The 229,117-nt window shown below is 61.5% G+C and carries 203 protein-coding genes, 1 tRNA gene and 13 pseudogenes (1 of these 217 only partly in view); 82 read left to right on the top strand and 135 right to left on the bottom strand.

Annotation, left to right across the window (positions count from 1 at the left end):
• Both ACG873_RS25015 and ACG873_RS25020 read right to left on the bottom strand, forming a co-directional pair.
• On the bottom strand, positions 1-1,961 hold the 5' portion of the coding sequence (locus ACG873_RS25015; protein ID WP_394888483.1) for a molybdopterin-dependent oxidoreductase. It extends 973 nt beyond the left edge of the window; the window shows 1,961 of its 2,934 coding nt (coding positions 1-1,961); its start codon is at positions 1,959-1,961; its stop codon lies beyond the left edge, outside the window.
• Positions 1,958-2,821, bottom strand: a complete 864-nt coding sequence (locus tag ACG873_RS25020; RefSeq protein ID WP_394888484.1) for an FAD binding domain-containing protein — start codon at positions 2,819-2,821, stop codon at positions 1,958-1,960. The genes ACG873_RS25015 and ACG873_RS25020 overlap by 4 nt, the downstream gene beginning before the upstream one ends.
• Positions 2,822-3,013: 192 nt before the next feature.
• Here ACG873_RS25020 and pncA point away from each other — a divergent pair, with 192 nt between their 5' ends.
• On the top strand, positions 3,014-3,613 hold the full coding sequence (pncA, locus tag ACG873_RS25025; protein ID WP_394888485.1) for a bifunctional nicotinamidase/pyrazinamidase: 600 nt from the start codon (positions 3,014-3,016) through the stop codon (positions 3,611-3,613).
• A gap of 20 nt (positions 3,614-3,633) precedes the next feature.
• Here pncA and ACG873_RS25030 read toward each other — a convergent pair whose 3' ends face one another.
• From ACG873_RS25030 to gcvA (ACG873_RS25065), 8 genes are all read right to left on the bottom strand, one after another.
• The gene (locus tag ACG873_RS25030) at positions 3,634-4,341 is read right to left on the bottom strand and encodes an ABC transporter ATP-binding protein (RefSeq protein ID WP_394888486.1); all 708 of its coding nucleotides are present in this window, start codon (positions 4,339-4,341) and stop codon (positions 3,634-3,636) included.
• On the bottom strand, positions 4,338-5,063 hold the full coding sequence (locus tag ACG873_RS25035) for an ABC transporter ATP-binding protein (RefSeq protein ID WP_394888487.1): 726 nt from the start codon (positions 5,061-5,063) through the stop codon (positions 4,338-4,340). Before ACG873_RS25035 ends, ACG873_RS25030 begins: the two co-directional genes overlap by 4 nt.
• The gene (locus tag ACG873_RS25040) at positions 5,060-6,025 is read right to left on the bottom strand and encodes a branched-chain amino acid ABC transporter permease (protein ID WP_394888488.1); all 966 of its coding nucleotides are present in this window, start codon (positions 6,023-6,025) and stop codon (positions 5,060-5,062) included. The genes ACG873_RS25035 and ACG873_RS25040 overlap by 4 nt, the downstream gene beginning before the upstream one ends.
• The gene (locus ACG873_RS25045) at positions 6,022-6,903 is read right to left on the bottom strand and encodes a branched-chain amino acid ABC transporter permease (protein WP_394888489.1); all 882 of its coding nucleotides are present in this window, start codon (positions 6,901-6,903) and stop codon (positions 6,022-6,024) included. The genes ACG873_RS25040 and ACG873_RS25045 overlap by 4 nt, the downstream gene beginning before the upstream one ends.
• Positions 6,904-6,989: 86 nt before the next feature.
• Entirely contained in the window at positions 6,990-8,288 is a 1,299-nt protein-coding gene (locus tag ACG873_RS25050) for an ABC transporter substrate-binding protein (protein WP_394888490.1), read from the bottom strand.
• Positions 8,289-8,433: 145 nt separating this feature from the next.
• Entirely contained in the window at positions 8,434-9,711 is a 1,278-nt protein-coding gene (locus tag ACG873_RS25055; RefSeq protein WP_394888491.1) for a hypothetical protein, read from the bottom strand.
• A 170-nt stretch (positions 9,712-9,881) separates the two neighbouring features.
• Complete coding sequence (gene pncB / locus ACG873_RS25060) at positions 9,882-11,189, bottom strand: nicotinate phosphoribosyltransferase (RefSeq protein ID WP_394893688.1); 1,308 nt, start codon at positions 11,187-11,189, stop codon at positions 9,882-9,884.
• A gap of 111 nt (positions 11,190-11,300) precedes the next feature.
• Positions 11,301-12,272, bottom strand: a complete 972-nt coding sequence (gene gcvA / locus ACG873_RS25065) for a transcriptional regulator GcvA (RefSeq protein WP_394888492.1) — start codon at positions 12,270-12,272, stop codon at positions 11,301-11,303.
• Positions 12,273-12,470: 198 nt separating this feature from the next.
• Here gcvA (ACG873_RS25065) and speB point away from each other — a divergent pair, with 198 nt between their 5' ends.
• The 6 genes from speB (at position 12,471) to ACG873_RS25095 (ending at position 18,603) form a co-directional block, all read left to right on the top strand.
• Positions 12,471-13,532, top strand: coding sequence for an agmatinase (speB, locus tag ACG873_RS25070; RefSeq protein WP_394888493.1), 1,062 nt, complete (start codon positions 12,471-12,473; stop codon positions 13,530-13,532).
• 145 nt (positions 13,533-13,677) lie between these two features.
• Positions 13,678-14,769 (top strand): ABC transporter substrate-binding protein, encoded by a 1,092-nt coding sequence (locus tag ACG873_RS25075; RefSeq protein ID WP_394888494.1) that lies wholly within the window; start codon positions 13,678-13,680, stop codon positions 14,767-14,769.
• Positions 14,770-14,950: 181 nt separating this feature from the next.
• Positions 14,951-15,988, top strand: a complete 1,038-nt coding sequence (locus tag ACG873_RS25080) for an ABC transporter ATP-binding protein (protein ID WP_394888495.1) — start codon at positions 14,951-14,953, stop codon at positions 15,986-15,988.
• A gap of 190 nt (positions 15,989-16,178) precedes the next feature.
• Positions 16,179-17,033, top strand: coding sequence for an ABC transporter permease (locus ACG873_RS25085; protein WP_394888496.1), 855 nt, complete (start codon positions 16,179-16,181; stop codon positions 17,031-17,033).
• Positions 17,030-17,833, top strand: coding sequence for an ABC transporter permease (locus ACG873_RS25090; RefSeq protein WP_394888497.1), 804 nt, complete (start codon positions 17,030-17,032; stop codon positions 17,831-17,833). The genes ACG873_RS25085 and ACG873_RS25090 overlap by 4 nt, the downstream gene beginning before the upstream one ends.
• The gene (locus tag ACG873_RS25095; RefSeq protein ID WP_394888498.1) at positions 17,833-18,603 is read left to right on the top strand and encodes a carbon-nitrogen hydrolase family protein; all 771 of its coding nucleotides are present in this window, start codon (positions 17,833-17,835) and stop codon (positions 18,601-18,603) included. Before ACG873_RS25090 ends, ACG873_RS25095 begins: the two co-directional genes overlap by 1 nt.
• Before the next feature lie 727 nt (positions 18,604-19,330).
• Here the strand turns inward: ACG873_RS25095 and ACG873_RS25100 are convergent.
• Positions 19,331-20,728 carry an MATE family efflux transporter gene (locus tag ACG873_RS25100; RefSeq protein ID WP_394888499.1) on the bottom strand — a complete coding sequence of 466 codons (1,398 nt, stop codon included), beginning with the start codon at positions 20,726-20,728 and terminating at the stop codon, positions 19,331-19,333.
• Between ACG873_RS25100 and ACG873_RS25105 the strand changes: the two genes are divergently transcribed.
• Positions 20,729-21,163, top strand: a complete 435-nt coding sequence (locus tag ACG873_RS25105) for a KTSC domain-containing protein (protein WP_394888500.1) — start codon at positions 20,729-20,731, stop codon at positions 21,161-21,163.
• Between the two features lie 116 nt (positions 21,164-21,279).
• On the opposite strand, the pseudogene ACG873_RS25110 reads toward ACG873_RS25105, so the two are convergent.
• Positions 21,280-22,100 (bottom strand): annotated as a pseudogene (locus ACG873_RS25110) (hypothetical protein).
• Between the two features lie 33 nt (positions 22,101-22,133).
• A pseudogene (locus ACG873_RS25115) lies at positions 22,134-23,718 on the bottom strand (FGGY-family carbohydrate kinase).
• Positions 23,719-23,956: 238 nt separating this feature from the next.
• Here ACG873_RS25115 and ACG873_RS25120 point away from each other — a divergent pair.
• A complete protein-coding gene (locus ACG873_RS25120) occupies positions 23,957-24,766 on the top strand; it encodes a class I SAM-dependent methyltransferase (RefSeq protein WP_394888501.1) in 810 nt (269 codons plus the stop codon).
• A gap of 352 nt (positions 24,767-25,118) precedes the next feature.
• Here the strand turns inward: ACG873_RS25120 and ACG873_RS25125 are convergent, their stop codons facing one another.
• The gene (locus ACG873_RS25125; RefSeq protein ID WP_394888502.1) at positions 25,119-25,607 is read right to left on the bottom strand and encodes a RidA family protein; all 489 of its coding nucleotides are present in this window, start codon (positions 25,605-25,607) and stop codon (positions 25,119-25,121) included.
• Positions 25,608-25,799: 192 nt separating this feature from the next.
• On the opposite strand from ACG873_RS25125, the gene ACG873_RS25130 reads away from it, so the two are divergent.
• Positions 25,800-26,495: a TetR/AcrR family transcriptional regulator gene (locus tag ACG873_RS25130; RefSeq protein ID WP_394888503.1), complete on the top strand. Its 696-nt coding sequence runs from the start codon at positions 25,800-25,802 to the stop codon at positions 26,493-26,495.
• Between the two features lie 59 nt (positions 26,496-26,554).
• On the opposite strand, the gene ACG873_RS25135 is transcribed toward ACG873_RS25130, so the two are convergent.
• The 7 genes and pseudogenes from ACG873_RS25135 to ACG873_RS25165 form a co-directional block, all read right to left on the bottom strand.
• Positions 26,555-27,346 carry an SDR family NAD(P)-dependent oxidoreductase gene (locus tag ACG873_RS25135; RefSeq protein ID WP_394888504.1) on the bottom strand — a complete coding sequence of 264 codons (792 nt, stop codon included), beginning with the start codon at positions 27,344-27,346 and terminating at the stop codon, positions 26,555-26,557.
• A 282-nt stretch (positions 27,347-27,628) separates the two neighbouring features.
• Positions 27,629-29,106 (bottom strand): annotated as a pseudogene (locus ACG873_RS25140) (mannitol dehydrogenase family protein).
• Between the two features lie 356 nt (positions 29,107-29,462).
• The gene (locus ACG873_RS25145; RefSeq protein ID WP_394888505.1) at positions 29,463-30,239 is read right to left on the bottom strand and encodes an L-iditol 2-dehydrogenase; all 777 of its coding nucleotides are present in this window, start codon (positions 30,237-30,239) and stop codon (positions 29,463-29,465) included.
• Positions 30,236-31,234, bottom strand: a complete 999-nt coding sequence (locus tag ACG873_RS25150) for an ABC transporter ATP-binding protein (RefSeq protein WP_394888506.1) — start codon at positions 31,232-31,234, stop codon at positions 30,236-30,238. The genes ACG873_RS25145 and ACG873_RS25150 overlap by 4 nt, the downstream gene beginning before the upstream one ends.
• Positions 31,235-31,253: 19 nt before the next feature.
• Positions 31,254-32,078 (bottom strand): carbohydrate ABC transporter permease, encoded by an 825-nt coding sequence (locus ACG873_RS25155; RefSeq protein WP_394888507.1) that lies wholly within the window; start codon positions 32,076-32,078, stop codon positions 31,254-31,256.
• A gap of 214 nt (positions 32,079-32,292) precedes the next feature.
• Complete coding sequence (locus tag ACG873_RS25160) at positions 32,293-33,165, bottom strand: carbohydrate ABC transporter permease (RefSeq protein ID WP_394888508.1); 873 nt, start codon at positions 33,163-33,165, stop codon at positions 32,293-32,295.
• Between the two features lie 220 nt (positions 33,166-33,385).
• On the bottom strand, positions 33,386-34,696 hold the full coding sequence (locus ACG873_RS25165) for an ABC transporter substrate-binding protein (RefSeq protein WP_394888509.1): 1,311 nt from the start codon (positions 34,694-34,696) through the stop codon (positions 33,386-33,388).
• Positions 34,697-35,093: 397 nt separating this feature from the next.
• Here ACG873_RS25165 and ACG873_RS25170 point away from each other — a divergent pair, with 397 nt between their 5' ends.
• Positions 35,094-36,062 (top strand): aldo/keto reductase, encoded by a 969-nt coding sequence (locus ACG873_RS25170; protein ID WP_394888510.1) that lies wholly within the window; start codon positions 35,094-35,096, stop codon positions 36,060-36,062.
• A gap of 88 nt (positions 36,063-36,150) precedes the next feature.
• Here ACG873_RS25170 and ACG873_RS25175 read toward each other — a convergent pair whose 3' ends face one another.
• The gene (locus tag ACG873_RS25175; protein WP_394888511.1) at positions 36,151-37,038 is read right to left on the bottom strand and encodes an NmrA/HSCARG family protein; all 888 of its coding nucleotides are present in this window, start codon (positions 37,036-37,038) and stop codon (positions 36,151-36,153) included.
• Between the two features lie 103 nt (positions 37,039-37,141).
• Here ACG873_RS25175 and ACG873_RS25180 point away from each other — a divergent pair.
• The 3 genes and pseudogenes from ACG873_RS25180 to ACG873_RS25190 all read left to right on the top strand — a co-directional run bounded on the left by ACG873_RS25180 (position 37,142) and on the right by ACG873_RS25190 (position 39,236).
• A pseudogene (locus tag ACG873_RS25180) lies at positions 37,142-38,067 on the top strand (LysR substrate-binding domain-containing protein).
• Positions 38,068-38,475: 408 nt separating this feature from the next.
• A complete protein-coding gene (locus ACG873_RS25185) occupies positions 38,476-39,006 on the top strand; it encodes a phosphotransferase (RefSeq protein WP_394893689.1) in 531 nt (176 codons plus the stop codon).
• Entirely contained in the window at positions 38,946-39,236 is a 291-nt protein-coding gene (locus ACG873_RS25190) for a hypothetical protein (RefSeq protein ID WP_394893824.1), read from the top strand. The genes ACG873_RS25185 and ACG873_RS25190 overlap by 61 nt, the downstream gene beginning before the upstream one ends.
• Positions 39,237-40,313: 1,077 nt before the next feature.
• Here ACG873_RS25190 and ACG873_RS25195 read toward each other — a convergent pair.
• Positions 40,314-41,342: an IS110 family transposase gene (locus tag ACG873_RS25195; RefSeq protein WP_394885887.1), complete on the bottom strand. Its 1,029-nt coding sequence runs from the start codon at positions 41,340-41,342 to the stop codon at positions 40,314-40,316.
• Between the two features lie 329 nt (positions 41,343-41,671).
• On the opposite strand from ACG873_RS25195, the gene ACG873_RS25200 reads away from it, so the two are divergent.
• Positions 41,672-42,364 carry a molybdate ABC transporter substrate-binding protein gene (locus ACG873_RS25200; protein WP_394888512.1) on the top strand — a complete coding sequence of 231 codons (693 nt, stop codon included), beginning with the start codon at positions 41,672-41,674 and terminating at the stop codon, positions 42,362-42,364.
• A 38-nt stretch (positions 42,365-42,402) separates the two neighbouring features.
• On the opposite strand, the gene gcvA (ACG873_RS25205) is transcribed toward ACG873_RS25200, so the two are convergent.
• On the bottom strand, positions 42,403-43,335 hold the full coding sequence (gcvA, locus tag ACG873_RS25205; RefSeq protein WP_394888513.1) for a transcriptional regulator GcvA: 933 nt from the start codon (positions 43,333-43,335) through the stop codon (positions 42,403-42,405).
• Positions 43,336-43,954: 619 nt separating this feature from the next.
• Here gcvA (ACG873_RS25205) and ACG873_RS25210 point away from each other — a divergent pair.
• On the top strand, positions 43,955-44,443 hold the full coding sequence (locus ACG873_RS25210) for a CAP domain-containing protein (RefSeq protein ID WP_394888514.1): 489 nt from the start codon (positions 43,955-43,957) through the stop codon (positions 44,441-44,443).
• A gap of 30 nt (positions 44,444-44,473) precedes the next feature.
• Here the strand turns inward: ACG873_RS25210 and ACG873_RS25215 are convergent, their stop codons facing one another.
• Positions 44,474-45,430 carry a sugar-binding transcriptional regulator gene (locus ACG873_RS25215; RefSeq protein ID WP_394888515.1) on the bottom strand — a complete coding sequence of 319 codons (957 nt, stop codon included), beginning with the start codon at positions 45,428-45,430 and terminating at the stop codon, positions 44,474-44,476.
• A 275-nt stretch (positions 45,431-45,705) separates the two neighbouring features.
• On the opposite strand from ACG873_RS25215, the gene ACG873_RS25220 reads away from it, so the two are divergent.
• On the top strand, positions 45,706-46,341 hold the full coding sequence (locus ACG873_RS25220; RefSeq protein WP_394888516.1) for an HAD family hydrolase: 636 nt from the start codon (positions 45,706-45,708) through the stop codon (positions 46,339-46,341).
• Between the two features lie 38 nt (positions 46,342-46,379).
• Here the strand turns inward: ACG873_RS25220 and ACG873_RS25225 are convergent, their stop codons facing one another.
• From ACG873_RS25225 to ureC, 8 genes are all read right to left on the bottom strand, one after another.
• Positions 46,380-47,144: a class II aldolase and adducin N-terminal domain-containing protein gene (locus ACG873_RS25225; protein WP_394888517.1), complete on the bottom strand. Its 765-nt coding sequence runs from the start codon at positions 47,142-47,144 to the stop codon at positions 46,380-46,382.
• A gap of 69 nt (positions 47,145-47,213) precedes the next feature.
• Positions 47,214-47,852 (bottom strand): urease accessory protein UreG, encoded by a 639-nt coding sequence (ureG, locus tag ACG873_RS25230; protein WP_394888518.1) that lies wholly within the window; start codon positions 47,850-47,852, stop codon positions 47,214-47,216.
• Between the two features lie 42 nt (positions 47,853-47,894).
• On the bottom strand, positions 47,895-48,287 hold the full coding sequence (locus tag ACG873_RS25235) for a DUF3995 domain-containing protein (protein ID WP_394888519.1): 393 nt from the start codon (positions 48,285-48,287) through the stop codon (positions 47,895-47,897).
• On the bottom strand, positions 48,284-48,967 hold the full coding sequence (locus tag ACG873_RS25240) for an urease accessory protein UreF (RefSeq protein ID WP_394893690.1): 684 nt from the start codon (positions 48,965-48,967) through the stop codon (positions 48,284-48,286). Before ACG873_RS25240 ends, ACG873_RS25235 begins: the two co-directional genes overlap by 4 nt.
• Complete coding sequence (locus ACG873_RS25245) at positions 48,948-49,475, bottom strand: urease accessory protein UreE (RefSeq protein ID WP_394888520.1); 528 nt, start codon at positions 49,473-49,475, stop codon at positions 48,948-48,950. The genes ACG873_RS25240 and ACG873_RS25245 overlap by 20 nt, the downstream gene beginning before the upstream one ends.
• Positions 49,475-50,092, bottom strand: a complete 618-nt coding sequence (locus ACG873_RS25250) for a glutathione S-transferase family protein (protein WP_394888521.1) — start codon at positions 50,090-50,092, stop codon at positions 49,475-49,477. Before ACG873_RS25250 ends, ACG873_RS25245 begins: the two co-directional genes overlap by 1 nt.
• Positions 50,085-50,585: a DUF29 domain-containing protein gene (locus ACG873_RS25255; RefSeq protein ID WP_394888522.1), complete on the bottom strand. Its 501-nt coding sequence runs from the start codon at positions 50,583-50,585 to the stop codon at positions 50,085-50,087. The genes ACG873_RS25250 and ACG873_RS25255 overlap by 8 nt, the downstream gene beginning before the upstream one ends.
• 118 nt (positions 50,586-50,703) lie before the next feature.
• The gene (gene ureC, locus ACG873_RS25260) at positions 50,704-52,416 is read right to left on the bottom strand and encodes an urease subunit alpha (protein WP_394893692.1); all 1,713 of its coding nucleotides are present in this window, start codon (positions 52,414-52,416) and stop codon (positions 50,704-50,706) included.
• A 176-nt stretch (positions 52,417-52,592) separates the two neighbouring features.
• Between ureC and ACG873_RS25265 the strand changes: the two genes are divergently transcribed.
• Together ACG873_RS25265 and ACG873_RS25270 are read left to right on the top strand one after the other, a co-directional pair.
• Positions 52,593-52,967, top strand: coding sequence for a hypothetical protein (locus ACG873_RS25265; protein WP_394888523.1), 375 nt, complete (start codon positions 52,593-52,595; stop codon positions 52,965-52,967).
• 183 nt (positions 52,968-53,150) lie between these two features.
• On the top strand, positions 53,151-53,657 hold the full coding sequence (locus ACG873_RS25270) for a hypothetical protein (RefSeq protein WP_394888524.1): 507 nt from the start codon (positions 53,151-53,153) through the stop codon (positions 53,655-53,657).
• 26 nt (positions 53,658-53,683) lie between these two features.
• Here the strand turns inward: ACG873_RS25270 and ACG873_RS25275 are convergent, their stop codons facing one another.
• Genes ACG873_RS25275 through ACG873_RS25295 form a run of 5 tightly spaced genes read right to left on the bottom strand, consistent with a single transcriptional unit; the run spans position 53,684 to position 56,046 of the window.
• On the bottom strand, positions 53,684-53,989 hold the full coding sequence (locus ACG873_RS25275) for an urease subunit beta (protein ID WP_394888525.1): 306 nt from the start codon (positions 53,987-53,989) through the stop codon (positions 53,684-53,686).
• A gap of 9 nt (positions 53,990-53,998) precedes the next feature.
• Complete coding sequence (locus ACG873_RS25280; RefSeq protein WP_394888526.1) at positions 53,999-54,577, bottom strand: HupE/UreJ family protein; 579 nt, start codon at positions 54,575-54,577, stop codon at positions 53,999-54,001.
• Between the two features lie 43 nt (positions 54,578-54,620).
• Positions 54,621-54,878, bottom strand: coding sequence for a DUF1272 domain-containing protein (locus ACG873_RS25285; protein ID WP_394888527.1), 258 nt, complete (start codon positions 54,876-54,878; stop codon positions 54,621-54,623).
• A 10-nt stretch (positions 54,879-54,888) separates the two neighbouring features.
• Positions 54,889-55,191 carry an urease subunit gamma gene (locus tag ACG873_RS25290; protein ID WP_008834299.1) on the bottom strand — a complete coding sequence of 101 codons (303 nt, stop codon included), beginning with the start codon at positions 55,189-55,191 and terminating at the stop codon, positions 54,889-54,891.
• Between the two features lie 15 nt (positions 55,192-55,206).
• Positions 55,207-56,046: an urease accessory protein UreD gene (locus tag ACG873_RS25295; RefSeq protein ID WP_394888528.1), complete on the bottom strand. Its 840-nt coding sequence runs from the start codon at positions 56,044-56,046 to the stop codon at positions 55,207-55,209.
• Between the two features lie 205 nt (positions 56,047-56,251).
• Here ACG873_RS25295 and ACG873_RS25300 point away from each other — a divergent pair, with 205 nt between their 5' ends.
• From ACG873_RS25300 to ACG873_RS25310, 3 genes are all read left to right on the top strand, one after another.
• A complete protein-coding gene (locus tag ACG873_RS25300; RefSeq protein ID WP_394888529.1) occupies positions 56,252-56,506 on the top strand; it encodes an acyl carrier protein in 255 nt (84 codons plus the stop codon).
• A gap of 1 nt (position 56,507) precedes the next feature.
• Complete coding sequence (locus ACG873_RS25305) at positions 56,508-57,719, top strand: beta-ketoacyl-[acyl-carrier-protein] synthase family protein (RefSeq protein WP_394888530.1); 1,212 nt, start codon at positions 56,508-56,510, stop codon at positions 57,717-57,719.
• Between the two features lie 131 nt (positions 57,720-57,850).
• Positions 57,851-58,555, top strand: a complete 705-nt coding sequence (locus ACG873_RS25310; RefSeq protein WP_394888531.1) for a glutathione S-transferase N-terminal domain-containing protein — start codon at positions 57,851-57,853, stop codon at positions 58,553-58,555.
• 10 nt (positions 58,556-58,565) lie between these two features.
• Here ACG873_RS25310 and ACG873_RS25315 read toward each other — a convergent pair whose 3' ends face one another.
• From ACG873_RS25315 to ACG873_RS25325, 3 genes are all read right to left on the bottom strand, one after another.
• Complete coding sequence (locus ACG873_RS25315) at positions 58,566-58,991, bottom strand: hypothetical protein (protein WP_394888532.1); 426 nt, start codon at positions 58,989-58,991, stop codon at positions 58,566-58,568.
• An 80-nt stretch (positions 58,992-59,071) separates the two neighbouring features.
• Positions 59,072-59,680 carry a nucleoside triphosphate hydrolase gene (locus ACG873_RS25320; RefSeq protein WP_394888533.1) on the bottom strand — a complete coding sequence of 203 codons (609 nt, stop codon included), beginning with the start codon at positions 59,678-59,680 and terminating at the stop codon, positions 59,072-59,074.
• Between the two features lie 40 nt (positions 59,681-59,720).
• On the bottom strand, positions 59,721-61,472 hold the full coding sequence (locus ACG873_RS25325) for a methyl-accepting chemotaxis protein (protein WP_394888534.1): 1,752 nt from the start codon (positions 61,470-61,472) through the stop codon (positions 59,721-59,723).
• Between the two features lie 225 nt (positions 61,473-61,697).
• Here ACG873_RS25325 and ACG873_RS25330 point away from each other — a divergent pair, with 225 nt between their 5' ends.
• The 4 genes from ACG873_RS25330 to ACG873_RS25345 all read left to right on the top strand — a co-directional run bounded on the left by ACG873_RS25330 (position 61,698) and on the right by ACG873_RS25345 (position 64,287).
• Positions 61,698-62,525, top strand: a complete 828-nt coding sequence (locus ACG873_RS25330; protein ID WP_394888535.1) for a D-alanyl-D-alanine carboxypeptidase family protein — start codon at positions 61,698-61,700, stop codon at positions 62,523-62,525.
• A 127-nt stretch (positions 62,526-62,652) separates the two neighbouring features.
• A tRNA-Arg gene (locus tag ACG873_RS25335) sits at positions 62,653-62,729 on the top strand.
• 284 nt (positions 62,730-63,013) lie between these two features.
• Positions 63,014-64,108 (top strand): hypothetical protein, encoded by a 1,095-nt coding sequence (locus ACG873_RS25340; RefSeq protein WP_394888536.1) that lies wholly within the window; start codon positions 63,014-63,016, stop codon positions 64,106-64,108.
• The gene (locus ACG873_RS25345) at positions 64,105-64,287 is read left to right on the top strand and encodes a hypothetical protein (protein ID WP_394888537.1); all 183 of its coding nucleotides are present in this window, start codon (positions 64,105-64,107) and stop codon (positions 64,285-64,287) included. Before ACG873_RS25340 ends, ACG873_RS25345 begins: the two co-directional genes overlap by 4 nt.
• A gap of 443 nt (positions 64,288-64,730) precedes the next feature.
• Here the strand turns inward: ACG873_RS25345 and ACG873_RS25350 are convergent, their stop codons facing one another.
• Complete coding sequence (locus ACG873_RS25350; RefSeq protein WP_394888538.1) at positions 64,731-65,648, bottom strand: NADP-dependent oxidoreductase; 918 nt, start codon at positions 65,646-65,648, stop codon at positions 64,731-64,733.
• A gap of 198 nt (positions 65,649-65,846) precedes the next feature.
• On the opposite strand from ACG873_RS25350, the gene ACG873_RS25355 reads away from it, so the two are divergent.
• The 3 genes and pseudogenes from ACG873_RS25355 to ACG873_RS25365 form a co-directional block, all read left to right on the top strand.
• The gene (locus ACG873_RS25355; RefSeq protein ID WP_394888539.1) at positions 65,847-66,677 is read left to right on the top strand and encodes a LysR family transcriptional regulator; all 831 of its coding nucleotides are present in this window, start codon (positions 65,847-65,849) and stop codon (positions 66,675-66,677) included.
• Positions 66,678-66,853: 176 nt separating this feature from the next.
• A complete protein-coding gene (gene msrB, locus ACG873_RS25360; protein WP_394888540.1) occupies positions 66,854-67,303 on the top strand; it encodes a peptide-methionine (R)-S-oxide reductase MsrB in 450 nt (149 codons plus the stop codon).
• Positions 67,300-67,491: pseudogene (locus ACG873_RS25365) on the top strand (peptide-methionine (S)-S-oxide reductase); the annotation flags it as partial. The gene msrB and the pseudogene ACG873_RS25365, both read left to right, overlap by 4 nt.
• 101 nt (positions 67,492-67,592) lie before the next feature.
• On the opposite strand, the gene ACG873_RS25370 reads toward ACG873_RS25365, so the two are convergent.
• The 3 genes from ACG873_RS25370 to ACG873_RS25380 all read right to left on the bottom strand — a co-directional run bounded on the left by ACG873_RS25370 (position 67,593) and on the right by ACG873_RS25380 (position 69,607).
• Positions 67,593-68,366 (bottom strand): SDR family NAD(P)-dependent oxidoreductase, encoded by a 774-nt coding sequence (locus ACG873_RS25370; RefSeq protein WP_394888541.1) that lies wholly within the window; start codon positions 68,364-68,366, stop codon positions 67,593-67,595.
• Between the two features lie 76 nt (positions 68,367-68,442).
• Complete coding sequence (locus tag ACG873_RS25375) at positions 68,443-68,739, bottom strand: YciI family protein (protein ID WP_394888542.1); 297 nt, start codon at positions 68,737-68,739, stop codon at positions 68,443-68,445.
• Between the two features lie 61 nt (positions 68,740-68,800).
• The gene (locus ACG873_RS25380; RefSeq protein ID WP_394888543.1) at positions 68,801-69,607 is read right to left on the bottom strand and encodes an oxidoreductase; all 807 of its coding nucleotides are present in this window, start codon (positions 69,605-69,607) and stop codon (positions 68,801-68,803) included.
• A 61-nt stretch (positions 69,608-69,668) separates the two neighbouring features.
• On the opposite strand from ACG873_RS25380, the gene ACG873_RS25385 reads away from it, so the two are divergent.
• From ACG873_RS25385 to ACG873_RS25395, 3 genes are all read left to right on the top strand, one after another.
• Complete coding sequence (locus tag ACG873_RS25385) at positions 69,669-69,800, top strand: hypothetical protein (RefSeq protein WP_394888544.1); 132 nt, start codon at positions 69,669-69,671, stop codon at positions 69,798-69,800.
• Positions 69,775-70,365: a TetR/AcrR family transcriptional regulator gene (locus ACG873_RS25390; RefSeq protein ID WP_306030615.1), complete on the top strand. Its 591-nt coding sequence runs from the start codon at positions 69,775-69,777 to the stop codon at positions 70,363-70,365. The genes ACG873_RS25385 and ACG873_RS25390 overlap by 26 nt, the downstream gene beginning before the upstream one ends.
• 191 nt (positions 70,366-70,556) lie before the next feature.
• On the top strand, positions 70,557-70,724 hold the full coding sequence (locus ACG873_RS25395; RefSeq protein WP_394888545.1) for a type IV toxin-antitoxin system AbiEi family antitoxin domain-containing protein: 168 nt from the start codon (positions 70,557-70,559) through the stop codon (positions 70,722-70,724).
• Positions 70,725-71,282: 558 nt separating this feature from the next.
• On the opposite strand, the gene ACG873_RS25400 is transcribed toward ACG873_RS25395, so the two are convergent.
• From ACG873_RS25400 to ACG873_RS25425, 6 genes are all read right to left on the bottom strand, one after another.
• Entirely contained in the window at positions 71,283-71,600 is a 318-nt protein-coding gene (locus tag ACG873_RS25400; protein WP_394888546.1) for a transcriptional regulator, read from the bottom strand.
• Between the two features lie 73 nt (positions 71,601-71,673).
• Positions 71,674-72,633 carry a sugar phosphate isomerase/epimerase family protein gene (locus ACG873_RS25405; RefSeq protein WP_394888547.1) on the bottom strand — a complete coding sequence of 320 codons (960 nt, stop codon included), beginning with the start codon at positions 72,631-72,633 and terminating at the stop codon, positions 71,674-71,676.
• Positions 72,634-72,645: 12 nt separating this feature from the next.
• Positions 72,646-73,656 carry a Gfo/Idh/MocA family oxidoreductase gene (locus ACG873_RS25410; protein ID WP_394888548.1) on the bottom strand — a complete coding sequence of 337 codons (1,011 nt, stop codon included), beginning with the start codon at positions 73,654-73,656 and terminating at the stop codon, positions 72,646-72,648.
• 10 nt (positions 73,657-73,666) lie between these two features.
• Entirely contained in the window at positions 73,667-75,418 is a 1,752-nt protein-coding gene (locus ACG873_RS25415; RefSeq protein ID WP_394893693.1) for an ABC transporter permease subunit, read from the bottom strand.
• A gap of 16 nt (positions 75,419-75,434) precedes the next feature.
• On the bottom strand, positions 75,435-76,391 hold the full coding sequence (locus ACG873_RS25420) for an ABC transporter permease (protein WP_394888549.1): 957 nt from the start codon (positions 76,389-76,391) through the stop codon (positions 75,435-75,437).
• A gap of 102 nt (positions 76,392-76,493) precedes the next feature.
• Positions 76,494-77,525, bottom strand: coding sequence for a sugar ABC transporter substrate-binding protein (locus ACG873_RS25425; RefSeq protein WP_023801756.1), 1,032 nt, complete (start codon positions 77,523-77,525; stop codon positions 76,494-76,496).
• Between the two features lie 168 nt (positions 77,526-77,693).
• Here ACG873_RS25425 and ACG873_RS25430 point away from each other — a divergent pair, with 168 nt between their 5' ends.
• Entirely contained in the window at positions 77,694-78,761 is a 1,068-nt protein-coding gene (locus ACG873_RS25430) for a LacI family DNA-binding transcriptional regulator (RefSeq protein WP_417568629.1), read from the top strand.
• 553 nt (positions 78,762-79,314) lie between these two features.
• Here the strand turns inward: ACG873_RS25430 and dddP are convergent.
• The 6 genes from dddP to ACG873_RS25460 form a co-directional block, all read right to left on the bottom strand.
• Complete coding sequence (dddP, locus tag ACG873_RS25435) at positions 79,315-80,646, bottom strand: dimethylsulfonioproprionate lyase DddP (RefSeq protein WP_394888551.1); 1,332 nt, start codon at positions 80,644-80,646, stop codon at positions 79,315-79,317.
• Positions 80,647-80,712: 66 nt separating this feature from the next.
• Positions 80,713-81,744 (bottom strand): GlxA family transcriptional regulator, encoded by a 1,032-nt coding sequence (locus ACG873_RS25440; RefSeq protein ID WP_394888552.1) that lies wholly within the window; start codon positions 81,742-81,744, stop codon positions 80,713-80,715.
• A gap of 83 nt (positions 81,745-81,827) precedes the next feature.
• Positions 81,828-82,520: a corrinoid protein gene (locus ACG873_RS25445; protein ID WP_394888553.1), complete on the bottom strand. Its 693-nt coding sequence runs from the start codon at positions 82,518-82,520 to the stop codon at positions 81,828-81,830.
• A gap of 84 nt (positions 82,521-82,604) precedes the next feature.
• Positions 82,605-84,254, bottom strand: a complete 1,650-nt coding sequence (locus ACG873_RS25450; RefSeq protein WP_394888554.1) for an ABC transporter substrate-binding protein — start codon at positions 84,252-84,254, stop codon at positions 82,605-82,607.
• Between the two features lie 58 nt (positions 84,255-84,312).
• Positions 84,313-85,854, bottom strand: a complete 1,542-nt coding sequence (locus tag ACG873_RS25455; protein ID WP_394888555.1) for a trimethylamine methyltransferase family protein — start codon at positions 85,852-85,854, stop codon at positions 84,313-84,315.
• A gap of 249 nt (positions 85,855-86,103) precedes the next feature.
• Positions 86,104-87,012 (bottom strand): LysR substrate-binding domain-containing protein, encoded by a 909-nt coding sequence (locus ACG873_RS25460; protein WP_394888556.1) that lies wholly within the window; start codon positions 87,010-87,012, stop codon positions 86,104-86,106.
• 157 nt (positions 87,013-87,169) lie between these two features.
• On the opposite strand from ACG873_RS25460, the gene ACG873_RS25465 reads away from it, so the two are divergent.
• From ACG873_RS25465 to ACG873_RS25480, 4 genes are all read left to right on the top strand, one after another.
• Positions 87,170-88,504, top strand: coding sequence for an NAD(P)/FAD-dependent oxidoreductase (locus ACG873_RS25465; RefSeq protein ID WP_394888557.1), 1,335 nt, complete (start codon positions 87,170-87,172; stop codon positions 88,502-88,504).
• A 17-nt stretch (positions 88,505-88,521) separates the two neighbouring features.
• Complete coding sequence (locus tag ACG873_RS25470) at positions 88,522-89,394, top strand: dihydrodipicolinate synthase family protein (protein ID WP_394888558.1); 873 nt, start codon at positions 88,522-88,524, stop codon at positions 89,392-89,394.
• A gap of 22 nt (positions 89,395-89,416) precedes the next feature.
• The gene (locus tag ACG873_RS25475; RefSeq protein ID WP_394888559.1) at positions 89,417-90,031 is read left to right on the top strand and encodes a short chain dehydrogenase; all 615 of its coding nucleotides are present in this window, start codon (positions 89,417-89,419) and stop codon (positions 90,029-90,031) included.
• Between the two features lie 121 nt (positions 90,032-90,152).
• Positions 90,153-92,594, top strand: a complete 2,442-nt coding sequence (locus tag ACG873_RS25480; RefSeq protein WP_394888560.1) for a GcvT family protein — start codon at positions 90,153-90,155, stop codon at positions 92,592-92,594.
• A gap of 464 nt (positions 92,595-93,058) precedes the next feature.
• Here ACG873_RS25480 and ACG873_RS25485 read toward each other — a convergent pair whose 3' ends face one another.
• From ACG873_RS25485 to ACG873_RS25500, 4 genes are read right to left on the bottom strand one after another with little or no spacing between them, the layout of a single operon-like run.
• Entirely contained in the window at positions 93,059-94,129 is a 1,071-nt protein-coding gene (locus ACG873_RS25485; protein WP_394888561.1) for a GlxA family transcriptional regulator, read from the bottom strand.
• A complete protein-coding gene (proX, locus tag ACG873_RS25490; RefSeq protein WP_394888562.1) occupies positions 94,071-95,027 on the bottom strand; it encodes a glycine betaine/L-proline ABC transporter substrate-binding protein ProX in 957 nt (318 codons plus the stop codon). Before proX ends, ACG873_RS25485 begins: the two co-directional genes overlap by 59 nt.
• A 26-nt stretch (positions 95,028-95,053) precedes the next feature.
• Positions 95,054-96,037 (bottom strand): ABC transporter permease, encoded by a 984-nt coding sequence (locus ACG873_RS25495; RefSeq protein WP_394888563.1) that lies wholly within the window; start codon positions 96,035-96,037, stop codon positions 95,054-95,056.
• A complete protein-coding gene (locus tag ACG873_RS25500) occupies positions 96,037-97,125 on the bottom strand; it encodes a quaternary amine ABC transporter ATP-binding protein (RefSeq protein WP_394888564.1) in 1,089 nt (362 codons plus the stop codon). The genes ACG873_RS25495 and ACG873_RS25500 overlap by 1 nt, the downstream gene beginning before the upstream one ends.
• Before the next feature lie 189 nt (positions 97,126-97,314).
• Between ACG873_RS25500 and ACG873_RS25505 the strand changes: the two genes are divergently transcribed.
• Genes ACG873_RS25505 through ACG873_RS25520 form a run of 4 tightly spaced genes read left to right on the top strand, consistent with a single transcriptional unit; the run spans position 97,315 to position 101,802 of the window.
• Positions 97,315-98,037 (top strand): GntR family transcriptional regulator, encoded by a 723-nt coding sequence (locus ACG873_RS25505; protein ID WP_394888565.1) that lies wholly within the window; start codon positions 97,315-97,317, stop codon positions 98,035-98,037.
• Positions 98,034-98,963: a dihydrodipicolinate synthase family protein gene (locus ACG873_RS25510; RefSeq protein ID WP_394888566.1), complete on the top strand. Its 930-nt coding sequence runs from the start codon at positions 98,034-98,036 to the stop codon at positions 98,961-98,963. Before ACG873_RS25505 ends, ACG873_RS25510 begins: the two co-directional genes overlap by 4 nt.
• On the top strand, positions 98,960-100,459 hold the full coding sequence (locus tag ACG873_RS25515; protein WP_394888567.1) for an aldehyde dehydrogenase: 1,500 nt from the start codon (positions 98,960-98,962) through the stop codon (positions 100,457-100,459). The genes ACG873_RS25510 and ACG873_RS25515 overlap by 4 nt, the downstream gene beginning before the upstream one ends.
• On the top strand, positions 100,456-101,802 hold the full coding sequence (locus tag ACG873_RS25520) for an NAD(P)/FAD-dependent oxidoreductase (RefSeq protein ID WP_394888568.1): 1,347 nt from the start codon (positions 100,456-100,458) through the stop codon (positions 101,800-101,802). Before ACG873_RS25515 ends, ACG873_RS25520 begins: the two co-directional genes overlap by 4 nt.
• A 7-nt stretch (positions 101,803-101,809) precedes the next feature.
• Here the strand turns inward: ACG873_RS25520 and ACG873_RS25525 are convergent, their stop codons facing one another.
• The 8 genes and pseudogenes from ACG873_RS25525 to ACG873_RS25560 form a co-directional block, all read right to left on the bottom strand.
• Complete coding sequence (locus ACG873_RS25525) at positions 101,810-102,544, bottom strand: SDR family NAD(P)-dependent oxidoreductase (protein ID WP_394888569.1); 735 nt, start codon at positions 102,542-102,544, stop codon at positions 101,810-101,812.
• Positions 102,541-103,272 (bottom strand): SDR family NAD(P)-dependent oxidoreductase, encoded by a 732-nt coding sequence (locus ACG873_RS25530; protein ID WP_394888570.1) that lies wholly within the window; start codon positions 103,270-103,272, stop codon positions 102,541-102,543. The genes ACG873_RS25525 and ACG873_RS25530 overlap by 4 nt, the downstream gene beginning before the upstream one ends.
• Positions 103,273-103,287: 15 nt before the next feature.
• Positions 103,288-104,391: a mandelate racemase/muconate lactonizing enzyme family protein gene (locus tag ACG873_RS25535; protein WP_394888571.1), complete on the bottom strand. Its 1,104-nt coding sequence runs from the start codon at positions 104,389-104,391 to the stop codon at positions 103,288-103,290.
• On the bottom strand, positions 104,392-105,516 hold the full coding sequence (locus ACG873_RS25540; RefSeq protein WP_394888572.1) for a mandelate racemase/muconate lactonizing enzyme family protein: 1,125 nt from the start codon (positions 105,514-105,516) through the stop codon (positions 104,392-104,394).
• Positions 105,513-106,595 carry an alcohol dehydrogenase family protein gene (locus ACG873_RS25545; protein ID WP_394888573.1) on the bottom strand — a complete coding sequence of 361 codons (1,083 nt, stop codon included), beginning with the start codon at positions 106,593-106,595 and terminating at the stop codon, positions 105,513-105,515. The genes ACG873_RS25540 and ACG873_RS25545 overlap by 4 nt, the downstream gene beginning before the upstream one ends.
• 68 nt (positions 106,596-106,663) lie before the next feature.
• Complete coding sequence (locus ACG873_RS25550) at positions 106,664-108,160, bottom strand: trimethylamine methyltransferase family protein (protein ID WP_417568621.1); 1,497 nt, start codon at positions 108,158-108,160, stop codon at positions 106,664-106,666.
• 198 nt (positions 108,161-108,358) lie between these two features.
• Complete coding sequence (locus ACG873_RS25555) at positions 108,359-109,426, bottom strand: 2Fe-2S iron-sulfur cluster-binding protein (RefSeq protein WP_394888575.1); 1,068 nt, start codon at positions 109,424-109,426, stop codon at positions 108,359-108,361.
• 3 nt (positions 109,427-109,429) lie between these two features.
• A pseudogene (locus tag ACG873_RS25560) lies at positions 109,430-110,655 on the bottom strand (aromatic ring-hydroxylating oxygenase subunit alpha).
• A 154-nt stretch (positions 110,656-110,809) separates the two neighbouring features.
• Between ACG873_RS25560 and ACG873_RS25565 the strand changes: the two are divergent.
• Positions 110,810-111,689, top strand: a pseudogene (locus ACG873_RS25565) (LysR substrate-binding domain-containing protein).
• A 295-nt stretch (positions 111,690-111,984) separates the two neighbouring features.
• Here the strand turns inward: ACG873_RS25565 and ACG873_RS25570 are convergent.
• From ACG873_RS25570 to ACG873_RS25610, 9 genes are all read right to left on the bottom strand, one after another.
• Positions 111,985-112,302, bottom strand: a complete 318-nt coding sequence (locus ACG873_RS25570; protein WP_394888576.1) for a 2Fe-2S iron-sulfur cluster-binding protein — start codon at positions 112,300-112,302, stop codon at positions 111,985-111,987.
• A gap of 13 nt (positions 112,303-112,315) precedes the next feature.
• On the bottom strand, positions 112,316-113,527 hold the full coding sequence (locus ACG873_RS25575) for an NAD(P)/FAD-dependent oxidoreductase (RefSeq protein ID WP_394888577.1): 1,212 nt from the start codon (positions 113,525-113,527) through the stop codon (positions 112,316-112,318).
• A gap of 97 nt (positions 113,528-113,624) precedes the next feature.
• Positions 113,625-114,191, bottom strand: a complete 567-nt coding sequence (locus ACG873_RS25580; RefSeq protein WP_394888578.1) for a cupin domain-containing protein — start codon at positions 114,189-114,191, stop codon at positions 113,625-113,627.
• On the bottom strand, positions 114,181-114,855 hold the full coding sequence (locus ACG873_RS25585; RefSeq protein ID WP_394888579.1) for a 4-carboxy-4-hydroxy-2-oxoadipate aldolase/oxaloacetate decarboxylase: 675 nt from the start codon (positions 114,853-114,855) through the stop codon (positions 114,181-114,183). Before ACG873_RS25585 ends, ACG873_RS25580 begins: the two co-directional genes overlap by 11 nt.
• Before the next feature lie 202 nt (positions 114,856-115,057).
• The gene (locus tag ACG873_RS25590; protein ID WP_394888580.1) at positions 115,058-116,296 is read right to left on the bottom strand and encodes an ABC transporter substrate-binding protein; all 1,239 of its coding nucleotides are present in this window, start codon (positions 116,294-116,296) and stop codon (positions 115,058-115,060) included.
• A 13-nt stretch (positions 116,297-116,309) separates the two neighbouring features.
• Complete coding sequence (locus tag ACG873_RS25595) at positions 116,310-117,311, bottom strand: branched-chain amino acid ABC transporter permease (protein ID WP_394888581.1); 1,002 nt, start codon at positions 117,309-117,311, stop codon at positions 116,310-116,312.
• A complete protein-coding gene (locus tag ACG873_RS25600; protein WP_394888582.1) occupies positions 117,308-118,189 on the bottom strand; it encodes a branched-chain amino acid ABC transporter permease in 882 nt (293 codons plus the stop codon). The genes ACG873_RS25595 and ACG873_RS25600 overlap by 4 nt, the downstream gene beginning before the upstream one ends.
• A 2-nt stretch (positions 118,190-118,191) precedes the next feature.
• A complete protein-coding gene (locus ACG873_RS25605; protein WP_394888583.1) occupies positions 118,192-118,902 on the bottom strand; it encodes an ABC transporter ATP-binding protein in 711 nt (236 codons plus the stop codon).
• On the bottom strand, positions 118,899-119,696 hold the full coding sequence (locus ACG873_RS25610; protein ID WP_394888584.1) for an ABC transporter ATP-binding protein: 798 nt from the start codon (positions 119,694-119,696) through the stop codon (positions 118,899-118,901). The genes ACG873_RS25605 and ACG873_RS25610 overlap by 4 nt, the downstream gene beginning before the upstream one ends.
• Before the next feature lie 273 nt (positions 119,697-119,969).
• Between ACG873_RS25610 and ACG873_RS25615 the strand changes: the two genes are divergently transcribed.
• The 3 genes and pseudogenes from ACG873_RS25615 (at position 119,970) to ACG873_RS25625 (ending at position 122,766) form a co-directional block, all read left to right on the top strand.
• On the top strand, positions 119,970-121,160 hold the full coding sequence (locus tag ACG873_RS25615) for a cytochrome P450 (RefSeq protein ID WP_394888585.1): 1,191 nt from the start codon (positions 119,970-119,972) through the stop codon (positions 121,158-121,160).
• Between the two features lie 59 nt (positions 121,161-121,219).
• Entirely contained in the window at positions 121,220-121,636 is a 417-nt protein-coding gene (locus ACG873_RS25620) for a DoxX family protein (RefSeq protein WP_394888586.1), read from the top strand.
• Positions 121,637-121,744: 108 nt separating this feature from the next.
• Positions 121,745-122,766: pseudogene (locus ACG873_RS25625) on the top strand (amidohydrolase family protein).
• Between the two features lie 88 nt (positions 122,767-122,854).
• On the opposite strand, the gene ACG873_RS25630 reads toward ACG873_RS25625, so the two are convergent.
• The 3 genes from ACG873_RS25630 to ACG873_RS25640 form a co-directional block, all read right to left on the bottom strand.
• Positions 122,855-123,472 (bottom strand): TetR/AcrR family transcriptional regulator, encoded by a 618-nt coding sequence (locus ACG873_RS25630; RefSeq protein WP_394888587.1) that lies wholly within the window; start codon positions 123,470-123,472, stop codon positions 122,855-122,857.
• 64 nt (positions 123,473-123,536) lie between these two features.
• Complete coding sequence (locus ACG873_RS25635) at positions 123,537-123,893, bottom strand: DoxX family protein (protein ID WP_394888588.1); 357 nt, start codon at positions 123,891-123,893, stop codon at positions 123,537-123,539.
• Between the two features lie 15 nt (positions 123,894-123,908).
• Complete coding sequence (locus tag ACG873_RS25640) at positions 123,909-124,838, bottom strand: ABC transporter substrate-binding protein (RefSeq protein ID WP_394888589.1); 930 nt, start codon at positions 124,836-124,838, stop codon at positions 123,909-123,911.
• Between the two features lie 220 nt (positions 124,839-125,058).
• Between ACG873_RS25640 and ACG873_RS25645 the strand changes: the two genes are divergently transcribed.
• Together ACG873_RS25645 and ACG873_RS25650 are read left to right on the top strand one after the other, a co-directional pair.
• Positions 125,059-126,168 (top strand): alcohol dehydrogenase catalytic domain-containing protein, encoded by a 1,110-nt coding sequence (locus ACG873_RS25645; protein ID WP_394888590.1) that lies wholly within the window; start codon positions 125,059-125,061, stop codon positions 126,166-126,168.
• A gap of 324 nt (positions 126,169-126,492) precedes the next feature.
• Positions 126,493-128,181: an adenylate/guanylate cyclase domain-containing protein gene (locus tag ACG873_RS25650; protein WP_394888591.1), complete on the top strand. Its 1,689-nt coding sequence runs from the start codon at positions 126,493-126,495 to the stop codon at positions 128,179-128,181.
• 6 nt (positions 128,182-128,187) lie between these two features.
• Here ACG873_RS25650 and ACG873_RS25655 read toward each other — a convergent pair whose 3' ends face one another.
• From ACG873_RS25655 to ACG873_RS25680, 6 genes are all read right to left on the bottom strand, one after another.
• Positions 128,188-128,496, bottom strand: a complete 309-nt coding sequence (locus tag ACG873_RS25655) for a DUF3861 domain-containing protein (RefSeq protein ID WP_394888592.1) — start codon at positions 128,494-128,496, stop codon at positions 128,188-128,190.
• Between the two features lie 3 nt (positions 128,497-128,499).
• Positions 128,500-129,183 (bottom strand): TetR/AcrR family transcriptional regulator, encoded by a 684-nt coding sequence (locus tag ACG873_RS25660; protein ID WP_394888593.1) that lies wholly within the window; start codon positions 129,181-129,183, stop codon positions 128,500-128,502.
• Between the two features lie 486 nt (positions 129,184-129,669).
• Positions 129,670-131,022 (bottom strand): tyrosine-type recombinase/integrase, encoded by a 1,353-nt coding sequence (locus ACG873_RS25665; RefSeq protein WP_394888594.1) that lies wholly within the window; start codon positions 131,020-131,022, stop codon positions 129,670-129,672.
• A 533-nt stretch (positions 131,023-131,555) separates the two neighbouring features.
• Positions 131,556-131,918 carry a response regulator transcription factor gene (locus tag ACG873_RS25670; protein ID WP_394888595.1) on the bottom strand — a complete coding sequence of 121 codons (363 nt, stop codon included), beginning with the start codon at positions 131,916-131,918 and terminating at the stop codon, positions 131,556-131,558.
• Complete coding sequence (locus tag ACG873_RS25675; protein ID WP_394888596.1) at positions 131,890-132,600, bottom strand: response regulator transcription factor; 711 nt, start codon at positions 132,598-132,600, stop codon at positions 131,890-131,892. Before ACG873_RS25675 ends, ACG873_RS25670 begins: the two co-directional genes overlap by 29 nt.
• A gap of 12 nt (positions 132,601-132,612) precedes the next feature.
• Positions 132,613-134,568: a sensor histidine kinase gene (locus ACG873_RS25680; protein ID WP_394888597.1), complete on the bottom strand. Its 1,956-nt coding sequence runs from the start codon at positions 134,566-134,568 to the stop codon at positions 132,613-132,615.
• Between the two features lie 267 nt (positions 134,569-134,835).
• Between ACG873_RS25680 and ACG873_RS25685 the strand changes: the two genes are divergently transcribed.
• From ACG873_RS25685 to ACG873_RS25700, 4 genes are all read left to right on the top strand, one after another.
• Positions 134,836-136,509 (top strand): arylsulfatase, encoded by a 1,674-nt coding sequence (locus ACG873_RS25685; RefSeq protein WP_394888598.1) that lies wholly within the window; start codon positions 134,836-134,838, stop codon positions 136,507-136,509.
• Positions 136,510-136,587: 78 nt separating this feature from the next.
• On the top strand, positions 136,588-137,190 hold the full coding sequence (locus ACG873_RS25690) for a hypothetical protein (RefSeq protein WP_394888599.1): 603 nt from the start codon (positions 136,588-136,590) through the stop codon (positions 137,188-137,190).
• Between the two features lie 39 nt (positions 137,191-137,229).
• The gene (locus ACG873_RS25695) at positions 137,230-138,237 is read left to right on the top strand and encodes an HAD family hydrolase (protein WP_394888600.1); all 1,008 of its coding nucleotides are present in this window, start codon (positions 137,230-137,232) and stop codon (positions 138,235-138,237) included.
• A 54-nt stretch (positions 138,238-138,291) separates the two neighbouring features.
• Positions 138,292-139,275 carry a formylglycine-generating enzyme family protein gene (locus tag ACG873_RS25700; protein ID WP_394888601.1) on the top strand — a complete coding sequence of 328 codons (984 nt, stop codon included), beginning with the start codon at positions 138,292-138,294 and terminating at the stop codon, positions 139,273-139,275.
• Positions 139,276-139,536: 261 nt separating this feature from the next.
• Here ACG873_RS25700 and ACG873_RS25705 read toward each other — a convergent pair.
• From ACG873_RS25705 to ACG873_RS25730, 6 genes and pseudogenes are all read right to left on the bottom strand, one after another.
• Positions 139,537-140,193: pseudogene (locus ACG873_RS25705) on the bottom strand (DUF3300 domain-containing protein); the annotation flags it as partial.
• A 46-nt stretch (positions 140,194-140,239) separates the two neighbouring features.
• Complete coding sequence (locus ACG873_RS25710) at positions 140,240-141,046, bottom strand: transporter (protein WP_394888602.1); 807 nt, start codon at positions 141,044-141,046, stop codon at positions 140,240-140,242.
• Between the two features lie 70 nt (positions 141,047-141,116).
• Positions 141,117-142,061 (bottom strand): DUF1214 domain-containing protein, encoded by a 945-nt coding sequence (locus ACG873_RS25715; RefSeq protein ID WP_394893694.1) that lies wholly within the window; start codon positions 142,059-142,061, stop codon positions 141,117-141,119.
• Between the two features lie 2 nt (positions 142,062-142,063).
• On the bottom strand, positions 142,064-142,312 hold the full coding sequence (locus ACG873_RS25720; protein ID WP_394888603.1) for a hypothetical protein: 249 nt from the start codon (positions 142,310-142,312) through the stop codon (positions 142,064-142,066).
• Between the two features lie 334 nt (positions 142,313-142,646).
• Positions 142,647-143,816, bottom strand: a complete 1,170-nt coding sequence (locus ACG873_RS25725) for an MFS transporter (RefSeq protein WP_394888604.1) — start codon at positions 143,814-143,816, stop codon at positions 142,647-142,649.
• 154 nt (positions 143,817-143,970) lie between these two features.
• Positions 143,971-145,263: an adenylate/guanylate cyclase domain-containing protein gene (locus ACG873_RS25730; RefSeq protein ID WP_394888605.1), complete on the bottom strand. Its 1,293-nt coding sequence runs from the start codon at positions 145,261-145,263 to the stop codon at positions 143,971-143,973.
• 1,004 nt (positions 145,264-146,267) lie between these two features.
• Here ACG873_RS25730 and ACG873_RS25735 point away from each other — a divergent pair.
• From ACG873_RS25735 to ACG873_RS25760, 6 genes are all read left to right on the top strand, one after another.
• Positions 146,268-147,314: a TIM barrel protein gene (locus tag ACG873_RS25735; RefSeq protein ID WP_394888606.1), complete on the top strand. Its 1,047-nt coding sequence runs from the start codon at positions 146,268-146,270 to the stop codon at positions 147,312-147,314.
• Positions 147,311-148,369, top strand: a complete 1,059-nt coding sequence (locus tag ACG873_RS25740) for a substrate-binding domain-containing protein (RefSeq protein ID WP_394888607.1) — start codon at positions 147,311-147,313, stop codon at positions 148,367-148,369. Before ACG873_RS25735 ends, ACG873_RS25740 begins: the two co-directional genes overlap by 4 nt.
• A 125-nt stretch (positions 148,370-148,494) precedes the next feature.
• Positions 148,495-149,985 (top strand): sugar ABC transporter ATP-binding protein, encoded by a 1,491-nt coding sequence (locus ACG873_RS25745; protein ID WP_394888608.1) that lies wholly within the window; start codon positions 148,495-148,497, stop codon positions 149,983-149,985.
• Positions 149,986-150,963, top strand: coding sequence for an ABC transporter permease (locus tag ACG873_RS25750; protein WP_394888609.1), 978 nt, complete (start codon positions 149,986-149,988; stop codon positions 150,961-150,963).
• Positions 150,960-151,835, top strand: coding sequence for a MurR/RpiR family transcriptional regulator (locus ACG873_RS25755; RefSeq protein WP_394888610.1), 876 nt, complete (start codon positions 150,960-150,962; stop codon positions 151,833-151,835). The genes ACG873_RS25750 and ACG873_RS25755 overlap by 4 nt, the downstream gene beginning before the upstream one ends.
• On the top strand, positions 151,832-152,731 hold the full coding sequence (locus ACG873_RS25760) for a PfkB family carbohydrate kinase (protein ID WP_394888611.1): 900 nt from the start codon (positions 151,832-151,834) through the stop codon (positions 152,729-152,731). The genes ACG873_RS25755 and ACG873_RS25760 overlap by 4 nt, the downstream gene beginning before the upstream one ends.
• Before the next feature lie 191 nt (positions 152,732-152,922).
• On the opposite strand, the gene ACG873_RS25765 is transcribed toward ACG873_RS25760, so the two are convergent.
• From ACG873_RS25765 to ACG873_RS25785, 5 genes and pseudogenes are all read right to left on the bottom strand, one after another.
• Positions 152,923-153,255 carry an alpha/beta fold hydrolase gene (locus ACG873_RS25765; RefSeq protein ID WP_394888612.1) on the bottom strand — a complete coding sequence of 111 codons (333 nt, stop codon included), beginning with the start codon at positions 153,253-153,255 and terminating at the stop codon, positions 152,923-152,925.
• Between the two features lie 144 nt (positions 153,256-153,399).
• Positions 153,400-153,513 (bottom strand): annotated as a pseudogene (locus ACG873_RS25770) (NADP-dependent oxidoreductase); the annotation flags it as partial.
• A gap of 59 nt (positions 153,514-153,572) precedes the next feature.
• Complete coding sequence (locus tag ACG873_RS25775; RefSeq protein WP_394888613.1) at positions 153,573-154,025, bottom strand: DUF2147 domain-containing protein; 453 nt, start codon at positions 154,023-154,025, stop codon at positions 153,573-153,575.
• Positions 154,026-154,092: 67 nt separating this feature from the next.
• A complete protein-coding gene (locus ACG873_RS25780; RefSeq protein WP_394888614.1) occupies positions 154,093-155,187 on the bottom strand; it encodes an alkene reductase in 1,095 nt (364 codons plus the stop codon).
• A gap of 59 nt (positions 155,188-155,246) precedes the next feature.
• Positions 155,247-156,035: an SDR family NAD(P)-dependent oxidoreductase gene (locus ACG873_RS25785; protein ID WP_394888615.1), complete on the bottom strand. Its 789-nt coding sequence runs from the start codon at positions 156,033-156,035 to the stop codon at positions 155,247-155,249.
• A 109-nt stretch (positions 156,036-156,144) separates the two neighbouring features.
• Here ACG873_RS25785 and ACG873_RS25790 point away from each other — a divergent pair, with 109 nt between their 5' ends.
• Complete coding sequence (locus ACG873_RS25790) at positions 156,145-156,708, top strand: TetR/AcrR family transcriptional regulator (protein ID WP_394893695.1); 564 nt, start codon at positions 156,145-156,147, stop codon at positions 156,706-156,708.
• 181 nt (positions 156,709-156,889) lie between these two features.
• Here ACG873_RS25790 and ACG873_RS25795 read toward each other — a convergent pair whose 3' ends face one another.
• The 4 genes from ACG873_RS25795 to ACG873_RS25810 are packed head-to-tail and all read right to left on the bottom strand — an operon-like array spanning position 156,890 to position 161,061.
• On the bottom strand, positions 156,890-158,026 hold the full coding sequence (locus tag ACG873_RS25795; RefSeq protein ID WP_394888616.1) for an iron-containing alcohol dehydrogenase: 1,137 nt from the start codon (positions 158,024-158,026) through the stop codon (positions 156,890-156,892).
• Positions 158,019-158,945: a dihydrodipicolinate synthase family protein gene (locus ACG873_RS25800; protein ID WP_394888617.1), complete on the bottom strand. Its 927-nt coding sequence runs from the start codon at positions 158,943-158,945 to the stop codon at positions 158,019-158,021. The genes ACG873_RS25795 and ACG873_RS25800 overlap by 8 nt, the downstream gene beginning before the upstream one ends.
• Positions 158,942-159,892, bottom strand: coding sequence for a 4-hydroxythreonine-4-phosphate dehydrogenase PdxA (pdxA, locus tag ACG873_RS25805; protein ID WP_394888618.1), 951 nt, complete (start codon positions 159,890-159,892; stop codon positions 158,942-158,944). Before pdxA ends, ACG873_RS25800 begins: the two co-directional genes overlap by 4 nt.
• Entirely contained in the window at positions 159,889-161,061 is a 1,173-nt protein-coding gene (locus ACG873_RS25810; protein ID WP_394888619.1) for a sialidase family protein, read from the bottom strand. Before ACG873_RS25810 ends, pdxA begins: the two co-directional genes overlap by 4 nt.
• A 350-nt stretch (positions 161,062-161,411) precedes the next feature.
• Between ACG873_RS25810 and ACG873_RS25815 the strand changes: the two genes are divergently transcribed.
• The 8 genes and pseudogenes from ACG873_RS25815 to ACG873_RS25850 all read left to right on the top strand — a co-directional run bounded on the left by ACG873_RS25815 (position 161,412) and on the right by ACG873_RS25850 (position 172,680).
• Entirely contained in the window at positions 161,412-162,920 is a 1,509-nt protein-coding gene (locus tag ACG873_RS25815; protein ID WP_394893696.1) for an ABC transporter substrate-binding protein, read from the top strand.
• A complete protein-coding gene (locus ACG873_RS25820; protein WP_394888620.1) occupies positions 162,917-163,831 on the top strand; it encodes an ABC transporter permease in 915 nt (304 codons plus the stop codon). The genes ACG873_RS25815 and ACG873_RS25820 overlap by 4 nt, the downstream gene beginning before the upstream one ends.
• 10 nt (positions 163,832-163,841) lie before the next feature.
• On the top strand, positions 163,842-164,777 hold the full coding sequence (locus tag ACG873_RS25825; RefSeq protein ID WP_394888621.1) for an ABC transporter permease: 936 nt from the start codon (positions 163,842-163,844) through the stop codon (positions 164,775-164,777).
• Complete coding sequence (locus tag ACG873_RS25830; protein ID WP_394888622.1) at positions 164,770-166,389, top strand: ABC transporter ATP-binding protein; 1,620 nt, start codon at positions 164,770-164,772, stop codon at positions 166,387-166,389. The genes ACG873_RS25825 and ACG873_RS25830 overlap by 8 nt, the downstream gene beginning before the upstream one ends.
• The gene (locus tag ACG873_RS25835; protein WP_394888623.1) at positions 166,386-167,423 is read left to right on the top strand and encodes a four-carbon acid sugar kinase family protein; all 1,038 of its coding nucleotides are present in this window, start codon (positions 166,386-166,388) and stop codon (positions 167,421-167,423) included. Before ACG873_RS25830 ends, ACG873_RS25835 begins: the two co-directional genes overlap by 4 nt.
• 2 nt (positions 167,424-167,425) lie before the next feature.
• Positions 167,426-168,121: a FadR/GntR family transcriptional regulator gene (locus ACG873_RS25840; RefSeq protein WP_394888624.1), complete on the top strand. Its 696-nt coding sequence runs from the start codon at positions 167,426-167,428 to the stop codon at positions 168,119-168,121.
• A 563-nt stretch (positions 168,122-168,684) separates the two neighbouring features.
• Positions 168,685-169,689 (top strand): annotated as a pseudogene (locus ACG873_RS25845) (IS110 family transposase); the annotation flags it as partial.
• Positions 169,690-170,637: 948 nt separating this feature from the next.
• Complete coding sequence (locus ACG873_RS25850) at positions 170,638-172,680, top strand: tetratricopeptide repeat protein (RefSeq protein ID WP_394888625.1); 2,043 nt, start codon at positions 170,638-170,640, stop codon at positions 172,678-172,680.
• Positions 172,681-172,749: 69 nt separating this feature from the next.
• On the opposite strand, the pseudogene ACG873_RS25855 reads toward ACG873_RS25850, so the two are convergent.
• Positions 172,750-172,921 (bottom strand): annotated as a pseudogene (locus tag ACG873_RS25855) (IS630 family transposase); the annotation flags it as partial.
• A gap of 135 nt (positions 172,922-173,056) precedes the next feature.
• Between ACG873_RS25855 and ACG873_RS25860 the strand changes: the two are divergent.
• Positions 173,057-175,225 carry a CHASE2 domain-containing protein gene (locus ACG873_RS25860; protein ID WP_394888626.1) on the top strand — a complete coding sequence of 723 codons (2,169 nt, stop codon included), beginning with the start codon at positions 173,057-173,059 and terminating at the stop codon, positions 175,223-175,225.
• A 97-nt stretch (positions 175,226-175,322) separates the two neighbouring features.
• On the opposite strand, the gene ACG873_RS25865 is transcribed toward ACG873_RS25860, so the two are convergent.
• Positions 175,323-176,300, bottom strand: a complete 978-nt coding sequence (locus ACG873_RS25865) for a FecR family protein (RefSeq protein WP_394888627.1) — start codon at positions 176,298-176,300, stop codon at positions 175,323-175,325.
• 540 nt (positions 176,301-176,840) lie between these two features.
• Positions 176,841-177,041 (bottom strand): annotated as a pseudogene (locus tag ACG873_RS25870) (class I SAM-dependent methyltransferase); the annotation flags it as partial.
• A 415-nt stretch (positions 177,042-177,456) separates the two neighbouring features.
• Here ACG873_RS25870 and ACG873_RS25875 point away from each other — a divergent pair.
• The 3 genes from ACG873_RS25875 to ACG873_RS25885 all read left to right on the top strand — a co-directional run bounded on the left by ACG873_RS25875 (position 177,457) and on the right by ACG873_RS25885 (position 182,043).
• Positions 177,457-178,344 (top strand): ATP-dependent DNA ligase, encoded by an 888-nt coding sequence (locus ACG873_RS25875; RefSeq protein ID WP_394888628.1) that lies wholly within the window; start codon positions 177,457-177,459, stop codon positions 178,342-178,344.
• Positions 178,345-179,468: 1,124 nt separating this feature from the next.
• Positions 179,469-181,763 (top strand): glycosyl hydrolase, encoded by a 2,295-nt coding sequence (locus ACG873_RS25880; protein WP_394888629.1) that lies wholly within the window; start codon positions 179,469-179,471, stop codon positions 181,761-181,763.
• A complete protein-coding gene (locus ACG873_RS25885) occupies positions 181,657-182,043 on the top strand; it encodes a hypothetical protein (protein WP_394893698.1) in 387 nt (128 codons plus the stop codon). Before ACG873_RS25880 ends, ACG873_RS25885 begins: the two co-directional genes overlap by 107 nt.
• A 24-nt stretch (positions 182,044-182,067) precedes the next feature.
• On the opposite strand, the gene ACG873_RS25890 is transcribed toward ACG873_RS25885, so the two are convergent.
• The 6 genes from ACG873_RS25890 to ACG873_RS25915 all read right to left on the bottom strand — a co-directional run bounded on the left by ACG873_RS25890 (position 182,068) and on the right by ACG873_RS25915 (position 188,036).
• Positions 182,068-182,574, bottom strand: a complete 507-nt coding sequence (locus ACG873_RS25890) for a DUF995 domain-containing protein (protein WP_394888630.1) — start codon at positions 182,572-182,574, stop codon at positions 182,068-182,070.
• Positions 182,575-182,632: 58 nt separating this feature from the next.
• Positions 182,633-183,550, bottom strand: coding sequence for a glycoside hydrolase family 26 protein (locus ACG873_RS25895; RefSeq protein WP_394888631.1), 918 nt, complete (start codon positions 183,548-183,550; stop codon positions 182,633-182,635).
• 48 nt (positions 183,551-183,598) lie between these two features.
• Positions 183,599-185,062 (bottom strand): UDP-glucose dehydrogenase family protein, encoded by a 1,464-nt coding sequence (locus ACG873_RS25900; protein WP_394888632.1) that lies wholly within the window; start codon positions 185,060-185,062, stop codon positions 183,599-183,601.
• Entirely contained in the window at positions 185,059-186,063 is a 1,005-nt protein-coding gene (gene galE, locus ACG873_RS25905; RefSeq protein ID WP_394888633.1) for a UDP-glucose 4-epimerase GalE, read from the bottom strand. The genes ACG873_RS25900 and galE overlap by 4 nt, the downstream gene beginning before the upstream one ends.
• A complete protein-coding gene (locus tag ACG873_RS25910; protein WP_394888634.1) occupies positions 186,060-187,019 on the bottom strand; it encodes a UDP-glucuronic acid decarboxylase family protein in 960 nt (319 codons plus the stop codon). The genes galE and ACG873_RS25910 overlap by 4 nt, the downstream gene beginning before the upstream one ends.
• A 666-nt stretch (positions 187,020-187,685) precedes the next feature.
• Positions 187,686-188,036: a hypothetical protein gene (locus ACG873_RS25915; protein ID WP_394888635.1), complete on the bottom strand. Its 351-nt coding sequence runs from the start codon at positions 188,034-188,036 to the stop codon at positions 187,686-187,688.
• Between the two features lie 464 nt (positions 188,037-188,500).
• On the opposite strand from ACG873_RS25915, the gene ACG873_RS25920 reads away from it, so the two are divergent.
• Positions 188,501-190,063 carry an ArnT family glycosyltransferase gene (locus tag ACG873_RS25920; protein WP_394888636.1) on the top strand — a complete coding sequence of 521 codons (1,563 nt, stop codon included), beginning with the start codon at positions 188,501-188,503 and terminating at the stop codon, positions 190,061-190,063.
• Positions 190,064-190,161: 98 nt separating this feature from the next.
• Here ACG873_RS25920 and ACG873_RS25925 read toward each other — a convergent pair whose 3' ends face one another.
• From ACG873_RS25925 to ACG873_RS25940, 4 genes are all read right to left on the bottom strand, one after another.
• Positions 190,162-191,121, bottom strand: coding sequence for a lysylphosphatidylglycerol synthase transmembrane domain-containing protein (locus ACG873_RS25925; RefSeq protein ID WP_394888637.1), 960 nt, complete (start codon positions 191,119-191,121; stop codon positions 190,162-190,164).
• Positions 191,118-192,128, bottom strand: coding sequence for a glycosyltransferase family 2 protein (locus tag ACG873_RS25930; protein ID WP_394888638.1), 1,011 nt, complete (start codon positions 192,126-192,128; stop codon positions 191,118-191,120). Before ACG873_RS25930 ends, ACG873_RS25925 begins: the two co-directional genes overlap by 4 nt.
• Positions 192,125-192,955: a response regulator gene (locus tag ACG873_RS25935; protein ID WP_394888639.1), complete on the bottom strand. Its 831-nt coding sequence runs from the start codon at positions 192,953-192,955 to the stop codon at positions 192,125-192,127. Before ACG873_RS25935 ends, ACG873_RS25930 begins: the two co-directional genes overlap by 4 nt.
• A 327-nt stretch (positions 192,956-193,282) precedes the next feature.
• Positions 193,283-195,073 carry a glycosyltransferase family 2 protein gene (locus ACG873_RS25940; protein ID WP_394893699.1) on the bottom strand — a complete coding sequence of 597 codons (1,791 nt, stop codon included), beginning with the start codon at positions 195,071-195,073 and terminating at the stop codon, positions 193,283-193,285.
• A gap of 665 nt (positions 195,074-195,738) precedes the next feature.
• Here ACG873_RS25940 and ACG873_RS25945 point away from each other — a divergent pair.
• Complete coding sequence (locus tag ACG873_RS25945; RefSeq protein ID WP_394888640.1) at positions 195,739-196,890, top strand: helix-turn-helix domain-containing protein; 1,152 nt, start codon at positions 195,739-195,741, stop codon at positions 196,888-196,890.
• Between the two features lie 45 nt (positions 196,891-196,935).
• Here ACG873_RS25945 and ACG873_RS25950 read toward each other — a convergent pair whose 3' ends face one another.
• The 7 genes from ACG873_RS25950 to ACG873_RS25980 all read right to left on the bottom strand — a co-directional run bounded on the left by ACG873_RS25950 (position 196,936) and on the right by ACG873_RS25980 (position 205,121).
• A complete protein-coding gene (locus tag ACG873_RS25950) occupies positions 196,936-197,274 on the bottom strand; it encodes a slr1659 superfamily regulator (protein ID WP_394885797.1) in 339 nt (112 codons plus the stop codon).
• A 17-nt stretch (positions 197,275-197,291) separates the two neighbouring features.
• Positions 197,292-197,852: a slr1658 superfamily regulator gene (locus ACG873_RS25955; RefSeq protein ID WP_394888641.1), complete on the bottom strand. Its 561-nt coding sequence runs from the start codon at positions 197,850-197,852 to the stop codon at positions 197,292-197,294.
• A 2-nt stretch (positions 197,853-197,854) separates the two neighbouring features.
• Entirely contained in the window at positions 197,855-200,167 is a 2,313-nt protein-coding gene (locus ACG873_RS25960; RefSeq protein ID WP_394888642.1) for a SpoIIE family protein phosphatase, read from the bottom strand.
• 68 nt (positions 200,168-200,235) lie between these two features.
• A complete protein-coding gene (locus ACG873_RS25965) occupies positions 200,236-201,414 on the bottom strand; it encodes a methyltransferase domain-containing protein (protein ID WP_394885801.1) in 1,179 nt (392 codons plus the stop codon).
• The gene (locus ACG873_RS25970; protein ID WP_394885802.1) at positions 201,411-201,938 is read right to left on the bottom strand and encodes a ubiquinone biosynthesis methyltransferase UbiE; all 528 of its coding nucleotides are present in this window, start codon (positions 201,936-201,938) and stop codon (positions 201,411-201,413) included. Before ACG873_RS25970 ends, ACG873_RS25965 begins: the two co-directional genes overlap by 4 nt.
• 64 nt (positions 201,939-202,002) lie before the next feature.
• On the bottom strand, positions 202,003-203,817 hold the full coding sequence (locus tag ACG873_RS25975; RefSeq protein WP_394888643.1) for a putative bifunctional diguanylate cyclase/phosphodiesterase: 1,815 nt from the start codon (positions 203,815-203,817) through the stop codon (positions 202,003-202,005).
• Positions 203,818-204,431: 614 nt separating this feature from the next.
• Positions 204,432-205,121: a class I SAM-dependent methyltransferase gene (locus tag ACG873_RS25980; protein ID WP_394888644.1), complete on the bottom strand. Its 690-nt coding sequence runs from the start codon at positions 205,119-205,121 to the stop codon at positions 204,432-204,434.
• 454 nt (positions 205,122-205,575) lie between these two features.
• Here ACG873_RS25980 and ACG873_RS25985 point away from each other — a divergent pair, with 454 nt between their 5' ends.
• Positions 205,576-206,508: a hypothetical protein gene (locus ACG873_RS25985; RefSeq protein ID WP_394888645.1), complete on the top strand. Its 933-nt coding sequence runs from the start codon at positions 205,576-205,578 to the stop codon at positions 206,506-206,508.
• A gap of 123 nt (positions 206,509-206,631) precedes the next feature.
• Here the strand turns inward: ACG873_RS25985 and ACG873_RS25990 are convergent, their stop codons facing one another.
• The 3 genes from ACG873_RS25990 to ACG873_RS26000 all read right to left on the bottom strand — a co-directional run bounded on the left by ACG873_RS25990 (position 206,632) and on the right by ACG873_RS26000 (position 212,040).
• On the bottom strand, positions 206,632-207,504 hold the full coding sequence (locus tag ACG873_RS25990; protein WP_394888646.1) for an inositol monophosphatase family protein: 873 nt from the start codon (positions 207,502-207,504) through the stop codon (positions 206,632-206,634).
• Complete coding sequence (locus ACG873_RS25995) at positions 207,501-208,418, bottom strand: diacylglycerol/lipid kinase family protein (RefSeq protein ID WP_394888647.1); 918 nt, start codon at positions 208,416-208,418, stop codon at positions 207,501-207,503. The genes ACG873_RS25990 and ACG873_RS25995 overlap by 4 nt, the downstream gene beginning before the upstream one ends.
• Before the next feature lie 214 nt (positions 208,419-208,632).
• Positions 208,633-212,040: an ExeM/NucH family extracellular endonuclease gene (locus tag ACG873_RS26000; protein WP_394888648.1), complete on the bottom strand. Its 3,408-nt coding sequence runs from the start codon at positions 212,038-212,040 to the stop codon at positions 208,633-208,635.
• Between the two features lie 310 nt (positions 212,041-212,350).
• Here ACG873_RS26000 and pstS point away from each other — a divergent pair, with 310 nt between their 5' ends.
• The 3 genes from pstS to ACG873_RS26015 all read left to right on the top strand — a co-directional run bounded on the left by pstS (position 212,351) and on the right by ACG873_RS26015 (position 215,280).
• Positions 212,351-213,448 carry a phosphate ABC transporter substrate-binding protein PstS gene (pstS, locus tag ACG873_RS26005; protein WP_394888649.1) on the top strand — a complete coding sequence of 366 codons (1,098 nt, stop codon included), beginning with the start codon at positions 212,351-212,353 and terminating at the stop codon, positions 213,446-213,448.
• 105 nt (positions 213,449-213,553) lie between these two features.
• Complete coding sequence (locus ACG873_RS26010; RefSeq protein WP_394888650.1) at positions 213,554-214,552, top strand: Na/Pi cotransporter family protein; 999 nt, start codon at positions 213,554-213,556, stop codon at positions 214,550-214,552.
• Complete coding sequence (locus tag ACG873_RS26015) at positions 214,450-215,280, top strand: hypothetical protein (protein ID WP_394888651.1); 831 nt, start codon at positions 214,450-214,452, stop codon at positions 215,278-215,280. Before ACG873_RS26010 ends, ACG873_RS26015 begins: the two co-directional genes overlap by 103 nt.
• A gap of 387 nt (positions 215,281-215,667) precedes the next feature.
• Here the strand turns inward: ACG873_RS26015 and ACG873_RS26020 are convergent, their stop codons facing one another.
• The 6 genes from ACG873_RS26020 to ACG873_RS26045 form a co-directional block, all read right to left on the bottom strand.
• On the bottom strand, positions 215,668-216,999 hold the full coding sequence (locus ACG873_RS26020; RefSeq protein ID WP_394888652.1) for a bifunctional folylpolyglutamate synthase/dihydrofolate synthase: 1,332 nt from the start codon (positions 216,997-216,999) through the stop codon (positions 215,668-215,670).
• Between the two features lie 162 nt (positions 217,000-217,161).
• Positions 217,162-218,082, bottom strand: coding sequence for an acetyl-CoA carboxylase, carboxyltransferase subunit beta (accD, locus tag ACG873_RS26025; RefSeq protein WP_394888653.1), 921 nt, complete (start codon positions 218,080-218,082; stop codon positions 217,162-217,164).
• A gap of 35 nt (positions 218,083-218,117) precedes the next feature.
• A complete protein-coding gene (gene trpA, locus ACG873_RS26030; RefSeq protein WP_394888654.1) occupies positions 218,118-218,957 on the bottom strand; it encodes a tryptophan synthase subunit alpha in 840 nt (279 codons plus the stop codon).
• Between the two features lie 2 nt (positions 218,958-218,959).
• Positions 218,960-220,210, bottom strand: a complete 1,251-nt coding sequence (trpB, locus tag ACG873_RS26035) for a tryptophan synthase subunit beta (RefSeq protein ID WP_394888655.1) — start codon at positions 220,208-220,210, stop codon at positions 218,960-218,962.
• Between the two features lie 103 nt (positions 220,211-220,313).
• A complete protein-coding gene (locus ACG873_RS26040; protein ID WP_394888656.1) occupies positions 220,314-220,973 on the bottom strand; it encodes a phosphoribosylanthranilate isomerase in 660 nt (219 codons plus the stop codon).
• A gap of 44 nt (positions 220,974-221,017) precedes the next feature.
• Positions 221,018-221,200 (bottom strand): hypothetical protein, encoded by a 183-nt coding sequence (locus ACG873_RS26045; RefSeq protein ID WP_394888657.1) that lies wholly within the window; start codon positions 221,198-221,200, stop codon positions 221,018-221,020.
• A 71-nt stretch (positions 221,201-221,271) separates the two neighbouring features.
• Between ACG873_RS26045 and ACG873_RS26050 the strand changes: the two genes are divergently transcribed.
• Entirely contained in the window at positions 221,272-222,207 is a 936-nt protein-coding gene (locus ACG873_RS26050; RefSeq protein WP_394888658.1) for a LysR family transcriptional regulator, read from the top strand.
• A gap of 199 nt (positions 222,208-222,406) precedes the next feature.
• The gene (locus tag ACG873_RS26055; RefSeq protein WP_394888659.1) at positions 222,407-223,246 is read left to right on the top strand and encodes a cycloisomerase; all 840 of its coding nucleotides are present in this window, start codon (positions 222,407-222,409) and stop codon (positions 223,244-223,246) included.
• Between the two features lie 29 nt (positions 223,247-223,275).
• Here ACG873_RS26055 and ACG873_RS26060 read toward each other — a convergent pair whose 3' ends face one another.
• The 4 genes from ACG873_RS26060 to ACG873_RS26075 all read right to left on the bottom strand — a co-directional run bounded on the left by ACG873_RS26060 (position 223,276) and on the right by ACG873_RS26075 (position 226,658).
• Entirely contained in the window at positions 223,276-224,034 is a 759-nt protein-coding gene (locus tag ACG873_RS26060; RefSeq protein ID WP_394888660.1) for a M48 family metallopeptidase, read from the bottom strand.
• Positions 224,035-224,151: 117 nt separating this feature from the next.
• On the bottom strand, positions 224,152-224,619 hold the full coding sequence (locus ACG873_RS26065; protein ID WP_394888661.1) for a DUF2852 domain-containing protein: 468 nt from the start codon (positions 224,617-224,619) through the stop codon (positions 224,152-224,154).
• A gap of 116 nt (positions 224,620-224,735) precedes the next feature.
• Positions 224,736-225,878 carry a benzoate/H(+) symporter BenE family transporter gene (locus ACG873_RS26070; RefSeq protein WP_394888662.1) on the bottom strand — a complete coding sequence of 381 codons (1,143 nt, stop codon included), beginning with the start codon at positions 225,876-225,878 and terminating at the stop codon, positions 224,736-224,738.
• Positions 225,879-225,881: 3 nt separating this feature from the next.
• Complete coding sequence (locus ACG873_RS26075) at positions 225,882-226,658, bottom strand: alpha/beta hydrolase (RefSeq protein WP_394888663.1); 777 nt, start codon at positions 226,656-226,658, stop codon at positions 225,882-225,884.
• Positions 226,659-226,863: 205 nt separating this feature from the next.
• Here ACG873_RS26075 and infC point away from each other — a divergent pair, with 205 nt between their 5' ends.
• The 4 genes from infC (at position 226,864) to rplT (ending at position 228,978) form a co-directional block, all read left to right on the top strand.
• Positions 226,864-227,400: a translation initiation factor IF-3 gene (gene infC, locus ACG873_RS26080; RefSeq protein ID WP_394893701.1), complete on the top strand. Its 537-nt coding sequence runs from the start codon at positions 226,864-226,866 to the stop codon at positions 227,398-227,400.
• Between the two features lie 133 nt (positions 227,401-227,533).
• Positions 227,534-228,175 carry a methyltransferase family protein gene (locus ACG873_RS26085; protein WP_394888664.1) on the top strand — a complete coding sequence of 214 codons (642 nt, stop codon included), beginning with the start codon at positions 227,534-227,536 and terminating at the stop codon, positions 228,173-228,175.
• Positions 228,176-228,340: 165 nt separating this feature from the next.
• Entirely contained in the window at positions 228,341-228,544 is a 204-nt protein-coding gene (gene rpmI / locus ACG873_RS26090; protein ID WP_091915627.1) for a 50S ribosomal protein L35, read from the top strand.
• Positions 228,545-228,576: 32 nt separating this feature from the next.
• Positions 228,577-228,978 (top strand): 50S ribosomal protein L20, encoded by a 402-nt coding sequence (gene rplT / locus ACG873_RS26095; RefSeq protein ID WP_394888665.1) that lies wholly within the window; start codon positions 228,577-228,579, stop codon positions 228,976-228,978.
• Positions 228,979-229,117: the final 139 nt, after the last annotated feature.

Genomic DNA, 229,117 nt, shown 5'->3' on the forward strand with positions numbered 1-229,117 from the left:
TTCGTATTGAAGCTCTCCGCGTCGGCAAGCGCCCGCGCCCAATGCGGCTTCAGCGCTTCGAGGCAATCGGCAATGCCGACACCTGCCGAAAGCACCTGCCCAGTAACCGTTTCGCACCCGTTTCGAAGCGCATTCTTCAAGCGGAACTCAAGGCGATCCATGCTTAGCTTGGCGGCCAGCTCGTCATATAGCGTTTCCTGCGTGATCGTCGCCTGCGGCACGCCGAAGCCGCGAAACGCGCCGGAGATCGGGCCATTGGTATGGATGGCGCGGCCCTCGGCGCGGTAGTGCGGCGTCACATAAGGACCCGACGCGTGGACCGGGACGCGGTTGGCCACCGTCGGCCCCCAGCTCGCATAGGCGCCGGTGTTGAAATCGCCGGAAAAGATCATCCCGCAGACAATCCCGTCGGCATTAGCGCCGATCGTCGCCTTCATCGATCCCGGATGGCGTTTTGTGGTCGACATCATGGATTCGTTGCGGGTGTAGGCGAGAGCCGCCGGACGGCCGGTCTTCAGCGCGACGAGGCCGACCAGCGGCTGCAGCGAGACATCGAGCTTGGAGCCGAAGCCGCCGCCGGTGGCTGTCGGCACGATACGGACTTTTTCGGGCGGCAGGCCAAGCACTTTTGCCGTGTCGTCGCGGTCCATATAGGGCGCCTGGGTGCAGGCGGTGACGACCAGCGTGTCGCCGTCCATACAGGCAAAACCGGCTTCCGGCTCGATGTAGGCGTGCTCGACATAGGAGGTTTCGATCGCGCCGGAGACTGTATGAGCGGCATTGGCGAGAGCGGTTTCGGGTTCGCCGCGCTCGACGAAGCCCGCCGTCAGCAGATTTCGGCCCCGCCCGGCATGAATCTCGAAAGCGTCCTCGGCCTGCGCCTCGCCCGGCTGCAGCACATGCGGCAATTCGGTCCACGTCACGGGGAATTGCGTCAGGTCGAGATCGGCGATCACAGCGCGCTCGCCAGCAATCAGCGCGACAGCCTCGCCGCGAAACCGCGCGCTGCCCTCGGCAAGTGCCGGCTGGTCGGCGAAGGGCGGGATGACGCCGAATCTGTTTACCCCGGGAATATCGGCGGCGGTGAAGACGCCGGCGATGCCGGGATTACTTGCGACATAGGCGTCGAGATCGCCGAAAGAAAAGCGCGCGTGATAATGCGGCGAGCGCACGACTAGGACGTAAAGTGCTTCGACCGGAAAGGAGTCGCCGCCGAATTTTTCCGCACCGCTGACTTTTGCAACGCCATCAAGCCTGACCGGAGACGCACCGACGGCATGGCCGGCCGGCGGGAGGCGGCGGTCGAACCCTGCCTCGCGCCTTTCTAAAGCGAGGGCAATCGGCATCTGCCCCTCACCCTTACCCTCTTCCCGTGATCCTTCGACAAGCTCAGGACAGGGAGAGGGGGGCATCAGCATCGCGGCAGCCTCTCTTCTCTCCGCCACTTGCGGGGAGAAGGTGCCGGCAGGCGGATGAGGGGCGGCGCCACCGTTCGCATGCTGTGCACGGTGCGAAGCATCCATCACCGCCGCGATAATTTTCCGATAGCCGGTGCAGCGGCAGAGCACGCCGCCGAGCGCGTCCTGGACTTCGCTCTCATCCGGATGCGGATTCCTGTCTAGAAGTGCGGTCGCCGCCATCAGCAGGCCCGGCGTGCAGATGCCGCACTGAGCAGCGCCGTGTTCGAGGAAGGACGCCTGAAGCGCCGAAAGCCTGCCATTGGCGAGGCCCTCGACGGTCCGCACCTTCCTGCCGCCGGTCGATGCAACGGGCGTCAGGCAGCCGCACACCGGCTCGCCGTCGAGAAGCACGGTGCAGGCGCCGCAATCACCCGCGTCGCAGCCGACCTTGGTGCCTGTCAGATGGAGTTCGTCGCGCAGCACCGAAGACAGCCGCGCCACCGGCGAAACATCGACCGACACAGCAGCGCCATTAAGCTCGAAATCAATGTGCATGTTCATGCAGCCACCGTTTCGGTGCCGGAATAACCGCTCGCAGCCATGACCGCGCGAAAGACGATCTCACGCGCAGCGTCGAGCCGGTATTCCGCGGTGCCGCGCACGTCGTCGATCGGCGACAGCTCCGCCAGTTGCGCCTCGGCGATAACGTCCCGGAGCGCCGGCCCGGCAGTCCGGCCGCGCAATGCGGCTTCCAGGCCGGTCAGGCGTTTGGCCACCGCCGAGCAGGAGCCGACCGCGATTGCGGCGTCGGCTATGCGGTCGTCCTCGCCCACGACAACCCGCGCGGCGGCCATGGCGATCGAAATGACCAGATAGCGCCGCGCACCGAGCTTCTGGAAATTAGACGCGCCGACGGCCGAGCTTTTCGGCACGCGGATCGTGGTCACCATTTCGCCGGGCTGCAAGGCCGTGCGCCGATTGCCCAGGATGAAATCGCCCAGCGGCAGATATCGCGTCCCGCCGAGCGAGTGCAGCTCTACATCCGCATCAAGAATGAGCAGCGGCGGCACGCCGTCAGCCGCTGGCGAGGCGTTGCACAGATTGCCCGCAACGGTGGCGGTATTCTGGATCTGCACCGAGCCGACCTCGCGCCCGGCCTGCCGCAACGCATCGAATGCAGGCGGCAGGTCCGCCTTGACGATATCCGTCCATGTCGTGCGCGCGCCGATGACGAAATGCGAGGCGGTTTCCGCGAGGCCGCGCAGTTCCGCGAGCCCATTTATATCGAGCACGTTTTCCCTGAGCGGCTTTGACCCTAATGCGGGATAAAAATCCGTGCCGCCGGCCAGAACCCGCCATTGCGTCTCGCCAAGCAGGGCAAGCGCATCGTCGAGATCGGTGGGTTTCGCGTAACGGATCACGCAATGCCTCCCGGCGCCGGCCGGTCAAAATTCATTCGTACGCAAATGATATCAAGGCCGCGTGGATTGTCAAAGCGGAGTTTTGGCCCGGTCGCCGTTGCGGCGGTATTGCGAGGCGAAAGCCGGTTGACGGCGATGCCGCTTTCGGCCGAACCTTGCCCGGATCGCCGAAGCAAATGCAGGATTGAAATCATGGACCGGCAGGCACTGATCGTCATCGATCTCCAGAACGATTTCTGTCCCGGCGGCGCGCTTCCGGTCGCCGGCGGGCACGAGATCGTGCCTCTGGTCAACGACCTCATCCAGCGCTTCGATCACGTCGTGCTGACGCAGGACTGGCACCCGGCGGGGCACTCGAGCTTCGCCTCGACACACCCCGGCAAGCAGCCGTTCGAGACAGTCCAGATGCCTTATGGCGGCCAGACTCTGTGGCCCGATCACTGCATCCAGGGCTCCAGCGGCGCGGCGTTCCACCCGGCGCTGCAATGTACGAAGGCCGAAATGGTCATCCGCAAGGGAGTCCGCACCGCGATCGACAGCTATTCGGCGTTCTATGAGAACGACCACGCCACGCCGACAGGCCTTGCAGGCTATCTGCGCGAGCGCGGGATCGAGGAACTGACGCTGGTCGGGCTGGCGACGGACTATTGCGTCGCCTATTCGGCGCTCGACGCGGTGCAACAAGGCTTCCATACGACCGTGCGTCTCGACGCCTGCCGCGCCATCGATCTCGGCGGCTCGCTGAAGCAGATGACTGACACGATGCGCGAGGCAGGCGTGAGGCTGGTCTGACTGAGCCGTTTCAGTGAGCGCTACCCCACCCCAACATAGCGCTGCACAAAGGCCGGGTCCTCGCGCAATTTTTCCACGCCGACGGTCTCGCGGTCGCGGCCGTTCTCGATGAAGGACACCCGGTCGGCGACCGACAGCACGGCGTCGACGCGCTGCTCGACCAGGATCGTCGATACGCCGCGCTCGCGCAGTTTTGCTACCGTCTCGCGGATTTTCGCGATCATCGACGGCATCAACCCTTCGGTAGGCTCGTCGAGCAGCAGCACTTCGGGCTCAAGGCAGAGCGCCCGGGCCATGGCCAGCATCTGCTGCTCGCCGCCGGACAGGGTGCCGGAACGCTGGCGCAGGCGTTCGCGCAAAACGGGGAAGAGGTCGAGGACGGCCTCGCGAACGGCGCTTCCCTTGCCGCGCGTCATCAGCCCGATCTCGATGTTCTCGGCGACGGTCATCTCGGCGAACAGCCGCCGCCCCTGCGGGACATAGGCGACGCCCGCTCTGGGCACCTCGTGCACGGCGAGCTTGGTCAGGTCATGGCCATCGAGCATGATCGAGCCGGAGCGTGCCGGCGCCAGCCCCATGATCGCCTTCAGCGTCGTGGTCTTGCCGGCGCCGTTGCGGCCGAGCAGGCAGAGCACCTCGCCCTTCCGGAGTTCGAGGTTCAAGCCATGCAGCACCTGCACCTCGCCGTAGAAGCAGTCGAGCCCGGAAATCGTCAGCGCGCTGGTCATGCTTCGGTTCCGAGATAGGCGCGCTGCACCTCGGCATTGGCGCGGATCTGTTCGGGCGTGCCCTCGGCCAGGATTTTTCCGGCGTTCATCACGGTTATGCGGTCGGCGAGCCCCATAACCACCTGCATGTTGTGCTCGATCAAAAGCACCGTTGCGTCGCGCGCGATCTCGCGCACGAGGTCCATGAAGCCGGCGATCTCGCCGTCCGAAAGCCCTTGTGTCGGCTCGTCGAGGATGAGCAGGCGCGGCTTCAGCGCCAGCCCCATCGCCACTTCCAGCAGGCGCTGGTGACCGTAGGACAGCGCCCCGGCAATCGTGTCGGCGCGATTGGCCAGCCCGGTGCGCTCGAGCGCCGACATCACGCCCGCATGCAGGCGCCCCTTGGAGCGCCCGTCGGTCAGCGTGCGCTGCACCGGCAACGCGACATTGTCGTAGGCGGTGAGGTTGGAAAACACGCTGGTGATCTGGAACGTGTAGGCGATGCCGCGCCGCACCCGGTCATGCGCCGGCAGGTCGGTGATGTCGTTGCCGTCGAACACGATCTCGCCGGAAGTAGGAGGCACGCGGCCGCAGATCAGGCTGACGAAGGTGGTCTTGCCGGCGCCGTTGGGGCCGATCACGGCGCGGATCTCGCCAGGCATGATGGCGAAGTCGACGCCGTCGACGGCGTGAAGTCCGCCATAATGCTTGCCGAGGTTCCTGGTCGTGAGAAGCGGCGTCATGGCAGCCACCTTACCCACCGCTCGCGCACCGTGCCCAGTATGCCTTTCGGGAAATAGAGCACGAGCAGGATCAGCGCGACGCCGACGATCAGCAGGTAAGCCGAGGTGTAGCCGCTGGTGATGTCCACCACGTAGAACATGAACAGCGTTCCGACCAAGGGACCGAGCGTGGTCGCCGCGCCGCCGAGCAGCACCCAGAGCAGCGGCAGGATGGAATACTGCACCGTGGCGAAAGTCGAGCCGACATAGCCGAAGAGCAGCGCATAGGAGGCTCCCGCGGCGGCGCAGATGACGCCCGAAACGACGACGGCAGTGAGTTTGTTGGCAAAAGTATCGTAGCCGAGCATGCGGGTCCGCTCCTCGTTCTCGCGGATCGCCACCAGAACGCGGCCATGCGCCGAGCGAACGATCGCCAGCGTGACCAGCAGCACGACCGAGAAAAGCACCAGCGCCGCCATGTAGCGGGTCGCCGGATCGGTCAGGTTGAAATGCAGGTCGCCAAGCGTGATGCGTCGCGCCTCCTGGCTGATGACAAACCCTTCATCGCCGCGCGTCCATTCGGCGAAATAAAGCGTCAGCAGATAAAACACCTGGGCAAACATCATGGTGACGATCATGAAGGCGACGCCGGTGGTGCGCAGCGCGAGCACGCCTATGACCAGCGCCAGCAATGCGCCGGAAGCGATGCCTGCCGCAAAGCCCGAAGCCATGCCCCAGCCGAGATGCGAGACGGTCAGTCCGGCGCCGTAGAGCCCAGCCGAGAAAAACATTGCGTGCCCGAGGCTGAGCAGGCCGGAATAGCCGAACAGGATGTTGTAGCCCATGGCGAAGACCGCCAGCACCATGACGCGCGCCAGCACGCCGTGATGGTATTCAGGCAGCACGAAGTTCAGCGCGAATAGCGCGGCGATGACTGCGGCGTGCAGCAGATATACTTTCCCGGTCGAATCTTTCGCGTTCATCTGGCCGCCGTGCCGAACAGGCCCTGCGGGCGGAACACCAGCACCATTGCAACGATCAGCGTGGCGATTATCTTGGCCAGCGTCGGCGAGAAGAACACCGAAATGATGCCGTCGCTTAAGCCGATCAGCACGGCTGCGACCACTGTGCCGCGCAGCGAGCCGAGGCCGCCGATGATGACCACGATGAAGGACAGAAGCAGCGGATCGAGCCCCATCAGATAGTGCGCCTGCTGGATAGGCACGACCAGCACGGCAGCGACCGCCGCCAGCATCGCGCCGAGCGCGAAGACGCCGGCATAGACCCAGCCGACCGGAATGCCGAAGGCTTGCGCCGTCTCGCGGTCGTATTGCGTGGCGCGCATGACGAGGCCGATTTTCGTACGGGTCAGCACGAACCAGGTGGCCAGAAGCAGGATGGCGGAGAAGGCGATGACCGAGAGCTTGTAGCCGGAATAGCCGAACCACGGCAGCAGGATGCGGTAGCTGAACGGCGCCTCGACCGGCCGCGCCTCGGGTCCGTAGAAGGTCAGCGCCAGCTGCTGGATGATGTAGAGCATGCCGATAGTGGCGACGATCGTGGCTTCCGGATTGTAGTTCAGCCTTCGCAGCACCAGCCGCTCCGCCACCAGCGCGATTGCGCCGACGATCAGCGGGCTGAAGACGAGCGCCAGCAGGAAGCCGATTGCTGGATGGCCGGTGGCGAGCGAGGCGATCCACCAGGCAAGTACGGCGCCCAGCATGAAGAACTCGCCATGCGCGACATTGACCACGCGCATGACGCCGAACACCAGCGACAAGCCCAGCGCTGTCAGCGCCAGCACGGCGGAAGTGACCAGGCCTTCAAGCGCGGCAAGGAGGAGGTGGGGGCCGAAGGACATTCAGGCAGGCCGCGTTAGGACATACCACCCTGCCCGATAGGGCAGAGTGGTATCGTAGAATTCGGCAGTCTCATCCCGCCGAAAACTCACAACGCCTGCGTCGTGTAATCGCCCTCGGGCTCGTACAGCCCGTCCTCGATCGAGGTCCGGTGCACCACCTTCAGCTTGCCGCCTTCGACGACGGAAATGTTCTGGTGGCCGAAGCACTGGTGGATCTTACCGTTGAAGGTCTTGTCGCCCTGCGGATGTTCCGGCCCTTCCTTGAATTCCGTCAGCGCCTCGGTCGCCTCGACGAGCTTGCCGCGGTCTTCCGGGCCCTTGTAGCCTGCTGCTTCCATCGCCTGCTTGACGACATAGAGCGTCTCCCAGCAGCCGAACATATGGGCTGAGGTCGAAACGTCCTTCGGGTCGCCGACGGCTGCGCCGTTCTCGTCGATGCCAACGGCGTTGCGATAGGCTTTCACCGCGTCCGACGCGTCCGGCTGCAGATAGCGCGGCATGCCTTCCCAGAAATGGCTGCCCTCGAGGAATTCGAGGCCCGGGCTCGCCATGTCGACCGCCTCGAGCGAGTCGATGAAGCCGAACAGCTGCGGCCGGTTGGTGCCGTAGAACTCGCCGAGCTCTTTCACGAAAGTCAGCACGGCCGGGCCGACCATGACGTGGTAGATCACCTCTGTCTCGGCCGGAATCTGCGGGAAGTAGCGGGTGAACGAGCTTTCGGTCGGCGGGATCGGAATCTGGGCGATGACCTCGCCGCCCTGCGCCGCGATCGCCGGTGTGAAATAGTCGCGATGGTCGTGACCGAAAGCGAAATCAGGGTAGATCATGGTGATCTTCTTGCCGACATTGGCGGCGATCCACGGCGCCATCGAAATCACCTGGCTCTTCACGTCGGTAATGCCGGGCTGGAAGCAGTAGCGATTCATCTTGGTCGAGGCGACGTGGTGGCCCTCGCTGACCACGTAATAGGGCATTTTCAGCTCGCCCGCGGTCGGCGCGGAACCGATCACGACATGCGAAAACAGCGTGCCGAAGACGATGTCGGTCTTGTGCTGGCTGGCGAACTTTCCGACCACCTCGGCGCCGCGCTTGGGATCGGTGCCGTCGTCCTCGGTGATGATCTCGACCGGCCGGCCATTGATGCCGCCGGCCTCGTTGATGAGCTTGAGCGCGGCGGCGGTCGTCTTCTCGTACCAGCGGCCATAGGCGGCGCCGATGCCGGTGCGGTGCGCCTGGAAACCGATCTTGATCGGAGCCGAGCTTTGCGCCTGCGAATAGCGTACGAAACCGGGCGCCGCCATCAGCCCGGCAGACGCCGCCAGACCCTTGAGCGCGCTGCGGCGGTTCAGGCCGATCAGGCCCGAATTCCTGTTCTTGTCGATCATGCCGGTTCCCCTTGTTTTGAGTTATGAACGCGTGCTCGCTTCGCCCATTTTCGAAGCGGAAAATTGCATGTGTACAAACTAAATCATCAAACCCAAGGCATGGCAAGAGCGCTTGCCGCAGGGTCATGACGGACCTGTCGTAGGCTCAGCCGGCGGTCGGAGTGGACAGCAGCCACAGCCCGAAAACCGTGTAGAAAATCATCAAGAGCGTCAGCGGCAATTGGCTGAGCGCAGCCTTGGCCGGCGACGGATGCAGGCGGAATGCCAGCGCATGGGCGACGAGCACCGCCAGCACATGCCCGCCGACGATCGCCGCCGCCTGGAAGTTCCAGATCGTCCACGCCGCGCCCGAACCCATTGTCAAACCGGCGCCGATATGGAGATGCGCCGTGCCGAACAGATTCCACCCCCAACCGAACGGATCGGAAATTGCCACCAGCGCATATTGGCCGTTGACCAGCAGCGCGGTCAGGTAATGCGAAAAATGATAGGCGAGCGCGATCGGCACGATCGACCAGACGAAAAGCCCTGCCGCCTCGCGAAACGGATGACCGCCTCCGGCCAGACGCTCGCCAACCCAGACCACAAAGAGATAGATCGCCGCAAGCGCTGCAAACATCAACGCCAGTCCGGCGCTGTTGATGCCGACCAGCGCCGAGCGGCCGGGAAACTCCAGCGGATTGACGCCGTTGAAGCCGAGCCACAGGAACGTCTTGGAAAACCCGTCGAACGACACCGAACTCAGCGTCAGCAGCAGAAAAAGCATGCCGCTCGGCGGCAGGGGTTTTGCGCGCCAGAGCTTTGCTCCGGGAAAGCACAGCGACAGCCCGCGCTTGCCTGCGGCGATCTCCGGCCATGCTTCCACCGCCCCAAAGCGCGAAACCATGCGGAAGAACACCGACAGGAACTCGCCGTGCCGGCTCCAGCCCTCGTAGCCAAAAACCAGCATGCAGGCGAAACTCGTGGCCCAGTAGAGCGCCACCGCAATCGCCAGCCGCGCCGGATCGTCGGGCGCCGGATAGACCAGCTCGAACCACGCGAAGCCGGCAAACAAAACCAGCGCCGGCCAGTAGTCGAGCCCGGCCGGCATGGCGCGGTTACCCAAGCGCGGAGATGCCGACGAGACAAGCCGCCATGGCCCGTACCACGGATTGATCCACGCCCAGACATCGCCAAACGCGCCGTGCACCAGTGTCAGCCCGACCCAGAGCAGGGTCCATATTGTCAGCGGCAGAGGGTTGGACAACGGATCGCGGCTGCCGATCAATCCGGCAACGACCAGCACCGCAAGGATGGCAAGCGAGAGCAGGCTGGTCCACATCCGCCCGCCATCGCTGATACGGCCGAGCGGCAGGCGCAGCGCCGCAGCGCGCCCGAGCAGGTTGGGCGGCAGCACCGCCAGCACAAGAAAACTCGCCGCCACGGCCATCGCCCCGCCAATGACGTAATAGCCGGTCGGCAGGAGAAGAACGTGCCCGCGCTCTGAGGCGTGGGCAAAAGCGGGGGTCGGCAGGAACGTTAATGCAAGAGCTGGTAATGCCGCCGGCAATGAACGGATGCGTGAAACCAGCCCCTCATCCCCTCCAGTAAGCGTCACACCTTGACCAACTGCTCCACCCGGTCCTTTTCGCCAAAAATCCGCAGGTAGCGCTTGATCTCGCGCGGATCGCCGGTTGCCTTGGCCGGATTGTCCGCCAGCTTGACGGCCGGCCGGCCGTTCGCCTCCGTCACCTTGCAGACCAGCGAGATCGCCTTCAGCCCGTCCGTTTCACCATACGGCGCGCTGCCCTCGAAATCGTTTGTCAGATTGGTGCCCCAGCCGAAGGACATGCGCACCTTGCCCTCGAAATGCTTGTAGGTCTCGATGATCGTGTCGACCTCCAGCCCATCGGAGAAGATCAGCAGTTTCTGGCGCGGATCCTTGCCCTTCTCGCGCCACCACTCGATGATGCGCTCGCCGCCCTCGATCGGTGGGGCGCTGTCCGGGCGGAAGCCGGTCCAGTCGGCCACCCAGTCGGGCGCGTCGCGCAGGAAGGCCGCCGTTCCGAACGCGTCGGGCAGCACGATCAACAGATTGCCGCCATAGTAGCGCTGCCAGTCCCGCAGAACCTTGTAGGGCGCTTTCTTCAGTTCCGCCTCATTGTCGGCGAGCGCCGCCAGCACCATCGGCAGCTCGTGCGCGTTGGTGCCGAGCGCTTCGAGATCGGTGTCCATGGCGAGCTTGACGTTGCTGGTGCCGGTGAAGGCCTCGCCTATGCCTTCCTTCAGCGCCTCGACGCACCAGCGCTGCCACAGAAAGCTGTGCCGCCGGCGCGTACCGAAATCCGAGATGCGGATGCCGGGCAGCTTCTTCAGCTGCTCGGTCTTGGCCCACATCTTTGCTTTCGCGCGGGCATAAAGCACGTCGAGCGCGAACGGCCCGAAAGCCTTCATCGCCGAGCGCGAGCGCAGCTCGTTGATAATGGCGAGCGCGGGTATCTCCCACATCGTGGTGTACATCCACGGCCCGTGGAATTCGAGCTCGAACTGCCCGTCGCGCTTGTGCAATTCGTATTCTGGAAGCTGGAAATCTTCGAGCCAAGCAAGGAATTCGGGCTCGAATATCTGCTTGCGACCATAAAAAGTGTTGCCGCCCAGCCAGATCATTTCCTTCTTGGTGAAGCGGAGCGTGCGGACATGGTCGAGTTGCGCGCGCAGTTCCTGCTCGTCGATCTCGTCGGCCAGCCTGACCGAGGTGGCGCGGTTGATCAGCGAGAAGGTGGCGTCGACCTTGGGATACATGCCCCAGATCATCTGCAGCATCAGCAGCTTGTAGAAATCCGTGTCGAGCAGGCTGCGCACGATCGGATCGAGCTTCCAGGTGTGGTTGTAGACGCGCCGCGCTATATCCGTCCGTGCCACCATTTTGGGAGCCTTCCTGCTATCTTTCGACAGCGCCTATAGCATCGAAAATGCCGCCGCGCTTCAGGATTTGAGCGCTGGCCCGATAGAAAGATAGCCCGCGAACCGCTGTCAGACCGCGACAGCAGCCGCTCGCGGCGGCGCGCGGCGTCTGCGGATGGCGATCTGGCCGGCGACCGCCACATCCGCGCCCGCGGCCGACTGGTCCCGTTCGGCAAACAGCCAGTCGATGAAGACCTGGGCGATAGGCGCCGATTTCACCTCGTTGCGGCACACCACATAGAACGCGTCGACGGCCGGCACCGAAAGGTTGAACGGCGTCACCAGCTGGCCCTTGGCGAGCAGGCCGCTGGCTGTGACAGAGTCGCCCAGCGCCACGCCGTGACCATGGATCGCCGCCCCGATCGCCAGATGCGCGTCGCTCATATGGTGGCGCTGCCCCCGGGCGAGATCGAGCGCATCGGCGGCCGCGAGCCAGGTGTGCCATTCGCGCCCATCGTCGGCATGCAGCATCACGTGGTCGGCTAGGTCGCGGACCGTGCGGATCGGCCGGTTGTTGATGAGCGTCGGGCTGACCACCGGGAACAGTTCGAGTTCCGACCATTTCTTCAGCCAGCAATCCGTCCAGCTGCCGTCGCCGTAATGCAGGCAGACGTCGATATCGGGCGAGCGGATATCGGCCGCGTCGTTGGAGCCGATGAGCTTCAGCCTGATGTCGGGATATTGCGCGGTGAAGCTGCCGAGCCTGGGGATCAGCCACAGCGACAGCAGCGCCGGCACGCAGCTGACCGACAGCGCGCCGGAACTGCACGGCCTTGTCATGCGCTGGGTGGCGGCGGCGATGCCGTCAAAGGCGCTCGACACGGCCGGCAAAAGCTCGGCCCCATGCGGCGACAGCTTCAGCTTTTGCCCGGCGCGATCGAACAGTTTCACCTTGAGCGATTGCTCCAGCGCGCGGATCTGATGGCTGATAGCGCCGTGGGTGACGTTCAGTTCGCCCGCCGCCTTGGTCAACGAGCCATGTCTGGCAGTCGCCTCGAAGGCGCGCAACGGGTTCAGCGGCGGCAGGCGCTTGGCGGCCATGGGAAGCCCGTTCCTGTGAGAAGATCTCACACTGGAGGCTACAACAATATCAATTGATTTTCCAACTGCGCTGCCGCAACAATTCGGGACAGCACAAAATAAGAAGAAACTTGGAGGGCATGCCCGGGGACAGCACGACGCGGCCAGAGATGGCCGGCGCGGGTTGTTGGGCGTCCGTGCCGAAAGAGGAGGCCGAAAATGGGCTACGATCGCGGAAAACTCGACGCTCTTCGCCAGAAATACGGCGAGAGCCACGGCGGCGAACTGTTCAACCCGCAGTTCCGGCGCGTCGCCGACAAGATTTTCAACGAAAGCGGCACGCGGCTTGCCCCCTATTCCGGCATTCCGACATTCCTCACCGCGCCCTATGTGCCGGTCGACCATGACAATCCGGATTTAGGCGACCTGCAGGTCGCCTTGGTCGGCGTACCGATGGATCTCGGCGTCACCAACCGGCCCGGCGCACGCTTCGGCCCGCGCGCGCTGCGCACCATCGAGCGCATCGGGCCCTACAACCACGTGCTCGACTGCGCGCCGGTGCAGGATCTGCGCGTCGCCGACATCGGCGACATCCGCTTCCAGAGCCGCTACCGGCTCGAGCTTTCCCATGACGACATCGAACGCCGCATCAACCAGATCGTCGACGCCGGCGTCATTCCGCTGTCGGTCGGCGGCGACCATTCGATCTCCCACCCGATCCTCAAGGCGGTCGGCAAGAAGCGTCCCGTCGGCATGATCCACATCGACGCGCATTGCGACACCGGCGGCGCTTTCGACCAGACGAAATTCCACCATGGCGGCCCGTTCCGCAATGCGGTGCTCGATGGCGTGCTCGACCCGACCCGCACGATCCAGATCGGCATTCGCGGCTCGGCCGAGTATCTTTGGGAATTCACCTACGAATCCGGCATGACGGTCATCCACGCCGAGGAAATCTCCGGCATGGGCATCCCCGCGGTCATCGAGCGCGCGAAACAGATCGTTGGCGACGGTCCGACCTACCTGTCCTTCGACATAGACAGCCTCGACCCTGCCTTCGCGCCCGGCACCGGCACGCCGGAAGTCGGCGGGCTGACGACGCGCGAAGTGCTGGAGATCATCCGCGGCTTCAAGGGCGTCAACCTGGTCGGCGGCGACGTGGTGGAAGTCGCACCTCAATATGATTCCACCACCAACACCGCCCATGCTGGCGCGCAGGTGCTGTTCGAGATCCTCAGCCTTATGGTGTTCAGCCCGGCAATCACGAGCAAGGGAGCTTGACATAAAGCAGAAACAAAACCGGCGGAAACACCACGCCTGAGACGCCAGCATCGCGTTACCGTCATTGAGGCGCAAGCGCCACGGTGATTTAATGAACCAGAAACAAGGGAACAGCCGCAAAGCCGGCAAATAGAGGAGAATACCGATGAAACGAATTCTGAACGGGCAAGTGAGCCGCCGCGCGGTGCTTGGCGCCGGCCTGGCCACCGCCGGCATGCTGGCAATGCCGTCGATCCTGCGCGCGCAGGACAAGTCGCTGAAGATCGGCGTCTATGGCGGCTACTTCAAGAAATCCTTCGACGAGAACATCTTTCCGGAGTTCACCAAGGCCACCGGCATTGCCGTGGAATCGATCGCCGAGCCGACCGGCGAGGCGTGGCTGGTGCAGCTTGAACAGGCCGCCAAGGCCGGCCAGGCGCCCGCCGACGTTTCGATGATGTCGCAGACGTCCACGCTGAAAGGCCTGCCAACCGAACTTTGGACACCGATCGACTCGGCCAGGATCAAGAACTTCGATAGCCTGCTGCCGCACTTCATCAGCAAATATCCGGACGGCCGCGTGGCTGGCGTCGGCGCCGTGGCCTGGTACATCACGCTGGTCACCAACACCGAAGTGTTCAAGGAGCCGCCGGTTTCCTGGGCCGACATGTGGGATCCGGCCAACGCCGACAAGCTCGGCCTACTTGCGCTCGCCTCCAACTCATTCCTGCTCGAAGTGACTTCCACGACCTTCATGGGCGGCACCAAGGCGCTCGACACCGAGGAAGGCATCCTCAAGACCATGGAAAAGCTCGCCGAGCTGAAGCCGAACGTCCGCCTCTGGTATCGCGACGAAGCGCAGTTCGAGCAGGCGCTGAAGTCGGGCGAGATCCCGATGGGGCAATATTACCACGACGTGACCGGCCTTGCCGCCGCCGACGGCCAGCCGGTCCGCTCGACCTTCCCGAAGGAGGGCGGCATCCAGGATTCGGGCAACTGGGTCCTGTCGCGCGCCTCCGAAAAGGTCGACGAGGCGCATGTCTTCATCGACTATATGAGCCAGCCGGCGATCCAGGGACTGATGTCACGCAAGGTCGGCACGGCGCCGACGCTGAAGAAGGAAGTGCTCGACCTGACGGCCGAGGAATTCGCGGCGGTGTCATCCGAAATCCCACCGATCCTGCCGCGCTACGACCTCTACACGACCAAGTCCGACTGGATAAACCAGAAGTGGACCGAGCTGATCGTCGCGGCGTAGCTCGCAACAAGCGTTGTGAAGCGCCGACCCCCTCACCGACCGCTTCGCGGCCACCTCTCCCCCTCAAAAGGGGAGAGGAAAGGCGCCAGGCCCGCCACGGTTCCTCTCGCCATTTCAGGGGGAGAGGTGCCGGGCGCAGCGAGGCGGTGAGGGGGTCTCGCGCGACCAAATGGGGTAAGCTATGTCCGGACTGGCACTGCAAGATATCACCAAGCAATTCGGCGACTTCAAAGCGGTCGACAACGTCACTCTGTCGGTTCCGCACGGCAAGTTCGTCTGTTTGCTCGGCCCGTCCGGCTGTGGCAAGACCACGCTCCTGCGCATGATCGCGGGCCTCGAGGAGCCGACCGAAGGCGCCATCATCCTCGACGGCGAGGACATCACGCCTGTCCCCACCCACAAGCGCAATCTCGGCATGGTGTTCCAGTCGCTGGCTCTGTTTCCGCATCTTTCCGTCGGCGACAACATCTCCTACGCGCTGCGCATCCGCGGCGCTTCGAAGGACGAGCAGAAGCGGCGCGCCGAAGAACTCCTGAAGCTCGTTCACCTCCCCGGCTTCGCCGACCGCCCCGTCGCAAAACTCTCCGGCGGCCAGCGCCAGCGCGTTGCCATCGCCCGCGCGCTCGCTCTGTCGCCGAAACTCTTCCTCCTCGACGAGCCGATGTCGGCGCTCGACGCCAAGCTCCGCGAATCCATGCAGGTGGAACTGCGCCAACTGCAGCAGCGGCTCGGCATTACCACCTTCGTCGTCACGCACGACCAGCGCGAGGCGATGACCATGGCCGATCTCGTCGTCGTCATGGGCGAGGGGCGCATCCGCCAGGCAGCCTCGCCGATGGAAATCTATCGCAAGCCCGCCGACGCCTTCGTCGCCGATTTCATCGGCTCGACCAATCTCCTGGACGTCACCGCCGACAGTTCGGGCCGCGCCTCGGCCCTCGGGAAGGTGATCCCCGGGCTCTCCCTGCCTACAGGCACGGCCAAGGCATCCATCTCGATCCGGCCGGAAGACGTACGGCTCGGCAAGCCCGGCCCGGACGCGATTGCCGGCACGGTCACCTTCGTGCGCGATCTCGGCGGCACGATCGAGACCTTCGTCGAGGCCGGCGGGACGACAATCATCGCCGTCGCCACGCCGCGCGAACGCATCGACCTCGCTGCCGGCGACAATGTCGGCGTCACCCTGCCGCCCGAAGCCTGCGTGGTGGTGAAGTCGTGAGATGCACAACCCTTTGCCAGTTTGAGCGCCAACGTCGACGCCCCCCTCTCCCCGTTCTTCACGGGGAGAGGGTAAGGGTGAGGGGCAGCGCCGACCTTGAGACGCTGGCGCCGCCCCTCACCTGGCTGCCGCCACCCTCTCCCCGCGAAGTACGGGGAGAGGAGCGCCTGTCGGGAGCGGATCGCCCTTCATGAGACGCGAAGCCCCAAAATCCATAGCCGACTACACGCCGCTGTTCTTCCCGGCGGTCATGCTCGTCGTCTTCTTCGTCGTGCCGTTTTCGACGATGATCGCCGTCTCCTTCTTCAAGCGCGATCCGGCCGGCTTCTACACGCCCGATTTCGTGCTCGATAATTATGCGCGCTTCCTGTCGGCCTTCTTCGGCAGCGTGCTTGGCTTCTCGCTGATGCTGTCGGTGATGGTCGCCATCTGCTGCGTGGCCATCGCCTTCCCGTTCACCTATCTGCTCACCCGCCGCCCGCGCGCCGTGCAGACAGTCTGGCTGGTCTGCCTGCTCTCGGTCCTGTCGCTATCGGAGGTGATCATCGGCTTTGCCTGGTCGACGCTGTTTTCGCGCACCGCGGGCATCACCAATCTGTTCGTCTGGCTGGGCCTGATGCAGGAGCCGGTCGCGCTGCTGCCGGGTTTTGGCGCGGTGCTCACCGGCATGGTCTACCAGGCGCTGCCCTATACGATCCTGGTGCTCTATCCCGCTCTGGTGCGGCTCGACCCGACATTGCTGGAAGCAGCGCGCACGCTCGGCGCATCGCCCATCCGCGCCTTCTGCAACGTCGTCACTCCGGCGCTCCGAAACACCATCGTCGCGACGCTGATCATGGTCTTCGTCTTCGCGCTGGGCTCGTACCTCCTGCCGCAGATCCTCGGCCGGCCACAGCACTGGACGCTGTCCGTGCTCATCACCGATCAGGCGATCTACCAGTCCAATATGCCGTTCGCTGCGGCGATGGCGGTGTTCCTCGTGCTGATCTCGCTGGCGCTGGTCGGCTTGACGTTGCTCGTCGGACGCAGGGAGAACGCGCTATGAGAGAGACGTTCCTTCGCCGGCTCTATTTCGTCGCCGTGGCGCTGTTCCTCGCCGCGCCGCTGATCGTCGTCGCAGGCGTTTCGGTCAACGAAAAGCAGGATCTCGCCTTTCCGCCGGTCGGCTTCTCGCTCTCCTGGTACGCACAGATCTTTCTCGATCCGGAATGGCGGCGCGCGCTGATCGCCTCGGTGGTTCTGGCGTTCACTTCGGCAGCGCTTGCGGTCGCCATCGCGCTGCCGCTGGCCTGGTTCCTGTGGCGGCGCATCGCGCCCTGGGCAAATGTCTTCCAACTGCTCGGCGTGGCGCCCTTCATCCTTCCGCCGGTCATCACCGCGCTCGGCTTCCTGACTTTCTGGGCGACGATCGGCCTCTACGGCCAGCCGTGGACGGCGGTCATCAGCCATGCGATCTTCTTCGTGACCCTGCCGCTGGTGACGCTGTCGCTCGGCTTTGCTTCGATCGACCGCTCGCTGGTCGAAGCCGCCTCGACCATGGGCGCCGACGACCGCACCGTGCTCAAGACCGTGGTGCTGCCGCTTATCCTGCCCTATCTGGTCTCCGGCTATGCCTTCGCCTTCGTTTTGTCGCTCAACGAATACATCGTCGCCTACATGACCGTCGGCTTCGTCATGGAAACGCTGCCGATCAAGATCTTCAACGCGCTGCGTTACGGCTATACGCCGACCATGGCCTCGGTATCGGTCTTCTTCGTCGCCATAGCGGCGCTGGTTTTCGGCCTGATCGCCTGGTTCGGCGATATCAGGCGGCTGCTCGGCGCAATGTCGTCGGAGGCGAACTGATGAGGCTCGCCGCGCTCCAGATGCACGCGGTGGCCGGCGACCGGACGGCCAATTTTTTCCGCATCGAGACGGCCGCTCGGGAAGCTGCCGAAAACGGCGCCGACCTTCTGGTCACGCCCGAGCTTGCGATCCCCGGCTACGGCGCCGGCGAGATGATTTCCGAGCTTGCCGAACCGGCCGGCGGCGATCTCGCCGAGCGGCTCGCCGCCCTGTCGCGCGAGACCGGCGTGGCTTTGGTCGTCGGCTTCGCCGAGCACGACGGCGAAACGGTCTTCAACAGCGCGATCTACGCAGACGGCCAGCGCAGCATCGTCTATCGCAAGTCGCATCTCTTCGGTCCCTACGAGCGCAAGCTCTTCGCACCCGGAAAGCCCGCCGCCTGCATCGTCGAGCATCGCGGCATGAAGCTCGGGATGCTGATCTGCTATGATGTCGAATTCCCGGAAAACGTCCGCCGCCTGGCCCAGACGGGGGCGCAGGCGGTCATCGTGCCGACCGCGCTGCCGGCCAGCGACCACGCCGAATTCATCGCGCGCAAGCTGGTCCCGGTGCGCGCCTTCGAAAACCAGCTCTTCGTCGCCTACGTCAACCATTGCGGCAATGACGCGCTGTTTTCCTATGCCGGCCTGTCGGGCATCGCCGCGCCCGACGGCACGATGCTGGCCGAAGCGCCCGAAACCGGCGAGGCGCTGCTTTTCGCCGACATCCAACCCACCGACTACGCCGCCTCGACCGCCGCGAATACTTATCTGCCGGACCTCAGGGTCTGAGCGCCGCAGTTCCTGACTTGCGGCAATCCCCCCGGCAGTCGTCATTCTCGAACTCGTGAGCGAGCGCAGCGAGCGGAGAGTGTCGGGAATCCTGCCTCGCTCTACCGGAAGTCAAAGGCGGTGGAGGGGGCGCTGCGAGCCTCAAACGTGGATAGAATCCACTCTCATTCCGGCTCGTTAGCAAAAAGAACTGTTTTGGATCAATGGCATAACAGCCGGCGAGAAGAATTTTCGCACCTGCATTTGTGCACACATGCCGCCCCACCCGCATAATCCGTGGCATCGCCCTTGCGGGAACCGGTTCCGGACCGGGGATCGGTAGGGCGGCGGTGACCTCTCCCCGTGGATTCGGTTCCCACGGGCCTGAGGGCGTCCGACGGGCCGGCATTCCGAGCGAAGCGCCAATGCTTCGTGAACGGAAGGCGGATCATCCGCGCGTCATTGTCCATGGAAAGAACATGGAGCGGGGCGCGTGACCGGTCGACCGTGGCGACAGACACCGGCGGGGCGCGGAAGCTGCGCCACGTATTCAATTTCGGTAGGCAAGGCCAAGCGCCCCGCTTCCCGACTTCTCCCTGCAAAAGGGAGTGTTCTTTGACAGAGGCCAGACGCGAAAGCGGGCGTGGCGATGAACAGGTGCGTCCTTCGAGGCTCGCTGCGCTCGCACCTCAGGATGAGGACCCTGTGTGTTCGGCTAACTAGCGAACCAACCCTGCACAAGAACCCTCTACCGCCAGACCGTCAGCCCCAGTTCTTCCCTTCGCAGCCAGCGCGCCAGCAACAGCACGGCGACCACCGCCAGACCCGCCGACAACCCGATCCAGATGCCATTGCCGGCAAGCCCGAACTGGAACGCGAGCAGCACGCCGAGCGGCAGGCCGACGCCCCAATAACCGATTGCAGCATAGACCATCGGCACTTTCGTGTCGTGCAATCCGCGCAGCATGCCCGACGCTACCGCCTGCGCGCCGTCGACGATCTGGAACAGCGCCGCGAACGCAAGGAACGACACTGCAAGCCCGATCACCGCAGCGTTTTCTGGCGCCTGGAGATCAATGAAGGCGCTGATCAGCAGACGCGGCCACAGGATCATCACCAGCGCCATCAGCGCCATGAATCCGACGCCGAGCACAAAGGCGGTCCAGCCGGCGCGGCTGATCCCGTCCGGGTTGCCCGCGCCATAGGCAAGGCCGACGCGCACCGTCACCGCCTGGTTCAGGCCGAGCGGCACCATGAAGCTGATCGAGGCGATCTGGATGGCGATGGCGTGCGCCGCCAGCGAGGCGGCGTCGATCAGCCCCATCAGCAGCGCGGCGGCGTTGAAGATCGTCACCTCGAACGCCAATATGCCGGCAATCGGCAGGCCGAGCCGGAGCAGCGCCATGAAGCGCGGCCAGTCGGCCCGCCAGAACCGGCCGAACAGCCTGTAGCGGCGAAATTTGGGCTCGAGCGTCACCACCAGCGCAAGCCCTGAAAACATCAGCAGGCTGGAAAACGTGGTCGCCATGCCCGCCCCTGCGATGCCGAACGCCGGAAATCCAAGATTGCCGAACATCAGGCACCAGTTGGCGAACGCGTTGAAGGTTACGGCCGCGAACACGATGACCAGCGCCCAGCCCGGCCGCTCCAGCGCCGAAATGAACGAGCGCAGCACGATATAGCCGTAGAAAGGCAGCACCGCCCATTGCAGCCAGACCATGTAGAGCGCGGCCTCGCGCGCCAGCGCCGGCTCTTGGCCCATCCAGACGAGGATCGTCTCGGTGTTCCACAGCACGATCCAGATCGGAATGCAGACCAGCACCGCCAGCCACAGGCCTTGGCGCACGGTGCGGCGTATGTCGCGCACCGAATGGCGCTTGCGGCCGAGTTCGGTCGCGATCATCGGCGAGGTCGCCAGCATCAGGCCGAGCCCGAAGATCAGCGGCGCGAAATAAAGGTTCGAGCCGAGCGCGCCGGCGGCAAGCGTCGCCGGCCCGAGCCGCCCCATCATCATGACGTCGGTGGCGTTCATCGCCACCTGGCCGAGATTGGTGAGCACCATCGGCCACGACAGCGCGAGCATCGCCCGCACCTCGTCACGCCAAGGGTTTGCAGGCGCTCTCGCGCCGGCCTCGAACACAGTCATTTGTCCATCTTTCCGCAAGCCGGCATCCGCGAACGCACGGAATGCCGCAAATCCGGCGGCAAAACGCCAGCCATCATCCTGTTTGCGACCCTATCTGGACGAAAGCGGCGTGAGTGGCAAGAGAGGAGGAAGAAGCAAAGGTTGAGCCAGGACTTCAATGCGTTCGGGAACCCGGATGCCGTTCCGGGATTGGGTATAATGATGTCCGGAGAGTTCGCTATGCCTTCGACCTCCATTCGCAAGACGGACTACGACGCCGCGACGCGGACCCTGTCGGTATGGTTTGTCGCCAGCGGCAAACGCTACGACTATGAAAACGTGCCTCCCGAAACCTACGCGGCTTTCCGGCAGGCATTTTCGAAAGGGCGCTTTTTCAACGCCTTCATCCGAAACCGATTCACCTATCGCGTGGCAAAGCAATCAGACGCCGCATAGCGCGACGACGCCCGACAGAACGGCAGGGAGCAGAGCCTGGGGGCCGCGTTCGCTGCACTAAGCTCAGTGGGCCGCGAACGATCTCACCTCAGTTTGCACGAGTAGATGTGCCTCATTCAGGAAAAATATCGCACGAATGCGAAGCTTCGGCTGTCCGGCGCCCAGCAGGCACGTTCATCGTCCCTTGGCCGCCGAACAGGCCGAGCAGAACCCGCGGTTCGCCACCGGCGGCCGGCAGCAGGCGGAGTTCCACGTCCTTGTCGCGGGGATGGCCGGTCACGCCGGGCTCATAGGCGAGATAGAGCACATGCCGGCCGTCCGGCGAAGGATGGGGAAACCAGTTGACCCGCGCGTCGTCCGTCATCTTCTGAACGCCGCTGCCGTCCGGGCGCACCCGCCACAGGTCCACAGCGCCGTTCTTCTCTCCGTTGAACCAGATCCATTCGCTGTCGGGCGTATAGTCGGGCCCGTCGCAATGGTCGAAGCCGCGGGTGACCTGGAACTCCGCACCGCCTCCGACCGGACAGGTATAGACCTGAAAAGTGTCGCCACGCTTGGCCACATAAGCGAGCGTGCGTCCGTCGGGCGACCAGCCGTGCCAGTAGGCGGGCGCTCGTTCCGTCACGCGGGTGGGCGTTCCGCCGCCGAACGGCAGCGTATAGATCTCGCTCGACCCGCGCTCGGTGGAATCGCTTATCACCAGCGTCGCTCCGTCGGGCGAAATGCCGTGGTCGTTGTTGATGTTTCGGGCGAAACCGGTGTCGATCTCGACGAAACGGGGATCGGCCAGATCGACGCGGCAGAGCCTGCCGTTCCGGTTGACCACCAGCGCGGCGCCGTCGGGCGTCCAGTTCGGCGCTTCGACGAGATCCGCCGTCTTCAGCACCGTCGTCACTGTTTCGCCGGCGAGTTCGAAGATCGCAATCTCGCTCTTCACATTGTCCTCCCTGAAACCTTCGTGAAGGCCGCATCACCCGATCGCGTCGAGCACCTGCCGCTGCCGGTGCATCTCCAGGAACACCCGATAGTCCCGGTCGAACCGCGCTCGCGCTCTCGCGTCGGGCTTGCGCTCGCGGCCGCCCTGCTGCATAGCCGCGCAGGCTTGCGCCAGCGTCGGAAACAGGCCGGCCGCGGTGGCCGCCACCATGCCCGTGCCGAGCAGCATCGAATCCTCCGCCCGCGGCTCGATCACTGTGCGGCCCGTCGCGTCGGCGTAAAGCTCCATCAGCAGCGGGTTCTTCGCGTGGCCGCCGGTGATATGCAGCGTGTCGACGGGGTGGCCCTTCTCGTTCAGCGCCTCGAGTATGTGGCGCACGCCGAGCGCTATGCCGACGCAGGTGCGCCAGTAGAGCCGGCAGAGGCTGTCGAAGGAAGCATCGAGCGTCAGCCCGCTGATCACGCCCACCGCGTGCGGATCGGCCAGCGGCGAGCGGTTGCCATGGAAATCCGGCAGCACATGCAGGCGTCCGGCGAGGTCCAGCCCCCTCCTCGGCGCGCAGTTCCATCACCCGCGCTGCGATCCGGCGGTGGGTCGCCGCGTCGGGTTCGCCGCCCGCGCCGTGCCAGCGAATGACGTGGTCGAGCAGCGCGCCGGTGGCCGACTGGCCGCCTTCGCTTAGCCAGCAGCCGGGCAGCGCGACGCCGAAATACGGCCCCCAGCCGCCGATGAAGGGGCGCGGCTCGGTCGACATCGCCATCACGCAGCTCGACGTGCCGGCGATCAGCGCGACATGCCGTTCGAGGCTGTCGAGATCGCCGGCATGGCCGCCGAGCACGCTGAGCGCGCCGGCATAAGCGTCGATGAGCCCCGCGCCGACGCGGCAGTTCACGGTCAGGCCGAGCGCCTCGGCCGCCTCCGCCGTCAGCGGCCCGAGATCCGCGCCGACCGGGCTCGCTTTGTCGGGCAAGCGGCCGCGCTCCAGCATGTCGGGAATGCCGACGAGCTTCAGGAAATCGCGGCGCCAGCCTTCCGGCTCATGCGCGACATAGGTCCATTTGCAGGTCAGCGTGCATTGCGAGCGGGCAAGCGAGCCCGACGCCTTGAAGGTCAGGAAATCCGCGAGGTCGAACATATAGCCGGCGCGCGCCCAGCTTTCGGGCAGGTTGCGCTTCAGCCACATCAGCTTCGGCGCCTGCATTTCGGGCGACATCACGCCGCCGCAGAAGTCGAGCACGCGGTGGTCGGTCGCCGTGCACTCGTCGGCTTCCTTCAGCGCGCGGTGGTCGAGCCAGACGATCGTGTCCCATCGGTCATCGCCGCCGGTCGAGACGCTCAGCTGGCCGCCGTCGAAATCGCGCAGCACCAGCGAGCAGGTCGCGTCGAAGCCGATGCCGGCAATATCTCCCGCCGCGACGCCCGACTTGCCGAGAGCTGCCCTGACGGCGATGCACACCGCCGCCCAGATGTTTTCAGAATCGTGCTCGGCGTGGTCGGGTTTCGGCCGGTGGAGCGCGATCGGATGCTCGGCGCGCCCGAGCAGCCTGCCGGTCCTGTCCAGAATTCCGGCGCGCGCGCTGCCGGTGCCGACATCGACGGCGCAGACGAGGCCCTCCATCAGCAGGCGCGCTTTCGCGCTGGTGTCCGGGATTGATATTTCGGGCGCGGCAGCATGGGCGCGAGCATAATGCCCGCCGGAAACCGCGCAAGAGCCCGTCGCCTGGCGCAGGAGGCAGGCTACCGCTTTGGGTTGATTGTCGCCATACCAGCTTCGGTGCCAGAATGACCGGTATGCTGACGAAACCGGCGTTCGCCCTCGAAATAATGACCGGGAGGCAACTTCGCGGAGGATAATCATGACCCTTCCCAGTTACACAATGAATCAAGCAACCTTCCCGGAGATGTACGAGCGGTGGCTCGTAGATCCTCTCTTTCGGCCGTGGGCGGAAATGACTCTCGAGGAGCTGGAATTGTCTCCAGGCGATCGTGTCCTCGACATCGCTTGTGGAACAGGAATAGTCGCACGCGTCGCAAAGGAGCGCCTCGGTGACGCCGGATACATCGTCGGCATCGACATCAGTTCGGATATGCTCGCCGTTGCACGCGCCGTGGCACCACGCATCGACTGGCGCGAGGGCAATTCCAGCGATTTGCCTCTTCATGACAGAGAGCAGTTCGACGTCGTCGTCTGCCAACAGGGATTGCAGTTCTTTCCCGACAAGCCCGCGGCCGCGGCGCAGATGCGGCGGGCCCTGGCGAAGGATGGCAGGTTGGCGGTGGCCACCTGGCGTTCTGACGATGAAATCCCGTTCTTTCGGGAGCTGCGCCGCGTCGCGGAACGCCATCTGGGCGCCATCGCCGACAAGCGGTACAGCTTTGGAGACGCAGCCGCGCTTGAGGCGCTGCTTTGGGACGCCGGCTTTCACGAAGTCCGGTCAAAGACGATATCGCGCGCCATGCGCTTCAAGGACGGCGCACCCTTCCTGCGATTGAATACGATGGCGCTGGTCGGCATGAGCGCTGCCGGCAAAGACATGGGCGAACAGGATCGCAAACGCGTCGTGGAGGAGATCGTGAGCGAGAGTGCGCCCGCGCTGCGGCCATACAGCGATGGATCGGGACTCGCTTTCGAGCTCAGCACCAATCTGGCGACAGCCAAAGGGTAAAGTGCTTCCCGCATGATCCATCCCGGATAGCGTTCTGAGGGGACAAATCTGGGCAATGGCAGGTGACGGCAGGTTTCTCAATGATGGAAAGTTGGCTGGTGGTGTTCGCCCCGGCTGGAGACCGGATTCGAAGATCGGACGAAATTTGCGGATGCCGGGAGGTCCAGCGCCGTGCTTCCTCGCCTAGGCCAGCCTTCCACGAGGCGGATGAGGTTGCCGCAGGTGTCGTCGAAATCCACGACAAGGGTCGGTCCCATCGGCTTCGGTTCGTCGCGGAAAGCGACGCGCCCTGTCCTGATCGTTGACGACAATGCTGGTGAGCTTGAGCGATCGGGCCAACAGCGTCGCGCCGCTAGTCAAGCACGACCACGGCCTCCACCTCGAAGAGCATGGGGTCGATTGCAAGCTTGGGAACGGGAACCAGGGTCTGCGCCGGCAACGCCTCGCCGAACATTTCCTTGACGTTCTGGGTCAACACCCCGAGCTTGGACATATCGTGATCGACCACGAAGACCGTGAGCTTGGCGACCTGATCCGGCTTTGCGCCGAGCGCATCGAGGGCGGTGCGCAAATTTGCGTAGGCCTGCTTAACCTGGACGGCGAAATCGGGCGACAAGGCTCCCGTGCTGTCCTGGCCGCCCTGTCCGGAGATGTAAGCCACTTTGGCTCCGCCGGGCACGATCACCGCCGTGCTGTAGCCATTCGGCGTCGGGTCGAAGAGGTTTTGTGGATTGACGATGGTCAGCTTGAGATCGTTCTCATTCGCTGTCGTCGCAGTGGGAACGCCCATGGTCATGATGATTAGCCCTCCGATAAGCAGATGCTTGATTGCGCGTGACATGATTTTTCTCTTGGCTCTGAGGGCTACGAGCACCCTTGCGGCCGTCAGGATTGAACTTTAATCCATCGCCTATCCGATCGACTCGTACGCCGCACGAGTCATCCTATGGTATGATGTACGAGTCAACCGCTCAGCATCGACATTCCTGACGTTGCCTGCCAAAATCGAGGTACCGACCAGCGAGGAAGACGGATGGCAGCCAAACGCAGCGGCGCCCGGAGCAAGCAGTCTCAACGGACCAGTGTCTCGCTCCAGCCCGTGCAGGAGCCGCGCAGTGAACCGCCGCTCTCTCGGGAACGTATCGTGGCGACCGCGGTGGAACTGCTGGACGCTCAAGGGCTCGACGGCTTGACGATGCGCCGGCTGGCCGATCGGCTCGGCTCGGGCGTGATGAGCCTATACTGGCACGTCGACAACAAAGAGGATGTCTTTGATCTGGCGCTCGACTCGGTGCTCGAATATCGCGGACCGCCGCAAATGGTTGAATCCCAAGACTGGCGCGGAGAACTCGTTCATATGCTCGAAGACTGGCGCGCCGGCATGCTGCGCCATCCCTGGTCGGCATCGCTGCTGCCGCGCCGGGCGCTCGGCCCGAACATCCTCGGTCGCCTGGAACTGTTGAGCAAGACCTTGTCAAAAGCCGGTGTAGCGGACGCGGATCTGAACGTCGCGATATGGTCGCTCTGGAACTATGTGATGGGCGCCACCATCACCCGGGCGAACTTCGACCTCCCGGACGACGGCAGGGCCGCCACGCAGCAGTGCCTTACACGTCCCGGCGAACGCTACCCGACAATCGAACGCTCCCGCCTGCTGTTGGACAGCGACTGGGATGGCGCCTTCCGGAAAGGCCTCGGCTTCCTGCTCGATGGCCTCGCTCCAGGATAATGAACTTTTCCTACATCTCCTGCGCAATGAGTAGAAGGCGGGACGCACGGCCTCCGTCCTCAAATCGTCTTCAGCATGCCTCCGTCGACGTGATAGGTCGCCCCGACGGCGTAGCTCGCCCGGTCCGAGCACAGGAACACGAAAAAGTTTGCCAGTTCCTCGACAGTCCCGAACCGCTTGATCGGCGCGTGCTCGTCCGCCACCGACTGCAGATAGCCTTCCCAGTCGCCGCCGCTCTCCGCCGTCAGCTGCTTCGCCGTCTTGACCCAGTCGGGCGTCAGGATCAGCCCGGGATTGATGGTGTTGACGCGGATATTATCCCTGATCACCTCGTTGGCGAGGTTCTTTGAAAACATCAGCAGCGCGGCCTTCGTGACGTTGTAGATCGGCTCGTACCACAGCGGCTGCACCGCGCAGATCGAGGCGTTGTGCAGTATGGCTCCTCCACCCCGCGCACGCATCATCGGCACGAAACCGCGCGCCAGCCGCACCGCCGCCATTACATGCAGTTCCCAGTAGACCTGCCACTTGTCGTCGGCGGCTTCCATGATGGTCTCGTTGGAGCCTGTGCCGGCATTGTTGACGAGGATATCCGCGCCGCCGAATTTTTCCTGGGCCGCTTCGACCAGAGCCGCCGCGCCGTCCACCGTCGCCACGTCGCAGGCCACCGGAAGCGCAGTGACGCCATGTTCGCGCGCGATCCGCTCGGCCTCGGCGGCAAGGCGCTCCTCGCCGCGCGCGGCCATCACCACGTGCGCGCCCTCTCTCGCAAAGGTCTCCGCGACGCCCAGCCCGATGCCGACGCTCGCGCCGGTGATGACGGCCACCTTGCCCTTGAGTCCCAGATCCATGAAAGCCTCCGCCATCTTCAATTGCGAGAAATTATGCGAGCTCGCCTGCTTCCGGAAGGGTGGGTGCCACGACAAATTTGCTAGGGTGGTGCCAAAGACCCCCTCTCCGTCCGCTTCGCGGCCACCTCTCCCCCGCAAGCGGGGGCGAGGAAACGCCAATCGCCGAAACCGCGCTATTCCTCGCACCCATTCTTCATGGGGGAGAGGTGGCCGCGAAGCGGACGGAGAGGGGGTCGGGCACCGCCCTATCAGCTTAGCGCGAAATTCTCGCGAACACAGACCTCACGGCGTCCTACCCAAATACCGCCCCAGCGTCTCCCGCGTACCCACCCGCCACAGCATCTCCAGCGCATCCGCAAACGCCGCCGCAAATATCTCCGACCGGCCAACGTCGCCGTAAATATCCTCCATCGCCAGCCACGTTCCGGCATCGTCCTTCGCCGCTCTGGCGGTCGTCAGCAGCCGGTCCCAATTCGGGTCGTTTGGCGCGATCTCGGCGCCGGACTCGGTGATTCCAAAACAGTAGCGGCACCACAGCGCGGATTCGAGCGCCAGACCCTCTATGCCCGCCCCTTCCTTCAGCCGGTCGGCGATGGTCGGGATGATGAATTTCGGCTGCCGGTTCGAGCCGTCGAGGCAGAGCCGCCGCACCGTGTCGCCGATCTTCGGATTGGAAAACCGCCGCTCGATCAGCTCGAAATACTCCTCCAGCACCACGCCGGGCACCGGCGGCACCGTCGGGATTATCTCCTCGCGCTCGAGCTTGGCCAGAAACGCCCGCACCAGCGGCTCCTGCATCGCCTCGTGCACGAAATGGATGTCCATCAGCCCGGCGGGATAGGCGATCGTCGCATGGCCGCCATTCAGGATGCGGATCTTCATCAGTTCGAAAGGCGAGACATCGTCGACAAACTGGACGCCCGCCTTTTCCAGCGCCGGTCGGCCAGCCGGAAAATTGTCCTCCAGCACCCATTGCCGGAACGGCTCGCAAAACACCGGCCAGGCGTCCTCGACGCCGAACTTTTCGGCCAGGATCGCGCGTTCGCGGTCGGTGGTGGCGGGGGTGATGCGGTCGACCATGCCGTTGGGAAAGGCCACATTCTCGCTCACCCAGTCCGCCAGGCCGTCATCGGCGATCCGCGCCAGGCCGATAATCGCGTCGGCGGTGACATGACCATTATGCGGAATGTTGTCGCACGACATGATCGTAAAGGCAGGCGTCCCGGCCTGCCGACGCCGCTTCAGTCCAGCCAGGATGATGCCGAATACGGTCGAAGGATGGTCGATGTCGGCGGCGTCGGCGATAATCGCGGGATGTCCGGGATTGAATTTCCCCGACGCTGGATCGATGAAATAACCGCCCTCGGTGATGGTCAGCGAGACGATGCGGATCGCCGGATCGGTCAGCCGGCGGATGATGGCGGCGCTGTCGCCGGGGACAAGAAAATCGATCATCGCGCCGGTCACCCGCGCCTGCATGTGGCCGTCGTCCTGCTCGACCACCGTGGTCAGAAAATCTTGGCTCGCGAGTTTTTCGCGCCCTGCTCTTTCGCCCTCGAAAACCCCAGCCCCGACCAGCGCCCAGTCATGATCGCTGCCGGCGTTGAACAAATCATCGAGATAGACCGCCTGATGCGCGCGGTGGAAATTGCCGACGCCGAAATGCAGGATCCCGGGGCTGAGGTCACTGCGGCGGTATTTTGGCGCGGCGACGCTGGGGGGAGGCGGGTCAGGGTCTCGGACGAGAGCTTAATGGTCATTTTCAGAGGCCTCTGCCGTGACATGAGAAAAATCGGCCGTTCTGGACCGACTCTGATTTCCGCTGAGTTGAGGCATGGATTCCCGACACTCTCTGCTCGCTGCGCTCGCTCACGAGGTCGAGAATGACGGATTTCCCTCTCCGTCTCCGCCAGTCGTCGACGTTGGCGGCTAGTGGGAACATACCCGGCAGTTCGTCATTCCCGACCTCGTGAGCGAGGAACGAGCGGAGAGTGTCGGGAATCCATGCCGTGTCAGAAAGGACGCCAGAATCGGCCCCGAAAAGCGACTGACCGAAACAGGAAATGTTATGCAGTTGCTTTGCCGTTCGTGGGGGAAGATTGCCTTCATGATCCCCTCAACTCATCCACTGACCGCCGTCGACATTGTAGGTCTGGGCGACGATGTATTCGGCCTCGGCGCTGGCGAGGAAAACCGCCATGCCGGTCAAATCTTCCGCCCGGCCCATCCGCCCGAACGGCACCGCCTCGCCGACCAGCCGCTTCTTCTCGCCCTTCGGCCGGTTTTCGTATTTGGCGAACAGCGCGTCGACGCCGTCCCAGTGCTCGCCGTCGACCACGCCCGGCGCGATCGCATTGACGTTGATGCCGTGCTTGATGAGATCGAGCCCCGCCGACTGGGTCAGCGAGATGAGGGCGGCCTTGGTCGCGCAATAGACCGCAACCAGCGCCTCCCCCCTGCGCCCCGCCTGGCTCGCCATGTTTATTATTTTCCCACCCTTGCCGCGAGAAATCATCGAGCGGGCGGCCGCCTGCATCATGAACAGCGTGCCGGCGACATTGACCGAAAACAGCCGATCGTAGCTTGCCCTGGATATCTCGACGATCGGCGCGGCGTCGAAAAGCGCGGCGTTGTTGATCAGTATGTCGAGCCCGCCGGCCTTGTTCTCGACCGCCTTCACCGCCGCATCTATGGAGGAAAGGTTGGTGACGTCGAGGCTGACCGCGTAAGCTGCGTCGCCGATCTCGTCGGCGGCCTTCATCGCCGCGCCCAGGTTGATGTCGCCGATGCAAACCGTCGCACCCTCCCGCACATAGGCTTCGGCGAAGGCGCGGCCGATGCCGCGCGCGGCGCCGGTTATCAGCGCCGATTTGCCGGCTAACCTCTTCGTCACATCGCGCTCCCGTCTTCGCTGAACCGGTGCAGTTTTGTTGGGTCGGGCGTCAGGAAAACCGTGTCGCCGTGCTTGACCGAAATTTCGCCGTCGGCGCGCACCGTCAGCGGCCCGACCCCGTCGGCCTGCACATGCAGGAAGGTGTCGGAGCCGAGATGTTCGGCGACGCCAACCGTCGCCTTCCACTCGCCCGCGGTGGTCGATATCTGCATGTGCTCCGGGCGGATGCCGATCGTCGCCGCACCATGCTTCGCAGCAACCGCGCCGTTGATCAGGTTCATCTTCGGCGAGCCGATGAAGCCGGCCACGAACAGGTTCTTCGGCGTCTTGTAGAGTTCCATCGGCGAGCCGACCTGCTCGATATTGCCGGCGTTCAGCACCACGATCTTGTCGGCCATGGTCATCGCCTCGACCTGGTCGTGGGTGACGTAGATCATCGTCGTCTTGAGTTGGTGGTGCAGTTCGCTGATCTCCAACCGCATCGTGCCGCGCAAGGCGGCGTCCAGGTTGGACAGCGGCTCGTCGAACAGGAAGGCCGAGGGCTGGCGCACGATGGCGCGGCCTATGGCGACGCGCTGGCGCTGGCCGCCGGAAAGCTGCCCCGGCCGCCGGTCGAGATAGTTGGTGAGGTTGAGGATGCGCGCCGCGTCGGCCACCTTCCTGTCGATTGCCGCCTTGTCCTCGCCGGCCATCTTCAGCGGGAAGGCGATGTTCTTGGCCACCGTCATATGCGGATAGAGCGCATAGGACTGGAACACCATCGCCAGCTTGCGTTTGGCCGGCGCCTCGCCGGTGACGTCGCGCCCGTCGATGACGATCGCGCCGGCGCTGGTGTCCTCCAGCCCTGCGATCAGCCGGAGCAAGGTCGACTTGCCGCAGCCCGACGGGCCGACGAAGACGACGAACTCGCCGTCCTCGATGGTCAGGTCGATCTCCGGGATGATGACCGTCGCCCCGAAGGATTTCGACACTTTTTTCAGCGTAATCTGGCCCATGGCTTCCTCCCCGGGGATTCTATTTGACTGCGCCAAAGGTCAGGCCGCGCACCAGTTGCCGTTGCGAGAACCAGCCCATGATCAGGATCGGCGCGATGGCCAGCGTCGAGGCGGCCGAAAGCTTGGCCCAGAACAGCCCCTGCGGGCTGGAGAACGAGGCGATGAACGCCGTCAGCGGAGCGGCATTGGTCGTCGTCAGGCGGATCGTCCAGAACGCCTCGTTCCAGGCGAGAATTATATTGAGCAGCATAGTCGAGGCGATGCCGGGAATAGCCATCGGCGTCAGCACATAAACGATCTCGTTGAGCAGCGAGGCGCCGTCCATGCGCGAGGCCTCGAGGATCTCGCCGGGTATTTCGCGAAAATAGGTGTAGAGCATCCACACCACGATCGGCAGGTTGATCAGCATCAGCATGACCGTGAGCCCGAGCCGCGTGTCGAGCAGGCCGGTATCGCGAAAAATCAGGTAGATAGGCACCAGCACCGCCACCGCCGGCATCATCTTGGTGGACAGCATCCACATCAAGACGTCCTTGGTCCGCTTTGTTGGCGAAAACGCCATCGCCCAGGCGGCGGGTATGGCGACCAGCAGCGCCAGCAGCGTCGAACCGACCGAGATGATCACCGAATTCATGAACGGCTTGAAATAATCGCGCTGCGTCTGCACCTCGATATAGTTCTCGACGGTCCAACTGGGGAACAGGCTGAACCCCGCAATCGCCTCCGGCTCGGTCTTGAACGAGGTCAGGATGGCGTAGAGGATCGGGAAGAAGATCACGAACGCGACCAGCCATGCGGCGGCGGTGAAGGCTGCCTTGCGTCGGGTCGAAACTGCGCGGGCCATGGTCAGGTCTCCAAACTTGAGATGTATGCGCCGCCCCTCATCGCCCTCCTGAGCGAAGTCGAATGGGCGGGCACTTCTCCCCGTGATCCTTCGACAAGCTCAGAACGGGGAGAAGGTCGCTGGCCGCAACGCTGGCGATCCCCCTCTCCCCGTCCTTCACGGGGAGAGGGTAAGGGTGAGGAGCGCTCTAAAGGCGACAACATTCGCATTTTTCTCACCTATCCAAATTCTTGCCCACCGCGCGCATCAGGAAGATGGCGACGATGTTGGCGAGGACGACCGCGATCACCCCGCCCGCCGAAGCCCCGCCGACATCGTAGCCGAGCAGCGCGGTGCGGTAGATCAGGAACGGCAGGTTGGTCGAGGCATAGCCCGGCCCGCCATTGGTGGTGACGAGGATCTCGGCATAGACCCCAAGCAGGAAGATGGTCTGGATCAGGATCACCACGGTGATGGCGCGGGCCATGTGCGGCAGCGTCAGGTAGATGAAGCGATTGACGAAGTTGGCGCCGTCCATCTCGGCCGCTTCCTTCTGCTCGCCGTCGAGCGACTGCAGCGCGGTGAGCAGGATCAGCGTGGCGAAGGGCAGCCACTGCCAGGCGACGATGATGATGATCGAAAACAGCGGATACTGCGCGAACCAGTCGACCGGCTGCAGCCCGAAGAACCGGGAAATGTCGGCGAAGACGCCGTAGCCCGGATGCATGATCATGTTCTTCCACACAAGTGCGGCCACCGGCGGCATGACGAAGAACGGTGAGATCACCAGTATGCGCACGATGCCCTGCCCGAAGATCGGCTGGTCGAGCAGCAGCGCCAGCGCGATGCCGCCGATGACGGTGATCAGCAGCACCCCGACTACGATCAGCAGCGTGTTCCAGATCGACTGGAAGAAGGCGGGGTCCGTGTAGAAATATGTATAATTGAACAGGCCGGCGAAGCTGACATTACCGGGATTGAGCAGATTGTAGTTCAGGAACGAGAACCACAGCGTCATTGCCAGCGGCACGATCATCCAGACGAGCAGCAGGATCACCGACGGCGCCATCATGAAGCGCGCTAGCGTGCCGGTCTGTCGCGTGGCCATGATCTTCCTCCGATTCGAATGAACCGCTTGATTCGCCGGCAGACCTCTCATGCTGGAGGCGCGGCGCTGACGACCCCCTCTCCCCGTCCTTAACGGGGAGAGGGTAAGGGTGAGGGCAGCGCCAGGCTATATTAGGTCGCGCCGCCGCTCATCTCCCGTAATTCTTCGACAAAAGGGCCGCCCAGGCTGGGACCCGGACGGCCAGGCACCGGGAGAATGCCTATTTGATGTAGCCGCCGCGGGTCATCTCGCGCGTCGTCACCGACTGCGCCTGCGCCAGCGCATCGTCCACCGTCATCTGCCCGGCGAGGGCTGCCGAGAACAACTGTCCCACGGTCGTGCCGAGACCCTGGAACTCGGGAATGGCGACGAACTGCACGCCGGTATAGGGAACCGGCTTCACGGTCGGCTTGGTCGGATCGGCTGCGTTGATCGAGTCCAGCGTCATCTTGGCGAAGGGCGCGGCCTTCTGGTACTCGGGATTCTCGTAGAGCGAGGTGCGGGTGCCGGGCGGCACGTTGGCCCAGCCTTCCTTCTCGGCCACCAGCGCGAGATAATCCTTGCTGGTTGCCCAGGAGATGAATTTCTGGGCGGCGTCCGCCTTCTGCGTGCCGGCCGGAACGGCGAGCGACCATGCCCACAGCCAATTGCCGCGCTTGCCAAGCCCGGTATCGGGAGCCAGCGCGTAGCCGACCTTCTCGGCGACGATCGAGTCCTTCGGGTTGGACACAAAGGAAGCCGCGACCGTGGCGTCGATCCACATGCCGCACTTGCCCTGCTGGAACAGCGCCAGGTTCTCGTTGAAGCCGTTCGACGATGCGCCTGATGGGCCGGCGTCTTTCATCAGATCGACATAGAACTGCAGCGTGTTCTTCCACTCAGGCTGGTCGAACTGCGGTACCCAGTTTTCGTCGAACCAGCGAGCGCCGAACGAATTGGAAGTGGCGGTCAGGAAGGCCATGTTCTCGCCCCAGCCGGCCTTGCCGCGCAGGCAGATGCCGTTGATGTCGGCGGCACGGTCGGTCATTTTGCGGGCCGCGTCCGCCACGAACTCCCAGGTCGGCGCGTCGGGCATGGTCAGCCCGGCCTTTTCCATCAGGTCCTTGCGGTACATGATGAAGGAGCTTTCGCCGTAGAAGGGCGCGGCATAGAGCTTGCCGTCGACGGTCAGGCCGCCGGCGATGGCCGGGATGATGTCGCCAGCGTCGTAGTCCGCGCCAAGATTTTCCAGCGGCAGCAGCCAGCCCTGCTTGGCCCAGATCGGAACCTCGTAGGTGCCGATCGTCATCACGTCGTACTGGCCGCCCTTGGTGGCGATATCGGTGGTGACGCGCTCGCGCAGCACGTTTTCTTCCAGCGTCACCCATTGCAGCTGGATGTCGGGGTTCTTGGCAGTGAAGTCGTCCGTCAGCTTCTGCATGCGGATCATGTCGCCATTGTTGACGGTGGCGATGGTGATCGATTCGGCGTGCGCGGCAAACGCGAGCGCGCTCGCGGAGCACAGGCCCAAAATGAGCGTGTTCAGTTTCATCCAGAATTCCTCCCTTAGACCAAGAGTGAGCATTTGCCTTGGTTGTGGGCAATTATTCACTCGGCGTGATTTATGTCAAGCGAGATTCGATGCTGCAGTGCGGCAGGCGCGTCGCTCGGGGCTTGGCGCCAAGACGCCTCGGCAATGGGCGGCTATTGCGCCGAAACCGCCGCCGTTCGCGGCTTCGGCGGGGCCTTGCGTACAATTTGCGAGCCGGTACCGGTGTCCCCGCCGCCGATGCTGCTGTTATTGCGCCGGTTTTTCCGTTTCACCCCAGCGCTGTTCCCGGATTCTATTCACACCGGCGGCGGGAGCTTCGCCCAGAGCCCGCCTTCGCGGTAGCCGAAGCTGCGCAGGCTGGCTATCCTGCCGCCACTCATCAAAACGGAGCATGACAATGGAAAAGCGTCGGTTCGGCACGATTGGCGAGGTCAGCCGCCTCACCCTTGGCGGCGGCGGCATCGGTCAGGTCTGGGGCAGCACCAGCCGTGAAGAAGGCATCGCCACCTTGAAGTTGGCCGTCGACGGCGGAATAGACGTCATCGACGCCGCGCCCGGCTACAAGGTCTGCGAAGCGCTTATCGGCGAGGCCTTCGGCGGCCGCTTGCCGGAGGGGGTGAAGATCACCACAAAGTGTGGCATCGGTTCAATACCGGCCGGGGAGGTCTATCCCCGTTTCCGCGCCTCGCTGGAACAGAGCCTTGCGGCAATGCGGCTCGAGCGGGTCGACCTTTTCTTTCTCCACAACGAGATCTGCCCGGACGATTTCGCCTATCCGGTGGACAATGAGCGCCGGTCCGAATTCGCGACGTCCTGGTCGCTCTATCGCGATGCCGTCGTGCCCGCCTTCGAGCGGCTCAAGCAGGAAGGCCTGATCGGCGCCTGGGGCATCACCGGTGTGGGCGTGCCCGAAGCGATCATCAACGCGCTGCAGGAGACGCCTCGCCCTCAGGCGGTCCAGGCGGTGGCCAACCTGCTCGACAGCCCGGGCGGGCTGACGCGGTTAAGAACTCCGGCGCGGCCGCGCGACATCATCGCTACGGCGCAAGCGAAAGGCGTCGGCGTGATGGGCATCCGCGCCGCGCAGGCCGGCGCCCTCACCCGGGCCATCGATCGCCCGCTCGACCCCGATCATCCCGACGCCCGCGACTTCGTTCGCGCCGCCCCGTTCCGGGCGCTGTGCGAGAAATGGGGCGCGGACCCGGCCGTCATCGCCCACCGCTACGCCCTCGGCATGGAAGGCGTCGACACGCTGGTGCTTGGCGTCAAGAACCGCGAGGAACTGCGCCAATGCCTCGACGCCGAAGCGGCCGGTCCGCTATCGCCGGAGGAGACCGCCGCAATCGACGCGCTGCGGCTGCGCTGACCGGCGCTGCCGGAAGCGGACGCCAGCTCCAATCTTGCTGCTTATCCGCTTCCGCCGGGATTTATCAGCCGGTGAGTTCCCGTGAGCCTCAGGCGGCGGAAGAAATCCGTTCGAGAACGCTCCAGTCGAATTCTCGCGCCCAGTCGGCAAAACTGTGCCAGCGGACTTCCGGAAATTCCCGCCGCAATGCGGCGATGTCGGCATCGTAGCCGGCGCGGTCGAACCATTCGAACATCAGCGCCGTATCCTCGCTTTGCTGGCGAGCCGCGGCAATCGGGATTTCCTGGTAGCTGATCGGGCGGCCGATGGCTTGCGACAGGATTTTCGCCTGCTCCTCACCGGAGAACTCATCGCCGGCGATATCGAAACGCTTGCCGAACACCTGCTCGCGCCGCTCGACCAGGGCTGCCACGAAAGCCCCGATGTCCTCCAAAGCGATCAACTGCAGGACGCGTTTGGGAGGCATCGCAAATGCGTGCGTGCCCTGGCGCAGCCCACCGATCGACCATGGCGCGACAATGTTCTCCATGAAGGCGACCGGCGCGCTGATGGTGTAGGGGATGCCGAGCCCGGCGACATGTTTCTCGACGAGATTTTTGCTTTCGAAATGCGGGATGCCTGTCTCCTTGTTGGCATCGGCAACGGATGAATAAATCAAGTGCCCGACGCCGGCAGCCTTTGCCGCGTCGGCGGCAATGATCCCCTGGCGGGTCTCCTCCTCTGTTCCGGCCTCATAGCTGTTGCCCATCAGGTACACGGTGTCGACGCCGCGTGCAGCCTCCGCAACGGACGCCGCGTCACCGAGATCGCCGGTGACGACATCGGCGCCTGCCGAGGCAAGCCTCCGGGCGGCATCGCTGTCGGGCTTGCGGGTCAGCGCTTTGACGCGATGCCCCCTGGACAGCAGTGCATGCGCAACCGCGCCTCCCTGCTGGCCAGTAGCGCCGGTAACCAGAACGTTTCGTTTGGTGGTCATATGTCTGCTCCTTTATTTTTATTTCCAACAGAGCAAAGTTAGGAATGCGAGGCTGATCCATAATGAGCTATAATCGGAAAACATCGTCTCAAATCTGGATACAATGCTCGACCTCAACGATATCCTGATATTTGCTCGTGTCGTCGAGGCCGGCAGTTTCACCGCCGCCGCGCGCCTGCTCGGCATGCCCAAGGCGACCGTCAGCCGCCGCATCGCCGCGCTTGAGCGTGAGGTCGGGATGCGGCTCATTCAGCGCACGACCCGCAGCCTCAACATGACGGACGCAGGACGTCTCTACTACGAGCAGAGCAGCCAGGCGCTGCGGACAATCGAAGATGCGAACCTGCGGCTTGCGGAAGCCAGGGCGGAGCCGTCGGGCACGATTGAATTTCGGCTCCGGTGGGCTTTGGCGACTCCTTTCTGACCGGCGTGGCGTCCGATTTTCTTGGCGAGCATCCGAAAACCAGGGTCGAGTTGTGCCTCACGGACGACCAGCTCAATCTGGTTGAAAGCGGCATAGATCTCGCTTTCCGCACCGGCATTCTTCCAGACTCCACGCTGGTCGCCCGCAAGCTCGGATCCACGCATAGAATCCTTTGCGCCAGTCCGGACTATCTCGCGCGCCGCGGCGTGCCGGCGATGCCTGCGGACCTCGCTCGCCATCACTGTGTCATCGCGGGTCCGTCGACAGCCAGCGCTCACTGGGTGCTGGACGGGCCGCATGGCCAGCAAACGGTCACGGTATCGGGACGCTTCGCCGCCAACGAAATGCGGGCGGTGATTGCCGCTGCGATCGCAGGCTTTGGCATCGCGCAATTGCCAAACAGGATCGCCGAGACCTCTATCGGAGACGGCCGGCTGCGCCGCGTTCTTGGCGATTACACGACGCCGGTCGGCGGCCTCTATGCCGTATATCCGAGCAGCCGGCACCTTTCGCCCCTGGTCAAGGCATTCATCGAGCTTGCGGCCGGGCGATTAAGCGCCGCCGGCGCCAGCGGCAACGGCGAGGCAGGGGCCGTATCGACCTAGAGCAGCTACCCGACAGCGGTAGAGTGCTGAAAATTCTTCCAAATTTGAGAGGCGATCATGGCAGGCAGCCTAGAGTGTACGACTTGAACGTTGCGGCCTTTCAGTGACGATGGTTATATCAAACCGTGCCCCCGACAATCGCTTTCCTGCGCTGCCAACCTTCCCGGAAAGGCATAGTCGTGCGACCTCTCTATTCTATGCCCGTTGCAGATGACGTCGCGAAGTTCGTATCCGACGCATACGATATCGGTGAGGTCACCGTTTGAAACCTGTTGAACCGCGGGTTCAACGACACATACGAGCTTAGTACACAGGCAGGTCGGCGTTTTGTGCTCCGCATTGCAAATCGCCGTACGCGTAAAGAACAAATCTCGACTACGAGACAGCATTTTTGACGTATCTCGATGGATGCAAAGTTCCGGTCGCTGCGCCGGTTACTGCGCGAGATGGCCGGCACTGGCGTTTGGGTTCCTTTGCAGAAGGCCCGCGACCGGTCACGTTGTTCCATTTCCTGCCGGGGCGAACCGCGCGTCAAGGCTCCCCGCCCGACGCATATGCGCAAGGACGAACCTTGGCCGAGGTCCATCGGGCCGGCCAATCGTATGCAGGTCCTGCAAGTCGGTTTCGAAGCTCGAGTTCCAGCACCTCGCGGCCCGCCCACTCGCTGCCCTTCTCACCCTCCGAACGATTGAGGCCGCACATCGCGACTACTTTGCAGCACTTGTGCCACGGCTGGGGGAGCAGTTGGACGCGGCTAAAAGCGCGCTCGCATGGGGTCACTGCCACGGTGATTGCCATGGGTTCAATGCCAGGATTACAGAGAGCGGCTCACTAGGCCGGGCGGCTGCCTTCTTCGACTTCGACGACGGCGGTCCCGGTTGGTTGGATACGATCTGGCGGTTTATCTCTGGAACAAGGCGCTCAATCCCGCCACCCTGAATCTCTGGCCCTCATTTCTGCAAGGCTATCGGAGCGTTCTCCCGCTTGCGTCGAAAGATCTCGATGCGACGGTTTTGTTCGTCCCCATCCGACACATCTGGCTGCTCGGAGAGTACGCTGCCAATGCATCTATATGGGGTCTTGATCACCTGTCGACGGCGTGGCTGGATAGACAGGTGGCCTTTCTGCGCAATTGGGAGGAACAACATCTCCTGACACGTCTCTTCTGATAAAAAACCTTGGGCGCTTGGCGGGAAGTGCTGAAAATTCGCCCAAATTCCCCGAGAGACGGTCACGGCAGGCTGGCAATGTCCGACGAAGAAGGATTCGGCAAAACCATAATGAGGGGCCAGCCCAACCCATCCTTCGCCACTTCGCGGACCGCCTGCTTGTCTCCCGATGCGTGGAACCCATCCCCCCGAGTTCAAAGCCGCCCCATGCCAGTTTACGCCGAAGGTTGAGTAAATCGGCGGCCAGTTGCACGTGTCCATAACGGCCGTACAAAGGACGAAATAGCGGCTGACGTTCTGGTCCTGTTAAGGTAAAGCACCCCGCCCTCATCGGCGAAAAAATGAACTTATTTGGCATTGGAGTTCGACTCTGGGGAAACAACAAACCGACGGTAAAGCGCAGGCAAAGACTTGGATCGCGGTAGGCGTTCTGGCGGCAATGGTCGCCGGGTGCACGACCGCGCCCGGCGAATATGCGGCCACGCTCTCGAACCAAGACCCAAAATGGCAGTCGCCGCAGTGCGAAGAAATCCGCGTGCAGGCGTTGAACTATAAGGAGAGGAACCTCAACTGGGCGGCCGGTGCCTTGATCGGCCCGTATGGGCTTGCGCTCGTGGCAGCCGGCAAGGAGCACCAGGAAAAGCAACGAAGGCTATTCGCCCGCGAGATGCATATGCGATGCTCAAGCCTGCCATTGCCGAAGAATCTGCAGATCAACCACTCGACCGCGCGAAAGAGCAATTCAAGCTAGGGCATGCCTTGCCGCGTGGGCGGGTCGTCTAATCGCTCGGCCGTCAAGGGGGTGAGTGCAAGGCAGTCGTCCTTTCTGTTCATGCTCGTTCGTTCGTATGCCGGGTACAGGGTCGTCTACGCGGTCGATGCAAAGATCGCCGCAGGATGAGTTTCGCAGGTGAGATCTTCCTATGTTCGTTGCGCAATCTGCTTAACGAAGCAGTTGCTTCCCGCTTCGCGGAATGATCTCAGCCACGTCCCGGCAGGGACGGCTCGGTGCGTCCTGTAAGAACGCTATTGGTTGAATGGCCTGAAGAAAATCGTCGTGGTCGAGCGTCTGCAGGATCAGGCGGCGGGCGTTCCTCCGTGCGGATCGAACAGCTCGCCCGTCCGGAGCATCGCATGCATGATCACTGCCAGCTTGCGCGCCAGGGCCACGGCGGCTCGTTTGAAGCCGAGCCGTTCTTTGAGCTCCAACGCCCAGGTTCGCAGGGTGCTGGTATCCGTCGACCGGTTCAGGATGACCGCGGCCGCTTCGTATAGCAGTCCGCGCAACTGATTGTCGCCACGGCGCGAGATATGGCCGTCATTATCGACTTCGCCGGACTGGTAGCGTCTCGGGGTCAGGCCTACCCATGCGCCCACGGCGCGCGAGTTTCTGAAGTTCGCCGGATCCTCCACGGCCGCGGCAAAGGCGGTGGCTGTGACGGTGCCGACACCGGGCACCGACATGAGCAGACGGCAGTGCTGGTCTTCACGAGCCATCGCGGCCAGTTGCTTGCTCAGCTCTGCTATCTGATATCGGATATTGCTCCATGCCCGAAGCATTGGCACGACGATGCGCGCCAGCTTTGCTTCGCCCTGCAGAAGATCGTGAACGTTGCGCTCGAACACGCTGCCGGCACCCTTGGGCACAACAAGGCCGAACGTCTTCATCAATCCGCGGATTTGGTTGGATATCTGCAAACGCATCTTGAGAAGCTGGCGCCGCGCGGTGATCAGCGTGCGGATCAGCATGCTATCGAAACCTTTGACCCGAACCTCTCGGTAGAAGCCGACCTCGGCCAGATGTGCCAGGCCATCGGCATCGTTCGCATCGGTCTTGTTCGCGGCCATGTCGAGCGCGGCCTTGGCATGCCGCGCGTCGATGCAGATCACCGGCAGCCCCTCTGCCATCAGCGCATGGTAGAACCACACCGACAGCGGCCCCGTCTCGAATACCACCCGCCGCACATCGGGTGCGCGCTTGCGGATCAGCGCCGCGAGCAGTTGCGGGTCGGACGCGCACTTGCCCCGCCAAATCCTCTTGCCGTCCTGCCGGATCGATATTGCCGTCTCTTTCATGGATACGTCGAGACCGATATACTGCTCCATGGCTGTCCTCCGTTCGATGCCTGGGCCCGGTGTCCATCGTGAGCCCGTTCTTCATCCTATCGGGGGACAGCCAGCCGGCTAGAGCTCCGAACATCGCCGCCACAGCTTTGGTGGCCACCGCTCCCGCGATTACGTCATGTTTGTTAAATGTATGCTCGCCTTAGAGCGCGTTTGAGAAGTGCATTCCCAGCATGAATTTGGTGTGATTCATTGGGTGTCGGTTTGATTTGGAGGCCGACACGCTGAGCATAGAATGGCCGAGCAGCTGTGGAATGCAGGCTAAATACATATTGTAGGAAAGGTCGTTTCGACCGATTTCAGGTTAGGCCATGAATCAGGAAATCCGGCTTTTTGGCGCTATTGCGGTCCGACCCGCCGTCCTTGCTCTCGTATCCCAATTCGAAACGGCCACAGGATTTACGGTTGCCGTCAAGTGGGAGCTCAATCCGACAGTAAAGAAGCAGATTGAAGCTGGGGAACCTTTTGACCTCGTCATCACCAATCCGAACCTGGTTCAAGATCTGACCGCGTTGGGAAAGGTCAAGGCGGGGAGCCAGGCAGCGTTTGGCCGGATAGCAATGGGGGTGGCGGCCAGGGCAGGCAGCCGAGCGCTCGACATTGGGTCCGTGGAAGCGTTCTTACATGCGTTGAAGAACGCCAGATCAATCGCCTACGCCAGCGAAGGAACCAGCGGTGGCTACTTCTCCGGTTTGCTGGAACGCCTGGGAATAGCCTATGAGGTGAAACCCAAGTTGGTGGCCGTACCAGGAGGGCAGACAGCGGCGGCCGTAGGCCGCGGGGAAGCCGAGCTGGGGGTCGTTCCCGTGACTTCGATTCTCGCTGCCGCTCCCGAGGTCATGCTTGTCGGTCGGTTTCCGGCAGAGCTCCAAAGTTACATCGACTTCGCCATCGGCATCAGCGCCGATGCAACGGACGCAGAGGCTGCCAGGCAGCTGTCGGAATTCCTGATGTCGGCGGCCGTTGATGACATCTTGGCGGCAAAGGGCGTCGAGCGCCGCTAAAGGCGGCTTACGGCCGTCGGCTTGCCGAAACTAATCCGTCATCCCTCGGCATCGTCCAGGAACGCCTTCATCTCGGCCAGGATCCATGTCCGGAAGGCGCTGACCTTCGGCGCGTTGCGGCGCGCTTCGGGATAGGCCAGCCAGTAGGCGTGGCCATCGTTGCAGACGAGATCGAAGGGCTGGAGAAGCCTTCCGGCGGCAAGATCGGCGGCGAAGAAGGCGGGCGTCAGCAAGGCCACGCCGCCGCCTGCGATCGCCACGCCGGCCTCGAGCGACTGCGAGCCCATGCGGCTGCGCGTCCGGTTCCGCAGCCCGTCGGTCGGCACGCCCGCCTCGGTCAGCCACTGCGTCCACCACGGGTCGTCGGGATCGACGATCGGCAGCCGCAGAAGGTCGGCGGGCTCCTTCACCCCGCCAATGCTTTCGGCGAGCTTCGGGCTCAGCATCGGCGTGAAGGCGGTATACATCAGGAGGTGCGTCGCCAGCCCCGGCCATTTGCCGCCGCCGGCGCGGATCGCCACGTCGATTTCCTGCTGCGCGAAATCGACGAAACGCGGCGATGTATCGAGGCGCACCGCGAGCGTCGGATGCGCCATCTGGAAGGAGCCGAGGTGCTGCGCCAGCCAGTGCGACGCGAAGGTCTGGACGGTGCTGATCGACAGTGTGCCCTGCGCGCCGCTGCGGCCCGAGGCCCAGGCAGAGGCGATCGTCTCGAACGCCTCGGTAATCGCTGGTGCCAGCTTTTGGCCCGCCTCCGTCAGCGCCACCTGGCGCGGCCGGCGCAGGAAAAGCGGCGCGCCGAACCGCTCCTCCAGCACCTTGACCTGATAGCTGACCGCTGCCTGCGTCATGCCGAGTTCGTCCGCGGCCCTGGTGAAGCTCATATGCCGCGCGGCAGCCTCGAAAGCCCGGAGCGCCTGGAGCGGGGGAAGCGGAGCGGTCGGCGGGAGCGGAGGGCGATGCGAAGCCATGATGGATTAAGCTGCCTTATGTATGCCGATCGATGTTTAATTGGAAACTAGCGTCTTTCGGGGCCAGATTGAAGGCCAACGGATAAAGGGAGCAACCCTTGAAAAGGTTGGTCGACACGATGGCAAACACGGCACAATTGGACCGGGCTCATGACGGATCCCTGCATTCATGGCTGGCGGCCTTCCTCACGAAACGAAACCGGCGCGCCCGCGGAGCCCTCCTCGACGTCAGGGAACTTCCGGACCACCTCAAGCGCGACATGGGTTTTCTCGACGGAAATCCTGTCGGCCGGGGAAAGTGAAGGGCGTCGCGGTGACCGCGGAGCGGGTGGAAATTCTTTTGATAGTTGCCCGAGACGCCGAAGCTGCTCTCCTCTCCCCGTCACTATACGGGGAGAGGATGCCGGCAGGCAGGTGAGGGGCAGCGCCGACCTCGCTAATGCTCGCTAAAGCTGCCGATCTCCCTTGCGGGAGATGGCCGGCGGGCCAAAGGGCCAGTCGCAGAAGAGCCGACGACGCCACCCTGCCCGGCAAATGCCACAATGAACGTTATTCCGGAAACCCGGCATTAGCGGTTTGGGCCGAAAATGCTCCTGATCGATAACAACCGGGGACGTTCATGCCGGATTCTCACTCTCCCGCCGTTGGGCGGCGTCTTGCTCCTGTGGCGGCGCTTTGCGCCTCGCTCGCTCTCGCCGCCTGCCAGACCGGCGGGTCCGTCGGCGAAACTGGCGGCGCATCGTCTTCCGGCGTTTCCTATCTCACCGAGATACGCACCTCGCACGGCCTGCCGCCGCTCGCCTACGACGCGAAGCTGGAGCAGGCCGCCCTGCAGCAGGCCGCCTTTATGGCGCGGTCGGGCCGCATGGAGCACACCACCGGCTGGGGCAAGGATTTCGGTCGGCGCATGAAAAAGAACGGCGTCGACGCCCCCGCGGCGGAAAACATCGCCCAGGGCCGCATGGACATGGACCGGCTGTTTTCCATGTGGATGGACTCTTCCGGCCACCGCAAAAACATGCTCGACCCGCGCTTCAACCGCTTCGGCCTTGCCTATGCCGGCGAGGCGGACGGCCGCAAATACTGGGCGCTGGTCGTCGGCAGGTAGTTTTCCCGGCTCATCTGAATCTCGCGCAACCTAGGCCGCAAGCAGCGCGGCGGCGGTGCGTTCGTCGGTGATCAGGCCGTTGACCAGCCGCCTGGTCGCGGCGGCCAGGATGCCGGCGACCTTGCGCTCGCCCATCGCCAGTGCGACCACCAGCGACTTTTCGCGCGACGGCAGCGGCGCGGAGGCGACGCGGTCGTTGGTGATGCCCTCGATCAGCTTGCCTTCGCGGTCGAACGCCCAGCCGACGATCTCACCCACCGCGCCGGCTTTCTGCAGCGCCTTCAGCTCGGCCTCGGTGATGAAGCCGTCCTCGTAGAGCGGCGCCTTCGGGCCGAGATCGCCGATGCCGACAAAGGTCACGTCGGCCTCGGCGGCGAGCGCCAGGGTCGGCTGGATCAGCGGTTGGCTGTGTAGCATCTTGCGCTCCTCCGGCGAGGAGGCGATGGCCGGCAGCGGCATCGGAAACGAGCGCGCCTTGATCTTGTCGGCCATGGTGAAGATGACGTTGTAGAAGGCCGCCGAACCGTCCGGCGAAATGTTGCCGGTCAGCGAAACGACCTTGTGCTGCGGGCACTCCATCGCCGGCAGCTGTTCGATCGCCGCCTTCAGCGTGCGCCCGGTGCCGATCGCCATGACGATCGGCTCGACCGAGCGCAGCCGCCGCTCGATCTCGGCCGCCGCGGCCTCGGCGATGCCGAGCGTCGTCGAGTTCGAGGCCGGGTCGCTCGGCGCCACCTCGACTAGGTCGAGCGCGAAACGCACCTTGAGTTTCGCCGCGAGGTCCAGGCAATTGGCTATGGGATGGTCGACACGGACCTTGATCAGCCCTTCCGAAACCGCGAGCGAGACCAGCCGCTGCGCGGTCTGGCGCGAGACGCCGAGCTTCGCCGCGATCTGGTCCTGCGTGTTGCCCGCAACATAATAGAGCCAGCCGGCGCGCGCCGCTTCATCAAGCCTGGTTGTGACGGTCTCCTGCCGGAAATTCATGCAGCCGCGCCCCGAATCGAAAAGGTCAGCCGATTCCATGCTCCGAAAGCACGGGAACAAAGCCCTGACCCAACCGATGTCATATTCGCAGGGAACGGGCTTGCGCGCAATTGTCAATCACGAGAGCATTTGTTCGCTTCATACACCGAGGTCGACATCTACCAGATATTGCCATCGGGGGCGTTCAGCCCACCGCCGCGACCATCCTGAGTCGACATCCCGGTTTATCTCCTGGAGCAAACCTTCTATGAAACTTTCCCTGAAGGGAGCCCCGCATGAAGCCCAAGGCAGTCTACTGGGACATGGACGGCACGCTGATCGACAGCGAGCCGCTGCACGAGCAGGCGCTGATCGCCGTGCTGAAGAGCCGGGGCATCACGCCGCCGGCCAATCTGCACAACCGCGTGGTCGGGATCGCGGCGCGCCCGGTCTACGAGATGATGCGCGAGGAGTTCGGCCTGGACCTGCCTTTCGACGACTGGATCCTGCGCAAATATGTCTACTACATGGAGCATGCCGCGCAGCTAAAGCCGCGCCCGGGCGCGATAGAGGTATTCCGCGACCTGAAGGCAGCCGGCGTGGCGCAGGCCGTGGTGTCGAATTCCGACCGGCTGATCGTCGAGGTCAATCTGCGCATGATCGGGATCGATGCGCCGGGCATCAAGACCGTGACCCGCAACGATGTGCGCGCCGGCAAGCCCGACCCTGAGCCCTTCATGCGCGCCGCCTATCTGACCGGCGTGGAGCCGGCGGAAAGCTGCGTGATCGAAGACAGCCCGACAGGCGCCACGGCGGGCGTCGCCGCCGGCATGCAGACCCTGTTCTGGCCGCAGCAGACGATGACAGGGCCCGATGGCTCTGTTCACATGGGCAGCCTCGAGGCGCTGCGGACGTATCTGGAACTGGATTGACCGAATTCGCGATCCGCGTTGCCGGCCTGGAGAGAGGATCAATTGCGGTAGGCGGGCTCCTGCTCGTCGAGGATCGCCTTCAGCTCCGACAGATGCCGCTCGGCCTGGCCGGGATAATCGTCCATTTCGCTGGCCGCTTTTTCGGCGATCTCGTCGGGCAGAACGCGCAGAGGGCGTCCGGTCCATAGCGCCTTGATGTAGGTTTCACAGGCGCGCTCGAAATAATAGAGCTGGTTGAAGGCGTCGGCGACGTTCTTGCCGATCACCATCACGCCGTGATTGCCCATGACCATCACCTTGACCCTGGGATCGGCGAGCAGCTTCGAGCAGCGCTCGCCTTCTTCCTCGAAGGCGAGCCCGCCATAGTGACCGTCGACGACATGGCGGTTGAAGAACATCGCCGAATTCTGGTCGATCGGCGGAAGCCGAGAATCGGCCAGCGATGCCAGCACCGTCGCGTGGATGGAATGGACATGCATGACACAGCGCGCATGGCGGCAGTTGCGGTGGACCGCGCCGTGCAGGCCCCAGGCGGTCGGATCGGGCGCGTTCGGCCCGCTCATCGTTTCGGGATCGTTGGCGTCGATCAGGAGAAGATCGCTCGCCTTGATGCGCGAGAAATGCACCTGGTTAGGGTTCATCAGGAATTGTGAGCCGTTATCGTTCACGGCCAGCGAAAAATGGTTGGCCACCGCCTCGTGCATGTTCAGCCTGGCCGTCCAGCGGAAGGCGCAGGCAAGATCGACGCGCTCCTCGTGGAACGGGAGATTGGTGCGGGGTTCGTGCAGGCGGGCGACAGTCATGGCGTTTTTCCTCGTGCCCGTGGATGATGCCGCGCCCGATTGCCAGCGGCAACCGCATATGGCCTGATGTCAGGCGGTTTTGCGGCCTTGGCCCAGCCGCAGCCCGCCATTCTCTACGATGAAATCGACCACCTCCCGCAGCCCCTTGCCGCGCGAGAGGTCGGTGAAGCCGAACGGCCGCTTGCCGCGCATGCGGCGGGCGTCCTCCTCCATCGCCTCGAGGTCGACGTTCACATAGGGCGCGAGGTCGCTCTTGTTGATGACCAAGAAGTCGGAGCGGGTGATGGCGGGGCCGCCCTTGCGCGGTATGTCGCCGCCCTGGCAGACCGAGATCACATAGAGGGATAGGTCGGCAAGGTCCGGCGAGAAGGTCGCTGCAAGATTGTCGCCCCCGGATTCGATGAAGATCACGTCGAGATCGGGGAACTTGCGGTTCAGGCCGGCGATCGCCTGGAGGTTGATCGAGGCGTCCTCGCGGATGGCCGTGTGCGGGCAGCCGCCGGTCTCGACGCCGACGATGCGCTCCTCCGGCAGAGCCTGCAGCCTTGCCAGCATCATGGCGTCTTCGCGCGTGTAGATGTCGTTGGTGACGACCGCGATCGAAAACTCGTCGCGCATCGCCTTGCAGAGCTTTTCTGTCAGCGTCGTCTTGCCCGAGCCGACCGGCCCGCCAATGCCGACTCGCAGGGGTCCATGTTCAGAAGTCATGATACAAGTCCGTAACGGCGAGGATTGTGAACGCTGCGCCGATCAACAGGCAGAGCGGCGAATAAAATGGACATCCAATTTTGCAAAGGGCTGTTCTGGCGTAAGCCGCCGCCAGGCGGGCGTAAAACCGGCAATGCCGCGCCCGGTAAATACGAAAGCCGCTCCGCCAGCAGCCAAAGCCGGCAGGGGACCGAGGCTCTCGAATTGCACCAACCCGCCTTGCACCAGTGCAATCAGAGCAGCAGTGGCCAACGCAACCGCGACAGCGAAGCAGGCGGATGGTCGCGCCATTCTTGTCGCTCCCGGAAAACCGCCGACTGTGCGCGCGCAAGATATCGCGTCCGTGCCCGGCCAGACGCCGCCGAACCCCCAATAGGCGTGCAACGCCGCAAGCAGGAACATCGTGGCAGCCGATACCGACGCAAGAAGGTTCATGATCGGAACAGCCTCGAATATTGCGTTTCGTGTTTCATCGCCACGACATCGGACATGAACGTCGCCGAGCCGAGATCGTCGAGCGTCGACCCGGCCGCCCGGCTGGCGGTTTCAAGGACCAGCGGCTCGAGCGCGGCCACCGTCCGTGTGGCGCCGTCCTGGCCGGTGACTCCCAACCTGATCGCCGCCTGGACCAGGTTTGAGGAAAACGCCTGCAGCCAGGCAGCCAATGCGTCTTCGAGCAGGATTTCGTGGCCGCCGGAGACCGCGCCCACCGCGACGCAATAGGGGCAGGATGTAGGCAGAACGAGCAACACCGGGTTCGGCCAGCCTGCGGCGGCCGCAAGGAATGCCGCGCCCTGCAGCATTGTCTCGGCATGACGCTCGGCCGAGCCGGCCAGCGCTTCCGCAAGTTCTGCCAAATCCGCAAGATCGCCGCCGTCGCGCGCCCGCCGCCAGGCCTCGGCAAAAAGCACGGCGTCATTCCAGCCGGACCCGATTTCGAGAAGCGCGGCCAGCCAAGCCTGCAATTCCGCCCTGTCGGAAACCAGCCCGTCATGGACCGCGCGCTCCAGCCCGTGGCTGTAGGCGAAGCCGCCGACCGGGAAGGCCGGCGAGAGCCAGGTCATCAAGCGCAGCAGCGCCGTTCCATTCCGCGGCTCAGTCATGCGGATGCGCATGTGAATGGCGATCGGAGGCCGGATCTGCATGGCCGTGGTCATGATGGCCGTGACCGTGGCTCCCGCCCGAGTACGCGCCGCGCACGGGCGTGAAGATCTCGACCGTATCGGTGACGGTTGCGCCAAGCCCTTCGAGCATGGTCCTGATGACCGGGTCCGGCAGGATCAGGATGCGGCGCTCCTCGATCTGCGCGGCGAGATGGCGGTTGCCGATGTGCCAGGCGAGTTCGGCGAGTTGCACCGGGCCGGCGGCGCGGATGTCGTAGAGTTCCTCCTCCGCGGCGATGATCTCGACATGGCGGCCGTCGTCGAGGACCAGCACATCCTGGTGGTCGAGGACCGCCGCCTCTGGCAGATCGACCAGCACCTTGCCGCCGTGGACCAGTTCAATGGCCTTGCGGCGAAGGTGGCGCTGCTCGCTGGTAAGCACCGCGAGATCGAACGGTAGCGGCCGGTTTTGATCGCCGAGGATGACGGCGGCGCGGATGAACGAAGCGGCACGTTGCATCAGAAGGATCCGCCATTGGCCTGCGAGCGCGCCCGAGCGGGGCGCGAAAGAACGCGGTCGAGATATGCGTTGACCGCATCCGATTCGATCCTGAACCTGCCGCCGCGCGCCCAGGCGCCGATGTCGCCCAGAAGCACGTCGACCGCGCTGAAGCGATCGCCCAAGGCGAACTTGCGGTCGCCGAGACGACGTTCCAGCACCCTCACCTCGGAGGCGAAGTCATGGGCCGCCGCCGGGCCGACGTCGACGCGCAGTTCCGGCGGCAGGATGAAACGATGGCGCAGCTTGTTCCACAGCGGCGCCTCGAACTCCGACTGCGCGAAATGCATCCACGAATCCATTTCCGCGCGGCCGGCGAGGCCGGGGCTGGCGCCCATGCCCTTTTCGGCGTGCTTGTCGGCGAGATAGACGCAGATCGCGGCGGAGTCCGTCACCTGCAGGCCGCCGTCAATCAGGATCGGCACCTTGCCGGACGGGTTCAGCGCATAGGCTTCGGGCGAGCGCCGCTCAACCTCGACGAATTCGTAAGGCTGTTCGAGTTCGTCCAGCATCCAGAGGACACGGGAGACGCGCGAACCGCGGGAGCCGACGGCCTGGTACATGGGCGTCTCAAGCAAGATCGGATTGCCCGCCGGCTGAACCTACAGCTTGGGGATAAAAGTCCAGGTCGAGAATATCATCGATATCGTAGGGACAGTTCTCGGGAAAGACGCGTGCAGGCAGACCCGTTTCGCCTGCCGCATCGCTACGGGCGTATTCATATTCCTCGGCCAAAACCTGCATTGGATATGATCTGAGGCTTGGACTTTCCTTGATCAACTTTCGAATCCGCCTGCGCTGTTCCACGACGGTCGACCTCCAGCCCTCCTTTACCTGCTTCGCCTGGAACTGCAGTTTCAGCAGATGAACCAGCAGCACTTTTAATCTGCTTTCGATCTCCCTCTTGTCACTCCGCCCCAAGCTCTCGATCTCCTCGGCAAGATTCTCACGATCGAGATCGGACAGCCGACCTTCGCGCAGTAGCGCGCCCTGTTCGGCGCACCACTGGGCGTAGTCGGCCTCGTAGGGCGTCAAATGGGAATGTCTAAAAATCCTGTTCATATGGAACATATTGCTCCCTTCGAACAAAAAGTCCAAGTGATGGCGAGAATGCAGCCGGCCCGCCGCCCGGTTGCTAGAAATCCAAGTGCACCCACATTTGACGAACCGTGCACGGTTATGAAGACCATCAAAACAGAAAATACCGCTGCGCCATCGGCAGCACGGTCGCCGGCGCGCAGGTCAGAAGCTCGCCGTCGGCGCGGACCTCATAGGTTTCCGGGTCGACTTCGATATGCGGCGTCGCGTCATTGAGCACCATGGAGCGCTTGCCGATGCCGCCGCGCGTGTTTTCCACCGCGACCATCTCCTTATCGACGCCGAGCCTCCCCCGCAGGCCGCCTTCCAGCGCAGCCTTAGATACGAAGGTGACCGACGAATTGGTCATGGCTTTGCCGTAGGCGCCGAACATTGGCCGGTAGTGAACCGGCTGCGGCGTTGGGATCGAGGCGTTGGGATCTCCCATCGGAGCGGCAGCGATCATGCCGCCTATGATGACCATGTCAGGCTTGACGCCGAAGAAGGCGGGATTCCACAGTACGAGGTCTGCGCGCTTGCCGATCTCGATCGAGCCGATCTCCCGCGATAGGCCGTGGGCGATGGCCGGGTTGATGGTGTATTTGGCGATGTAGCGGCGGACGCGGAAATTGTCGTTGTCGCCGGTTTCCTCGGGCAGGCGTCCGCGCTGCCGCTTCATCTTGTCTGCGGTCTGCCAGGTGCGGATCGCCACCTCGCCGACCCGGCCCATGGCCTGGCTGTCCGACGAGATGATCGAGAAGGCGCCGATGTCGTGCAGGATGTCTTCCGCCGCGATCGTCTCCTTGCGGATGCGGCTTTCGGCGAAGGCGATGTCTTCCGGGATCGACGGCGACAAATGATGGCAGACCATCAGCATGTCGAGATGTTCGGCGATGGTGTTTTGCGTGTAGGGCCGCGTCGGATTGGTCGAGGACGGTATGACGTTCTCAAGGCCGCAGACCTTGATGATGTCCGGCGCATGGCCGCCCCCTGCGCCTTCGGTGTGGAAGGCGTGAATGGTGCGGCCCTTGATCGCCGCAACCGTGCTCTCGACGAAGCCGGATTCGTTCAGCGTGTCGGTGTGGATCATCACCTGCACGTCGTACTCGTCGGCGACGGAGAGGCAGCAGTCTATTGCCGCGGGCGTGGTGCCCCAATCCTCGTGCAGCTTGAGCGAGCAGGCGCCGCCCAGCACCATTTCCTCGAGCGCTGCCGGCAGCGACGCATTGCCCTTGCCCGACAGGCCGATATTCATCGGGAAGGCATCGAATGACTGGATCATGCGCGCGATATGCCACGGCCCCGGCGTGCAGGTGGTGGCGAGCGTGCCGTGCGCCGGGCCGGTACCGCCGCCGAGCATGGTGGTGATGCCCGACATCAGCGCCTCCTCGATCTGCTGCGGGCAGATGAAATGGATATGCGCGTCGAAGCCGCCGGCCGTCAGGATGCGGCCTTCGCCGCCGATGATCTCGGTGCCCGGCCCAATAACGATGGTGACGCCGGCCTGCGTGTCGGGATTGCCGGCCTTGCCGATCGCGGCGATGCGCCCATCCCGCAGCCCGATATCGGCCTTGAAGATGCCGGCGGCGTCAACCACAAGGGCGTTGGTGATAACCGTGTCGACCGCGCCCTGCGCGCGGGAGACCTGGCTCTGGCCCATGCCGTCGCGGATGACCTTGCCGCCGCCGAATTTCACCTCCTCGCCGTAGACGGTGAAGTCGCGCTCGACCTCGACGAAAAGCTCGGTATCAGCGAGCCTGATCTTGTCGCCCGTGGTCGGGCCGAACATCTGGGCATAGGCGGCGCGGGAAATGCGGGCCATCAGGAACACCTCTCGAACAGGGGCCGGCCGAGCGCCGGCGACCGCGCCGCGCTCCACATTTCCGACACGAAATAACCACGGAACCACCCGATGGGCGGCAGCTTCTGACCCCATTCGGCGTGTGGGGTGGCGACGATGCCCCAAGATGATCGCCTGCAAATCGATAGAAGGATAAATCCATGCGCATGATCACGATTCTGGCAGCGGGCGCCACGCTCGCTTTCGCGGTGGCGGCCAACGCGCAGCAAGCGCCGGCTACCCAACCTCCGGCCCAGGCTCCGGCGACCGCGCCCGAAGCTCCTGCCGCCGCCCCGACGATCCGCAGCGTCAACGTCGTCGACATGACCGAACTGCCCGAGGCCACGCAGAAGCAGGTCAACGACGTGGTGGCGCAGCGCGGCGACGCCGACCTTCAGCAACTGCGCAGCACGATCGACGCCAATCCGGAGATCAAGGCGGCGCTGGAGGCCAAGGGCGTGACCTCGGCGCAGGTCATCGCCGCCAGCATGAGCCCCGAGGGCGCGCTGACGCTGGTCACCAAAAAGTCCGGCTGACGGCTTGAGCGGGGCATGGCCGGCCACCCACCCGACCGTGCCCTGCCAGCCGGCGCCGATCTCGACCGCGAGTCCGGCGTCGGCGCACTGCGCCTGACAAACGGCCGCAGGGCGGGAACCTCGGCAGGGGAACCGCCGTTGTGTTTCTTTGGCCGGCCGGCAGGCAGGCGCCGCAGCAACCCCATGGAACGAATGATGACGATCACCATGACGCCCGACAGCAAATGGCTGCATGCCGCCGCGGCCGCGGCTTTCCTGGCGGCATCCGCGCCGCAGACGGCGCTGATGGCGCAGGGGCTGGAAAGCCCCGAGGCGATCGACACGATCATCGGCACGGAGGTCGAGGAAGAGGAATCGCGGGCGACGGCCGATGTCGCCAAGGTCGTAGCGGCCATCGAAAAGACGCCCGAAAGCATCGCCACCATCCGCAAGACTTCCAAACTCGACAAGGTCGATATCGTGTTCCTGTCGGACGCCGCCGTGACTGAGGGCGGGCCGCCGCCGGAAATCGAAGCCAAGATCAAGGAGCACGAGGAAGAGATCGCCGAACTCCGGCAGGAACTCGAGGGCAACGCCATGCTCTATCACGCGATCGATTCGCGGCAGATCCTGCTTCGCGACGTGCTCGCCGTCGAATTCAACGACGCCAACGGCGTCGTCATCTACGCCGCCGCCAAGCCGGCGAACTGAGGCTCGCGCTGCCGCCCCCAGCATAATTACAGCTTTCCCATGATCTTCTGCTGAAAGCCGTAGACCTCGCGCTTGCCGCCGAGCGGCACCAGGGTCACGTCGCGCTCCTGTCCCGGCTCGAAGCGCACGGCGGTTCCGGCCGCGATGTCGAGCCGCATGCCGCGGGCCGCTTCCCGGTCGAATTTCAGCGCGTCGTTGGTTTCGAAGAAATGGTAATGACTGCCGACCTGAACCGGACGATCGCCGGTGTTGGCGACTTTTAGCGTCACCTTCGGCAGGCCCTCGTTCAGTTCGATCGCGCCTTCAGCCGTGATGATTTCGCCCGGGATCATCGCGCGCCCTCAGCCGGCGATCGCGAGCCACAGGCCGCCGGCTGCCGCCGCGCCGCCCGCTATTCGCGCAGCAAGCCGGCCGGCTTCGCCTCCGAACAGGCGCTCCATACCAATGCCGGTCGCGTGCAGCAACGCAGTGGCCAGGGCAAAGCCGACGCCGAACGCCATTGCGCCCGCCGAGCCAAGCTCGCCGCCATGGGCGTGGCCGTGGAAGAAGGCGAAGAAGCCGACCAGAACCATCGCCATGGCTGCCGGAACGTTGAGCGCCGTCGCCGCGAGGAGGCCGACGACCACGACCGAGGCGAGGACCACCGGCTCCACGAATGACAGCGGCGCGCCCAGAAGGGCTGCGCCGAAGCCCAAAGCCATCGCGCCGACGAAGCCCAGCGGCACTAGCCAAAGCGCGCGGCCGCCGAGCAGCGCCGCCCACAGGCCGACCGCCACCATCGCCAGCACATGGTCCGGTCCGAACAGCGGGTGCGACAGGCCGGCCATCAGAGAGCCGTGGTCGGCGGGGTCGAGATGCGCGAGCGCCGGCGTGGCGGTGGCGGCGAGAGCTATGATGGTCCAGACCGATTTCTTGAGCACTCTTGATGTCCTCCTGGGGATTTTTTTCGTGACCGCCGGCTCGTCACGCGACCCTGCTGGCCGGGCCGCAGCCTCCGGCCTTCAGGACGCGCTTGGCCGAAGCCGGGTATTTTTGGAGCATCGCCGCCGGGCGCACCGGCCGGCGCGTGAAATCGCCGCCGCAATTGGGGCAGATGCCGCCCAGCACGCCTTCGGCGCAGGCGGCGCAGAAAGTGCACTCGAAGGTGCAGATCATCGCATCCGTCGCATCGGGCGCGAGATCCTTGTCGCAGCATTCGCAGTTCGGGCGGAGTTCTAGCATGTGCGATCCCTCACCTTATCGGTTCGTGCACGGTGACCAGCTTGGTACCGTCCGGGAACGTCGCCTCGACCTGCACGTCGTGGATCATCTCGGCGATGCCTTCCATGACATCCGCCCTGGTAACGACATGCGCGCCGGCTTCCATGAGTTCGGCCACGCTGCGCCCGTCGCGTGCGCCCTCGACAACGAAATCCGTGATCAGCGCTATGGCTTCCGGATGGTTGAGCTTGACGCCGCGTTCGAGCCGCTTGCGCGCGACGATCGCGGCCATGGCCACAAGCAGCTTGTCCTTTTCACGGGGCGTCAGGTTCATGCGTTCGCCAAATTCCTAAAGTGACCAAGTTTTGGGCAGTCCTGCCTGCCCGTTGAGCATTTCCACAAGCGGCGTCAGCCGCTTGCGGAGCGCATAGCCGTCGTCATCGTAGAGCCTCGCAAGAAGCTTGCCAGATTTTTCGACCGTCCAGGCGCTGACGCCGCCTTTCTCGCCGACGATTTCGCGGACGGCTTCGATCCGGCCGGCGGCCTCGGGCGAAATGAGCAGCACGGTGGCGATCGCTATCGCCCCGCCGCTTACCGCCCGCCGGTTCAGGCCGTCGGCAATCTCGGGCCCGACGGCGAAGTCTTCGGCATGGACCAGCCGGCCGTCGCATGCGACGCGCCAGCGGTCGCGGAACTCGCCTCGCACTACGCGTTCGCCCATGGCGAGGCGGCCGAAAACCGTCGCTTCGACGAGAAGCGCCTCGGCGTCCGCGGCCAGGTCGACATCGAGGCGGCGCGAGAAGGCAGCGCGGTCGAAGACGATGGTTTCCTGCGGCAGCCAGGCGATGCGCCCGCCGCCGGCGACCGATATTCTCGCCGAAAGCTCGGCCCGGCCGGAAAGGGCGCGATAGACCTTCTCGGACGCCTGCGTAGTGACCGTACAGGAGGCGTCCTGGCCGACATCGACCTCCCAGGAAATGCGGTCGCCGCCGGTCAGCCCGCCCGCGGTGTTGATGAGCACCGCCTCCAGTCCCTCACCCGGCGTGGACGGCATGCGGATCTTCGCTGCGCCGTCCTGGTATAGCCGCGCCAGGCGGGTCCGGCCGTTAAGCCGGCTCACGGAAAGCCGGCCCGTGGCAGCCACCCGTTCAAGGGAAATATCGCCCGGATGCTTTGCTTTCAGCGGCATTTGCAACTTCCTCGTCCAAGCTTCAGGCGTTCGCGCAGCGTTGTCGAGATATCGCTTGTTGCTTCGATGCCATTCGGTTTCTATAGAGAGAGCAGGTTACGTGCCATCCTTCTTGTGGCGTGTGAAAAAGCCGGAAGCCGGACCATTCAGGCATAAAAGACGATCCGGCATCGGCAGGGGAAACGCAGAATCTTGGAAAGGCGCAATGGCTGACCATCTCGCTCAGGAGATCATCGACAAGATCAAGGCGCACGCCGAACCGGACGGCGGGGAAATAACGCTCAAGACGGAACTGACGGAACTCGGCATACACTCGCTCGAACTGACCGAGATCATCTTCGATCTTGAAGAAGCCTACGGCATCGAGATCGAGATGAACACGGTGGAAGCCTGGAGCACCCTTAAGAATGTCGGCGACATGGTCGAGGCCGTGCGCGGCCTGATCGCAAAACAAGCCTGACATGCAGCGCCAGCGCATTGTCATCACCGGCATCGGCGGGCTGTGTTCGCTCGGCGTGAGCGCACCTGAAATCTGGGATTCGATGCGCGCCGGGCGACCGGGCATAGGCGCTATCACCACGGCTCCGCTGCACGAACTGAAAGTGCGTATCGGCGCGGAGATCAAGAATCTTCCCGAAAATACTCTCGACCACAAGCGGACCGTGACCATGGACCGGTTCAGCCTGCTGGCCGCGCTGGCGGCCGGCGAGGCGATCCGCAATGCCCGCCTCACTGTCGACGAGGCAAACACCACGCGCATCGGCGCGGTCGTCGGCACCGGCATATACGGCGCGATGACCGCCGAGGAGAATTATCGCGCCGTGCTGCTGGAGGGAAAGCCCCGCGCGGCGATCTTCACGGTACCCAAGATCATGCCGGGCGCGCCGGCCGGGCAGGTCAGCATGGTCTATGGCCTGCGCGGCCCGGTCTTCGGTGTTACCTCGGCCTGCGCCTCCTCCAACCATGCGTTTGCAAGCGCGGCCGACCAACTGCGCCTCGGCCGCGCGGACGTGATGATCGCGGGCGGAACCGACGCGCCGCTGGTCTATGGCGTGCTGAAGGGCTGGGAGGCGCTGCGCGCGCTGGCGCGTGAAACCTGCCGGCCGTTCTCGGCCGACCGCGACGGGCTGGTCATCGGCGAAGGCGCCGGCATGGCGGTTCTCGAAACCTGGGAGCATGCGATGGCGCGCGGCGCGCCCATCCTTGCCGAATTCGCCGGGGCCGGCATGTCGGGAGACGCGACCGATATCGTCGCGCCGACGGTGGAGGGGCCCGCCTCTGCAATGCGCGCCTGCCTGGCCGATGCCGGCTTGGCGCCCGAGGAAATCGACTACATCAACGCTCACGGCACCGGCACCAAGGCCAACGACCAGATCGAGACGGCAGCGATCCGGCGCGTGTTCGGGGCCCATGCCGACCGGCTGTCCGTATCCTCGACCAAATCCATGCACGCGCATTGCATGGGCGCGTCGGGCTCGCTCGAGATGATCGCCTGCGTGATGGCTATCCGCGAGGGCGTCGTGCCGCCGACGGCGAACTACCGCGAGCGCGATGCCGATTGCGACCTCGACGTTACGCCGAACGTGGCCAAGGCGCGTTCCGTGCGTACCGCGATCAGCAACGGTTTTGCGTTCGGCGGCACCAATGCGGTGGTGGCGTTCAGGGCAATGTGAGCAACTTGCTCTAGCGAGCATTTGCTGTGCGAGAGCGCTTTCCTGCTCTTGCCGAGAAGGTTCTGCCTGCCTAATTGCAGCAGACCTTCCAGTGGCCATCCCCCGCCAAAAATCTACCCGAGGATCCCGCAATGACCGATCTTTCCGCGTTTCCGATCGCAACACGCTGGCCCGCAAAGCACCCCGACAGGCTGCAACTCTATTCCTTCCCGACACCAAACGGCGTGAAAGTGTCGATCATGCTGGAAGAACTGGGGCTTCCCTACGAGGCGCATGCCGTCAACATCACCAAGAACGAGAGCTGGACGCCGGAATTCCTGGCACTCAATCCCAATGGAAAGATCCCGGCGATCGTCGATCCGGACGGGCCGGGAGGGCAACCGCTGGCCTTGTTCGAGTCCGGCGCCATCCTGCTCTACCTCGCCGAAAAGACCGGCAAGCTCCTGCCTTCCGATCCGATCCTGCGCTACGAGACCATCCAGTGGGTGTTCTTCCAGATGGCGGCGATCGGACCGATGTTCGGCCAGGTCGGGTTCTTCTATAAATTCGCTGGCAAGGAAATCGCCGACAAGCGGCCGCTTACCCGCTACGTCGACGAATCGAAACGTCTGCTCGGCGTGCTCGAAACACGGCTGACCGGCAGGGAGTGGCTGATGGACGGCGACTACACAATCGCCGACACCTCGCATGTCGGCTGGGTGCGCAACCTGATCGGGTTCTACGACGCCGGCGAACTTGTCGGCGTCAAGGACTTCCCCAACGTGCTCGCCTGGCTGGACCGCGTGCTGGCTCGCCCGGCCGTGCAAAGGGGGCTGGAGATCCCGCCCCGCGGATAGGAGGGGACGTTCAGCCGCGCTTCGTCCGGGGTTTCTTGTCGCCGTCCTTGCCGAGTACCGAAGCGGCAAGGGAAACCGCGCCTTCGGCCGTTGACCTGACCTTGCGGATCACTTTCTTCGCGATCGAAGGCTCGCCGGACGATACCTTCGTCCTTGAGGCCGCGGGGGCGGCCTTGCTCTTGGCTGCGCCCTTGGTCTTGGCCGCACTCGGCGCTCCGCTCTTCGGCGAGGACGCTCCGGATTTCGCTGTGGATGCGGTCTTCTTGGACGCTGCTGAAGCCGGCGAGGTCTTGCTGGCCGGCTTTGCCTTCTTCGCGTCCTTGGAGCGCTGCGCTACAGCCTCGCCAGCGCCGGTCTTCGCACCCAGCGCCTTGCTCGGCTTGGCCGCGGACTTTTTCGCCGCATCCGATTTCGAGGATGCCTTCTTTTCTGCCATGTTCCTGCCTCCGCGCGGCGGAATCGCCGCATGGAAACAATGTGCGGGTCCAGATTCGGTTCCGAGCGGCGGTCCGGCGCTCAGATCACCAGGTCAGCCTGCCTGCGCCGGCCGAGCACCTTGTCGACATTGGGCATGTCGTTCGACGCGACCCAGGCGCGCGCCTCCTCGTCGGATTTCCCGTGCTCGTGCCAGCGCTGCATCAGGCGGCGCTCGAGTTCCGGTCGCGGCACGTCGATGAACAGGGTGAAGTCGAAGAGCGGCGCCAGGCCCGACCATGGCGGTTCGTCCAGCACGAGGTAGTTGCCCTCGACGAGGATGAACTTAACATCGGCCGGGATGATCGCGGCTGCCGCCCGCGACAGCTCCATCGTGCGGTCGAACACGGGAATGGCGATGTCCGGCTCGGCCGCCCGGATGCGCTTCAGCAACGCCTCGAAGCCCGCATAGTCGAACGTCTCGGGCGCGCCCTTGCGTGCGCGCAACCCTCGGCTTTCCAGAATCCGGTCGTCGAAATGGAACCCGTCCATGGGAACGACGGCGGCCGAACCTTCGGGGAGCAGGTCGTGCAACTGCGACGACAGCGTCGACTTGCCGGAGCCGGGCGGTCCGGCAATGGCCACGATGAAGCGCCGCTCGCCGCCGGCACGCTTGAAAATGGTGGCCACGATGTGTGCTATTTCGGACATCGGCGTCCCTTCATTCCCGATCTGTTTCCCGGCGTTCCCGTCAGCGCTTGAATTCGCGCACCGGCGACTGGGTTCCGTCGGAATAGGTGACCTGCACCGACATCGAGGTCACGTCCTCGCCGACCTTGAAATAGGGCTGGTAGTCGTAGGGGATCGCATAGGGATCCTTCTCGTCGCAGGGCGGCATTTCTATGGTCTTGTCGAGACTTGCGCTGTTGAAGCTGTAGCGGACCCCCTTGATGGCGCAGCGGTAGGAGAGCATGTGGGTGAAATAGACGACGCCGGCGTTGCCGCCGGAATCGAACGCGATCCACGACGTCCAGAACTGGTCGAGGATCTGCTTGCTGCCTTCCGACAGCGCCGCCTGCGGGTCAAAACGGATTTCGAACGGACCGGTCTCGCGGCCGCGTAGGTCGAGATATTTGATCGAGATGACGTCTGCCGCCGTCCTGTCCGGCACGACGAAGCCCGGATTGGGCATCGGCTTGCCCGTGGTCTGGTCGTTCAGCGCCAGGAATCCGGTCTCGGTGAACGCGCCCTCGCCGCCCAGCCGCCAAGAGATTCCGGTGGCCGGTTCGGGCAGCGAAACGGTTATCATCCACTCCTGGTTGGAGCGCATCGGTGTCAGCCGGGGCATGAAGCGCTCCGGATCGAGAACGTCGCCAAGGGCCGCAAGCCGGCGGCGCGAGCGCTCCAGCCAGTCGGCGAGAAGCGTGTGGTCGACGAAATGGCGCAACAGGCCGCCGTCCTTTTCATACGCCGTGAACCTCGCCAGAGCCTCGGCTTCGCTGCGCTTGTCGGCGAGCGTCTGGACGCCGAGACGGTCCTCGGAGAACTCCTCCGACAGCACGAAATAGGCCGGCGGATATTCCGGATTGGCCGCGATGAAGGCGTTGAGCCGTTCGGTGCGCTGGGCGTCCTCGAATTGCAGGGCATGGACGAGCTGGAGTGCCAGCGTTTTGTTTGCGCCGCCGAGAGCGCCGAGCACCTCGCGCGCGCCGGCCTTGCCCTCCTGCACCCGAAGCAGCGTGGCGAAGCGGATGTAGGGGTCGACAGCGTCGACGCCGAAACCGGCGAAGGCCAGATAGGAACGCCGGGCATTGAGCATGTCGCCGGAAAGCTCGTGCACGCGCGCATTGTGGTAGAATTCGTCGGGACGTTTGGGATCGGCGATCACGCCGCCCTGCGCTGCCAGGACCTCGAAGCCGTCGGCGATGGTTTCGATCGACACGGCGATCTGTTCGGTGGCGGCCTGCAGCTTCTCCGCCTGTTCCTGCTGCTTCTTTTGGTTCGCCGCGATCTCGTCCGTCTTCCGCTCCACCTTTTCAGCGGTCTGCTGGACCTCTTGCGCGGTCTGCCGGACCTCCTCGACCTGTTTCGAGGTTTCGGTCACCGTCTGCTCTATCTTTTCCACTTTCGAGGCGACGATGCCCATCGTCTGCTGCAGGCCGGCGATGGCCGGAACGAGGCCGGCAAGCACGCCGTCCTCGGCGTCGCTCGCCTGCTGCAGGGCAAACAGGCCGCCGGCCAGCGCAGCCGTCGTGGACGCAAACACCAGAGCCGGCAGCGCCGTGGCGGCCAGGACCAGCCGGAATGCAATCGCCGCCGCCAGAACCGCCGCCGTAACGGCGCCGGCGAGCGCGATATATGCGGCGAAGGGCGCGAGCGGACTGAGGATGTCGGCGACGAACCCACCAACCACGCCGAGGCCGCCCGCCCATTTGCCGGTGCGGCTCAGCGAAGCGCGCAGCAGCGACTGACCCGCTCCGCCCAGATCGACACTGCCAGACATCTCGCCACCCCCCGGCCGCCTCATGTGCGCCGACACTATCCGCGAAACCCAACCGTGGGAAGAACGCCCAGCCTTGAACGTAGCCGCTTCCAGAAAGAAACATCTTGGTCTAAATTCGCCGGCAGCTGCGTCGCGGGGGATCGCGCGATGACGGGTCGCCATCGTCCGAACGGGTTGCCATCATTGCGTACCACATTCCACCTTCTCGCCTCGCCGTTTCGGCGGATGGCAATCACAATCCTGGTGCTTGGGCTGCTTGCCGCATGCTCGACGACGGGCACTCTCGAAGTAGCGCCGCCCGCAACGCCGACCTCGCTGAAATATGCATCGATGGTCGTCGACGCCGGCAGCGGCGCGGTGCTGTTCTCCACCAATGCCGATCAGCTGCGCTATCCGGCGTCGCTGACCAAGATGATGACGCTCTACATGCTCTTCGAGGCCATCGAGGCAGGCCGCGTCTCGCGCACCACGCTCATTCCCGTTTCCGATTACGCGCGGGCGCGGCCGCCGAGCAAGATCGGCTTCAAGCGCGGCCAGGCGATCGACGTCGATATGGCGATACGGGCGCTTTGCGTGAAGTCGGCCAACGACGTGGCGGTGGCCGTGGCGGAGTTCCTCGGCGGCACCGAAGAGCAATTCGCGCAGATGATGACCGCCAAGGCCAGGCAGCTCGGCATGCGGGACACAACCTTCCGCAACGCGTCGGGGCTGCCCGACGAGCTGCAGCGGACCACCGCGCGCGACATGGCGCTGCTCGGCATGATGCTGCGCCGGCGCTTTCCGGCGCAGTACGCCTATTTCGCGAGCACGAGCTTCAGCTATAACGGCCGCACCATCCGCGGCCACAACGATCTCATCGGCGGCGTCGACGGCGTCGACGGTATCAAGACCGGATACATCCGCGCCTCCGGCTACAACATCGTCACCTCGGTCAACCGCAGCGGCCGCGGGCTGGTGGTCGTCGTCATGGGCGGCGACAGCGCAAAAAGCCGCAACGCCCATGTGCAGGAACTCATCGCCAGGTATCTTCCGGCCGCCAAGCCGGGAGTCTAGGACATGATCCGAAAATAAGCGGTGCGCGTTTGGCCGTTGAAGCGGCGCGGCGCATCAGCTATGAAGCGGCGTCCGGTCCGTTCGAACCGGCAGTATGGCTGGAGCACAAGGTTCCAGTTTTGGCCCGGCACCCGTAGCTCAGCTGGATAGAGCGCTGCCCTCCGAAGGCAGAGGTCACAGGTTCAGATCCTGTCGGGTGCGCCAATTTCTCATTGCGTATCAACTAGTTAGCCATACACTTTGCTTACCTGAGGTCCTTCAGGGCTGAGCGGCGTAAGCGCTAGGAACCCGAATTTAAACAGAACCATGTCGCCACATTCCGCGGACTTTCGGTGAAACAGTGTGCGAAACGCCACTTTCCGGCGGGTGAGCATCAAAATGAAGGTTGAGCGTTGCCCACGAGGGCAACGCTCAAAAATGACCGAAACATTGTCTAACGTATCCCGGCAGTGCGATATCGGTCGCGATTGAATCGGGACCTTTCACTAGTGCAACTGACACGTTTTGAGCTCTATCAACGGGTGTGCGACCGGCCGCTCAGTAGAGTTGCCCCGGAGCTCGGAATTTCCGGCACGGCGCTGGCCGCCATCTGCAAACGATATCAAGTTCCCTACCCCGGATCGGGGTACTGGACCCGTATGTCTCTCGGGCTCCCGGCGGAGTTGCCAGCGCTGCCAGGGGCATCCGATGAGACCATTGAGATCAACCCGTCGACCCCGAACCCAAGACAAAAAAGAGCGCCGGAAGAAGGCTCCGCGCGGAGGACCGGGCGCGCGACGAAACCCTACCGTCCAGCACGTCATCCGCTGCTGTTTGGTGTCGAAGAACATTTGCGAAAAACGCGGGATGTGAAAGACGGTGAGTTCCTGAGACCCTACAAGCGCATCCTGCCAGACCTGATTTCATCAGAAACTGCGCTGCTGCGCGCGCTCTCGATTGCCAATGACCTCTACCTCGCGCTGGACGAACAAGGGTACCGAGTTCACATAGCTCAAGCCGCCGAGGGTTTTCATCGCATCCACGTCAAGGAACAGGAGGTGGAGCGAAAGGATCGCAAATACGGACGCTATCACTCAGGAAGCATCTGGGCTCCGGACCGTCCGACTGTCTTCTATATTGAAACGGTGCCAATCGGGCTCGCTCTCACCGAGATGACGGAAAGAGTGACGATGCGATATCTAAACGGTGACTACCATCGTGAGGACAGCAGACTGATACGATCAGCCAAGCCCTGGCAACTGACGCATTCCTGGACAACAGAGCAAGACATGCCCTGCGGACGTTTTCGGGTGATTGCCTATTCCCCGAAAAAGGGCGTCGACTGGTCCATCAGTTGGCAAGAGACCGAGCAGGAGGCGCTTGGCACGCTGATCCCAAAAATCGTCGAGACCTTGAAAGCGGCGAAGGACAATGTGCAACGCCTAATGGACGCCGAGGATGTGGCCGAGGCGAAAAGGAAAAAAGAGCGAGAGGAATGGTGGGACGGTACGAAAGACAGGAGGATGCCCGCAAGACAGCTCAGGCTCTTGCCGATAGCCAGCAGCAGCTTGCGAAAATTATCGAAAGGTGGGGAAGGGCTATGACGGTAGAGCGCTTCTTCACGGATGCGGAAGAGCGCCTGAAATGCACGAACGGCGAGCGTCGGCAGCATCTGGAGGAGCGACTGAGGCTCGCGAGGGCAATGATGGAAAGCGTGGATCCGCTGGATTTCATAGAAAGCTGGGTAGCACCGGAGGAGGGGCATCGTTCAAAGTTCACCTAGACAGTTTCGGTTGCCGGCATTGCGAGCGCGCACCTCAGAAAACTAAGGGTGAAGAGCACCGGCGAAATAAGCAATGCGCTCGCCGCATCGCCCAGGCGGTCAAGACGATTTCGTCATATGCGCCAGCCGTATTTATGCGACTCGCCGCTCAGGTCGTGCCGCAGTCAAAGTGTATAGCTTACATAAGCAACCGTATCGCGCCATTGGGGGTTCGGAATATTCCATGCAGAACCGGGGCCGAGACCAGACTGTCCGTTTGGCGTCAGATCGAAGGGAACTGCCGTTTTGGCAGACGACAGGCGACACTAATAGGCCAATGGCCGTATCGGCGAGATCGGTGGATGAAGCGCCGTATATTATTCTAGGACTACGGGCGGGACCAATTAGGCAAGCAGATAGGTGCAGGAGGGAGGGATGCGAATACCGTCGTTCTTCCGGGGTCCTCACGGACGAACGCGGATGACCGCCTTTCCCGCGCGTCGCTCGGTCGAGTTGAAGGTGGCGATCGCATCTTCGAGGGTCGAGACTTTGCCGATGTTCGTCCGCAGTCGTCCGTCCCGCACGCGCTGGACGATCTCACCCAGTTGGGCACGATCGGACTCGACGACGAAGTCGACCGCCAGTCCATCCGCCGGCCGCGCCTCGGCCGGCCCGACGACGGTCACCAGCGTCCCTCCGGCTCGGATCAGAGCTGCGGACCGCTTCTGTATGTCGCCGCCGATGACATCGAACACAAGATCGACCCCGCCGACGTCTTCCAGGGCGTCTTTCTCGAGGTCGACGAATTCATTTGCGCCGAAGTCGAGCGCCTTCTGACGGTCGGCGGCGCGTCCGGTGCCGATGACATAGGCTCCGGCCTCCCGGGCGAGTTGCGTCACCATCGAACCGACTGCGCCGGCAGCGCCGTGCGCGAGGACGCTCTGCCCCGCCTGAAGACGGCCGTGCTGGAATAATCCCTGCCACGCGGTCAGACCCGAGATTGGCAAGCTCGCGCCCACCGTGAAGTCGACGTCGCCCGGGAGCGGCGCGAGGTTGCGTGCCTCCATGGCTATATACTCCGCCAGTGTGCCGTCGCGATGCCAGTCTGCGAGACCGAACACCCGCTGTCCCACTGAAAGACCCGTGGTGCCATAGCCGAGCGCGGTGACCACTCCGGCCAACTCGTGCCCAGGGATCGACGGTGTTCGGTCACTGTCGCGTCGATCGGTCCAAGTCGAGGGCCACTCCAGTTCGGTCGGGACGAATCCCGACGCATGGACCTGAACGACGACGTCGTTTATCGCTGCCTGCGGCTCAGGCCGCTCCACCAGTGTCATCCCGGCCGTTCCCGCGGCCTGGTCCGTTACCACAATTGCTTTCATCGGAATTGTCTCCTCGGTCGTTTGTCTCTTTGGTGGAAATGCCGCTTGCTGGCGGGTATGGGTAGCGAACTGGTAGCGTTCGTTGGACATTTCAGTTGTCGCAGCGCGGAACGAGAATTTCCAATAGCTGGCATGTATAGTTTCCATACGGCGACAGTTGCTCCGGCCGACAGCGCTTGCCCGGTCTGGAATCGATGCTTGCTGAAGCGACGAAGGAAGAACGATGGAACCTCAACCAGATCTCGATATTTCCTGAACCTGGCGGACACCCTCAATTTCACCGAAGCGGCCATGCGGAGCGGGGTGTCCCGGCCCACGCTCACCCGTGCCATTCAGCGGCTCGAACAGGAGCTGGGCGGGACGTTGGTCTATCGCGATGGGAAAGATAGCCGACTGACAGCGCTCGGTCGCGACATTCGATCCGAGTTCGCTGAAATCGCCGACCGCGAGCAGCGGGTACGAGCGATATCCCTCAATCGGGTTCGCGGCCGCCGCGAAAATCTGACGCTCGGCATCGTGAATACCATCGCGCCGGCGCTGATTACCGGGTTCGTTACGCACGCCCTTAAACAGATGCCTATGCTCGAACTGGTTCTGCAGCCAATCACGCGCGACCAAGGAATGGAACTGCTCCTCGGCGGCCGAATTGATGGGTGCTTCTGCACAGATCCGGCAGCCGGAAACTCAAAGATCGCCACCGTCGAAATGTTCCGCGAACGACTGTTGCTGGCGATGGCGCGAGACCATAGCCTGGCAAGCAAGTCCTCGGTTTCGCTTGTCGAGCTGTCGGAGCAACCGTACCTCGATCGGCTCCAATGCGAATTCCGTACGCGCGTGCAAAACCATCTGCATGAGCGTGCGATGATCATGATCCCACGGCTCAGATCCGAACGGGAGGATCTGATTCAACAGGCCGTGGCAGCGGGCGCCGGCGTTTGCATGCTGCCTGAGCGCTCGGCGATCGTAGAGGGATTGACGTTGCGCCCGGTCGAGACGTTGGACCTGTCGCGCACCGTCGCATTCCAATAGATTTCGGGATCCGGAACGGCAACGGCGCTGCGGCAGCTTCGTGTGCTGATCCAGCGTTATGCATGGTCGTGAATTCCTTGGGGGCGCGTGGCGGCATCGAAACTATAGTCGCGGCGTATTGGACACCTTTGGATCGAGTATCCACTTTGTGGGACAGGAATTCGAAGGAGGAATCCATGGCGGCATACAAGAAGACAGAAGCGGGGATCGCCAGGCTGTCGCCCGAGGAATATCGGGTGACGCAGCAGAGCGGGACCGAGCGTCCTGGAACCGGTGCGCTTCTCCACAACAAGGAGCCCGGCATTTATGTCGATATCGTCTCGGGCGAACCGCTGTTCGCGTCGTCGGACAAATATGAGTCGGGCTGTGGATGGCCGAGCTTCACCAAGCCGATCGAACCCACAAACGTGAACGAGCTGCGCGACAACAGCCACGGCATGATCCGGACGGAGGTGCGTTCGACGCATGGCGATAGCCATCTCGGCCACGTTTTTCCGGACGGGCCGAGTGATCGCGGCGGCCTGCGCTACTGCATCAATTCGGCTTCGCTCCGCTTCGTACCACGTGACCAGATGGTGGAGCAGGGTTACGGTGAATATCTCAACCAGGTGGAGGACATCTCATGACGACCGAACGCGCTGTTCTCGCCGGCGGCTGCTTCTGGGGCATGCAGGACCTCATCCGCAAGCTGCCCGGTGTGATCTCGACCCGGGTCGGGTATACAGGTGGCGACGTGCCGAACGCGACTTATCGCAATCACGGAACCCATGCCGAGGCGATCGAGATCAGCAACGCGCTTTTTGAAGCAAAGAGATGGGAGGATACAGCGCCGTTAGCGTCTGCATCTGTGTGCCGAGTGCGTCAATCACGGCTTTGGCGTCGGCGCCTTGTGACGGACTGCCGACGCCATGCCATTCAGCCGCGATAGCGCGCAGCTGGTTCAGCATTGCTGAAGCCCTGCGCCAGCGCGAAGCGCGCATGTTCAAAGGCTTCCCACGCCGCGACCTCGGGCACCGGCGGAATCGTCACCAGTTCCTTGCGATCGAAACCAATTAGCGCCGCATCGACGAGCTCGTCGACTTCCATAACGTTTGGCACCTGGCTGATATCTCCACCGGCGCGATCGTAGATTTCCGTGCGCGTGGCTGCAGGAAGCACGGCCTGCACATAGATGCCCTTCGAGCTGACCTCGGCGGCGAGGCTCTGCGACAGCGTCAGCACATAGGACTTTGTTGCCGCATAAATTCCGGGCGAGTATTCAGGCAACAGGGCCAGCACTGAGGCGATATTGATGATCGATCCGTGGCCGCGCTCGACCATCCCGCCGATCACGGCTGAGGCGAGCAACGTTGGCACGAGGACGTTCAGGCGCAGCAGCTTGTACATTTCGTCCGGGTTGGCGGTTGCGAAATCCCCGAGCAATCCTGCACCGGCATTGTTGACGAGGATGTCGACCGGCGGATCTGAACGCAGACGTTCGAGGACCGGGTCGAGCGAAGCAGTATCCGTGAGATCGGCGGTGATGACCTCGATTGAGACGCCATGGGCAGCGCGCAGTTCCTCGGCGACCGTATTCAGCCGATCGGTCGCACGGGCGACGATGACCAGATCATGGCCGCGGGCCGCCAGACGGCGTGCATAGACGGCACCGATGCCGCTCGAAGCGCCGGTGATGAGTGCAGTAGACATAGCTATTCTCCTGATCGAGCTGTCAGCAGCTCGAAGCTAGTTGCGGGTTAGTATTGGAAGTTGGTCGAGGCGTGCGTCAATCGCGTGCCTTCAAATGAAGCATTGGATGATGTTCATAGTGGCCAGCGCCATTCTTCACGATCGGGTCTTGCGAGGTGAACGCTTCGATATCCTGGTCGTCGGCAATCCGATAAAGCGAGACGCCATAGCCTCCGTTGGGGTCCATGACCGGACCATGCGCGACGATGATCCCCTTGCTGAGCAGATCGTCCAGGAAGGCGCCGTGCTGCGTCATCCATTCCTTCTCCTCGGCAGACATCGTCGGCAGGAAATCCGCGCGCGGCGGGATATATTTGCAAAGATAATATTTCATTCTTTCGGTCCTCGGGTGAAGGGACACGCCAGTTTGCTCGGGCGTGCCTTGATTTGAGAAATCAATCGGCCACGCCCATCTGCTTGCGGAAGCTCTTATCGAAGGCCTTTTCGGGGATGAAGCGCCGCATGAGGCGGAGACGGCCGGCCATTTTACCAGGCGTGTAACGGAGGGTCGGCTCCTTGTCGGTGGCGGCCTTCACGACCTTCTCCGCCACGCCGTTGCGCCATGTCGTATTCGCTGCCGCGCGTCCCTTGTCGTACACGCTCAGAATCTGATCAGGCTGATCTCCATGATCTCCCAGCCCCGTGCGGGTGAAGACGGGCTCGATCAGGGACACGCGGATTCCGAACGTACGAAGCTCGTGATCGAGCGACTCGGAATAGCCTTCGACGGCATGCTTGGTGGCGTTGTAGAGCGCCGTATAGGGGCCGGGCAGGAAACCGGCCACGGAACTGATGTTGATGATCCTGCCACTGCGCTGCTTGCGCATGATGGGCAACACTTCTTTGGTCGTGCGGAGGATGCCGAAGACATTGATGTCGAACAGGCTTTGCGCCTGATCAATCGATGATTCCTCGGCGGCGCCGATCAGGCTGCGGCCCGCATTGTTCACGAGCACGTCGATCCGACCTGCAAGCCCGATGACGTCCTTGACCAGCAGCTTGACCGACTCGTCATCGGTGACGTCGCAGCGGAGCATATGAATGCCTTGGCGAACCTCGCCCGCCTTCGCCTGTCGGGTGGTGCCGAAGACCCGATATCCCGCGCGGATCAGGGCCACCCCGGCCGCAAGCCCGATGCCCCCCGAAGTGCCTGTGATCAGCGCGACCTTTTCACCCGGCGCGCGCGATTGACTCTGTACCATCGTGAATTCCCTCTTCAACGAACCGCAATGATTATGTTAGACATCATTGGGATATATGATTATGAACGTAATCATTGTCAAGCGCCATTTTGAGCGAGTGGCGGAGCTGATGAAAAAGGCAGACGATCGTTATATGTCGATCATCATCATTAACCAGGAATGCGGTCATGAAGGTAAGCAAGGAAACGGTTGAGCAGAATCGCGAGCGGGTAATTGACACCGCCGCAAGGCTGTTCCGCGAACGAGGGTTCGACGGGATTGGCGTGGTCGACTTAATGAAAGCGGCCGGGCTCACCCACGGAGGGTTCTACCGGCAGTTCAAGTCGAAGGACGACCTCGTCGTTCAGGCCGTCAAGCGGGCCTATGACGATATGAGCGAGGACCTGGCGCGCCGTCTTGCTGCTAGTGATGATCCGCTGCAGACGCTCGTGCGCCACTACGTTTCGGATTATCACCGGGATGACCCGGGACACGGGTGTAGCCTCGCGTCGCTGGCTGCCGACGCGGCCCGGCACGACGATCCGGCGCTGCGGGAGTTCTTCGGCAGCATCGTCAGTAACTATATCCAGCTTCTCACCGCGCTCGTGCCGGGAGGAGACCCGATTGCTAAGCGGAGTGGAGCGATCGCCGCTCTCGCAGAGATGATCGGATCGGTTGTCCTCTCCCGCGTGGTGCCCGATCCGGCACTTTCCGGTGAAATCATCGACACTGTCTCGAATGATCTCGTGAAACGCCACTCGACACCGAAGTCTGTATGAATAGCGGCGTACCGTGTCGCGTTGCTTCGTTTCGCAGCGTAGAAAAGGCGGTGGCTCCCCGGGCTGAACGAAACCGCGAACTTTGTGTTGCCGATTCCCCTCAAGACTACGCCAGAGCCCTCCGTCGGGACGCGGAAGCGTGATCGCGATCGCGCTGAGCGGATCCGGCTGCGGGCGGTCCGAAGCCGACGTTGAGGGAACGCGCCGTTTCGCTTGCTCGTGAGAAGGGCGAAGTCCGGACAAAAGACCTGACCGACATCGGCGCTCCTCTCTGCTACCTTGCCCGCATGCGCGAGGAAGGCTTGCTCGTGAAGGTGGGCTACGGCCGCTATCGTGCGGCAGTTCCCAAGGCCGCTTGACGGGACGATACGAATGGCGCGTGAGCGTGCAAGATGCTGACGAGAGCCGGAGTAGGATTAGGTACGCTGGCGCAGAAAAGGCGGGGCTTGTGCTCTGGAACGGGCAAGTAGCGCCATCTTTGGGCATTCACGATACGAACGCGAAACGCCGCATTCGTCACCCACTCCGCGCGTAGCCTACGGCCGGGGCAAGAGGCGCGGTGTTCCGCAACCTCAAGGGACGAACTATCGTTTGCGACCGCGAAGCCATCCGCATGCGTTCCGGTGAACTCGCCGCGTGGTGTAACTTTTCAATGTCCCATTGGCGGCCTACTTACTCCGGCAATCCGGCGTATCGCCGCCAAATGTCCGCAGGTGGCGCTACGGGGCCGGCCGAAGGATTCGGCTTTGCCACGCAGCCACCGAGCTCTCCACGTCGCGGTTAGGTGGACTGCGGAAGTTCGGCAGTATCGGCCGTTGAGACCGGAATGTGGCCAACAGCGGCCATCGCGCCAAAGGCGCCACCAAAATTCCCAAGCGGCCAGCCTCACATTTCACCCGCGGATCCGTGTGGAGGCGCTATTCGGCTAGCCCCGTCGCTGAGCCGGATGCCGACGCTCGTGCGGCACGCCGCCTCAAGTGCTCTCGAAACAGAGTTCGAAGATCTTGAAAGTTCTCGAAGCCGAGGAAGCCAGCGAGCCGGACCACGGTCGTCGGTGACACCGAACAGGCAAGTGCCACCGAATTGGAGCTACCAAAGGCGATTAGTTCCGGCGTGACGAGGGCGCAGCGGACAACCCGTTCAAGCTGATCTGGGAATTCGAGCTGTCTCGAGGCGATCATCGACTTCAGTTCCGAAAGACTGCTTGGTGGTGCATCTTCATTCAGGCCTCGCATTCTCTACTGTTCTCCAGATGTGAGCGGCAATTACGGATGTCCATGTGAATTCGGGCGCACCGTCGTTCGACCCTCAAATTGCCTGCGGCTTGAAGTCACTCGGCGCGACGGGCATCACCCCCTTGAGCAGCGCAACGGATTTCTCCAACCCCTCGAGGCTATTGAGCAACACGTCCTCGTGCTCGATCGACAGCCAGCCATCATAGTCTGCCATTTTCAGCCGATAGCAAAACTGTCGCCACCACTCCTCGCCGTGGCCGAAACCGAGGGTGATGTAGGACCAGCTTCGCGCCGGAATGTCCATCAGCGAACCATTCTCGAGGAGCGAAGTTGTCGCTTGAACAGGCGCGTTGAGCATCGTGTCCTTGGCATGGACGTGATAGACGGCCTCGCCGAGTGCTTCGGCGGCGACGAGGGGATCCGCCCCCATCCAGAACAGATGCGATGGATCGAGATTGGCGCCGACAATCGGGCCGACGGCCGCCCGGAGCTTCAGAAGCGAGGGAACGTTGTAGACGCACTGGTTGCCGTGAAGCTCGAGCGCGATGCGTTCGACACCGCAGTCTTTCGCGAGAACGACGATCTCGGTCCAGAAGGGTAGGAGCTTGTCCTCCCACTGGTAACGCAAGATCTCTTGCGTTTCCGGCGGCCAGGAAGAGACGACCCAGTTCGGCATCAGATCGCCGTTACGTCCTGCCGGCAGTCCGGACATGGTGCAGACGGTCTTGATCCCCATCTCGCCGGCGATGCGGATCGTGTCCCTGAGGCACTCGCCCTGCTCGGGTTGGGTTGGATGCAAGGGATTGCCGTTGGCGTTCAGCGCAATGATCTCGAGCCCGCGGGTTTCGAAGGCGCGAGTGAAGGCGCGGCGAGCATCGGCGCTTGCCTTCATCCTCTTCAGGTCGAAGTGGGGAGCTGTCGACCAGCCGCCCGTGTTGACCTCCACGCCCGAGACTCCAAGGCGCGCGGCGCTGTCGAGAAGCGCATCGAAGGTCATTCCGCCGAGGCTGTCGGAAACGAAGCCGAGTTTCATCTCTTTAATCCTTTAATGTTTGTAGAGGGACGGCTTTTTCGGTCTCGCAAGGGTGACGCGCGCGCGCTTCTGAAGGGCTTCGACGGCCGCTTCCGCAACGCGCGCTGCGCAGTAGCCGTCCCAAGCGTCCGCCGCGATTGGAGGGAATTCCCCGGTTCGGACGAAATTGAGAAAGGCCTTGTTCTGAAGCCGATAGGCTTCCGCAAATCGCGGCCTCCAGTCCGGCGCATAAAGCTCGTAGGACATGAGCCGGGCGTTCTGTCGCGTATGGATCGGCGCGTTGAGAAAGACTGACCCCTTTTCGCCGACGAGCTCACCGCGGACGTCATAGCCGTAGGCGGCGTTGTTGTTGATCTCGATGTTGACCAACTGGCCCTTGTCGGTCTCCAGGACCATGAAGACCGGCGCTCCCGTCCTGGAAGCGTCTATCCCGGCTGGCTGGAAGACGGAGATCGCCTTGTAATCGGCGCCGAGGACGAACCGGGCGACATCGAACTCGTGGGGGGCAGAGTTGGTGATAGCCATCTGGCCCGTGAAGTTTGCAGGCGCTTGCACGTTCCGGTGGAAATTGTGCATCATGATCGCGGCCCCGAGCGAGCCGTCGTCCAAGGCCGCTTTCATGTCTCGATAGGACGGGTCGAAGCGGCGCATGAAGCCCAGTTGGACGAACTGCCGGCCGCGGGACACTTCCGCCTCGATGACGTCCTGGCACTCCTTCGAGCTTTGCGAGAGTGGCTTCTCGCAAAGGACGGGCTTTCCGGCTTCGATGGCTGCTAGTGCAAGCGGCGCATGGGTTTCGTCGGGGCTGGCAATCAGAATGGCATCAACGTCACCGCGTCTTATGGTGGCAAGCGGATCGTCCGAGGCGTCACCTGTCCCGTATTCGTCGGCCGCCTTGCGCGCACGCTCCTGCGAGGCGTCGCACACAACCTGCAGCGAGACTCCCGGAAGATCTTCGGCGACAATGCGGGCGTGGTCGGCCCCCATGATACCCGCGCCTATGATCGCTATTCTGACAGACATTTTGAATCCTTTACTTGCGAAGCGCCCATTGCCGCAGCGATCGGTCGCCGTAGGCGGCGAGTACCACAATCAGACCAAGGACGAGGATGAACCATTGTGGACGGACGCCCGTAACCACGAGATAGGATTGAATGGAGGACAGAACGAAGGCCCCCATCAGTGCACCTGGCAGCGAGATCCTGCCGCCGGCGAGCAGGCAGCCGCCAAGCACGCAGGAAGCAATCGCCTGCAGTTCCATCAGGCGCCCCATCGAGCCGTCTGCGAAGCCAAGCTTGCCAGCCTCGAGCGTGCCAGCGTAACCCGCCAACATGCCGCACAGGACAAAAGCGGACAGTTTGATCCGATCAACGCGAACGCCACGCGAATGCGCGCTTTCGGCAGACCCGCCAACGGCGAGTAGGCGGTTGCCGAACGGCGTTGCTTTCAACGCCACCAGGAGAATAACGGTCAAGGTCATGAGCCAGTAGAGCGCGGTGTTAAAGCCCAGGAAGTCACCGCCGCCGAGGACGAAGTAGGTCCAGCCCTTGCGCGCTGCAAAGGGAATAGAGAATGAAAATCCCTCGGTCAGAGCGATGGCGATGCCGCGGAAGATCATTAGCGTCCCAAGCGTGATGATGAGGGATGGCGTGCCGGTTCGGGTTACCAGCAAGCCGTTGAACAGTCCGATCGCGGCGCCGGCCAACACCGCAGCAACTGCCGCGATCGACGGGTCAACCTGAGCCGCAAGCCAGAGGTAGGCTAGCGCGCCTATGCCGAAGGTCGAACCGACCGAGATGTCGATCTCGCCCGTCCCGATCACCAGAGCGACGCCGAGACTCATCAAACCCAGCGTTGCCGTCACCTGCAGGATGGTGCCGATATTGTAGAGATTGGCCCATCGACCGTCCGATGTTGAGGCGAAGATGACGATCAGAACGACGCCGATCAGGAAGATCCCGATCTCCGCGTGACGCCGAATGAGAGGCTTGGCGGAGGAGAGAGCCATCAGACCGCCCCCCGCTTTTCCACGACGCGCCCGCCCTGGCGGATAACCTCTTCGAGTTCTTCCGCCGTCATGGAATCCGTCGTTGCGTCCGCGACCTTTTTCGCCATTCTCCATGATCACAATTCGGTCGGCGAGCTTGTGCACCTGGAAGATGTCGTGGGTAATGTAGATGACGAGCAGGCCCTGCTCCTTGAGCTGGACGGCGAGTTCGTTGACGTGCTCGCGTTCGCGTACCGACAGATGGTTGGTCGGCTCGTCCATGATGACGACCCTGTTCTTGAATTCGACCGCGCGACCGATCTTCACGGACTGACGTTCTCCGCCTGACAGGCGTTCCACCTCGTCGTCCGCGGAGACATTTGCACGCAAGCCGAATTGCCGGATCACGCGTGTAGACTTCTCTCGCATCTTGCCCATATCGAGGAAGGGGATGCCGAGAACACGCTTGACCGGCTCGCGTCCAAGATAGAAATTGCGCGCGATCGACAGGTTGTCGCAGAGGCCGACGGACTGCTGGATCGTCTCGATCCCTTGGTCGATCGCGAGCTTCGGGTGAAACTTCTCCACCTTGTTGCCATCGAAAAAGACTTCGCCCGACGTCGGGGCGTAAATGCCGCAAAGGACGCGGATCAGCGTTGTCTTGCCGGCACCGTTATCGCCGACCAGGCCAATCATCTCGCCGGCGTGAAAGTCCACCGAGATGTTCTTGAGGGCGTGGAAAGCGCCGAAGTGGAGATCAAGGTTCTTGACCTGAATGAGGGCGTTGCTGTTCGCCATTTGATGTCCTCCCGCGTCAAACGCTGTGTCCGAGGAAACGGGCCAGTTTCTGATTGAAGATGACCGCCACGATGAGCACGACACCGACGAAGGTGATGTACCAGGACGAGGGCGCGCCAAGAGCGATGAGTTCGTAGCGGAAGCTGACGACGATGAGAGCTCCGAGTACGGCTCCAATGATCGAGCCGCGTCCGCCAGTCAGCAGGCAGCCGCCGATGACCGCGGCAGAAATGGCCTCGAGTTCCATGTTCTCGCCGAGCGTGACATGGGTTTGCGGCTGGTTGCATAGGGTCAGGATGCCGGCGAATCCGGCGAGCAGCGAGCAAAGGACGAAGGCACAGATCTTCACTCGGTCGGTGCGGACGCCGCGCGATTCCGCGCTTTCACGGCTGCCCCCGGTGGCCAGAAGGCGATTTCCGAAGGGTGTGGCCCAGAGGACGAGACCAAGAACGGACGCGGCCACGACAAGCCAGAATATGGCCGCTTCGACACCGAACAGTTCGCCGCCGAACAGACGGGTCACCGGATGGATGCGTGCATCGGCTGAGAAATTGTGGACCGAGCCACCCGTCCAGACATAGATGATCCCGCGGACCGCGAAGAGTCCGCCGAGCGTCACGATCATCGACGGCAAGTGCCCCTTCACCACGGTTAACGCCTGAAGAAGCCCGACGAAGGCAGCCATGACCAGCGCTATGACGAGCGATCCGGGCACGCCGAAACTCGGTTCCAGCGTGATGAAGGCAACGCCAGCCAGTCCGTAAACCGAGCCGACTGACAGGTCGATTTCCTTCGTCATGATGACAAGGGCCTGGCCCATGGCGACGAAGGACAGGATGGCTGTGAACTGCGTGACGTTGGTGATGGTCTGGGCGGTCCACCAGCCGGAAAAGTCGATCAGGGAAAACACGACCAGCATTACGACGACGCCGATGATCGCGCCGAAGCCCTGGCTTCGCACAAGCTGTTTCATGACACTCTGCTCGCTGGTTTCAATGTGCGATATCAGGCGCACAAATGGGTCGGGGCAGTCGGCGCTCCTCGTCGCAGCCGGCCGCCCCTCCGGGAGGAACCCTTACCAGGTGTTCTGCTCGTCGTAGGCCTTGTCGCCGAAGACGCCGCGAACCAGTTCGGCCCACTTGTCGGCGTTGTCCTTGTTGATGATCACGGGACCGGTCAGGATATTCGACTGCGGCGCGTAACCGAACTCCTTGTTCCAGTAGAGCCATTCCATCGGCGCGTAGCCCTGCAGCCAGAAGCCCTGGCTGTTCGTCGCCAGAACATGTCCTGCGCGCACGCCCTCGATCGAAACCGGACCCTCGTCAACCGTCAGGACCGTCACGCCCTTGTCGTCGACATCCGGGTCGAGCTTCATCTCATTGGCGACACCCCATGCCCAGGGTGAAGACCAGCCAGCAACCGTGAAGATGTAATTGGTGTCCGGGTTGGCCTGCAGGAAGGACTGCAAGGTATTGCGTGCCGTCGCCGGTTCGGCGCCAATAAACAGTTCATCGACCTTGGCGCCGGCCTTCTCCATTGCGTCCTTCATTCCGGCGCAACGAGCCTTGAGACCTTGGTGGGCGGAGTCATGGCTTGCACAGACGATATGGGTCGGTTTCGGGATTTCGCCGGCTTCGGCCTTTTCGAGCGCGTATTCGCCGAGCTTCTTGCCGGTCAGATATTCATCGCCGCCGACATAGGTCAGGTAGGGAATGCGCTCGCCCTCGGGCCGGCCGTCCGGAATATTGAAGGCAACGACCGGAATGCCGGCTTCGATGGCCTTGCGCAGCGGTCCTTCGAAGGCATCGGAACTGACGATCGGGACGGCAATGCCATCGGGCTGGGTCGAGATAGCCTGCTCGAGAAGGCGAACGTGTTCCTGGACCGAATAGTTGTTGGTGGAGATGTATTCGGTTTTGACGTTCGGATATTTCTTCTCGAACTCCTCCATCGACTTCGTCAGCCAACCCATGTTCGGATCGTTCGATCCGATGTGAGAGACCATGACGAAGCGATATTGCTTTTCGCCGTCCTGCGCATGGGCGGTGCCGCCGAATGCGGTGGCGGCCATCAAGGCAGAAAGCAGAATTGAATTTCCGAATTTCATGGGGTTCCTCCTCCGTTAACGATGTGATTATCTGGATTGAAATCACATCAGACAAGGAAGATGGAGGTCATTTTATGATGCGAAATACATCAGAACGCCCATATGACGCAACAATGGGGCAAGCCGTTCAAAAATCTGGCGTTGCGATGAGTATTGACTTCCGAGATGATGTTTTTACCATCAGTTTTTAAGTGGAAACTGGAGAAAGCTGTGATCGATCACCTGCAAAATCGGACATGGAAAGGCCCCAAGGTCCAGGAAATTGCCCAGCTCGCAGGAGTCGGTCCTGCGACGGTCGACAGGGTCCTCAACAACCGCAGCGGCGTCCGAGAACGAACGAGAGCCCGCGTCCTGGGGGCGCTCGAAAAGCTGAAGAACGAAAGCGCGGACCGCGACATCCCTTTGCATATTCGTCTATTTTGTGACTCCGGCGAAACCTTCAATGCAGCAATGGCGGCCGCTGTAACCGAGGTCAACCGAACCCTTGCCGGCATCGAGATTGAGGGAGATTACCTAACCACCAGCGAAGTCGAGCCTTCATCGTTTGCGCGCCGGATTGAGCAGGAAGGTAGCGCCGCGGATGGTGTCGTAGTCATCGCTCGCGAGCATCCGGCGATCAACCGCGCGATACGCAAGCTTCGGTCCATTGAAATTCCCGTCATCTGCCTGACGACCGATCTGCCGAGTTCCCGTCGCAGCGCTTATATTGGCAATGATCAGTACGCCGCTGGCAGCGTGGCGGCGCTTCTGATCGGCAATGCTCTCCCAAAGGAACGTAGCAATATTCTGATCGTCATGAGCGTGGCGTTCCGCTGCCAGCAAGAGCGTGAGATGGGCTTCCGGAGGGTGCTCCGCTCCGACTTTTCATATTTGAAGATCGAGGAACGTGTGATTTCTGACGACAGGCCGGAGAGCACTTGTGAGCAGTTAACCCGCTATTTCGAGGCACATGGTTACCCGGCGGCGATCTACAATGTCGCAGGCGCCAACCGCGGCGTGGCAAAGGCACTGGAGGACGCCGGAAAGGCCCGCGACACGGTCTTCGTCGGCCACGAATTGACCAACCACTCACGAAACCTGCTGGAATCCGGCGTCATGGACTATGTCATTTCACACGACTTCAGTGGCGAGCTGACGGCGGCCGCCAAATGGATCCGTGACAACGTCAACGGCGTAATGGTCGAGCCGTCCTATTCGCAGATCCTGGTGCACACCCGATACAATTGCGGTCTGTGACGAAAAAGCCCCCAGTCATGGCGGAAATCTGGGCAGGGGGTGGAATCGCCTTTCAGCCGCGCATCGCCTGAGGGAACGTCTCCGAAGAACTCCAATCGAGCCATTCATGGCATCTTCGCTGACCGTTTTGGGTCGGATCGCGTCTTTGCCAATCGCCAATCCGAAAGTCTCGTAATGGCGCAACCTGTCAGTTCGACAACCGGAAGATATGACCCATCGGAGACCTTCATTCTCCTCTATGCGAATGGCAGCAATGCGCAGGATTGTGTTGAAAAAGTCTGTCGCTCCGTGGAGCACGCACCGGAAGTAGAACGGCGTTTCTTGCCGCGCGCTCCTCAGGAATCAGGATTCACAGTTGGCGAATTTGTGGAACAGAATTCTATCCGAGCAGGCTCACGGCCTCGGTCGCGGCCTTTTTCAACAGTATCCGCAGCATTTCGGACCTGTTGCCGACTGATGCCAAAGCCCAAGAGCGGAAATTCTCGAGAGACGGTCGCGATTGGCTAAAAAGCGGACACGGCTAATCGACGAACAGTTGCACAGCTGGACAATCTTAGATCATCAAAGCCGGATCAAATGGGCATTTTGTCAGGTTTTCAAACCCGCTGTCCGTGATCAAAACCTGTTCTTCGAGCTTCACGCCTTCACGGCCGCCAACGGCACCGATATAGGCCTCAACGCACAACGTCATCCCCGGCTCGAGGACATAGTCGAATGCTCCCGGGATAAAGTCTTGAGGATAGAGGATAGCGGGATATTCGTCGCATAGACCGATGCCATGCATCATGACGCCATATCGCTGATCGACGAACTCCGCAGGGAGCTTGTGGCCGCGCTCGGTTAGTTCGTTGAATGATACTCCAGCTTTGAGCATCGCCATGTTGGTCATCACGTGCTCGTACGCGATGGCGTGTAGCCTTCGCTGTTCGTCGGTTGGCCTATCGTCGCCGCAATACCAAGTGCGGGAAAAATCCGCACACATGCCATAGGGCCCGACTATGTCAGTGTCGAAGGCGACCAGATTCCCTGGCATTATGCGTCGAGGACCGGCTTCTTGCATCCACGGGTTCGTGCGTGGGCCGGAAGTCAAAATGCGCGTTTCGATCCACTCGCCGCCGCGGGCGATGTTTTCGGCATGAAGAACCGACCACAATTCGGTTTCCGCTATGCCTGGTCGCAAACGCTTGCGCATTTTTCCAACAGCGATTTCGCATGTGGCTAGCGAGCAGCGCATTGCGTTGATTTCGTCGACACCCTTGATGGCCCTCGCGTGCTCCATGAGTTGCATGCCGTTGCAGACCTCTATACCGACTGCTTCCATCGCGCGCAGGCCGGGAATTTCGATCTTGTCGACGGCAAGACGTCGGTTTTTGCCGGCACAGCGTCGCATTAATTCATCGACCTGCGCCGCGAATTGTTTGGCGATTGCTTCCTCTGCATCGCCGGCAACGAAATAGTAGAAGCCCGCCCCACCGTCTCGGATCTCGTTAATGAGCGGTAGGTAAGTCGAGAGATGACTGCAGCGGTGAAAGTCCCAAAGAACGACATAACCGTCCACTGACACGAACACGGCTCGCGACGGGTTGTGCATGGTCCAGATATGCATGTTCGAGGAGTCGGTCGCATATCGAATATTCAGCGGATCGAAACAAAGGACGCCGGCGTAATCCCGTTGGCGCAGCTGTTGCACGATGCGGTTTAGCCGGGTTTTCCTCATCCGTTCCACATTAGGGGCAGTGAGTCCTAGCTGCTGCCATTCAGCAAAAGCTACATCAGAAGGACCTATTTCCACTCGATCGTTGTTGTCGATGGTCCCGTCCGCCTTCAGTGCCGTCGCGCCTCGCGTAGGATCAATCTTATGATTCACGATCGAAAACGAAGACATTGATGATTCCTAATTTCTGAATATGCGTGTCTGTGGTCCCGCCGAATTGACTGTCACGGCTGAAGATCAGGATCGACAAGCGCTCGGATTCGCGCCGAACGCTTGCCGGAAGCACTTCGAGAAATGTGATGCGGATGCGAAACCGCATGCGATTGCGATCTCGACCACCGGCAATTTTGTCTGTTCAATGAGACGCTTGGCGCGGCGAAGTCTCAAATGCAGATAGAATCGCATGGGAGACGAGGTAATCGACCGCTGGAAAAGCCGTTCGATCTGACGCTGTGAGCGGCCGACGCATTTTGCGATGTCGCGGAGCGGCAGTGGGTCCTCAATATGCTCCTCCATGATTCGAATGACGTCTGCCAGCGGCTTGCAGATGCTGGATTCACCAGCATTGATGGTCCATTGTCTGTCCGAAGCAGGGCGCCAATGCCCGGCAGTCGTATGTCGGCAGACAGCTAACGCGATGTCTCTGCCAAGGCGCTCGCTGATCAGCTCCATAACGAGGTCGAAGGATGCGAATTCTCCTGCGCAAGTCAGGAGGTGAGGATCGCGAACGAACAGCTGGTCGGTAACCTGGAGGCGGCCAAACTTTTCAGACAGGGCGGCACGCTTGTCCCAGTGGATTGTGCATGCCGTATCGTCGAGCAATCCGCTTTCCGCCAGCAGCCATGTGGCGGTACCCAACGCCGCGATTGGAACCCCGTGCCGCTTGCAAAGCCGAAGAATCTTCGTGAGGGAAGTCGACGTCTGCTTTTGGACCCGTTCGCCCGCGCAGACGATGACCATGCTTGGGCCCTTGCCGGACTGAATGCATTCTCCTGTGCCGGAAAAATTACTGCCGACCGAAAGGATGAACCCGCTGGCGCATTCAACCGGCTGGCCATCCGGGCTCGCAATCGTCCACTCGAAGGTGGATCGGCCGGAGATGGAATTCGCAAGGCGAAGCGGATCCACGAAGGATGAAAGGCCGAGTTGGGAAAATCCCGGTAGTGCAAGAATGACCAGTTGGTACATGTCTTGCGTGTCGATAACCTGCCGGCTGGGATTCCATCCCACGATCCGCGAACGGTCTCCAACTGAAAATGGCGCATTCATAAGGTCATACATCCTCGTTGATGGTAATCAACATCGAGCGGCCGCGTTGGCATCAGCGTCTTGCAGGATGGGCGCCGCGGCCATCAACTGCGCGTGTTGTGCTTGCGCTTCATGAAGTCCTTGGCCGTCTCGACCGCTACGGCCGCGTCGCGGCAGTAGGCGTCAGCGCCCACGGCCTTGCCGAACTCCTCGTTGAGCGGGGCGCCGCCGACCAGCACGACGTAGTCGTCGCGGATGCCCTTTTCCTTCATCGTGTCGATCACGACCTTCATGTAGGGCATGGTCGTGGTCAGAAGCGCCGACATTCCGATGATGTCAGGCTGGTGCTCCTCAATCGCCGCCAGATATTTCTCGACCGGATTGTTGATGCCCAAGTCGATGACGTCGAAGCCCGCGCCCTCCATCATCATGCCGACCAGGTTCTTGCCGATGTCGTGGATGTCGCCCTTGACCGTGCCGATCACCATCTTGCCCTGCTTGGGCGCGCCGGTGGCGACGAGCAACGGGCGCAGGATGAACATGCCGGCCTTCATCGCATTGGCCGAGAGCAGCACTTCCGGAACGAACAGGATGCCGTCGCGAAAATCCTCGCCGACGATACGCATGCCTTCGACCAGAGCTTCAGTCAGCACCTTGTAGGGCTGCCAGCCGCGCTCCAGGAGGATGTTGGTGCCGCTCTCGATCTCTTCTTTCAACCCGTCATAAAGGTCGTCATGCATCTGCTGCACGAGTTCGTCGTCGGAAAGCTCGGAAAGGATGATCTCGTCGTCGGCCATGTCGGGTCGCCTCGTGCATAATTCAAAGGAGGTCGGTACCCCACGGGCACCGACCAGGCTTCCGGTTGGAGCCTTGGGAGTGGACTAGGCTGCCAGCCAGACTTTCTGCAAATCCATCTGGAAGGTCTGGTGGATTGCGTAGCTCTGAACTTTTTTGTTCATGTGACCAAAGAGACTTTGCCAGAACGGCTGAATGATAACCCCGGAGTCCTGCAGCATGTCTTCGATGTCCTTCATCAACTCCCTGCGATTGGCGGCGTCGCTGACCGAGAACGCCTTCTTGAGTTTGGCGTCGAAGTCGGGGTTTGCGTAAGCGGTCTCATTCCAAGCCTCGCCAGTGCGATAAGCCAGCGCTAGGACCTGAACCCCGAGCGGCCGCATGTACCAAACGGTCAGCGAATAGGGATATTTCGCCCAGTCGTTCCAGAAAGTCGAACCCGGAAGCACAGTGCGCTTGACCTTGATGCCGGCCTCTCGAAGCTGCGCCGCAATGGCGTCACCGGTGTTTTTCTGCCAGTCTTCGTCGATCGAAATCAGCTCATGCTCGAAGTCGGCATCTCCGGATTCAGCAATGAGTTTCTTCGCGCCCTCGACGTCCCGGCTTTTCTTAGGCAGGGCGAAATATTCCGGGTGGATCGGGCTGACGTGATGGTTTTCGCCGACCGTCCCCCGTCCTGCATAGCCGAGTTGAAGGACAGTGTTGTTATCGACAGCCATTTGCAGCGCATTACGGACCTTCTTGTCGTCATAGGGTTTGCTGGTCGTGTTGGTGCGACACACCAGCGTGGTTGCGGTAGCGACCTCCGATTTGACCACGTCCATCTTGTCAAGAATGTCGATGAAATCAGCTGGTGTCTCCAGATTAAGATCGATCTCATCCGACTCGAACGCATTGACCGTCGCCGAGAAGTCGGTACCGTAGTCGATGAACTCGACCCCATCGAGCAGCGCCTCGCCACCCCACCACGCGCCGTTCTCGCGCCGCTTCACCACTGCCTTCTGGCCGACGTCGTAGGATACCAGTTCGAATGCCCCCGTTCCGATCGGCTTTGCGACCGGGTCAGCACCGCCGGCATCGAAACTGCGATGGACGATCAGTCCGGGGTAGTCTGTGCAGTTGGCGATGATGGCGATGTCCGGCTCGCTCAGCTTGAGCTGGACGGTATGGTCATCGACCTTGACGATCGCTCCATCTCTTGCCTTGCCGGTCTTGGCATCGATCAGTCCCCCGACGCGCGCGGCCATCGAATTGCCGGAGACGCCTTTCTCGCACCAGCGGGTGATGTTGAAGATTACGTCGTCGGCGTCGAAAGAGTCGCCATTGTTCCAGGTCACACCCTTTCGGACATGGAAGACATATTCGGTGGCATCCTCATTTACCTCCCAGCTTTCCAGCAGGACAGGTTCAAATGTGAATTCGTGTGTATAGCGAACCAGCGGCTCGAGCCAACAACGGGAAATGTTGGCAAGTTCCACCCAATCATAGGTACGTGGGTCTTTCTGCCCCTTGACGGGCATGGACACGCGCAGGGTTCCGCCCTTCTTCGCCTCAGCGGCACGTGCTGGCTGGGGCAGTGCTATGCCGATCAGGCCGTAGGCCATCGCAGCCGAGGCGCCGAACGTGCTTGCAAGCGCGAGAAACTCGCGCCGGTCCATTTGTCCTGCTTTGACGTCGCTCGCCATCTTTTCGATGGAAGCCGGAACGCGATTTCCATTGCTTCTGAAAAGTCCCATTTTCTTCTCCCTTGTTAGTATTCCCGGATATTGATCTCATGGGCTCGTGCTCGGAGGGTTAGGCAAGGCTTGGCGAAATTTCCTCCTGGCGTTGCGCCACAAACGCATCGAGTTCCTCGCGCACGGCGGGATCCATCGGCGGCGGCTCGAAGCTCTCGATGATCGACTTCGCCTTCTCACGGCAGCGCTGCGCCATGTCTTTGGAGCCTTTGACCTTCCACTGCTCGTAGCTGAGGTAATCGAGGATCTCCGGCGCGAAGAATGCGTCCTTGAAGCGCTTGAGCGTGAAGGAATCTCCGAGATAGTGGCCGCCGGGGCCGATGCGCCGCACGGCCTCGAGAGCGTCGTCGAAATGCTCGAACGAAATCCCCTGCGCGTATTTTTCGATCAGCAGGTTCTGTTCGGCATCGGCGACAAACTTCGCCATGCAGCATACGAGGCCGGCCTCATCCCAGCCGCCGGCATGCATCATCAGGTTCGCGCATGCGCTCGCTCCCGACATGTAAGCGATCGCCGACTCGTATCCGGACTGAGCATCAAAGGTCTTGGCGGACGACTGGGATGCAGTCGTTCGCCACGGCAAACCATACCGCCTCGCCAGTTGGCCGATGACGGCGTTGATCAGAGTGACTTCGGGCATCCCCGACATCGGAGCGCCGCTGCGCATCGATACCGAGACTGAATATTGCCCATAGATCATTTTGGCGCCGGGCCTGACCAACTGGGTGTAGGCGAGCGCTGCGAGCGCCTCGGCGTTCAACTGGGCGATTGTGGCCGGGATGTCGGCGGGAGTGTTTGCGGCGCCGAGCACAAAAGGCGACAGCAGGACGACCTGGTTCGCCTCGACGAACGCGCGGAGCCCTTCCAGCATGGTGGAATCCCAGACCAGCGGCGAGTTTCCCGACACGTGACCGAGCATCACCGCATTCTGATCCATAAAGGCCTTGCCGTGGACGATCTGCCCCATGGTGATCGAATCCTCGGCTCGCTGCTTCCCGGTCGTCAAACCGAAGAACGGCATGTTCGTTTCCACCAGGCTCGAATGGTTGATGTGCAGATGGCGCCATGGAACGGCGATGTCGGTCGGCTCACAGGTGAACCCGCCGGCTATATGGAACCCGGGCAGCATCTGCGTCAGCCGGTTCATGTTCCGCAGATCCTCGATCGTGGATGCGCGTCGCACACCCTGAAGATCCCGGACGTTTGGCGCGCCTTGCATGGCACTGAAAGTCATTGTGTCTGGCGCGATCTCGAAACGCTGTGACGGATCGCGAGAGGTCATCTCAAAGCGGGATGGCGCCTTCGAGATGAGATGCATCAGCATCTCGCCATCGAGGCGCACACGTTGGCCTTGGACATCAGCGCCAGCCTCCTTCCATTGCCGGATCGCCGTTTCATCCCGGAATTCGATTCCGATCTCGCGCAGGATCGCCAACGAAGCTTGGTGAATGCGCTCAAGCTGCTCAGCAGTGACGGCCTCCACAGGTCGAATGCCGTACTTGATGGTCGAGACGCGAGGCCTCTTCTCTGCTTCCCGGGCAGCTACGACCGACGCGCGGCCTCCGCGGCGGCGGATTGCGGGTGTATCAGTGTCCATCATCGCGTTTTCCCAGAGGGGGCAAAAGGTCCCCGCCAACAGAACTTTCTTCGGTCCGCGTACGGAACGCGGCCCTGTTCATTGACGTTGATGATAGGTGCCAACAACCTTCCTGAGAATTCGCAAAAGATTTCGCTGGCCTTAACCTCAGTTTATACCTGGGTCTCCACCGCAGGCACTAGTTACCTGGTAAGGACAGCCCGAAAGCGACGCGGCGGGGGTGGGAACCGAGGGAGCATTGCCGGTAGCCGTCTAAGGGCGCAATTCCTTCGACTGAGCGAGGAACCAGTCCACCAGATCCTTGCACCTCTTGTTTTTGCCTGCATCTCCATTGGACAAGAGGAAGAAGGCGCGGTCGGTCTTGATCTCAGTCGCGATGGGCCGAACCAGCAGGCGGTTGTTGAGCAGGTGTTGGGCGGTCAGGGACCACCCCAGCGAGATTCCTTCGCCTGCAAGAGCCGCTTGGAGCGCCAGCTGATAGTCATTGAAGACAATGTTGGGTCTGATCTCGCTGGCATCGCCGCCTGCAAGCTCGACCCATTCGGACCAACTCATTCGCTTGCGAAAGGCATCGGACGAATGAATGAGTTGGTGTCGAACCAGCTCATCGACGCTCTTTGGAGCGGGGTGCGCCAGAAGATATGCGGGGGAGCAGACGGGGAAAATGATCTCGTCGCATACGAACCAGCTGTTGGCCCTGTCAAAATCCCGTGGCCGCACCCATACGGTGGCGTCTACTTCGTGATCGGGCTCGATGTCTCGATCGGTGCCGACCACCTTGATCTTAACGTCCGGATGCTCTTCCTGGAAATGGTAGAGCTGAGGCGCAAGCCAATGTGCCGCGAGGGATGTCGACGCAGCAAAAGTGACGTACTTCGTTCCGCGATCGGAGATGGTCTCAAGCCGCTGTTCCAGCCGCCGGAAGCTGGTGCGCACCTCGTCGTAGAGCTGCCTGCCAGCCTCCGTCAGCTGCACTCCTCGATTATCTCGGACAAAGAGTGCGGTCCCGCAATGCTCCTCGAATGTCTTGATCGAGTGCGAGACGCTCGGTTGCGTCACATTAAGTTCGCCGGCTGCGCTTTTGAAACTTAGGGTTCTGGCAGCCGCTTCGAAGACAAAAAGCGAATGCGTCGAGGGCACCAGGCTACGAAGGTTTGACATGAAGCAGGTCTATATCAGATGCTATCTTTTCCGTCTACGAGGCACCCGCCAAGTGGTCTATTCAAACAGGAAACCAACGCGACCGCGGATCGTAGCCAAGCATCGTCACCGGCCGCCTTAACTCAGCGAGTTGGCAGTGAATTCGTTCAACCAAACAATGACCAAAGCGCGCAAAGTCGTTCAGCCGCCCCACCCCGAACCGACCAATTCCGGCTGGTACACTACGGCAGGGCCGGAGTTGGCGCTGGTGCCGCAAGAAGGCGACGTTGCGTGTGACTGCCTGGTGATTGGCGGCGGCTGGATGGGGCTGCACGCGGCCCGTCGATTTGCCGAACTCAACCCGCAGTCCTCGGTTGTCCTCGTAGACGCCGGCCGCATTGGGAACAATGCATCCGGACGGTGCATGGGTTTCGTCATCGATCTCGCGCACAATCCTCGGAGGCGCGATTTCGTCGAAGACATCAAGGGGAACAAGGAAGAGCTGTTCGTTAACCTGGACGGCATCGCCTACATCCGAAGCGCTGTCGAAGAGCATGGGGTCGATTGCGACTGGGACGCGCAGGGAAAATACCACAGCGCGGCCACGGTTCACGGTGTGGAGGATCTGCACCGCTTTTCGGAGGCGCTGGATAAGCTTGGGCAGAACTACAGCTGGGTCGAGACCCCCGAAATCCAGGCGATCACCGGCAGCAAGCACTACATCAGAGCTTTGCATCACCCCGGCACCATCTTGGTCCAGCCTGCGAAATATCTCAAGAACGCGACAAGAAGCCTACCCGCGAACGTCACCGTTCACGAAAATACCCCCATCGTGGCGGTGCAGTTCGGGGCGCCGAAGCACATCTGCGAGACGCCCGCCGGAACAATCAGAGCTTCGAAGGTCATCATCTGCGCGTCAGGCTATCTGACGAAGTTCGGTTTCTTCGACAACCGCGCCATACCGCTTTACACATTTGCGAGCATGACACGACAGCTCACCGAGAGCGAGCTTTCGGGGGTGGGAAATAAGAAAGCCTACGGACTTATCCCAGCCAACAGCTTCGGCACGACGGTTCGTCGCACGATCGACAACCGGCTTTTCCTTCGCAACGTCTATTCCTATGCGACAGACTTCAAGACCACCACGCAGGATGTGATGAGGGCTCGGGTGCAGCAGCAGATCGCGTTCGATCGGCGGTGGCCGGAGATCTCCTCGATCGGCTTCGAGGCCAGCTGGGGTGGCCTTCTTACCCTCGCGCAAAATGGTGGAATGGTCTTCGGCGAGTTGGCGGAGAAGGTCTACGGCGCCGCTTTCTGCAATGGAACAGGCGTGGCGCGAGGAGCTGCCTTCGGCAAGGCCGTAGCGGATCTGGCGTCAGGGCGATCATCGCCGGTAGTCGACATCCTGAAGACGCGAGCAAGTCCCAGCAAGCCCTATCCCAGGCCTGTCACAGCGATGGGCGTTCGCATCGTAACCGCGGTCCGTTTCCGACAGGCCGGCGCTGAAGTGTAGATACAACGAGAGAGATCATGGCGGACCTGAAGGGTATAAATCTGGCAATGCAGACACCGTTCGATGAGAATGGTGCGATCAACTACTCGGTTTTCGAGGAACTGATCGAGAAGTATGTCGCCACAGGCGTTCACGGGTTGGTGCTTGGAGCAGGAACCGGGCAACACCCCTATCTTACCGAGGCCGAGTGCAACCGCCTCTACGAAGTAGGCGCAAAGCGAATAGCTGGTCGCTGCAACGTCATTTGCCAGACCTCCGCTTTGAATATGGACGAAGTCATCAGAAGGTCGCGTCACGCGGAGTCCGTCGGCGCCGACGCATTGATGGTACTGCCACCCTACCTGGAGGGTCCGAGTGATGAGCAGGGAATCTTCGACTTCTACAAAGCAATCGACGCTGAATTAGGTATCGACCTGGTCGGCTACAACATCCCACAGGCCACCGGCATTTCGGTTTCACCACAGCTGTTTGAGCGCCTGAGCCAGTTGAAGAACTTTAACTACATCAAGGACAGCGCAGGGGACTTTACTGTCCATCAGGAGTACCTGCAGACAAGCGGAACGGTGCTCAATGGCTGCGACACCACCACGCTCTACGCTTTGATGGCGGGGGCCCGCGGCGTCATATGGGGTGGTGCGAATTACATGCCTTCTGAAGCGGTCGAGCTATATAGATTGGTGGACCGCAAGGAATACGAACAGGCGCTAACGCTCTGGCAGCGCATGTTGCCGTCGTTGCTCTTTATCTGGAGATCTCCCTACACGCCGTCGGTACTTCGAGCGGCGCAACTGCGCGGCTACGGAACAGGTAATGTTCGCAGCCCATTGAGAAAGCTCTCCGCAGATCAGGAAGCGCAGCTTCGCCGTTCGCTTGAACCGTTGGGCGTGTAAGGCGCAGAGAGGCGAGGGCTTCGTGAGAATCGTTCATGTTGGTGCGAGTGGTGTGATCGGCAAGGCCGTGTCGGCCGAGCTCGCCAGGCGCCATGATCTCATCGCTGTCGGCCGAAGCACCGGCGATTTCCGGGTCGATATCGACAATCCCTCGTCCATAAGTCGAATGTTCAGCCAGATCGGCGAGTTCGATGCGCTGATATGCACAGCCGGCGCAGTTCATTTCGCGCCGCTCGCGGAATTCACCATCGAGCAATACGCAATCGGCTTGCAAAGCAAACTCATGGGGCAGGTGAACCTTGTCAGACTTGGGCTTAGATTCCTTCGTGAAGAAGGATCGTTCACGTTGACCTCCGGTCCAACGAACGACGATCCGATATCGCTCGGAACATCATCCGCGATGGTCAATGGCGCTCTCGAGGGATTTGTCCGAAGTGCTGCAATTGAGCTTCGCAAAGATCGTCGGATCAATCTGGTAAGTCCGACTATGCTCGAGGAGTCCTCTCTACTCTACGGTCCTTACTTCCGGGGTTCGAAGGCCGTCGCGACGAACGACGTGGTGCTTGGTTACGTCAAAAGTGTCGAAGGCAGGCAAACAGGATGCGTTTACAGGATTGGATGGTCACGAGATCGCTGACCCGAATGTCGCACAACGGGCTGACGTGCGGGCCGAAGTGTGCATCGGCGGCCGGTGTAGCTGCTCGTACTGGCGTCGGCTTATCCGACATAGATTGGTCTGGTAACGGGAGTAAGACCGCTTGATTTTTCCGTCCAAAGCTCGCGCCGTGGTCATTGGTGGTGGTGTTTCCGGCTGCTCGGTCGCCTATCATCTGGCCAAGCTCGGCTGGACCGACATCGTTCTTCTGGAACGCAAGCAGCTGACCTCTGGAACGACTTGGCATGCCGCTGGCCTGATCGGCCAGTTGCGCGGCTCGCAGAACATGACACGGCTGGCGAAATATTCGGCTGACCTCTACGTCAAGCTGGAAGCGGAGACCGAAGTCGGCACCGGCATGCGCCAGGTCGGCTCGATCACCGTGGCGCTGACCGAGGAACGTAAGCACGAGATCTACCGGCAGGCGTCGCTGGCGCGTGCCTTTGATGTCGACGTGCGCGAGATTTCGCCAAACGAAGTCAAGGAGATGTACCCGCATCTCAATGTGTCCGACGTCGTCGGCGCCGTGCATCTGCCGCTCGACGGCCAGTGCGACCCCGCCAACATCGCCATGGCGCTGGCCAAGGGCGCGCGCCAGCGCGGCGCCACCATCGTCGAGAATGTGAAGGTCACCAAGGTCCACACCAAGGCGGGCCGTGTCACCGGCGTGTCCTGGGCGCAAGGCAAGGAGCAAGGCGCGATCGAGGCCGACATCGTCGTCAATTGCGCCGGCATGTGGGCGCGCGAACTGGGCGCCCAGAACGGCGTCACCATCCCGCTGCATGCCTGCGAGCACTTTTATCTCGTCACTGAGCCGATCCCCGGCCTGAGCCGCCTGCCGGTGCTGCGCGTGCCGGACGAATGCGCCTACTACAAGGAAGATGCCGGCAAAATGATGCTCGGCGCCTTCGAGCCGGTGGCCAAACCCTGGGGCATGGACGGTATCCGCGAGGATTTCTGCTTCGACCAGTTGCCGGAGGACATGGAACATTTCGAGCCGATCCTCGAAATGGGCGTCAACCGTATGCCGATGCTGGGCACCGCCGGTATTCATACCTTCTTCAACGGTCCTGAGAGCTTTACCCCCGACGACCGCTACTATCTCGGCGAGGCGCCGGAGCTGTCAGGATACTGGATGGCGACCGGCTACAACTCGATCGGCATCGTCTCCTCCGGTGGCGCCGGCATGGCGCTGGCGCAGTGGATCAACGACGGCGAAGCGCCCTTCGACCTGTGGGAAGTCGACATCCGCCGCGCCCAGCCGTTCCAGAAGAACCGCCGTTACCTGAAGGAGCGCGTCTCCGAAACGCTCGGCCTGCTCTATGCCGACCATTTCCCCTATCGCCAGATGGCCACCTCGCGGAACATCAGGCGCTCCCCTCTCCACGAACATCTGAAGGCGCGCGGCGCGGTATTCGGCGAGGTTGCCGGCTGGGAGCGCGCCAACTGGTTCGCTAGGCCCGGCCAGGAGCGCGAATACCGCTATTCATGGAAGCGGCAGAACTGGTTCGACAATCAGCGCGACGAACATCTGGCGGTCCGCAACAAGGTCGGCCTGTTCGACATGACCTCGTTCGGCAAGATCCGCGTCGAGGGCCGCGACGCCTGTGCTTTCCTGCAAAAGCTCTGTGCCAACGACATGGACGTGGCGCCTGGCAAGATCGTCTACACCCAGATGCTCAACCAGCGCGGCGGCATCGAAAGCGATCTCACCGTGTCACGCCTCTCGGACACTGCCTATTTCCTCGTCGTGCCCGGTGCGACGCTGCAGCGCGACCTGGCCTGGCTGCGCCGGCATGTCGGCGACGAATTCGTTGTCATCACCGATGTCACCGCTGCCGAGGCCGTGCTCTGTATGATGGGACCGGATGCGCGAAAGCTGATCCAGAAGGTCAGCCCCAACGATTTCTCCAACGAGAAAAATCCGTTCGGCACCTTCCAAGAGATCGAGATCGGCATGGGCCTCGCGCGTGCGCACCGCGTCACCTATGTCGGTGAACTCGGCTGGGAGTTGTACGTTTCGACCGACCAGGCGGCGCATGTCTTCGAGGCTATCGACGAGGCCGGCGCGGATGTCGGACTGAAACTCTGCGGCCTGCACACGCTGGATTCCTGCCGCATTGAAAAAGCCTTCCGCCATTTCGGCCACGACATTACCGATGAGGACGATGTACTGGAAGCAGGCTTCGGCTTCGCGGTGAAGACGGCCAAGGGTAACTTCATTGGCCGCGATGCCGTGCTAAAGAAGAAGGACGCTGGATTGAACCGCCGGCTGGTCCAGTTCCGCCTGAAAGACCCGCAGCCGCTGCTCTTCCACAACGAAGCGATCCTGCGCGATGGCAAGATCGTCGGACCGATCACCTCGGGCAATTACGGTCATCATCTCGGTGGCGCGGTCGGGCTAGGCTATGTGCCGTGCAAAGACGAGAGCGAAGCGGACGTGCTTTCGTCGTCCTATGAGATCGAAGTCGCCGGCGAGCGTTTTGCGGCGGAAGCGTCGCTGAAGCCGATGTACGACCCGAAGGCGGAACGGACGAAGATGTAGCGCGGTCCGCTACTCGACGTTGAACAGATGCCCGCTCTCGCTGTGCCGATGTCGCCAACAACAATCGAGAAAGCATCGGCGACATCCCGCTTGGGATCTTCGGCGCGCGCGGGACTTCGCGCGTGGAAGATCACGTCATGGCCCTTTGCCCGCAGCTCTTTGCCCGCGAGCAAGCCCAGACCAGTGGAAGAGCCGGAAACAAGGACACGAACCATGGCCTCCGCCAGCGAGACAAATGAAAAATAGGCCCGCAAGGCGGAGCCCTGCCTATCATTGGCGCTCGTACGGGCTCGTCCTCGGCTCGGGCGCGGACTTGGCGCTGCCGTCGCTAGATCGCTGGCGCGAGGGCGTGCGCGTGGCCAGCCGTTCGGCCGGTCACTGAGCCACGACCGTCAAAGAGCGCGGAATGAGTTGCTATAAGTCGTCTTTTACATGGCCGAACGGACGCGCGAACCTTGCCGACCTCAGGTCATGCGTCCGCGTTGCATTATCGGGGATACGCCGTGGGCGGCACGGTAGACGCGGGAGAAATGTCCACAATTTGAAAAGCCGCAAGCAAGCGCCACCTCGGCGATCGCGCATTCAGTCTGCAGGAGCAGATGACGCGCCCGTTCCAGACGCATCTCCATCAAGTATTTCTTGGGCGAGGTGTTGAGGTAGCTACCGAACAGGCGCTCTATCTGGCGGGTTGATATGCCGAGTTCCTCCGCTACTGCCGAGGGCGAAATCGGGTCGTCTATCCTATTGCGCATGATCTCGATCGCCTTGGCGAGATGCTTGTTGCGTACGCCGTTGCGGGATTGGATAGAGACGCGCTGAGCCGCCGTGGCGTTGCGCACAGCGTTGTAGACCATCTGATCGGCGACTGCGACCGACAGGTCATAGCCGTGGTCAAGCTCGATCAGGTGCAACATCAGATCGGCGGTAGCGGTGCCGCCGGACGCAGTGATAAATTTCTCATCCGACACGAAAACGTTGCGCACCAGATTCACATCGGGGAACTCTTCCATGAAACCGTCGTGGTACTCCCAATGAATGGCCGCCTGCAGGCCATCGAGGAACCCCGCCTTTGCCAGGATATAAGCGCCAGAACACAGTGCCCCGATCCTGGTTCCGTGGGCCCGTTCGCGGCGCAGTGCGGCAAGCAGGCTGCGCGTGTCCTGGCGTTGCATGTTGATGCCTGACAGGACGAACAGCCGATCGCAGGAAGGCAGCTTATCGAAGCGATGATGGACCAAGGTGACAGCGCCATTCGAACTCATGGCAGTCTCGCCGTTGGCCGAGGCGAAAGACCAGCGATAGAGCTCTTTGCCGCTGACCAGATTGGCGATGCGCAGCGGCTCCACGGCGCAAGAGAATGCGATGTGGGTGAATTCCTCGACCAGAGCAAAGACAAAATGTTGCGGGCCCGTCATTCGCAGGCACCTCCGACACGATGCGCTGCGCGGCACATCTCCGCGCAGCGCCTTGGTTGCGCTATTTCGCTGCGGCGCGGGCGGCGTCCAACCAACCGTCATATTCGGCACGATGGGCATCGATCCAGCTAGCAACATGCCGGTCGATATCTTCCGATTTGTCCTCGCCATCGGCGATTTGCTTGTTTTCGGCCGAAACGTCCTTGATGTCCACCTTGGCGACCTCGAACAGCTTCGCGGCAGCGGGATTCGCCTTGAGGAAATCGTTGCGGGCGACGATCCGCAGGTTGTCCACGGCAAAGCCCAGGTTCTTACCGCCGAACTCAGTATTCCCCTTGCCGCCATCCGGAAGGGTGGTGTAGGGCACGCTCAACCATTCGACGTCCTTGCCGGGAACCAGAGCGCCAGATACCCAGTAGGGCGTCCAGGTATAGTAGAGAACCGGATTGCCGTTCTTTTGGCGGGCGATCGTGTCGGCGATGATCGCGTTGTATTCACCCTGGTTGTGAGTGATGGTTTCGCGCAAGCCAAATTCGGTCAGTTGGTGCTCGATCACGCGTTCGCACCCCCAGCCCGGAACGCATCCAGCGAGATCGGCCTTTCCGTCGCCATTTTCGTCGAATTTCGCGGCAACAGTAGGATCCTTCAGATCGCCAAGGTTCTTGATGCCGGAATCGTAGCTTGTCTTGTCGATGAGGTAGCCCTGGAGGGCGCCTTCAACGAGGGTGCCGACCTTGGTCATCACCTCTGTACCGCCGGATTCCTGGAAGAACGTATCGTGAAGCTGATCCCAGCTGTTGGTGAAGAAATCTGCATCGCCAGTGCCGACGGCCAGATGTGCAGTCTGCGCTATAACCTCCTGAGGCGGGGCTACGGTATAGCCGAGGTCTTCGAGCGCCCGGAAAACGATCCGCGCCTGGAACATTTCCTCGATAGTTGGCTGTATCACGGGGCGGGCAGTGACCCCATCGCCTGGCTTTTCCTGTGCCAGAAGCGGGGACGTAGCGATCGACAGCACGAGCGCTGCCGTAGTTGCGAAAAGTCTCATGTTGCTTCTCCATGTTGAACGTGCGAGCGGTTGGTTTCTTGGCGACTCCGTTGAAGCAGGCGCAGGACGAGCCCGATCGGTCCCGACTGCCACCAATGGCGGTGACCGCGTTCCCGCCCCGAGCGGCCGAGCCCTTGAGTGATGCGGTCGAGAACGATGGCGAGTATGACAATGCCGAGTCCGCCGACGATGGCCTTGCCCGCGTCGAGCCGCCCCATGGCGCGGAGCACCTCGTTGCCGAGCCCCTGAACCGCGATCATCGAAGCTATGACCACCATGGATAGCGACAACATGATCGTCTGGTTGAGCCCGGCGAAGATCGTCGGCGTGGCCAGCGGCAGTTCGACCTTGAACATGATCTGGCTGGGGGAGGCGCCGAAAGCGCGGCCGGCCTCGACTACACTGGGGTCTACCCCGCGGATGCCGAGCGAGGTAAGGCGCACAAGCGGTGCTAGGGCGAAAATGATTGTCACAATCACGCCTGACACATTTCCAATGCCGACAAGCATCACGACAGGAACGAGGTAGACGAAGGCCGGGATCGTTTGCATTGTGTCAAGGACAGGTCTGATCGCAGCTTCAAAGCGATCGCTCTTGCCTGCGAGGATCCCCAGGGGCAGGCCGATAATCACGCACAGGATGACTGCCGAGATCACAATCGCGAGTGTCGTCATCGCAAGCGACCAGGCCGCCGGATCGAGCAAGCCCAGCGCTATGAGACATGCGGCAACCAGGATCGCCACCCGTCCCCCGGCAAGCTGCCACGCGATCAATGCCAAAAACACAAGCATGATCGTCGGCGGCACAGCATGCAACGCCGCGTCGATCTGGCCGATCATCTGGCCAAAGAAGTTCTTGATCGGCTGGATTGCCTCGCGGTTCGCGATCGCCCATTGCTTGATGCCGTCGGAACGGGCGTCGATGTTGAGGTCTATCGAAGCGAAGGGATTGAGCCAGTCGAAAGTTTCGTTGTCCGCCATCACTGCGTCCTCATTGTCGCAGGCGCTGTGTCCTCACGCCCCTGAATGCCGCGCAGAAGCGCCTTCTTGGTCACGACCCCGACGCTTGCGCCCTCGGCTTTCACAAGGATCGGATGGTCAGTGCCGATGGCGAGATCAACCAGCGTGTTGAGCTTGTCTTCCGGCTTCGCTATCGGCCATTGCTCGGGATCACCCCCACCGTTCGTCTGGCGGTACAATGCGAAGGGCTGCATGATGCGCGCGGCTGTGACGAGGTCCAGCTTGGAGATGCCGGCCACGAAATCCGCAACATATTCATCGGCGGGTTGGGTCACGATCTCTTCCGGCGTGCCAATTTGCACCAGAACGCCGTCCTTCATGATCGCGATGCGGTCGCCGATGCGAATGGCCTCGTCGAGGTCATGGGTAATAAAGACAGTGGTCTTGTGAAGCTCGGCCGAAAGCTCCATGAAGGTCGTCTGCAGTTGCCGGCGGATCAGCGGATCCAGAGCCGAAAAAGGCTCGTCCATCAGCAGGATCGTCGGATCGGCAGCGATAGCGCGGGCGAGACCCACACGCTGCTGCATGCCCCCCGAGAGCTCATCCGGGTATTTCTGCTCCCAGCCGGTAAGGTCCACGGCAGCGATGGCGCGGTTGGCAACCTTCACCCGCTGTGCTTCGCGAACCCCGCGCACTTCAAGTGAGAATACGACATTGTCGCGCACCGTCCGATGCGGCATCAACGCCATATTCTGGAAGACCATGCCGATCTTGTCGGCCCGCAACGCGCGCAGTTCCTTCTGCGACATCGCGTTGACGTTCTGGTCCTCGATGAACACCGAGCCGGCCGTCGGCTCGATCAGGCGGTTGATATGCCGGATCAGGGTTGATTTGCCCGAGCCCGATAGGCCCATGATGCAGAAGATCTCACCGCGAGCGACGCTGAAAGACGCGTAGCGCACACCGACGATGCAGTTATAGCGGTCGCGGATTTCGTCTTTCGACAAACCCTGGCTCCGCACCGCGTCCATCGCCTGCTGCGACTGCGCGCCAAAGATCTTCCAGATGCTGTCGCAGCGGATCACGACTTCTCGGCTATTCGCGGTCAAATGGCTGCCTCCCTTTTCCGGTTGAGGCTTTTTTCCCCTGAGCGATCAAAATCACAAAACTGCGTTGTAGACAACATGTATTTTTTTGGACTACAACATGCCTGCAACGAACTTTGTGTAGAATCGCAGAGAAGCCGGATATCGCGTGATCCGTTTCGGACGAGACAGGGGCGCGGGAGGAGACTTGCAGTGAGCGACGATAACAGGAGCAAAAAAGCGATCTGCCTGGAGGACCTGCAGCGGCGGATCCTCACCCAGGAACTCGATCCTGGCAGCTACCTCGACGAGTCCAAGATCTCCGAAGCCTACCAGATCTCCCGTCCCCCTCTGCGCGAGGTTCTGCGCCAGCTCGCGGGCGACGGCTATGTCGTGCTTCATGAGAACCGCGGTGCGCAGGTCGCGCCGATGACGCACAAGACGCTCAGGAATTTCTTTGTCGCCGCGCCGATGATCTATTCGGCCGTGACGCGATTGGCCGCCGAACACGCGAAGCCCAGCCAGATCATGCGGCTCAAGGATACGCAGCTTCTTTTCCGCGCCGCGATCCGCGACGGCGATACGGCGGGGCGCGCGCTGATGAACGAGCGCTTCCACGCTATCATCGGGGACATGGCGGACAACGAGTATCTGACGCCAAGCCTGCGCCGCCTGCTGATCGATCACACCCGGATCGGCATGACCTTCTACAATTCGCGCAAAGTGGCGCTGGCTGAGCAGCGCGCGGTCGCCGCCGACCAGCATGACCAGTTCATCGCTCTGATCGAGGCGGGCGACGCCGACGCGGCCGCCGAGCTGGCCGTCGCGCATTGGGAACTGTCGCGCGCCGAGATCGAGAGTTTTGTCACGCCCACAAGTATCCATGTTCCGCTTGGCCGCGCGCCGGGCGCCCAGGACCAGAGAGGAGCCTCATGAAGTTCGAGGGCATCTACACGCCCGTCATCACGCCGCATCGTGAGGACGGCACCATCGACCGCGACGCCTTCGCCGCGATGATCGAGCATCTGATCGCCGCGGGCGTTCACGGAATCATCAACGGCGGATCGACGGGCGAGTACTACGCCCAGTCGATGGAGGAACGAATGGAAATGGCGACGCTCGCCAGCGAGGTGATCGGTGGCAGAGTGGCGCTGATTATCGGCACCGGAGCGATCCGGCTGCCGGATTCGATCACGATGGCCGAGACTGCGGCCAAGACCGGGGCCGATGCCATTTTGGTGGGCTCGCCGCCCTATTCGGTCCCGACAGAGCGCGAGAACGCCCTCAATGCGCTCGCGATAGACCGGGCTGCAGACCTGCCAATCATGCTCTACAACTATCCCGGCAGGATGGGCATCAACATGGGCGAGGAGTTCCTCGACCGCGTCGGCCGCAGCCGCAATTTCTGCGCCATCAAGGAAAGCTCGGGCGACATCAACCGTGTCCACCTGCTGGCGCGCGACTATCCCCACATCCAGATGTCCTGCGGCATGGACGATCAGGCGCTGGAATTCTTCGCCTGGGGCGCGCGGAGCTGGGTCTGCGGCGGCTCGAATTTCCTGCCGGCCGAACACATCGCATTGTGGAAGGCCTGCTCGGTCGAAGGCAACTTCGCAAAGGGGCGCCGAATCATGTCGGCGCTGATGCCGCTCATGCGCGTCCTCGAACAGGGCGGCAAGTTCATCCAGTGCATCAAGCACGGTTGCGAGATGAACGGTTTGCGCGCCGGGCCGCCGCGTCCGCCGCTGAAGGCTCTGAACAAGGACGACAAGCGGCAGCTGGAACAGGTTGTGCGTGTCCTGAAACGAGCCGTCGCCGCTATTGATGCCGAAACCACGTTAAAACTGAGGGCTGCCGAATGACCGATCTTCTGACCACCGAAGAGTACAAGGCCGTTGCCGCCGGGCTGAACTTGCCGACGCAGGCCTTTATCGACGGCAGCTTCCGCCCGGCAAGGTCGGGCAAAACCTTCAACACGATCAACCCGGCGACCGGCGAGGTGCTCGCCAAGGTGGCGGCCTGCGACGCCGCGGACGTGGACTTCGCCGTCGCGAAGGCGCGCGACGCATTCGAGGACGGCCGCTGGTCTCGCTTGCACCCGCGCGAGCGCAAGGAGGTGCTGATCCGACTTGCCAAGCTTATCAAGCGCAATGCGCGCGAACTGGCGGTCATGGAAAGCCTCGATAGCGGCAAGACGATTTATGATTGCGAGACGGTCGACGTGCCAGAGACGATCAACTGCCTGACCTGGCACGCCGAGCTGATCGACAAGATCTACGATCAGGTGGCCCCGAGTTCGGACAACCACGTCGCCATGATCGTGCGGGAACCCGTTGGCGTCGTCGGCCTCGTCCTGCCGTGGAACTTTCCACTCCTGATGCTCGCATGGAAGATCGGACCGGCCCTTGCCTCCGGCTGCTCGGTCATCGTGAAGCCGGCCGAGGAGACCTCGCTCACCGCGTTGCGCGTCGCCGAACTGGCGATGGAGGCCGGCGTGCCGGCGGGCATATTCAACGTCCTACCTGGCAGCGGGCCGGATGTCGGTGAGCCCCTCGGACGTCACATGGACGTGGACATGATTTCCTTCACCGGTTCCACGGAGACGGGCCGGCATTTCCTGCGCTACGCTTCGGAATCGAACTTGAAGGAAGTCACGCTCGAGATGGGAGGCAAGAATCCGGCAGTGGTTCTCGACGACGCGGGAAATCTGGACCGCGTGGCGGCGCACATCGTCAACGGCGCCTTCTGGAACATGGGTGAAAACTGCTCGGCATCGTCGCGGCTGATCGTGCAGAAGGGCATCAAGGATGACCTACTGAAACGTATCGTCGCCCATACCCGCGAATGGCCGGTCGGCGATCCGCTCGACCCCGTGAACCGCATCGGAGCCCTGGTCTCGAAGACGCATTTCGACAAGGTCTGCTCCTATCTCGGTAAAGTGCCGAAGGTGCTTCTTGGCGGCAAGGCGGAAAATGGATTCGTGGAGCCCACCATCCTCGATATTTCCGACCGCGATGCCCCGCAGGTCCGTGAAGAGATCTTCGGCCCGGTTCTGTCCGTCCTGACGGTGGACAATTTCGACGAGGCGATCGCGCTCGCGAACGACACGCAATACGGGCTCGCCGCCTCGATCTTCACGTCGAACGCGAAGCGGGCGATCCGCGGCGCTCGGGTCATCCGGGCGGGGACGGTCACCGTCAACAGCTTCGGAGAGGGCGATATCTCAACCCCCTTCGGCGGCTTCAAGGCCAGCGGCTTTGGCGGTCGCGACAACGGCATCCAGGCGCACGATCAATACACGCAAATCAAGACGATCTGGGTCGACCTTTCCGACGACGCCGACGAGGCCGTTGCTTGACCACCAGAACCGCGCGCCGGTTGCCGGTCCACAGAGGGCCGGCCGCATGGAGCGCCATCCTGCCGGGGCAGGAGGCGCCTGACGTGCTTGGCACGACGCTGACCGCCGATTTCGCGGTGGTCGGTGCAGGGTTCGCAGGGCTGTCCGCAGCCCGACGGCTGAAGCAGCTCCATCCGGGTGCCCGGGTCGTCGTGCTGGAGGCCGGGAGGCTCGCCGAGGGCGCGTCCGGCCGCAACTCCGGGTTCATGATCGACCTGCCGCACGATATTTCATCGGAGGACTATGCCGGGCAGGCAGTGGAGAGTGACCGAGCGATGATCGCGCTCAACCGCGCCGCGATCGACTTCGCGCGTCAGGCTGTCGAAGACTACCGGATCGATCCAGCCTTCTTCGATCCCTGCGGCAAGGTGAATGGCGCGGCGAGCGCGGCGGCCGACGCGCACAACCGCAGCTATGCCGACCACTTGGCCCGGATCGGCGAGGCAAGCGAGGCGCTCGACGCCGATGCCATGCACGAACTGACCGGCAGCCGTCACTATATTTCCGGCCTCTACACGCCGGGCACCGTGATGATCCAACCAGCAGGCTACATCCGCAGGCTCGGCGCGGGACTTCGTCGCGACCGCGTCGAAGTGTACGAGAACTCACCTGTAACCCAGATCGCACGGACCGGCTCCGGGTGGGTGTTGACGACCCATGGTGGGCGCGTAACGGCGGGAACGGCTATCCTCGCCAACAATGGCCACCTGGAAAGCTTCGGCTTCGCGACGCGCAGGCTGATGCACATCTTCCTCTACGCCTCAATTACGGTCGATCTCGATGACGATGCGCTGGCGAAGCTCGGCGGGCGGCCGCGGTGGGGCATCACGCCCTCGGACCCGATGGGTACCACAGTGCGGCGGATCGATGCCGCCCAGGGTGGCAACCGGATTATCACGAGAACCTGTGCGAGCTTCCGCCCTGGTATGGAGGTGAGCACAGCAGACGTTGAACGCGCCGCAGCCGTGCATCGCCGGAAGTTCGACGATCGTTTCCCGGCGCTGAAGGACGTGCGCATGGAACATAGTTGGGCAGGTCATCTTTGTCTGAGCCGTAACGGCGTCTCTGTCATGCGCGAGCTGGAGCCCGGCCTCATCGCCGCCTGCGTCGACAACGGGCTCGGCACCACCAGAAGCACATTGGCTGGTATAGCGGCGGCGGAACTCGCAAGCGGCGAGTCCAGCCCGATCTCCCGCCATTTCTGTGCGAAAGAGGCTCCCCTGAAGCTCCCGCCGCCGCCGATCGCGGAGATCGGCGCCAACGCCTATCTGCGGTGGAGGGAGTGGCGGGCATCTAAGGAATGAAGGCAGCTCAGGGCAGACTGAGCTTGGCCATGCGGCCGCCGTCGATGGTCCAGACCTGGCCGGTGACAAATCCGGCCTCGTCTGAGGCAAGCCATGCCACCAATGCCGCAACCTCTTCCGGCTTGCCCGTGCGGCCGACAGGATGGATGCGGCCGATGTCTCGGCGGAACGCTTCAGGATCGGGCATGCTCTCGATGAAAGCCTCGTTGAGGTCAGTGTCGATCCAGCCGGGAGCGACCGCGTTGCATCGGATACGCTCCGCCCCGTGGTCCACTGCCACGGCGCGCGTCAATCCATGTAAACCGGCTTTCGACGCGCAATAGGCGGCATGACCGGGATTCGCTCCGAGCCCCTCGATCGAGCCGATGTTGACGATGACGCCCCGGGTCGCGCGCAAATGGGGAAGGGCCGCCTTGATAGTCAGGAAGGGCGCGGTGAGGTTCACTGACAGATTGCGGTGCCAATCCTCGACCGTTATGTCCTCAATCCGCGCTTCCTGCATCATGCCGGCATTGTTGACCAGCACGTCCAGCCGACCTGCACGGTCTATGACTTCACCGATCACCAGCGCCGGGCCGACAGGGTCAACGAAATCGGTCGCGATCCCTTCGAATTGGTCATCCGCCCCGCGCTGAGCGGTGAAGACCCGGGCGCCCTCGCTCCTCAGACGTCTCGCAATCGCCTGCCCGATGCCGCTGCGACCGCCGGTCACAAGTGCAACCTTGCCCTCGAAGCGACTCATGCGACCGCCTTCCCGCCATTGACCTCGATCAGGGCGCCGCATATGTAGCGCGCCGCGTCCGAGGCGAGGAACAGGATCACGTCGGCGATGTCTTCCGGCTCCGCGATCCGGCCCAGCGGCACCGTCTTGCCCAGTTCCGCCACCGCGCTATCAGGATCGAAGCCGCGCCTGGCGAAGCCGGAGCGCAGCATCGGCGTGTTCACCTCGTTCGGGCAGACCGCATTGATGCGGATGCCTTGGTGAGCGTGATCGCGCCCCATGCACTGGGTCAGCGATGCAATGGCGGCCTTGGTCATGCAGTAGACCGCGTGGTTCGGGCCGGGACGCAAGCCCCAGCAGGATGCAATGTTGACGATGGCGCCGCCGCCCGCTTGGGCCATTATGGGAATGGCGGCGCGGCAGATCCGGAAAGGAGCCTCGACATTTACCCCCACTGACAACGACCAATCCGCGTCGGAGGTATCGGTCACCTGTCCGCGGGTGATGACACCTGCGTTGTTGACCACGATATCGAGCCCGCCAAGCGCCGCGCTCGCAGAAAGCGGCAGGCCGTCGGCATAGCTGGCGTCCAGAAGGTCGCCGGGCAGATGCGCCTCGGCCTCGATGGCGGCGACGTCGCGATCGGCCACCGCCACCCTCGCTCCAGCCGCGCGCAAGCGCGTAACGATCGACGCGCCGATGCCGCCGGCCGCGCCGGTCACCAACGCCTTCTTGCCCGAGAAATCCATTTTCGTCTCCGTGGATCAGAAAGAGGCGACGGGCGCACCGAACAGGCTCTCATCGGGAACGACGCCGAGGCCAGGTCCTTTCGGCCTCGCGATGTGGCCGCCTTCGACGCGGATTCCATTCTCGGGATCGAAATGACGTTCGATATACGGGGCGGCCAACCAGACGCCTTCCAGCAGATGCGGGGCGACAGTCGCACCAATATGAGTGCACGCGGCGGCGATGATATCTCCGCCCCATGCATCGTCGCAGGTATGCGGCAGATTCCGCGCAGCGCACACGTCGCGGAAAGCCCGCATTGGGTGCAGACCGCCAATCCGGGTGACTTTCATTCCGAAGCCGTCGATCAATCCGGTGCCCGCGGCAGTGATTGCGGTGTTCAGGCTGGTGCCATTCTCGTCCATGTAGATGGCATGATTGACCTGTGGACGGATCTTCTGCAAATCCTCGATAGTGTTGCAGGGCTGCTCCATGATGAAGGGAATTTCGGGACATTCCCGGCTGACCCGGAGCGCGTCACGGGTCGTCCAGCCTCGGTTGGCGTCCACCGCGAGCCGCATGCCAGAACCTCTGATCACCTCCCAGACCTTGCGAATGGTCTCGATGTCCATCTCGACCGGGCGCCCACCGACCTTGACCTGCAATCGGGGATATCCCTCCCGGCTTTTCTCCGCCGCGATCCGGGCGATCTCTTCCGGAGAGCCGACACCGGTAGCGTAGTAAGACGGCACGCGGTCTGTCAGCGCACCGCCAAGCAGGTCGGAGACGCTCACACCCAGCTTCTTGCCCAGCACGTCATGGGCGGCGATGTCGAAGGCAGCCTTGGCGTAGTTGTGGCCGTTGAGCAGGCTGTCCATGCGTCGGTGCAATGGCACCGGCAGGATCTCGGCGCCGATCAGGCCTGGCGCCATCGCGGCGAGCGCCGCCGAGGCTCCGGCGACGTGAGATTCCGCATAGGTCGGGCCAACCGGGCAGGTCTCTCCCCAGCCAAAAAGGCCATCGTCGGTCACCAGCTTGACCAGGGTCGTGGTCAACGACCAGACTTCGGCATTGGCCATCGTATAGGGACCGTTCTTGACGGGCAGGTCGTGGCGGTGGATGTGGATTTCGGAAATCTTCATTCAGAGGCTCCAGGCTTGTACGGGAGCGCCGAGCGCCTCGCGGTTGACGTCAACACCCAACCCCGGCGCGTCTGGCGGCAGAACACGACCGTTGCGCGTGACAGGATCGAACCGTGCTGTTTCCAGCGTGACCATGTCACGCGAATTGTGGATGCAGCGCAGCAGGCGCGGCGGTACCGTCGCCCCCATGTGAACGATTGCGGCAAAGGCGATATCCGATCCGACGGTATCCTGGACGCTCATCGTCAGGCCGGCAGCACGACAAAGGTCACGCTGCCGGCGCGACGGCGTGAGACCGCCTGCCTTGGTTATCTTGAGTCCAATGCCTCCGGCCGCATCGAGGGCAATGACGCGCGCGAGATTCTCGTCCTCCATCACCAGTTCGTCCAGAATAATCGGAACCATGCAGTGACGGCGCAGGGACAAGGTTTCGCGCCATGTCGAGCAGGGTGCCTCGAGCACGAAGTCGAGCCCGTCGGGCAGGAGCCTGAGCATGCGCATCGCGGTTTCCGGCACCAGCCCACCATTGGCATCGGCTATGAAATACTCGCCGGGCTGCTTATCGGCGAGACAGGCACGAATCCGTTCGGCGTCAAGCATGGGTCCGCCTTCGTGATCGAGCGCCCCGATCTTGATCGAGTGGCCGAGATAGCCGCGCGACCGATGCTCGGCGACCCGCGCTCGCATGTCCTCTGGCGCGCCGGCATAGATCGACGAGATCGTAGCCATCGGAACGCCCGTCGAGCCGCCCAGAAGCTCGCAGACCGGGCGGTTCACTGATTTCCCGAACAGATCCCAGCATGCGGCGTCGATGGCGGCCTTGGCGTGGTTGTGTCCGACGAGCACCTCATCCATCGCGTCGTAGATCCGGTCGGTCTGACGGGGATCGCGTCCGAGAAGATGCGGAGCGATTTCCTCGACGCCGGCGCGCGCGCCGCGTGCATGGGCTGCGATGTAGGTGCCGCCGAACGGCGTGCTTTCGCCCCAGCCCTCGGTTCCGTCGTCCGCCTCAACCCGGACTATTACGGCATCGAAGCCGCGATATTCGCGCCCCCCGGACAGCTGATAGACGCCGCCGGAATAGGGCAGGGTGACCTGGTACAGCTCGATGGTCGCGATCTTCATCCGAAAGTCTCTTTTGAGGGGAGCAGCACCAGCTTGCCGACATGGGACTTGGCAAGAAAAACCTTCTGAGCCGCGACGATATCCTTCAGCGGATATGTTTTCGCCACGACGGGCCGGATGCCGCCGGCCTCGATGTAAGAAACAAGATTCTCGAATACCGCATCGTCCTGGAAGGTGCATCCGAACAGGGTCAGATCCTTCAGGTAGAGTGTCCTCAGGTCGATCTCGGCGATGGGGCCAGCGATGGCGCCGGCGACCGCGTAGCGGCCACCGCGGCGAAGAATATCCATGAGGCGGGGCCAGCCTGGTCCGCCGACAATGTCGAGAACGACATCGACGCTGCTATGGCCAAGCTCCTGCAGAAGATCCGCATTCCGGTCGATCACCCGCTCCGCACCCAAAGAGAGGATTTCCCGAGCCTTCGCCGCTGAGGCGAGCGCGATGACCCTGGCGCCCCTCCGGCGGGCGAGCTGGACCGCTGCGGATCCGACGCCTCCCGATGCTCCGGTGATGACGACGGTCTCTTCGCCGACGCCGGCACGGTGCAGCATGTTCTCGGCGGTCGAATAGGCGCAAGGAACCGAGGCGAGCTCGGCATCCGACCAGTCGCATTGAACCGCATAGGTCTCACGCGAAGGCGCGACCGTGAACTGCGCGAATCCGCCGTCGCATTCGGAGCCGAACGTCCAGCACTCGTAGGGCCGGTATTCGACGTAGGAGCGCAGCATGTTGCGCACCAGCACGCGCTCACCGATCCGCGAGGTCTCTACATCGTCGCCGACCGCAACGATGCGGCCGCACACGTCTGCTCCCTGAATCCGAGGGAATGCCAGCGGGGTTCCCGACCAGCTTGCATCGCCGCCTTCAGCCGTGGTGAACCCCTCCGCGCCGCCCGCGTTCGTTCCGGCCGCCACGCTCTTGGAATACCAGGCTGTGCGGGTGTTGATGTCGGTGTTGTTGACACCGGCCGCTGCGACACGGATCAGAACTTCGGCGCGGCTCGGCGTCGGGACGGGCACGTCCGTGCGGTATTCGAGTTTCTCGAACCCGCCGTGGCCAGTGAGAACTACCGCCTCCATTCTCATCTCGTCTCCTCGCTGCACCATGTGAATGAAGCGCCGGCCGTGCCGGCGGCCAGGCCAGCACGTCAGTAGCTCTGGTTGAGTTCGTCAGCCGCGGGGATTTCCCGCTCCCGCCTCGCGATGTAATCGCGCAGGGCCTCGTCCTTGGCCGCGTCGAGCTTCGGTTCCTGGTATTCCGATAATAACCTGCGGGCGTGGTTCAGGGCGCGTTTCGTGGTGTCGAGGCCTCCCTCGGCCTGCCATTGCTCGACCGAGTTGTTGTCGAAGAGTTCGGGCATGAAATACGCCTTTTGGAAATTCTCCAGCGTATGCGGATGGCCCAGATAGTGCCCGCCAGGCCCTACATCCGGTATCGCGGAAAGTGCCTGATCGAAGTCGTCCCATTTGGGACCCTCGGCCATTCGATAGGCCATGGCGCATTGCTCGGCATCGACAACGAATTTTGCGACCGAGCAGTGCATCCCGGCCTCATTCCAACCCGCCGAATGCCAAATGTAGTTCGCGCCGGCGTGCAGGACGGCCGAAAGGGTGGTAGCGCTCTCGTAGCCAGCCTGCGCATCGAACGTCTTGGCCCCGCCGAGCAGGCTCGACGTGCGCCAGGGCACACGATAATACCGCGCCATCTGCCCGATCATGAAGTTCATCAGGGAAATCTCGGGCGTACCAGCCATTGGCGCACCGGATTTCATGCTGACGGTCGACAGGTAGTGGCCATAGATCGCCGGCGTGCCTTTGCGGATAACCTGGGTGTAGGCCAGCGCCGAGAGCGCCTCAGCATTCAGCTGTGCGACAGTCGCCGGCACCGAGGCTGGCGTGTTGGCTCCGCCGAGCACGAAGGGCGAGCACAGAACCGGCTGATTTCGACGGCAGAACGCCCGCATCGCGCCCAGCATCACCTCATCCCAGACGAGCGGCGAATTGCCGTTGCAGTTGCCGGTGGTGACGGGATGCTCCTCCATGAAGTCCTCGCCGAAGAGGATGGCGCACATCTCCATCACGTCTTCGGCGTTCTTGGGGCTGGTGGTCATCCCCATGAACATCTTGTCGGAATGTTTCATCGAGGAATAGGTGATGCGCAAATGCCGCTGGCTGATCGGATGGTCGTAAGGCTCCACGATGTGGTGAGCCGATGAATGCAACGCGGGCATCATGTGGCTCAGCTTGTGGAACATCGCCAGGTCTTCGAGCATCGGATTGCGCCTGACGTCATCCAGGTCGCGCAGGTAGGGGGCGCCCGTCATAGGGACGAATACCGAATGCCGACCGCCGAGACGAACGTTGTTGGCGGGGTTTCGCGCGTGATAGGTGAAATCCGACGGAATGGTCGAAATGAGTTCGCGCACCAATCCGCGGTCGAGGTATACCATCTCCCCCTCGACCTTGGCGCCCGCGCGTTTCCAGTCGTCCACCGCGATCGGATCGCGGAAAAGCACGCCGACGTTTTCGAGAATGTCCATGGAGGCGGCGTCGATCCGCTCGACCTGGGAACCATCCATGACCTCACACACGGGGATGCCGCGGGTCAGACCGGGCAGCATCTGAAAGTCGGGTGTCGTGCGCAAGGTCCTTCGGGCCGTCCGTCCCCCGGCTCGCGACCTGGGTGTCGCTGCAACTTCGCTCATTCTGGCACCTCTTGGTTCACTCTAGTGTCGCGCCGTTCCGATCGCGCCGCTTGCTGGAGACCGAAGTCCCGCTGCAGGAAACGACTGTCTGCCATCTGCACTGGCCGCCGCCGCCGGCGGTTGGATGCCGGCCGCATCCTAAGCGTCCACCGCGATATGGCCGATCGGATTGGTGCAGCAGGCGAGGATGTATCCTTCGTCAATGTCCTCGTCGGTAATGCCGCCATTGTGCAGCATGTGCACCTGGCCCTCCGCCTTGCGAATCTTGCAGGTTCCGCAAATCCCCATCGTGCAACCCGACGGGATCACCAAGCCGGCAGCGCGCGCAACGCTGAGCACGGTATCGGTCTCTGTGCATTTGGCTGTGATACCAGACAGGGCAAAGTGGATTTCCGCCGTGTTGTCCCCCTGTGGCACCACGTCGTCGGGGACATTCTCGGCCTCGGCCGGCAGTGCATGGAAGCTCTCCTGATGGTAGCGCTCCATATCGTAGCCGAGGCCGGCCAGCGCTTCGCGAACGGCCCTCATGAAAGGCTCGGGTCCGCAGCAAAACACCTCCCGCTCGAGGTAATCCTGCGCCATCAGTCCCAGCATCAGCTGGTTGAACATGCCTCGGTAGCCGGTCCACGGCCGATATGGATCGGTACCCTCGACTACCCAATGCAGATCGATACCGGTCACCCGTGTCGACATCTGTTCCAACCGCTCGCGAAAGACAATTTCCGAGGGACGGCGGGCGCAATTGACAAAGACGATGTCCATAGAGCGTCCGGAATCGTAAAGATGGGTGGTCATCGACATCATCGGTGTGATGCCCGAACCGGCCGAGATGAAGAGGTATTTCTCGGCCGGGTGGTGCACGAAGGAGAAGCCGCCTGCCGGACCGATGGCGCGCAGGCGCATGCCCGGCCGCAGATGGTCGAACATCCATCGCGTCCCGACGGAATCGGCCTGCGCCTTGACCGTGATCGTCAGGGAGGTCGGACGCGAGGGGGAGGAGGAGATCGTATAGGTGCGATAGAGCGGCCGGTTGGGAAGCGGCAACTCGAAGGTAAGGAACTGCCCCGGATCGAAGTTGAATAATGCTCTTGACGGGCTCTGGAAGCAGAAGGTCACGACGTTCGGCGCTTCCGGAAGGAAGGAAACACATTCAAGTTCCTCGGTGTCCGTCCAGAACTGGAGCCTGGGCTTGGCGGCTGCGCTCATTCCTCACTCCGCCGCGATTCGTATCGGGGTGATGGAGCGCTCGAGCCAGCTTGCGTACCAGTCCACGAACTGCGTCACGCCGCTTTCCCAATCCGGCGAATATGGGCCAGGGACATAGGCGGGTGAAGAATCCCCAGCTGGTTCGTCTCCACGATCTCGCGATCCTCGTCGTTCGTCGCGATCCAGACTTCGGTCAGCCGCTTGAGGTCGTAATCCACGCCCTCGACCGCGTCCTTGTGCACCAGCCAGGTGGTCGTGACCTCGGTTTCCGTCGGACTGACCGGCGTTACACGAAACGTCAGCGAATGGTCGGGCAGGAAATGGTTCCAGGTGCTGGGATAGTGGAAGGCCAGCAGGGACCCGGCATCAGGCACTCGCACGCGACCGAGTTGCTTCCGGACCGCGGCCTTGCCATCCATGGTGTAGCTGACGGCCGTGCCCTGAAGCGGCATTCGCGCCAGGCGGAATTGTCCCTCGCCAGCCAGCATGAACTGCGCGGGCGCGCCAGCCGCCGCGCACCGGTCAAAATGCGACTGGAGCTTGGACGAGATCGAGCCGTCGGCCGAGACGCCCGCGACCTCCGGGTCCAACGGAAACGACCGGCACAGCGCCGGGTGGTTGGCGCTGCAATGGTAGCACTCGCGGTTGTTTTCCCAGACCAGCTTCCAGTTGCCCTTCTCGACGATCGTCGAGCTGTAGGCCACTTTGGCATCCTGCAGATCGTGAACTGCGAGATAGGGCGAAGCCAGCCGCGCAAAGTCCTCGAAGTCCGGCGGGCTGTCGGCAAGGCAGATGTAGACGAGGCCGTTCAGATTGCGCAGGGGAACCGGTTTCAGACCATGACTGGTCGGATCGAAATCCGGACCCATATGATTTGCCCACACCAGCGTTCCATCTAGGTCGTAGGTCCACTGGTGATAGGGACAGACGAGCTTCGCTACATGCCCCTCGCGGGCCTTGCAGATCATCGAGCCGCGATGGCGGCAGGAATTGTGGAACGCGCGGATCTCGCTATCGCGACCCTTTACGAGGACAATTTGGTAGGCGCCGATGCGCATGGTCGCGTAGCTGCCGGCCTTGGCCAACTGGCAAGCCGGGATCGCGTAAAGCCACTCCTTGTAGAAGATGTGCTCGAGATCGAATTGATAGATTTCCTGCGACACGTAGAAGGGATGCTCAAGGGCATGCCCGGGAACGCGACGTGAGAGCAGGTCTTGAACGCTTGTCATGGGTGACAGCCCGAGCTTCCGAGTTCATGATTCAACTGATCTAATACCATCATCCCCCAGAATCCCTTTGACAACGGCAGAAAATCTCACCTTGATTTAGATGAACTAACCTCATCCTCGGCGACGAGCCGACGCCTTCCTTGAAAGGATCCGGATGCCACGGGCTTATGACTTCTCCTCGATGACGGCTCTCATCTGCTTTGAGGCGGCCGCCCGCAGCTTGAGCTTCAAGAAGGCCGCACAGGAACTGAACGTAACGCCTGCCGCAGTCAGCCATCAGATCAAGGCGCTTGAGACCGATCTTGGATGCAGTTTGTTCCTGCGTCGGCATCGAGGTGTCGAACTGACCGAGAAAGGGGCGTTTCTATTCCTCGCGATCCAGCGTGGGTTCGAGGGGATTTCTGAGGCTGTCACACAGTTGCGAGAGCAGCCGGAAGCGGTTGACGTGACCATCGGGACAACCACGGCGATCAGCGCGCTGTGGCTTACGCCGAAGATCTCGGCTTTCTGGAAGCTCCATCCCGCCACTACCGTCTCGCAGATCGTCAGTGACGTGCCCGTGAGGACCAGCCGCTGCGATCTCAGCATCAACTACGGCAATCCTCAGGAGACTGACGTCGAATATCGGAAGCTGTTCCACGATCACATCGTTGCCCTGGGAACACCGCGCTTCGCCGCCGAGCACAGCATTGCCCGACTGGGCGATTTGCTGAAGGCACCGTTGATTCATTCAAGTGCCGAGGAAACCGACTGGACGACCTGGGCTGACTGGTTTGCGGCGCTAGCATGTCCCGTTCCGAAGGGCCGCGGCTTTCATGTGAACAACTACATGATCGCGCTCCAGGCCGCCCAGGACGATGTCGGAGCCGTGTTAGGTTGGGATGGCCTCGTTGAAAGTCTGATGCGGGAGGAGCGGCTTGTGAAGCTTGTGCCTGAAAGTGTCCCTTCACCCATGGCGTTCTATCTGAAGATCCATCCGCGAGCCTCTTCACAAGCTCGGCTTTTTTTCGGACTGGCTCGTTAATAGCTCTTAAGGGGTTGGCCGCTACTCAACGACAAATACGGGATCTGCGCTCGCAGTGTGAATCGGCGTCATGCATTGCCCCTCCTACTTGCAATGAAATCAACTGAATAGGACGCCGAACGCCATCGAGACCCCACTCCAATTCACATCTGATTGCAGACATCGCATGCCAACGCTGTTTCGGATGGCGGCGTCGGAGCTATTATGCGCGAAATGGGAAACGAGGGCGCAGCCCTGCTCGTTGAAACTTCTCATGTCGAGATGCGGTGATAAAACGGACCTGGCCGTGCTTGGCGCTTCGGCAATCAGTCCTCCGGCGCCAAAGTCACGATCATTCCCCCGAGTTCCGGCTTGAAGCGAACCTGGCAGGAAAGACGCGATTGAGTCCTACGGTGATCAGAGCTGTCGAGCAGTTCGTCCTCATCGACAGACAATGGCGGCAGACGGTCATTCACCTCGCCATCGACATAGATATGACATGTGGCGCAGGAACAGCAGCCGCCGCAGAGTGCGAGCAGTTCGTCCAAACCGGCGTCCCGGATGTGTTCCATGACCGAGACGCCGTCCCGACCCTCGATAGGCATGATCTGGCCCGTCCGGGTAACCACGGTAAATGTAGACATTTTGACCTCCCAGTCACACCTTGCCGCGCACTGCCAAAGCGGCCGCGTCAACGCATCCGTTCATCATCGATTTCAAAGTGATGCTGCTGTCAGCCAGCGTGTCCGCGCCAATGCGCGCGCGCCGCTCCACCAGAACGCGTCCTTCGACGTAGTCCTTCGTGGAATTCACGCAGTCGAGCGCGATCACCGCTCCGTCACGAAGATAGACGACGCTGAACTTTCTCTCGGCCGGATTTCCCCGGATGATGGCCTCGTCGTAACCGCTCGACAGACCGACAGTCTGCAGGCGGAGATCGTATTGGTTCGACCAGAACCAGGGCACGGCGCCAAAGGGCGTCGGCTGGCCGCAAAGGGTCTTCGCCACAGCGGTGGCCTGGTCGGTTGCATTCTGAATCGACTCGATCCTGAGCCCATGGCCGACGGTCACGCGTGCGCAGTCCCCGATCGCGAAGACTTCCGGCAGGCTGGTCCGGCAATGATCGTCGACATCCACGCCGTTGCTTCCCGCGGCCCCGGCCGCGATCAGGGGTTCGACGCAGGGCAGGATGCCGATACCCACGATGGCCATGTCCGCGGGCAAGGTCTCGCCATTGGTCAACCGTACCCCGGCGAGGCGACCATCACGCCCAACGAAACTCTCGACGCTTGTTTCCAGCCGGATGTCGACACCGTGATCGCCATGCTCTTTTTTGTAAAAGCGCGAGAGAGGTTCGGCAGCCACGCGGGCGAGGACCCTGTCCATCGCTTCGAGGACGACGACTGCCTTTCCGAGCTTGCTCAGAACGGCGGCCGCCTCGAGCCCGATATAACCGCCGCCAACGACGACCACGCGCCGAACGCCGGCAAGTTCGTCCATGATCCCGTCGACATCTGTCCGGCTGCGCACGGAATGGATGCCGCGAAGGTCGTGACCGGCACAGGTCATCTTCCGGGGCCGTCCGCCAGCGGACCAGATGAGGTGGCCGTAACCGAACGCCGTTTCGTCCGCGCAAGAAACGCGCTTGTTCCGCGCATCGAGCCCGGTCACCTCGTTTCCAAGCAAGAGGTCTATATTGCGGGCGGCCCAGAAGTCAGGCGGCCGGATCATAATCCGCTCGAAGCCCTTGGCGCCAGAGAGATAGTCCTTGGATAGCGGTGGGCGCTCATAGGGTAGATCCGGGTCGTCGCTTACAACGCCGATCGACCCGGAAAAACCATGCTGCCGCAACGCGACGGCCGCCTGCACGCCGCCATGTCCACTGCCCACGATAAGACAATCGTAATCTCTCATCGCGCTTCTCCCACTCGGCGCAATCTCATGAACATCAGGTCGTCATCGGTGGCTACTCTGCCTCAGGCCGCGTCGCGCCGACGAGGACAAAGGCCATTGTCACCGGTGAATCGCTCTTGTTTCGCCAGGCGTGGCGGGTGCCGCACTGGATGGCGACATCGCCCTGCCGAAGATGGATCTCCGCACCGTCGTCAAGCTCCAGCCAAATCTCGCCGTCGAGCACGATGTCGTAATCGACCGTATCCGTCGTGTGCATGCCCGGAGCGTCCGGCTCGAACAGCTCAGCGAGCCCGGGAAGGTGGTGGCGCTGCTCCGCAGCGGCGGCGACCGGATCGAAGGACGCGCTCGCCATGACAGTATCGGGAGGAAAGCGCACGATCATCAAGCGCGTCTCGCCCTGGGCGGGGGGTATCCTGATCGGCGGCAAGGAGGGGTCCGAACCATCGAGCGGCAGGCTCAACTGCGCCGGCGTGGCCCAACATACGGAGGTCATGAAGCCCGTCACGGACTGGTGCAGACGCGCGTTCGGAACTTCGCCATCGCTCACGAAAACGGACTTGCCGTCACGGATGCCGGTCACCACGCGGCGCGGCAGGCTGGCGCTCAAATCAGCCGACATAGACCAGCCCCTCCTCGAGCAGCTTGGGGCGCATGGCGTTGACATCGAGACTGAGTTCCCCGGCTGCATAGCGCTGGCGCTTCTCTTCCTCGATCCGTTCCCGGCGCCGCGCCTTCTCCAGCACTTCCGCTGCGTTCTCCGCAGGCACAACGCAGACACCATCGTCATCGGCGACGATGACATCTCCCGGCCTGACGAGGCATCCGGCGCAAACGATCGGCACCTGAACGTCCGCCAAGGTCTCCTTCACGGTTCCTTGCGCGGAAACCGACTTCGACCAGACTGGAAATCCCATCTCGGTAAGTGTGGCGATGTCGCGGACCCCCGCGTCGATGACGAGACCGCGGATACCGCGGGCGGCTGCCGAGGTCGCCAGCAGATCGCCGAAATAGCCGTCGTCGCACGGCGAAGTCGGGGTAACGACGAGAATGTCGCCCTGCCGGGCCTCTTCGAGCGCAACGTGGATCATCCAGTTGTCGCCTGGAGCCACTTCGCAGGTCAGCGCATTGCCGGCAATTTTCGCGGGGCGAAAGATCGGACGCAGATGGGACCCGAGAAGCCCCTTTCTTCCCTGCGCCTCATGCACGGTGGCGACGCCGATCTCGCCGAGGCCTCGGACGATGACGTCATCGGTCCGCCTCACGTTTCTCACCACTTTCGCCATGGAAACTCCTCCCTCCGTCACCAATTCTGTGGCGGCCGCTGCCGACCCTCTCGACGGCATCCTCGGATGCCTTCCTAGATACTTTATAGTATCCAAATTCTATTCGGAATGTCAACAGTGAAATTGCATCTTTCGACCAAGGCGGAACGGAAAAGGGGCGCATCGCTGCGCCCCAATCACACGTCTACGATTTCTTGCTCGATCAATGCTTCGGCGTCTGGCCCTCAAAGGAAATGGCTTCCCCGAGCGGCTGATAGGCGGCGCCATCGAACTGGAAGAGCTGGAGCGATTCGATCGGATAAACGTCTTCGCCGCTCTTCGTAGTCAAGGCGATACCCGGCAGCAGCAGATCCAGTTGGACGTGATCGAGGTTGCGCGCGGCCTCCATCATTGCTTCGCGAGTGGGCGCCTTCATAGATTCGAGCACTTTGACCAGCGCGTCGCCTATGGCGTAGCCGGATTGACCGAGCGCATCATCGGTCGAGAACTTTGATTGGGCGGCCGCATGGTCGGCGAGGTAGCGCTTTACGCCCTCATCCTCGCCGGGCGCGGCGGCATTCACCTGTTTCAGAAACTGGCTGGTGATGACGCCCTTGGCGTTTTCAAGGCCCGCCGGCTTCAGCGAGGCGATCGAGGCCGCGATGTTGGAGACGAGCGTCGTCGGTTTCCAGCCGCTGTCGGTTGCGAAGCGCACGGCTTCGGCGCCCTGCTTGGGGCCGGTGATCACGACGAGCGTATCGGCGCCGGACGCCTTCAGGGTGGAGAGCTGCGTCTCGACCGTAGGATCGGCCGAGGTCACCGGTTGGGCCGCCACGATGGAGACATTCGAACCGCTGATCGCGCCTTCCAGGGCCGATTGGAAGGTCTGCCCCGTTTCGGTATTGAGGAAAAGGAGCGCGACCTTCGCTTGCGGCTTGTTATCGAGCAGATACTTCGCAAAAGCCGCGGCTTCGGTCGTAAAGGACGGAACGAAGCCCATCTCCCATTCCGGTCCCGCAAGTTCATGCACGCCGGAATACATGAAGAGGTTGGGGACGCCCCGCTGGGTTGTATAGCGGCCGATGGCCTGGTTGTTCGGCGTGCCCGCCGTCGCCACCAGGGCAAGGACTTCTTCCTTCTCGACGAGTTTGCGAGCGTTCGTCAAAGTGCGCTGCGGATCGAGACCATCGTCTTCGACGAGGAGTTCGATCTTGCGCGTCTTGCCGTCGGCCATCGTGATGCCGCCGGCAGAGTTGATCGGATCGATCCTTGTACGTATGCCATCGGCGATCGCGCCAAGAGCGGCCACCGGGCCGGTCAACGGCCCGGATATGCCGATTTTCACCGTAGCGTCCGCGATTCCCGGCGACGTATCTTGAGCAAGCGCCGGCGCTGCGGCGAAGGCCGTGACGACGAGCGCCTGCATCGCGAGCGCGATTTTGGGTCGTGTAAGCAATTGCATGTCATTCTCCTCCCTATTGTCCGGGCAAGATGCCGGGAACTCGTGATTGGCGTCTGTTGTTGATCCGGAGACGCAACGCCTTCAGGCCGTCTCCGATCGGAAGGCCGGCGATGCCCTGCCGGGCGACTATCATCATGCCGATGAGACAGAGACCGTAGATCAGGCCGCCAAGGGCGGGATTGATGTCGGTCGTCCAGCCTGGCACGAAGACGATGAAGACCGCGCCGATGAATGCCCCTGCCATGCTGGTGATGCCGCCGACGACGCCCCCGATCAGGATGTCGATCGATTTCATCGGCAGAAAGGACTGCGGGCTGATGAATCCATTCAGGATGCAGAACAAGCCGCCGCCAAGTCCTGCCAGTGCCGAGCTTGCGGCGAAGGCCGCCAGGCGCGCCTTGATGAGATTGACGCCCAGAGCCTCGGCGATCAGTGGGTTGTCGCGCAGAGCCCGCATGAGGCGGCCCGTATCGCCGCGCAGCAGCCGGCTGAACAGCAAGACCGATACCGCGGCGCAGACAAGCGAGAGGCCATAGAGCCAGAGCTCCTGGCTGCCGGGGAACCACTGGGGCGCCATTGGCTGATCGGTGGCAAGTCCGGTGACGCCGCCAGTGATCCCGTCTGCCTTCAGGAGCAGTTGCGGAAAGGCGCTCGCCACGCCGAATGTGACGATCGCAAGCTGCAATCCCTGCAGGCGAAGCGCGGGAAGACCGATCAAGACACCGGTCAAGCTGGTGACGATCGCCGCGAAGGGCAGAGTCAGGAGCGGGTCCATTCCGAAGCTCACATTGAGGATGGCGGTCGTATAGGCGCCGATCCCGAACAGCGCTCCCTGGGCGAGGCAGATTTGGCCGCTGAAACCGAGCAGCAGGTTGAGACCGAGGATCGCGATGCCATACGAGACAGCGATACTGAACTCGAACAGCATGAAGTCCGGTGCGAAGATCGGGATTAAAAGGGCCGCGGCAACGACCAACGCCGCAGGCGCAGACCATGATTTCGGGATGTAGCTCATACTTTCACCACCGTGGCCGTGCCGAAGAGACCGGCAGGTCGAACGAGAAGGATCGCCAGCGTGACGGCGATCGGAATGACAACGCGCAGATCCGCGCCAATGAAGGGAAGGAATGTAGCGCCCAGGCTTTCCGCGATCCCGACGAGCAACCCACCGAGCATGGCCCCTAGCGGGCTGTCCCAGCCGCCAAGGGTTGCGGCGGCCAGCGCGTAGAGCAGGATCGACATCATCATTGTCGGGCTCAAGAAAAGTCGTGGGCCAACGAGTACAGCGGCTATGAACCCGATTGTGGCCGCGAAGCCCCAGCCAAGCATGAGCATCTTTTCGACCGGAATGCCAACCAGAAGGCTCTTTTCGCTGCTGTAGGCCGACGCACGCATGGCGAGCCCAAGACGTGTGAAGCGGAAGATCCCGCCGATAGCCGCCGCCAGGCAGCCCAGGACCAGCAGTATCCCGAGAACGCTCGCCGTCACGCGGACCCCGAGAATGTCCCAGCCGTCGCTAGGGAACATTGATGGAAAGGCCCGCTGATCGGCCCCCCAAACCCATAGACACAGCGCCTGAAATGATACGAAGAGCCCGAGGGTCACCACGACGATTGCTTCGACCGGAGCTTTCGAGATCGGCCTGACCACCGCGCGGAAGACGAATATGCCGAGCAAGAACGAAGCGGCCCCGACTATCACGAAGGAGAGCGGTATCGGAACGCCCCATTCGCAGAGCTGCCATGCGCAATAGGCGGAGAACGTCGCCATCTCGCCCTGGCCGAAATTCACGATGTGGGTGGCGCGGAATATCAGTACGAGGGCAAGCGCAAGAGACGCATAGATGGCGCCGGAAGCAAGGCCGTCGATGATCAGTTGGAAAAAGAGTTCCACTCTCAAACCCCCAGGTAGGATCGTTGCACGGCCTCGTCGCTCAGGAGATCGCTTGCCTTGCCGCTGAGCGTTATCTGACCGGCTTCCATCACATAGGCGGTGTCCGCAAACTGGAGCGTGAGGTCCGCATTCTGCTCGACGATCAGCAGCGTCATGCCGTGCTCCTGATTGAGCTGCCGGAATATCTCGAAGATTTCCTGGGTTATGGCTGGTGCGAGACCAAGGGATGGCTCGTCGCACAGCAGAAGCTTCGGTCGCGACATGAGCGCGCGCGCCAACGCCAGCATCTGTTGCTCGCCGCCGCTGAGGCTGCCGGCAAGCTGCCGGCGGCGCTCCGCCAGGCGAGGAAAGGCCTCGTACCAGCGCTCCATGTCCTGGGCGATCTGCCGCTTGCTACCCGCGGTATAGGCTCCTGCGGCCAGGTTCTCTTCGACGGTGAACTCGGCAAAGGTGCCACGCCCCTGGGGAACGTGCGCGAGTCCGAGCTCCACGCGCCGGGCTGCGCTGCACTGACGCAAATCCGTGCCGGCGAATTTAATGACGCCCCGCGACGGGATCAGCCCGGACAAGGCACGCAGCGTCGTTGTCTTGCCGGCTCCATTGGCGCCGAGCAGCGCCACGATCGTTCCCCGCTCGATAGCGAAATCGATGTTGCGCAGAACATCCGCTACGCCGTACCCGGCATGAAGCCCCTGGACGGTAAGAATGGTCATCGGGATTTTCCCAGATAGGCGTTGATGACGGCCGGGTTGGCCCTCACTTCCTCTGGTTTCCCGCTCGCGAGATTTTGGCCCAGATGGAAGACCTCGACGCGGTCGCACAATCCCATGACGAGGCCCATATGGTGTTCGATCAGGAGGACAGTCACGCCGTAAGTTTCCCGGACGCGGGCAACCATGTCGCCGAACTCCGCCACCTCACCGTGCGTGAGCCCGCCGGCCGGCTCGTCGAGCAGGAGCAGAGCGGGCCGGGATGCCAGGGCGCGGGCTATCTCTATGCGTTTCTGGGTCGCATAGGGCAGGGACCCGGCGAGCACTTTTGCAACGTCGCCGAGACCTAGATCGGCGAGAACGTCTGCGCACCGCGCCTCAAGCTCCTGCTCGATCCGCCGCGAGCGCCCGGGACGCAACAAAGCGTCAATGAAGCGCCCGCCACTGAAGTGGTGAGCGCCCAGCATGACGTTTTCGAGCACCGTCATGCCTGCGTAGATCCCGAGATTCTGAAACGTCCGGGCGATCCCCATCCGGATGATCTGACGGGGAGGCAGCGGCTCGAGCGCCTGGCCGTTGAGGCGGATGGCGCCCGCCGTCACGGTGTTCAGCCGGGTGATGCAGTTGAAAAGCGTGGTCTTGCCGGCGCCGTTAGGGCCAATCAGCCCGCAGATTTCGCCCTCGCGCACACTGAGCGAGACGCTTCTCAGCGCATGGATGCCGCCAAACCGGACGTCGACCTTGTCGACCGCAAGCACGGGGCTGCTTTCCTCTGCGGCCTGCGTAAACACAGCCATCCTCACCTCCCTCGGCCTGAAAGGCCTGCTTCCGGCTACTGTCGCGCTCTCCTCAAAGCGCATGTTGACAGCATCGTCTCTCCAAGATACCGTACAGTATCTGAAATCCGCATGGTATGTCAACATCAGCTTTGAGGACCGGTTGGCAGGCTTCGGAAGCCAGGTATTCGCGGGTGCACGACAGGCGAGGATTCCCTCCGTGACATCTGAATGGGAGCAGGGCTGGACGGGTGTTGCTTGGCAAACCGGCGGCCGCGAGGAGGAGGAAAAGCAATGAATGCAGGCCAAAGCGATCTGACGGGCGAGAACCTATTTCGAGATCCTTACCCAGTCTATGCCCGTTTGCGGCGGGAGGCTCCCGTATGCCTTTTCGAGAGCACGCAGGAGTGGCTGGTGACGCGCTGGGAGGACTGCCAAACGGTCGGAGCCAAGGAGGCCCTATTCGGGCCTTCCGGCAGCCATGATCGGCCAGAGGCCCGCGTCATGGGCATGCCGAACGTTTTGACCATGTCGGGTGAAGATCATGCCTGCTTGCGGCAGGGTATCGACGAGAACCTCACGATGGAATCGGTGGCCGATTATGTGGACGGCCTCGCCCGCCCGATCGTGCGGCGTTACATCGACGCCATTCTTTCAAAGGGTTCGGCGAACCTGACGAGTGAACTCTTCGAGCCGATCAGCGTCCGCACGATCGCGACGGTCATCGGCCTGGAGGAAGTCGACGACGACACACTCGCCAGATGGTTCCACTCGCTGAACGGCGGCTTGCAGAACGTTACGAACGATCCCGCCATCTGGGCCGCCTGTGACAATGCGCGTATGGAAATCGACGCGGTCCTGCGGCCAATCGTCGAGCGTGTCGCGAGCAACCCCGACAGGACGCTGATCTCGCACGTGGTCCATGGCGGCATGCCGAAAGGCAAAGCCCGCACTTTTGAGGAGATCATGCCGACGATGCGCGTGATCCTGCTCGGGGGATTGCAGGAGCCCGGACACGGCGCGGCCAACGCGGCCTACGGCCTTCTTCTTGACGAGAACCAGACGCGGGCGGTGGCAGCCGACCCGGATGGTCTCGCACAGCGCGCCTTTGACGAAGGATTGCGGTGGATCGCGCCGATCGGAGTAACGCCGCGGCTGGCCGCACAGGAATTCGAACTAGCGGGAACGACCCTACCGAAGGGGGCTTCCGTCGCCATCGTTCTCGCTTCAGCCAACCGAGACGAAAAGCGCTACACCGATCCCGAGCTTTTCCAGCTTGATCGCCCTCGGAAACAGCACGTCGCATTCGGGTATAGGCCGCATTTCTGCTCGGGCATCTTCCTGACCAGGGCGATCGGAAAGATCGCCCTGGAGGAGGCCTTCAAGTCTCTCAAAAACCTGCGGCTGAGTACTGAACGAGACGTCCAGATCAAGGGCTGGCGTTTCCGCGGCGTGATGGACCTACCCGCGCTGTGGGACGCGTAAACCGTAACCGTTAGGTCAAGCCAAGACTGGCGACCACAACCTAAGACATTGGAGATGACATGATCGACCTTCGTACGGCGCCCTACGCCATCCTTGCATTGCGCGTGACAGTTGGACTGTTGTTCCTCGCCCATGGGGCTTTGAAGCTATTTGTCTTCACGCCCGCGGGCACAGCGCAGTTTTTCGCGAGTCTCGGGTTGCCGCCGGCACTCGCGTATCTGACCATCGCGGTGGAATTAGCCGGAGGCATCGCTCTGGTCCTGGGATTCTTCGCGCGCGCCGCTGCCTTGGCGCTTGTTCCGATCCTGCTTGGGGCAATTGCCACGGTCCACGGATCCGCCGGCTTCTTTTTCACCAACCCCAACGGGGGATGGGAGTTTCTCGCTTTGTGGATCGCAGCATTGTTGGCGATTGCGCTGGCCGGCGACGGTGCCCTGGCTCTTCGTCCTACGCTCGGGAATCCCGTCCGCAAATAGCTCCGCAGCCGCCTGCGCGTAGCATCAGCGCGCAGGCGGCCACAATTTCTGTCGCGACAGCGAGTTGGGCGGTGGCGCGAACCTCGCCGGGCCGGAAGGAGATAAGCTATGATCATTGATTGTCACGGCCACTACACAACAGAACCGGAAGCTCACCATGCCTTTCGGAAAGCGCAGATCGAATATGCAAACAACCGCTCGCGCGGCAAACCGGCCCGTTCGAGCATCAGCGATGACGAAATCAAGGAAACGATCATCGGCAACCAGCTTCGGCTGCAACGCGAACGCGGGGCGGATCTCACCATCTTCTCCCCCGCGCTGCGGGCATGGGGCATCACATCGGCGATGAGGCGATCAGCCTGGAATGGGCGCAGCTTTCCAACGATCTGATTGCGCGCATCACGGCCCTCTTCCCCCAGAATTTCGTCGGGGTCTGCCAGTTGCCGCAGTCGCCCGGCGTTTCGATCGCCAACGCCATCGATGAACTCGGGCGTTGCGTCACCGGGCTCGGCTTCGTCGGTTGTAATCTCAATCCCGACCCTTCGGGAGGGCATTGGACAGCGCCGCCGCTGACCGACCGGTCGTGGTATCCATTCTACGAGAAGCTCGTGGAACTCGACGTGCCTGCCATGATCCATGTCTCCGGATCATGCAACGCCTGTTTCCACACGACGGGCGCGCATTACATCAACGCCGATACGACAGCGTTCATGCAGCTTCTGCAAGGCGATCTGTTCCGCGATTTTCCGACGCTGCGCCTCGTGATCCCCCACGGCGGCGGTGCCGTGCCCTATCACTGGGGACGTTATCGCGGTCTTGCCGCGATGCTGCAGAAGCCGGAACTGCGCCAACATCTGATGAGCAACGTCTTCTTCGATACCTGCGTTTACCACCAGGCCGGCATCGACCTGCTATTCAGGGTTATCGACATCGACAATATCCTGTTCGGATCGGAAATGTTCGGGGCCGTACGCGGCATAGACCCGGAGACGCGGTATCCGTTCGACGACACGAAGCGCTATATAGACACGCTCCCGCTGTCCGACGAGGCGAGGTACAAGGTCTTCGAGGGCAATGCGCGCCGCGTCTATCCGCGACTGAACGCCCTGCTCGGTACAAAAGGTTCTTGATCCTCCGTTTGGCCGGCGGCGCAGGGCAGCAGTCGAAGTTTTTCGGGATCGGTGTCCGATCACCCGCAACGCTAACAGCGCGCGGGTGCTACAGATTCTCCGACACCTTTTCTTTCCGGTCGAAGCCGTAGGCCTCGTACATCGAGGTGAGAGCCACCTTGACCAGCTCGCCGACGCTAGGGCCGTTCGTGAAACTCGACGCTGCCCCATAAGTCAGCTCGAACACTATTCCGCCAAGCGTCACGGGCTCGGCCGGCGCCTTTCCTTCCGGGAACAGCCGCAGCAGTATTTTCCCGAGCCCTTCCCACTGTGCGCGGAACAGATTGGAGTGGCGCTCGCCGAAAGTCGCATCGCGCCGGGCGCGCCGGAACAGCTCAAGGGCGAGCATGCCCAAGCTCGGATCCGACGCCCGTTCATTCGACCATTCGCTGAGTTCCTTGATCAGGGTGCGTCCATCGCTAATGCCCCCCAGGAGCTTCTGGAGTTCTACGACGTCCTGCCCAGAATGCGTCTCCAGCAGATACAGGAAGATGTCTTCCTTACCCACGAAGTTGGAATAGAAAGCGCCCTTGCTGTAACCTGCTTCCTCGGCGATGCGCTCGACGGTCGCGCCTTCATATCCATCGCGGGCCACAACCTCGCGCGCGGACGCAAGCAGTCTTGCCCGCGTCTGCGCCTGACTCTGTTCGCGTGTCAGCCGAGCCATTTTTCCTTCTCCTCGCTTGACAACGGATTTGGATACCGACGCGTATCTTGTAGCTTGACTGCCGTCAATCAAGCGTTGAGAGGACGCAGACGGCGGCCCAGAACACCATGAATTCCGGGCCCTGTTTCTGCCAGCGCCAGTTCCAGCCGTTTATCTTGATGACCGCATAGCTCGCCCCCAGCAGCACCCAAACCGCCAGCGCCGCGGCCAGCCTGGGGTAAATGTTCAAGACCAGGCCAGCGCCCGCGACCAGCTCGACGACGATCGTGGTTATCACGAACAAGCGAGCAGGATGAAAACCGGCCTTGGCAAAGGTCACCGAAGCCGGTCCGATATTTCTCATCTTCCCCATGCAATGCGGGAGAAACCAAACGCCGCAGAGTATCCGAAGGACAGCCATCGGCTCCAGTAGAAGCTCCATTTGAAGTCGCTCCAGCTAGGCTTTGATGAAGCTGTCGTCGAAGGTGGTCGCCGCCAGATCCCGTTGACTGGCGTTGAGAAGACCAGCCTTGATCATCAAATCCAAGGTGGTCGCAAAGGCGCCCTGCGGAATTTCGAGCGATCGGGCGAAGATGGCTTTTTCGCGCATGTAGTCGAGAGAGCGCTGCGCATAAATTTCGTCCGTCTGCACGACCTCCATGATGAGGGGCCGCGCTATGATCGCGTCATTCGAGGCCTCGTACAGCAATTCCGTCGCTTCGCGCAGACTTGCGAGCAGCGCCAACACCTCGCTCCTATGGCTCCGGGCCCAGTCGCGATCGCCGATCAGCGCGGTGAAGGCGATGTGCGGAATGTAATCGCTGACCTCGCCAAGGTCGGTATAACCGGCGTCCACACCGACGAAATTCAGCGGCACGAGCTGCACCGCAGCATCGATTGTCCCTTCCTGCAGCGCCTTCCATCGTGCCGGGTGCACGCCGACTACGGAGAACTCATAATCGCCGGGATAGTTGAGGCCATGGCGCGACAGCATTTCCTGAGTGTAGATGGCGGTGCCCTCGGTCATGGAGGACGTTCCGAGCCGTTTCCCCCTTAATTCCTCGATGGTCTTGAAGCGCGGATTGGCGATCAGCGTCAGCGGCAGGCGATTGACATTGCCGGCGAGAATGAAAAGAGAGCCGCCCGCGACCGTATCGGAAATAGCTCCTTCGGGCGGCGTGATGGCCAGGTTTGCCTCGCCTGCTTTCACAGCAGAGGTTGCCTTCTCGACGCTGCCGGTTCTCTTCAGGGAGACCCTGAGGCCGTGCTTGGCAAAGATGCCCTGTCTTTTCGCGACATAGACAGGAAGCCAGTTGAAGCCGAGGGCTCCGCCCGCCAGCACAATTTCCCTCAATGCCGCGTCCTGCCTGGTCTGCTCTTCGATCATTTCAATCCTCCCGATTCCAAGGCGCGCAATCACCCTGACGCCGCGACGCTCCGGCCTTCAGCGCTGATGTCCTGATCAGCCCGGCCGGAAACGCGGCCGGCCGAAACTCCCTGAAAATCACATATTGCAATTTCAGATACCAACTAGTATCTACAGACCGACACGAACGTCAAGAGGAAACAGATCTCGGCGTGCCGAGTGGAGGAAGGGGAGAGAGAACATGACCGAATGGATGCGCGCGGCGCGAATGCATGCCGTTGGACAGCCGATGACGATAGACAGGGTGGAGTTGCCGACCGCCCGCGGCACGGACGTCGTCGTCGAGATCAAGGCCTGTGGAATGGTTCCGAACCTCGGCAACGTGCTCGCAAACTGGCCCAGCTGGTGTCCGCACCTGCCGCTCCCCCAGTTGCCCGCAATTTTTGGGTTGGACCCGGCAGGCGTCATTTCGGAGGTAGGCGATCAGGTGATCGGCCTGTCGCCAGGGGACAGGGTCTATGTGAGCCCGGTCCGTTCCTGCGGCGCATGCCCCGCCTGCCATTCAGGCCAAAGAACCAAGTGCGGACACTTCACGTTCAATGGTTATTTCGGATTTCAGGAAAACTCCCAGACCCTCTACGACATGTACCCGCATGGCGGCTTCTGCGAGTATATGCGGGCGCCGCAATATGCGATCGTGAAGATCCCCGACAACATGACCTTCCATCAGGCCACGCGCCTCGGCTACATGGGAACCGCCTATTCCGCGATCAAGAAATGCGGCGTGGTTTCCGGCAAATCCATGCTGATCAACGGTTGTTCCGGAACCCTCGGTCTCGGTGCGCTGCTTTTTGCCCTTGCCATGGGTGTAACGCGCATATTCGGCGTCGGCCGAAACATGGCTCTGCTCGAGCGGGTCAAGGCGCTGGCGCCCCACCGGATCGAAGTCTTTTCGACCGATAACGGTTCGATCGCCGAGTGGGTTCGGTCCCGGACGAATGGCGAGGGTTGCGACCTGATGCTCGACACGCTGGGCGCGGTCGCTTCGCTGGAAGTCCTGGACGATGCAATGCATGCTGTAAAGCGGGGAGGGCGCATCGTGAATATCGGCGGCACCGTGGGCAAGCTGCCGATCGACGTTAAGTGGCTCATGGACGAGCAGATGGAATTTATCGGTTCCGTCTGGTTCACCACTGCCGAAGGCTACGAGATGGCCGAAATGGTTCGCAGCGGAACCATCGATCTTTCCATCCTCGAATACCAAGTCTCGCCTCTGGAAAAGATCAATGAGGCCATCTCCGGCGTCTCGAGCGGGCGCGGCGGCTTCACCAGCTATCTGATCGAACCCTGAGGACGCGCTTGTCGAAAGGCCGCCATACTTCGGCGGCCTTTGACCCTCCGGTAGCATGGACGCCCGGAACGCTCGCCGTGGATGCGCAAGCGCCCGTCCTGCCATTCCATATTTGTTGCGCTGTCGTGGATCCGCTTGGAAAACCCAAGCCTGAGCCACGAATAGGCCGTAGACCTGCCGTTTCTCTCCACCGTCGGGCCATAGATCCTGTCGGCCAAGCGGGCAAGCTGCCGCGCTGAATTGTCGTGCCACTCATTGACAGCAGGCGCGCGGCTGGAGTGATGAAAGAATCCGCCGTGCGCGAACAGCCAAGGCACTCCAGAGATGATCGAAAACGCCAGTCCGCATTTGCAAACCTCCAGTGGAAGTTTCGATCTCCTTCTGCGCAGGGCCCGGCTCGCGTCGGGTCTCGTTCTGATGGTTTTCCTGACGATGCACCTGGGCAACCATGCACTCAACCTCATCTCCCTCAAAGCTGCCGAGGAAGCCCGGCCCTTATTTCTGGCCGTCTGGCGCAACCCGCTCGGCACGGCTCTCCTCTACGGCTCGGTCCTGGTTCACGTGGCTCTGACGCTTGCCGCGCTTTACAGACGGCGCACGCTTGCAATGCCGGCGCGCGAACTTGCGCAAATCCTGTTGGGCCTGACGATTCCGCTACTGATCGTCGAGCATGTCGTCGGCACCCGTGTTCTCGATGAGCTGTTTGAAATCGATCACACCTATGAAGCCGTGGTGCGCGCGCTATGGATCTCGCATCCATTGGCCGGCGCTCGCCAAACAATAGCGCTGCTGGTGATCTGGACGCATGGCTGTCTCGGCCTGTTTTTCTGGCTTCGCTACCGCCGTTGGTATCCGCGGGCGGCGCCTTGGCTGCTGATCGCCGCGGTGCTGGTTCCGACGCTCGCTCTGCTCGGCTTCGCCCATGCCGGTCAGGAAGTTTCAGCCATGGAGCGGCCTTCATCCTTCATGGACCCAAACATCGCCGCGGCGACCGCCAACACTCAGGGCCGCATCGACCGCGCCATCTATCTCGGCTTTACGGCGCTCGTCGCGACGGTTCTGACGGCGCGCGTCGTGCGTGACCGGCTCGAACGACGTAGCCTCATTGAAATCCGCTACGCTGACGGCCACCGCGTGCGGGTGCCGAAAGGTTACAGCGTGCTCGAGGCAAGCCGGCTTGGCGGGATACCCCATTACGCCGTGTGCGGCGGCCGCGGCCGCTGCTCGACCTGCCGGGTCCGCGTGATCGAAGGCCTGTCCGGGCAGACCGCCCCCGGGCCAATCGAAACGGCGACCTTGCGCAGGATCGGCGCGGGCGAGGATGTGCGGCTCGCCTGCCAATTGCGGCCCGTCCGCGGCCTTGTTGTCTCTCCATTGCTTGCGCCCTCGCGACGGAGCGAAAGACCTCTTTCGAGGCCATCCGCCGATCCTGGGCACGAGCAGGTGCTCGCGGTGATGTTCTGTGACATGCGCGGCTTTACCGCCCTTTCCGACCGCCGCCTGCCTTACGACGTCGTATTTCTGCTCAACCGCTATTTCGCGATTATAGGCGAGGCCGTCGAAACCGCCGGCGGGCGGGTCGATAAGTTCATCGGCGACGGGGCGCTCGCCATCTTTGGGCTCGAGAACTCGCCCGACATGGCCTGCAGGCAGGCTCTCGCCGCCGCGCGCGCGATCCTTGCCGATGTGCATCAGCTCAGCGAGGAACTGTCGGGCGAGTTGCAGGGGCAGCTCAAGGTAGCGATCGGCATCCATGTCGGCCCTGCGATTGTAGGCTCCATGGGCTACGGCGCGGCAATCGGCCTGACTGCCGTCGGCGACACCGTCAACATCGGAAGTCGCCTTGAGAGCGCGGCCAAGGATCTCGATGCCGAGATCGTGATTTCGGAAGCGGCGGCGCGACGCTCAAGGCTCGATTTCTCGGGATTCGAGCTGCGCGAACTGGAGATCCGCGGGCGCGCCAAGCCGTTGCGCGTTCGCGTCCTGCCACCAGGCGCGGTCGTGCCCGCCTGATGTTTCTTACGCGCCCGGCGCGGGCAAATTCTTCAGCTGGACGATGAACTCGCGCATGGCGCCCCGAAGCGGGTCGAATAGCGCATTGGTCTTTTCCCGGACCATCACTTCGCTGAGCAGCTTCAACCCCACCGCTACCGCCGCTGAGTCATCGGGTCCAAGGCCGGAACTGCCCCGGATGCGTTCGACGATGGCGATGACGTCGTCATGGTTCACATGCTGGAAACTGAGTTCCGCGGGCTCGCGCGGCGGTAGTCCGTCCCGGCCGCGCAGGAGGTTGAGAGACATTTCATAGGTATAGCCGACTGACGCCATTTATCACGTTCCTTTGACTGGTTTCTGCTTCACGGGGGGGCGATATGCCTTGTCCGCTTCGAGCCCCTTCAACACCGCGTCGACATGGGGCTCGATCGCCTCTCGTTCGCCCAGTCGCCTGGTCAAAAGATGGAACCAACTCATGGCCACCAATTGAGCGACGGCGATATCCACGCCAGGACCGTCGCGAAGCTTGCCCCGGGCGACCGCGCGGTCGAACACGAGCCGCACAAACGCGCTCCGGCGGGGTATGAACCTGTTTCGCAACTCATCCAGAGTGGCTGCGTCCAGTTGGGCCTCCGCGATGACACTGCGCAGCGCCTCGCCGGCCCAGCTGTCGTCCCACCACGTCCAGAGCCCGCGAAGCCTCGAGATCAGATCGCCGCGTAGCGAGCCGGTGTCGGTCCCCGCCAGCGCCGCTTCGTTGGCATCTTCATAGACCTCCATGATCAGCGCCGCCTTGTTGCGCCACCAGCGATAGATCGTCGGCTTGCTCGAACTCGCCCGCCTGGCAAGTGCATCCATGCTGAAGCCGGTATATCCCACCTCGTCGAGAATCTCGGCTGCGGCGGCGAGAATCGCTCGATGCGTTTCAGGGCTCCGCACCGCGCCGATCGACTTTCGAGCGCGTGGCGGATGCCTGGCTGCGGCGGCGGTGCGGGCTGGCTTTTGAGCGGCATCTTGCATGGATTCACAATCTGGCTGGCGGGCAGACGCGTTCAACGCAGGTGGGCAGAGAGGCGTAAGGGAACGCAACAAGAATGCCCGGGGCGGCAGGCGCCTGACCAACCTCAGCAATCGGATAACCCGCGTTGTAGACAGATAGCGCCATTCCAACTCCATAGACACCAGTAGTGTCGTTTATAAACACCAACGGTTTCGATAGCAATCTTGTGAGCAGCGAGATGAGCCAGATTGTGTAGCGTTTTTTCCCACAAAAAGCGGCGCCACGCTAATGGTGGTCCCACTTAACGTCAGTTCACGGCTGGGCGAGAGAGGTCCGCAGTAAGGCGGCATCGCGACATTCACGGCATTCCAGCTAAATGTCGGCTCATGGCGCAACCGCGACCTCACCGTGGCCACCGCCATCGCCTGCTTTCAGGACGCGGCAAAGCTTACCTCAACGGCCGAGATTAAGGCGCGAAGCAGACGTTTCGGTACGAAGGAGTCCCATCATGCTGCTGAGCGTTCGTTAGCCCCTTCTCCCGGTGTCGGCTCGCCTAGGAAATTCGCGAGTGCCGCCTTTCTGGAATTTCGATCTAGCGCATAGGCGGTGTGGGTGAACGCGACCCCGTCCAGCAGGCCCTGTATATAGCCGGCGATGCTGTCCGCCGCCATGATCAGCGCTGTGTCCACTGTGTGGATGTAGCGGCTGGTCACCGTTCCGCGTGAATGGCCCACCAGGGCAGCGATCGTTGCTTCGGTGAACCCAAGGTCATTTCCGATGCTGGCGAAGCTGTGTCGCAGAACATGCGGCGTGATGTCGGCCAAGTCAGTATTCTTGAGTAACTTCGTCCACTGCCTGGGGAAGCTCCCGAATGGCGTTCCGTCCTCCCAGCCGGGAAAGACAAAGTCATCGGCGTCCTGTTCCTCATCGCGACGACCCTCAAGGCGTTCCAGAACCGGTAGACCGATTGGACGTACTGACGCCCCCTCCTTGCTGTCGGTAAGGCGCAGGCAACTGCCCTCGATATCGACTTCGCCCCAACGCAGGCCGATGACCTCGCTGCGCCGGCAGCCGGTCAGGGCGATCACTCGGATCATCTCTGCGGTGGTCTCGTATTGCCCACCATCGGCCGCTTTGCGCAGAATATCGCCGAGTGTCCGGTATTCCTGCTCGCTGAGACGGCGGGCGTTGACCTGATCCTTCGGCTTGCGAATCCCATGCACCGGGTTCTGCTCGACGATGCCGAGTTCGACGGCGTAGCTGAGAATGCCGCCTAAGAGACCGATCGTCCGAGACGCGGTACCGGCTCCGCCACGCACGATGGCGCGCCCGCGCAGCTTGTCCGTCTTGACGTTCGCGCGGGTCTTGCCCGCCATGATGTCTTTCATTGCCTGGGTGATGTCGGACTTGGCCAAATCCCGCACCCGTCGATTGCCAAGCAGCGGAACGATGTGGCGCTCTATGCGCCCGACATCGGTGGAGATCGTCGTGGCCTTCTTAGGCCGCCCTCGCTTGCCGAGCACAAGGCCGTTCCTCAGATCTTCAAGATAGCGAGTGCAGAGTTCTTTGACGGTGATCGCTTCGCGATCGAGCTTGCGTTCCTCGGCAGGGTTGCCGCCGCGTGCGACCTGGCCGAGGAGAACTTTCGCTTCTCGCCTGGCTTCCTCAGGAGTCCAAACGCCATGCAGCCCAATTGTGTAGCGACGCGACCGACCTGCAGCACGGTATTGCACGACGTAGCTTCGCTTCCCCGAGGCGAAGACGCGCAACCCGAAACCGGGCAACTCCTCGTCCCAAATTACATAGTCCGCGGAACGAATTTCAGTGGTATCGACAGTTCGCTTGGTCAGCTTCGCCATGCTCGGACGTCTCCTTGAAGGATTCCGCGCGTAAGCAGAGCGTAAGCACGGCAGGGTAGGGTTTCGGCCGCCCTGTCGTAGCCTCGGCGCCGATCGAATTCAAATTTGTTTTGTGATTTCAGCAGCATAGCGCGCAATCGGATAGAAATGGATAGTTTCGGCGAAACCGAGTATCCCTTCTCCGAAGGCAGAGGTCACAGGTTCGAATCCTGTCGGGTGCGCCAATCATATCAATAAGTTGGCCTAAGACACACCAGCGATTGTGCGAAGGCTGCTCACCAATCGCTCGCAAGCTCTGGCGTAGTTTGGCGAAAATGGAGCTTTGATTCTGGTGAAGGATCGCCAGCAGGAGACCGGCTCTACGCCGCAGTTGATTCAACCTGATTGTCTATCGCAACCCTGCACCAGTCAGCCAAACCTACCGGACGACGAGCGTACGCACTCGGAAGGTGCGAGTTTGACCCCATTGGGGACATTCGCATCGCTGATCGCCAAGGTCTGGATGGGCGTCGCTTGGCGACGTTCATACATCATTAGACGCCGATTGCGGCTTCGATCGCAGATGCCATCTCGGTCCGTTCGATCGGCTTGACCAGATACCCGGATGCCCCGGCCGCCATGCATTTCACGCGCATTCCGCTTTGGTCAAAGCCGGTGACGATGATCACCGGAATCCTTAGGCCTTCCGAGCGAATACGAAGCAGCACGTCCAATCCTTTCAGCCCTGGCATATGCAAGTCCACCACCGCGCAACTTGGACTAGCGTGGCGAAGGCCCGCGAGGAACTCCTCGCCGGAAGCGTAAATGATCGGCTGGTAGGAAAGCGAAAGGAGGAGTCGGCGCAGAGCTCGGCGAACCGGCTCATCATCATCCACGATCGCGACTATCTCTCCCATCAGCATCTTCTACAGCAAGGGAAGGCAATGCCGTAGTTGGCCCTAAGGCCAATCCTGGAGCGTCAACAGCTGGATCTACCGATGCGACAAGCCGGACAAGATCAGCCACCGTGCGGACTCCTATTTTTCTCATCATCCTTGCGCGGTGGACCTTAATCGTCTTCTCGACGGTTCCAAGGTCGCCGGCAATCTGCTTGTTGAGGCGCCCTGCCGTGACGTGGGCAAGGACCTGGCGCTCGCGCGGGGTAAGACTTGCCAAACGTTTCTCGATCGATTGCTTCCGCTCGCCTTCGCGTCGCGTTTCCAGATCGCGATCGAGTGCATGGACCACTGCCGACAGCAGAACCGATGCCTCCACAGGCTTTGTGAGAAAGTCCACAGCACCGGCTTTCATCGCCCTGACGCTTGTTGGAATATCCCCGTGACCGGTTACGAAAATGATCGGGCGGTTGACCTGACTCGAGACCAACGTTTGCTGGATGCCCAGCCCGTCCATGCCGGGCAAGCTAAGGTCGACGACAGCACATCCGGGAATGGCGGGATCGTGGTGGCTCAGGAAATCCTCGGCGCTTGCATAGGACCTGACCACGTATCCGACCGTCGAGAGCAACCGTGTGAAGGACACGCGAACGCATTCGTCGTCATCCACCAGATAGACAGTAGAACCTTCATCCGCCACCATGCGTCGCCACCCTCAGCAAGACGGCAGCGTCAATACGGCTTTCGCGCCCTTGGTGCGGCCATCGTCAAACACCAGCGAGCCTCCGTGCGCGAGCGCTATCGAGCGGCATATCGCCAGCCCCAACCCGAGCCCCTTGTCCTTGGTCGAGACGAAAGGCTTGAAGATTTTCGTTTTCAATTCGGGCGGTATGCCCGGGCCGCAGTCCGAGATCGACATCTCACACATGCCATCATCTCTCTTTCGCGTTTCTATTTCAACTTTTCGTTCTGCCACGGAGACCTTCGACATCGCGTCGGCTGCATTCAGCAAGAGATTGAGCACGAGCTGCTGGAGTTGCTCAACGCTGCCGCGTACCTTCAGTCCCGCCCTATGGGCATCGAAGCGCACCGTCGTCTGCCGTGCGACAAGTTCGCTGTTTGCCAAGGCCAGAGTGGCCGCTATCGCCTCGTTCAGATCGAGCGGTTCGAGCTTCGCTTCGCCCTTCACCATCAGGCGTCGCAACTGCCCGATGATCGACGCAGCGCGCTTGTCATCCGACGCGATGTCCTTGAGGATTTCCCTGATCTCCCCAATATCGGCCGGCTCGGACTGAAGCAGTCGTTCTCCCGCCTCGGCGTTCGCAAGGATTGAGGTAAGCGGCTGGTTCAACTCGTGCGCAAACGCGCCGGAGAGTTCGCCCAGCTGATGCACGCGCGAAAGGTGCGCGAGTTCGAGGCGTTCGAGGGCGAGTTCGTCTGTGATCCTTCTGCGACGCCGATACTGCACTATCAGAGCCGCGATGGTGGCGAACTGGAAGGCCATAACGGCCAGGATCGCCAGTATCTCCAGGCGATACTGTTCCCAGACCGTCGGTTGATAGTCCTGGATGACGGAGTTCACGGGAAGGCGATCCTTGTCGAAGCCCCAACGCGCCATCTGGAGCCAGTCCACGATTGGGCGGGACGACGACGCGATCAGTCTACCTGGGGAGATGTTTCCTTGGATCGCCTCCACGGCCAGTTTCCCCACGTCCTCACCGACCGACCGGAAGCTTTCCACGTGCCCGCCGACAATGCCGAATCCGACGTAGGTGCTGTAGACTCCATATGAAGGCGCGGCCGACGCGCTGGCGAGCTGACGCACGACCTCTCGCGGGATGAACCTCTTCCCTTCGGCATCCTGGACAACCGTCAGGATCAGCAGGATGTCGTCCGGAGAGAGCCGTTTCGCTGCTTCGACAAAACGTTCGATGGTTAGGCCGGACAGGTATCTTACATCAAATTCGCCGGACAATCCCGCAAGGTCGCGGCGCGCGGCCGCCTCCCAATTGCGGTCGAAATCGCTTGATCCGGTCACCACGACAATTGTCCGCGCGCCGGGCTGCAGTCGCCGGGCGAGGTCAATCGTGCCCTTCACGTCGAAATGGCTGACGACTCCCATCGCGTCAGCGGGCAGCCGCAAGTCCTTGGCCGTCTCGACGCGTGTTCCGCCGAAGACAAGAGGCACTCCAGGGGCGATCTCTCCGCGATGCTCGAGTATGAACTTCACCGCGCCCGGGCCGACGGCTATGACTACATCCAGGGAAATTCCTGCGTATTTCGCCGCCATGTCCGCAGCCTTGCGCGAAAGGTTCTTCGGGTCTGAGAAGCGCAGAAGGTCAAGATACTCGCTGTAGGTTTCGAACCTGACCGGAATTCCCTCTTCCAGGCTCGTCTTCAGCCCCTGCGTGAACTCCAGGGCTGCTGGAAGCGTTGGGTCGTTTTCGTAGACAACCAGGATCCTGCGACCCTCTCCCAGGCCGTCGCTAGTCTTTGTCGCGCTCGCTGCTGGGCTTAGCGCAAAAGGACACGCCATGACGATGAGGAGCACGACCGCGACCACGCGACGATGCAGCCAATACAAATGGCTTCGAGGTATCCACCAGTGATAGCCTGCCGCTACCATAGCCCCGTATGTGCCCCCGCGCAAAAGCACTCGCAGCTTAGCCAATAGCCGCTTCATTGCCTATGCGCTCGCGCAGTGTTGAGCGATCTCTCGAAGCTAGGCCCTTGGTCCAACTATCGCAGCGTCAATCTTCAATGCGAAATTCGCCCGGTCGATGAAGAAAAGGCAAGCAATCAAAGCCTCCTTCGACAGAGAGGAATTTTGAACGCGAAGACAGGCTTGGTTTGTCTGCGCACATTCAATCCGGCCGATAATTTCGGCCGGGTCGTGAAGGATTCGGCGGCCCGGCCTCTAGTGAAACGAGGAAACACCATGACCAGCGACAAGCAACCGGGCCAAACGGCCAGCGAACGTCCATCCGAGATTAACCTGCGGCGCCGCGACCTCTTGCTGAGCGGCGCGTCATTGCTTGCAGCATCGACCCTCGCAGCAGGCGTGTCGGCCACTTCTGTCCGGACAGCGAAGGCGCAGGCCGCCGGAGCGAAGCCCAACATCCTCGTCATTTTCGGTGACGACGTCGGCTACTGGAACATCAGCGCCTACAATCGCGGCATGATGGGCTACCGCACACCCAACATCGATCGCATCGCCAAAGAGGGAGCGATCTTTACAGATCACTACGCCCAGCAATCCTGCACAGCAGGACGCGCCGCGTTCATAACCGGCCAATCCTGCTTCCGCACCGGCCTTCTGAAGGTCGGCCTGCCGGGCGCTAAGGAAGGGCTGTCGGAGAAGGACCCGACACTCGCGGAACTGCTCAAGCCGCAGGGCTATGTCACCGGGCAATTCGGCAAGAACCATCTCGGCGATCGAAACGAGCACTTGCCGACCGTTCATGGCTTCGACGAATTCTTCGGAAATCTCTATCACCTCAACGCCGAAGACGAACCGGAGCATCCTGACTACCCGAAGAACCCTGAGTTCAAGGCGAAGTTCGGCCCGCGCGGCGTGATGAAATGCAAGGCCAGCGCCACCGACGATCCCACCGAGGATCCGCGCTTCGGGAGGGTCGGCAAACAAGAGATCGAGGATACCGGTCCGCTTACGAAGAAGCGCATGGAAACCGTCGACGAAGAGTTCCTCGGCAGTGCACTCGACTTCATCGACCGCTCGAATGCCGACGGGAAGCCGTTCTTCTGCTGGTTCAATTCGACCCGCATGCACATCTACACCTTCCTCAAGGCCGCTTCGAAGGACAAGACCGGTCTAGGAATTTACGCCGACGGCATGACCGAGATGGACGGCATGGTTGGCCAGCTTCTGCAAAAGCTGGACGATCTTGGCATCGCCGAAAACACCATAGTCGTTTGGACGACCGACAACGGCGCTGAGGTGTTTTCCTGGCCGGACGGCGGCACCACGCCCTTCAAAGGCGAGAAGAACACCAATTGGGAAGGCGGCTACCGGGTGCCGTGCATGATGCGCTGGCCCGGCGTCATCAAGCCCGGAACGGAGATCAATCACATAACGTCACACGAGGACTTCGTGCCGACGCTCGTCGCAGCCGCGGGCGAACCAGACGTGACGGCTAAGCTGTTGAACGGATACGAAGCTGCTGGCAAGACGTTCAAGGTGCACCTGGACGGCTACAACCAGCGCGACGTATTGGCCGGCGAAGGCGAAGGCAAGCGCCAAGAGTATTTCTACTGGACCGATGACGGCAACCTCGCCGGCTTGCGTTACGAACGCTGGAAGATGGTCTTCCTCGAGCAACGCGAGGAGGGGCTTGCCGTGTGGGAGAACCCGCTGATTCCACTGCGGTTCCCGAAACTCTTCGACATCAAGGGTGATCCTTTCGAACGAGCTCAGACGGATGCCGGCGAATATGACAGATGGCGCGTCGAACATGCCTTCGCACTTGTTCCCGCGCAGGCTTATGTAGCGAAGCACCTGCAAACCTACGTCGACTTTCCACCGCGGCAGAAACCGGGCAGCTTTTCGCTCGACCAAGTGCTCGCGAAACTGCAGGAAGGCGGCAGGCACTGAAGCGGTTCTGACGTCACCTAAATCATCGCGGTCGCGTCACCTCATTGGCGCGGCCGCTTAAACAAACGGCGGCAGGCCATGGCGGCAATCGACGGTTCATCAAAGACCTTTGTCCAAAGGGCAAAGCACGAGATGCGTGAGTATGCCCTGCTGTCCACCTATCTGTTCGTCTGCTTTGGCGCGCTCATTCTTTACAAGACGGCGATCCTTGGCGAGGCGGGTATCAGCTATCTGCCGTCCGGGCTGGCGGCCATCAAGGCGTTGATCCTGGCCAAATTCATATTGCTCGGCCACATGATCCGTTTGGGCGGCCGACGCGCAGGCGCCAGGATCGTCCACGTGATCGCCTATAAGGCGCTGCTCTACCTGATCCTGCTTCTCGTTCTCTCGGTGGTCGAGGAGGTCGTTGTCGGGCTGGTTCACGGCCGAACGGTAGCCGCTTCGCTCGCCGAGTTCGGGGGCGCCAAGCTGCCGCAGACGCTCGCGACAAGTCTGATCATGCTGCTGATACTCATTCCCTACGTGGCATCCAGGGAACTGAACGTCGCTCTCGGCGAAGGAAGGATTTGGACGCTGCTGTTTGAACATCGGGCCGGGCAGCAGCCAGCAGAATTGGAACCTGCCGCCGGAGAGCCCAGGCCTGCGAACAAAAGCGGTCACGCAACTCCGCGGCCGCTTTGACGATGGCATACTTGCGTTGAATAAAGGAGGCATCAAGCCATGACCAACCTTGCTTGCGCAGCGAAGCGCTATCTGTTGTCCATCCTCCTGCTATTGGGGGGAGCTGCCTTTGCCAATGCGCAGGGAGCAGATCAGCTACCCTCCTGGAATGACGTCCAGTCCAAACAGTCAATCATGCGGTTCGTCGAAAGCGTGAGCAAGGAAGGCTCGCCCGACTTCGTGCCGCCGGCCGAACGTATCGCCACCTTCGACAACGACGGCTGCCTGTGGGGCGAGCAACCGATGTATTTTCAGCTTCTGTTTGCACTCGACCGCGTAAAGGCAATGGCTCCGCAGCATCCGGAATGGAAGGACAAGGAACCCTTTGCTTCGTTGCTGAAAGGCGACGTAAAAGCAGCACTCGCGGGTGGCGAGCCGGCTATCATGGACATCGTCATGACCACGCATTCCGGCATGACGTCAGAGGAATTCGACCAGATCGTCCGCGACTGGATGGCCACCGCCAAGCACCCCAAGACCGGCCGGCTTTACACGGAAATGGTCTACCAGCCGATGCTGGAGCTGTTGGCCTATCTGCGGGCCAACGGGTTCAAGACCTTTATCGTTTCCGGCGGCGGGATCGACTTCATGCGCCCGTGGACGGAGAAGGTCTACGGCATACCGCCCGAACAGGTCGTTGGCAGCAGCGGCAAGGTGAGTTTCGAAATGCGCGACGGTACGCCGGTGCTGATGCGGTTGCCGGAAGTCAACTTCATCGACGACAAGGCGGGCAAGCCCGTCGGCATCCACCAGCACATCGGCCGGCGGCCGATCGCGGCGTTCGGCAATTCCGACGGCGACCTGCAGATGCTGCAGTGGACCTGTTCCGGTCCAGGACCGCACCTCTGTCTCTATGTGCACCACACCGACGCGGAGCGCGAATGGGCCTACGACCGGCAGTCGAGCATCGGCCGCCTCGACAAGGGCCTCGACGCGGCCGCCGATGGCGGTTGGACGGTTGTCGATATGAAGGCTGACTGGAAGCAGATCTTCGCATTCGAGAAATAGGGCGATATGGATGGGTGAGGTGCATGTTCTAGAGGTTGAGCTACTGACAGGCAAATGAACCAAGCCGGCGAACGAGATGTCCGGGCCTCTCCCGGCTCCCCGCCATATCCGGACATGGTCTGGATTCCCGGCGGCGAATTCCTGATGGGCTCGGACACGGCCTATCCAGAAGAAGCTCCGGCGCATCGCGCGCGTGTCGACGGCTTCTGGATGGACCGCTTCACCGTGACCAATGCCGAATTCGGGCGCTTCGTCGCCGAGACCGGGTATGTGACGCTTGCCGAACGGCCAACCAACCCGGCAGTCTATCCCGGCGCCTTGCCTGAAATGCTGGCGCCTTCCTCGACCATGTTCAAAAAGCCGTCGGGGCCAGTCGACTTGCGCAACCACTACAACTGGTGGGTTTATGTCGCCGGCGCCAACTGGCGCCATCCAAGGGGGCCGGCAAGCAATATCAAGAAGCTGATGGATCATCCGGTGGTGCACGTCGCCTTCGAGGATGTCGAAGCCTATGCGAAATGGATCGGCAAGGAATTGCCGACCGAAGCCGAATGGGAGTTCGCCGCGCGTGGCGGACTTGATGGCGCGGAGTTTGTGTGGGGCGACGCGCTGACGCCTGAGGGAAGGCACATGGCCAATATCTGGCAGGGCGAATTCCCCCACCGCAACACGCTGGACGATGGCTTCGAATACACCGCGCCGGTCGGATCGTTCCCACCCAACGGCTACGGCCTATCCGACATGGCTGGCAATGTCTGGCAGTGGACGACCGACTGGTATCAGGACCACGCCGAGATCGACAGCCCATGCTGCACCGCCGCCAACCCGCGCGGCGGCGCGCGTGAAGGCAGCATCGACCCGCGCCAGCCTGATATAAAAATTCCTCGTAAGGTCACCAAGGGCGGCTCTCACCTGTGCGCGCCAAACTACTGCCGCCGCTACCGACCTGCCGCGCGCATGGCCCAACCGGTCGACACCTCAATCTCGCACCTTGGATTTCGTTGCATCGTGCGGCCGCAGGGCTGGAACCGGGGATGATACTTGGATTACTGCAATCGGATTCAGATTCTGGGAGGCCTCCCAGGAGCCATCTCCGCTCACGCCCGACGGTCCCAGTCGATGTCAACCAGACCCCCATCCGGTCAAATAGATCTCGGGTGTGATCGTGTAATTCCGCGAAGGCCGGCAATATCGGTCGTTGCCCGGTCTCTTCGGTCTTCCAAAAGCGGACCTCGATGGCGTCAACGTCGCGCGCGAGGTCACGCCATTTCCCTGCTCTGCCAACGCGAACCTGACGCCCGCTTTCGGATACCAGTAGTAGGGGTAAGGATCCGGATAATAGCGGATCGGCTCCCACACATAGTCCGGCTCATAGAGCATTTCCGGCGGATATTGCGGGACGTAGATCACCTCAGGGCTGGCCGACTTGATGACGAAATTGTCGTTCTCCCTGACCACCTGTATCTTGTCGTCGGTCTTGATGACGCCCTTGGCGACCGCCTCGTCGCGCAGCTGCTGGATGGCCACCAGCACGTCCTTCTGCTGGTAGGCGATGGCGTCGCCGAGCGCTTGAGTCCATTCGAGATCGTCGCTCATCATCCTGACGACCTCGGGGTAGTTGAGCAGCGAAACCACCGAGCCGTCCCAGCTCTCCTTCGGCTTCAGGCTGTTGTCCTTCTCGTACCGGTCGAGGAAGCGCGCCGCCTCGACGATCTCTAGCGGATAGAGCGCTGCCGCCGTGATCACTGCGATCAGTTCGTCCGGATAAAGCGCGATCCGCGCAACCAAGACCTCCATCTCGTCCGCACTCAACGGCTCCGGCGAGGTCGTCGCGTCGGCGGATGCGTCAGCCGCTGCAACCTGCTCTTGCGCAATGACGTGTGAGGTCGAACTCAACCCGGCGAGCAGCAGCACCAATGCCGCAGCGCCTGCCTTCAAAATGCAATTGCTCGTCATGGATCGATCCTCCCTGTCTCTGTCCCGGCAGGCTTGCGGCCGCTTTCTATTTCTGCGGGAACAGGAACGTGATTGCGGTACGGAAGCCAAAGCCCTCGGGTCCGCTGCCCGGGCTCTCTGCCCAGTAGCGAACACCAGCCTGCAGGCTGACCGGGTGTTCGCCGAACTTGACCAGCTTGCTGACGGTGAAGTTGACCGGCACCGACCATGATTCACTCTCCCAGTCATAGGTAGACTCCGTGTTGAGCGCGAAGGTCCAGGCGTCGGGCGTCGTGTAGGAGATGAAGGGCTGCAGGAAGGTGGCGTTCACGTCAATGCGGTTGTCATCGCCGGCGAAGGACCAGATGTGGTTGGCCAGGATGCCATAGGTCCAAGGACCGCTTTGCTTGAGAGCTACACCAGTCGGCCCGGCACCCCACTTCTCGCTGCCGAGCAAGGGGTCGGTGCCGGTGGGCAGCAGGAAAACCGGGCCAACACCCCAGATGATGCCGCCGGGGCCGGGCGCCTTGGGAGAGAAAAACAGGCTCTGCACGGTATCGCCCAGGCCGAACTGATCGCCGGACGGCCCGACGATATCCTCCTGCCAGACAACGGGCACGATCGTGCGCGAGATCATGTTCCAGTCTTCGTTGAGCGATATCGGGATCACCGGCTGGATATTCAGCGTCACCCTGTCGCCATCGTTCGGCCCGAAGCCGCTGTCGTAGTTGAACTGGAACGGCACGCTGATCAGCGACGCGATCGGATTGGATAATTGCTTCGCAAGGTCGGCGTCCTGGGCGGAAGCCGGGCTTCCTGACGCGAAAGCGGAGACCGCCAGGGTGGACCAGAGAACGCGGGCAAGTGATCTCATTTCAGAACCCTCCTTGAAACGCCCCCGGTCGCTGATGAAGCGCGCGCCGGGGGCGTTTGTCGACAATGCATTATTCAACCTTCTCAAAATCGCCGGGCTTCCAGCTGTAGTTGATGGCAGCCTCTTCCGGCCCGTAGAGCCGCAGGATTGCAAAGAAACCACGTCCGGGAGCGGTGGCCAGCCAGTTAGCCTCCTGCCCCCCAAGCGCCTTCGGTCCGATGTAAAGGTCGGTCGTACCGTGGGTGTTCTGGACCGGCCTGTCGCGCGAGCCGAGCGAGGGGAAGCGCCGCGCCTCGGTCGCCAGCCCCGAGGCGTTCTCGGCCTCGTAAAGGGTCAGCGACCAGAAGAGCCCGGCTGGCACGTCGGGCGGCAGGGTCACTTTGTAGGAGGCGTCGCCGGACAGCCGGTCGCCGTTCGCATCGTTGAACGCGATCGCATAGAAGGCGCCTTTGCCCGGCGTTAAAGATACCATCCCCGGGCTGATCGAATAGTAGTCGGTGAACATCCAGACGCGCCGCTCTATCGCAGTAAAGCCGCCCGCCTTGTCGCGCCAGGAGAGGTCGATCGACTTCTCCTGTCTGGGCTCGGCCGCGTTGTTGATCGGGTTGGTCCAACGTCGGTCCGGCCAGACCAGGAGAGACTGCCCATTCACCTCCTCATTGATGCCGATAGCTCGACTCATCTTGTAGGCGGTTTTGGCGGCGGCATCGAGGATCGCGCGCGTCTCGGCGTCGGGCTCAAAAGGCTGGCCGGCGACAAGGCCGACATTGGCGAGCAGCCCCAGCCCATCAGACCGGCGAGGTTCGTGCCTTCTTTGTCGAGCAGCAATTTCAACTGCTCGAAGGCGCTGCCCGCTGCTGAAGATGATGCCGTCGCGAGCGGCAAACGCCAGACTGCCTCTTATGCGAGGTCCGGCCATCTGGATCGCTTCCAGTTCCGCGCCGAGGACCGCGTTGCTGAGGTCTTCGATCCGACGAATGTCGAAGCGATGCCAGAAGCGTGCGCCGCGATCCACGATCAACAAAGACTTGCCACCTCGACCTTTGCGTCACTAGCAAGGCAGAGTAAGGCATTCCATGAGCGGCCATCTATGCTGGCCGGCTGGCCGCGATGAATGCGTTCGAAGCGGTGCCGCAGGCGCGTGACAAGAGCCTCGGGAAGGCGACGCGGATGGAAGCCGGTGCCACCGAGCATCTTTCGGTCCAGAACCAGCTCCTCCCGCGCGGCCTCTTCCTGCAACTGATCGGCTTGGCGATGACCGCTCATGGCGCGAGTTGCTCGTTCCGATCAACAAAGCGAGTGGCAGCTTCCCACCAACCACAGCCGCCCATAACTCCTCCAACGGCGACCTCCGCACGGTCCCAGGGCCGCCACCATAGTCAGATCTCAGTTCCCTCTGCGAGGGTCAACGCATCGTCGATGACCTTCGCGGCGCGCCGGCAGTGGAGATAGGATGAAGGTCAGAGACTGCTAGTTCGGTGGCAGACTGACTCCGCGGCCGCAGGCGACGAACTCTATTCGGTCATGTCATCCTTCGGTCTCGGCGCCCGTCTCTTCACCATTCCCGGCCGCGGTGGCACAATGCCGCCACGGTCGTTCCTTATGCCGACTTCGCCGCCAGCCGCCTCAACGCCGCCAGCCCGAGCGCCGGCCCGGGCGCCAGCATCAGGAAAACATACTGCGGTCCGGCGGTTTCGATCAGCCAGGCAAGCAGCGCGATCGAAACGATCGTGATCGAGAAGCCGATGCAATTGACGATCGTCAGCGCCGAGCCGACGAGCCTTGGCGGGGCGAAACGGGCGTTGAGCGTGGAGAATTGCGGCGAGTCGCCGGCAACGACCACGCCCCAGAACAACAGGAAGGCGAGGAACACCGGCAAGGGCGCCAGGAACGCCAGCGGCGAGACGAGGCAGCACAGGCCGGACGCCGACAACTGCATATAGGCAACGCGCGCGCTGCCGATCCCGCGCGACAGGTAGCCGCCGACCGTGCAGCCGAGAAAGCCGGTGGCGATCGCCGCGAAGCTCCACACCGAAACCGTCGCGCCGTCGCTGCCAAGGCGCGCCGCCAGCAGCACCGGCAGGAACGCGTAGAAGGCGTAGAGCTCCCACATATGGCCGAAATAGCCGGAGGCCGACGCCCGGAAATCGGCGGAGCGGAAGATCGTCGCGAATGCGGCCGGGTCGAATTTCGCACCCGCCCTGAGATGCGGCCCGTCCGGCACGAGGAAAAGCATCGCCAGACCGCCGGCGATCGATACCGCCGAGACCGACAGGATCACGCCCTGCCAGGACAGATCGCCACCCAGACCGCGGATGAGATGGGGAAGTGCCGTTCCGAGCACCAGCGCCCCGACCAGCCAGCCGAGCGCGAGCCCGAGGTCGCGGTCGTACCAGCCCGACGCGATCTTCATGCCGACGGGATACATGCCGGCGAGAAAGAAGCCGGTTGCGAACCGCGCCGCGAGCAGGGGCAGGAACTCGCCGCCGCTCGCCAGCGTCGCGGCATTGGCCGCCGCGCCGGCGAGCGTGGAAAGGAAGAAGATGATACGCGGCGAGTGGCGGTCGGCGATCGCCACCCAGGCGAAGATCAGCGTGCCGGGGATGAAGCCGAGCTGCACTGCGATCGTGATGTCGCCGACGGCGGACGCCGGCAGGCCGGCGCTGCGCTGCAGGTCAGATATTACCGCATTGCCGGCGAACCACAGCGATGTCGCGGCGAACTGCGAGATGACAATCGTCGGCAGGATGCGTGCAGGAACGGCGGGCAAGGCGAAATTCTCGTCATGATGTCTTGAATGGTTCCTAACACGCTCCGCTGCGCGGCAGCAGCGACAGGAAATATATACAATTTCGTATAATTTTCCTTAGTAACTCTGAGAGGGAAGTCTCTTAAACTAATTAACTAATCTGAAGTTCCGGAATTCATGCTCGTCCACTTTCCTCCGAGTAGCCCCGGCCCTGCCGTCGCCGCGGACCAGGCGAAGGTTGCGAGCCTTCCAGGCTCAGGCCGGGATCAAGGGTAAAGAGCTCCCGCGCGCGTCCCACGCCACGCAACGCGAACCGGCCGACTGAAACGAGCTTTTCCCGCTCCTCGCCAAGTAGCAGCTCGGCGAACTCCGATGAGCAAAGCATATTGCGACCGGCCGACTCGCACATGGAGCTGATCCGGCTGACCTCATTGACCGGCTGGCCGACAACGGTGAAGTCGAGACGGTCCGGAGTGCCGATATTGCCGTAGAAGACCCGGCCGACGTGCAAGCCCAAGTGAATGTCGGCGACAGAAAGACCATCGTTCTTGCGGCGTTTGGCAAGCCGCAGCAGCCGTGTGCGCATGTCGCGTTCTGCCTCCACCGCGGCGCGACAGGAATATTCGGGCCGCGAACTGGTGAAAATGGCCAGGACTCCGTCTCCGATCAGTTTCAGGACATCGCCGCCGGCGGCCTTCACCGCGCCGATGACCGCTTCGGCGTAATCATTGATCAACGGCACGAGTTGATCGTTTTGAACTGACTCTGAAAGGTTCGTGTAGCCGGTAATGTCGGAGAACCAGAGTACGGCGTTGATCCTCTTCACCGAGCCGTGGCGGATGCCGCCGCTTAGCACCTGGCGGCCAGGCCCCTGGCCAAGATATGCCTCAACCAGCGTCTTGGTGAGCCTTGTCTGCGCAGCCGAGCGAACCGCCAACCCTAGAAGCGGAGTAAGCCGGGACAGAACACCGACCTCCTCATCCGAGAATCCGCCCGGGCGCGCTGTGGTCCAGCGGGCATAGAAGGCGTCGACGTCCTCCACCCTCATCGCCTGCCGGATACGATAGACGAACGCAAGATAGTCCGTCTGACCGGCATCGCGCAGTTCTTCGATCGCCGGAAAGCCGCGCGTTTCGCCTGCTTCGAGCCGGCAACGTAGGGTCAATTCACGCCGCCGCAACATCTGCAGAAATGGGCTGCGCTTCCACAACTCCGCCCCCTTGCCCTCACGGCTCGACGGGTATTCTTCTTCGCGGAAGCTGATCGACTCGTCCTCGTCCCAAAAGAAGGCGCGCGCCTCGTGCATCGGGTGCAGCGTGTCGATCATCACGAACGCCTTGCCGAGTGGCAGCCCTGCTTCGACGCAACGCTCGCAGAAGGCCTGTACCAGCGATTCCTCGCTGCGGATGCCAAGCAGCCCAGCCTCCGCGAGCCAGGTGGCAATGTCATCGCAATCCCTAATTTTCATTGACGACGATAGCTTCCCGTTGCACCGCCAAAGCGGCGTGAGGGTGTTTCATATCACATGCGTCGTCAATGGAGCACAAGCACGTCAATCGATGGCATCTATCTCCCTCAAATTCGTCGATGGTGACCTCAAGAATGCTCTCCGTCTCCGCGCACAGTCGGGTCTGGATCGGGTCGGCCGAAGCGCTGAGGGTTCGTATAGCCGCGAAAAAACTGTTCGCGCGCGTGAGCGTATGTTTCTTTCATAGGGTACTTTCTTCGCCTTTATGCACGCCTCAATGGAGCGACGTGAGAGCTGACAAACGAGGTCGGGGGAACGCAGGTCACACTGCGATCACAGCGCGCCAAAACTTCCCGGCCATCATTTGTTGTGATCAAAGGTCAAACTGCGTAGGTGTCATCTGCATATCATGGTTTCGTTCGTTCAAGACCATATGAGGAGCACCCGCGCAGAGCGGGGTCTTGTGCACCGAGTCCGAACCAAGCACATGCGGTGCCTGAATGTCGGCCTTTGAGAATGCAAGGCTCGAAGCTGCCATTCCGTTTTCGGCCCCAAAACTGCCGGTCCGTAGTGCGCCCGCATCTCTGCCGTTGAGGTCAGCTTTGCCGCTGCCTGAAAGCGGACGTCAGGGCGACCACGCTGGAGGTCGCGGTTGCGCGCCACGAGCTGTCATCGCCGCGCCAATCTCCGAACGTCGCGTTAGGTCCGAATGCGGTCCGGCAGCTTCAGGCTACGGTTCTTCAGGAGCGGACATTCAGGTCGGCTCGGGCATCGTCGTGACCTGACCCTTTCCAGACTCTAGGTCGCTTTTGGCGAGGACTACTGTGTGACCTGAAGCCGACATATGCATCGGCAAATTTTCCCGAAAAAACGTTGAGAACGCCGCCTCTTGCCCATCATTTGTGGGTTCTTGCCACGCTCGGCCCAAGGGTCGGGTAGCAATTACTACTTTACAAAATTTTGTAACTATGTGAAGTTAGCTGAAATCCAGAGCAGGCTGACCCTTGACAGTAGAACGCTTCGCAACCCGTCTGAACTCCTTTGCGTCGAAGCCGCGGGCGGAGTGGCCTGATCTGTCCGGCAAGCCCACTGTTTTGCAGATGGCGACGCGCGCAGCCAAAGTTGCCGGTCTGACGGACCTCGATCTGAATTATCCCGACCATATGGCGGAAAGGCCTTCAAAGCTGGCCCGTATGCTTGGCGATCTTGGTCTTTCCATCAATGGCTTCGCCATGCGCTACTATTCCAATCCCGCCTTCAAGCTCGGCGCCTTCACCAATCCGGATCCAGCGGTGCGCCGCGAGGCGATCGACCTGACCAAGTCCGGCATCGATGCCGCCCGTGAGGCGGGGGCTGATCTGATGACGTTGTGGCTCGGCCAGGACGGCTTCGACTATGCGTTTCAGGTGGATTACGAGACGCTTTGGCAACACGAGATTGACGGGCTGCGTGAAGTGGCCGCGCATGATCCAGCCTGCAAGATAAGCCTCGAGTACAAGCCCAACGAGCCGCGCTCCTACAGCCTGATGCCGGATGCGGCAACGACGCTGCTGGCGATCGCCGAGGTCGGACTGCCCAATCTGGGAGTGACGCTGGACTTCGCCCATGTGCTTTACGCGGATGAGCAGCCGGCGTTCGCCGCTGCACTCGTGGCGCGCCGCAGCAAGCTTCTAGGCGTGCACCTGAACGACGGCTATGCCAAGCGCGATGACGGTCTGATGGTCGGCGCGGTGCACACGCTGCAGACCATCGAGTTGCTTCGCCAGATCCGCAAGGACGGATACGCCGGCGCCATCTATTTCGACACCTTCCCCGACATGACCGGGCTCAACCCAGTCCACGAATGCGAGGTCAACATCGCGACGGTCAAGCGCATGCTTCGGGTCGTCGATCGTCTCGAGCAGGACAACCGCCTCGCCGATGCCATTGACCGCCAGGACGCCGTTTTGACGCAGGCCATCGTCCAGGAGGTGATGCTCGGCCCGGACGTTCTGACAGATCGACGCGACCGTCGATCCATTTCTTTTCAACCAGGGAGGACTTTACGATGAAATTTCTGCTGACCACCGTTGCCGCCGGTTTCATGGCTTTCAATGTCGGCGCGGCCTTCGCCCAGGATCTCGCGCCGCTCAACTCGGACACCGAGAAAGACCGCATCGACTGGTCGCAGCTCGAGGCCAAGTTCGGAGCATTTCCGAAGCTGCCGGACGGAACCAGGGCCGGCGCCGTCTCCAAAACGCTGACCAACGAATATTGGCGGTCATTGGGCGAAGGCTACAAGACGTTCGGCGACAAGATCGGAGTTCCGGTGGTCTATCAGGCGGCGCAGAGCGAAGGCGACCAGCTTGGGCAGCTTACCGTCGCTGAAGGATTGGTCACCCAAGGTTACAACGTTCTACTGGTCTCTCCTCAGACCGACTCGAACCTGCAGCCGATTATCGAGCAGGCCAAGGCTGCCAACGTTCCCGTCGTCAACGTCAACGATGCCGTCATACCGCAAGCCGAGCACTATGTAGGCAATGTGCAGCGTGACAACGGCGTGCGCGTGGCCAAATGGTTCATTGCAAACCGGCCCGAAGGCGGCAAAGTCGCCATTATAGAGGGGCAAGCAGGGGTCTATGCGGCAGTGCAACGCACGGATGGCTTCAAGACCACGATTTCGGAGGGCGGCAAGTTCGAGGTCGTGGCCAGCGTACCTGGAAACTGGGATCGCCAGATGTCTTATGATGCCGCCACCAATATCCTGCAGCAGCACCCCGACCTGATCGGATTTTACGCCAACAATGACGGAATGGCTCTCGGTGTCGTGGAAGCCGTGAAGGCGGCCGGCCTGCAGGACAAGGTCGCAGTGTTCGGAACTGACGGCATCTCGGACGCCTACGCGGCAATCCGGGCAGGCGAATTGACCGGAACCGTCGACAGCTTTCCGGTGCTGACCGGCGAGGTCGCGTTGGAATCGGCGCTGCGCCTCGTCGCCGGGCAAAAGCTGCCTCGCGTCGTCGCGACGCCGCAGGCGCTGATCACCAAGGACAATGCCGACCTCTATTCGGGCGCCCCGGAAGACGTCCGCAAAGCTCTGCTCAAAGACGCGGAATCAGCCAAATAAAAACTGGCGCCAAGAAACATCGGGATGCCGGTCTTCGGGTCGGCACCCCGCTTGACCGAGAGCGGCTAAGGCATGTCGGCCATTCCCCGATTGAGATCGCGAACATCTCCAAGCTATTCCCGGGCGTGAAGGCGCTTGACGATGTTTCGTTCGAGATCGGCGCTGGCGAGATCCACGGGCTGCTCGGCGAAAACGGTGCCGGAAAATCGACATTGCTGCGCATCCTTTCCGGTGTGCACAGGCCGACAATGGGGGGCATCGAGATTGATGGTCAGCCCGTAACTCTGAAGAGCCCCGTCGCCGCTCGCACTGCCGGCATTGCGATGATCCACCAGGAGTTGCAGCAGGTGCCTCGTCTCAGCGTGGCGCAGAACATGTTTTTGGGGCGCCCCCTGACCCGAGGCGGCATCTTCGTCGTGCGACGCGAACAGGAACGGCGCGCAGCCGTTGCACTGGCTGCCATCGATCCAACAATCGATCCCGCAGTGCCTATCGGCTCGCTCAAGGTGGCGCAGCGTCAGATCGTCGAGATCGCCCGTGCTTTGCTCGACCGCGCGAAGATCGTTGCCATGGATGAGCCGACGTCGAGCCTCACCCCCAGCGAGTTTGAGCGCTTGGCGGCCGTGATCGCCAAACTCGCCGATGAAGGTGTGACGGTCGTCTATGTCTCGCACAAGATGGACGAGGTGTTCCGCGTCTGCCGGCGCGCCACCATCATGCGCGACGGCCGGATCGTCAATTCCGCTGACCTGTCGCAGGTGTCGGAAAAGGCCGTCGTCGCCATGATGGTGGGCCGCGAACTGGCGCTCGAACAGCAGCGATCGCACGCCACCGATGAGATAAGACTGAAGGTTCGCGACCTTGCCTCCGCAACCAAGGTCCAAGGCGTCTCCTTCGACCTGCATCGCGGCGAAGTGCTCGGCATAGCAGGGCTGGTCGGTTCGGGCCGGACTGAACTTCTGCGGCTTCTGGCTGGGGCGGATCGCGTCTCGTCGGGCTCGATCGAGATCGATGGAAAGCCGGCGCGCTTCGCCAGCCCAAGGGAGGCCATCGCGTCCGGCATCGGACTGGTGCCCGAGGAGCGCAAGCGCGAAGGCATCGTGCCGCTGCGCCCGGTCATCAGCAACATGGCGCTTGCGTCGATGAATGTCTTCGCCCGCCGAGGCTTCATCGACCGCCGCAGCCTAAAAAGGGTTGCCGCCGATAAGATGGCCCGAGTAAAGCTGCGCCCCTTCCTGCTCGACCGGCCAATCGGGCTGTTCAGCGGCGGCAATCAGCAGAAGGCGATCATCGGCCGGTGGCTGGCTGCGGGAACGAATATTCTGCTGTTCGACGAGCCGACACGCGGCATCGACGTCGGCGCCAAGGCCGAGATCTATCACCTGATCGAGGAACTCGCCGCCGAGGGCCATTCGATCATCGTCGTTTCGTCCGAACTGCCGGAGGTGATCCGGCTGTCGGACCGCGTGCTGGTGATGCGCGAGGGCACGGTCGCGGCAGTGCTCGATCGGACGCAGCTCAGCGAACAGGCAATCGCCGCGCATGCCATACCACAAACGGAAGTGCTGGCCGGCAAGCCCTTTGCAGGCCTGATTGCAAGCGAGCGGGGAAATTAGATGTCCGACATTACGGAAAACACCAACATCGCGTCCCGCCCAGCATTCCTTCGCACATTTTCCGCGCGCGACGCGGGAACGCTGATTGGGCTGGTAGTCATTCTTGCCGTATTCGGCGCGCTGGTTCCCGGTTTTTTCGCCGAGCGCAACCTCATCAACATTCTGCAGCAGTCGAGCATCAATGCGTGTCTGGCGCTTGGCATGACTTTGGTGATCATATCGGGGGGCATTGATCTTTCTGTGGGCCCGACTGCGGCCTTGTCGGCAGTCGTTTCGGCCACCATGCTGGTCGCCGGAGTGCCAATCCCCCTCGCCATCGCCGCCGGGCTGGCTATCGGCCTCGCCTGCGGCTTCCTGAACGGTGCGCTGGTGGCCCATGTCGGCCTGCAGCCTTTCATTGTGACGCTGGGCACGCTCAGCACTTACCGTGCACTGGCACTGATCTACACGGGCGGCAATCCGGTGCTCGGCCTGCCCGCCGGTTTCCGGGGCCTCTTCAACGGCTCGCTTCTCGGCATCCCGTTTGCGGTCATCATAGTGGCCGCAGTGGCGCTGGTCGCATGGGTCGTGCTGAAGAAAACACCCTTCGGCGAATATCTGCTGGCCGTCGGCGGCAACGAGGAAGCGGCCTATATCGCCGGCGTTCCGATCGCTCGCACCAAGATCGCCGCTTATATGATCTCTGGCCTGCTGGCTGCGCTCGCCGCGCAGATCCTGATGGGGCGCCTCGGCGCTGCGGAACCTATCCTTGGGAATCTTTGGGAACTCGACGCGATCGCAGCGGCAGCGATCGGCGGCGCCTCATTGATGGGAGGAAAAGGCAGCATCATCGGCACGGTGCTCGGCGCCATCATCCTTGGAGCGATGCGAAACGGTCTGACCCTGATGAATGTCCAATCCTTCTATCAGCTTCTCGCCACCGGTCTTATAATCCTCGCCGCGATGATGATCGATCGCGTGACGAGGGGACGTGGATGACAATGAACGGCATAGATCTGAAGGCGGTAGGGCCGAGAATCCGAATGATGATGCCCCATCTGACGCCACTTGAGGCGAAGGTTGTGGAAACGGTGTTCGGCCGGCGCGGCTTCGACGAGACCATCGCGCTCAAGCAGATTGCGGAAGAAGCCGGCGTGTCGGAGGCTATGGTGGTCAAGATCGCCAAGAAGTTGGGCTTCGCCGGTTATCGCGATTTCCGCACCGCGGTCTACGAATACACGCGCTCGCCTACAGCCGAGATGCATCAGGAACTGTCGACCGACGACACGTCGTCGGAAATCGTCCACAAAGTGTTCCGCACTTCGATCCAGGCGCTCGAAGAAACCTTGGCAATCCTCGACATGCACGATTTCGACCGTGCAGCCGATTTGCTCTATCAGGCGCGCCAGCGGGACTTTTACGGGGTCGGCGGGTCGGCGCAGATCGCACGCGACGTGTCGCACAAATTCCTGCGCATCGGCATCCGCACCAGCGTCTATGACGATCCGCATATGATGCTGATGTCGGCCGCGCTGCTGCAGCCCGACGACGTCGCGGTCGGCTTTTCCCACTCCGGCAACACCATCGCCGTCATTGACGCCATCCAATTGGCTAGAAAGAGCGGCGCCCGCACGATCGCTATCACCAACTACAACGCATCGCCGCTGGCCGGCGTTGCGGATGTGGTGCTGTGCTCGACTGCGCAAGGTTCGCCGCTGATGGGCGAGAACGCCGCGGCGCGCATCGCCCAGCTCAACATTCTCGATGCGCTGTTCGTCGCCATCGCTCAACGTGACTATCCGTCCGCCGAACGCAATCTGGAGCGCACCATGACGGCTGTCACGTCCAAGCGGAAAGACCGGATCACATGAGCCGAATGGCCTCGCTGGTGACAGTCTTCGGCAGCCTGCATTACGACATCACGGTCGACGCGCCCGACCGCCCGCGCAAGGGCGAGACGGTGGCAGGCAGGTCCTGGCTGCCGAAATGTGGAGGCAAGGGCGGCAACCAGGCCGTCGCCGCAGCCCGCGCCGGTGCGGCTGCAGCGATAATCGGCGCCGTCGGCAACGACGATTTCGGCCGCGTGCTGATCGACAACCTCGACAGAAAAATGGTCGATCGGCGTTTTGTCCGTACCGAGCCCGCAGCCGGTTCGGGCATGAGCGTGGCGATCTTCGACAATGAGGGTGATTACGGCGCCGTTATTGTTTCCGGCGCCAATTTGACATTGTCAGGTGACGATGTTGCCGCAGCCCACGAGGTGATCGCGCGAACCTCCGTCCTGCTGTTGCAGAATGAAGTGCCGGACGCGGCCAACGTCGCGGCCGCGCGTGCCGTTAAGGAGGCCGGGGGCCGGGTCGTTCTCAACGCAGCGCCGGCGCGCAAACTCTGCCAGGAACTGATCTCGCTGGTGGACATCCTCGTCGTCAACGCGATCGAGGCGGAAATGCTGGGGGGAACGCCGGTGATCGAGACGCTGCAAGGCGCGGCCAGCGCGGCGAGCTCCCTTCTCGCGCTTTGCCCAGCCGTCGTCGTGACGGCAGGCGGTGATGGCGTAGCCTTCGCCGACCGCGAAGGCCAGATGATTGAAATTGCGGCCATCAAAGTGCGGGTCGAGAGCACGCATGGCGCAGGCGACGAGTTCGTCGGCGCGCTTGCCGCCGCGCTTGCACTCGAAGAGCCGATCAAAAGTGCCCTTGACGCGGCGAATGAGGCCGCAGCGCTACTCGTGGGTACACCACTGGTCGAAGCCCCGGCGATAGGCTGACCTCGCCGTTTGGCGCCGACGCTGGATCAGTTTTCCGACGCTAAAGTCAATCATCAAGCGCGTGTACTATTGCTATGTCGGCGGACGCCCGGAAATGGCGCTTCTGTCTTATTCGGGCCGCACCAAGCCCACAGCGGCATCCATCCCGAGAAATGATGTGAACCAGATCCAAGATCGGCGAAGCGGCGGCATCAGCGCGCGAAGAACTCAAGCGTTTTCTTCACAAAGGCCTCGTGATACTGGAAGATGCCTCCGTGTCCTGCATCCTCGTAGAGGACGAGTTCGGCATTCGGCAGGCGGCGCGCCAGGTCGATCGAGTTACTGCTGGGCACCATTTTGTCCTGGTCGCCGTTCGCGATGAGAACGGGTTTGCGAATCGCGCCCAAGATCCTGTTGTGCCTGCGTGCCCCAGGCCTTGATCGCATTGAGCTGCCTAAGGAACGTAGCCATCGTGATCGGTTTGTCGCGATCCGCCTTGCGTTCTTGTAGCCGCTCCAGAAATGCTTCCGCGGCGCGGCGGCCATTCGCGGTTGAGGTGAAGAAGAGGTAGAATTTCGGATCCCGGAACGTCAGCATGCCCTTGAGAATGAGCGGCCAGGACACGGGCCCTACCTTTTCGATGCCTTCGCCACCTGCCGGGCCGGTGCCGGTCAGGATGACCTTGCGGACCCGGCCGCGTGGATCTCGACCAGAACATCATCATCCCCCAGCGCCGGCTCCGGCATCTCGCCAAGCCGCAGGGCGCCCTTCTTCTTGTATCGATCGACGATGACGGCTCTCATGACGTTTTCTTTCTACGGGTTTCTCCGGATCGAGCACTTTTCCTATCGATCTCGGCTGCCTATTGCTGGCGCTGCCAAATCTGCGAACGACCCAGCAATGATACGCCGATATAGCCGCGCACGTTTAGCTTCTTGCCGCCGTCCGTCAGGTAGATCTTGCTGCTATAGGTCTTGCCATTATCCGGATCGAGGATTTGGCCGCCTGTAAATTCGGCGCCATCCTCCCTCAGTCCGGACAGGATCACCAGGCCGACGACGGGCGCATTCTTGAGCGCGCCTTCGCACTTCGTACAGGTCGGGCTTTCGTTCGGGGCTAGGAAGACTTTTTCGATTTTGCCCTGCAAGGTGCCATTCGCTTCCGTGATGCGGATCAGCGCCCTTGGTTTGCCGCTGACGTCGTCGATGTTCCTCCACAAGCCAACTGGTGACGCATTGTCCGCCCTCGTTGCCGAGGATGCGAGCGCGGCGGCCACGGTGAGCGCGAAAACGGCCGATTGTTTCAGAATACGCATTGCGATGTTCTCCGAGAGGAATGGGGGTACTGCAGTTCGAGCGGAATGGTTGCCGCGCAGGCACGGCTCATGGGCGGCTTGCGGCTGCGATGGTGGGATAATCGGTATAGCCCGCGGCGCCCCCGCCATAGATCGTGGCAGGATTGATCTGCGCCAACGGCGCGCTGGTTTGCAGTCGCTCCACAAGGTCGGGATTGGCGATGAACGGGCGTCCGAAGGCGAACAGGTCCGCCTTGCCCTCGGCGAGCCCCGACGCCGCGAGTTCGAGGTCGTAGCCGTTATTTGCGATATAGGTGTTGTTGAAGCGCCGACGGAGCGAGCCGAAGTCGAACGGCGCGCTATCGCGCGGCCCGCCTGTGGCGCCCTCGACGACATGGATGTAGACGATGCCCAAAGCGTCGAGTTGATCCACGATGTAGTCGAACTGCGCCTGCGGCGCGCTACTCGAGACGCCGTTGGCGGGCGAGACGGGCGAAATCCGGATGCCGGTGCGCTCAGCGCCGATCTCCTCGACCACCGCAGTCGCAACCTCCAGCATCAGCCGGGCGCGGTTCTCTACCGATCCGCCAAAAGCATCCGTGCGGACGTTCGCGCCGTCCTTGGCGAACTGGTCCAGCAGATAGCCGTTGGCGCCATGAATCTCGACGCCATCGAAGCCGGCGTTAATGGCGTTCGCGGCTGCTTGCCGGAAATCGTCAATGATCCCCGGAAGCTCGTCGAGTTCCAGCGCGCGGGGCTCCGAAACGTCGACAAAGCCGTTGTTCACGAACGTCTTGGTCGCGGCCCGGATCGCCGAGGGCGCGACGGGGGCGGCGCCGTGCTCCTGCAGGTCGACGTGCGAGACGCGGCCGACATGCCAGAGCTGCAGGAAGATCCGCCCGCCCTTGGCGTGCACGGCGGTGGTGACCTTGCGCCAGCCGTCGATCTGCGCCTGGGAGTAGATGCCGGGCGTGTCCTGGTAACCCTGTCCCTGCTGCGAGATCTGTGTGGCTTCGGAAATCAGGAGACCTGCCGATGCGCGCTGGCCGTAATACTCCGCGGCGAGATCGCCTGGAACGAAGCCCGGGCCGGCGCGATTGCGCGTCAGGGGCGCCATCACGATACGATTGGAGAGGGTCAGCGAGCCGAGAGTATAGGGCTTAAACAGCGTTTTGCTGGTCATAGGTCACCTTTGTTTGTCCCCGCTGCGGCGGGGTCGCCTATCGAATTGTTTATTGGTGCTCAGGCGGCAGTGCGGTACCGCTCGGCGGGATGTTCGTTCCCATAGTTCGGAAGCATGGCCTGGCGCGCGGCCTGAAGCGCGTCCCACTGCCCGGCATCGGGAAGCGGCGGAATGGTCACCGGTTCGCGGCGGTCGAAGCCGACCAGCGCCGCATCAACCAGATCGTCCACCTCCATCACGTTGGAAAGCGTGTTGATGTCGGCGCCGACGTGTTCCCAGATCTCCGTTCGCGTCGTGGCGGGAAGCACGGCCTGGACGTAGACACCCTTCGGCGCGAGCTCGAGGCTGAGCCCCTGCGACAGAAACAGCACGAAGGCTTTGGTTGCGCCGTAGACCGTCATGCCGAACTCCGGCGCCAGGCCGACCACGGAGCCGATGTTGACGATCGCCCCTTCGCCGGCCTTCGCAAGACGCGGGGCCATGGCGCTGGCAAGCCGCAGAAGTGCGGTCGTGTTGAGCGCAACGAGCCGCGCGACGTCATCGGTACTCTGCTCGATGAAGCTTCCGCCGATGGCCGTTCCGGCATTGTTGACGAGGATCCCGATGCGGGCGTCATCGCGCAGCCTCGTTTCTACCGTTGCAAGCTCGGCAGGCTGCGTAAGATCAGCCTGGATGATGTCGATCGCCACGCCGTTTTCCAGACGCAGACGCGCCCCCAGTGCCTCCATCCGTGCCATATCACGGGCAACAAGCACGAGGTCGTGCCCGCGGCGCGCGAAGCGCTCGGCATAGGCGGCTCCGATGCCGGTGGAGGCGCCGGTGATGAGGACTGACGGAATGACGGCCATGGGGTTGCTCTCTTTTCTGATGGGACCTATATTCATGACGGTCATCATGAATGATGCTAAATATGATGAGCATCATGTAAATGTCAACGGGCCAGCGGAGAATTTTGAAATGAAGGTCAGTCGAGAGCAGATGGCGGAGAACCGTCACCGGATCCTGGACGCGGCCAGTCGGCTGTTTCGCGACAAGGGGTTCGACGCGGTCAGCGTGGCGGAAGTAATGAACGCCGCCGGGCTCACCCATGGCGGCTTCTATGGTCACTTCAACTCAAAGGACGACCTGATCGCCCAGACCCTTGCCCATGTGCTTGCCGCTGACTCAAGCGGAGGGGGCGATCTTCGCGCCTACGTGGATGCCTATCTTTCGCCCCGGCATCGCGACAACTGCGCCGGCGGTTGCCCGACGGCGGGCCTTGCCGCAGCCATCCGCCATCAGACCCCGGCTGCACGCTCGGCCATGACGGAAGGCTTTCGATCGCAGATCGACCGGATCAGCGCGGCACTCCCGGAGTTGGATGCGGCAGACCGACGCCGCGCGGCGATCGGAAGTTGGGCAGCAATGGTGGGGGCAGTAATCCTTGCCCGGGCGATTGACGATCCCGCGCTTTCGGATGAGGTGCTGGAACAGACGCGTGCCTGGATCAACGCAGGGCTTGGTCAACAGTTTACCACGTAGCCGAGCCCTCTGCATGAAGCCGGGAGCCCTTAGTGTCGCTGCCACGGGCTGGCATGCATAGCGAGCGACACGGACCTCACGAATGGGGCGCCTTCCATCCGCACTCCAAAAGACAGCGCTGGTTCTACGCGCCGCAGCCGGCAAGGCCGGCACCGACGCGCCGAGCAGGCCCACAGGTCGATCAGAGCGCGCTTCGATAGATCGACAGGATGTCCTTAGTCCCGAGCGGCCGGGGGTTGTTGTCGATCAGGCGCTTTATGGCAAAAGCCTCCTCGGCCCAGATCGGCAAATCCTGCTCCTGCGCGCCATGGTGCGACAGGTGCATCTGGATGCCGAGCGCCTGGCAGTAGTCCATGGCGCTCGTCAGAATGTCATTGGTATTCGCACCGACGCCGAGGCCCAGCATAGCGGCGACGCCAGCAGTCTTGTCCGGGCAGGCGGATGCATTGAAGGCCAGCACATGCGGGAAGATGACGGCATTGGCCAGCCCATGGGGAAGCTTGAGCCGCGTGCCCAGCGGATAGGCCAAAGCATGGCCACCGGCGGTGTTGACCGGCCCCAAGCACACCCCGCCGTAGTAGGACGCCAGCATCATGCCGGCTCGCGCCTCGGTATCCGCCCCGTCGCTGACGGCGCGCGCCAGGTAGCGGCCTACCAGCTCGATGCCGAGCCTGGCATAGCCGTCGATTAGCGGATGAGCCTTGATATTGGTGTAGGACTCGACGCAATGGGCTAAGGCATCGACGCCAGTGGCCGCGGTGACTGCCGCGGGAACAGAATAGGTTAGCTCGGGATCGAGCACGGCGATATCGGCGAGCATGTGCCGGCTTTCGACGGCCTGCTTGGCCAGCGTCTCGGGATTAGTGACGAGCGAGCGAATGCCCGCTTCGGAACCGGTGCCAGAGGTGGTGGGCACCTGTGCCAGCGCCGTGCGGCGCCCGGCGATCTTGTCGACGCCGATCACGTCGGGCACGGATTGTTCGCCGTCCCATAGTGCCGCCACGAGCTTGGCGACATCCATTACCGAACCGCCACCCAGACCAACCACCAGATCCGGCTCGAAGGCCCGGGCAGCGGCTAGCACCGCCGCGACGGCCGGAAGGTCAGGCTCGGGCGGCAGGTCGATGAAGGTCTCGACCGCGCCCGTGAAGCCGATGCGCTCGGCAAAACCGACCGTGGGGGGCATGGCCACCACGAAAACCCGGCGATATGGCTCCGCCCATTGCGCCAGGCACGAGACTGAGCCCGCGCCGATCTCCAGCCGTGAGGGCTGCAGCAACGTGATGGGGCGAGCCATGGAGAGATCGGTGTCAGACATTTTCCTGCGCCTCGAGTTCGGCCATGCGGGCCCAAACCGTTTCGATCTCGGCTGGCGACAACTCGACCAGCGGTGGCCGGAGCCGGGTCCAACCAGAATGATTGCGGCGATGGGCCAGCATGGCCTTGATGGTGGGCAACTGCACATAGGCATTGGAGAGATCGCGCCAGGCGTTGATGCGCTCCTGCGCCGCGTTGACCTGTGCCACCTGTTCTGGCTCGTGCCAATGGTCGAACACCACCCGCAAATGCTTGCCGATCAGGTTGGAGCTGGAGGTGATGCAGCCCGCTCCGCCCGACCGCAGCAGCGGCAGCATCAACGGATCGGCGCCGGCCAGCACCGAGAAACCCTCGAACCTGGCAAAAGTCTGCATGCTTTCGAGCTTGCCGGAGCTGTCCTTGATCCCCACGACGATACCGGAGAAAGCGTCGAGCAGGCGTCGGACCAGTTCGACCGACAGCCCGACCTGGGCGATGGGCGGGATGTGGTAGAGCACAACGCGCAGGTCGTCGCGGCCGACGCCCTCGATGGCCTCCGCATAGAAGCGGAACAGGCCCTCGTCGCTGACGCCCTTGTAGTAGAAGGGCGGCAGCACGACCGTGGCCTTCACGCCAGCCTCCACGGCATGGCGCATCAGCGTGACGGTATCGGCAACATTGGTCTGCGAGGTGCCGGGCAGCAGGCGCTGCGGATCGACGCCTGATGCAATGACCGTGTCCAGCAGTGCCTGGCGCTGCGCGAGGCTGAAGGAGTTGGCCTCACCGGTGGTGCCTAATAGCGCGATGCCGTCGCAACCCTCATCCAGGAGTGCCCTGGCATGGACCGCGAAGGTAGTGTGGTCAGGCGTGCCGTCTTCGAGCACCGGGGTGGCGGATGCGCAGAAGACACCGTGGATAGGGAGTTTCGTAGCAGGATTCATGACTTTGTCCCCGCGGCGAGGCGGCGCGCATAGGCGATGGCTTCGTTCAGATTGGTGTGGTTGGCCTTGCCGGTGCCGGCAATGTCGAAAGCCGTGCCGTGGTCGACCGAGGTCCGGTCGATGGGCAGCCCCAGCGAGACGTTGACGGCGGTATCGAAGGCCACCAGCTTGATCGGGATATGACCTTGGTCGTGATACTGCGCGACCACCAGGTCGAAGCCCCCGTTATAGGCGCGGTGATAGACCGTGTCGGCCGAGATCGGCCCCTGCACGTCGATGCCTTCGGCGCGGGCCATGGCGACGGCCGGCACCACCTGCACGTCATCCTCGGTGCCGAACAGCCCGCTTTCCCCGCAATGCGGATTGATGCCGGCGACGGCAATGCGCGGGGTGGCATAGCCGATGCGCTTGAGGTGATCGTTGCCAGCGCGAATGGTCGCCAGGATGCGCTCGGGCGTGGCACGGTCGATGGCGGTCTTGAGCGACACATGGGTCGAGACGTGGATGACCTTGAGGCGCTCCGAAGCCAGCAGCATGAAGGCCGACTTCTGCCCGGTCAGCGCCGCCAGCATGCCGGTATGCCCGTCATAGTGATGGCCGGCGAGATTGAGCGCTTCCTTGTTGATCGGCGCGGTGACGACGCAACCGATCTGGCCCGCCTCTGCGTCGCGCACGGCCCTCTCGATGAAGTGGAACGCAGCGTCGCCGGCACGCGGATCAAGCTTGCCCCAGGGCAGCGGCCCGCCTTCGATGGGCAGGTCGACGACAATGTCCTCAAGGCCGAGCACAAGGCTGGTGGCGACCAGCGCATTCTCCAGCGTTGCGCGATTGCCATAGATGCGCGTGCGGGCCCGATCGGCCGCGCCCATCTGTGCAATGGCGCGAACCGTGATTTCCGGACCGACGCCCGCAGGGTCGCCCATGGTGATGCCGATAACGTCGCTCAACTCAGTTCTCCGTCGATCCATCCCTTGGGGAGACGGACATATTTGATGGCCCGCCGAAAGTAGGTGTAGGCGATATGAATCGCGCCTTCCGGGTCCTCTAGCAGGTAAGGGTAGGACAGCTCTTTGTTGCGTCCGTCTATTGAATTGTTCGAAAGGCAGGTGCCGGGGCTGTCGTCGATGATGCGGCGGAGCGGGAAGGTCTTGCCGCCATCGGTGGAAATGCAGAGCGAGAGCGGCGCGCGCGGCACACCCCAGACGGGCGAGCAGCCGCCACTGGCATCGGGGCGAGCATCCCCTTCCTCGATCTCGTCATAGAGCGAGGCCCGCCGATCGCTGGAGGTGGCGGCCGAAGCTGGATTGCAGGCCATAGCCAACCGGCCGTCGGCGAGGCGAATGACGTTGATCGAGGAATTGTTGTTGGGCACGTCGGTCGGCTCGGGGGCAGACCAGGTCAACCCGCCATCGCGGCTTTCCGAACGATGGACGAAATCGGACTGCCGGCGGCGATAGAAGGCCGCCATGTGGCTACCGTCGAGCGGCACGATGGTCATGTGCACCGAGCCCACCGAGCCGGGCACTTCCGACAGTGACCAAGTCCGGCCGTCGTCGGTACTGACAGCGACGCCGGCGGTATCGAAACTGCCGTTCCAGCGCAGGCCGGGCCGGGAAATGCAGCGGAACACCGGCATCATCCAGGCACCATCGGCACGCCGCACGAAGCGGCCACGGATGAAGGTGCCGAACGGCAGATCGATGGTGCGCGGCGCCCCGCCGGCAAGCGCACCGCCCGCAATCGACACTTCGCGCGCCCGCAACAGGCACTCATCCTGATTGCCCGACGGCTGTGCGGTGTGAAACAGCAGCCACTGTCCCGCCTGGTTGCGGGTGAGCACCGGGTTCTGTTCGGAGCGACGGGGGTCGTTGCTAAGCTGGACTGCCGGACTCCAAGCCAAGCTGCCGGGCGTCAGCGTGGACGCATAGATAGAGATGTCGGCCGTGCCCTCAAGCGTGCCTCCGAACCAAAGGCAGGCCAGCGTGCCATCATCCAGTTGTTCAATAAAAGCGGCGTGGTTCTGCACCATGGGCGAGGCCAAAAAGGCTTCGACACGACCATCGGCCATGCGGTCCAGCGCACCCGTCATACGGGCGGCGATCTCCTCCGGGGTCATGGTGGGTCTCCTTCTCTGGCGTCGAAAATTCGCGGTTTCGCCGATGTTGTCAAGTTATGATTGCTGCATGAATGTCAAAAGATTTCATGTTTGTCGCTTTTTACACATATATTTCAGTGCATTAGAGGCCATGGAACGTTGAATGGACCGAAGATGCGAGGAATTCATTGACAACTAATGGGGTGCAATTCGATAGTGCAGGCTAGGTTGGCTCATGAGGGTCGCCATAAAGAGGCAAGGACGCCAAGCAGCATCGTCCTTGTTCGCACTGGCTGCAAAGGGAGGTGGAATTGCTGTTCAAGCATTTGCTGGGTGGCGTACTTCTGGCGTCGACTTCGATCGTTCCCGCCATGGCGCAGACCAACACCGACATCACCGTCGTGCTGAGCGAAGAGCTCGATCTTGTCGAGCCCTGCATGGCCACGCGATCCAATATCGGCCGCGTCATCATGCAGAATATCAGTGAAACGCTGACCGAGCTGGACGTGCGCGGCGATGCCGGCCTGATGCCGCGCCTGGCCGAAAGCTGGGAAGACCTGGGCGATGGCACCTGGCGGTTCAAGCTGCGTCAAGGCGTGACCTTCTCGGACGGCACCACCTTCGATGCCGCCGACGTCAAACATTCGTTCGATCGCGTCTTTTCCGACCAGATCACCTGCGAGAGCAAGCGCTACTTCGCCGATACGGCCCTGACCTTCAACATCGTCGATGACAATACCATCGACATCAAGGCCGAGCCGGCACAGCCAATTCTGCCGCTGCTGATGACACTGGTGACTATCGTGCCGTCGGAAGCGCCGGTGGAGGTCCTGCGCGAGCCAATCGGCACCGGCCCCTATATGATGTCCGAATGGACCGCTGGCCAGCAGATCGTACTGACCCGCCGCGACGACTATTGGGGCACCCAGCCGGCCGTGACCAAGGCCACCTATGTGTTCCGCTCCGAGCCTGCCGTGCGTGCCGCCATGGTCGAAGCCGGCGAGGCCGACATCGCGCCGCAGATCACCCAGGAAGAAGCCACAAACCCGGCTACCGACTTCACCTACCCCAACTCGGAAACCGTCTATCTGCGCATCGACCAGACCATTGAGCCGATGGGCGACCTGCGCGTGCGCCAAGCCCTCAATGCCGCAATCGATCGCAAGGCCTTCATCGGCACCGTGCTGGCTGAAGGCACCGAACTGGCCGTGGCCATGGTGCCCCCGACCACGCTCGGCTGGAACGCTGACCTTGAACCTCCGCCCTTCGATCCCGAAAAGGCCAAGGAGCTGCTCGCAGCCGCTGCGGCCGACGGCATCAATACCGGCGCGCCGATCGAAGTTATCGCCCGCACGGAGAACTTCCCGCATGTGACCGAGGTGGGCGAAGTGATCGTGCAGATGCTCAATGATGTCGGCTTCAAGGCAACCCTGCGCATGGTGGAAGTGGCCGAGCACGAGCAGTACTATTCCAAGCCGTATCCGGAGGGTCGTGTGGCCCAGCTGCTAATGGCTCAGCACGACAATTCGCGCGGCGATCCGGTCTTCTCTATGTACTTCAAGTATCACAGCCAGGGCACCCAGTCGGGCGTCAACGACCCCAAGGTCGATGAACTAATCGAAAAGGCGACTGCTGCAACGGGGGATGAACGCGCTGCCCTGTGGTCCGAGCTCTTCGCCTACGTCCAGAAGGAAATCGTCGCCGATGTGCTGCTGTTCCACATGGTGGGTCACAGCCGGGTGGGCGAGCGGATCGACTTCAAGCCGACCATTGCCACCAACTCGCAGCTGCAGCTGAGCGAAATCAGCTTCAAGTACGCTCTGCGATGCCGGAGACACACTCCTGCATCGCGCTTCTTCAAATCGGGAAACCGGCCATGACCAAAATGATCGGACAGCGCGCCATCGCCAGCCTGCTGTCCCTGCTGGGACTGATGATCCTGGTGTTCTTCCTGTCGCGGCTGACCGGCGACCCCGCCGTGCTGTTTCTGCCGATCGATGCCACCGAGCAGATGAAGGAAGAGTTTCGTGCCTTGCATGGCCTGGACCGTCCGATCATCGAGCAGTTCGGCGCCTACGTCTTGGACCTCCTGCATCTCGATTTCGGCGATTCCCTGCGCAAGGCGCGGCCCGCCATCGACGTCGTGCTGGAAGCTTATACCTGGACGCTGCCCCTGGCACTGATCACCATGGCCCTCGTCATGGTTGCGGCTATCGTGCTCGGTGCGCTTGCAGCCTTCAAGGTCGGCGGCTTTTTTGACCGGCTGGTCTCAATCGTTTCGCTGGTCGGCGCTTCCGCGCCCGATTTCTGGATCGCCATTGTCGCCATCGTCATCTTCTCGATCAATTTGGGCTGGTTGCCGACCTCGGGCGTCGGCACGCCGCTGCACTGGGTGCTGCCCATTGCGGTGCTATTCATCCGACCATTCGGGTTGATCGTGCAGGTGGTGCGCGGCTCGATGCTGTCGGCGCTGGGCGCGGCCTATGTGAAAACAGCCCGCGCCAAGGGCGTCAAGAATGGCCCGCTCATCTTCGTGCATACTTTGCGTAACGCTATGTTGCCGGTGATCACCGTCATGGGCGATCAGGCCGCGGCCTTGCTCAACGGCGCGGTGATCGTCGAAACCGTTTTCGGCTTTCCCGGCATCGGCAAGCTGATGATCGACTCCATCCTGCAGCGCGATTTTAACGTGGTGCTGGCTGCCATCATGGTCACGGCTATCGCCATTTTCATCATGAACATCCTGATCGACATCGCCTACGGCGTGCTCGATCCGCGCATCCGGCAGTAGGAGACCGGCCATGACCGATCTGTCCTCCGCCAAACCGGCCGACATTCCCCGCTCGGAATCTGCTGCTTTGCTTGCCATGCTCTGGCGCGACAAGCTCGCGTTTGTATCGGCCGTGATGTTGCTGGTCATCGTTCTATTTGCAGTGCTCGGCCCTGCGCTGCTCGGAGATGCTGCCGGCGCGCAGAACCTGCGCGGGCGCAACAGCCCGCCCTTCGATCTGGCGTACGGCTGGGCCTTTGTGCTGGGTGGTGATTCGTTGGGTCGGCCCATGCTGCCGCGCCTGATCGTTGCCGCCAGCAGCACCATGGGCGTGGCAGCTGGGACAGTTCTCTCCGCCCTCGTCGTCGGCGCGGCGTTCGGCCTTGTCGCCGGATACCTCGGCAAGAATGTCTCGCAGGTGATCATGCGGCTGGCCGACGTGATTATGTCCTTCCCGTCGTTGTTGATCGCGGTGGTGGTGCTCTACGTGCTGGGGCCCTCCATTCCCAACATGGTGCTGGTTCTCGCGATCACCCGCATACCGATCTACCTGCGCACCACGCGCGCCGAGGTACTCGAAGTGCGCGAGCGCATGTTCGTGCAGGCAGCGATCGTCATGGGGGCCTCGCATACCCGCATCATCCTACGTCATATCCTGCCAATAGTGGCGCCGACGCTGGTGACAATCGCCACGCTCGACTTCGCCTTCGTCATGCTGGCGGAATCCTCGCTGTCGTTTCTCGGCATCGGCATTCAGCCGCCCAACATCACCTGGGGGCTGATGGTCAGCCAGGGTCGGCCCTATCTTAGTTCCGCCTGGTGGCTGGCATTTTGGCCCGGCCTGATGATCGTCATCACCGCCCTTTCGCTCAACCTCCTGTCGAACTGGATGCGCGTGGCGCTGGACCCGGCACAACGCTGGCGGCTCGAGGCGCGCAGCACCAAGGGCGGCACCGCCAATGGCTGACGCCCTGCTCGAAGTCCGCAAACTATCCATCGATTTCCACACGGCGCGCGGCACCGTGCATGCCGTTCGCAATGTCAGTTGGTCAATCAATCGCGGCGAAACCCTGGCAGTCCTCGGCGAAAGCGGCTCCGGCAAATCCGTCTCCGCTTCCGCTGTGATGAACTTGCTCGACATTCCTCCCGCCCAGATAGTGTCAGGCGAGATTCTGTTCGAGGGAAAAGATCTGCTCAAGGCCAGCCAGGAAGAGCGGCGCGCGCTCAACGGCAAGCGCATCGCCATGATCTTCCAGGACCCGCTGAGCCACCTCAACCCGGTCTACACCGTCGGCTGGCAGATCGTGGAAATGATGACGGCCCACGGCCGGCCGGCCGATGCGGCGCGGGCCCGCGCGCTTGAGCTCATCGCCCGCGTCGGGCTGCCTGAGCCCAAACAGGCGATGCGCAAATATCCGCATCAGTTCTCCGGCGGTCAACGACAGCGGCTGATGATCGCTATGGCGCTGATGCTCAAGCCCGACATCCTGATCGCCGACGAGCCAACCACCGCGCTTGACGTCACCATCCAGGCCGATGTGCTGGCCCTGCTCAAGGAATTGCAAGCCGAGACGGGCATGGGGCTGGTGCTGATCACCCATGACCTGGGTGTCGTCGCCGAGATTGCCGACCGCGTCGTGGTGATGAGCCAAGGCGAAATCGTCGAGTCGGGCACGGCCCGGAACATCTACCACAATGCCACCCACACCTATACGCGTAAGCTGATCGCCGCAGCGCCAGGCAAGGGTGCGGTCAAGCACGTCGACGCCGCGGCGCCCGTGCTGCTCGACGTCCAAAAGCTGCGCAAGACCTATGGCGGGTTCACCGCCCTCAATGATGTGTCGCTGATCCTGCACAAGGGGCAGAGCCTGGCCGTGGTGGGCGAAAGCGGCTCGGGCAAGTCGACGCTGGCCAAGACGCTGTTGCGCCTCGAAGCTGCCGATAGCGGCGCGGCCTTATGGAAGGGGCGTAACCTCATTGCCATGTCCGCACGTGAACTGCTCGGCGTGCGGCGGGAAATCCAGATGGTGTTCCAGGACCCTACCCAGTCACTCAATCCGCGCATGTCGGTCTACGATCTGATCGCCGAAGGCTGGGACATTCACCGCCTGATCCCGGACAACGTGGCACGCCGGCGGCGGATCGCCGAGTTGCTCGAACAGGTCGGGCTCCTGCCCGAGCACGCGCAGCGCTATCCGCATCAGTTCTCAGGCGGGCAGCGCCAACGCATCGCCATCGCCCGCGCATTGGCCCTCGAGCCGGATCTCATCATCTGCGACGAGGCCGTGTCGGCGCTCGACGTATCGATCCAGGCCCAGGTGATCGCCCTGCTCGACGATCTGCGCAAGCGCCTGGGCATCTCGTTCCTGTTCATTGCACACGATCTGGGCGTGGTGCGGGACTTCGCGGACACTGTCGTCGTGATGAAATCAGGCGAGATCGTCGAACGTGGCCCCACTTCGCTCATCTTCGATAACCCGCGTCACCCCTATACCCAGCGCCTGCTTGCCGCCAACCTGGACCCTGACCCTGACGTCCAGGCCCAGCGTCGCGCCGCTGCTGTCCGGGCCGGGGCATGACGCGGCTGGCCATCATTGCCGATGATCTGACAGGGGCGTTGGATTCGGCCGCGCCTTTTGCCATGCGCGGCGCAAGGGCAATGGTGGCCGTTACGCCCAACGCCCTGAAGGAGGTACTGGCGACGGGCGCTTCGGTGATCGGAGTATCGACCAACAGTCGCGAGCTTTCGCCGGAGGCCGCGAGGGCCAGAGTGTGCGAAGCGATTGCTGAGCTTCCAGACGGGATAGCGATCTTCAAGAAGGTCGATTCTCGCCTTAAGGGAAACATTTCGGCGGAGCTTGACGCCATTGCCTATCGTCACGCACTGGTGGCCCCCGCGATACCCACCTTTGGGCGCGTCGTGCGGAATGGCATGGTGGAAGGTTTCGGCGTCTCCGAGCCAATTGACATAGCCGGCCGTCTCGGGGCGCATGCGGCACGCGCGTCGATTCCAGACACCCTCTCGCAGACGGAAATGGACGAGACGCTGGCGCTGGACCGCGATCTGCTGGTGGGCGCGCGTGGCCTGGCCGAGGCGCTAGCCCGGGAGATGGCTCCGGCTGGTGACGCACCAAATATGGATTTAGCGGGACCTCGGGTAATGTGTGTCATCGGATCTACTGACCCTATCACCATAGCCCAACTGGTCCGACTGCGCGAAACGGACCCAACTGTGGCGTATGTTCCGGCGCCATCCGGCATAGCGCCGCCCGACTTGCCTCCGCAAGCGCGCGTTACCATTCTCCAGGCCGTGCCAGGTGCCTCTCCAATCGATGCGTTCGAGGTTTCGCAGCAACTTGCGACCTCACTTTCTCGGTTTCAGCCTGACTCCGACACGCTGCTGGTTATCTCGGGTGGCGCGACCGCCCAGGTGGTCCTGGAGCAACTGGGCCTTGTGTCCCTTGAGATCGTTGGCGAGGCACTACCGGGCCTGCCTGTTGCCCGCGCTGGTGGCTTTACGCTAATCACGAAATCTGGGGGCTTTGGAGTTCGAGATACTCTTGTTCACCTCCTTTCTCGTTATGTTGATACCACTGGGAAGAGTGTCGGTTAGTCATGTCGGAAGGGCTTGTTGCACGGCGGAGCCTCTCAGAAGCGGTGTTTGATCGCTTGCAGAAGGCCATCAAATCCGGCGCGTACGCCGTCGACGAACGCCTTCCGACGGAACACGCCCTGGCGGCCGAATTCCAGGTCTCCCGCCCGGTGGTCCGAGATGCGCTACAGAAGCTGCGTGACCAGGGGCTAATCTATTCCCGCCGCGGTGCCGGCAGCTTCGTGCGTGAACATGGGTTGCGCGAGCCGCTCGGCTTCGGTCAGATGGAGAATCTCTCCGACCTGCAGCACTGCTACAATTTTCGCCTCACCATCGAGCCAGAAGCGGCCGCCATGGCGGCCACCCGCGCCACCGAGGCCGACAAGCAAAAGATCAAGGCGGCGCTGGACCTGCTGCGCGACGCCACCAACCGGCACGCGCATAGGGCCGACGCAGACTTCATGTTCCACCTCGGCATAGCCCAGGCCTCAGGCAATCCCTATTTCGCCACTGCCATGAAGGCGCTGGAAGACCATATCGCCGTGGGCATGCGGTTCCACGGCCTGTCACTGCGCGGTACACAAGACGGGCTGCAGCATGTGTTCAACGAGCACACTGCGGTCTATGAAGCCATTCGCGACAGCAATGCAGAGGCCGCGCGGCGGCTTATGCGCGAGCATTTGGAAGGCTCGCGCAATCGGCTGTTTTCAAGCACGTAAGATCGTACCGGCGTTCCCGACACGAGGACTCTTCGAAGGGAAGGCATTGGGTCGATCGTCTATACGTTGACGTCGACGACCAAGCGGCCGCGGATGGTCCCACCAAAGATGCTGCGGGCCACGCCGGCAGCTTGGGCCAGCCCAACTACAGTAACCATGGACTCCAGCTTTGCGACATCGAGACCCGCTTGGCCGAGGGCGCGTTGACGGAGTCCACTCCTGCGAGTGTGACGCTGCGACCGATGAAGGGCAGCACGGTGCCGGGGAGATCGATGCCTTGAGCCAGACCGAAGCTGGCGGAGCACGGCGGCGTGGTCGCCAGCCGTGGCCTATGTCCGCGAAGGTGAGCGAGCCGTGGAGGCGCCGACTCGCGACTTGACGCCTAGAAGACGCGACCAATCTCCGCCGAGCTCTGAGGCTATCGAGGCGAAGGAATGCCGTAGGGGGTATGGGGCGTCACGTCCTTGAGTTTCGCCTTCCTTACAATCCGCTTCTGATGCGGTGGACGGCTCTCCTCCCTCCCTGCGGTATGATCGCGGGATTAGAGCTGGAGGAGCGCTATGATGAGCAACGTTACGACGATCGGTCTGGATATCGCAAAGTCCGTGTTTCAAGTCCACGGCGTGGATGCGGCTGGTGAGGTTGCCGTTCGCAGGAAGCTTACACGTGGGCGCGTGCTGGCATTCTTCGAGAGCTTGCCGCGATGCCTGGTCGGGATCGAGGCGTGCAGTTCGTCGCATTATTGGGCTCGTGAGCTCATCGCACTTGGCCACGATGTGCGGCTGCTGCCGGCACAGTATGTGAAGCCCTACTTGAAGCGGCAGAAGAACGATGCTGCAGACGCAGAGGCGATCTGCGAGGCGGTGACGCGGCCGACGATGCGCTTCGTGCCGGTGAAGTCGCCCGAGCAACAGAGTGTGATGATGCTGCACCGGGTTAGATTGATGCTCAACCGCCAGCGCACACAGATATCGAACGCCTTGCGAGCCCATATGTCCGAGTTCGGCGTCGTGGCGCCGATCGGGCGGAATGGGATCGAACAACTGCTTGTCGTTATCAACGACGAAACCGACGCCAGGATACCCGCTGACGCACGGCTATGCCTGCGCATGCTCGAGGCGCAGCTCAAGGTCGTGAAGGAACAGATCCTCGAAAACGATCGCCGGGTCCGGGCGAGTGCGCGAGAGACCGAGCTCGGTCGCAGGTTGATGGAGATTCCGGGCGTGGGCCCGCTGCTGGCGAGTGCGTTCGTCGCGACCGTCGCCGATCCGCACGCATTCAAGTCCGGGCGGTGCCTCTCGGCTTGGATCGGGCTCGTCCCCAAGCAGAACTCGAGCGGGGGCAAGGAGAAGCTCGGCAGCATCTCCAAAGCCGGGAATCGCTACCTGCGCCAGTTGCTCGTCGTCGGCGCAATGGCGGTCATCCGCTATGCCGAGCGGAACGGAACCAGGCGGCCATGGCTCGTGCAACTGATGGCACGGCGAACGACCAAGGTTGCGGCGGTTGCACTGGCTAACAAGACAGCCCGCATGGTCTGGGCATTGATGACAGGCGGCGAGCGCTACAGGGAGCGGTCATCGCATAGAACGAGACAGGGCGAGCGCCGACGAGGTTGGAAAGGGCGGACAGGAGCTGATGCACAAAGCCGGTTGAAACCGCCGGATCAGGAGAACCCACTGGGGCCGTGCACTTCGAGTGCGAGCTTACGATCGGGACCTGAGCCGCGCGAATGGCATTATGGCCAGCGGCATATGACAGGCCGCACCTACAGGTCGGATACATGGCCGCACCAACCAGCAACTGCAAACGCTCAAAGAACCCCTTGCCAACGGAGAGCCGTCCATACACGGCCCCTCGCCATTCCGCCAAACACCTGCCCGCCCCGCGCGGGGGCGGCGACTTTTCATTCTATGCAAAGCAAACGATTGGCATAGACGCGTCGCGGCCGGTCTAAGAGAATAGCTAGACAAAGACTAGGCCGGCGCTGTAGTTCGCATCCAAGACGAGAGCGTCGCGAGCGGTCCGTGCCAAGGCTACAGACAAATTCCTGTCGTTAGCAGCGTCCGTAACCCTTCACATGAGCAGATCTTCGGGCTGAAATACGAAACCGGACCTTCAATTGCTGACGATGCCCCACATCGTCGGTTTTGGCCGCCATTCGAGAGCGGTACTGCAAGTCGTACGGCGTGAGTTGATGCCGTTCTGGTCGAACGCCTTCTTCCTGATGGCCACCATCATGTGTTTCGCTACAGTCCGATTGTAGCGAAGATGTGCTCGATGATCGTGCGCAGCCGGTCTGCGTCGAGTGCTCTACTGGAGTATAGCTTCCTCGCGACAACGCCTCTCTCGGCGGCAAAATATGCACCCTCTGACAAGTTTTCGGATGTGAAGCTAATGACAGCCTAATTTTAAGATTTTATCATCGTAAATAACCAAGTAATACTGACACGTAGTGAACTCGGGACAAGCAGTAAAAGTGATAACGTCAGTGAGCTCAAATATCCCGGAAGGCTCTGGTGGAGACTGCTGCTGTGAGGCTTTTTTTGTTGACCATTGCCGGGGTAATTGCGTGCGCCACATTTTCGGCAAGTGCGCAGGAATCATTGCGATTTAGCACATCCCCGAAGCACTCCCAAAGTAACTATGCTGATAACAAGGCCGTTGCGGAGCTTGAAGCGCTGGCGAAGGGCGGCAACAGCCATGCGTTGCTGGAGCTTGCAGAATCTTATCGCAAGGGAGGGCGGGGGATTGAACCCGACCCGGTCCGCGCCCGAGGTTATTTTGACCAGGCAATCGCGGCGGGAAATGTCAATGCGGCCCAGCGTCTAGGTTCAATATTGGTGAAGGGGGACGGCCTTGCGGCGGACCCAGCGGCCGGCTTGAAATTGCTGGAGGGCGCCGCGGAGAAGGATCACCTTTGGGCGCTGTATGATCTTGGTGAGATTTATCGCCGGGGTCTCGGCGGGTTGCGGCCTGATCCACAGAAGGCGGAGAGCTATCTCACGCGGGCAAAAGACGCCGGCAACACAAGTGCCGGGCTGGTGCTTGCCGCCGCACAGCTTAAAGGAGACGGCGTTGTTTCCAATCCTCACAAGGCTGTTGCGGAGCTTGAAGCGCTGGCGAAGGGCGGCAACAGCCATGCGTTGCTGGAGCTTGCAGAATCTTATCGCAAGGGAGGGCGGGGGATTGAACCCGACCCGGTCCGCGCCCGAGGTTATTTTGACCAGGCAATCGCGGCGGGAAATGTCAATGCGGCCCAGCGTCTAGGTTCAATATTGGTGAAGGGGGACGGCCTTGCGGCGGATCCAGCGGCCGGTTTGAAATTGCTGGAGGGCGCCGCGGAGAAGGATCACCTTTGGGCGCTGTATGATCTTGGTGAGATTTATCGCCGGGGTCTCGGCGGGTTGCGGCCTGATCCACAGAAGGCGGAGAGCTATCTCACGCGGGCAAAAGACGCCGGCAACACAAGTGCCGGGCTGGTGCTTGCCGCCGCACAGCTTAAAGGAGACGGCGTTGTTTCCGATCCTCACAAGGCTGTTGCGGAGCTTGAAGCGCTGGCGAAGGGCGGCAACAGCCATGCGTTGCTGGAGCTTGCAGAATCTTATCGCAAGGGAGGGCGGGGGATTGAACCCGACCCGGTCCGCGCCCGAGGTTATTTTGACCAGGCAATCGCGGCGGGAAATGTCAATGCGGCCCAGCGTCTAGGTTCAATATTGGTGAAAGGGGACGGCCTTGCGGCGGACCCAGCGGCCGGCTTGAAATTGCTGGAGGGCGCTGCGGAGAAGGATCACCTTTGGGCGCTGTATGATCTTGGTGATCTGTACGCAAGAGGATACCCTCCTGTTCGTCGAAATAGGCCCTTGGGAAAAAAACTGTTGGCGCTCGCCGCATCGAGAGGGTTGTCTCAATCCTATGTAAGGATGGCCCAAGCAGAACTTCGGGGCGAGTTCGGCAGGATTAGCATCTCTCGCGCCATGAATTTTCTAAAAACAGCCGAACTGGCAGGGAATAAGCATGCGGTAGTCGCCAGGGCCGATGCTTATCTGAACCCGCCCCGAGGCGCAAAGGCGAATCCACAGCGTGCAATACGCATTTTGCGTGATGCCGCCGGAAACGGCAACGAGGCTGCCGCTCGTTCATTGATTGACGTTCGCCGGCGTGGCAGGGGGCGAATGCTGAAATCCAATCTGAACGAAGCCCGTCGCGAATTTGAGAAATATCGCGACATTCTGGGTGCATCAGCTCGTCACGAGGAGTTTTTGTTAAAGGCTGCCTCGACCAGGCGGCAATATGCAGCATTGAGTAAAGAGTATTTTAAGTTCGAGGATCGCGAGCGTTTGATGGGTGATCTGTTTGCCACCAACGTCAATGCTGCATTGTATATCGTCCAATCAAAGTTGCGCAGCAAGGATATGTACAAGGGGCGATTAAATGGAGTTGCTACATCAAATTCGATTCGAGCGATATTGTTGGCCTGCAAAGGCATCAAAGGCAGTAGCAGTTGCGGCCCCTATCCGATTTCGTCAAAAGCTTTTTTGCTTATCGACCGTTATTATTAGTGGATTGATTCCAACGTTTTGGAACCGGCGGTTCGGGCGGCGATGATGTGATCGGGGGGTTGGCTTTCCCACGGCATGGGCCGGCGGATCGACATACAAGCCAACGATGGTCGTCAGCTTCTCGGCGAAGGCCGGGTCGTTGGAGAGCTTGAAGTGCCGCCAGCCATGCGGGGCTGAGCCCGTGGGCCTTCCAGATACCCTGCACCGTCGAAGCTGCAATGCCGGCGACCTTGGCCATCGCGGAACGAGATCCACTTCCACGGAGCGCCATCTCGGCGGCACGCGAATGATTTTCAACCTCATACAATGGGAATAGTGTCGCAGTATTGGGAAGATCGATTGCAAGGTTCGCGGCTCACGGAGTCCAGCTAGAGACATGACACGTGCCCAGCAGGCCGGCCTGATCATCGGCTTATGTCTAGTAGCGGTGCTCACGATCTTGCGCGGAACCGATCCACAGTCGTTGAGGCTTGTCCGCGAGGCAACACTCGATTTTTATCAGCGATGGGCGCCGAGGTCATTCGAGAACATGCCCGTCAGGGTTGTCGACATAGACGAGGCCTCCTTGCGTCAATTCGGGCAATGGCCTTGGCCGAGGGACCGCTTGGCCACCTTGGTAGGCAAGCTATCGGAGATGGGCGCCTCCGCTATCGCGTTTGACATTCTTTTCGCTGAGCCCGATCGCCTCTCTCCGCGCAATGTTGTTCGTGACGTGCCCGGCATTGATCCGGGGCTGCTTCGTCAACTACCTGATAACGATGAGATTTTCGCCCGATCGATCGCCGGAAAGCCAGTCGTCCTGGGCTTTGGACTTTCCAATGAAGGCCGGTATCTGCCAGGCGTCAAAGCAGGCATTGCATTTACGGGCGAAAGTCCGATAGCCGCCGCTCCTCACATCAAAGCAGCAACGCCGTTACGTCCGGAGCTTGAGGCCGCCGCCGCCGGCATCGGGCACATCAGCCTCAACCCCGGCAGCCGATCCGCCGTTGTGCGCGCTGTCCCGCTATTCTTAAGCGATGGCGAGCAACTCTACCCCAACCTCGCGCTCGAGGCGCTGCGTGTTGCGCAAGGTGCGTCGACCTATTTGTTGCAAGGCGCCCCCGATGCGCTGAACACGATCACGTCGATAAAGATCGGCGACTTTGTCGTGCCAACGACTGCGGCTGGCGAACTTTGGCTCTATGTCAGCCCGGATACCGCGAAAAGGTACATCTCTGCTAAGGAGGTCCTGGCGTCAGGTGGTGCATCCGCTGAGGTGAGAGCCGCCCTCGAAGGAAGCATTGTCTTTGTCGGAACATCGGCGGCGGGCCTTCAGGACATCCGTACCACAGCCTTGGGGGAAAACGTTCCGGGCGTTTCGCTGCACGCGCAGACGATAGAGCAGATACTGTCCAGCCGGTTTTTGGCTCGCCCCGACTGGGCCGACGGGCTCGAGATACTGTCTATTGCGATTATGGGAGCCCTACTTGTGGTGCTGACCATTTTCGTCAGTCCGGTAATAGCTCTGGTAGCCGGCCTGGTGATTACAGCGCTCGTCCTCGTCGCGTCGTGGCTTGCGTTTTCCGTTGCGGGGCTTCTTTTGGATCCGTTGGCTCCGGTAGCCGCGGGAACGATCACGCATTTCGCCGCGACCTCGTTCCGCTTTCTCGTTACCGACCGTGAGCGCCGGGCTATCCGACGGGCGTTCGGCCAATATCTTTCGCCTTCGCTTCTGTATCGCATTGAGCATACGCGCAACGCCCTTCGTCTCGGCGGAGACGACCGTGAACTTACAGTGATGTTTGTCGATGTGCGAAACTTCACGGAAATAAGCGAGCGTCTGCCGCCGACGGCCGTGGTCGCATTCCTCAATACTCTTCTTGACGCGCTAAGCCGTCATGTCACCGCGAGCGAAGGCACTCTCGACAAGTATATTGGAGATTCGATCATGGCGTTCTGGAACGCTCCGCTCGATGTCGACGATCATTGCCGCAAAGCAGTCCGAGCAGCGTTGGCCATGCGAGAAACTATGGCCCATCTCAACGATGCAGACGCCTTTGGCTTCGGACCCGAGCAGAAGGTCGGCATTGGAATCGGGATACACACCGGAATTGCTTGCGTCGGGAATATGGGCGCCGAAGCCCGTTTCAATTATTCGGCTGTCGGCGATGCCGTAAACATTGCTTCGCGAATTGAGTCAGCCTGCAAAGCGGTCAGCTTCGACATTCTCGTGTCTGAGAACACGGCAAAAGCACTGTCCGATTACGCCTTGCTCGATGCGGGGGCCTTGGCGTTACGCGGGAAAAGTAGCCGAACCAATGTCTACGCAGTCGTTGGCGATGAGCGGGTCGCCGCATCGGCGGAGTTCGCCGACCTGCAGCTTATTCATGGACGGCTCCTCGAGGCCTTGCGTTTGCGGCCGGGAACCAGCCGGAAAATTGCCGCCGTCGCAAGATTGAAGGCGGCGCGGCTGGCGACTGGTTTGCAGGAATTTTACGACCGGATACCGCGCAGGTCGGATCACTTTCTCATTGAACCGGCCGGCAGGAACCAGTTAGCCGAATAACCGATCAGGAGCGCTATCCCCGACTGACGGTCAACACGGCAAAAGTGCAGGCTTTCGCGACCATCATCGATGGTGGCGGACCCTTTACGTCAAAGGATCAATCGCGGCTCTTGCCGCCCTTCCCGCCTTTGCCGCCCTTGCCCTTGCCACCACCGCCCGGCGTCCCGTCCTGGTCCGTATTGTCCCGGCCGGCTTTTCCCCTGCCGGGATTCGAGGAATCGAAGCCATCGTCATCGTTTCCGTGGCCGTTGTTCCCTTTGCCCTTCCCCGATTTGCCAGGCTTGTCGGGCTTATCGGGCTTGCCGGGCTTGTCAGGTTTGTTGGGTGGATTCGGGCGGTCAGGATTCGGAGCCGGTGGCTGGCTGATGCTCCTTTGCGCCTTGGGTTCGCTCAGAGACGCCATCGAAAGGCCGCAGCTGCCGCTGCCTGTCTGAAATCCGCCCGAAAGCCGCTGGTCGCCGGATAGGAATGGCAACGCGCGTGCGCTGCCAAGCGTCCTGAGCATGCCGGGGTTGACCCGTCGGGGATCGCTCACCCCGCCGGACCGCGTGGCAATCACGCAGTCGCATCGCCGCGTAAGTTGCCGGCAGCCGTTGCTGCCACAGAAACGGGCGGCGCCACTCAACAGTACGACTGCCGTTGTCCCGTTTGCTGCAACATAGACGTCGAAAGCAGTGCCCCGAACTCCAATCGTTCCGGCAGGCGTCACGATTTCGTAAGCCGAGGAACTAGAATTTCCGCTGATCCAGCGGAAGGTTCCCTTCGCGGCTTTGATCGTCAGCTTTTTCACTGACTTTGTGTCATCGAAAACGAATTTGTCGATGACGACGGATGAACCCCATCCCACCGCCAATTTCGTGCCGTCGCGAAATACAAACTGTCCAAGCCCGCTGCTGGACGTTCGAATTCGCTCGTCCCTGTGGACCGGCGCCTTGACGGTCAAAGGCCCGTTCGCGCCCGTCACGGCGGTCTTGATCAGAACAGCTTGCCCGACCTGCTCCGCTGCAAAAGTCGGTGAGGCAGTAGTCAGCACAATCCCGAGCGTCGCGATTGCAACCCGATGCAAGGACAGCATTGCAGCCCCTTAATTACTACCACGGTGTCGAAACTGCGAGAATTGAAGGTAATTAAAAGCGCTATGCAACTTGCGATGGCATGAAGATTAAGCATGCACACAAAAATACCGGAAACGGGCAATAAAATTTGCGTCGCCAGAACCGCTAGCCTGACGAGTTATCAAGCTATACAGGTAATCATTATTTCTATTAGCTGTCAATAATACTTCGTTAACCACAGACGTGCGAAAGCCAACTTGGGGTTAACACAGGACCTTCAGCCTGGCGGTCGAAGCGTTCGAGTGGCATTCAACGGGTGAATTGGGTGAGAATCGGACGCCCATGTCCGCACGAAAGCCGCGGACGGAACGCAGCCATTTCACACGATGGCGCGGCCAGGCGAATCCGATGCTAGAACCTTTGAAAGCTTTCCGGCCATCGGGTCAGGGAACTATGCCCCCGGCGGCCTAAGCGACATTCGCAAAAGACCTCGGACCGTCAGGCCGGCCGGCTTCGTACGCATCGCGCACGGCATCGTCGGTGCGCGCCCGCTCAGCGGCGTCGAGCGCAGCGATCTCTTCGAGGTCGGCGGTCCTGGCGAGCGCAAAGGTCAGGCTGCCGGTACCGCAGCCGACGTCGAGAATCTTTTCGCCGTCGGTAACTCCCGCGAAGTTGATGAGCAGGGGTGCGAGCTTTCGGCTCCAGTGGCCCATGAGCTGCTCATAGCCGGCCGCATCGTGGACGTTGAAGCTTGAGGTCATCGATATCTCCATACGCTGGGCGGATGCTAGACATCGACAGGGTACCTGCCAAGCGCGAGATGCTGGTTCTGCTGGTCGCCCTTGAGCCTCACACCACGGTCGCCGCAAAAAGGCCGCCTGAGAGCGTGGGGCTGCCAGGCGGCGGTGCCGCTACCGGCGCGAGGGGATGCGGGGGCTGGCGGCAACCTAAAAATAGCACAGGGCTATCGGAGATGGAACGCGAGTGCTGCCCTGAGTGTGAGATATGTATTCCGGGACAAATTACTGGACACGAAGCTAACGACAATTTCGGCATGGTAAGTAGATGTTGTAACGTGGCTTGGCGGGGGTGGCACAGGCAAGCTTAAATGTCGGCTTGCCTGTGCCATCAAGCTAGCATCTTCAATGCCCCCGCCTCGTGCTAAGGGGGTGGCCATTGAGTAAGCGTGACAAGGGCGGTCGGCTGGAATTCGTTCCTCCGCAAATCCCTACATTGGTCGAGCAGCCGCCCGAAGGGGATGGATGGGTTCACGAGGCCAAATTCAACGGCTACCGGACGCAGATCATCGTCGATCGAGGCGGCGTGCGTCTCTACACCAAGAACGGCTATGACTGCACCGCAATATACTGGCCCATCGGGCTTGCGGCCGAGATGCTGCCATGCAGGGTTGCCATTCTCGACGGCGAGGTCATTGTAACCGACCAACGGGGCGCCCCCGATTTCAACGCACTGTCCGTAACCATTGGAAATGAGCCGAGCCGGTTGGCTTTCGTCGCATTTGACCTCCTCCATCTCGACGGCCGCAACCTATGCCCGTTGCCCCTGATCGAGCGCAAGCAGGCGCTGCGGCAACTGGTTGGGCCTGGCGTCGGCAAGATCCAGTTCAGCGAGCATTTCGAGGGTGATGCGTCGGCGATCTTTCGCGCGGTGGAAACGATGGGGCTTGAGAGCATCGTCTCGAAGCGCGCCGACAGCCGCTATCAGAGCGGACAGTCCAACACATGGCTGAAGACCAAATATTTTGAAGAAGCAGATTTCGAATTGCTAGGCGTCGTTCGCGAGTCGGGCACGGCGCCAATGGCTCTGATGGCCACGCATGACGGCGAAAGGCGGTATGTCGGCAATGCGGTGATCGCCTTGAACGAGTCAGTCCGGGATCGGCTCTGGCAGCGGATCAAGAAGATGGCGGGGCCGCCGCCGAAGGGACTCGAGAAACCCGGTGCGCAATGGGTGAAACCGGGGCTCGTCGGCCGCGTCCGTTTTCTCAAGGGCGAAGGACCGCTGCGGCATGCGACGCTGAAGGATGTACGACGGGAAGACTAATCAGCCCGGCAGATGACTTCGCTGAATGGTGATCATGCGCAATGACCAAGGAGCCGGACCCACTCGTTGAGAAGCTTCGCGCGATGGCTCGCATTCCAAAAAATTTACGAAGCAGGAACTGAGTGCTGCGGCCGATAGGATCAACCGCGACGCCGAGACGATGGTGCACGTGCGGTCTGTGTTCGAGCGTGCCTTAATTCACATCAACAAAGCTCCAGATGCAAAGAGCCGAGGATAGCAAAGGTTGACATATTTGGCGCTGAACCATTTACGGACGAGATCTAGTACGCTGGCGTTCTCGAAGTGCAGCGGCAAAGGCGATGCCAAAGGGACGTGCAGAGGGATGATAGATCCGCCCTGCAAATCAACTCACTGCATGGCGCCGCTGCGATTGAACGTCCGGAGATGATCGAGCGTGTACGAGTCATCGACCGGTCACCCCAACTGCCGATGATTGCGAGGAGTTCGTCTGGAGCGTGGAGTTTCGACAGAACGAAGTAGATTTCGTTCAGGATTGCTCGTCTGCCTTTGAGCTTTTGGATTCCCGCTCCAGCATGCCGCGATCGTTGCCGCGGCGCTCGATCAAGCGCTTCGCCTGCGCCGGCGAAGCGATGCGGATCGTCGTGGGAAGGAATCATGAAGCCGGGCGACTTCGCCGGGAGAGACTGGAATGGATTGCGCAGCTGCTGGGCACACGCTTGGTAGCGACTGGAACTCCATTCGGATTCAGCCGGATTTCTTTCGGAGCCCACGCCGGGCCACGATGGCCGTTATGAGGGCCGACGCCGCGCGAGCGCTCGCATTCGCAAACCGTTTCGCTGCGTTTCGAAACGTGTTCCAGAGTCACGGAAATGACAGGAACTCGCCGCGATCACAGCCACAATTCAACGTAACCGCTCAATTTCATTCAGGCCTCATTTCCGGTGAGGTCTGGTTAACCAGCGAATCTGGAATTTGATTCTCGCGCCTCAAAGGGTCCTGATCTCTAAAAAGCTAACGGTTTTTTTATGAGGTCCTACGTCGGGTTCTGAGACGCTCCCCAGTAACTGTCGGGGTGAACAAGAGGCCTCCCCTGCCTCTCGGCGGGAGTGGTTGCGATTCGCAATGCCAGGAGCGAATGCGTAGTGAAAAGTTTGGAAAATCTCGCGATTTCATCGGTCGAATGGACAGGCGGTCCGACATCCATTGGTGACGACAAATTTCTTTTTGATCCCTTTGACGCGGGAAAGCCGGAAGATAGAATTGTTGCGGCGTCGAAAGCGGAAGACGGGAACGATGGGAGGCTCGGTTTTTCAGCTGACGGTCAGGCTGGTTTTGCGAGGGCGCTTGATCATTCCGAGAGCGAGTGGGGTGCGGCACGGTTCACCGACAATGCGGTGAAACTGACCGCGGCGCCCGAGAGCCTCTCACACAAAGGGCTCGGCGGCGGCGAGTCGTACCAATTGTCTCGTTTGAATGGCCTGGCCTCGCCTTCAGGCCCGAATGCACCCGATGGAGCATTCGGGAACGATGGCCTCCCTTCGGATGATCTGTTCACTGCTGCATTGGGGAGCACTGCCGCAGCAAGCATGCCGGATCTGATCGAGTATACATCCAAGATCGGGATAGGCACCTGGGATTTCGATCGTCATGGAACTGCTCTTCAGGACGTCGAAAATTTCAACTTTGGCTGGTATTATAATTGGAAGGCCGATCCACTCTGGAGTGCTGATGCGAGCGCGGCTCGGGGCACCGAGTTTGTTCCCATGATCTGGGGCAGGCAGGAAGCGACAGCCGAAACGTTCGCGCGTATCGCTAAATCCGCCGCAGATACGCTCCTGGGCTTTAACGAACCGAACAAATCGACCCAGGCCAACATGACCGTTCAGCAGGCGATCGATCTCTGGCCGCAGCTGATGGCGACAGGCAAGAGGCTTGGATCGCCGGCGACGACAACCGGACAGACGTTGGGCGAAGACTCCTGGCTGGGCCGCTTCATGGAAGAGGCCTCGGAACGGAACCACCGCGTCGACTTCATCGCCGTGCACTACTATTCAGCCAATCCGGACGTGGGCGCATTCAGGGCCTTCCTTGAAGCTGTACACGACCAATATCAAAAGCCGATCTGGGTGACGGAATGGGCGCTTGTGGACTGGCTCGATCCCGACAAATTTTCTTCGCAGCAGATCGCCGCCTTTGCCCGCGACGCTGCTGAAATGCTCGACGATCTCGCTTTCGTGGAGCGGCATGCATGGTTTGCCGCTTACTCGGACCACATCAACACGGAAGTGATCGACGAACAGCGGAATCTGACCGCCGTTGGGGACACTTTTGTCAATCTAACCCATTCCAGTGACGATACCTTGTCGGGCGGTTCGGGCAACGACGTTCTTTATGGCCGTTCGGGCAATGACACGCTCTTCGGTAGTGCCGGCGCCGACGTACTCGACGGTGGCGACGGGTCCGATGTACTGCATGGCGGCACCGACAACGACACTCTCCGGGGCGGTTCGGGCGACGATGTCCTCATTGGCGACGCCGGCGCCGACAGTCTCAATGGGGGCGGCGGCAATGATCGGATCTACGTCGACCATATCGGCGACAAAATCGTCGAAGGCGCAGGCGGCGGGTACGACCGGGTACTAACCTCGGTCAGCTACGCGCTTACCGCAGGCGCACAGGTCGAGCTCTTCACAACCACCAGCGCCGTCGGGACGGGCTCCATCAACCTCACCGGCAATGCCTTTGCCCAGCGGATTGTCGGCAATGCCGGCGCCAATGTCATCAATGGCGGCGGCGGCGCCGACCTGATGCAGGGGCTCGGCGGCAACGACACCTACTATGTCGACAATGCCAGGGACAGCATCAACGAAGGCGCCAGTGGCGGGTACGACCGGGTGCTGACTTCGGTCAGCTACGCGCTTACCGCAGGCGCATATGTCGAGCTCTTCACCACCACCAACGCCGCCGGCACGGCTGCGATCAACCTCACCGGCAACGCCTTCAACCAGCAGATCATTGGTAACGCCGGCGCCAATGTGGTCAAGGGCGGATCCGGCAACGATACCATCAAGGGTTACGCCGGCAGCGATCGGCTCTATGGTGAAGACGGCAACGATACATTGATAGGAGGTGTGGGCGCCGACTATTTGAGCGGCGGGACCAGTGCAGACACCGTCTCATACGCCGATGCCGCCGCCAGGGTGCTCGCAAGCCTTACCAACCCCGCCGTCAACAATGGTGAAGCGGCTGGTGACACCTATAATTCGATCGAGAACCTCATTGAGCTCGAGATTCAACGACGCTTTGTATGGGAACAGCGCCGGGAACGTCATCAATGGCGGAGCTGGGAACGACTATCTCAGAGGCTATCTCGGCAACGACACACTCACAGGCTGTGCCGGCAACGATGTCTTTGTGTTCAACACTGTGCCAAATAGCGCGACGAATTTCGATAGGATTACCGATTTCTCGGTATATGCCGACACGAACTGGCTCGATGACGCCATCTTCGCGGCCTTGGGCGCGCCTGGCGTTTTGGCGGCGGGTGCGTTTCGTATAGGGGCTGCTGCTGCAGATGCTTCCGACAGAATCGTCTACAATTCCGTTACAGGAGGACTGGACTATGATGCCGACGGCACTGGCGGAACAGGTGCGATCCGCTTCGCTACGCTGGACGCCGGCTTGGCACTGACCAGCGCGGACTTTTTTGTGATCTGATGGCGGCACCTATTCCTGCCGCGATTAGTTCTTGCTCAGAGCGGTACGCTGCTCCTCCAGCTTGGCGGTGACATGATCTCCATCTTTGAGCTTGCTGGACGCGTCCGTTGCGGTCGACGCCGGACCTTTGAATACGTACCAGTCGCCGTCGGGCTCGCTCCGTTGGAGTATGACGGTCCCGTTCTTGCGGTGAGCGAAGCATGAGCGTTTCGGCTTCGAACCGCCACGGTAATGCCATACCGCCTTGAAGCAAACCTTGCCGCCTTCTTCAGGGATGTACCACCGCCCTTCGGCATAGGTAGGCGAATCCTCGGAGCCGCCCCAAGCTAGAAATCGTCTTTCATTGGCGGAGAAGTAGCCCGCACCGCTCTTCCAGAGCCAGGATTTGTTATGATAGATGGTGAACAGCTCGTAGACCGACACCGGTTCCGCGGACTCTGCAAGCGTCTTTGCATCATCGACTGCGTGTGCGGCCGGTACGCTCAACCCCGCCGCGACAATTGCCGCAGCCGCCGCTTTGAAGATACACATTTACTACCTCCCGATACGCTGTCTCGCGATGCCGAGACCCTTCAGCCGATGCGCCGCTTCAGTTTGAAACTACCTGCTGGGTAACTCGCCAGTCAGGCAGTCCGTAACCATCCGGCCACGGATAGACTTCCTTCTGGTTGAAATAAACGTTGGCCGTGAGGTTGGGAAAAGCCGGATCCGACTGTTTCACAGCTTGATCCCAGCTCTGCACGTAGGCCGTGTCGCCGACATAGCCCAATTCCGCGACAACGATGGGTTTGCCGTAAGCGGCCGCCCGATCGTATCCGGGCTTGAGGATTTCAGCGAATGTACGGTCGCGACCGAATTTGTCATTGTCCCATTTCTGCAGGCCGAAAACCGACAGCCCGATGCTGTCGGCATAGGTGTCGCCGGGATAGTAGCTCGTCATCGTCTTTTCCCCTTTCGGGGACCACATGTACGTGACGCGAGGCGCTTCGTTTCTGCAGAGGTCGACCATCCGCCGGTAGGCCTGGATGTATGCATCGGGATTCCAGCGGGACCAGGTGAATTGGCCCGAAGGATCATCCATTTCGTGTCCCCAGCGCACGGTTACCGGGCTATTCAATTCATTCAGGATCTTGCAGATGGCGATCATGTTCTGGTCGTAGTAGCCACTGAGGATGCGGGACTGCAGTTGCGTGGGAGTCACCCTCCAATCCGGCGACCACGTCCACGGCTCAACGGTCACGAGAAGGACACGACCACGGCTCCTGGCGTAGGCATCGGCTTCGTAGATCGTCGAAAGCTCGACGTCTTCCCAAGGCAGGAACAGATGTTCTATGTCGACATCCGTCCTACTGCTGAAGACTCCGTCGGGATCGTACACGCCGAATTTCACCGGATCTCCCGGTGCGGCGAAGCTGTCAGTAAATTGAAGAGCCCCGACCGAAAGGACCAATGCAGCAATCGCTCCCGCGGGGAGTAAGGATTGATAGGTGATCAGGGTGTTTTTCATTGTAGTAACTCCGGTTGAAGGCACGTCCCTCGTCACGTGTTTAGGTTTTTAGGATTCCAAACCCGGCCGCTCCGTTTTGTGTGTGACCCCGTTTACGGCTCTGTCCCTCGCATCTGTGACGAGGGGCGCCTGCACGCCATTCAGGGTTATTTTCTTCCGGCCGTTGGTCGGCCGCTTCAAAACAGGGCCATTGAAGGTGCTGTTTCGGCTGGCATAGCCGACCGTGGTCAGCTCGAAGCCGTTTCGTTCCACGGTTTGCCGATCGTAAATATTCCGGAGGTCGATCATGACAGGCCTCCGCATGACGATTCTCAACTTGGCAAAATCCAGCTTCTTCAGGCTGTCCCAGTCGGTCACAAGCACAGCGGCGTCGGCGTCGCGCGCGCAAAGATAAGGATCGTCGCAGAATTCAACGTCAGCGAGGGCCGCGCCTGCGTTCCGCATACCTTGAGGATCATGGGCTCGAATCGTCGCGCCGGCGCGCTGCAGCGCTTCTATGAGGGGAAGCGAAGGGGACTCCCTTATATCATCCGTATTGGGTTTGAACGTGAGGCCAAGGATGGCGACCGTTCGCCCCTCCACGGATCCACCGACGGCTTTGATAACTTTTGAGGCCAGCCGGCGTTTTCGGGCCTCGTTGACGCCGACAGTTCCCTCGACGATCCGAAGAGAGACACCGTGGTCTTGTGCGGTTCTCAGTAGCGCAAGCGTATCTTTTGGAAAGCACGAACCACCATAGCCAGGTCCAGGGCTGAGGAAACCCGGGCCAATCCTGTGATCAAGGCCGACCCCAAGCGCCATGTCGCGGATGTCGGCGTCGAGTTTCTCGCAAAGATCGGCCATTTCGTTGATGAACGAAATTTTGACCGCCAAGAACGCGTTGGCAGCATACTTTATGAGTTCCGCCGTGCGGCGCGTGGCCATGACGAGCGGAATTTGCGCCGCCACCAATGGCTTGTAGAGATTGAGCATCACCCGCCGCGCATGCGCGCTGTCGGTGCCGACGACCACCCGGCTAGGCGCCTGAAAATCGGCAATCGCGGATCCTTCACGAAGGAATTCCGGGTTCGACACAACCGGAATCGAACGGCCGGGCCAGCGCCGGGAGATGATACGTTGTATTGCGTCGCCCGTGCCGACCGGCACCGTCGATCTCGTTATGACGATTGTCTGGTCGGCGACGACATCGGCGATTTCCTTCGCCGCGGCGTAAACAAAGCTGAGATCGGCTTCACCGCTGCCGAACCGGCTGGGTGTGCCCACTGCGATGCAAACAGCATCCTTGTCGTTCAATGCCGACCGAAGGTCGGTAGTGAAGTCGAGGCGTCCTTGCCGGACGTTTTCCTTGATCAAGCCCTCGAGACCTGGCTCATAGATAGGAATCTTGCCGGCCTGAAGCCGGCGAATTTTGTCGGCGTCATTGTCAACGCATGTGACGCTATGCCCCCAATTCGCATAGCACGCTCCCGAAACGAGCCCGACATATCCCGAGCCGATAATAGCAATCTTCATTGCCTGTCTCCCACTTGCCGCCGGACCCCCAAACCAAAGAATGGAGCGGCCGTCTCCACGATTGTATCGATGTCCGAAAGTTCTGCAGTGAAGCCGAGCTTATCTCGCGCCAGCGTTGGGTCCGCATATAGCGCGGGCGGATCGCCGGCCCTCCTGGGGCCAATCAGGATGGGTATCGAGCGCTCGGTCGTGCGGGCAACGGAATCGACGATCTCACGGATCGAGATGCCGGTTCCCGTTCCGATGTTGACCGCAATGTTCTCACCGCCCTGCGTAAGATGCTCCACCGCCAATAAATGAGCGTGGGCCAAATCATTGACGTGGATGTAGTCCCGTACGCAGGTTCCATCAGGCGTTTCGTAGTCGTCGCCGAAAACGGCCAACTGATCCAGCCGGCCCGCCGCCGCCATCAGCGCCCGAGGTATGAGATGCGTCTCCGGCCTGTGCCATTCCCCGATCTCGCCGTCTGGATCGGCCCCGCAAGCGTTAAAATATCGTAGAATGACGTGGCGCAGCCCGTAGGCCTGCGCATAGTCTCTCAACATCATTTCGCCGATCAGTTTTGTCCGGCCATAAGGATTTATGGGATTCTGGGGTGAATCCTCCTTGATAGGAAGACGATCTGGAACCCCATAAGTCGCGCAGCTGCTTGAAAACACGATGGAACTGAGGTTCATCATCAAGCAGGCGTCTAACAGGGAGAACATCCCGGAAACATTGTTTTTGTAATATTTCGCGGGTGTTACGACCGATTCGTCGACATAGGCCGATGCGGCAAAATGGATAACCGCGTCCGGCGTGTATCTGGAAATGGTGCTGGCGAGCAGATCGGTATCGAGAAGTTCCCCCTGCACGAAGGGACCCCATTTCACGGATTCGATATTGCCTGTGCTCAAATTATCATAGACGACCGGCTCCATCCCATAGGACGCCAACATCTTGCAGGTATGGCTGCCGATGAAGCCGGCGCCGCCCGTCACGAGGATTCTTCGCCGTTTCATTCTGCCGCCTCCCTCGTTTCAGGTGCGGTGCGCAGAAGAAGATCATCAAAGTAGCCGATCGTTTTGATCAGCCCCTCTTTCAGCCCGATTTTGGGCTTCCAGGACAGGAGTTCGGCAGCGTGTGTGATGTCTGGTTTACGCTGCCGCGGATCATCCTCAGGGAGGGGGAAGTGGGCGATCCGAGAACGTGAACCGGTCAATTGAATGACCTGTTCGGCAAGTTCCAGGATGGTAAATTCTCCGGGGTTGCCGAGATTTACCGGCCCCTGGACGCGATCCGCTGCAGCCATAAGCCTGATCAGGCCATCTATCAGGTCATCGACAAAGCAGAATGACCGGGTCTGATGTCCGCTGCCGTAAACGGTTATATCCCAGCCGCGCAGCGCCTGGACGATGATATTCGAGACGACGCGTCCGTCGTCGGCTTGCATCCGGGGCCCGTAGGTATTGAATATCCGGCAGATCGTGTTCGTCAGGCCGTAGGCGCGACGATAGTCGGCAAACAACGTTTCCGCGCACCTCTTGCCCTCGTCGTAACACGATCGGGGACCGACCGGATTGACGTTGCCGTGGTAGCTCTCCGGCTGAGGATGCGCATCAGGATCGCCATAGATCTCGGAGGTCGACGCCTGCAATACTTTCGCGCCCTTGGCCAGGGCAAAGTCCAGAACATTCAAGGCGCCCAAAACGCAGGTCTTGGTCGTGTGGATGGGATCCGCCTGGTATGTCCGTGGAGAGGCCGGGCAAGCCAGATTGTAGATCTGGTCAACCGCGCCATCATAAACAAGCGGATCCACAACATCCTGGTCGATTGCCAGAAACCGTTCACACTCCAGGCTGGCGATGTTTTCGCGCCGCCCGGATGAATAATTGTCAACCGAGATGACACGGTTTCCCTCGGCCAACAGGCGCTCGCATAAATGCGAGCCCAGGAAGCCGGCTCCGCCGGTTACCATTATGGACTTTGAAGTTACGGATGCCTGGCTCGAACCGTGACTATCCCATTCGCCGCCGGAAGGTACTCGATTCTGTGTCACCGCTTTAACTCGCCCCACTCGCCACGGAACGTGTTGCGTTCTTGACACAGCGCTGTTGGCCTGCCGCAACCCATCCCTTACAAATTTATCTGAAGATAGTATTTCTCCAAATAATAGCAGCGTCAACCGCTTTTTAAGAGATTGGTTACCATAAAGAACTATAAATCGTTTTCAAGTTACTTACACCTACAGGTATATAACCATCGATATATATCAAAAGGTCTAGGAAACGAGATTTTAGAATGCCCCAATAGCCAAACATTTCCCGATAGATCAGGATCTGCCGGTGCCGACGCGAAGGAAGGGTTAACGGGAGGGGTCGGAAGCAATCGGTGAGTTGACCCTGAAAATCGGGCCAATGATGCAATCGCCGTCTGCCAATACCAAAAAAATGATCGGAGATGCGTGACAGCAAACCGGGTGGCTTGCGGGGGGCAATCGGGCCGTTGCAAATGCCGGTACGTGCGCGCCTCGAGTCACGCCTGCGGAAAAGAAACCGTCGAAATCGGATTTCCATGGATCAACGCCCGCGGGAATTGTCCAGCGGGCGTCAACTGAATCTGGCGATTTTGAACTGGACGTCGTCTAGAGAGCCAAATCCTGGATCTTACCGCTGCGCAGGCTGCACTTCGATTTCTGGCCGAATCCGCTGGGAGAGCAGATATACGTAGCATTGCCGAAATAGGCCGTCTGCACTGCCTTCATAGGCCTCACGTCTTCTGCCGGCGAGTTGAGTTCTGCGGTCGAGGCGAGCCGATGTTTTTTCGGTGCTTTGTTCGGGTTCAGCGCCCCGTAGCCGACTTCGGTCGTGCCGGGTTTTGCGGAAGCCATGCTGATCGCATCCGGTAGCGTGCTGCTGCAGCCGGAAGCGGTAAGAGCACCGATTAAGATAACTGCACTGAAGTACCGTCTGCCATGCAGTAGGCGGATGTTCATATGGACAACTCCTTAGGTTGTGGAGAATCGAAACGCAGCCACCGGCGCGGCGGGACACTATCGGAACTAGATCGATTGCCCAATACTCTCGCAGTAACAAATTGTGGACGCGTAAAATTTAAAAAGAGTGAACGCGAGATGAGTACGACTTGGCGTTGAGCGGCACGATCTTGCTGCAATTGGCAGGATGATCATGAGAAGCGAACCAGTTCGCCGACGAGACGGTTCAGTGAGGCGACGCACCTGTTCGCGCAGCACAGGGGCACAGACGGCTACTGGCTGCCGCGGCGCTGCTCGCTGGTCTGCATCGCCGGAAGCAAGTAGTCACCCTCTGGTTCCAAGGCAAGTTTGCGGCTAGGGTCGCCTTAGCGCGTGGGGCAACTTGATCGCGCGTGGGACAATTGCGATGCGTCTAAATCCAGGCGTTGGTAACCTGCTGAAGCACCATCTCTCCGGAGTATGGCATGGTTGTTGAACGGCGCGGCCTCCGAATGGACCCATGGCTGGGCGCGATCCTGATCATCGCCGCTTTGGCCCGTATGGAAGATCTGACCCAGCCGCTTGTTGATGCCTTCAGCTGGCGAGAGTCCAGTACCGCGATGATGGCAGACAACTTCCAGACGCGAAGCTGGAACGTCCTCTATCCGGAAGTCAGCTGGACAGGTCCGGGCCCAAGCTATCAAGGTCGTGAATTTCAAATTGTCTCATATCTGGCGGCCCTGCTGTATCAGATCTTTGGCTGGCATGATTGGTTTGGCCGGCTGATTGGCGCTGCTTTTGGCACCCTGACCGTGTTCTTTCTTTACAAACTCACGGAACGCGTATGGGGCATTTGGGACGCTCGCGCGGCAGCATTCGTGCTCTCGATTCTTCCTGGTGCGGTATTCATTGACAGATCGTATCTTCCAGATCCGGCTATGTTGACGTTAATTACTGCCGGAGTTTGGCTATTTTGTAAGTATGCTGACAGCAAGAGGCTGATTTGGCTGATATTTTCCTGCGTATCGTTAACACTTGGGGTTTTAGCGAAGTTACCAGGGATCGCCATAGCTATTCCCCTTATTTATGTGCTTGTGGAAAGAATATCATCAAAACCTCCTGGTATCAGACTTAATAATGTTATGGCTGTGGCATTTTTTGGATTGGTATCTCTGGCGGGAGTATTTGCATATTATGCGTGGGCGATATACATCGGAAAAAACTACCCGCCATATCACGTTGCCGGCAGCGGGTATCTCTGGAGTGACGGTTTACCATATTACGTTAGCCGCTGGTTCTTGATTCCAGAACTGTTTAGTTTGACGACGCTCTGGTACATGACCTTTCCTTTTCTCGTGCTGTCCGCGATTGGCTTGATGCATGGTCCACCGAGGCTGCAGGAACAAGCGCCTACAACCGGACGCTGGTTGTTTCATGCATGGTTGTTTGGCGCGTTCCTGGTATTTCTTTTCGCAGCGCGCGAGATTGTTACGAACCCATGGAATTTGCATGTGTTTAGCGTGCCGCTGGCAGCGTTTGCGGGTCGAGGTCTGATAGTCGCGACGGGTTTACAGGATCCCGATCTAACCAAATTCAAAGCAATGGCCCGCATTGGCGTGGCAGCCCTGTTCCTGCTTCTGCTGGGTAGCCGGCCGGCGCTGGATTACCTTAAAACTCCTTATGCCTACGCAGGCTATGAATTGGGTACTGAACTAAGTGCGCTAACCAAGCCCGGGGAACTGATCATAGCAGTCTCAAGCACAGTGGGAGACCCGGTGGCTATTTACTACAGCAGGAGACGCGGGTGGGTGTTTCCACCTGGCGGGGGACAAAGCGATTGGTCTGTATTCATCGATGACAGCGAAGCGATCGAAAAGTTGCGGGAGTTACGCTCGCAGGGTGCGAAGTGGTTTGGTGTGACTCGGAATGCAAAAGATTCTAAAGGGAGAAAATTTTTCGATCATCACAAGGGCCTGAAGGCATTCCTCGAAAAGAACTCGACACAGGTCAAAGAGAGTAAGAACTATGTGATTTACGAGCTGAAATAGGTGATGAGCTCTACCAACACAACTTTAAGCGATTGCGTGCAGCATATGCAGTCTGAAAATTAGTTCCGAAAGCCTGCTCTTCTGCCAGAACTGGCGGCTCATCGAGTGTCGGGGCGACTGGCGGAATCTGCGCGCCATTTGGTCTCGCTGAGCGTGGCGATGCCGCCGAAGATGATGGCGCCACAAAGCGTTACCGCGTAGAGCGCCATAGCACTAACGACCGCGCTTTCCCACGGCACGCCGGTCCGGGTGACGGCCAGAACCCATGCTGCCTGAGAGGGACCAAGCCCGGCGATGCCGTTGACGGGGAGTGCGAAGGCGAGATTGCTTGCGGCCGCCCCAAGTAGTGCAACAGCAGGGCTGATCCCATCGGTGACCGCATTGGCGCACAGCATCGCCAGCACTGCGAAAGTCAGCCAGATGGCGTAGCTTAGCGCCAGTGCCAGCAACCGCACCGATTTTTTATGCGGCTCGGTGAATCCAGGCGCGAGTCTTCCCGCTATCCCAGCAAGGAATGGAGACTTCAGAGCCCCCTTTCCATGACGCCCGATGGCCAAAGTGAAAATCGCGGGAGCCATCACACAGGCAATGCTGCCGGCGGCAAGCAATAAATTCCCGCCGGCGTTTCCAGCTAGTCCCAGTGTAGCTGCTGCGGCTAGCAGAACTGCGGTGACGCTGGTCAGGTCAAGCAGGCGGGCCGCTAGCAGTATGCCAGTAGATCTGAGCAGTGGCTGGCCGAAGGCTCGACGCATCAGGATGGGATAACTCAGTTCACCAAGCCTGAAAGGTAGGGCAAAGTTGAAGAAGTTGAGCTGAAAAGCGATTCGGATGATCCTTCTGCCCGGCAAGCCAAGGGTGGCTGTGGTCATCACCGCGAAGCGCCACGCGCGCAGCCATTGGACGACGGCGCTCAACACAAAAGCGAAGCCGAGCGGCCGCCAGTCTGCGTTAACCAGTGCATCCTTTAGCGCAGCGAGCGTTTGCGGAGTGACGAGAAGCCAGACGACGGAGATCGTCATTGCCAGCGCAAGCGCCAGAATGGCAAGGCGGCGGATCATTCCCGAGCCAGGTAGTGACCGGCTTCCTGCGAGATCAGATCCTGTAATCTGGCGGGCGCCGAGGAACGGCTAATGATCAATTCAGCCAACATGCCGAAAAGCAGGAGCTGGACCCCAATCACGTCGATGATGGCGCTCAGTAGTAGGAGCGGCCGGTTGCCGACATCTGCTCCGGTGAAAAGCTTCAGACCTATCAGATAGGTCAGGAACAGACTGCCGATAGCGATGAGCAGGATCCCGATGCCGCCGAAGAGATGACTCGGCCGGTAGGCAAAACGCGTGATCATCATCACAGTCAGCAGATCGAGGAAGCCTCTTAGGTAACGCTGTATCCCGTATTTGGAGCGACCGAAGCGCCGGGGATGATGCCGAACGGTGATTTCTGCAATGCGGTACCCCAGCGCATACGCCAGCACCGGAACATAGCGGTGCAGTTCGCCATAAAGCTGGACCGTGTTGAAGATTTCGCGGCGATAGGCTTTGTACCCGCAGTTGAAGTCGTGCAACTGCACCCCACTGACCCATCTGGTGATCCGGTTGAATACCGCAGACGGGATAGTCTTCGATGGGGGGTCGTTGCGCTCCTTCTTCCAGCCCGACACCAAATCGTTTCCGGCTGCCATCATTTCGAGCATGCGCGGCAGTTCGTCTGGGTCATCTTGAAGATCCCCATCCATAGTGACGATGATTTCTCCAACAGCAACATCGATACCTGCCATCAAGGCGGTGGCCTTGCCAAAATTGCGCCTGAGCCGGAGGGCCCGAACTTCGCCGTACTGCTTGGCAAGTTTCTCCATCTCGTCCCATGTGCCGTCGGTGCTGCCGTCGTCGACAAGAATGATGTCGGATATGCCGAGGCCGTTTGAACTGGATACGGAAAGGATGCGCTCGACCAGAACGGGTAGCGAGGCTTCCTCATCCTTGACAGGTATCACCACGCTGATGACGCACGGCTGTTTCCCTTTTACCGGGAATTCGGCCCGCAGATTGACCAGGTTTTCGTTCATGACACGCTCACCTTTTGTAGGAATTTGGGTGTCGCGCCGTCAGGCTCGGGCCGTCGCCCCTTCAGGCTTGTTTGATACTCACCATCGAGGCTTTTGGCGTGCCGGCGAGCGGGCGGCATCCGGTCGAAGAACCGCTCGATCAGGACAATCAGCGCCTCGCGGTTCGCCACGTGAAATTTCGAATAAATATGATGCAGATGGATCTTCGCCGTCCCTTCGGTAATCGCCAGAATCCGGGCGATTTCCTTGCTGGGCAGGTTCCGCATCGCCAAGACTGCGATGTCCCGCTCCCTCTCGGTAAGGGATTCCCACAGCTCGATACCTCTTCTGCGGCGGTAAGTTTCTCGCGCTACGGCCGCATCAATGTTCTCGTCAGGAAACCAGGGTCTTCCGGCTGCTACTTCGTGGATGCAAGCCAGGAGCGTGTCGGCGGCTGCGCTCTTGAGAACAAGCCCGAAAGGCTGGCTGGCCATCACATCGAACATGTCGCTGTCGCTGAGATCCGCAGTCAATAGAATGACTCGTGTAGGCAACTGCTCGGAGTGCACGGCCTTCAGAAACTCCAGCCCGCTGAGACCAGGCAGGTTGAAATCGACAATTGCAATGTCCGGGGCCAGTTCCTTTGCGGTAACCAGTGCTGCCGACCCATCCTGGCAAATACTGACCAGCAGTATCTGTGAATCTTCCGCGAGCAAACCGGAAAGGCCGCGCAGCTCAAGCGGGTGGTTGTCGGCTACGATGACTGTGGCGCGGGTGTGTTGACCTTGTGTTTTAACGGCACCTCGGGGCATTTCGGCCCAATCGAGCGAATGCTGCATAGAGGTCATTTTTTTGTCACCCCCTGGAATTCCTTATGGCCACAGGCATAGAAGTATAAGTAACCATCAGGTTACAAGTTTGAAAACGTCTTCCATGCTTCAGCTATTTCACAGTTTACAGATTGTTAGACGCAGTCGCGAAGAATGTATCCCCTTGTGATATTCCCTCTGGTATATGAATAAGTCACAAGCCTAATGCTGTCGTTAGCGTTACATCCGGAAACTTGTCAGGGAATACATATTTCAAACGGCACGATTGCATCGTCTGACCGGCCGACTCGGACCTCAAGCTTCCCGCCAATTACATGCGCTACGCAGTGTCGGGACGTGCTCCGTTTATTGGGTGAAATCAGGTTCTTCGGGAAGCCATCTCGGGTTGAAGAATCTCCTTCGGAGACCCGCTCCGCCGACCCCAGCTCCCGCAACAGAGTATTTTTCATCGAACAGACTGATCCGACCGGCACCCCACGCGAGCGATTCGAGACCATCCAATCCCCGTTTGGCGGTCGCGATTCCGGGCAGCAGCAAAAGTGAAAGGAGACTTGCTGCTATCGCGGAGCGATAGGAGCGTCTCGGACTCCTGACCACGTTCTCACGGCCGTGCTGGACGACGATAACGAGGAACAGCAGTGCATACAGTGCTGCATTGAGAATGGCGAAGATATAGAAGCCGCGGGTCTCCCCTGCATCGTCAATAAGCAGGACCGGCAGCACGGAAGCGATCGACAGAACACCGTAGGGCGCGAGGACCCGCATTGGCAGTGGATCCACCTCCGAAGTTCCTTTCGGCGTAATGCGGAAGTCCACGAAAGAACCTGTGAGCCAGTCGCGCATGGCGGCCATCGTTCCTGCCAGAGCCCAAGGCCAGCGTGCGAAGAGGAACAAAATGCATTCCCAACTCAGGACCTTTGCGTCGAATGGCCTGAAAGAACCACTTGCCCGCCAGCGATAGGCCATCAATACCAGGACGATGGAAAGGGGCGCGAAATGCAGCAGAAAGCCGGGATAGGTGACGGCAACAAAGTTTTGTTGACGCACAAGCGCGACGATCGGCATTGCAAACATCAGTGCCATGAACAGCGCGAATAGCGGATACCAAAGTTGCGAAAACAAGAACTGGAATTTCAGCCTCCTCGGCAAGCGCGGGACAAATATCGGGGAGTACTTCAGGAGCAACATGACCAAGCTGCGCGACCACTGAAACTCCTGGGTAACAAGGTCGGCAAACGTATGCGGACCATCGCCGTGGGCAATCGCGTCAAGCGCATGGACGCCGCGCCACCCGTGAGCGTTCATCATTAACGTGGTCGAATGGTCTTCGGCGAGTTCTGGCCCAAGCCCGCCGATTTCTTTCAACGCAGCAGTGCGAACTGCGTAGTGTGATCCGATGCAGAGCGGCGCAAGACCTCCATTGTAGCCTGCCTGAAGCGACCCGTGCATACTTGCCTCGGCGTAGAGTCGCCCACGTGCGGACCAGCTTCCCGCTGCATTGCGGTCGCAAATGCTGGGCGCGGAGACGTAGCCTATTGTTGGATCGGCGAAGGGGCGCAGCATCTGGTAGAGATAATCGGGTTCGGGAACATGGTCGGCATCTAGCTGCGCGACGAAGTCGTATCGCTCATAGCCGTACTGATCGTAGAAGTAAGCGAGATTTCCTTCCTTGCAGCGCGTGCGCCGGGGCCACGTCGCTCGGTGATAGTCAGCTCTACCCTTGCGCGTCGAAACGAAAACGCCATGCTCCAGACACCAAAACAACGTTTCCAAAGAGGGATCTTCGTCGGCAAGCCATGTGTCATGCGGCACGTTCTGGGCGAGCATCGCTTCCAAGGTCACAGCCACGACGGAAAAGGGCTCGGAAGGCGCTTTCGTCACCACCATGGCCACGCGGCTTCCCGCAGAAAGGCGTAACGGCCCGTCCGGCCTGCGGCCCCGGTAGAATATGACCAGAAAATAAGCTGGTAGGAGCGTCACCCACGCCAGCACGATTGTGACGGTCAGAAACCCGAAAAAGCCGATGTAGTGTGCGGGTTCCAACCACCAGACCCAGAAATAGATGAGTGTCGCGAACCACACCAAGACCTCGGCCAGAAATTCAATGCGGCGGTAGCCGGTCAGAATGGGCGTCATCAGCGGTTTGGTTGGAAGTTGGTCGGCATCCGGCCTCAGTCCGCCTGTCGCGGGGGTCACGTCTGCGCCTCCGATCCGAAGAATGGCGCGACACTTCGCATTACGGAGTCGAGCCCGGAACGTTCGGGTGAAAAACAGAGTGTCTTACAAGCGGAGGCCGGATCGGTAGGGAAGTGCTGGGAGATCACAGGGAAGCCTCGTATGAAACTCAATCGGCGCCTATTCAGTAATTGCGGCGATAATTTAAAAGATTTTTCCGATCGAAGACGTCAGACCAGTCCCGAGGTTGATAGCAAGAAACCTCCCGCACAGATGTTATCGAAGGAAGCCCGCGTCGCCAGTAATAAGGTCGCGACGCGGTGTCTGAAAATGGGCGCATAAATTTTTGCTTTTGGTTGACGCGGACTGGAGGTTATTATCAACAGCCGAAATCAATATGTATAAATCTGAACGTTGTCGTTAGCGGCACATCCAGAAACTTGTCACCGGAGACATATTTGTAACGCAGTGTGAGCGCGCTGTTCGGCATGGCGCAATGCCACCCACGATATGTCCGGACGCCCGACCCGGCGACTGACATTCCTTAGGACTCTTGATATATATAGGCAGTGCAACACATAGCTGAGGGGCTGACGCATATTGAATCGGATAATTGCAACTACGAGATGGGAACCTTCAAAAAACGAGATGAATCGCCTGCGAAACTGATGGAACAGTCAGCTGGTGAACGACGTCGTTGGCCTCGAGATGCTCAGCCGCAGAATGAGGTTTCTCCGCCGCCCCCGCCCGTGCTCAAACCTCTGTCTTTTTCAACGCTTGATCTGGCGCCGCAATTTCAGTTTGCCGCTTGGCAGGCGCAAATGGCGCCCCTTGTTGAAGTGAAGTTGCCGGATGGCAAATCGCCGAACGATGGTTTTCCCGCCGAGCACACTGCTTGGAATCTCGGTAGCATGCTCATCGTTCAACAGCGCACGCCTCCCCATAGTTATGCGCGTTCTGCCGCAATGCTGCGGTCCAGTTCGATCGATCATTGGTACGTCGCCTTGCCACGTACGGGGCGTGCGTGGACGGAAGTCGATGGCCGCGTTACAGAAAGCCATCCGGGCAAGCTGGAGATCAGATCGCTTGGCCACCCATTTCGCGGGAGGACAACGGAATCCGAAGGCCTCTTCGTATATTTGCCGCGTGATTTATTCGCTGAGGTAGCGGCAACCCTCGACGCAAGGAACAATTCATCTCTGTCGGGCAACTTCGCCAACCTTCTGGTCGACTACATCAACGGCATTGAAGCAAGGTTGCACAGCCTCACGGCTGAAGATCTGACCCGCATCGTACACGCAACACGCAGCATGATCATCGCCTCCCTCGCGCCTCCGGCGGAACATGATGCTGCAGCCGAACAATTGGCGGGCATTGCGCTGATGGAACGCGCTCGCCGATACGTGCAGCACAATCTGAGCGCAGCTGATTTGACACCGGATTCAATGTGCCGGGCCCTCGGCGTCTCACGCACCCGCCTCTATCAGTTATTCGAACCGAGCGGCGGTGTTCTCCATTACATACAAAGTCGCCGCCTCTTTGCCGCCCATGTTGCGCTCAGTGATCCGGCGGACGGCCGGCGCATTGTCGATATAGCTGAAGCTACCGGATTCAGTTCAGCGGCCAACTTCAGCCGGGCATTCAGCAAGGAGTTCGGTTACAGTCCGCGCGAAGCGCGGAATATCGTGGTGTTTCCGCGCCCCGCCCACCCTGTTTCGTTTGCCGAAAACGAGAAAACCTCTTCCTTCGAGGGTTGGCTCAAGACGCTTGGAAGCTGAATTCCAGACCAAGGACCGGCTCCGTCGACGCAGCATCAATCGCGGTCAGCTTATGAAAAGCACCAATGCGGGATGTAGTTTTTTGAGGTTCGGCAACGATTTCGATTGCCAAGGGATTCCGGACGTTCCTCGCACAATTAGCTGAATATCGGGATGGTTGCGGACCTCTATTGTGAATTTCGCCAAGAGGTTTATGCCTGAAGAGTTGAGAAATTCAAGATCCGTCAAATTCAGCGTAATGGAAGCCGGGTCTGAAGCAAGAACGTTCATCATCAACGACAAAACAGGTGTGTAGGCTTCGGAGCTGGCAAGCCGCATGACGCCATCGAAATAAATCTCGCTTCCTTCATTCCATACGCGATAGTTTTCTGTTGTGATTTCCATCTAGTATTTTCGTTTTCTTAGCTATGAATTTTCGAGATTGGAATCGAAGCATAAGTTTCCACGTGAACCAAATCACTTTCGCCGGCCGGGCTGAAGATCCAAGCCAGACGGGTCCCATAGTCGCTCATCAACGTCAGTAATCCAAGACAGGAGCTTGTCATCTCAGGATCCGCGGCATTCGCTTCGATCCGCTGAATCAAGAGCTCGCTTGGGTCGCCAACGGTGATCTCCGACAGAAGGTTTTGGAATTCAACGGCGGTCTCACCATCGACGACGTTCGAAACCTTGACCTTGAAACATCCCGAGTCAATGGCCGCCTCGATCGTGATCTCGCCTGGTGCGCGAAACTTGACCGCATTTTCAATGAGTTCGTTGACCAGATAGCCAATGCTGTGTCGTACTTCCCTGTAATCATCGCGAGATGATTGAATGTGCAGCGCGAAAAGATCTGCAATGAAGTCCGAGGTAGTAGCGCAATGATGCCAACTGAGGTCGAGGGGGCCGTCGAACAATCGCACGCGAGTGGCGCTGTCTTTCATTCCGATTGCGATATCGGTTGTTCCAAACAGCATTGCCATTCTTAGCTGTGCCTCATGATCACGAGGGTGATGTCGTCGTGAATCTTGCGGGTTCCGATATGGGCCATCAGATCCTCGACAATTCCGGTCTTGATCTCCTCGGCGCTCTTGTGATGGTGATCACGCGCACTGTTGCAAAGACGCTCAAGACCGAACAGTTGTCCCTCCTGGTCTTCCGCCTCGGTCACACCGTCGGTGTGGAGCACGATCACGTCGCCGCTGTTGAACGGAATGTCGCGCGTGTCGATGAACCGCGAGATGTTCCGTTCAAGGCCGATCGGCAGGCCCAGATCGAGCGTATCGATACGCTCGACTGCCCCATCCGCCCGGATGACAAGCACCTCCTCGTGCTGGCCCGAAAGCGTCACTCGCCCACCCTCAAAATCAAGAAAGGCCAGCGAGAGATGCTTATTGGCGTTGGTACGTTCTATATTCTTGTAGATCGCTCTGTTCAGCCGATCCAGGAACTGCCGTGGATCGGCCTCGCCAGTCTCGTGGAGTGCGCGCGCGACGGATTGAACCATCAGCATCAACACGCCGCTTTCGAGTCCATGACCGGTCACATCGCCGATGCCGATCTTGACGTGTAGCCCGTTTTGCAACACGTCGTAATAGTCGCCGCCGACTTCGTCAGCCGGTCGCATAAAGGCCGCGATTTCAACTCCTGGGACCACTTCGAGTTCGCTGGCCTTCGGCAGGACCATCATCTGTATTTGTCTGGCAACCGCAAGTTCGGCGCCGAGGCGGAGGTTCTCGTCCCGCAGTTTGCTATTGAGGGCGGAAATCTCTTGATTTGCGCCTTCGAGCTCCTTCGTTCGTTCGTCGACGATGTGCTCGAGGTTTTCCGTGTGGAAGCTGATCTCCTCTGCCATCCGGTTGAACGCGACGCCGACCTCTCCAACTTCGTCGTGCGTCGGGATGCTTACACGAACCGAATAATCTTTCGCCTGGAGCCGTTTGGCGGCTCCGGCAAGCGCACTGAGGCCTGCGGTGATCCGCTTTGAGATTCCGAACACGGCCGCAAAGACGATCAGAAGCGAAATGATAATCGCGATGATCTGGGAGACCAGGATCCGGTTGGTCGCGCTGGAAATGCTCTCTTGCGCTGCAAGCAGGGAAGCATAGATTTCCCGCTCCGGGACGACGAAGCCGAGCATCTGGTTTTCGGCTGTGATGGGCCCGTCGCTGTTCCAGAGATTGACCGCCTCCAGGCGCCGAAGTGCGACGATGTAAGGTTCGGCTTCGCCGCTCTCCCCAATCGAAATATGCTTGATGATCGTCCTGTCGTCGGCAGGAAGTTCGAGCGCTGCGACAGCCGCGTGCGTACTTTTCTTGAGCGAGCGGTCGAGGCCGGTAACGCCTTGACCTGCCGCACCACTCGCAATCTTGAGCCCGAGCGTTTTCTCGCCTTCAGGCTTGATCGCGAGCACATTGCCGTTCGACATGGTGAGAAAACCGAAGCCGGTCTCGGCGACCTTCACGCTTTCGACGATGTCGGCGAGCTGATCGAGAGTTACGTCGGAAGCGACCATGCCGGCGACGTCTTTGCGGTCCTTGGTCCAGAGCGGATGGAAGAAGCTGACGATGAGCTTGCCGGTGATCGCATCGATGTAAGGGGCAGTCGCGGTGATGTTTTCGCCTTTGACGGGGCGCGAATCCGGCTCGCTGATCCACCTCTGCCAGCCTTCGTAGACGCCGGGAAAGAAGAAATCCCAGAAGTTCGCGTTGTTGTGGCCCGGATAGAGCTTGTCAAAGGTTTGCGCCTGATCGGAGTACGGAGTCGTGCGCATGATAGGCGCTGCCTTCGGTCCGACGTAATAGACCTGCAGCTTCCTGGAGCCTGTTGCCATCTGGCTAGGGCCAAAAATATCGAAAGCCGCACTCTCCTGAATGTTGCGGAGAATTTCCGGCTTCGGCCGGCCATCAGGGGAGAGGAGATATCCCCAGACGCTCAAGACCGAAGGCGATCCGTGCGGACTCTGCGTCCAGTTCCCTTGGGGGTCATATATAAGCGGTGCATTGAAATAGGAGTTCGTCGCCAGCGCGTTGCCGACTGCCTCCTTCGCCTCCGGATAATCGATCAATCTCTGCATGGAGCCCGCAAGTGCGGTCACTTCGGAGTGCATTTGGTCGAAGAGAAGATCGGCGCGCAGCCCAGTCGTCTCAATATAGTTCTGGAGGTATTCCTGGCTCGCCTTGGTAAGGCCGCTCTCGATCTGATGGGTTGCGTCGCGGGAAAGCCGGTTCACGTTCCACAGGGCGACGCTTCCGCCGACAAGGAGGTCGAAGAGCACCGCCCCGCCTACAACGATCATGAATTTCGCACGAAAACTGCTCAGCCGGAAGACGGACCAGGGTTTACGCGAAATGGCATGCCAACTGTTCATAGTGGCTTACGTCCCGATGCAGCCCAGATCGGCCAGCCGGCATATCCCTTGGGATGGAGCGCAGCGAAGATATGATCCTGGAAGCCCTGCCGGAACCGTCTGATAAACGCCGGCGGGTCACCTCGCTTGGCCGCCATCTCGCCTGCATAGACATTCTCCCATGCCGCGACGACATCCGCGAAGTCCTGCGGATCGCCGTCTTGATTGGTGACCATGAACGACTCGACTCGAATGTCTTCGAATCCGGCTTCGGCCAGGTATCGTCGGCTTTTGGGGCCGAGCTCGATATCCATCTTGAAGTATGCCCAGAGTTTGGCGACCTCGTTATAGGTCCACTGAATGCTGTCGGCGCGCGGCTCGCCCAGACAATGCGAATTCTTCTCATTGGTGATGTAGACTCGTCCGCCCGGCTTGCAGATGCGGAAGAGTTCCTTGAGGATCAGTTCCGGCTTGTCGAACACCTGCAGGGAGTGTCGGCACGTGACCAAGTCGAACTGGCCTTCGTCGAGCAGCATTTCTGACGCGTCGCCATAGGTATATTCAATGCCGCGGATATAGAAAGCCGCCGCCACGCTTCGCGCATAGGCAAGGCTTGATCTGGAGTGGTCGAGGGCGACAATCCGTGACGGCTGAAACTCCTTCTGGACGAGTACGGCGAAATCACCAATGCCGCAACAGATGTCGGCCATGACGATACCGGATTGCATGCCGTGTCGCGGCAAGATTGTGCGCTCGTGCCGCCAAGTCATCTTCGTCTGTGTGCGGAGGATCGGAATGAACCCGCCCTCTTCAAGGAAGCTCTGCCCTGGATAGAACGCGCTGTCGTACTGCTCGACAGCGATGTTTGGCTCCAGTCCACTCAAACGACCAAATTTTTTCGTCATCCATCCGGCGACGCTTGACGTTATGATCACAAACTTAAGATCGGTTCGGGCGCGACAGGCGTCAATGAGAACCCGCGAGAAGGTTTGGAACGCGGTGTTGTTCATTTGCGTCAGGCGTTTGATGTTCACGTATAGAACGCCGCGTACATGTTCGATCGAGTCCTTCAGCACCGCGATGCTGGGCGCAAGCTCATCAATCGACTGGGGCCGCATTATTCCCGAAATGGAGAACTCCTGATTGTTCAGGTCGTATTGCGCTTTGAAACGTGGGTTAAGGTCGTACGGGTTCAATTTGGTAGGCTTTCGAGCGGAAGATCCACGACGAGCGTAATTGTGTCAGAGTTGATCTCCTCGAATCGAAGTGTTGCATTGTAGTCAATGGCCAGTTCCAACAGTACGATTTCGCGGCTGGGCGCAAGGTCCCCGGACACCGAATTGATGTATCGTTCCCTGAACTCCGCTCCCGCAATTTGCGATATCGCTTCCTGATAGAATTGTCGCTCTTCGGGTATGCATGGAAAGGTCAGCTCTATCCTGTCCGTCTCGCCTTGGCGGGAAACCCTGCATGCCAGCTCACCGCTGGAATGGCGCGTACGAAAGGCAATCTCCAGCAATTCGTTAAACGCGGAGGAAAAGAGGTTGGAATGCTTCATTGAGTCTGACCTGTTATGGCTGATCATTCGTGCCATGTAATTTGATACGTGATCACAGTGTAGCCAAGCCGAAAGGAAATTCTTTATTTCAAAATCGATCTGGATCATAGGTTCAAAAACCACTTGGTCAGCTGCGCCTTGAGAAGCAAGGGTCATCGGCATCTCTTTTTTTCATCGGCGTTTGAGCCGAGCGACGATTGACTGACGTTGTTGATCCGAGGCCACTCTACCTCGCTCCGCTTCCCTCAGTTCCGCCCACGCTGCTGGGTCGGCCGCTGGACCGCCCGATTTCTTCCTCCCATTGCCCGTACCCCTCCAACGGAGACCGCCTGATGAAATCGTGTGTCGCCTCGGCACCGAGCGGTCGCCCAAGGAAATTGCCCTGAAGGCAATCGCAGTTTTCTTTTATCAGCCACCGCGCCTGTCCCGGCGTTTCTACCCCTTCGGCGGTGACGCTTATTCCGAGGCCATGCGCCAAGCCTATGATCGATCGTGCGATCGTTTGACTTTTCCGATCGGTCTCTAAGTCTCTTATGAAGTACCGATCTATCTTTAAGGTGTCGAAGGGAAAATTCTTGAGGTAACTCAACGAGGAGTAGTAGGTTCCGAAATCATCGAGCGAGATTCGTATCCCGAGAACGTTCAGAGTATTCAATATATCAATGTTGTCGATCGTCTGCTCGAGAAGGACCGTTTCGGTTATCTCGAGCTCAAGCCGGTCAGCTCGGATTCCAACGGCATCGATGATCTGAGCAACCGTATCCGTGAGCGAACCGCTGAGGAATTGCGCCGGCGACAGGTTCACGGCGACTGTCAGCGAAGAAGGCCATGTCGTTGCCTGGCGGCAGGCTTGCTCGATAACCCATCGTCCAATCTCGTCCATCAGGCCATCTGCTTCGGCGATCGGTATGAACACGCCTGGAGGGATTATCCCGACTTCGGGATGACGCCACCGTAGCAGCGCTTCGAAGCCGACGACCGATGAAGGAGGTCGAACGAGCGGCTGATACTCCAGAAAAAGCTCGCCCCGCTCCAACGCCATGCGAAGGCTTCGTCTCAGATTCTCGCGTTGCTCGAGCAGGAGCAGCATTGAGCGATTGAAAGTTCGCGCACAGCCGCGCCCATCCGTCTTGGCTGCATAAAGAGCAATATCTGAGGCCTTCATCAGCTGCTCGCATTCGGTAGCGTGCTCCGGTCCGAAAGCAATTCCGATGCTCGCGCCGACGAAGACGGGAATGTCGTTGATCACGAACGGTGTCTTGAGCGCGTCGATCAACGAAGCCGCGAGGCGTTCGGCCTCGGCAGGCTGCGTCTTTCCCGATTGGATGACGGCGAATTCGTCTCCGGCTAACCGATATGCGGATTCGCCTTCCTGCAGCGCGTCCAGAATCCGGATTGCGGCGAGTTGAAGCAACGTATCGCCTGCTCCATGGCCGAGTGTGTCATTGACGGCTTTGAAATCGTCAAGATCGATTTGCAGCAAGGCAGACGGTTCCCTTGATCCATCTACAGATGATAACGTTTGCTGAAGCCGATCGCTAAACCGCCGCCGATTCTGCAGTCCGGTCAACACATCGTGCGTCGCCTGATGGAGGAGCACTATATGCTCCTGCTCTTCAGACAAGGTCCGTCCCCTGTACTCCAGTTCTGCGGATTCGATAATTCCTATTCCATTCGCAGCCCCGAAAACGAGAGCCGACCGAGGCGCTTCGCCCGGCGATCGCCGGAGTTCGACATGCATTGGAGAGCCGCCGCGGCGGACGCGATCAAATTCGTCGATGAGTTCAGTGCCGAGACTGGGATAGATCTCCCATAAGGTCGCGCCCGGTACTATTGCGTGGCCGTAGGTGGTTTTGAGTTTGGATCCGTAGTGCGTCAGGCGGAAGTCCCGGTCATAGAAGGATACAATGTCCGTCGTGTTCTCCAAAAAATCCGCGAGACGAGCTTCGCTGGCAGCGGAAGAAAGCTCCTCCCTCTTCGCTCCGGCACGCGATGCTTTCGGACGTAAGAGCCAACGCCACAAGCGGTGCAAAATCCGCATCTCCTCACCTGAACGCGAAGGTAGCACAACCACGCATGACCATAAAGATGGCACAAACCTTCAAAAAGGTATGCTGTGCATCGCGACTTGCGGAGCAACCCGGCAGACGCCGCCGCACCTAAACCGGCAGACGCCGCATCCAAATGAGTGGGCTACAAGCCGAGTTGGGGTGCGCCGAAGGCTTGCCCGGGCTTGCCCCGGGTATCGGGGGGCGGTTGCCTGGCTTTCGGCGGGAGTTGTCGCGCTGCTTTGCCAGATCAACGGGTCATTCGCCGTCGTCGATGCCGGTACGCTTGTCCTTCTTGGCGGATCTAATTTCGGTGGCATCGATCGATCGTTTGGTCAGCTTCGTCATTCGGGGGAGTTTCCTTGACAAAATCCCCGCGTAAGCACGGCAGGGGGCTTTCAGCCGGTCCGTCGTACCGTCGGCGCTGATCGAATTCAGCGCTCCAGCGGAAACGTAGTTATCAGTTTAATCCACGCTGGGCGCGCCAAAAACTCAAACACTATCAACGAGTTACCTGTCATTCTGGTTGGATCAACCGCCGATCGGGAGCCGGCCCTTCCGCTACGGCTGGAGTCGACCCGACCGAAGTTCTTCCGCGCTCCTCCTGCTAGCTCCCCGGCTTCTCCCATTCCATCAGCAGCGCGTAAGGGATGCGCCTATAGCGCGCCGCCTTTTCGGGATCGCCACCAAGGGGTGGCGGCTCGTCGAAATGGCGAAGGATCATGCCTTGGGCAAGCAGCAGCGACATGTAGCGGCTCAATGGGCGATGCCAGTTGAGGATGCGGATGCCCCGCCAGGCAAGCCATTCCGAACGTTCCGCCAGATAATGGTCGATGCAGTAGCGAATTTCGCCATCGGCGCTTCGCTGCCACCCTCCATCGACCACAGCCGTGTTGAAGCTGTTCAGATTGGCTATCAGAAGCGCTCCGCCGTGCCGCAGGACTCTTGCCATCTCAGCGATGGCCGTTTCCGCATCCGGAATGTCGACGAGGGACAGATAGCTCACCACCAGATCGAAGGACTCGTCCGGAAATTCCAGTGCTTCCGCTCGGCCGATCCGGTAGTCCCCGTCTGGGTCGAGCGACCGGGCATGCCCAATCAGAGCGGCGGTCGGGTCGATTCCCACGGTACGAATGCCGCAGTCCTGCATCATCCGGCAGAACCGGCCCTCGCCGCAACCGACGTCGAGAGCAAACCCGAACCCGCGACCACACACTCTTGCCATCATCGGCGCATCGAGAACGTGTTCTCGGGTGTAGTCGCCTCGGCTTCCCATTGCCGCGATCCAGGCGTCCACCGACTGGTCCCATCCGTTCGACATTGTTTCGCGCCTTTCGGAGCGGTGCGTACCTGCACGATAAAGACTGCAATCGGGGTGAGGCCAGGACCTCCGCACCGCAACCATTGCTAAGCAATCGGAGGCTGTTTTGGTACCGTCACTGCTGGTTGAGTCAACCGAAAAGGATGGACCGACCGGGCGGGCCCGGCCCCCGGCAAAGCGACACGATCGACGGCGCCTCGGCGCCGCCAGCCGGCAGGTCGCTTGCGCCAGTTCCGATCGGGGCGCCGCCGTACGACCGTCACTTCTTGCGGTAGAGGATCATGCCGGCGTGGTAGAGCACGCCGTCGACGAACTTCCCAATTTCGAAGGGCTCGGCTCGCGTGAGGCCGCTGCGTCCCGGCGCAGCGGCCTGCTAGCGAGATCGCCAGGTTCATGAGCGCTCATCGCATCGTGGGCGGCAGTGCACCAATTGGCGCTACTGCTCCAGTTCGGCTCGGCAGATGGCATCGAACTGTTCCGCCAGCTCGGCGAGTGTGACCTTACCCAACCTGTCGGTCAGCAGCCGTTCGGCTCGATCGAGCGGCCATTGTCAGCATCTGTCAGGATTATTTTCCTGAAATTTTCCCCCATCCTTGCCGACCGGAGCGATAATGCCTGGGCTGGAAAGGAGGCGGTGATGGACTGGAATGCGGCGATCGAGAAGAACCGCGAGGCGCTGAAGCGCGTGCTGGCCATGCTCGTCGCCATGGCCGGGCTGCGGGCCCCTGCACCCACCCTGCCGCGCCATCTCCACCGCGCCGTGCTCGGGCTGCTGCGCCCGGCCGAAGCGGCGGCGCGGCGGCTCATCATCGTGATGGCGCACGGCCTGGCGGTGGCCTTGCCGCCGCTGCGCCCGATGCCGAAGCGCATGATCCGGCGCAAGGCCGGCCGCGCCGGAATGCCGATGCCGTCGGAAAACTTTGCGCGGCGCGTCCCGCCGCTGCCGTTGCTCGATCCGCTGCGGCCCTGGAACGGCGGCCGCGCCCGGCCGGTAGCAGCCAGGAGTGTGCCTCGCATCTCGATGCTCGATTTCAATGCGCCGTTCCGCCGCCTGCCTCCCCCTCCGTCGCCGGACGATCCTGTGAACGCGGCGCGGCTGGCCTTGCGCCTGGAGGCGCTGGCCTCCGCCCTCGACGATCTGCCGGGCCGGGCAAGGCACTTCGCCCGCTGGCGGGCGCGCCGCGACGCCGCGGTCGTGCAACAGACGGAGGGTCGCGACGCGGGCCGAATTCGCCGCGTGTGGCCGCTGCGTCCCGGCCGGCCGCCGGGCTGGCGCCGGCGACCCACCCATGACGTGCACGAGGTTCTGAACGTCGTGCACGGACTTGCCTTCTGGGCACTGCAGTCTCCCGACACGTCCTGACCGAGCCGCCGCCGGACGCGGGCGTGTGGGCCGAGGAATTCGTCGTGATGGACGAGGCGTTCGTCGAGACCGGTTTCCAGGTCGACATCGCCAGCCCGGTGGCGTCGCCGCGCCACGTTCGATTCAGAACACGGGCTGGCCCAGGCCCGACACGAGAACATCTCCCTCAACCCGGCCCAGAATGAGCGAGCGGCTCCAATGCCGCAAGTCCGGCGCGCCGTCGCCTCGCTCAGGCGCTTCGAACTTGTCCAGCGGAGCCCAGCCCTCGCCTCCCGCGACCATGACCCGGCCGCCGGCGGCGAGAACCAAAGCAGCCCCGCCAGCGACATCCCAGATGTTTGGGCGTTCGAAATGCGCCGCCTCGAGCAGGCCGGCGGCAACGAACGCGCATTCAATGGCCGCCGAACCGGTTGTCCTCATCTCCCAGCCGCCTTCGTTCGATCGCCCGCTGGCCACGCCCGCAAGACGCCGGCGCACGAGCGGATTGTGCTTCGGCGTGACCGCCTCGCCATTGAAGCAGAGCACTCCTCCCACCGAGGCATGGTAGACGCCAGCCCGCAGCGCATGGCTGGCGGCGCACCAGATCGCGCCTGCGATCGGCCGCCCGCGATGCAGGACGCCGATGGTCGCGGCAAAAAGGGGAAAGCCGTTGACGAAATTGGCCGTCCCGTCGATCGGATCGACGGCCCAGACAAAGTCATGGTCGCGCGCGGGACGCTCGTCCAATTCTTCTCCGATTATGTCGTGCTCCGGAAAGGATTTGGCTAGGCGGGCGCGGATCAGTTCCTCGATCCGGTGATCCGTCTCCGACACCGGGTCCTGCCAGATTTTTTCGGCCTCGGAACTGGTCTTGTAGCGGACGGAGAGCATTCCGCCGAGCGCTGTCTTGATTTCGGCGCCCGCGAGATTTGCGAGTTCGACCGCCGTCTGTTCGATCTTGGCGAGGTATCCTGCTTCGACCGCCGTATCGTGCCGGGATTCGGTGTGCGTGTTCATGCTTCCTCCTGCTTCGCCTTGATTGCTTCCGCCGCGTGCGGAGCCTCCACCGGAAGAAGGATTTCGACGGGCTTGCCATGCACTTCGACTTTGATCTCCGAACGCTTTTCCGGCCGGTCGGGCAGCTCGTCGTCGATGCGAACGGGGGTATCCCGGTGATACTCGATCCGCAGGCGGCGGCCATGAACGGCCGTTGCGGGCGACACAGTCCGATCTGGCGCGATCAGCCAATCGAGCATGTCAGGGCGCTGCTCTCTGCGAATGCAGACCACATCGAAGACCCGATCGCCTGAATGCGCCTCCGGATAGAACGGCAGTCTGGAACCGATATAGCCGATATTCAGCGCCTCCACCGCCAGCAGATCGCCCTCGACCCGGACACCGTCGATGTCGATGTCCACGTCGAGCGGGTCCGCCTTCTTGAGGATGTCCAGCAATGCATCGCGGCCGAGCTGGATCTTCTGCTCGCACGTTGCGTCCTTGTCGACCTTCGTGCCTATCGCCCTTGCGAAGATGCCGCATCCCGCGGCCTCGACGAACGGTTGTTTTCCCCAGGGGGCGGTGACCAGACCGATGTCGAACCGCTGTCTGCGCCCCGTTTCCCATCCCGCGGCATGCCTCCGCATATCGCCGCCAATGCCGAGAGACGTCGCGAGGTTGTTGGCGGTACCCAGGGGGAGGATGGCTATAGGAATGCCGCGGTCGACTATTCCGGTGATGACCTTCCGCACGGTGCCGTCGCCGCCAGCGACGACCACTAGGTCGGCCGTTTCCTTCAGCATTGCCTTGAAATCCGGCCCTTTGGTCGAGCAATAGGTGACGCGGAGCCCGGCGCTGCTCAAGACCGCGAGCATGTCCTTCTTCGAATGATCACCCGAGCCGGCGCGGGGATTGTGAAAGAGCAGCGCGTCCATCGACGTTTAACGGACCAATCCCGATTTCGCTCCCGCAGAGCGAAATATTGCAGTCGGCGCGGCCAAACAAAAAGGGCGCCGCACCGGTGTCCTTTCCTGTCGCGTGACCGGAGCGGCAGGACGGGTAAGTTTGAAGGATCAATCCGCCCTGCAGATCACTTCACTGAACATGCCGTTGCGATTGAACGCCCGGAGATGGTCAAGCGTACCCGCGTCATGCCGCGAGCAGGTTGTCTCCGAGATTGAGACCGATGATCAGCGGGTCATGATCCGACGTGGCAAAGACGTCGTCATTGTAGAAGTTCGGATTCTTGAACTCGCTGGAATAGCTTAGAAGGTCCGGTTCCTGCGCGTTGATATGCCATTCTGCGACGCCGCTGACCTGCCCTGTCAGAGACTGTGTAGCAAGTCCCTGGTCAAGCGTTCCCTGCTGTCCGTCGAAGATGTAGCTGAACGCGTCGTCCTGCCCGATGAAACTGTCGATCAGATCGACATAACCGGCGTCGCGGATCGCGTCGATTGGATCCTCCTGGGCGTAGGAATTGAGGTCGCCGATGAGCAGGACGTCGGTGTCGGTGATGCCGTTCTGGGCGAAGTAGCTGTCGGGATTGCTCGCATCGAGCCATTCCATCAGCTGTTGCGCGGCAGCAGTTCGGGTCGCATTGAATGCGCCTTGCCCGTCCCCCTGATCAGCGTCGGCGCCTGTCCCGGCGCCGCTCTTCGACTTCAGATGGTTGACGACGACGCTGAACTGCTCGCCTGTTCCGATTTCCTCGAACGTCGCGGCGATGGCCGGGCGATTCTGCTGCTGCCCGCCGTCGTCGAAAACAAGGAAGTCGGTCGCGACGAGACTAACTTCGTTGCTCTTGTAGATCAGGCCGGTCGTAATGGCATCGGTTCCGATGAAGCCGTCTGAACCCGGCTCGGTCGGATTGACATAAGCATAACTCACGCCGGGTTCGGCAGCTGCGTTCAGTCCGTCTACCAGGGTCGCGACCGCCGAAGCGTCGCCGAACCCGTTATTCTCCAACTCCTGCAGGCCAAAGACGCTGGCGTCGATCTTGAGCATCGCCTCCACGACCTTGTCGGTTTGGCGTGCAAGATCCTCGGCCGTGGTTGCGCCGCGTGGCTCGAGGTTGTTGGGGCCGGAACCAGCGCCCGAGCCATCGTTCAAAGTTGTGAAATAGTTGAGAAGGTTGAAGCTCGATACCGTCAGCCGTCCGCCGACATCCGCGGGCTCCCCTGGCCGGGCGAGGCCGTTGGTCGTCTCGTCCACGTTGAGGGTGCCGTCGACGAGCATCTTGTATTCGCCGAAGCTGTAGGTGAGGACACCTTCGACCGAGCCCACGATCTCGGCGCCGAGCCTGAGAGTTGGCCCGTTCTCACCGAAATTGTCGCGAGAATCGAGATAGCCGTTGCCATTGTCGCCCGTGGAAGCGGGGATGTAGCGGAATTCGTTAGGATTTTGAGCGGAAGAGCCGTCGTCGATGGTCAGGCGGTTGTTGGCGTTGGCTTCTTGCAGCGCCTGGATTTCGGCGAGTTGGGTGTTCGGATCATAGATCTGGGTCGGCTGGACCTGCGTTCCGGCCGAGACGGTGACTTCCCCGAAACGGTCGAGGTCGAAATTCTCGATGACCGTTAACGGGTCGTCCGTGCCGCTCGTCAGCGTGATCGCCATGCCTTCGTAGTGTTCGAGATTGGCCTCGAAATCCGGGGAAAGCGCAATCGATGCCGATGTCGGCTGCGCATTGCCGTTCGAAAGGGTGACGATATCGGTGACGTCAGTGATTTCGGTAAAGTCGAAATATTCCGTCACCGTTCCGGCGACCTCGACCTTGTCGCCGACCGCGACGCTCGGTGCCCCACCGGTAAAGACGAAGATGCCTTCCGAGGTCGCGCTGTCGCCGTCAGCGTCGCTGTCCTCCTCCTGCAGATAGAAGCCGTCGGCCACCGTGTAGGTCACGACCGCCGAAACGAGCACATATTCGCTGACCAGGAAACTGGCGGTACCGGTGCCCTGGATTTCCGAAATGCTATAGGCGGTCGGATCGCCGCCACCGGTATCGCCCTCATTGTCCGTGCCGGGCGTTTGATCCTCCGGGCCGACCCAATCAGTCGGAGCGTCCCCGATCCGCTGAAGCGAAAGGCCCGCGGTCTCGTTTCCCGCCTCCGTAACGCCGATGTCGGTCGAGGTCGTGCCGCCCGCGGAGCCGTTCGTTGCGGTGAAGCTGCCCTCATAGGACAGGAATTCAATCAGACTGCCGTTCTCGGAGAGCGCAATGCCGTCCGGCGGGCCGTTCTGGATGCCGTTCGAAGGCAGATTCCAGACGTAGTAGTCATACTCGCCGTCGGTCGTCATGGCGAGGCTGGACGCGGCCGCCGATCCATAGGTCGCGCCGCCATTGCCGTTATAAAGCTCGACAAAGAGTCCCGAGACATCAGCGCCGGCCGCGACCCTGATCTCGATGAACTCGCCTGTATCCGTACCTGCGTTGTCGTAATGGATTTCATTGATGCGAGGCGTTGCTGCAGGCGTGACTTCGTCGTCCGATCCGCTGATGGCGATCGTGACTTCCTGCTCGGTCCCGTCATCGCTCACGGCCGTAAAACTGTCAGTCAGGGTCTCACCGTCGCCAAGCGCATCGATAGCAGCGTTGTCATTGTCGAGCGCATAGGTCCAGGTCCCGTCTTCGTTGATGGTGTAGGAGCCGTAGCCGTTGGCGCTTGCCTGATTGCTGACGGCCCGGAAAGTATCGTCATTGTCGACGTCTGAGACGGTAAGGGCGCCGACCGCCGTCGGAGTGCCTGGCTCGGCGTCGGTGCCCTCGGTCACCGAACCGCTGACGTCTCCAGTGATGATGGCTGCATCGTTCACGCCGGCGATCGTTACCGTCACGCTTGCGGCATCCACACCGCCTTTTCCGTCGTCGACCGTATAAGTGAAGGTATCCGTGGCGGTTTCGCCGTCGTTCAGATGTTGGAAGATGTCACCCTGATCGTAGGAAACAACGCCACTCGCAAGCGAGACCGACGCTCCTTTGGTGCTGGTCTCAGAGATGGCCACGACCGTGAGTTGATCGCCGTCGAACTCGCGATCGTTTGCGGTAAGGCCAGCGGAATCGATCACGAGGGTGCCATCCTCGTCGACCGAGGCGATGTCGTCGACTGCGAGCGCGGCATTGTTCCGCCCATCGAGATAGAGCGTGAAGTTGCTTGCCTCGAATCGGATTGCTTCGATTTCGCGGAGGATGTCCTTGTCCCCGTTGGCGTCGGTCACTTCAAAGAGATTGTCGGACCAGCGGGTGATGGCTGGAAAGCTGTAGTCGGAAGTGCTCCCGGAATAGACCGCCGTATCGAAGCCGCGCCCACCGGAAAGGAGGTCGCTGCCCGCGCCGCCCCTGATCTCGTCATTCCCGTCGCCGGCAAGAACTGTGTCGTTCCCGTCACCCGCGTCGATGCCGTCATTGCCGCCGTCGGAAAGGATGTAATCGTCGCCGCCGAGGGCAGAGATGACGTCGTTTCCCTGAAAGCCGAAGATCACGTCATTGCCGCCGGACCCTTCAATGTGGTCCGCCCGGCGGGAGCCAAAATGGAACTTGGGAAAAGAGAAGGGGTAAGACATTTAGTCGATCTCCGGCGGCGATAGGGTACCGCACGGCTACCAGCCGACTGCGACAGCCAGTTGACACGCTCGTGAACATGTCAGCGCGACAGAGCTTTGGTTCACCTCGAAGAACAAGCCGGCTTGAAGTTCTTTTGCGGCCGCAGGGCGCGCTGTCATGCAGGCGTCAAGTAGCGACATTACGAAACATGGCCAGCGACGAGATAGGGGACGCAGCCTCGCCTGGTTCGACCTTGGCGTGTCGACCCAAGCCGACGACGATTTCGCGCATGTTTTGGCAAGCGCACAGGCTGCAGCAAGGGGCACTACGATGAGACTGCTCGTTTGGTGGATCGGCAAGGTGCGGAGCGTGACGGCCGGACTGGCCAGAGCGGTGGTGCTTGCGGCTGCATTGACTTTCAGTCCCTTCGTCCAGGCAGAGCCTATTCGCGGCGCGGGATCGACTTTCGCCGCACCGGTCATTGCCGAATGGGCGAAAGCCTACCAGGACGAACGGGCGGATGGCGGGGAGTTCGTTTCGCCGGACTGGACCGTCGACTACGAACTCGTCGGCTCGCTTGGCGGCTTGATGCGCCTTCAACAGCCGGAACTTGATTTCGCCGCAACGGATGTGCCGGTCACGCCCGCCGAACTCGCCAAGAACGGCCAGCAGCAGTTTCCGATCGTGATGGGCGGCGTGGCCATCGTCGCCAACCTCGACGGCCTGTCGGCACAGCCCGCTGGGACCTTGCGTCTTTCCGGGCCGGTTCTGGCGGATATCTATCTCGGCAAGATCCAGTCCTGGTCCGATCCAGCCATCAAGGCCATCAATCCCGACCTGGACCTTCCCGATCTCAGAATCATGGTGCTTCACCGCCAGGACGGCTCCGGGACGACCTTCGTCTTTACGGAGTATCTTTCGGCGGTCAGCGCCGAATGGAAGACAAGATATGGTGCCGACACCCTGATTACCTGGCCGCTCGGAACCAGCGCGAAGGGAACGCGGGATCTCATACGGGCCGTGCAGGCGACGAAGGGCGCGATCGCCTATGCCGAGTATGGCCAGGTCGAGCGAGCGGGTCTGCCCTTTGCCTCGATCCGCAACAAGTCGGACAAGTTCGTGACGCCGACCCCCGAAGGCGTTCAGGCGGCGGTGAACGCCATCGCCTGGGCAAAGACCGAGCATTTTTTCGCCTCGCTGATCGATCAGCCGGGCGAAGCGGCCTATCCGATCAGCACCGCAACCTTCGCGGTCGTTCCGGTCGCGGGACGGTCGGAGGCCCGGTATCGCCGCGTGCACGATCTCTTCCGCCTGGCTTTCGAAAAAGGTGCCGGGGACGCAACGGCGCTCGGCTATGTGCCGCTGCCGCAACCTCTAGCCGAACAGGTCAAGCAGTACTGGGACAGGGAACCACACGCGGGGAACTGAAATCAGGCGCCGCCTGAGTCATCCGGCGGCCGCCCTTCAGTACCCATCGAACGAAAAGCCTAATCCCGTATCGCCCGGGAACGGCACTCTTGGGGACGCAGTCAGATGGATATAGATATCTTCAAAGACATTCTCGTGCCCGTGATAGGCGGGTTGGGCATCTTCATGCTCGGCCTGGACTTCATGGCGAACGGCATCCAGGCGCTCTCGGTCAACCGGATGCGGGCGTTCCTCGCCAAGGCAGCCGGGACGCCGATCAAGGGCGTGCTGGCCGGAACTTTGATTACGGGCTTAATCCAGTCGTCGACCGCGATGAGCGTCATGGTCGTCGGCCTGGTCAATGCCGGCGTCATCGCTTTGCGACCGGCGATCAGCGTGATCATGGGCGCCAACATCGGCACCACGCTCGGCAACGGACTTATCGCTCTGCCGCTCGGTCCACTCGGATTGATCCTGGCCGGCGTGTTCTCGCTGGTCTATTGCTTCGCCAACAGCGAAAAGATGAAGAACATAGCGCTGGCCTGCATGGGCTTTGCGCTCATCTTCTATGGCCTGAACCTGATGACCGGCGGCCTGCGCCCGCTTCGGAACCTGCCCGAAGTCATGGCGCTGCTGCAAACCCTCACGGCCGACTCTTATCTCAACCTTCTCAAATGCGTGTTCATCGCTGCCGGCGTGACCGCAATGATCCACTCGTCGTCGGCGACTATCGGCATTGTGATGGGCCTTGGCGCCGCCGGCATCCTCGACTGGACAACCGCCGTTGCATTCTCGCTCGGCGCCGATCTCGGCACCACGATCACGTCGTGGATGGCTTCGCTCAACCTTTCGAAGAACGCCAAGCGGACCGCTTACGCGCACATATCGTTCAACATCATAGGCGTTTGCATCACGATCCCGCTGTTCTTCGTCTCCATGCAGGTATTGGAATGGGCCATGCAGTTCTTTGGCGGCGATCCTGCCATTCCGGTGCTGGTCGACGGCAAGGAGACTTTCCCCTGGTGCCGGTCGCGGTCGGCCTTTACTCGACCTTCTTCAACATTTTCAACACATTGCTGCTGTTCCCGTTCATTGGCGTGTTCGAGCGGGTTCTGTCGCGTGTAGGGCGCACGGATGCCGAGGATGCGGAGGACTATTCGACACCGAAATTCCTCGACCGCAAGCTGGCCAGCGACTTTGCCAAGGCAATCCCCACCGTACAGCAGGAAACGGCGCGCCACCTTCAGGCGGGCGCGATGTTCCTCGACATCGCCCGCTCTTCCAAGAAGGCGCCCTCTGATCCTGGCGAGCACTATCTCGCGACCGACATCCTCAGCCGGGACATCCGCGCCTACACGGCCTCTCTGATGAAAGAGGATCTCCCCTACGAACAGCTCGATCTGATCGCCAGCCTGATCGAGGAAGCGGACTTCACGGCCGCCCTGACGGAATCGATGCATCAGGTGGCGCGGCGGGTAAAACGCGAGAAATTCACCGATCCGGCGCGGGCCATCGTCGATGTCGCGCTCAACAAGCTCGACGCCTCGCTGCGCGACATCATGCCCGACTATGGTATTGCCGATCCCGCCATGCCGGCCGGACATGTCAGCTATCCGGAGGTCGATGAGCTGCGCGCGCAGACACTTGCACTTGGCCCGAATGCCGGAGCGGCTGAACGCGGCACGATCCTCGCGTTGCTCGGTTCAATCGAGCGTGCCGAAATTCTGATCCGCCGCATCGATGCCGAACGCAAATCCGTCAATCGGCAGAGGGTTCTGGCACGCGCGGCGCAAAAGCAGGAGCGGGCTAGGCCTATGAACGAAAGCGGCTTTAGCCCGGTTCCGGCGGAGTAATCGAGGCAGTAGAGGCCAAATAAGGGCCACATCCATGTGGCCAGACGGCCTTTCAGCTAAGTCCAACACGTCCCGGAGTGCGGCCACGTCGCCATGGTGCCAATAGGCACGCTTCGGGGTGTGTTCGTCCAGACGGCGCTGGTCGCCCGAGGCGTATGGGGCCTCACCGCCTAGCCATCGTTCCAGTTCCTCGACAGGGTGCGCAACGCGGCGCTGGTTGACGATCGATAGGCATAGCGTCGCTCGACGCCTAGACGCTGGACCAGTTCCGTCAAGAATTTGGTGCCCAGCTTATTTCCCGGGTTGATTTACCGCCGCACTATTGCTTCGGACCGGCCGGCGTTCGCGCCCATCAGTGCATCGGCGGCGGATTTCGCTATTTGTCTATCAAGTCGGAGGCGTGCCGTTCTCGGCTAATACCGCGCCTACCAGATAGAGCGAACCGCCGATCAGGATGCGCGGCGGCGTCTCGCTCTCGTCCCAGGTGTCGCGCAAGAGCATCAGCGCATTGGCGACCGAACTGACCGGCTCCGCCGAAAGCCCGGCCTCCATGGCGCGGGCGGCCAGCTCCGCGTTAGGCACACTGGCGTCGCTCTCGCTCACCGGGACGGTATAGACGTGGCGCGCCATGCCTTCGAAGGCGCGGAAATAGCCGATCTGGTCCTTGGTGTTGATCATGCCGCAGATCAAAAACAGCGGCCGGCTGAATTTTTCCTCCTGCTCGACCAGCGCTTCGGCGATGACCGCACCGGCGCCCGGATTGTGGCCGCCGTCGACCCACACTTCTGCGCCTTCGGGCGCCAGGTCGGACAGGCGGCCCTGCGGCAGGCGTTGCATGCGGCCTGGCCAGGCGACATTTGTCATGGCGCGGTCGGCAGCGCGGTGGCCGGTCTCGAAGCCGGCAGCCTTTACGGCCGCGATCGCGGCGGCGGCGTTGGCGAACTGGTGCCGGCCGGGCAGGCGCGGCGGCGTCAGGTCCATCAGGCCCGACTGGTCCTGGTAGATCATGCGGCCGTTTTCCTCATAGGCGAGATAGTCCTGGCCGTAGAGTGTGACCGGGCAGCCGAGACGCTCCGCCACCTCCACGAGGACATCCTGCACGGTCCCGCTTTCCTGCGCGCCGATCACGACCGGGCAGCCGGGCTTGATGATGCCGGCCTTTTCTGCGGCAATCAGTTCGACGCGGTCGCCGAGGAACGATTGATGGTCCAGCGAGATCGGCATGATCAGGCTCGCCGCCGGCCGTTTTATCACGTTGGTCGCATCGAAGCGGCCGCCTAGTCCCACCTCGATGATCGCAGCGTCAGCTGGATTTTCGGAAAACAGCATGAAGGTGACCGCGGTCAGTATCTCGAACACGGTGATTGCCTCGCCGCGATTGACCGCGGCCGCGCGGGCGATCGTGTCGGCTAGAAGCGCGTCGTCGACGAGCCGCCCGCCGCCCTTGGCCCCCATCCGATAGCGCTCGTGCCAGTTCACCAGATGCGGCGAGGTATGGACATGGACGCGCAGGCCTTCCGCCTCGAGCAGCGCCCGCGCAAAGGCCGCGGCCGAACCCTTGCCGTTGGTGCCGGCGATGTGGATGACCGGCGGCAGCCTGTCCTGCGGATTGCCGAGCTGATCGAGCAGCCGCGAAATCCGGACGAGCGAAAGGTCGAACCCTTTCGGGTGGAGCGCCAGCAGGCGCTCTATTTCGCGGTCAGCGAGAAGCATTGTCATGACGGAATCCCGGTGCGTGATCCCGGATGCGCCGGCCTTTCCGGACTGGGATCACACGATCAACAGAGAGATGATGAAGCCACATTCTCCATCGGAGCGCCGCGGAACTTTATGCAAGCGCGCGCCGGCGCACAACGTCAGCCCGCGGCGTGGAATGTCGCGTCAGGCTTGTGGCCGGACCTCGGCGGGAGCTGCGGCCGGCGGCAGGATCTCCGGCTCCAGCGGCTCCGCTTCCGGCGTCTTCATCAGGATTTTCAGAAGCCGGGCGATCGTCGATTTGAGCTCGAGGCGCGAGACCACCATATCGACCATGCCGTGATCCATCAGGTATTCGGCGCGCTGGAAGCCGTCAGGCAGTTTTTCGCGGATCGTCTGCTCGATGACGCGCGGCCCGGCAAAGCCGATCAAGGCGCCCGGCTCGGCGATGTGGACGTCGCCGAGCATTGCGTAGGATGCGGTTACGCCGCCTGTCGTCGGATTGGTCAAAACGACGATATAGGGCAGCCCCGCTTCCTTCAGCCGGTCGACGGCGACTGTCGTGCGCGGCAACTGCATCAGCGACAGAATGCCTTCCTGCATGCGCGCGCCGCCGGACGCGGCAAACAGGATCATCGGCCGTTTCTTCTCCACCGCGACCTCGAAGGCGCGGATGATCGCGTCGCCCGCGGCCATGCCGAGCGAACCGCCCATGAAGGCGAAATCCTGGACCGTCGCCACGACCGGCAGGCCCTCGATGGTGCCCAGCGCGTTGAGGATCGCATCCTCCATGCCGGTCTTGGCGCGGGCGTCCTTCAGCCGGTCGACATAGCGCTTCTCGTCGCGGAATTTCAGCGGATCGACCGGCACTTTCGGATTTTCGAGAACCTCGAAACGGCCGTCGTCGAAGAAGAATTTCAGCCGCTCGCGAGCCGAGATCTTCATGTGATGTCCGGAGGACGGGATGACGAACTGGTTCGACTCCAGATCCTTGTGGAAGACCATCTCGCCGCTCTCGGGATCCTTGATCCAGAGGTTCTCCGGCATGTCGCGCCGGCCAAGCATCGAGTTGATCTTCGGGCGGACGTAGTTGGTGATCCAGTTCATGATCGTTTTTCCCGTGGTCTGGGTAAAATGGGAAACTATTCGGCGGGTGCAAGGCGGGCCGAGCGGACGCCTTGCGACAGGCCGGTTACCAGCGTCGCGACAGCCTCGGCCGGGTCGGCGGTCTTCTCGCCCCTCGGCCCGAGCACATTGGCCACCGCGTTGACGATCGCCGTGCCGACCACGACGCCGTCGGCGGACGCGCCGATCACCCGCGCCTGCTCCGCCGTCTTGACGCCGAAGCCGACGCAGACCGGGAGATCGGTGTGGCTCTTGATGCGGGTCACAGCGGCGGCGACCTTGGCGGTATCGGCGAGCGCTGAGCCGGTGATGCCGGTCATCGACACGTAATAGACGAAGCCCGACGTGTTTTCGAGCACCTTGGGCAGGCGTTTGTCGTCGGTGGTGGGTGTCGCCAGCCGGATGAAGTTGATGCCCGCCTTCACCGCGGGGAGGCAGAGTTCCTCATCCATCTCCGGCGGCAGGTCGACCACGATCAGCCCGTCGATGCCGGAAGCCTTCGCATCGGCCAGGAACCGGTCGACGCCATGGATATAGATCGGATTGTAGTAGCCCATCAGCACGATCGGCGTCTCGTCGTCGCCGGCGCGGAATTCGCGCGCCATCTTGAGCGTCTTCACCAGCGTCTGCCCGCCTTTCAGCGCGCGCAGCCCGGCGGCCTGGATCGCCGGCCCGTCGGCCATCGGATCGGAAAACGGCATGCCGAGTTCGATGATGTCGCTGCCGGCCTTGGGCAGCGCCTTCATGATCGACAGCGATGTTTCGTAATCCGGGTCGCCGCCCATGAAATAGGTCACGAGCGCCGGGCGCCCTTCGGCCTTCAGCTTCGCCATGCGGCGGTCGATGCGGGTGGTCATGATCAAATCTCCATGCCGAGCATGCCGGCGACGGTATGCACGTCCTTGTCGCCGCGGCCGGAGAGGTTGACGATCACGATCTGGTCCTTGCCCATGGTTGGCGCGAGCTTCATCGCGTGAGCGATGGCATGCGCCGATTCCAGCGCCGGGATGATGCCTTCTACACGCGTAGTCAGCTGGAATGCCTCCAGCGCCTCGTTGTCGAGGATCGGAACATATTCCACACGGCCTGAATCGCGCAGCCACGAATGCTCCGGCCCGACGCCCGGATAATCGAGGCCGGCCGAGATCGAATGACCGTCGAGGATCTGTCCATCTTCGTTCTGCAACAGATAGGTGCGGTTGCCATGCAGCACGCCGGGCTTGCCGGCATTCATCGAAGCGCAATGCTCGATGCCGTCGAGCCCCCGCCCGCCCGCCTCGATGCCGATGATCTTTACGCTGCGGTCGTCGAGGAACGGGTGAAACAGGCCGATGGCGTTGGAGCCGCCGCCGACCGCGGCAATGATCGCGTCGGGCAGCCGGCCTTCCTGCTCCAGGATCTGGGCGCGGGCCTCGATGCCGATCACCGACTGGAATTCGCGCACCAGCTCCGGATAGGGATGCGGGCCGGCGGCCGTGCCGATCAGGTAATAGGTGTCCTCGACATTGGTCACCCAGTCACGCAGCGCCTCGTTCATGGCGTCCTTCAACGTGCCGTGGCCGGCCGTCACCGGCCGCACCTCCGCACCGAGCAGCTTCATGCGGAAGACGTTCGGCTTCTGCCGCTCGACATCGGTCGCGCCCATATAGACGACGCAGGGATAGCCGAAGCGCGCCGCGACCGTCGCCGAGGCGACGCCGTGCTGGCCCGCCCCGGTCTCGGCGATGATTCTCTTCTTCCCCATGCGCTTGGCCAAGAGAATCTGGCCGAGGCAGTTGTTGATCTTGTGCGAGCCGGTGTGGTTCAGGTCTTCGCGCTTGAAATAGATCTTTGCGCCGCCGCTGAGGCCCTTGGCCGAGGAAACCTCGCGAAGATGCCTGGTCAGTCCTTCGGCGAAATAAAGCTTTGAGGGCCGGCCGGCATAATGGGTCGACAGGTTCTGCAATTCAGCCTTGAATTCGGGATCGTCCTTGGCTTCTTTCCAGTGCCGCTCGAGTTCGAGGATCAGCGGCATCAGCGTCTCGGCGACGAAACGGCCGCCGAAAATGCCGAACATGCCCTGCTCGTCGGGTCCGGTGCGGAAGGAATTGGGTTCTGCCGGCTTGTTCATGATTTTTTGCCGCTTGGCTCTCGGGATTGGTTGCGTTTGCTCCTATGGAGCATCCGGCACGCATAAGCCTTTCCGGGGCAAAAAGTAAACTGCCCCGGGCCGATCACGCTGCCCGGTTCGCCTGCGCCGCCCGCACCGCCCGGAAAAAGCCGTCGATCAACGCCGCATCCTTGACGCCAGGCGCGCTTTCCACGCCGGACGAGATGTCGATTCCCGGCGGATTGGTCAATCGCAAGGCCTCGTCGATATTGGCGGCGTTGAGGCCGCCCGAAAGCATGTAGTCCATGCCGGCGTCGAGACCGGCAAGCAGCCTCCAGTCGAACGGCACGCCGTTACCGCCCGGCAGCTCGGCGCCGGCTGGCGGCTTGGCGTCGAGGAGAAAGCGGTCGGCCACGCCGCGATAAAGCGCGATCGGCTTGAGATCGCGCGCCTCCCGAACGGAAAACACCTTCATCACCGGCAGGCCGTAGCGGGCTTTCACCTCGGCGACACGCTCCGGCGTCTCCTTGCCGTGAAGCTGCAGCATGTCGGGTGACATCGCCTTGACGATCGCATCGAGAATTGCGTCGTCAGCATCGACTGTCACGGCCACCGTCTTGGCCTTGCCCATCGCCGCCTTGCGCAGCCGCCCGGCTTCTGCCGGATCGATGTTGCGCGGGCTCTTCGCGAAGAAAATAAACCCGACATGGCTCGCCCCGCCGGCCAGCGCCGCCGCCAGCGCGTCGTCGGTCTTCAGGCCGCAGATTTTGATGTCGAGTGGCATGGCGGGGAAGTGGCACGAAACGGCCGAAAAGTCGAGAACAGCCTTTAAAAGATTGACTTCATCCAGCGGCGAACGCTGCCCGGAAACGCGGCGATGGCCTTCCGGCGCTCAAGCGAGGCAATCGTTCGAAAGTGGTCATAATCGATCGGTGGCAACGGTATCGGGTTGGCCGGTTGCGGCATTTCGATGTCGGAGCCCATGGCAACCTCGCCGAGAAGTGATGCCACCCGATTATCATTTCCATGACTACACATAATCAGTTAGATTGTGACCACACTCGTGACTTAAGATCATGAATATGGCAGCTTCGGACGATATGAACGCCTTCGCGCGCATTGTGGACCTTGGTTCCTTCGCCAAGGCCGCCGAGGATTTGCGCGTCACGCCATCGGCGCTGTCGAAGCTGGTGTCTCGCCTCGAAGACCGTCTCGGCGTGCGGCTTTTGACGCGCACGACGAGAAGGCTGGCGCTGACCTCGGAGGGCTCGCTCTATCTCGAGCGGGCGCGCGAAGTCCTCGAGCTTATCGGTCGCACCGAGGCTGACGTTTCCTCGGCACGCAACAAGCCGAAAGGCCACTTGCGCATCAATTCCAGCACCGGCTTTGCCAGGCAAACCTTGCTGCATGCGGTGCCGGCATTCCTGCAACGCTATCCGGAGGTTACGGTGGACCTCACCCTGACCGACCGCCTCATCGACCCGGTCGCAGAGCAAGTAGACATCGTTATTCGCGGCAGCCCGTCGGCCGGGTCCGATTTGGTGGTTCGCAAGCTCGCAGAGGGCCGGCGGCTGATTTGCGCTGCCCCATCCTATCTGGCGCGCGCCGGCACGCCCCGTTCAGTTGTCGACCTAGAGCGACACAATTGCATCGCGCTGTCGGGACAGTCCCCGCCCACCACATGGCCGCTCGCGGGCGAAGATGGCGGTGTCGTCCTATACCTGCCGAAAGGGAACTTTGCCTGTGACAATGTCGGCATGCTGTTCGACATGGCGATTGAGGGCCACGGCATCGTTCGCTTGGCCGATTTTGTGGTTGGGCAAGCCGTTCGCGATGGTCGACTGGTCGAAATCCTCGCAGATCTCAATCGCTCGGACAGGATCTCGCTCTGGGTGCTGATGCCGAAGGGCCGCTTTCGCTCCCCGCGCGTGCAAGCGTTTCTCGATTTCATGGAAGATTGGCTAAGGGGAGCGAGTGGTGAACCGGGAGTAGCGAGTTCGGAAATCGAACGCTCTTGACAGCCTGCGTGATCCTCCCCCAAGCAGATTTGATGTCGAGTGCCATGGCGGGTAAGTCGCACGAAATGACCAAAAGTTGGGCAATCTGCCGCGTCGCGTGGAGAGGCCAGTCCATTTTGCCAAGGCGCGTTTGACGTTTATCCTGGGCTTGCAGGATGTTGCAGCTGGCCGTGCCGCAGCAACTCGCCGGGAAAGCCGCATGCTCACGCTCTCAGCCGGACCTCTTCGCGCCGCCACCGTCGCGGCGAGCTTGCTTTGCGCGCCGGCTGCGGCCGAAGAGCCGATCGCTGTGCCTGTCGAGCGGGTTGCGTCCTTCAAGGTGCCCGAAGCAAGGCAGGCCGTCGCGGTCGACAGCCGCTTCTTCTACGCGATCGACAATCGTGCGATCGCCAAATACGACAAGAAGACGGGCGACCGAATTGCCGGGTGGAAAGGGCCGAGCGACGGTTCGATCACCCACCTGGACAGCGGCGTGGTGGTCGATGGCAAGCTTTATGCCGCCCATTCCAATTATCCAGGATGGCCGATGGTGAGTTCGGTCGAAATCTGGGACGCTGCGACGCTCAGGCACGTCGATAGCCACAGTTTCGGCATCGACCGTGGTTCGCTCACCTGGCTGGATTTTCACGATGGCGTCTGGTGGGGCGCCTTCGCGAACTACAACCAGCCTCTAGCGCAAGGCCCCGTTGCCGACGGCAACCAGCACACGCAGATCGTGCGTCTCGACGACGAATGGCGGGTCGCCGAGGCATGGGTTTTTCCGAAGGCGCTGCTCGAGAGATTCGGCGACATGAGTAATTCCGGCGGCTCCTGGGGACCGGACGGACGGCTGTGGATCACCGGCCATGACAAAGCCGAGGCCTATGCGGTGACGCTGCCGGAGGCGGGCTCGGTGCTGCGCTGGGCTGCAACCATATCGCTCGACATCGCCGGCCAGGGCATTGCCTGGGACCGCTCGGACCGGCAGGTGATCTGGGGCATCGTCCGCGGCGCGAAAGGCGAAAACCGGGTGACGGCAAGTAGGGTGGCGCTGCCGTGACCCTCTCCGCAAGGGGAGGATAAAGCCTCTCACTCGAACGCGATCGCCTGCAGCGCGCCGCCGTTTCGTTTCAGCCAGGCCTTGCAGCGGTCGGTGTCGGGGCAGAGTTCCTCGCACAATTTCCAGAATTTCGGGCCGTGATTCATCTCCTTGAGATGCGCCACCTCATGCGCCACCAGGTAATTTATCACCGGCGGCGGCGCCATCATGATGCGCCAGGAGAAAGACAGCGTGCCGTCCGAGGTGCAAGAGCCCCACCGGCTGGTCGTGTCGCGGAAGCGGACAGCCTTGGCGCGCCGGCCGACCGCGCTGCTGTGCTTTTCGACCAGCGCCTCGATTTCGCGTTTGGCTTCGCGCTTCAGAAAATCGGCGATGCGGCGCGGCAGGTGCAGCCGGTCGCCATGCACTGTGAGGGAAGGGCCGCTTTCGCTCATAATCGCTGAAACGGTTCCGCGCCTGCCGGGCTCATGGACGATTGTGTGCGGCACGCCGCGCAGCGGGATCTTTATGCCCGGCCTGACCTGCGGCCGGTCCGGCACTTTGGCCAGCCGCTGCTCCAGCCAGCCCTGATGACGGTGGAGGAAACGATCGACCTCGCGGGCAGATATGCCCGGCGGCACGGTGATGCGCAGCCCCTGCCCGCCGGCATCGATCCGCAGCGTCAGCCGCCGCGCGCGGTCGTTCTCGACGATGCGGAGCGGCAGCGTGCGGCCCGCGACGTCGTGCTCCCGCTCCCGGACCGGAGCAGGCTTGGCCTTTGCGAGATTGCGGAAGAAGCCGAGGGACATTTTTGGGAGAATACGTGATTCGAGAGGGGGGCGATATTGCGGCTGTTGGGGAGTAGGAGCCAAACGAAAACGGCGCCGCTTTTCAGCGACGCCGTTCCATCAGTCGGGCTGAGGCGCTTACGCCTCGTCGAGCAACCCGGTGGACGAACCCTTATCTGGGCCTTTGGTAGTGGTCGGCGCGGTCGACTTGTTGCGGTTGGCCATGAAGCGGTCGAACTCTTCCTGGTCCTTGGCGCGGCGCAGCTCGCGGGCGTATTCGTCGAATTCCTCGCGCATCTCGTCGAGCTTCCGGCGCTCTTCGTCGAGGCGTTCGAGTTCCTTGGTGCGCCAGTCGTCGAAGGCGACATTGCCGGTGCGGGCCGAACCGTGGCCCCAGCGATGCGCCTTGTCGGCGCTGCGGCGGCAACCGGCGAAGATGCCGTCGGTCGCGCGGTTCGCGTCGCGCTTGAAGCCTTCAAGCCGGTCGCCCCAGATGATGTAGGCGAGCATGGCGAGGCCCAGCGGCCAGAACACCATGAAGCCGATCACCATCAGCGCGATGGTCGCCGGCGTCCAGGCCGGGCGGATCAATGCGGTCGTGTTCATTTCTCCCGTTCCTTCGGTTGGAGGCAGCCAACCCGGCTGCTTCGATCTCGAAATGGTGGCTGTGAACAAATCCTTCAAGACAAAAGACCCTGAAACCGGACAAGCGGCTGTAATAATTAACTCTTTTTCGTTCGCTCCAGCGCAAGAACGACCAATCCACCCACCAGTCCCCAGAACGCCGACCCGATGCCGAACAGCGCAAGACCGGAGGCGGTGACCGCGAATGCGGTGGTCGCGGCCATGCGCTCGCCCTCGTCCTTGAGCGCGATCGACAGCGCATTGGCCAGCGGCGCCATCAGCGCCAGGCCGGCGACCAGCACGATCAGGCTTTCCGGCAGCACCGCGAAGATAGCCACCAGCGACGCGCCGAACACCGCGAAGACGAGGTAGGCGAGCGCGTAGAACGGCCCGGTTTTCCACCGTTCCGTGGGGTCAGGGTGCACGTCGGGGCCGGTGCAGATCGCCGCCGAGATCGCCGCCAGATTGGTGGTGAGCGCACCGAACGGCGCGGAGATGAGCGAGAACAGCCCGGTCACCGAGATCAGCGGTCCAGGCTCTGGGTGGTAGCCCGCGGCGCGCAGAACAGCCAAGCCAGACAGGTTCTGCGAAGCCATGGTGACGAGATAGAGCGGCAGCGCCAGGCCGATGATCGCGGTCGCGGAAAACTCCGGCGCAATCAGGGTCAGCGTCGAAAGTTCAGGCGGCGGTATGCCGCCGACCCTGCCGGTCAGGAATGCCGCGAAACCGCCGCCGATCAGCACTGCCAGCACCGACAGCGCCGGATTGTAGAGCCGGATGGCGAAGAAGGCCGCGATCAGCGGCAGGATCAGCGCCGGGTCGGCCGGGATCGTCTTCACCGCGCCGATGGCGAAGCTGACCACGATGCCGGCCAGCATGCCCGAGGCGACCGAGGCGGGAATCTTTGCGATGAGCCGGGTCAGCGGCTTGAACAGACCGGTGGCGATCAACAGCACGGCGGTGACGATGAAGGCGCCGACCGCGTCGTTCATCGAAAAGCCGCTGCTCGCCGCGACGAGTGCTGCGCCCGGCGTCGACCAGGCGCTGATCACCGGCATTTTCGTGCGCCAGCTAAGCCACGCCGTCTCGAAAGCCATCGCCAGGCAGATGGCGGTGACCCAGCTCGCCGTCTGCTCGCGGCTGGCGCCTACCGCGTCCGCAGCGGCGATGATCAGTGCCAGCGTGCCGCCAAAGCCGACAATCGCCGCGACGAAGGCGGAAACCGGGATCGATACGCGCATACTCTATCCGCCCGACTGGGCCAGGATGGCCTCGACCGCCCGGATCAGCAGGGCAAGGTCCTGCGGCCGCGACAGGCGGTGGTCGCCGTCGGGCACCAGCGACAGGGTCACGTCGTCGGACGGCATGCAGCCAACGAGCTTCAGCGCGTGGGCGTGCGGCACGTCCTTGTCCTTCAGTCCCTGCAGGACGTGCACCGGGCAATGGGTGTTGATCGGCCCTGTCATGACGCGGTTTTCGCGCCCGTCCTCGAACAGCGCCCGCGTATAGACATACGGCTGGTCGGAATAGTCCGACCGCACTTCGAAAAAACCCTTTTTGTCGAGGTCTCGCCGCTGCGTCTTCTTCAGCTGCGGCTCAAGGAGTTCAACGGTGAAATCGGGCGCTGGCGCTAGAAGCACGAGGCCGGCGATGCGCTCGCCCTCGCCCGCCTTGCGCAATTCCTCGATCATCCGGAGCGCGATCCACGCGCCCATTGACGAGCCGACCAGGATTTGCCGGCCGGCGCTGAAGCGGCGGAACACGGCGAGGCTTTCGCCGACCCATTTCGAGATTGTGCCGTAAGCGAAGTCGCCGCCGGATTCGCCGTGCCCGGAATAATCGTGACGCAGGAAGGCGCGGCTGCTGGCCGCTGCCCATTCGTGCAGCGCCTCGGCCTTTGTGCCCAGCATGTCGGAGCGGAAGCCGCCGAGCCAGACGACGCCGGGTTCGCGGCCGGCGACGTGCCTGACCGCGATCGCGGCGCCGTCCACCTCCTGGAAATCCGGACTGCCTGTCGCCATATGATGCTCCCTCGGGTGCAAGCTTTGTGGCACAGCTCTTTTCCCGCGAAAAGTCCGAACCATGCCACCGACCCGACAGTCGACGCGGCCTTTTGGTTTCTGGTGATTTTTCAGAATCGCTGTGCTATTGACTCGGCCCGCATAGCGCCGACATAGGCGCAACCGACTAAATCAAGAACGTAAACGGCTCGAGGAGACCACGACCATTCGCAGACCTTTTAAAGCAGCGGCGCCAACCAAGGAAGGCCCGCGCTCCAACCAAGATATCCGGGTTCCCCGGGTTCAGCTGATCGATGTAGACGGAAGCAATCGCGGCGAGGTGTCGATCAACGACGCCCTTCTGGCCGCCGAAGAGGCAGGTCTCGATCTCGTTGAAATCTCCCCCAATGCAGTGCCGCCGGTCGTCAAGATCCTCGACCTCGGCAAGCTGAAATACGCCAATCAGAAGAAGGCCGCCGAGGCGCGCAAGCACCAGAAGGTCATCGAGATCAAGGAGATCAAGATGCGGCCCAACATCGACACCCACGATTACGAGGTGAAGATGCGGGCGGTGCGGCGCTTCTTCGAGGAAGGTGACAAGGTCAAGCTGACGCTGCGCTTCCGCGGCCGCGAAATGGCCCATATGGAACTCGGCATGCAGCTCCTGAACAAGGTCAAGGAAGAGGTCGCCCCCATCGCCAAGGTCGAGGCGGAGCCGAAGCTCGAAGGCCGCCAGATGATGATGGTGCTGGCGCCGCGCTAGCGCCGACGCTGGCATCGACGATGGCTAGAGGCCGCTTCGGCGGCCTTTTTGTTTTGCCACGATTTCTCCGCAACTTGCATCGACAAGTGCTGATTGCCGTCGCATTCCGCCCGGCCAAGGGAAATCAAACGTCATGGCCGCTGCGGCGCGTTCTCCGATTGAAAAGTCGTTCGATGAAATGGGCCGCTATCAGCGGCACCGACGCCTCCTGCTGGCGCTGCTGATCGGCGCTTTTTGCATTTTGCTGGTCTTCGGCGGCTCTTTGCACGATGAACTGGGGCATGAGCGCATAGAGGCGCACGGGATCGCCCTGATACTGATCGGGATCGGCGGCCGGCTCTGGTCTATCCTCTATATCGGCGGTCGCAAATCCGCGGAAGTGGTCGCCACCGGTCCTTATTCGGTGATGCGCAATCCGCTGTATTTTTTCTCCACGATAGCGGCCGCCGGGATCGGCTCCCAGACCGGCAGCGTGATCGTCGCGGTGGCGTCGGCGGCTTTGTGTGCCGCCGCGTTCTACATCGTCACACTGCGCGAGGAACGGCATTTGATTACCGTACTCGGGGCGCCGTACAAGGACTACATAACGCGGGTGCCGCGGTTCTTTCCCAATCCCCGGCTTTTCCGCGATCAGGCCGAAGTCACCTTCACACCGCGCATTTTCAATCATACGCTGATCGACGGACTGGCTTTTCTGATCTCCATACCCTTCTTCGAACTGGTGGAGAGTGGACAGGAAGTCGGGGTCATACCGGTGCTGTTCTGGTTGTACTGACCACCCGCGCTTTTGCGGGCTATTGCACAAAGGCAAGCTTGCTGGTAATAGCGCCGCGTTCAGAACCGTCCGGCAGGGCATGCCGTGGCGGTTCGCAATGCTTTTCGGGCTTGGTCTGCCCGAAGCACAAAAAGCGCAATCAAGCGCACCCATACGGAGAGCAAAATGCCCAAGATGAAGACCAAATCCGCTGCAAAGAAGCGGTTCAAGATTACCGCGACCGGAAAAGTGCTGTCGGCTGCCGCCGGCAAGCGCCACGGCATGATCAAACGTTCAAACAAGTTCATTCGCGATGCCCGCGGCACCATGGTTCTCGCCGAACCGGATGCCAAGAAGGTCATCAAGAATTTTCTGCCGAACGGCCTCTGAGCCCCGGCCACAACGTTTAAGGAGATCATGAAATGGCACGCGTAAAAAGGGGCGTCACTTCCCACGCCAAGCACAAGAAGGTCTTGAAGGCCGCCAAGGGTTTCTATGGCCGCCGCAAGAACACCATCCGCATCGCCAAGCAGGCGGTCGAAAAGTCGCTGCAGTACGCTTACCGCGACCGCAAGAACCGCAAGCGCAATTTCCGCGCTCTCTGGATCCAGCGCATCAACGCCGCGGCGCACGAGCACGGCCTGACCTATGGCCGCTTCATCGACGGGCTGAATAAGGCCGGCATCGAGATCGACCGTAAGGTCCTGTCCGACATGGCCATCCATGAGCCGCAGGCATTCGCCGCGCTAGTGGCGCAGGCCAAGGTCGCGCTAGAATATCTGAAGAACACCACGCCGAACGCTTTTGAAAGCGCTGTCGCCTAAGACCAGCGCTTCCCAAGCTTTTCGGCACTTGATTTGGGAAACCCGCGCTGGCACGGCTGGCGCGGGTTTTTCTTTGAGCTGAAAAAGGGCCAGTCATTACAGACTGATCGCCAGATGGCAGTTATCGAACCAAGCGGAT

The organism is Allomesorhizobium aridi (assembly GCF_043769475.1).
Classification (GTDB): Bacteria; Pseudomonadota; Alphaproteobacteria; order Rhizobiales; family Rhizobiaceae; genus Allomesorhizobium.

What these genes read in the sequence shown, in the direction of transcription:
- pncA (WP_394888485.1), top strand. Translation starts at nt 3,014, where the DNA reads ATGGACCGGCAGGCACTGATCGTCATCGATCTCCAGAACGATTTCTGT.
- ACG873_RS25030 (WP_394888486.1), bottom strand. Translation starts at nt 4,341, where the DNA reads ATGACCAGCGCGCTGACGATTTCCGGGCTCGACTGCTTCTACGGCGAG.
- ACG873_RS25035 (WP_394888487.1), bottom strand. Translation starts at nt 5,063, where the DNA reads ATGACGCCGCTTCTCACGACCAGGAACCTCGGCAAGCATTATGGCGGA.
- ACG873_RS25040 (WP_394888488.1), bottom strand. Translation starts at nt 6,025, where the DNA reads ATGAACGCGAAAGATTCGACCGGGAAAGTATATCTGCTGCACGCCGCA.
- ACG873_RS25045 (WP_394888489.1), bottom strand. Translation starts at nt 6,903, where the DNA reads ATGTCCTTCGGCCCCCACCTCCTCCTTGCCGCGCTTGAAGGCCTGGTC.
- ACG873_RS25050 (WP_394888490.1), bottom strand. Translation starts at nt 8,288, where the DNA reads ATGATCGACAAGAACAGGAATTCGGGCCTGATCGGCCTGAACCGCCGC.
- gcvA (WP_394888492.1), bottom strand. Translation starts at nt 12,272, where the DNA reads ATGGCCGCCAAGCGCCTGCCGCCGCTGAACCCGTTGCGCGCCTTCGAG.
- speB (WP_394888493.1), top strand. Translation starts at nt 12,471, where the DNA reads ATGGGCTACGATCGCGGAAAACTCGACGCTCTTCGCCAGAAATACGGC.
- ACG873_RS25075 (WP_394888494.1), top strand. Translation starts at nt 13,678, where the DNA reads ATGAAACGAATTCTGAACGGGCAAGTGAGCCGCCGCGCGGTGCTTGGC.
- ACG873_RS25080 (WP_394888495.1), top strand. Translation starts at nt 14,951, where the DNA reads ATGTCCGGACTGGCACTGCAAGATATCACCAAGCAATTCGGCGACTTC.
- ACG873_RS25085 (WP_394888496.1), top strand. Translation starts at nt 16,179, where the DNA reads ATGAGACGCGAAGCCCCAAAATCCATAGCCGACTACACGCCGCTGTTC.
- ACG873_RS25090 (WP_394888497.1), top strand. Translation starts at nt 17,030, where the DNA reads ATGAGAGAGACGTTCCTTCGCCGGCTCTATTTCGTCGCCGTGGCGCTG.
- ACG873_RS25095 (WP_394888498.1), top strand. Translation starts at nt 17,833, where the DNA reads ATGAGGCTCGCCGCGCTCCAGATGCACGCGGTGGCCGGCGACCGGACG.
- ACG873_RS25100 (WP_394888499.1), bottom strand. Translation starts at nt 20,728, where the DNA reads ATGACTGTGTTCGAGGCCGGCGCGAGAGCGCCTGCAAACCCTTGGCGT.
- ACG873_RS25120 (WP_394888501.1), top strand. Translation starts at nt 23,957, where the DNA reads ATGACCCTTCCCAGTTACACAATGAATCAAGCAACCTTCCCGGAGATG.
- ACG873_RS25125 (WP_394888502.1), bottom strand. Translation starts at nt 25,607, where the DNA reads ATGTCACGCGCAATCAAGCATCTGCTTATCGGAGGGCTAATCATCATG.
- ACG873_RS25130 (WP_394888503.1), top strand. Translation starts at nt 25,800, where the DNA reads ATGGCAGCCAAACGCAGCGGCGCCCGGAGCAAGCAGTCTCAACGGACC.
- ACG873_RS25135 (WP_394888504.1), bottom strand. Translation starts at nt 27,346, where the DNA reads ATGGATCTGGGACTCAAGGGCAAGGTGGCCGTCATCACCGGCGCGAGC.
- ACG873_RS25150 (WP_394888506.1), bottom strand. Translation starts at nt 31,234, where the DNA reads ATGGGCCAGATTACGCTGAAAAAAGTGTCGAAATCCTTCGGGGCGACG.
- ACG873_RS25155 (WP_394888507.1), bottom strand. Translation starts at nt 32,078, where the DNA reads ATGGCCCGCGCAGTTTCGACCCGACGCAAGGCAGCCTTCACCGCCGCC.
- ACG873_RS25160 (WP_394888508.1), bottom strand. Translation starts at nt 33,165, where the DNA reads ATGGCCACGCGACAGACCGGCACGCTAGCGCGCTTCATGATGGCGCCG.
- ACG873_RS25165 (WP_394888509.1), bottom strand. Translation starts at nt 34,696, where the DNA reads ATGAAACTGAACACGCTCATTTTGGGCCTGTGCTCCGCGAGCGCGCTC.
- ACG873_RS25170 (WP_394888510.1), top strand. Translation starts at nt 35,094, where the DNA reads ATGGAAAAGCGTCGGTTCGGCACGATTGGCGAGGTCAGCCGCCTCACC.
- ACG873_RS25175 (WP_394888511.1), bottom strand. Translation starts at nt 37,038, where the DNA reads ATGACCACCAAACGAAACGTTCTGGTTACCGGCGCTACTGGCCAGCAG.
- ACG873_RS25185 (WP_394893689.1), top strand. Translation starts at nt 38,476, where the DNA reads ATGCAAAGTTCCGGTCGCTGCGCCGGTTACTGCGCGAGATGGCCGGCA.
- ACG873_RS25195 (WP_394885887.1), bottom strand. Translation starts at nt 41,342, where the DNA reads ATGGAGCAGTATATCGGTCTCGACGTATCCATGAAAGAGACGGCAATA.
- ACG873_RS25200 (WP_394888512.1), top strand. Translation starts at nt 41,672, where the DNA reads ATGAATCAGGAAATCCGGCTTTTTGGCGCTATTGCGGTCCGACCCGCC.
- gcvA (WP_394888513.1), bottom strand. Translation starts at nt 43,335, where the DNA reads ATGGCTTCGCATCGCCCTCCGCTCCCGCCGACCGCTCCGCTTCCCCCG.
- ACG873_RS25210 (WP_394888514.1), top strand. Translation starts at nt 43,955, where the DNA reads ATGCCGGATTCTCACTCTCCCGCCGTTGGGCGGCGTCTTGCTCCTGTG.
- ACG873_RS25215 (WP_394888515.1), bottom strand. Translation starts at nt 45,430, where the DNA reads ATGAATTTCCGGCAGGAGACCGTCACAACCAGGCTTGATGAAGCGGCG.
- ACG873_RS25220 (WP_394888516.1), top strand. Translation starts at nt 45,706, where the DNA reads ATGAAGCCCAAGGCAGTCTACTGGGACATGGACGGCACGCTGATCGAC.
- ACG873_RS25225 (WP_394888517.1), bottom strand. Translation starts at nt 47,144, where the DNA reads ATGACTGTCGCCCGCCTGCACGAACCCCGCACCAATCTCCCGTTCCAC.
- ureG (WP_394888518.1), bottom strand. Translation starts at nt 47,852, where the DNA reads ATGACTTCTGAACATGGACCCCTGCGAGTCGGCATTGGCGGGCCGGTC.
- ACG873_RS25235 (WP_394888519.1), bottom strand. Translation starts at nt 48,287, where the DNA reads ATGAACCTTCTTGCGTCGGTATCGGCTGCCACGATGTTCCTGCTTGCG.
- ACG873_RS25240 (WP_394893690.1), bottom strand. Translation starts at nt 48,967, where the DNA reads ATGCGCATCCGCATGACTGAGCCGCGGAATGGAACGGCGCTGCTGCGC.
- ACG873_RS25245 (WP_394888520.1), bottom strand. Translation starts at nt 49,475, where the DNA reads ATGCAACGTGCCGCTTCGTTCATCCGCGCCGCCGTCATCCTCGGCGAT.
- ACG873_RS25255 (WP_394888522.1), bottom strand. Translation starts at nt 50,585, where the DNA reads ATGTTCCATATGAACAGGATTTTTAGACATTCCCATTTGACGCCCTAC.
- ACG873_RS25265 (WP_394888523.1), top strand. Translation starts at nt 52,593, where the DNA reads ATGCGCATGATCACGATTCTGGCAGCGGGCGCCACGCTCGCTTTCGCG.
- ACG873_RS25270 (WP_394888524.1), top strand. Translation starts at nt 53,151, where the DNA reads ATGGAACGAATGATGACGATCACCATGACGCCCGACAGCAAATGGCTG.
- ACG873_RS25275 (WP_394888525.1), bottom strand. Translation starts at nt 53,989, where the DNA reads ATGATCCCGGGCGAAATCATCACGGCTGAAGGCGCGATCGAACTGAAC.
- ACG873_RS25285 (WP_394888527.1), bottom strand. Translation starts at nt 54,878, where the DNA reads ATGCTAGAACTCCGCCCGAACTGCGAATGCTGCGACAAGGATCTCGCG.
- ACG873_RS25290 (WP_008834299.1), bottom strand. Translation starts at nt 55,191, where the DNA reads ATGAACCTGACGCCCCGTGAAAAGGACAAGCTGCTTGTGGCCATGGCC.
- ACG873_RS25295 (WP_394888528.1), bottom strand. Translation starts at nt 56,046, where the DNA reads ATGCCGCTGAAAGCAAAGCATCCGGGCGATATTTCCCTTGAACGGGTG.
- ACG873_RS25300 (WP_394888529.1), top strand. Translation starts at nt 56,252, where the DNA reads ATGGCTGACCATCTCGCTCAGGAGATCATCGACAAGATCAAGGCGCAC.
- ACG873_RS25305 (WP_394888530.1), top strand. Translation starts at nt 56,508, where the DNA reads ATGCAGCGCCAGCGCATTGTCATCACCGGCATCGGCGGGCTGTGTTCG.
- ACG873_RS25310 (WP_394888531.1), top strand. Translation starts at nt 57,851, where the DNA reads ATGACCGATCTTTCCGCGTTTCCGATCGCAACACGCTGGCCCGCAAAG.
- ACG873_RS25315 (WP_394888532.1), bottom strand. Translation starts at nt 58,991, where the DNA reads ATGGCAGAAAAGAAGGCATCCTCGAAATCGGATGCGGCGAAAAAGTCC.
- ACG873_RS25320 (WP_394888533.1), bottom strand. Translation starts at nt 59,680, where the DNA reads ATGTCCGAAATAGCACACATCGTGGCCACCATTTTCAAGCGTGCCGGC.
- ACG873_RS25325 (WP_394888534.1), bottom strand. Translation starts at nt 61,472, where the DNA reads ATGTCTGGCAGTGTCGATCTGGGCGGAGCGGGTCAGTCGCTGCTGCGC.
- ACG873_RS25330 (WP_394888535.1), top strand. Translation starts at nt 61,698, where the DNA reads ATGGCAATCACAATCCTGGTGCTTGGGCTGCTTGCCGCATGCTCGACG.
- ACG873_RS25345 (WP_394888537.1), top strand. Translation starts at nt 64,105, where the DNA reads ATGACGGTAGAGCGCTTCTTCACGGATGCGGAAGAGCGCCTGAAATGC.
- ACG873_RS25350 (WP_394888538.1), bottom strand. Translation starts at nt 65,648, where the DNA reads ATGAAAGCAATTGTGGTAACGGACCAGGCCGCGGGAACGGCCGGGATG.
- msrB (WP_394888540.1), top strand. Translation starts at nt 66,854, where the DNA reads ATGGCGGCATACAAGAAGACAGAAGCGGGGATCGCCAGGCTGTCGCCC.
- ACG873_RS25370 (WP_394888541.1), bottom strand. Translation starts at nt 68,366, where the DNA reads ATGTCTACTGCACTCATCACCGGCGCTTCGAGCGGCATCGGTGCCGTC.
- ACG873_RS25375 (WP_394888542.1), bottom strand. Translation starts at nt 68,739, where the DNA reads ATGAAATATTATCTTTGCAAATATATCCCGCCGCGCGCGGATTTCCTG.
- ACG873_RS25380 (WP_394888543.1), bottom strand. Translation starts at nt 69,607, where the DNA reads ATGGTACAGAGTCAATCGCGCGCGCCGGGTGAAAAGGTCGCGCTGATC.
- ACG873_RS25385 (WP_394888544.1), top strand. Translation starts at nt 69,669, where the DNA reads ATGAACGTAATCATTGTCAAGCGCCATTTTGAGCGAGTGGCGGAGCTG.
- ACG873_RS25390 (WP_306030615.1), top strand. Translation starts at nt 69,775, where the DNA reads ATGAAGGTAAGCAAGGAAACGGTTGAGCAGAATCGCGAGCGGGTAATT.
- ACG873_RS25400 (WP_394888546.1), bottom strand. Translation starts at nt 71,600, where the DNA reads ATGCGAGGCCTGAATGAAGATGCACCACCAAGCAGTCTTTCGGAACTG.
- ACG873_RS25405 (WP_394888547.1), bottom strand. Translation starts at nt 72,633, where the DNA reads ATGAAACTCGGCTTCGTTTCCGACAGCCTCGGCGGAATGACCTTCGAT.
- ACG873_RS25410 (WP_394888548.1), bottom strand. Translation starts at nt 73,656, where the DNA reads ATGTCTGTCAGAATAGCGATCATAGGCGCGGGTATCATGGGGGCCGAC.
- ACG873_RS25415 (WP_394893693.1), bottom strand. Translation starts at nt 75,418, where the DNA reads ATGGCGAACAGCAACGCCCTCATTCAGGTCAAGAACCTTGATCTCCAC.
- ACG873_RS25420 (WP_394888549.1), bottom strand. Translation starts at nt 76,391, where the DNA reads ATGAAACAGCTTGTGCGAAGCCAGGGCTTCGGCGCGATCATCGGCGTC.
- ACG873_RS25425 (WP_023801756.1), bottom strand. Translation starts at nt 77,525, where the DNA reads ATGAAATTCGGAAATTCAATTCTGCTTTCTGCCTTGATGGCCGCCACC.
- ACG873_RS25430 (WP_417568629.1), top strand. Translation starts at nt 77,694, where the DNA reads ATGTTTTTACCATCAGTTTTTAAGTGGAAACTGGAGAAAGCTGTGATC.
- dddP (WP_394888551.1), bottom strand. Translation starts at nt 80,646, where the DNA reads ATGTCTTCGTTTTCGATCGTGAATCATAAGATTGATCCTACGCGAGGC.
- ACG873_RS25440 (WP_394888552.1), bottom strand. Translation starts at nt 81,744, where the DNA reads ATGAATGCGCCATTTTCAGTTGGAGACCGTTCGCGGATCGTGGGATGG.
- ACG873_RS25445 (WP_394888553.1), bottom strand. Translation starts at nt 82,520, where the DNA reads ATGGCCGACGACGAGATCATCCTTTCCGAGCTTTCCGACGACGAACTC.
- ACG873_RS25450 (WP_394888554.1), bottom strand. Translation starts at nt 84,254, where the DNA reads ATGGGACTTTTCAGAAGCAATGGAAATCGCGTTCCGGCTTCCATCGAA.
- ACG873_RS25455 (WP_394888555.1), bottom strand. Translation starts at nt 85,854, where the DNA reads ATGATGGACACTGATACACCCGCAATCCGCCGCCGCGGAGGCCGCGCG.
- ACG873_RS25460 (WP_394888556.1), bottom strand. Translation starts at nt 87,012, where the DNA reads ATGTCAAACCTTCGTAGCCTGGTGCCCTCGACGCATTCGCTTTTTGTC.
- ACG873_RS25465 (WP_394888557.1), top strand. Translation starts at nt 87,170, where the DNA reads ATGACCAAAGCGCGCAAAGTCGTTCAGCCGCCCCACCCCGAACCGACC.
- ACG873_RS25470 (WP_394888558.1), top strand. Translation starts at nt 88,522, where the DNA reads ATGGCGGACCTGAAGGGTATAAATCTGGCAATGCAGACACCGTTCGAT.
- ACG873_RS25485 (WP_394888561.1), bottom strand. Translation starts at nt 94,129, where the DNA reads ATGCCCATCGTGCCGAATATGACGGTTGGTTGGACGCCGCCCGCGCCG.
- ACG873_RS25495 (WP_394888563.1), bottom strand. Translation starts at nt 96,037, where the DNA reads ATGGCGGACAACGAAACTTTCGACTGGCTCAATCCCTTCGCTTCGATA.
- ACG873_RS25510 (WP_394888566.1), top strand. Translation starts at nt 98,034, where the DNA reads ATGAAGTTCGAGGGCATCTACACGCCCGTCATCACGCCGCATCGTGAG.
- ACG873_RS25515 (WP_394888567.1), top strand. Translation starts at nt 98,960, where the DNA reads ATGACCGATCTTCTGACCACCGAAGAGTACAAGGCCGTTGCCGCCGGG.
- ACG873_RS25525 (WP_394888569.1), bottom strand. Translation starts at nt 102,544, where the DNA reads ATGAGTCGCTTCGAGGGCAAGGTTGCACTTGTGACCGGCGGTCGCAGC.
- ACG873_RS25530 (WP_394888570.1), bottom strand. Translation starts at nt 103,272, where the DNA reads ATGGATTTCTCGGGCAAGAAGGCGTTGGTGACCGGCGCGGCCGGCGGC.
- ACG873_RS25535 (WP_394888571.1), bottom strand. Translation starts at nt 104,391, where the DNA reads ATGAAGATTTCCGAAATCCACATCCACCGCCACGACCTGCCCGTCAAG.
- ACG873_RS25540 (WP_394888572.1), bottom strand. Translation starts at nt 105,516, where the DNA reads ATGAAGATCGCGACCATCGAGCTGTACCAGGTCACCCTGCCCTATTCC.
- ACG873_RS25545 (WP_394888573.1), bottom strand. Translation starts at nt 106,595, where the DNA reads ATGGAGGCGGTAGTTCTCACTGGCCACGGCGGGTTCGAGAAACTCGAA.
- ACG873_RS25555 (WP_394888575.1), bottom strand. Translation starts at nt 109,426, where the DNA reads ATGAGCGCAGCCGCCAAGCCCAGGCTCCAGTTCTGGACGGACACCGAG.
- ACG873_RS25570 (WP_394888576.1), bottom strand. Translation starts at nt 112,302, where the DNA reads ATGTCTACATTTACCGTGGTTACCCGGACGGGCCAGATCATGCCTATC.
- ACG873_RS25580 (WP_394888578.1), bottom strand. Translation starts at nt 114,191, where the DNA reads ATGTCGGCTGATTTGAGCGCCAGCCTGCCGCGCCGCGTGGTGACCGGC.
- ACG873_RS25585 (WP_394888579.1), bottom strand. Translation starts at nt 114,855, where the DNA reads ATGGCGAAAGTGGTGAGAAACGTGAGGCGGACCGATGACGTCATCGTC.
- ACG873_RS25590 (WP_394888580.1), bottom strand. Translation starts at nt 116,296, where the DNA reads ATGCAATTGCTTACACGACCCAAAATCGCGCTCGCGATGCAGGCGCTC.
- ACG873_RS25595 (WP_394888581.1), bottom strand. Translation starts at nt 117,311, where the DNA reads ATGAGCTACATCCCGAAATCATGGTCTGCGCCTGCGGCGTTGGTCGTT.
- ACG873_RS25605 (WP_394888583.1), bottom strand. Translation starts at nt 118,902, where the DNA reads ATGACCATTCTTACCGTCCAGGGGCTTCATGCCGGGTACGGCGTAGCG.
- ACG873_RS25610 (WP_394888584.1), bottom strand. Translation starts at nt 119,696, where the DNA reads ATGGCTGTGTTTACGCAGGCCGCAGAGGAAAGCAGCCCCGTGCTTGCG.
- ACG873_RS25615 (WP_394888585.1), top strand. Translation starts at nt 119,970, where the DNA reads ATGAATGCAGGCCAAAGCGATCTGACGGGCGAGAACCTATTTCGAGAT.
- ACG873_RS25620 (WP_394888586.1), top strand. Translation starts at nt 121,220, where the DNA reads ATGATCGACCTTCGTACGGCGCCCTACGCCATCCTTGCATTGCGCGTG.
- ACG873_RS25630 (WP_394888587.1), bottom strand. Translation starts at nt 123,472, where the DNA reads ATGGCTCGGCTGACACGCGAACAGAGTCAGGCGCAGACGCGGGCAAGA.
- ACG873_RS25635 (WP_394888588.1), bottom strand. Translation starts at nt 123,893, where the DNA reads ATGGAGCTTCTACTGGAGCCGATGGCTGTCCTTCGGATACTCTGCGGC.
- ACG873_RS25640 (WP_394888589.1), bottom strand. Translation starts at nt 124,838, where the DNA reads ATGATCGAAGAGCAGACCAGGCAGGACGCGGCATTGAGGGAAATTGTG.
- ACG873_RS25645 (WP_394888590.1), top strand. Translation starts at nt 125,059, where the DNA reads ATGACCGAATGGATGCGCGCGGCGCGAATGCATGCCGTTGGACAGCCG.
- ACG873_RS25650 (WP_394888591.1), top strand. Translation starts at nt 126,493, where the DNA reads ATGATCGAAAACGCCAGTCCGCATTTGCAAACCTCCAGTGGAAGTTTC.
- ACG873_RS25655 (WP_394888592.1), bottom strand. Translation starts at nt 128,496, where the DNA reads ATGGCGTCAGTCGGCTATACCTATGAAATGTCTCTCAACCTCCTGCGC.
- ACG873_RS25660 (WP_394888593.1), bottom strand. Translation starts at nt 129,183, where the DNA reads ATGCAAGATGCCGCTCAAAAGCCAGCCCGCACCGCCGCCGCAGCCAGG.
- ACG873_RS25665 (WP_394888594.1), bottom strand. Translation starts at nt 131,022, where the DNA reads ATGGCGAAGCTGACCAAGCGAACTGTCGATACCACTGAAATTCGTTCC.
- ACG873_RS25670 (WP_394888595.1), bottom strand. Translation starts at nt 131,918, where the DNA reads ATGGGAGAGATAGTCGCGATCGTGGATGATGATGAGCCGGTTCGCCGA.
- ACG873_RS25675 (WP_394888596.1), bottom strand. Translation starts at nt 132,600, where the DNA reads ATGGTGGCGGATGAAGGTTCTACTGTCTATCTGGTGGATGACGACGAA.
- ACG873_RS25685 (WP_394888598.1), top strand. Translation starts at nt 134,836, where the DNA reads ATGACCAGCGACAAGCAACCGGGCCAAACGGCCAGCGAACGTCCATCC.
- ACG873_RS25690 (WP_394888599.1), top strand. Translation starts at nt 136,588, where the DNA reads ATGGCGGCAATCGACGGTTCATCAAAGACCTTTGTCCAAAGGGCAAAG.
- ACG873_RS25695 (WP_394888600.1), top strand. Translation starts at nt 137,230, where the DNA reads ATGACCAACCTTGCTTGCGCAGCGAAGCGCTATCTGTTGTCCATCCTC.
- ACG873_RS25700 (WP_394888601.1), top strand. Translation starts at nt 138,292, where the DNA reads ATGAACCAAGCCGGCGAACGAGATGTCCGGGCCTCTCCCGGCTCCCCG.
- ACG873_RS25710 (WP_394888602.1), bottom strand. Translation starts at nt 141,046, where the DNA reads ATGAGATCACTTGCCCGCGTTCTCTGGTCCACCCTGGCGGTCTCCGCT.
- ACG873_RS25720 (WP_394888603.1), bottom strand. Translation starts at nt 142,312, where the DNA reads ATGAGCGGTCATCGCCAAGCCGATCAGTTGCAGGAAGAGGCCGCGCGG.
- ACG873_RS25730 (WP_394888605.1), bottom strand. Translation starts at nt 145,263, where the DNA reads ATGAAAATTAGGGATTGCGATGACATTGCCACCTGGCTCGCGGAGGCT.
- ACG873_RS25740 (WP_394888607.1), top strand. Translation starts at nt 147,311, where the DNA reads ATGAAATTTCTGCTGACCACCGTTGCCGCCGGTTTCATGGCTTTCAAT.
- ACG873_RS25750 (WP_394888609.1), top strand. Translation starts at nt 149,986, where the DNA reads ATGTCCGACATTACGGAAAACACCAACATCGCGTCCCGCCCAGCATTC.
- ACG873_RS25755 (WP_394888610.1), top strand. Translation starts at nt 150,960, where the DNA reads ATGACAATGAACGGCATAGATCTGAAGGCGGTAGGGCCGAGAATCCGA.
- ACG873_RS25760 (WP_394888611.1), top strand. Translation starts at nt 151,832, where the DNA reads ATGAGCCGAATGGCCTCGCTGGTGACAGTCTTCGGCAGCCTGCATTAC.
- ACG873_RS25765 (WP_394888612.1), bottom strand. Translation starts at nt 153,255, where the DNA reads ATGGCCGCCGCGCCGCGGAAGCATTTCTGGAGCGGCTACAAGAACGCA.
- ACG873_RS25775 (WP_394888613.1), bottom strand. Translation starts at nt 154,025, where the DNA reads ATGCGTATTCTGAAACAATCGGCCGTTTTCGCGCTCACCGTGGCCGCC.
- ACG873_RS25780 (WP_394888614.1), bottom strand. Translation starts at nt 155,187, where the DNA reads ATGACCAGCAAAACGCTGTTTAAGCCCTATACTCTCGGCTCGCTGACC.
- ACG873_RS25785 (WP_394888615.1), bottom strand. Translation starts at nt 156,035, where the DNA reads ATGGCCGTCATTCCGTCAGTCCTCATCACCGGCGCCTCCACCGGCATC.
- ACG873_RS25790 (WP_394893695.1), top strand. Translation starts at nt 156,145, where the DNA reads ATGAAGGTCAGTCGAGAGCAGATGGCGGAGAACCGTCACCGGATCCTG.
- ACG873_RS25795 (WP_394888616.1), bottom strand. Translation starts at nt 158,026, where the DNA reads ATGTCTGACACCGATCTCTCCATGGCTCGCCCCATCACGTTGCTGCAG.
- ACG873_RS25800 (WP_394888617.1), bottom strand. Translation starts at nt 158,945, where the DNA reads ATGAATCCTGCTACGAAACTCCCTATCCACGGTGTCTTCTGCGCATCC.
- ACG873_RS25810 (WP_394888619.1), bottom strand. Translation starts at nt 161,061, where the DNA reads ATGACCCCGGAGGAGATCGCCGCCCGTATGACGGGTGCGCTGGACCGC.
- ACG873_RS25815 (WP_394893696.1), top strand. Translation starts at nt 161,412, where the DNA reads ATGGCGCAGACCAACACCGACATCACCGTCGTGCTGAGCGAAGAGCTC.
- ACG873_RS25820 (WP_394888620.1), top strand. Translation starts at nt 162,917, where the DNA reads ATGACCAAAATGATCGGACAGCGCGCCATCGCCAGCCTGCTGTCCCTG.
- ACG873_RS25825 (WP_394888621.1), top strand. Translation starts at nt 163,842, where the DNA reads ATGACCGATCTGTCCTCCGCCAAACCGGCCGACATTCCCCGCTCGGAA.
- ACG873_RS25830 (WP_394888622.1), top strand. Translation starts at nt 164,770, where the DNA reads ATGGCTGACGCCCTGCTCGAAGTCCGCAAACTATCCATCGATTTCCAC.
- ACG873_RS25835 (WP_394888623.1), top strand. Translation starts at nt 166,386, where the DNA reads ATGACGCGGCTGGCCATCATTGCCGATGATCTGACAGGGGCGTTGGAT.
- ACG873_RS25840 (WP_394888624.1), top strand. Translation starts at nt 167,426, where the DNA reads ATGTCGGAAGGGCTTGTTGCACGGCGGAGCCTCTCAGAAGCGGTGTTT.
- ACG873_RS25860 (WP_394888626.1), top strand. Translation starts at nt 173,057, where the DNA reads ATGACACGTGCCCAGCAGGCCGGCCTGATCATCGGCTTATGTCTAGTA.
- ACG873_RS25865 (WP_394888627.1), bottom strand. Translation starts at nt 176,300, where the DNA reads ATGCTGTCCTTGCATCGGGTTGCAATCGCGACGCTCGGGATTGTGCTG.
- ACG873_RS25890 (WP_394888630.1), bottom strand. Translation starts at nt 182,574, where the DNA reads ATGTGTATCTTCAAAGCGGCGGCTGCGGCAATTGTCGCGGCGGGGTTG.
- ACG873_RS25895 (WP_394888631.1), bottom strand. Translation starts at nt 183,550, where the DNA reads ATGAAAAACACCCTGATCACCTATCAATCCTTACTCCCCGCGGGAGCG.
- ACG873_RS25900 (WP_394888632.1), bottom strand. Translation starts at nt 185,062, where the DNA reads ATGAAGATTGCTATTATCGGCTCGGGATATGTCGGGCTCGTTTCGGGA.
- galE (WP_394888633.1), bottom strand. Translation starts at nt 186,063, where the DNA reads ATGAAACGGCGAAGAATCCTCGTGACGGGCGGCGCCGGCTTCATCGGC.
- ACG873_RS25910 (WP_394888634.1), bottom strand. Translation starts at nt 187,019, where the DNA reads ATGGTAACCGGCGGAGCCGGCTTCCTGGGCTCGCATTTATGCGAGCGC.
- ACG873_RS25915 (WP_394888635.1), bottom strand. Translation starts at nt 188,036, where the DNA reads ATGAACATCCGCCTACTGCATGGCAGACGGTACTTCAGTGCAGTTATC.
- ACG873_RS25920 (WP_394888636.1), top strand. Translation starts at nt 188,501, where the DNA reads ATGGTTGTTGAACGGCGCGGCCTCCGAATGGACCCATGGCTGGGCGCG.
- ACG873_RS25925 (WP_394888637.1), bottom strand. Translation starts at nt 191,121, where the DNA reads ATGATCCGCCGCCTTGCCATTCTGGCGCTTGCGCTGGCAATGACGATC.
- ACG873_RS25930 (WP_394888638.1), bottom strand. Translation starts at nt 192,128, where the DNA reads ATGAACGAAAACCTGGTCAATCTGCGGGCCGAATTCCCGGTAAAAGGG.
- ACG873_RS25935 (WP_394888639.1), bottom strand. Translation starts at nt 192,955, where the DNA reads ATGACCTCTATGCAGCATTCGCTCGATTGGGCCGAAATGCCCCGAGGT.
- ACG873_RS25940 (WP_394893699.1), bottom strand. Translation starts at nt 195,073, where the DNA reads ATGACGCCCATTCTGACCGGCTACCGCCGCATTGAATTTCTGGCCGAG.
- ACG873_RS25945 (WP_394888640.1), top strand. Translation starts at nt 195,739, where the DNA reads ATGGGAACCTTCAAAAAACGAGATGAATCGCCTGCGAAACTGATGGAA.
- ACG873_RS25950 (WP_394885797.1), bottom strand. Translation starts at nt 197,274, where the DNA reads ATGGAAATCACAACAGAAAACTATCGCGTATGGAATGAAGGAAGCGAG.
- ACG873_RS25955 (WP_394888641.1), bottom strand. Translation starts at nt 197,852, where the DNA reads ATGGCAATGCTGTTTGGAACAACCGATATCGCAATCGGAATGAAAGAC.
- ACG873_RS25960 (WP_394888642.1), bottom strand. Translation starts at nt 200,167, where the DNA reads ATGATCGTTGTAGGCGGGGCGGTGCTCTTCGACCTCCTTGTCGGCGGA.
- ACG873_RS25970 (WP_394885802.1), bottom strand. Translation starts at nt 201,938, where the DNA reads ATGCCGATGACCCTTGCTTCTCAAGGCGCAGCTGACCAAGTGGTTTTT.
- ACG873_RS25975 (WP_394888643.1), bottom strand. Translation starts at nt 203,817, where the DNA reads ATGCGGATTTTGCACCGCTTGTGGCGTTGGCTCTTACGTCCGAAAGCA.
- ACG873_RS25990 (WP_394888646.1), bottom strand. Translation starts at nt 207,504, where the DNA reads ATGAACACGCACACCGAATCCCGGCACGATACGGCGGTCGAAGCAGGA.
- ACG873_RS25995 (WP_394888647.1), bottom strand. Translation starts at nt 208,418, where the DNA reads ATGGACGCGCTGCTCTTTCACAATCCCCGCGCCGGCTCGGGTGATCAT.
- ACG873_RS26000 (WP_394888648.1), bottom strand. Translation starts at nt 212,040, where the DNA reads ATGTCTTACCCCTTCTCTTTTCCCAAGTTCCATTTTGGCTCCCGCCGG.
- pstS (WP_394888649.1), top strand. Translation starts at nt 212,351, where the DNA reads ATGAGACTGCTCGTTTGGTGGATCGGCAAGGTGCGGAGCGTGACGGCC.
- ACG873_RS26010 (WP_394888650.1), top strand. Translation starts at nt 213,554, where the DNA reads ATGGATATAGATATCTTCAAAGACATTCTCGTGCCCGTGATAGGCGGG.
- ACG873_RS26020 (WP_394888652.1), bottom strand. Translation starts at nt 216,999, where the DNA reads ATGACAATGCTTCTCGCTGACCGCGAAATAGAGCGCCTGCTGGCGCTC.
- accD (WP_394888653.1), bottom strand. Translation starts at nt 218,082, where the DNA reads ATGAACTGGATCACCAACTACGTCCGCCCGAAGATCAACTCGATGCTT.
- trpA (WP_394888654.1), bottom strand. Translation starts at nt 218,957, where the DNA reads ATGACCACCCGCATCGACCGCCGCATGGCGAAGCTGAAGGCCGAAGGG.
- trpB (WP_394888655.1), bottom strand. Translation starts at nt 220,210, where the DNA reads ATGAACAAGCCGGCAGAACCCAATTCCTTCCGCACCGGACCCGACGAG.
- ACG873_RS26040 (WP_394888656.1), bottom strand. Translation starts at nt 220,973, where the DNA reads ATGCCACTCGACATCAAAATCTGCGGCCTGAAGACCGACGACGCGCTG.
- ACG873_RS26050 (WP_394888658.1), top strand. Translation starts at nt 221,272, where the DNA reads ATGGCAGCTTCGGACGATATGAACGCCTTCGCGCGCATTGTGGACCTT.
- ACG873_RS26055 (WP_394888659.1), top strand. Translation starts at nt 222,407, where the DNA reads ATGCTCACGCTCTCAGCCGGACCTCTTCGCGCCGCCACCGTCGCGGCG.
- ACG873_RS26060 (WP_394888660.1), bottom strand. Translation starts at nt 224,034, where the DNA reads ATGTCCCTCGGCTTCTTCCGCAATCTCGCAAAGGCCAAGCCTGCTCCG.
- ACG873_RS26065 (WP_394888661.1), bottom strand. Translation starts at nt 224,619, where the DNA reads ATGAACACGACCGCATTGATCCGCCCGGCCTGGACGCCGGCGACCATC.
- ACG873_RS26070 (WP_394888662.1), bottom strand. Translation starts at nt 225,878, where the DNA reads ATGCGCGTATCGATCCCGGTTTCCGCCTTCGTCGCGGCGATTGTCGGC.
- ACG873_RS26075 (WP_394888663.1), bottom strand. Translation starts at nt 226,658, where the DNA reads ATGGCGACAGGCAGTCCGGATTTCCAGGAGGTGGACGGCGCCGCGATC.
- ACG873_RS26085 (WP_394888664.1), top strand. Translation starts at nt 227,534, where the DNA reads ATGGCCGCTGCGGCGCGTTCTCCGATTGAAAAGTCGTTCGATGAAATG.
- rpmI (WP_091915627.1), top strand. Translation starts at nt 228,341, where the DNA reads ATGCCCAAGATGAAGACCAAATCCGCTGCAAAGAAGCGGTTCAAGATT.
- rplT (WP_394888665.1), top strand. Translation starts at nt 228,577, where the DNA reads ATGGCACGCGTAAAAAGGGGCGTCACTTCCCACGCCAAGCACAAGAAG.